The organism is Chryseobacterium shigense (assembly GCF_900156575.1).
Lineage (GTDB): Bacteria > Bacteroidota > Bacteroidia > Flavobacteriales > Weeksellaceae > Chryseobacterium > Chryseobacterium shigense.
The window spans coordinates 57672-288357 of the sequence record NZ_FTNY01000001.1; the positions used below are offsets into that span (position 1 = coordinate 57672).

The 230686-nt window shown below is 38.3% G+C and carries 213 protein-coding genes and 1 pseudogene (2 of these 214 only partly in view); 123 read left to right on the forward strand and 91 right to left on the reverse strand.

Features of this window, described 5'->3' with window-relative positions:
* The 4 genes from rpmI to thrS all read right to left on the reverse strand — a co-directional run.
* Window positions 1-152, reverse strand: the 5' portion of a protein-coding gene (gene rpmI / locus BW964_RS00300) for a 50S ribosomal protein L35 (RefSeq protein WP_047453167.1). 46 nt of this gene lie to the left of the window's left edge; the window shows 152 of its 198 coding nt (coding positions 1-152); it begins with the start codon at window positions 150-152; its stop codon lies off the left edge, out of view.
* A 251-nt stretch (window positions 153-403) separates the two neighbouring features.
* On the reverse strand, window positions 404-1225 hold the full coding sequence (locus tag BW964_RS00305) for an alpha/beta fold hydrolase (protein WP_076503813.1): 822 nt from the start codon (window positions 1223-1225) through the stop codon (window positions 404-406).
* Window positions 1226-1420: 195 nt separating this feature from the next.
* Window positions 1421-1921, reverse strand: a complete 501-nt coding sequence (gene infC, locus BW964_RS00310; protein ID WP_181876074.1) for a translation initiation factor IF-3 — start codon at window positions 1919-1921, stop codon at window positions 1421-1423.
* A gap of 99 nt (window positions 1922-2020) precedes the next feature.
* Complete coding sequence (gene thrS, locus BW964_RS00315; RefSeq protein WP_076503815.1) at window positions 2021-3940, reverse strand: threonine--tRNA ligase; 1920 nt, start codon at window positions 3938-3940, stop codon at window positions 2021-2023.
* A gap of 262 nt (window positions 3941-4202) precedes the next feature.
* Between thrS and BW964_RS00320 the strand changes: the two genes are divergently transcribed.
* Window positions 4203-5171 (forward strand): dipeptidase, encoded by a 969-nt coding sequence (locus BW964_RS00320; protein ID WP_076505350.1) that lies wholly within the window; start codon window positions 4203-4205, stop codon window positions 5169-5171.
* A gap of 136 nt (window positions 5172-5307) precedes the next feature.
* Here the strand turns inward: BW964_RS00320 and BW964_RS00325 are convergent, their stop codons facing one another.
* On the reverse strand, window positions 5308-6852 hold the full coding sequence (locus tag BW964_RS00325; RefSeq protein ID WP_076503816.1) for a hypothetical protein: 1545 nt from the start codon (window positions 6850-6852) through the stop codon (window positions 5308-5310).
* A 146-nt stretch (window positions 6853-6998) separates the two neighbouring features.
* Here BW964_RS00325 and BW964_RS00330 point away from each other — a divergent pair, with 146 nt between their 5' ends.
* From BW964_RS00330 to leuB, 4 genes are read left to right on the forward strand one after another with little or no spacing between them, the layout of a single operon-like run.
* Window positions 6999-8162: a 2-isopropylmalate synthase gene (locus BW964_RS00330; protein ID WP_076503818.1), complete on the forward strand. Its 1164-nt coding sequence runs from the start codon at window positions 6999-7001 to the stop codon at window positions 8160-8162.
* Between the two features lie 31 nt (window positions 8163-8193).
* Entirely contained in the window at window positions 8194-9582 is a 1389-nt protein-coding gene (gene leuC / locus BW964_RS00335) for a 3-isopropylmalate dehydratase large subunit (RefSeq protein ID WP_076503819.1), read from the forward strand.
* A gap of 18 nt (window positions 9583-9600) precedes the next feature.
* Window positions 9601-10206: a 3-isopropylmalate dehydratase small subunit gene (leuD, locus tag BW964_RS00340; RefSeq protein ID WP_076503821.1), complete on the forward strand. Its 606-nt coding sequence runs from the start codon at window positions 9601-9603 to the stop codon at window positions 10204-10206.
* Window positions 10187-11311, forward strand: a complete 1125-nt coding sequence (leuB, locus tag BW964_RS00345) for a 3-isopropylmalate dehydrogenase (protein ID WP_076503822.1) — start codon at window positions 10187-10189, stop codon at window positions 11309-11311. Before leuD ends, leuB begins: the two co-directional genes overlap by 20 nt.
* A gap of 398 nt (window positions 11312-11709) precedes the next feature.
* On the opposite strand, the gene BW964_RS00350 is transcribed toward leuB, so the two are convergent.
* The 9 genes from BW964_RS00350 to BW964_RS00390 form a co-directional block, all read right to left on the reverse strand.
* Window positions 11710-11892, reverse strand: a complete 183-nt coding sequence (locus tag BW964_RS00350) for a hypothetical protein (RefSeq protein ID WP_076503824.1) — start codon at window positions 11890-11892, stop codon at window positions 11710-11712.
* Between the two features lie 12 nt (window positions 11893-11904).
* Window positions 11905-12510 carry a DUF4230 domain-containing protein gene (locus BW964_RS00355; protein WP_076503825.1) on the reverse strand — a complete coding sequence of 202 codons (606 nt, stop codon included), beginning with the start codon at window positions 12508-12510 and terminating at the stop codon, window positions 11905-11907.
* A gap of 2 nt (window positions 12511-12512) precedes the next feature.
* Complete coding sequence (locus BW964_RS00360; protein ID WP_076503827.1) at window positions 12513-13079, reverse strand: TlpA family protein disulfide reductase; 567 nt, start codon at window positions 13077-13079, stop codon at window positions 12513-12515.
* 1 nt (window position 13080) lies between these two features.
* A complete protein-coding gene (locus tag BW964_RS00365) occupies window positions 13081-13548 on the reverse strand; it encodes a pyrophosphohydrolase domain-containing protein (protein ID WP_076503829.1) in 468 nt (155 codons plus the stop codon).
* A gap of 197 nt (window positions 13549-13745) precedes the next feature.
* Window positions 13746-14165, reverse strand: a complete 420-nt coding sequence (locus BW964_RS00370) for a hypothetical protein (RefSeq protein WP_076503830.1) — start codon at window positions 14163-14165, stop codon at window positions 13746-13748.
* A 10-nt stretch (window positions 14166-14175) separates the two neighbouring features.
* Complete coding sequence (locus BW964_RS00375) at window positions 14176-14892, reverse strand: glycohydrolase toxin TNT-related protein (RefSeq protein WP_076503832.1); 717 nt, start codon at window positions 14890-14892, stop codon at window positions 14176-14178.
* Window positions 14893-15475: 583 nt separating this feature from the next.
* On the reverse strand, window positions 15476-17713 hold the full coding sequence (locus BW964_RS00380; protein WP_076505352.1) for a reprolysin-like metallopeptidase: 2238 nt from the start codon (window positions 17711-17713) through the stop codon (window positions 15476-15478).
* Window positions 17714-17943: 230 nt separating this feature from the next.
* A complete protein-coding gene (locus tag BW964_RS00385; RefSeq protein WP_076503833.1) occupies window positions 17944-20874 on the reverse strand; it encodes a reprolysin-like metallopeptidase in 2931 nt (976 codons plus the stop codon).
* Window positions 20875-21113: 239 nt separating this feature from the next.
* Window positions 21114-22253, reverse strand: a complete 1140-nt coding sequence (locus BW964_RS00390) for an acyl-CoA dehydrogenase family protein (RefSeq protein ID WP_076503835.1) — start codon at window positions 22251-22253, stop codon at window positions 21114-21116.
* Between the two features lie 193 nt (window positions 22254-22446).
* Between BW964_RS00390 and BW964_RS00395 the strand changes: the two genes are divergently transcribed.
* The 6 genes and pseudogenes from BW964_RS00395 (at window position 22447) to BW964_RS00420 (ending at window position 29236) form a co-directional block, all read left to right on the forward strand.
* Window positions 22447-24312: an endonuclease gene (locus tag BW964_RS00395; protein WP_076503836.1), complete on the forward strand. Its 1866-nt coding sequence runs from the start codon at window positions 22447-22449 to the stop codon at window positions 24310-24312.
* Window positions 24313-24495: 183 nt separating this feature from the next.
* Window positions 24496-25101, forward strand: a complete 606-nt coding sequence (locus BW964_RS00400; RefSeq protein WP_076503838.1) for a SatD family protein — start codon at window positions 24496-24498, stop codon at window positions 25099-25101.
* 2 nt (window positions 25102-25103) lie between these two features.
* Window positions 25104-25799 carry a DUF3307 domain-containing protein gene (locus tag BW964_RS00405; RefSeq protein WP_076503839.1) on the forward strand — a complete coding sequence of 232 codons (696 nt, stop codon included), beginning with the start codon at window positions 25104-25106 and terminating at the stop codon, window positions 25797-25799.
* 33 nt (window positions 25800-25832) lie between these two features.
* Window positions 25833-26552, forward strand: coding sequence for a phosphoribosylaminoimidazolesuccinocarboxamide synthase (purC, locus tag BW964_RS00410; protein ID WP_076503841.1), 720 nt, complete (start codon window positions 25833-25835; stop codon window positions 26550-26552).
* A 92-nt stretch (window positions 26553-26644) separates the two neighbouring features.
* Window positions 26645-28144, forward strand: a complete 1500-nt coding sequence (gene purF / locus BW964_RS00415; RefSeq protein WP_076503842.1) for an amidophosphoribosyltransferase — start codon at window positions 26645-26647, stop codon at window positions 28142-28144.
* Window positions 28145-28288: 144 nt separating this feature from the next.
* Window positions 28289-29236, forward strand: a pseudogene (locus BW964_RS00420) (glycerophosphodiester phosphodiesterase family protein).
* A gap of 283 nt (window positions 29237-29519) precedes the next feature.
* Here BW964_RS00420 and BW964_RS00425 read toward each other — a convergent pair.
* From BW964_RS00425 to aroB, 5 genes are all read right to left on the reverse strand, one after another.
* Complete coding sequence (locus tag BW964_RS00425; RefSeq protein WP_076503843.1) at window positions 29520-30227, reverse strand: porin family protein; 708 nt, start codon at window positions 30225-30227, stop codon at window positions 29520-29522.
* A gap of 1341 nt (window positions 30228-31568) precedes the next feature.
* Window positions 31569-32255 (reverse strand): porin family protein, encoded by a 687-nt coding sequence (locus BW964_RS00440; RefSeq protein WP_076503848.1) that lies wholly within the window; start codon window positions 32253-32255, stop codon window positions 31569-31571.
* Between the two features lie 179 nt (window positions 32256-32434).
* Window positions 32435-33118 (reverse strand): porin family protein, encoded by a 684-nt coding sequence (locus BW964_RS00445; protein ID WP_076503849.1) that lies wholly within the window; start codon window positions 33116-33118, stop codon window positions 32435-32437.
* A gap of 320 nt (window positions 33119-33438) precedes the next feature.
* Entirely contained in the window at window positions 33439-34068 is a 630-nt protein-coding gene (locus BW964_RS00450; RefSeq protein WP_076503851.1) for a porin family protein, read from the reverse strand.
* 590 nt (window positions 34069-34658) lie between these two features.
* Complete coding sequence (gene aroB, locus BW964_RS00455) at window positions 34659-35705, reverse strand: 3-dehydroquinate synthase (RefSeq protein ID WP_076503852.1); 1047 nt, start codon at window positions 35703-35705, stop codon at window positions 34659-34661.
* A 101-nt stretch (window positions 35706-35806) separates the two neighbouring features.
* Here aroB and BW964_RS00460 point away from each other — a divergent pair, with 101 nt between their 5' ends.
* Window positions 35807-36991, forward strand: coding sequence for a pseudouridine synthase (locus BW964_RS00460; RefSeq protein WP_228432050.1), 1185 nt, complete (start codon window positions 35807-35809; stop codon window positions 36989-36991).
* A gap of 322 nt (window positions 36992-37313) precedes the next feature.
* Here BW964_RS00460 and pncA read toward each other — a convergent pair whose 3' ends face one another.
* The gene (gene pncA, locus BW964_RS00465) at window positions 37314-37919 is read right to left on the reverse strand and encodes a bifunctional nicotinamidase/pyrazinamidase (protein WP_076503854.1); all 606 of its coding nucleotides are present in this window, start codon (window positions 37917-37919) and stop codon (window positions 37314-37316) included.
* Between the two features lie 308 nt (window positions 37920-38227).
* Here pncA and BW964_RS00470 point away from each other — a divergent pair, with 308 nt between their 5' ends.
* A complete protein-coding gene (locus BW964_RS00470; protein WP_076503855.1) occupies window positions 38228-39370 on the forward strand; it encodes a DEAD/DEAH box helicase in 1143 nt (380 codons plus the stop codon).
* 545 nt (window positions 39371-39915) lie between these two features.
* Here the strand turns inward: BW964_RS00470 and BW964_RS22795 are convergent.
* Window positions 39916-40041, reverse strand: a complete 126-nt coding sequence (locus BW964_RS22795) for a hypothetical protein (RefSeq protein WP_262484521.1) — start codon at window positions 40039-40041, stop codon at window positions 39916-39918.
* 106 nt (window positions 40042-40147) lie between these two features.
* Between BW964_RS22795 and BW964_RS00480 the strand changes: the two genes are divergently transcribed.
* From BW964_RS00480 to BW964_RS00495, 4 genes are read left to right on the forward strand one after another with little or no spacing between them, the layout of a single operon-like run.
* Window positions 40148-40684 carry a YfiT family bacillithiol transferase gene (locus tag BW964_RS00480; protein WP_076503858.1) on the forward strand — a complete coding sequence of 179 codons (537 nt, stop codon included), beginning with the start codon at window positions 40148-40150 and terminating at the stop codon, window positions 40682-40684.
* On the forward strand, window positions 40678-41139 hold the full coding sequence (locus BW964_RS00485) for a DUF1569 domain-containing protein (protein WP_228432052.1): 462 nt from the start codon (window positions 40678-40680) through the stop codon (window positions 41137-41139). Before BW964_RS00480 ends, BW964_RS00485 begins: the two co-directional genes overlap by 7 nt.
* Complete coding sequence (gene ytxJ, locus BW964_RS00490) at window positions 41136-41513, forward strand: bacillithiol system redox-active protein YtxJ (protein ID WP_076503860.1); 378 nt, start codon at window positions 41136-41138, stop codon at window positions 41511-41513. Before BW964_RS00485 ends, ytxJ begins: the two co-directional genes overlap by 4 nt.
* Window positions 41513-42106, forward strand: coding sequence for a Crp/Fnr family transcriptional regulator (locus BW964_RS00495; RefSeq protein WP_034730236.1), 594 nt, complete (start codon window positions 41513-41515; stop codon window positions 42104-42106). The genes ytxJ and BW964_RS00495 overlap by 1 nt, the downstream gene beginning before the upstream one ends.
* Window positions 42107-42108: 2 nt before the next feature.
* On the opposite strand, the gene BW964_RS00500 is transcribed toward BW964_RS00495, so the two are convergent.
* Entirely contained in the window at window positions 42109-43521 is a 1413-nt protein-coding gene (locus tag BW964_RS00500) for an aminotransferase-like domain-containing protein (protein ID WP_076503861.1), read from the reverse strand.
* A gap of 91 nt (window positions 43522-43612) precedes the next feature.
* Here BW964_RS00500 and BW964_RS00505 point away from each other — a divergent pair, with 91 nt between their 5' ends.
* The 8 genes from BW964_RS00505 (at window position 43613) to BW964_RS00540 (ending at window position 50380) form a co-directional block, all read left to right on the forward strand.
* Window positions 43613-44497 (forward strand): DMT family transporter, encoded by an 885-nt coding sequence (locus BW964_RS00505; RefSeq protein WP_076503863.1) that lies wholly within the window; start codon window positions 43613-43615, stop codon window positions 44495-44497.
* Between the two features lie 87 nt (window positions 44498-44584).
* A complete protein-coding gene (locus BW964_RS00510) occupies window positions 44585-44797 on the forward strand; it encodes a hypothetical protein (protein WP_076503864.1) in 213 nt (70 codons plus the stop codon).
* A 457-nt stretch (window positions 44798-45254) separates the two neighbouring features.
* A complete protein-coding gene (locus BW964_RS00515; RefSeq protein ID WP_228432054.1) occupies window positions 45255-45869 on the forward strand; it encodes a Crp/Fnr family transcriptional regulator in 615 nt (204 codons plus the stop codon).
* Window positions 45870-46197: 328 nt separating this feature from the next.
* Window positions 46198-46500 carry a hypothetical protein gene (locus BW964_RS00520; protein WP_076503867.1) on the forward strand — a complete coding sequence of 101 codons (303 nt, stop codon included), beginning with the start codon at window positions 46198-46200 and terminating at the stop codon, window positions 46498-46500.
* A gap of 14 nt (window positions 46501-46514) precedes the next feature.
* Window positions 46515-46901, forward strand: coding sequence for a hypothetical protein (locus BW964_RS00525; RefSeq protein WP_076503869.1), 387 nt, complete (start codon window positions 46515-46517; stop codon window positions 46899-46901).
* A 58-nt stretch (window positions 46902-46959) separates the two neighbouring features.
* On the forward strand, window positions 46960-49095 hold the full coding sequence (locus BW964_RS00530) for a catalase (RefSeq protein WP_076503870.1): 2136 nt from the start codon (window positions 46960-46962) through the stop codon (window positions 49093-49095).
* A gap of 43 nt (window positions 49096-49138) precedes the next feature.
* Window positions 49139-49639, forward strand: coding sequence for a CinA family protein (locus tag BW964_RS00535; RefSeq protein WP_076503872.1), 501 nt, complete (start codon window positions 49139-49141; stop codon window positions 49637-49639).
* A gap of 84 nt (window positions 49640-49723) precedes the next feature.
* Window positions 49724-50380, forward strand: coding sequence for a DUF6766 family protein (locus tag BW964_RS00540; protein ID WP_076503873.1), 657 nt, complete (start codon window positions 49724-49726; stop codon window positions 50378-50380).
* Here BW964_RS00540 and BW964_RS22200 read toward each other — a convergent pair.
* On the reverse strand, window positions 50306-50806 hold the full coding sequence (locus tag BW964_RS22200) for an AraC family ligand binding domain-containing protein (protein ID WP_317044325.1): 501 nt from the start codon (window positions 50804-50806) through the stop codon (window positions 50306-50308). The genes BW964_RS00540 and BW964_RS22200 overlap by 75 nt on opposite strands.
* A 29-nt stretch (window positions 50807-50835) precedes the next feature.
* Between BW964_RS22200 and BW964_RS00545 the strand changes: the two genes are divergently transcribed.
* Window positions 50836-51978 (forward strand): Atu1372/SO_1960 family protein, encoded by a 1143-nt coding sequence (locus BW964_RS00545; protein WP_076503875.1) that lies wholly within the window; start codon window positions 50836-50838, stop codon window positions 51976-51978.
* 195 nt (window positions 51979-52173) lie between these two features.
* On the opposite strand, the gene pdxR is transcribed toward BW964_RS00545, so the two are convergent.
* Window positions 52174-53619 (reverse strand): MocR-like pyridoxine biosynthesis transcription factor PdxR, encoded by a 1446-nt coding sequence (pdxR, locus tag BW964_RS00555; RefSeq protein ID WP_076505356.1) that lies wholly within the window; start codon window positions 53617-53619, stop codon window positions 52174-52176.
* Between the two features lie 103 nt (window positions 53620-53722).
* Between pdxR and BW964_RS00560 the strand changes: the two genes are divergently transcribed.
* From BW964_RS00560 to BW964_RS00570, 3 genes are all read left to right on the forward strand, one after another.
* Entirely contained in the window at window positions 53723-54178 is a 456-nt protein-coding gene (locus BW964_RS00560; protein ID WP_076503879.1) for a cupin domain-containing protein, read from the forward strand.
* A gap of 193 nt (window positions 54179-54371) precedes the next feature.
* On the forward strand, window positions 54372-55256 hold the full coding sequence (locus BW964_RS00565) for a dihydrodipicolinate synthase family protein (RefSeq protein ID WP_076503884.1): 885 nt from the start codon (window positions 54372-54374) through the stop codon (window positions 55254-55256).
* Window positions 55257-55266: 10 nt separating this feature from the next.
* Complete coding sequence (locus BW964_RS00570) at window positions 55267-55500, forward strand: thioredoxin family protein (RefSeq protein WP_076503885.1); 234 nt, start codon at window positions 55267-55269, stop codon at window positions 55498-55500.
* Between the two features lie 103 nt (window positions 55501-55603).
* Here BW964_RS00570 and BW964_RS00575 read toward each other — a convergent pair whose 3' ends face one another.
* Complete coding sequence (locus BW964_RS00575) at window positions 55604-56110, reverse strand: pyridoxamine 5'-phosphate oxidase family protein (protein WP_076503887.1); 507 nt, start codon at window positions 56108-56110, stop codon at window positions 55604-55606.
* A gap of 201 nt (window positions 56111-56311) precedes the next feature.
* Here BW964_RS00575 and BW964_RS00580 point away from each other — a divergent pair, with 201 nt between their 5' ends.
* Both BW964_RS00580 and BW964_RS00585 read left to right on the forward strand, forming a co-directional pair.
* The gene (locus BW964_RS00580; protein WP_076503889.1) at window positions 56312-57109 is read left to right on the forward strand and encodes an AraC family transcriptional regulator; all 798 of its coding nucleotides are present in this window, start codon (window positions 56312-56314) and stop codon (window positions 57107-57109) included.
* A gap of 64 nt (window positions 57110-57173) precedes the next feature.
* Window positions 57174-58169, forward strand: a complete 996-nt coding sequence (locus tag BW964_RS00585) for a nitrilase family protein (RefSeq protein WP_076505357.1) — start codon at window positions 57174-57176, stop codon at window positions 58167-58169.
* Window positions 58170-58338: 169 nt separating this feature from the next.
* On the opposite strand, the gene BW964_RS00590 is transcribed toward BW964_RS00585, so the two are convergent.
* The 4 genes from BW964_RS00590 to BW964_RS00605 all read right to left on the reverse strand — a co-directional run bounded on the left by BW964_RS00590 (window position 58339) and on the right by BW964_RS00605 (window position 60034).
* Window positions 58339-58614 carry a rhodanese-like domain-containing protein gene (locus tag BW964_RS00590; RefSeq protein WP_228432056.1) on the reverse strand — a complete coding sequence of 92 codons (276 nt, stop codon included), beginning with the start codon at window positions 58612-58614 and terminating at the stop codon, window positions 58339-58341.
* Entirely contained in the window at window positions 58611-58913 is a 303-nt protein-coding gene (locus BW964_RS00595) for a DUF3817 domain-containing protein (protein WP_076503891.1), read from the reverse strand. The genes BW964_RS00590 and BW964_RS00595 overlap by 4 nt, the downstream gene beginning before the upstream one ends.
* A 2-nt stretch (window positions 58914-58915) precedes the next feature.
* On the reverse strand, window positions 58916-59374 hold the full coding sequence (locus tag BW964_RS00600; RefSeq protein ID WP_076503892.1) for a hypothetical protein: 459 nt from the start codon (window positions 59372-59374) through the stop codon (window positions 58916-58918).
* A 69-nt stretch (window positions 59375-59443) separates the two neighbouring features.
* Window positions 59444-60034 (reverse strand): TetR/AcrR family transcriptional regulator, encoded by a 591-nt coding sequence (locus BW964_RS00605; RefSeq protein WP_076503894.1) that lies wholly within the window; start codon window positions 60032-60034, stop codon window positions 59444-59446.
* 153 nt (window positions 60035-60187) lie between these two features.
* Here BW964_RS00605 and BW964_RS00610 point away from each other — a divergent pair, with 153 nt between their 5' ends.
* Window positions 60188-61408: an MFS transporter gene (locus tag BW964_RS00610; RefSeq protein WP_076503895.1), complete on the forward strand. Its 1221-nt coding sequence runs from the start codon at window positions 60188-60190 to the stop codon at window positions 61406-61408.
* 93 nt (window positions 61409-61501) lie between these two features.
* On the opposite strand, the gene pdeM is transcribed toward BW964_RS00610, so the two are convergent.
* The 8 genes from pdeM to BW964_RS00650 form a co-directional block, all read right to left on the reverse strand.
* Window positions 61502-62146: a ligase-associated DNA damage response endonuclease PdeM gene (pdeM, locus tag BW964_RS00615; protein WP_076503897.1), complete on the reverse strand. Its 645-nt coding sequence runs from the start codon at window positions 62144-62146 to the stop codon at window positions 61502-61504.
* Between the two features lie 147 nt (window positions 62147-62293).
* The gene (locus BW964_RS00620; protein WP_104669458.1) at window positions 62294-64744 is read right to left on the reverse strand and encodes a ligase-associated DNA damage response DEXH box helicase; all 2451 of its coding nucleotides are present in this window, start codon (window positions 64742-64744) and stop codon (window positions 62294-62296) included.
* A gap of 1 nt (window position 64745) precedes the next feature.
* Window positions 64746-66326: an ATP-dependent DNA ligase gene (locus BW964_RS00625; RefSeq protein WP_076503901.1), complete on the reverse strand. Its 1581-nt coding sequence runs from the start codon at window positions 66324-66326 to the stop codon at window positions 64746-64748.
* Window positions 66323-67345, reverse strand: a complete 1023-nt coding sequence (locus tag BW964_RS00630) for a ligase-associated DNA damage response exonuclease (RefSeq protein ID WP_076505358.1) — start codon at window positions 67343-67345, stop codon at window positions 66323-66325. Before BW964_RS00630 ends, BW964_RS00625 begins: the two co-directional genes overlap by 4 nt.
* 248 nt (window positions 67346-67593) lie before the next feature.
* Complete coding sequence (locus BW964_RS00635) at window positions 67594-68670, reverse strand: SDR family oxidoreductase (RefSeq protein ID WP_076503902.1); 1077 nt, start codon at window positions 68668-68670, stop codon at window positions 67594-67596.
* An 83-nt stretch (window positions 68671-68753) separates the two neighbouring features.
* Complete coding sequence (locus BW964_RS00640) at window positions 68754-69335, reverse strand: Crp/Fnr family transcriptional regulator (protein WP_076503904.1); 582 nt, start codon at window positions 69333-69335, stop codon at window positions 68754-68756.
* A gap of 48 nt (window positions 69336-69383) precedes the next feature.
* Window positions 69384-69842 (reverse strand): PPC domain-containing DNA-binding protein, encoded by a 459-nt coding sequence (locus tag BW964_RS00645; RefSeq protein ID WP_228432058.1) that lies wholly within the window; start codon window positions 69840-69842, stop codon window positions 69384-69386.
* 8 nt (window positions 69843-69850) lie between these two features.
* Window positions 69851-70732, reverse strand: a complete 882-nt coding sequence (locus BW964_RS00650) for an NAD(P)-dependent oxidoreductase (RefSeq protein WP_076503905.1) — start codon at window positions 70730-70732, stop codon at window positions 69851-69853.
* 255 nt (window positions 70733-70987) lie between these two features.
* On the opposite strand from BW964_RS00650, the gene BW964_RS00655 reads away from it, so the two are divergent.
* The 5 genes from BW964_RS00655 to BW964_RS00675 all read left to right on the forward strand — a co-directional run bounded on the left by BW964_RS00655 (window position 70988) and on the right by BW964_RS00675 (window position 77854).
* On the forward strand, window positions 70988-71623 hold the full coding sequence (locus BW964_RS00655) for a chloramphenicol acetyltransferase (protein WP_076503907.1): 636 nt from the start codon (window positions 70988-70990) through the stop codon (window positions 71621-71623).
* A 396-nt stretch (window positions 71624-72019) separates the two neighbouring features.
* On the forward strand, window positions 72020-72910 hold the full coding sequence (locus BW964_RS00660) for a BRCT domain-containing protein (protein ID WP_076503909.1): 891 nt from the start codon (window positions 72020-72022) through the stop codon (window positions 72908-72910).
* A gap of 36 nt (window positions 72911-72946) precedes the next feature.
* Window positions 72947-74407 carry a tellurite resistance TerB C-terminal domain-containing protein gene (locus BW964_RS00665; RefSeq protein WP_165789191.1) on the forward strand — a complete coding sequence of 487 codons (1461 nt, stop codon included), beginning with the start codon at window positions 72947-72949 and terminating at the stop codon, window positions 74405-74407.
* On the forward strand, window positions 74400-75716 hold the full coding sequence (locus BW964_RS00670) for an ATP-binding protein (RefSeq protein WP_076503912.1): 1317 nt from the start codon (window positions 74400-74402) through the stop codon (window positions 75714-75716). The genes BW964_RS00665 and BW964_RS00670 overlap by 8 nt, the downstream gene beginning before the upstream one ends.
* On the forward strand, window positions 75713-77854 hold the full coding sequence (locus tag BW964_RS00675) for a DEAD/DEAH box helicase (RefSeq protein ID WP_076503914.1): 2142 nt from the start codon (window positions 75713-75715) through the stop codon (window positions 77852-77854). The genes BW964_RS00670 and BW964_RS00675 overlap by 4 nt, the downstream gene beginning before the upstream one ends.
* Before the next feature lie 104 nt (window positions 77855-77958).
* Here BW964_RS00675 and BW964_RS00680 read toward each other — a convergent pair whose 3' ends face one another.
* Entirely contained in the window at window positions 77959-78552 is a 594-nt protein-coding gene (locus BW964_RS00680) for a Crp/Fnr family transcriptional regulator (RefSeq protein WP_076503915.1), read from the reverse strand.
* A 640-nt stretch (window positions 78553-79192) separates the two neighbouring features.
* On the opposite strand from BW964_RS00680, the gene BW964_RS00685 reads away from it, so the two are divergent.
* Window positions 79193-79534, forward strand: a complete 342-nt coding sequence (locus BW964_RS00685) for a helix-turn-helix transcriptional regulator (protein ID WP_076503917.1) — start codon at window positions 79193-79195, stop codon at window positions 79532-79534.
* Here BW964_RS00685 and BW964_RS00690 read toward each other — a convergent pair.
* Together BW964_RS00690 and BW964_RS00695 are read right to left on the reverse strand one after the other, a co-directional pair.
* Window positions 79531-80283 carry an MBL fold metallo-hydrolase gene (locus BW964_RS00690; protein WP_076503919.1) on the reverse strand — a complete coding sequence of 251 codons (753 nt, stop codon included), beginning with the start codon at window positions 80281-80283 and terminating at the stop codon, window positions 79531-79533. The genes BW964_RS00685 and BW964_RS00690 overlap by 4 nt on opposite strands.
* A 77-nt stretch (window positions 80284-80360) precedes the next feature.
* Window positions 80361-81113, reverse strand: coding sequence for an NUDIX hydrolase (locus tag BW964_RS00695; RefSeq protein WP_076503921.1), 753 nt, complete (start codon window positions 81111-81113; stop codon window positions 80361-80363).
* 650 nt (window positions 81114-81763) lie between these two features.
* Between BW964_RS00695 and BW964_RS00700 the strand changes: the two genes are divergently transcribed.
* The 5 genes from BW964_RS00700 (at window position 81764) to BW964_RS00720 (ending at window position 91264) form a co-directional block, all read left to right on the forward strand.
* A complete protein-coding gene (locus BW964_RS00700) occupies window positions 81764-84007 on the forward strand; it encodes a TonB-dependent receptor (RefSeq protein WP_076503923.1) in 2244 nt (747 codons plus the stop codon).
* Window positions 84008-84018: 11 nt separating this feature from the next.
* Window positions 84019-86319, forward strand: coding sequence for a glycoside hydrolase family 3 protein (locus tag BW964_RS00705; RefSeq protein WP_076503924.1), 2301 nt, complete (start codon window positions 84019-84021; stop codon window positions 86317-86319).
* Window positions 86320-86329: 10 nt separating this feature from the next.
* Window positions 86330-87205: an alpha/beta hydrolase gene (locus BW964_RS00710; RefSeq protein ID WP_076503926.1), complete on the forward strand. Its 876-nt coding sequence runs from the start codon at window positions 86330-86332 to the stop codon at window positions 87203-87205.
* Window positions 87206-87424: 219 nt separating this feature from the next.
* On the forward strand, window positions 87425-89884 hold the full coding sequence (locus BW964_RS00715; protein ID WP_076503927.1) for a glycoside hydrolase family 3 C-terminal domain-containing protein: 2460 nt from the start codon (window positions 87425-87427) through the stop codon (window positions 89882-89884).
* Between the two features lie 183 nt (window positions 89885-90067).
* The gene (locus BW964_RS00720) at window positions 90068-91264 is read left to right on the forward strand and encodes an MFS transporter (RefSeq protein ID WP_076503930.1); all 1197 of its coding nucleotides are present in this window, start codon (window positions 90068-90070) and stop codon (window positions 91262-91264) included.
* Here the strand turns inward: BW964_RS00720 and BW964_RS00725 are convergent.
* The gene (locus BW964_RS00725) at window positions 91254-91634 is read right to left on the reverse strand and encodes a winged helix-turn-helix transcriptional regulator (RefSeq protein WP_076503932.1); all 381 of its coding nucleotides are present in this window, start codon (window positions 91632-91634) and stop codon (window positions 91254-91256) included. The genes BW964_RS00720 and BW964_RS00725 overlap by 11 nt on opposite strands.
* A gap of 159 nt (window positions 91635-91793) precedes the next feature.
* On the opposite strand from BW964_RS00725, the gene BW964_RS00730 reads away from it, so the two are divergent.
* The 7 genes from BW964_RS00730 (at window position 91794) to BW964_RS00760 (ending at window position 97961) form a co-directional block, all read left to right on the forward strand.
* Window positions 91794-92738, forward strand: coding sequence for an alpha/beta hydrolase (locus tag BW964_RS00730; protein ID WP_076505360.1), 945 nt, complete (start codon window positions 91794-91796; stop codon window positions 92736-92738).
* A complete protein-coding gene (locus BW964_RS00735) occupies window positions 92735-93907 on the forward strand; it encodes an MFS transporter (protein WP_076503933.1) in 1173 nt (390 codons plus the stop codon). The genes BW964_RS00730 and BW964_RS00735 overlap by 4 nt, the downstream gene beginning before the upstream one ends.
* Window positions 93908-93991: 84 nt before the next feature.
* The gene (locus BW964_RS00740; protein WP_076503935.1) at window positions 93992-94687 is read left to right on the forward strand and encodes a DsbA family oxidoreductase; all 696 of its coding nucleotides are present in this window, start codon (window positions 93992-93994) and stop codon (window positions 94685-94687) included.
* Window positions 94688-95302: 615 nt separating this feature from the next.
* A complete protein-coding gene (locus tag BW964_RS00745) occupies window positions 95303-95881 on the forward strand; it encodes a 5'-methylthioadenosine/S-adenosylhomocysteine nucleosidase family protein (RefSeq protein WP_076503937.1) in 579 nt (192 codons plus the stop codon).
* A gap of 12 nt (window positions 95882-95893) precedes the next feature.
* A complete protein-coding gene (locus BW964_RS00750; protein WP_076503938.1) occupies window positions 95894-96418 on the forward strand; it encodes a GNAT family N-acetyltransferase in 525 nt (174 codons plus the stop codon).
* A 12-nt stretch (window positions 96419-96430) separates the two neighbouring features.
* A complete protein-coding gene (locus tag BW964_RS00755) occupies window positions 96431-97000 on the forward strand; it encodes a Crp/Fnr family transcriptional regulator (protein ID WP_076503940.1) in 570 nt (189 codons plus the stop codon).
* A gap of 148 nt (window positions 97001-97148) precedes the next feature.
* The gene (locus tag BW964_RS00760) at window positions 97149-97961 is read left to right on the forward strand and encodes an alpha/beta hydrolase (protein WP_076503941.1); all 813 of its coding nucleotides are present in this window, start codon (window positions 97149-97151) and stop codon (window positions 97959-97961) included.
* Window positions 97962-98311: 350 nt separating this feature from the next.
* On the opposite strand, the gene BW964_RS00765 is transcribed toward BW964_RS00760, so the two are convergent.
* Entirely contained in the window at window positions 98312-99409 is a 1098-nt protein-coding gene (locus BW964_RS00765; RefSeq protein ID WP_076503943.1) for a Fe(II)-2OG oxygenase family protein, read from the reverse strand.
* 216 nt (window positions 99410-99625) lie between these two features.
* On the opposite strand from BW964_RS00765, the gene BW964_RS00770 reads away from it, so the two are divergent.
* Genes BW964_RS00770 through BW964_RS00810 form a run of 9 tightly spaced genes read left to right on the forward strand, consistent with a single transcriptional unit; the run spans window position 99626 to window position 113332 of the window.
* Entirely contained in the window at window positions 99626-101152 is a 1527-nt protein-coding gene (locus BW964_RS00770; protein ID WP_076503944.1) for a pyridoxal phosphate-dependent decarboxylase family protein, read from the forward strand.
* Window positions 101124-103550, forward strand: coding sequence for a GNAT family N-acetyltransferase (locus BW964_RS00775; RefSeq protein WP_076503946.1), 2427 nt, complete (start codon window positions 101124-101126; stop codon window positions 103548-103550). Before BW964_RS00770 ends, BW964_RS00775 begins: the two co-directional genes overlap by 29 nt.
* The gene (locus tag BW964_RS00780) at window positions 103543-104859 is read left to right on the forward strand and encodes a lysine N(6)-hydroxylase/L-ornithine N(5)-oxygenase family protein (RefSeq protein WP_084175490.1); all 1317 of its coding nucleotides are present in this window, start codon (window positions 103543-103545) and stop codon (window positions 104857-104859) included. The genes BW964_RS00775 and BW964_RS00780 overlap by 8 nt, the downstream gene beginning before the upstream one ends.
* A 7-nt stretch (window positions 104860-104866) precedes the next feature.
* A complete protein-coding gene (locus tag BW964_RS00785; protein ID WP_076503949.1) occupies window positions 104867-106681 on the forward strand; it encodes an IucA/IucC family protein in 1815 nt (604 codons plus the stop codon).
* Entirely contained in the window at window positions 106678-108081 is a 1404-nt protein-coding gene (locus BW964_RS00790) for an MATE family efflux transporter (protein WP_076503950.1), read from the forward strand. Before BW964_RS00785 ends, BW964_RS00790 begins: the two co-directional genes overlap by 4 nt.
* A 1-nt stretch (window position 108082) precedes the next feature.
* Complete coding sequence (locus tag BW964_RS00795) at window positions 108083-108328, forward strand: acyl carrier protein (protein ID WP_034730354.1); 246 nt, start codon at window positions 108083-108085, stop codon at window positions 108326-108328.
* 4 nt (window positions 108329-108332) lie between these two features.
* Complete coding sequence (locus BW964_RS00800) at window positions 108333-109721, forward strand: AMP-binding protein (protein WP_076503952.1); 1389 nt, start codon at window positions 108333-108335, stop codon at window positions 109719-109721.
* Window positions 109708-112146, forward strand: a complete 2439-nt coding sequence (locus tag BW964_RS00805; protein ID WP_084175491.1) for a TonB-dependent receptor — start codon at window positions 109708-109710, stop codon at window positions 112144-112146. The genes BW964_RS00800 and BW964_RS00805 overlap by 14 nt, the downstream gene beginning before the upstream one ends.
* A 1-nt stretch (window position 112147) precedes the next feature.
* Window positions 112148-113332, forward strand: a complete 1185-nt coding sequence (locus tag BW964_RS00810) for a PepSY-associated TM helix domain-containing protein (RefSeq protein WP_076503953.1) — start codon at window positions 112148-112150, stop codon at window positions 113330-113332.
* Window positions 113333-113832: 500 nt separating this feature from the next.
* Here the strand turns inward: BW964_RS00810 and BW964_RS00815 are convergent, their stop codons facing one another.
* Window positions 113833-115320 (reverse strand): aminotransferase-like domain-containing protein, encoded by a 1488-nt coding sequence (locus tag BW964_RS00815; protein WP_076503955.1) that lies wholly within the window; start codon window positions 115318-115320, stop codon window positions 113833-113835.
* Between the two features lie 147 nt (window positions 115321-115467).
* On the opposite strand from BW964_RS00815, the gene BW964_RS00820 reads away from it, so the two are divergent.
* The 5 genes from BW964_RS00820 to bioA all read left to right on the forward strand — a co-directional run bounded on the left by BW964_RS00820 (window position 115468) and on the right by bioA (window position 120294).
* Entirely contained in the window at window positions 115468-116091 is a 624-nt protein-coding gene (locus BW964_RS00820) for a hypothetical protein (RefSeq protein WP_076503956.1), read from the forward strand.
* Window positions 116084-117184, forward strand: coding sequence for an aminotransferase class I/II-fold pyridoxal phosphate-dependent enzyme (locus BW964_RS00825; protein ID WP_076503958.1), 1101 nt, complete (start codon window positions 116084-116086; stop codon window positions 117182-117184). The genes BW964_RS00820 and BW964_RS00825 overlap by 8 nt, the downstream gene beginning before the upstream one ends.
* Before the next feature lie 64 nt (window positions 117185-117248).
* Window positions 117249-117863: a dethiobiotin synthase gene (gene bioD / locus BW964_RS00830; RefSeq protein ID WP_076503959.1), complete on the forward strand. Its 615-nt coding sequence runs from the start codon at window positions 117249-117251 to the stop codon at window positions 117861-117863.
* A gap of 2 nt (window positions 117864-117865) precedes the next feature.
* Window positions 117866-118855 carry a biotin synthase BioB gene (gene bioB, locus BW964_RS00835; RefSeq protein WP_076503961.1) on the forward strand — a complete coding sequence of 330 codons (990 nt, stop codon included), beginning with the start codon at window positions 117866-117868 and terminating at the stop codon, window positions 118853-118855.
* Between the two features lie 113 nt (window positions 118856-118968).
* On the forward strand, window positions 118969-120294 hold the full coding sequence (gene bioA, locus BW964_RS00840; protein ID WP_076503963.1) for an adenosylmethionine--8-amino-7-oxononanoate transaminase: 1326 nt from the start codon (window positions 118969-118971) through the stop codon (window positions 120292-120294).
* On the opposite strand, the gene BW964_RS00845 is transcribed toward bioA, so the two are convergent.
* Window positions 120248-120565, reverse strand: coding sequence for a winged helix-turn-helix transcriptional regulator (locus BW964_RS00845; RefSeq protein ID WP_034725588.1), 318 nt, complete (start codon window positions 120563-120565; stop codon window positions 120248-120250). The two genes, bioA and BW964_RS00845, sit on opposite strands and share 47 nt — an antisense overlap.
* A 91-nt stretch (window positions 120566-120656) precedes the next feature.
* Between BW964_RS00845 and BW964_RS00850 the strand changes: the two genes are divergently transcribed.
* The 3 genes from BW964_RS00850 (at window position 120657) to BW964_RS00860 (ending at window position 123020) form a co-directional block, all read left to right on the forward strand.
* A complete protein-coding gene (locus BW964_RS00850; protein WP_076503964.1) occupies window positions 120657-121421 on the forward strand; it encodes an MBL fold metallo-hydrolase in 765 nt (254 codons plus the stop codon).
* 122 nt (window positions 121422-121543) lie between these two features.
* On the forward strand, window positions 121544-122251 hold the full coding sequence (locus tag BW964_RS00855) for a DUF421 domain-containing protein (RefSeq protein WP_084175492.1): 708 nt from the start codon (window positions 121544-121546) through the stop codon (window positions 122249-122251).
* Between the two features lie 196 nt (window positions 122252-122447).
* Window positions 122448-123020 carry a DapH/DapD/GlmU-related protein gene (locus tag BW964_RS00860; RefSeq protein WP_394333896.1) on the forward strand — a complete coding sequence of 191 codons (573 nt, stop codon included), beginning with the start codon at window positions 122448-122450 and terminating at the stop codon, window positions 123018-123020.
* A 288-nt stretch (window positions 123021-123308) separates the two neighbouring features.
* On the opposite strand, the gene BW964_RS00865 is transcribed toward BW964_RS00860, so the two are convergent.
* Entirely contained in the window at window positions 123309-124514 is a 1206-nt protein-coding gene (locus BW964_RS00865) for a CynX/NimT family MFS transporter (protein ID WP_228432060.1), read from the reverse strand.
* Between the two features lie 72 nt (window positions 124515-124586).
* Here BW964_RS00865 and BW964_RS00870 point away from each other — a divergent pair, with 72 nt between their 5' ends.
* Window positions 124587-125369, forward strand: coding sequence for a helix-turn-helix domain-containing protein (locus tag BW964_RS00870; protein WP_076503968.1), 783 nt, complete (start codon window positions 124587-124589; stop codon window positions 125367-125369).
* 709 nt (window positions 125370-126078) lie between these two features.
* Here BW964_RS00870 and BW964_RS00875 read toward each other — a convergent pair.
* A complete protein-coding gene (locus BW964_RS00875) occupies window positions 126079-126690 on the reverse strand; it encodes a Crp/Fnr family transcriptional regulator (protein ID WP_084175502.1) in 612 nt (203 codons plus the stop codon).
* A 426-nt stretch (window positions 126691-127116) separates the two neighbouring features.
* Between BW964_RS00875 and BW964_RS00880 the strand changes: the two genes are divergently transcribed.
* The 7 genes from BW964_RS00880 to BW964_RS00910 all read left to right on the forward strand — a co-directional run bounded on the left by BW964_RS00880 (window position 127117) and on the right by BW964_RS00910 (window position 138756).
* Entirely contained in the window at window positions 127117-127725 is a 609-nt protein-coding gene (locus BW964_RS00880) for a hypothetical protein (protein ID WP_076503970.1), read from the forward strand.
* Between the two features lie 299 nt (window positions 127726-128024).
* Window positions 128025-128387, forward strand: a complete 363-nt coding sequence (locus tag BW964_RS00885) for a hypothetical protein (RefSeq protein WP_076503971.1) — start codon at window positions 128025-128027, stop codon at window positions 128385-128387.
* Between the two features lie 84 nt (window positions 128388-128471).
* Complete coding sequence (locus tag BW964_RS00890) at window positions 128472-132809, forward strand: CusA/CzcA family heavy metal efflux RND transporter (protein WP_076503973.1); 4338 nt, start codon at window positions 128472-128474, stop codon at window positions 132807-132809.
* A gap of 7 nt (window positions 132810-132816) precedes the next feature.
* Window positions 132817-133968, forward strand: coding sequence for an efflux RND transporter periplasmic adaptor subunit (locus tag BW964_RS00895; RefSeq protein ID WP_076503979.1), 1152 nt, complete (start codon window positions 132817-132819; stop codon window positions 133966-133968).
* A 321-nt stretch (window positions 133969-134289) separates the two neighbouring features.
* Window positions 134290-136095 carry an SHOCT domain-containing protein gene (locus BW964_RS00900; RefSeq protein WP_076503980.1) on the forward strand — a complete coding sequence of 602 codons (1806 nt, stop codon included), beginning with the start codon at window positions 134290-134292 and terminating at the stop codon, window positions 136093-136095.
* Window positions 136096-136330: 235 nt separating this feature from the next.
* A complete protein-coding gene (locus BW964_RS00905) occupies window positions 136331-137275 on the forward strand; it encodes an aldo/keto reductase (RefSeq protein WP_076503982.1) in 945 nt (314 codons plus the stop codon).
* A 212-nt stretch (window positions 137276-137487) separates the two neighbouring features.
* A complete protein-coding gene (locus BW964_RS00910; RefSeq protein WP_076503983.1) occupies window positions 137488-138756 on the forward strand; it encodes a hypothetical protein in 1269 nt (422 codons plus the stop codon).
* Between the two features lie 130 nt (window positions 138757-138886).
* On the opposite strand, the gene BW964_RS00915 is transcribed toward BW964_RS00910, so the two are convergent.
* Window positions 138887-140731, reverse strand: coding sequence for a chloride channel protein (locus tag BW964_RS00915; RefSeq protein ID WP_076503985.1), 1845 nt, complete (start codon window positions 140729-140731; stop codon window positions 138887-138889).
* 281 nt (window positions 140732-141012) lie between these two features.
* Here BW964_RS00915 and BW964_RS00920 point away from each other — a divergent pair, with 281 nt between their 5' ends.
* The gene (locus BW964_RS00920; protein WP_076503986.1) at window positions 141013-142005 is read left to right on the forward strand and encodes an aldo/keto reductase; all 993 of its coding nucleotides are present in this window, start codon (window positions 141013-141015) and stop codon (window positions 142003-142005) included.
* A gap of 44 nt (window positions 142006-142049) precedes the next feature.
* Window positions 142050-142586, forward strand: a complete 537-nt coding sequence (locus BW964_RS00925) for a hypothetical protein (protein ID WP_076503988.1) — start codon at window positions 142050-142052, stop codon at window positions 142584-142586.
* A 169-nt stretch (window positions 142587-142755) separates the two neighbouring features.
* On the opposite strand, the gene BW964_RS00930 is transcribed toward BW964_RS00925, so the two are convergent.
* Window positions 142756-143559 carry an SDR family oxidoreductase gene (locus BW964_RS00930; RefSeq protein ID WP_076503990.1) on the reverse strand — a complete coding sequence of 268 codons (804 nt, stop codon included), beginning with the start codon at window positions 143557-143559 and terminating at the stop codon, window positions 142756-142758.
* Window positions 143560-143636: 77 nt separating this feature from the next.
* Window positions 143637-145313 carry an FAD-binding dehydrogenase gene (locus BW964_RS00935; RefSeq protein ID WP_076503991.1) on the reverse strand — a complete coding sequence of 559 codons (1677 nt, stop codon included), beginning with the start codon at window positions 145311-145313 and terminating at the stop codon, window positions 143637-143639.
* Between the two features lie 149 nt (window positions 145314-145462).
* On the opposite strand from BW964_RS00935, the gene BW964_RS00940 reads away from it, so the two are divergent.
* Together BW964_RS00940 and BW964_RS00945 are read left to right on the forward strand one after the other, a co-directional pair.
* Window positions 145463-145897, forward strand: coding sequence for a rhodanese-like domain-containing protein (locus tag BW964_RS00940; RefSeq protein ID WP_076503993.1), 435 nt, complete (start codon window positions 145463-145465; stop codon window positions 145895-145897).
* Window position 145898: 1 nt separating this feature from the next.
* Window positions 145899-146390, forward strand: a complete 492-nt coding sequence (locus BW964_RS00945) for a TlpA family protein disulfide reductase (RefSeq protein ID WP_076503994.1) — start codon at window positions 145899-145901, stop codon at window positions 146388-146390.
* A 75-nt stretch (window positions 146391-146465) separates the two neighbouring features.
* Here BW964_RS00945 and BW964_RS00950 read toward each other — a convergent pair whose 3' ends face one another.
* On the reverse strand, window positions 146466-146918 hold the full coding sequence (locus BW964_RS00950) for a GNAT family N-acetyltransferase (protein ID WP_076503996.1): 453 nt from the start codon (window positions 146916-146918) through the stop codon (window positions 146466-146468).
* A 62-nt stretch (window positions 146919-146980) separates the two neighbouring features.
* Here BW964_RS00950 and BW964_RS00955 point away from each other — a divergent pair, with 62 nt between their 5' ends.
* The 3 genes from BW964_RS00955 to BW964_RS00965 all read left to right on the forward strand — a co-directional run bounded on the left by BW964_RS00955 (window position 146981) and on the right by BW964_RS00965 (window position 149629).
* The gene (locus BW964_RS00955) at window positions 146981-148456 is read left to right on the forward strand and encodes an aminotransferase-like domain-containing protein (protein ID WP_076503997.1); all 1476 of its coding nucleotides are present in this window, start codon (window positions 146981-146983) and stop codon (window positions 148454-148456) included.
* A gap of 88 nt (window positions 148457-148544) precedes the next feature.
* A complete protein-coding gene (locus BW964_RS00960) occupies window positions 148545-149063 on the forward strand; it encodes a GNAT family N-acetyltransferase (protein ID WP_076503999.1) in 519 nt (172 codons plus the stop codon).
* A 23-nt stretch (window positions 149064-149086) separates the two neighbouring features.
* Window positions 149087-149629: a GNAT family N-acetyltransferase gene (locus BW964_RS00965; protein WP_076504001.1), complete on the forward strand. Its 543-nt coding sequence runs from the start codon at window positions 149087-149089 to the stop codon at window positions 149627-149629.
* A gap of 89 nt (window positions 149630-149718) precedes the next feature.
* On the opposite strand, the gene BW964_RS22275 is transcribed toward BW964_RS00965, so the two are convergent.
* From BW964_RS22275 to BW964_RS00975, 3 genes are all read right to left on the reverse strand, one after another.
* A complete protein-coding gene (locus BW964_RS22275; RefSeq protein ID WP_104669459.1) occupies window positions 149719-149886 on the reverse strand; it encodes a lmo0937 family membrane protein in 168 nt (55 codons plus the stop codon).
* Window positions 149887-150080: 194 nt separating this feature from the next.
* Window positions 150081-150494: a DoxX family protein gene (locus tag BW964_RS00970; RefSeq protein WP_076504002.1), complete on the reverse strand. Its 414-nt coding sequence runs from the start codon at window positions 150492-150494 to the stop codon at window positions 150081-150083.
* Between the two features lie 102 nt (window positions 150495-150596).
* Window positions 150597-151577: a polysaccharide deacetylase family protein gene (locus BW964_RS00975; protein ID WP_076504004.1), complete on the reverse strand. Its 981-nt coding sequence runs from the start codon at window positions 151575-151577 to the stop codon at window positions 150597-150599.
* Between the two features lie 91 nt (window positions 151578-151668).
* Between BW964_RS00975 and BW964_RS00980 the strand changes: the two genes are divergently transcribed.
* The gene (locus BW964_RS00980) at window positions 151669-152520 is read left to right on the forward strand and encodes a helix-turn-helix domain-containing protein (protein WP_076504005.1); all 852 of its coding nucleotides are present in this window, start codon (window positions 151669-151671) and stop codon (window positions 152518-152520) included.
* Window positions 152521-152558: 38 nt separating this feature from the next.
* The gene (locus BW964_RS00985) at window positions 152559-153023 is read left to right on the forward strand and encodes an NUDIX hydrolase (RefSeq protein ID WP_076505367.1); all 465 of its coding nucleotides are present in this window, start codon (window positions 152559-152561) and stop codon (window positions 153021-153023) included.
* A 6-nt stretch (window positions 153024-153029) separates the two neighbouring features.
* On the opposite strand, the gene BW964_RS00990 is transcribed toward BW964_RS00985, so the two are convergent.
* Window positions 153030-153521, reverse strand: coding sequence for a hypothetical protein (locus BW964_RS00990; protein ID WP_076504007.1), 492 nt, complete (start codon window positions 153519-153521; stop codon window positions 153030-153032).
* 193 nt (window positions 153522-153714) lie between these two features.
* Between BW964_RS00990 and BW964_RS00995 the strand changes: the two genes are divergently transcribed.
* The gene (locus BW964_RS00995) at window positions 153715-154053 is read left to right on the forward strand and encodes a MerC domain-containing protein (protein WP_076504008.1); all 339 of its coding nucleotides are present in this window, start codon (window positions 153715-153717) and stop codon (window positions 154051-154053) included.
* A gap of 122 nt (window positions 154054-154175) precedes the next feature.
* Window positions 154176-155573, forward strand: coding sequence for an alkaline phosphatase (locus tag BW964_RS01000; protein WP_076504010.1), 1398 nt, complete (start codon window positions 154176-154178; stop codon window positions 155571-155573).
* Between the two features lie 18 nt (window positions 155574-155591).
* Here the strand turns inward: BW964_RS01000 and BW964_RS01005 are convergent, their stop codons facing one another.
* From BW964_RS01005 to BW964_RS01015, 3 genes are all read right to left on the reverse strand, one after another.
* Complete coding sequence (locus tag BW964_RS01005) at window positions 155592-156254, reverse strand: hypothetical protein (RefSeq protein ID WP_076504011.1); 663 nt, start codon at window positions 156252-156254, stop codon at window positions 155592-155594.
* Between the two features lie 11 nt (window positions 156255-156265).
* On the reverse strand, window positions 156266-158416 hold the full coding sequence (locus BW964_RS01010; protein WP_076504013.1) for a patatin-like phospholipase family protein: 2151 nt from the start codon (window positions 158414-158416) through the stop codon (window positions 156266-156268).
* 339 nt (window positions 158417-158755) lie between these two features.
* Entirely contained in the window at window positions 158756-159457 is a 702-nt protein-coding gene (locus BW964_RS01015) for a DNA-3-methyladenine glycosylase (RefSeq protein ID WP_317044318.1), read from the reverse strand.
* A 109-nt stretch (window positions 159458-159566) separates the two neighbouring features.
* On the opposite strand from BW964_RS01015, the gene BW964_RS01020 reads away from it, so the two are divergent.
* Window positions 159567-159911: a hypothetical protein gene (locus BW964_RS01020; RefSeq protein ID WP_076504014.1), complete on the forward strand. Its 345-nt coding sequence runs from the start codon at window positions 159567-159569 to the stop codon at window positions 159909-159911.
* Between the two features lie 170 nt (window positions 159912-160081).
* Here the strand turns inward: BW964_RS01020 and BW964_RS01025 are convergent, their stop codons facing one another.
* The 3 genes from BW964_RS01025 to BW964_RS01035 all read right to left on the reverse strand — a co-directional run bounded on the left by BW964_RS01025 (window position 160082) and on the right by BW964_RS01035 (window position 161213).
* Window positions 160082-160648, reverse strand: a complete 567-nt coding sequence (locus tag BW964_RS01025) for a YciE/YciF ferroxidase family protein (RefSeq protein WP_073334529.1) — start codon at window positions 160646-160648, stop codon at window positions 160082-160084.
* 92 nt (window positions 160649-160740) lie between these two features.
* On the reverse strand, window positions 160741-160974 hold the full coding sequence (locus tag BW964_RS01030; RefSeq protein WP_076504016.1) for a hypothetical protein: 234 nt from the start codon (window positions 160972-160974) through the stop codon (window positions 160741-160743).
* Window positions 160975-160985: 11 nt separating this feature from the next.
* Window positions 160986-161213, reverse strand: coding sequence for a glutathione synthase (locus tag BW964_RS01035; protein WP_076504018.1), 228 nt, complete (start codon window positions 161211-161213; stop codon window positions 160986-160988).
* 163 nt (window positions 161214-161376) lie between these two features.
* Here BW964_RS01035 and xth point away from each other — a divergent pair, with 163 nt between their 5' ends.
* The gene (gene xth, locus BW964_RS01040; RefSeq protein WP_076504019.1) at window positions 161377-162150 is read left to right on the forward strand and encodes an exodeoxyribonuclease III; all 774 of its coding nucleotides are present in this window, start codon (window positions 161377-161379) and stop codon (window positions 162148-162150) included.
* Between the two features lie 3 nt (window positions 162151-162153).
* Here xth and BW964_RS01045 read toward each other — a convergent pair whose 3' ends face one another.
* Together BW964_RS01045 and BW964_RS01050 are read right to left on the reverse strand one after the other, a co-directional pair.
* Complete coding sequence (locus BW964_RS01045) at window positions 162154-162774, reverse strand: alpha-ketoglutarate-dependent dioxygenase AlkB family protein (protein ID WP_076504021.1); 621 nt, start codon at window positions 162772-162774, stop codon at window positions 162154-162156.
* A gap of 21 nt (window positions 162775-162795) precedes the next feature.
* Window positions 162796-163578 carry an XRE family transcriptional regulator gene (locus BW964_RS01050; RefSeq protein ID WP_076504022.1) on the reverse strand — a complete coding sequence of 261 codons (783 nt, stop codon included), beginning with the start codon at window positions 163576-163578 and terminating at the stop codon, window positions 162796-162798.
* Window positions 163579-164009: 431 nt separating this feature from the next.
* Between BW964_RS01050 and dinB the strand changes: the two genes are divergently transcribed.
* Together dinB and BW964_RS01065 are read left to right on the forward strand one after the other, a co-directional pair.
* Complete coding sequence (gene dinB, locus BW964_RS01060; protein ID WP_076504025.1) at window positions 164010-165155, forward strand: DNA polymerase IV; 1146 nt, start codon at window positions 164010-164012, stop codon at window positions 165153-165155.
* 21 nt (window positions 165156-165176) lie between these two features.
* A complete protein-coding gene (locus BW964_RS01065) occupies window positions 165177-168230 on the forward strand; it encodes a DNA polymerase III subunit alpha (protein WP_076504027.1) in 3054 nt (1017 codons plus the stop codon).
* Window positions 168231-168262: 32 nt separating this feature from the next.
* Here BW964_RS01065 and BW964_RS01070 read toward each other — a convergent pair whose 3' ends face one another.
* Window positions 168263-171130 (reverse strand): AsmA-like C-terminal region-containing protein, encoded by a 2868-nt coding sequence (locus BW964_RS01070; RefSeq protein WP_228432062.1) that lies wholly within the window; start codon window positions 171128-171130, stop codon window positions 168263-168265.
* A 251-nt stretch (window positions 171131-171381) separates the two neighbouring features.
* On the opposite strand from BW964_RS01070, the gene BW964_RS01075 reads away from it, so the two are divergent.
* Entirely contained in the window at window positions 171382-171681 is a 300-nt protein-coding gene (locus BW964_RS01075; protein WP_123911980.1) for a hypothetical protein, read from the forward strand.
* A 91-nt stretch (window positions 171682-171772) separates the two neighbouring features.
* On the opposite strand, the gene map is transcribed toward BW964_RS01075, so the two are convergent.
* Window positions 171773-172537, reverse strand: a complete 765-nt coding sequence (map, locus tag BW964_RS01080; protein WP_076504032.1) for a type I methionyl aminopeptidase — start codon at window positions 172535-172537, stop codon at window positions 171773-171775.
* A 166-nt stretch (window positions 172538-172703) separates the two neighbouring features.
* On the opposite strand from map, the gene BW964_RS01085 reads away from it, so the two are divergent.
* The 6 genes from BW964_RS01085 to BW964_RS01110 all read left to right on the forward strand — a co-directional run bounded on the left by BW964_RS01085 (window position 172704) and on the right by BW964_RS01110 (window position 176911).
* Window positions 172704-173030, forward strand: a complete 327-nt coding sequence (locus BW964_RS01085) for an ArsR/SmtB family transcription factor (protein ID WP_076504034.1) — start codon at window positions 172704-172706, stop codon at window positions 173028-173030.
* Window positions 173031-173088: 58 nt separating this feature from the next.
* Window positions 173089-173550: a DUF6428 family protein gene (locus tag BW964_RS01090; RefSeq protein WP_076504035.1), complete on the forward strand. Its 462-nt coding sequence runs from the start codon at window positions 173089-173091 to the stop codon at window positions 173548-173550.
* Between the two features lie 24 nt (window positions 173551-173574).
* Window positions 173575-174192, forward strand: a complete 618-nt coding sequence (locus tag BW964_RS01095; RefSeq protein WP_076504036.1) for a low molecular weight phosphatase family protein — start codon at window positions 173575-173577, stop codon at window positions 174190-174192.
* Between the two features lie 16 nt (window positions 174193-174208).
* Window positions 174209-175240 (forward strand): ACR3 family arsenite efflux transporter, encoded by a 1032-nt coding sequence (gene arsB, locus BW964_RS01100; protein WP_076504037.1) that lies wholly within the window; start codon window positions 174209-174211, stop codon window positions 175238-175240.
* A gap of 332 nt (window positions 175241-175572) precedes the next feature.
* On the forward strand, window positions 175573-175857 hold the full coding sequence (locus BW964_RS22280; RefSeq protein WP_076504038.1) for a bacteriocin-like protein: 285 nt from the start codon (window positions 175573-175575) through the stop codon (window positions 175855-175857).
* 295 nt (window positions 175858-176152) lie between these two features.
* Window positions 176153-176911 (forward strand): GEVED domain-containing protein, encoded by a 759-nt coding sequence (locus BW964_RS01110; RefSeq protein WP_076504039.1) that lies wholly within the window; start codon window positions 176153-176155, stop codon window positions 176909-176911.
* A 2-nt stretch (window positions 176912-176913) separates the two neighbouring features.
* Here BW964_RS01110 and BW964_RS01115 read toward each other — a convergent pair whose 3' ends face one another.
* From BW964_RS01115 to BW964_RS01135, 5 genes are all read right to left on the reverse strand, one after another.
* The gene (locus tag BW964_RS01115) at window positions 176914-177276 is read right to left on the reverse strand and encodes a carboxymuconolactone decarboxylase family protein (RefSeq protein ID WP_228432064.1); all 363 of its coding nucleotides are present in this window, start codon (window positions 177274-177276) and stop codon (window positions 176914-176916) included.
* A 68-nt stretch (window positions 177277-177344) separates the two neighbouring features.
* Window positions 177345-177710, reverse strand: coding sequence for a flavodoxin (locus BW964_RS01120; protein WP_228432066.1), 366 nt, complete (start codon window positions 177708-177710; stop codon window positions 177345-177347).
* A 431-nt stretch (window positions 177711-178141) separates the two neighbouring features.
* Window positions 178142-179242, reverse strand: coding sequence for an alpha/beta hydrolase (locus BW964_RS01125; RefSeq protein ID WP_228432068.1), 1101 nt, complete (start codon window positions 179240-179242; stop codon window positions 178142-178144).
* Window positions 179243-179249: 7 nt separating this feature from the next.
* Window positions 179250-180236: an aldo/keto reductase gene (locus BW964_RS01130; protein ID WP_317044319.1), complete on the reverse strand. Its 987-nt coding sequence runs from the start codon at window positions 180234-180236 to the stop codon at window positions 179250-179252.
* Between the two features lie 18 nt (window positions 180237-180254).
* Window positions 180255-181106, reverse strand: coding sequence for an aldo/keto reductase (locus tag BW964_RS01135; RefSeq protein WP_076504042.1), 852 nt, complete (start codon window positions 181104-181106; stop codon window positions 180255-180257).
* A gap of 166 nt (window positions 181107-181272) precedes the next feature.
* On the opposite strand from BW964_RS01135, the gene BW964_RS01140 reads away from it, so the two are divergent.
* The 4 genes from BW964_RS01140 (at window position 181273) to BW964_RS01155 (ending at window position 186210) form a co-directional block, all read left to right on the forward strand.
* A complete protein-coding gene (locus BW964_RS01140; protein WP_076504043.1) occupies window positions 181273-182166 on the forward strand; it encodes a helix-turn-helix domain-containing protein in 894 nt (297 codons plus the stop codon).
* Window positions 182167-182288: 122 nt separating this feature from the next.
* Entirely contained in the window at window positions 182289-182963 is a 675-nt protein-coding gene (locus BW964_RS01145) for a phosphatase PAP2 family protein (RefSeq protein ID WP_076504044.1), read from the forward strand.
* A gap of 155 nt (window positions 182964-183118) precedes the next feature.
* Window positions 183119-184417 carry a BspA family leucine-rich repeat surface protein gene (locus tag BW964_RS01150; protein ID WP_076504046.1) on the forward strand — a complete coding sequence of 433 codons (1299 nt, stop codon included), beginning with the start codon at window positions 183119-183121 and terminating at the stop codon, window positions 184415-184417.
* 251 nt (window positions 184418-184668) lie between these two features.
* Window positions 184669-186210, forward strand: coding sequence for a T9SS type A sorting domain-containing protein (locus BW964_RS01155; protein WP_076504048.1), 1542 nt, complete (start codon window positions 184669-184671; stop codon window positions 186208-186210).
* A gap of 278 nt (window positions 186211-186488) precedes the next feature.
* On the opposite strand, the gene BW964_RS01160 is transcribed toward BW964_RS01155, so the two are convergent.
* Both BW964_RS01160 and BW964_RS01165 read right to left on the reverse strand, forming a co-directional pair.
* Window positions 186489-187082 carry a hypothetical protein gene (locus BW964_RS01160; protein WP_076504050.1) on the reverse strand — a complete coding sequence of 198 codons (594 nt, stop codon included), beginning with the start codon at window positions 187080-187082 and terminating at the stop codon, window positions 186489-186491.
* 23 nt (window positions 187083-187105) lie between these two features.
* Window positions 187106-187639 (reverse strand): hypothetical protein, encoded by a 534-nt coding sequence (locus BW964_RS01165; RefSeq protein WP_076504052.1) that lies wholly within the window; start codon window positions 187637-187639, stop codon window positions 187106-187108.
* 267 nt (window positions 187640-187906) lie between these two features.
* On the opposite strand from BW964_RS01165, the gene BW964_RS01170 reads away from it, so the two are divergent.
* The 3 genes from BW964_RS01170 (at window position 187907) to BW964_RS01180 (ending at window position 190297) form a co-directional block, all read left to right on the forward strand.
* A complete protein-coding gene (locus BW964_RS01170) occupies window positions 187907-188776 on the forward strand; it encodes a DMT family transporter (protein WP_076505373.1) in 870 nt (289 codons plus the stop codon).
* A gap of 162 nt (window positions 188777-188938) precedes the next feature.
* Window positions 188939-189751: a helix-turn-helix domain-containing protein gene (locus tag BW964_RS01175; RefSeq protein ID WP_076504054.1), complete on the forward strand. Its 813-nt coding sequence runs from the start codon at window positions 188939-188941 to the stop codon at window positions 189749-189751.
* A 72-nt stretch (window positions 189752-189823) separates the two neighbouring features.
* Window positions 189824-190297, forward strand: coding sequence for a DUF6265 family protein (locus BW964_RS01180; RefSeq protein WP_076504056.1), 474 nt, complete (start codon window positions 189824-189826; stop codon window positions 190295-190297).
* A gap of 549 nt (window positions 190298-190846) precedes the next feature.
* On the opposite strand, the gene BW964_RS01185 is transcribed toward BW964_RS01180, so the two are convergent.
* Entirely contained in the window at window positions 190847-191074 is a 228-nt protein-coding gene (locus BW964_RS01185) for a SymE family type I addiction module toxin (RefSeq protein ID WP_076504058.1), read from the reverse strand.
* 150 nt (window positions 191075-191224) lie between these two features.
* Here BW964_RS01185 and BW964_RS01190 point away from each other — a divergent pair, with 150 nt between their 5' ends.
* The 8 genes from BW964_RS01190 to BW964_RS01225 all read left to right on the forward strand — a co-directional run bounded on the left by BW964_RS01190 (window position 191225) and on the right by BW964_RS01225 (window position 196321).
* Entirely contained in the window at window positions 191225-191635 is a 411-nt protein-coding gene (locus BW964_RS01190) for a helix-turn-helix domain-containing protein (protein WP_076504059.1), read from the forward strand.
* A gap of 311 nt (window positions 191636-191946) precedes the next feature.
* Window positions 191947-192402 (forward strand): hypothetical protein, encoded by a 456-nt coding sequence (locus BW964_RS01195; RefSeq protein WP_076504061.1) that lies wholly within the window; start codon window positions 191947-191949, stop codon window positions 192400-192402.
* Window positions 192403-192529: 127 nt separating this feature from the next.
* Window positions 192530-192853: a metalloregulator ArsR/SmtB family transcription factor gene (locus BW964_RS01200; RefSeq protein WP_076504063.1), complete on the forward strand. Its 324-nt coding sequence runs from the start codon at window positions 192530-192532 to the stop codon at window positions 192851-192853.
* A 113-nt stretch (window positions 192854-192966) separates the two neighbouring features.
* Entirely contained in the window at window positions 192967-193431 is a 465-nt protein-coding gene (locus BW964_RS01205; protein ID WP_076504064.1) for an SRPBCC family protein, read from the forward strand.
* 85 nt (window positions 193432-193516) lie between these two features.
* Window positions 193517-194095, forward strand: a complete 579-nt coding sequence (locus tag BW964_RS01210; RefSeq protein ID WP_076504066.1) for a YdeI/OmpD-associated family protein — start codon at window positions 193517-193519, stop codon at window positions 194093-194095.
* 53 nt (window positions 194096-194148) lie between these two features.
* Entirely contained in the window at window positions 194149-194706 is a 558-nt protein-coding gene (locus BW964_RS01215; protein WP_076504068.1) for a DUF4256 domain-containing protein, read from the forward strand.
* A 695-nt stretch (window positions 194707-195401) separates the two neighbouring features.
* On the forward strand, window positions 195402-195902 hold the full coding sequence (locus BW964_RS01220) for a hypothetical protein (protein ID WP_076504069.1): 501 nt from the start codon (window positions 195402-195404) through the stop codon (window positions 195900-195902).
* A 98-nt stretch (window positions 195903-196000) separates the two neighbouring features.
* Window positions 196001-196321 (forward strand): hypothetical protein, encoded by a 321-nt coding sequence (locus BW964_RS01225; protein WP_123911981.1) that lies wholly within the window; start codon window positions 196001-196003, stop codon window positions 196319-196321.
* Between the two features lie 70 nt (window positions 196322-196391).
* Here the strand turns inward: BW964_RS01225 and BW964_RS01230 are convergent, their stop codons facing one another.
* Window positions 196392-197426, reverse strand: coding sequence for a threonine aldolase family protein (locus BW964_RS01230; RefSeq protein WP_076504072.1), 1035 nt, complete (start codon window positions 197424-197426; stop codon window positions 196392-196394).
* An 85-nt stretch (window positions 197427-197511) separates the two neighbouring features.
* Here BW964_RS01230 and BW964_RS01235 point away from each other — a divergent pair, with 85 nt between their 5' ends.
* A complete protein-coding gene (locus tag BW964_RS01235) occupies window positions 197512-198165 on the forward strand; it encodes a metal-dependent transcriptional regulator (protein ID WP_076504074.1) in 654 nt (217 codons plus the stop codon).
* A gap of 77 nt (window positions 198166-198242) precedes the next feature.
* Here the strand turns inward: BW964_RS01235 and BW964_RS01240 are convergent, their stop codons facing one another.
* The 4 genes from BW964_RS01240 to BW964_RS01255 all read right to left on the reverse strand — a co-directional run bounded on the left by BW964_RS01240 (window position 198243) and on the right by BW964_RS01255 (window position 202550).
* On the reverse strand, window positions 198243-199409 hold the full coding sequence (locus BW964_RS01240; RefSeq protein ID WP_076504075.1) for an aminotransferase class V-fold PLP-dependent enzyme: 1167 nt from the start codon (window positions 199407-199409) through the stop codon (window positions 198243-198245).
* Window positions 199410-199509: 100 nt separating this feature from the next.
* Window positions 199510-200649 (reverse strand): hypothetical protein, encoded by a 1140-nt coding sequence (locus BW964_RS01245; RefSeq protein WP_073334501.1) that lies wholly within the window; start codon window positions 200647-200649, stop codon window positions 199510-199512.
* A gap of 26 nt (window positions 200650-200675) precedes the next feature.
* Window positions 200676-201578, reverse strand: a complete 903-nt coding sequence (locus tag BW964_RS01250; RefSeq protein WP_076504077.1) for a TssN family type VI secretion system protein — start codon at window positions 201576-201578, stop codon at window positions 200676-200678.
* A gap of 54 nt (window positions 201579-201632) precedes the next feature.
* Complete coding sequence (locus BW964_RS01255) at window positions 201633-202550, reverse strand: type VI secretion system baseplate subunit TssG (RefSeq protein ID WP_228432070.1); 918 nt, start codon at window positions 202548-202550, stop codon at window positions 201633-201635.
* A 400-nt stretch (window positions 202551-202950) separates the two neighbouring features.
* Here BW964_RS01255 and BW964_RS01260 point away from each other — a divergent pair, with 400 nt between their 5' ends.
* The 6 genes from BW964_RS01260 to BW964_RS01285 all read left to right on the forward strand — a co-directional run bounded on the left by BW964_RS01260 (window position 202951) and on the right by BW964_RS01285 (window position 207672).
* Window positions 202951-203742, forward strand: coding sequence for a S1/P1 nuclease (locus BW964_RS01260; protein ID WP_076504080.1), 792 nt, complete (start codon window positions 202951-202953; stop codon window positions 203740-203742).
* Window positions 203743-204015: 273 nt separating this feature from the next.
* Window positions 204016-204882, forward strand: a complete 867-nt coding sequence (locus BW964_RS01265) for a sigma-70 family RNA polymerase sigma factor (RefSeq protein ID WP_055859010.1) — start codon at window positions 204016-204018, stop codon at window positions 204880-204882.
* Between the two features lie 65 nt (window positions 204883-204947).
* Complete coding sequence (locus BW964_RS01270; protein WP_123911982.1) at window positions 204948-205388, forward strand: hypothetical protein; 441 nt, start codon at window positions 204948-204950, stop codon at window positions 205386-205388.
* Between the two features lie 50 nt (window positions 205389-205438).
* Window positions 205439-206032 (forward strand): hypothetical protein, encoded by a 594-nt coding sequence (locus BW964_RS01275; RefSeq protein WP_076505375.1) that lies wholly within the window; start codon window positions 205439-205441, stop codon window positions 206030-206032.
* A 4-nt stretch (window positions 206033-206036) separates the two neighbouring features.
* Entirely contained in the window at window positions 206037-206534 is a 498-nt protein-coding gene (locus BW964_RS01280) for a GNAT family N-acetyltransferase (RefSeq protein WP_076504083.1), read from the forward strand.
* Between the two features lie 19 nt (window positions 206535-206553).
* Window positions 206554-207672, forward strand: a complete 1119-nt coding sequence (locus BW964_RS01285; protein WP_076504085.1) for an FAD-dependent monooxygenase — start codon at window positions 206554-206556, stop codon at window positions 207670-207672.
* Window positions 207673-207751: 79 nt separating this feature from the next.
* On the opposite strand, the gene BW964_RS01290 is transcribed toward BW964_RS01285, so the two are convergent.
* The 8 genes from BW964_RS01290 to BW964_RS01325 form a co-directional block, all read right to left on the reverse strand.
* Window positions 207752-210529 carry a multicopper oxidase domain-containing protein gene (locus BW964_RS01290; protein WP_228432072.1) on the reverse strand — a complete coding sequence of 926 codons (2778 nt, stop codon included), beginning with the start codon at window positions 210527-210529 and terminating at the stop codon, window positions 207752-207754.
* Window positions 210530-210617: 88 nt separating this feature from the next.
* Complete coding sequence (locus tag BW964_RS01295; RefSeq protein ID WP_076504086.1) at window positions 210618-211091, reverse strand: DUF3347 domain-containing protein; 474 nt, start codon at window positions 211089-211091, stop codon at window positions 210618-210620.
* Window positions 211092-211203: 112 nt separating this feature from the next.
* Window positions 211204-211584 carry an HYC_CC_PP family protein gene (locus BW964_RS01300; protein ID WP_449384814.1) on the reverse strand — a complete coding sequence of 127 codons (381 nt, stop codon included), beginning with the start codon at window positions 211582-211584 and terminating at the stop codon, window positions 211204-211206.
* 201 nt (window positions 211585-211785) lie between these two features.
* Entirely contained in the window at window positions 211786-213990 is a 2205-nt protein-coding gene (locus tag BW964_RS01305; protein ID WP_076504088.1) for a TonB-dependent receptor plug domain-containing protein, read from the reverse strand.
* Window positions 213991-214034: 44 nt separating this feature from the next.
* Window positions 214035-214844: a 3-deoxy-8-phosphooctulonate synthase gene (gene kdsA, locus BW964_RS01310; protein ID WP_073334491.1), complete on the reverse strand. Its 810-nt coding sequence runs from the start codon at window positions 214842-214844 to the stop codon at window positions 214035-214037.
* A gap of 359 nt (window positions 214845-215203) precedes the next feature.
* Window positions 215204-215737 carry a DUF1697 domain-containing protein gene (locus BW964_RS01315; protein WP_076504090.1) on the reverse strand — a complete coding sequence of 178 codons (534 nt, stop codon included), beginning with the start codon at window positions 215735-215737 and terminating at the stop codon, window positions 215204-215206.
* Between the two features lie 98 nt (window positions 215738-215835).
* A complete protein-coding gene (locus BW964_RS01320; RefSeq protein ID WP_076504091.1) occupies window positions 215836-217323 on the reverse strand; it encodes a hypothetical protein in 1488 nt (495 codons plus the stop codon).
* 92 nt (window positions 217324-217415) lie between these two features.
* Entirely contained in the window at window positions 217416-220901 is a 3486-nt protein-coding gene (locus BW964_RS01325; protein ID WP_076504093.1) for a glycosyltransferase family 117 protein, read from the reverse strand.
* Window positions 220902-221123: 222 nt separating this feature from the next.
* Here BW964_RS01325 and BW964_RS01330 point away from each other — a divergent pair, with 222 nt between their 5' ends.
* The 3 genes from BW964_RS01330 to BW964_RS01340 all read left to right on the forward strand — a co-directional run bounded on the left by BW964_RS01330 (window position 221124) and on the right by BW964_RS01340 (window position 224473).
* A complete protein-coding gene (locus BW964_RS01330) occupies window positions 221124-222161 on the forward strand; it encodes a PLP-dependent cysteine synthase family protein (RefSeq protein ID WP_076504094.1) in 1038 nt (345 codons plus the stop codon).
* Between the two features lie 76 nt (window positions 222162-222237).
* Window positions 222238-223500, forward strand: coding sequence for an aminotransferase class I/II-fold pyridoxal phosphate-dependent enzyme (locus tag BW964_RS01335; RefSeq protein WP_073334486.1), 1263 nt, complete (start codon window positions 222238-222240; stop codon window positions 223498-223500).
* Between the two features lie 70 nt (window positions 223501-223570).
* The gene (locus BW964_RS01340; protein ID WP_076504096.1) at window positions 223571-224473 is read left to right on the forward strand and encodes a DMT family transporter; all 903 of its coding nucleotides are present in this window, start codon (window positions 223571-223573) and stop codon (window positions 224471-224473) included.
* Between the two features lie 19 nt (window positions 224474-224492).
* On the opposite strand, the gene BW964_RS01345 is transcribed toward BW964_RS01340, so the two are convergent.
* From BW964_RS01345 to BW964_RS01355, 3 genes are all read right to left on the reverse strand, one after another.
* On the reverse strand, window positions 224493-224882 hold the full coding sequence (locus BW964_RS01345) for a YybH family protein (RefSeq protein ID WP_076505381.1): 390 nt from the start codon (window positions 224880-224882) through the stop codon (window positions 224493-224495).
* A 113-nt stretch (window positions 224883-224995) separates the two neighbouring features.
* On the reverse strand, window positions 224996-225646 hold the full coding sequence (locus tag BW964_RS01350) for an NADPH-dependent F420 reductase (RefSeq protein WP_076504098.1): 651 nt from the start codon (window positions 225644-225646) through the stop codon (window positions 224996-224998).
* Window positions 225647-225776: 130 nt separating this feature from the next.
* Window positions 225777-226364 carry a Crp/Fnr family transcriptional regulator gene (locus BW964_RS01355; protein WP_076504099.1) on the reverse strand — a complete coding sequence of 196 codons (588 nt, stop codon included), beginning with the start codon at window positions 226362-226364 and terminating at the stop codon, window positions 225777-225779.
* Window positions 226365-226602: 238 nt separating this feature from the next.
* Between BW964_RS01355 and BW964_RS01360 the strand changes: the two genes are divergently transcribed.
* Window positions 226603-228795, forward strand: coding sequence for a B12-binding domain-containing radical SAM protein (locus BW964_RS01360; RefSeq protein WP_076505383.1), 2193 nt, complete (start codon window positions 226603-226605; stop codon window positions 228793-228795).
* A 78-nt stretch (window positions 228796-228873) separates the two neighbouring features.
* Here the strand turns inward: BW964_RS01360 and BW964_RS01365 are convergent, their stop codons facing one another.
* The 3 genes from BW964_RS01365 to atpD form a co-directional block, all read right to left on the reverse strand.
* Window positions 228874-229695: a hypothetical protein gene (locus BW964_RS01365; RefSeq protein WP_076504101.1), complete on the reverse strand. Its 822-nt coding sequence runs from the start codon at window positions 229693-229695 to the stop codon at window positions 228874-228876.
* Between the two features lie 80 nt (window positions 229696-229775).
* Window positions 229776-230057, reverse strand: coding sequence for a FoF1 ATP synthase subunit delta/epsilon (locus tag BW964_RS01370; RefSeq protein WP_076504102.1), 282 nt, complete (start codon window positions 230055-230057; stop codon window positions 229776-229778).
* Window positions 230058-230140: 83 nt separating this feature from the next.
* Window positions 230141-230686, reverse strand: the 3' portion of a protein-coding gene (atpD, locus tag BW964_RS01375; RefSeq protein WP_034745036.1) for a F0F1 ATP synthase subunit beta. The gene runs 963 nt beyond the window's last position; only the last 546 of its 1509 coding nucleotides appear in the window; its start codon lies beyond the right edge, outside the window — the gene reads right to left on this strand; it ends in the stop codon at window positions 230141-230143.

The following is a 230686-nucleotide window of genomic DNA, read 5'->3' on the forward strand; positions in this document are numbered from 1 at the left end:
GCTACGTAAGAAGTTTGCGTAAGATTTCTCTTTTGCTTCGTTTCTTTCTTAGTTAAGATGTGGCTTTTGAAAGCATTCTTTCTTTTAATCTTCCCAGTTCCGGTAAGTTTAAAACGCTTTTTAGCACCTGATTTCGTTTTTAATTTTGGCATTGTTCTGCTTTTTTATTGTTTTGTTATCAATATCTTGTCCCTGATTCCCGGTAATACCCAGGAATTATAGTTGGCAAAGATACAAAAAAAAACATCAATCTTTTCCCTGTACCATAGATTTTATAATAATTTCTTTAGCAGTGGGAGATTCGATATTTTTATGGACTAGAATAGGGGGGAGAATTCATAAAAATAGAACTACAGATGTCGATACCTGCAGTTCTATTTTTTATGATCTTTGAAAATTAAGTTTATGATTTGAAGAATTCCAGAAGATCTTTGTTGATCGTCGCAGCTTCTGTCGTAGGCATTCCGTGAGGAAATCCGGGATAGGTAATTAATTTTCCGTTTTTAACTAATTTAGCAGCAACCACCCCTGTGATTTCGTAAGGGACAATCTGGTCATCTTCACCATGCAATACCAAAACGGGTACATCAGTGCTTTTAAGATCTTCAGTAAAATCTGTTTCAGAGAAAGCTTTGATGCAATCATAATGAGCTTTAATAGATCCCATCATTCCCTGTCTCCACCAGTTTCTGCGAATTCCTTCAGATTCTTTGGCCCCTTCTCTGTTATAACCATAGAATGCTAATGAAAAATCTACAAAATATTGTTGTCTCTGAGTGGCTGTATTGTGACGGATCTCATCAAAAACAGACATTGGAACACCGTTTGGATTATTCTCAGTTTTAACCATAATTGGCGTTACTGCACTTATTAGGACAGCTTTTGAAGCCCTTCCTTTGCTATATTGAGCCACGTATCGGATCACTTCACCTCCTCCTGTAGAATGTCCTACATGAATAACGTCTTTAAGATCCAAAGCTTCAACAATTTCTGCAACATCAGAAGCATAGGTATCCATATCATGTCCTTGTGCAGTCTGTTCAGATCTTCCGTGTCCTCTTCTGTCATGGGCAATCACCCGGTAGCCTTGTTCCAAGAAAAATAACATCTGCGCATCCCAGTCATCGCTGGATAATGGCCATCCGTGGTGAAAAAATACAGGTTGTCCTTTTCCCCAGTCTTTGTAATAAATCTCTGTTCCGTCTTTTAAAGTAAGTGTGCTCATTGTTTTTCCTGTTTAAGTTATTAATACTGTAATAAATAGTATTGTTTGTTATTTACAATACAAATGTATGCCAATATGTTTCAATGGATATTGATCTAGGATAATATTTAATAATAACTTAATAAATATAAAAACGCCTCAAAGTACTTTGAGGCGTTTTTATATGATAGGAAATAGACCTTAGGTCTACTAAAACTATTTAGCTGGTTTTTTAGGACTCATCATCATGATCATTCTTTTTCCTTCAAGCTTAGGCAGCTGATCTACTTTTCCAACGTGCTCAAGTTCCTGAGCCAGTTTTAGAAGCAAAATCTCTCCCTGATCTTTAAAGATAATTGAACGTCCCTTAAAAAATACGTAGGTTTTCAATTTTGAACCTTCTTCAAGGAATTTCTCAGCATGTTTCTTCTTAAATTCATAATCATGGTCGTCTGTCTGAGGTCCGAAACGGATCTCCTTTACCACCACTTTTACCTGCTTAGCTTTTAGTTCCTTCTGCTTTTTCTTCTGCTCGTATAAAAACTTTTTATAGTCTAATATCCTTGCAATGAAAGGTTCAGCCTTATCCGAAATTACCACTAAATCCAATTCCTGTTCCGTAGCAAGTTGTCTTGCTTTATCGATTGGAAAAATTCCCGGCTCTACGTTATCGCCCACTAAACGAAGCTCTCTCACACGAATTTTATCGTTGATCAAGTGTAAGTCCTCCTGTACAGGACGTCTCTGTGGGCCCCTGTTGTTAAATCTTTGTGCTATTGTATTAAATTTTATTGGTTAACTTTCTATTTAGCAATATTATATTGCTGCTTCTTTCTTAAAATAAGTGACGAAATCTTCCATATTCATCACTCCAAGATCTCCCTCTCCACGTCTTCTTACAGAAATCGTGCCGTCATTCTCTTCATTTTCTCCTACAACAAGCATGAATGGGATCTTTTTCAATTCTGCATCACGGATTTTTTTACCCGTTTTCTCATTTCTGTCGTCAATCAGACCGCTAATATCGTGATTTTCCAAAAATTGTGAAACTTTTTTTGCATAATCTACATATTTTTCACTGATCGGTAAAATAATGAACTGATCAGGACTTAGCCATAATGGGAAATCTCCTGCCGTATTTTCTAATAAGATCGCGATAAAACGTTCCATAGAACCGAATGGGGCTCTGTGAATCATTACCGGTCTGTGCTTTTCATTATCGTTTCCGATATAGTGAAGATCAAATCTTTCAGGCAAATTATAGTCAACCTGGATTGTTCCCAGCTGCCATTTTCTTCCCAAAGCATCTTTCACCATGAAATCCAATTTTGGACCGTAGAATGCAGCTTCACCATATTCTACGATGGTTGTCAAACCTTTTTTCTCAGCCGCGTTGATGATCGCGTTTTCGGCTTTTTCCCAATTTTCATCAGAACCGATATATTTTTCTTTGTTATCAGGATCTCTCAATGAAACCTGAGTCACAAAATCTTCAAAACCTAATGACTTAAATACATACAGCGTTAAATCAATTACTTTTTCAAACTCTTCTGAAAGCTGATCAGGAGTACAGAAAAGGTGAGCATCATCCTGGGTAAATCCACGAACTCTTGTCAACCCGTGAAGTTCTCCACTTTGCTCATATCTGTAAACCGTCCCGAATTCTGCATACCTCTTTGGGAGATCCCTGTAGCTCCATTGTGATGTTTTGTAGATTTCACAGTGGTGAGGACAGTTCATTGGCTTCAGCATGAATTCTTCTCCTTCATTTGGCGTTTTGATAGGCTGAAAGCTGTCTGCACCATATTTATCCCAGTGACCTGAGGTGACATACAATTCTTTTGAACCGATGTGTGGTGACATGACAAACTCATACCCTCCTTTTTTCTGAGCATCAGAAAGGAAATTTTCCAGTTTTCTTCTCAAAGCAGTACCTTTTGGCAACCATAAAGGAAGACCTGCACCTACTTTTTCAGAGAAAGCAAATATCCCTAACTCTTTACCAAGTTTTCTGTGATCTCTTCTTTTAGCTTCCTCCAGTCTTTCAAGATATTCAGTAAGCTCTTTCTGTTTAGGAAAAGAAATACCGTACACTCTTGTCAGCTGAGGATTTTTTTCATTTCCTCTCCAATAGGCTCCGGCTGCATTTAAGATCTTAACAGCTTTTACAATACTGGTGTTGGGAATATGTCCGCCACGGCATAAGTCTGTAAAATCGTCATGCGTTACAAAAGTGATTTCTCCATCATTAAGATTTGTGATCAATTCAACTTTGTACGGGTTGTCGGCATATGTCTTTAATGCTTCTTCTTTAGAAACAGGGTATAATGAGAAGGTTGAACCTTTTTTAGCATTTTCCAGTACTTTCTTTTCAATTTTCTCAAAATCCTTTTCAGATAAACTGTCGTCTCCGAAATCTACATCATAATAAAATCCGCTTTCTATCGCCGGACCGATGGTCAACTTAGCATTGGGATAAAATTCAAGGATCGCCTGCGCCAACAAGTGGGCAGAAGAGTGCCAGAACGCTTTTTTTCCAAGATCATCATTCCAGGTTAACAATTGTACCGTTGAATCCGTGGTTATAGGTGTGGTCGTTTCTACTTGTTTGCCGTTTACAACTGCGGAAATGGTATTTCTAGCCAATCCCTCGCTGATAGATTTTGCCACATCTAAAGGAGTAACTTCTCCCTCAAATTCTTTGACACTATTGTCTGGAAGTGTAATTTTTATCATTGTTTACTAAGAAATTTTAAGATGCAAAAATACGCATTTTTTAGTTAATATGCTATATTTAAAGTATATTTGAAATAAGAATTCCTGTTGAATCTTGAAAATAAGATTTGCGATTTAAAATGGATCTATCCTTACCCTGATTTTTTCACGGACAAATACCCTTATACTTTAGTGTTTTCCAGTAAGAAAGCTCTGAAACAGGGGGATTTGACTTTCTCAATTGAATACTGATTAAAAAAGAAATGATAATATGTATAATGCTATGAAAAACTTTAATATTGATCTGCACTGTGATTTATTATGCCATTTATTAGACCCGGGCTCTGCCATTGATGATAAAGAACTGGGATGTTCGCTTCCTTACCTGAAAGAAGGAAACGTAAAACTTCAGGTAATGGCCATATACTCAGCAACTGGAGCCAATAGTACTGCAGATGCAGCAAAACAGAGTAATCTATTTGCAGAGCTGTTGAAAAATGAAAATTTCTTCTTATTTGAAGGTGAAAATTACAAGAATCCTGAAAATGAAAACAGAGTAGGGATCATTGCTTCCATTGAAAATGCGTCTGGCTTTTGTGGAGAAGATGATGCTTTAGAAAACGGATTTAAAAATCTGGAAACCATTATTGAAAAGACTCAAAAAATTCTTTATTTAGGAATCACTCATCATACTGAAAACCGTTTTGGAGGCGGAAATAATTCTGAAGCCGGATTGAAAGAAGATGGAAAAGTCCTGATCGACTATATTTCAGGAAAGAGAATTCCTATTGACCTGGCGCATACAAGCGATCAGTTGGCTTATGGTATCCTTAACTATATTGATCAGAAAAATTACAGTATTCCTATTCTGGCGAGCCATTCGAATTACCGGAAAGTTCACGACAAAAATAGGAATCTTCCGGACGAACTTGCTAAAGAAATTATCAGAAGAAAAGGCCTGATAGGCCTGAATTTGATCCGAAACTGTGTAGATGAAACGAATCCGGAAAAACTGTATGAACATATTCAGTACGGACTCGATCTGGGTGGTGAAGAGGCTATTGCCTACGGTGCCGATTTTTTTTATTGCAAAAATCATCCGGATAAATCACGTCATCCCTTTTTCTTTAAAGGATATGATGATGCATCAGCGTTGAATACCATGAACAGTAGAATAGAAAGAGATTTTTCTTCTGAAATTATGGAAAAAATCAGCCATAAAAATGCTTTGAAATTTATAGAAAAGATATAATATTTCAATGGCAGCTAACCCTCAAGTTATTGATCAGGCTGCCGGAGGTCAATAATCCCGAATATCACTCATCTCATTTTTGAGATATTTAAAAAATCGAAAAAACTGGGGGCTGAGCAATCGAAGCTTCCAGTTTTTATTTCTTCCTTTTATACCGTACTTTCTTTTTGATGATTTCAATCACATCCACGTTTTTCACTTTAGATTGTACCCATCCATGGATGTCAATATACAGCAGTGATCTCCTGTAGTATTCATTTTTAGAAAATCCTTCAAGAACTTCATCGAAAGCTTCAAATGATTCCTGTTGCTTGTTTAAGACCAGGTTGTTAATGTTCTTAAAAAACTGTATGCTTTCAAAATGGAATACCTCAGGTTTTTTCATTTTTTTGGCAAATTTTAGCGTTGAGTTGATGAATTCATCGTAGTCTTCGTCATTTCCGGATTCATATTTAGCCATTAAGATCAGAATTCTGGTGTGAAAAAGAAGATCTTCCTGAACATTTCCCTTGCATTCCACTACCTTCATCGAATACTCAATGGATTTCTGGAAATTTTTGCTTCCAAAAAACATGGCCGCCATTTTCAGATAAAGGATCATAAAGTGATGCTCATCTATTTTTTCCCGAAGCCTTTCCATTTTCAGTTCAATTTCAGGGATAAGTTTTGTTCCGGTAAAAAATTCGCCTTTCACAAAATGAATATTCATCAGTGTATTGTAATGGGTGAGGAAAATTAAAGCCTGCAGATTTTCATTCTGGGAAAAATTCTCAGCATTGACCGTGGTATTGAAATGGTGGAAATGTTCTTCCAGAATGTCAATATTTCCATACAAAAACAGGATTTTGAGAAGATAAGTATTCCCCTTGATATACCATACCGGATGGCTGAAAATCATTTCCGGTTTTTTATGGAAAAGGTCTACCCATTGATGAGCATATTTTAAAGTGTACTTGTAATCCTGTAGCAGCTGATTCTTCCAGACGTGGGCTTTGAAATACCAAAGTTTTTCTGTGAAATTCAGCTTTTCCAGCTTTATCTTTCGGATCTGGTCATTGAACAGTTCCAATACTTTTTCCCGGTCTGCATCATTTTTTACATACCCGTGCGTGAGCATTTCACTGTATAGTTTAAGCGAAAGATTGGACAGTTCCGTGGCATAATGATTTTGTCGGCTGATCTCCGTAGATTGCTCGATAAGTTCATCGGCCCGGCCTTTTATACTTCGGGTAATAAACTGGGATTCAATTACCTTTTCAAGATCAATAATTTCAGAAGCAATACTTTTTTCATCTAGCTCTAATGCAGACTGTTTGGTTTTATCTAATATTTTTAAAGCCTGTTTGTAAAGTCCTTTTTGGTACAGAATATTGGCGAAATCCAATTGTTCCCGAAGCTGTATCCTGTAATTCTGATGGCTTGGATTCATTCGTAGGCTTACGAGAATCTGTTTATATAGGTGAGCTTTCAGGTTGGAAAGCTGTTGCTTGGTAGAAATCTTTTTCTCGATAATGGTGTGCTCATCATATTCCTTCATCTTATCCAGTTCCGAGAAGAGGAGCAGAAATTTGGCATCAACATTTATGCCCAGCCGGTTCACATACAGCTTGAACTGCCGTTTTTCGGAGGTGGTTAATGACTTGATCAGGACAAACAAAAAATCTTTCTGCAATTCTGCCATTGTAAATTTATAAAATGTAATTTGTTGATTATTAAATAAATGTGGTTATTTCATCAGCCTTTGAATATTGTAATTTTCTGAAAAAATGAAAATATAGAAATATTGTAAGCAGTAGTTTTGATCAAAATTAAGTAAAAAACTTCATTATGAATTCTGAAAAAATCGAAATTTTTGATACTACGCTGAGGGATGGGGAACAGGTTCCCGGATGTAAACTGAATACGAAACAAAAACTGATGATCGCAGAAAAACTCGATAAGCTAGGGATTGACGTAATAGAGGCTGGTTTTCCTATTTCAAGTCCCGGAGATTTTGAATCTGTTTCAGAAATTTCAAAACTGGTAAAAAATGCAAAAGTTTGCGGACTGACAAGAGCCAACAAAAAAGATATTGATGTAGCAGCCGAAGCACTAAGATGGGCAAAAAGGCCACGTATTCATACCGGAATCGGAACTTCTGATTCTCATATTCAATATAAATTCAACTCAACAAGAGAAAATATTCTTGAACGTGCTGTAGAAGCCGTAAAATATGCGAAAAGCTACGTGGAAGATGTAGAATTTTATGCAGAGGATGCAGGAAGAACGGATAATGCTTATCTGGCAAAGGTGTGTGAAGAAGTCATCAAAGCAGGAGCTACAGTGCTTAATATTCCTGATACTACCGGTTATTGCCTTCCTGAAGAATATGGTCAGAAAATAAAATACCTGAAGGAAAATGTAAAAGGAATTGAAAAAGCGGTTTTGTCTTGCCACTGTCATAATGATTTAGGACTGGCGACAGCAAATTCAATTGCAGGAGCTATTAACGGAGCGCGCCAGATTGAATGTACGATCAACGGATTAGGAGAAAGAGCAGGGAATACCGCTCTGGAAGAGGTCGTCATGATTTTAAAACAACATAAAGACTTAAATCTTTACACAGACATCAATTCCAAAATGCTTAATGAAATGAGTATTATGGTTTCTGACCTTATGGGAATGCCGGTACAGCCTAATAAAGCCATTGTCGGAGCCAATGCTTTTGCTCATAGTTCAGGAATTCACCAGGACGGTGTTATAAAAAACAGAGAAACTTATGAAATCATAGATCCCGCAGAAGTGGGGGTTAATGCTTCATCTATTATTCTTACAGCGAGAAGCGGACGTTCTGCCTTGGCGTACAGGTTTAAACATATCGGTTATGATATCACCAAAGATGAATTGGATTATCTGTATCAGGAGTTTTTGAAAATCGCTGACATGAAAAAAGAGGTGAAAAATGATGATTTGTATATGATGATGGAAACCTCCAGCAGAAAAATAGGATAATAATTGATTTTAAAATCAAGGAAAATTGAATATGGATACTAATAGAAAGACACTTTTTGACAAAGTCTGGGATGCTCACGTTGTAGAAACTATTCCCGACGGGCCTCAAATTATTTATATAGATAAACACCTGATCCACGAGGTGACAAGTCCTCAGGCTTTTGCCGAACTGGAAGCAAGAAATCTCGAAGTTTTCAGACCTAAACAGATCGTCGCTACAGCAGATCACAATGTTCCCACGCTCAATCAGGAACAGCCGATCAGAGATGAGTTATCAAGAAATCAGGTAGAGCAGCTTACAGAGAACTGCAAAAAAAACAAAGTTGAATTGTTTGGATTGGGGCATCAGTATCAGGGAATTGTCCATATCATCGCTCCTGAATTGGGGATTACCCAGCCGGGCATGAGTATTGTCTGCGGAGACAGCCATACTTCCACGCATGGTGCCTTTGGAGCTATTGCTTTCGGTATTGGGACCAGTCAGGTGGCACAGGTTTTTGCCAGCCAGTGTTTGTTGTTGAATAAGCCTAAATCTATGCGGATTACAGTCAATGGTCAACTCAATGAAAATGTTCAGGCCAAAGATGTGATTCTTTATATTATTTCCAAAATAGGAACCGATGGCGGGACGGGTTATTTCTGTGAATACGCAGGAAATGTCTTTGAAGAAATGTCTATGGAAGGGAGGATGACGGTTTGTAATATGAGTATCGAAATGGGGGCCCGAGGCGGAATGATTGCTCCGGATGCCACGACGTTTGACTATGTAAAAGGAAAAATATTTGCCCCGAAAGGAGAGGAGTGGACCGAGAAATTAGCCTATTGGAAAACGCTTAAAACTGATCAGGGAGCTTCTTTTGATAAAGAATTAACCTTTGATGCCTCAGAAATATTTCCAATGATCACGTATGGAACTAATCCTGGAATGGGAATTTCGGTTCATGAAGCAATCCCTGTCCCTCAGAATGAATCCGAAGAAAAAGCGCTTCAGTATATGGGCTTAAAAGCTGGTCAGGAAGTTTCGGGTATTCAGGTACATTACGTTTTTATCGGAAGCTGTACCAATGCCAGAATAGAAGATTTTCGTTCTGCAGCCCAATATATTAAAGGGAAAAATAAATCTGACAATGTAAAAGCCCTGATTGTTCCGGGTTCGCAGCAGGTGGTAAAACAAATTTATGAAGAAGGCCTGGATAAGATTTTCAATGATGCAGGATTTCAGATTCGTCAGCCCGGATGTTCCGCCTGTCTTGCGATGAATGATGATAAAATCCCGGAAGGAGAATATTGTGTTTCAACCTCGAACAGAAATTTTGAAGGAAGACAGGGACAGGGTGCCAGAACGATTCTTGCCAGTCCGCTCACAGCAGCGAAAGCAGCTATAGAAGGAAGGATTTCGGCTTTTGAAAGCTTAAACTAAACAGATCAAACAGACAACATGCAAAAATTAATATATATACAATCCCGCGCAGTACCGTTACCGGCAGAAAATATAGATACGGATCAGATTATTCCTGCCAGATTCCTGAAAAGCATTGACCGAAAAGGTTTTGGAGAAAACCTGTTCAGAGACTGGAGGTTTGCGATTCAGACAGGGGAACCAAATCCCGATTTTGTATTGAACAATCCTAAATATACCGGTGAAATTCTGGTTGCCGGAAATAATTTCGGATGTGGAAGCAGCAGGGAGCACGCAGCCTGGTCTTTGACAGATTATGGATTTAAAGTCATTATATCGAGTTATTTTGCCGATATTTTTAAAGGAAATGCTTTAAACAACGGACTTCTTCCGGTAAAAGTTTCTGAAGAGTTTTTAAAAGAGATTTTAAAAACCATTACTGAAAATCCTGAATCACAGATTGCGGTGGATATAGAGCAGCAGATCATCAGTTTCAATGGGAAAACGGAAACTTTTGAACTTGATTCTTATAAAAAAATATGCCTCATCAATGGCTATGACGACATTGATTTTTTAATCAGCAAAAAACAGGCAATCAAAGAATTTGAACTAAAAACACAAAAGTATGAGCAACAGTTATTTTAAAATAGCAGTTCTTCCCGGAGATGGGATAGGACCCGAAGTGGTGAGTGAAAGTATTAAAGTACTGGATGCTGTAGCAGAAGTATTCCAATGCCAATTTAAGTATTCCTATGGTTTAATGGGTGCTGAAGCCATTTTTAAAACTGGAGATCCGCTTCCTGACGAAACATTGAAAATCTGCAAAGATTCCGATGCCGTATTGTTCGGGGCCATCGGAGATCCGGTTTTCGACAATAATCCTGAGGCCAAGGTAAGGCCTGAGCAGGGTCTTTTGAAGCTCCGCAAAGAATTAGGATTATATGCCAACATCAGGCCTTTGAAAACATTTCCGTCATTAATTGATAAAAGTCCTTTAAAAAGAGAGATTATTGAAGGAACGGATATTCAGATTTTCAGAGAATTGGTAAGTGGTATTTACTTTGGAGAAAAATTTACAGATCCGGATGGTAAATATGCCTATGACGTCTGTAAATACAGCACTGAAGAAATTATTCCCATCGCCCATATGGCTTTTCAAGAAGCAGAGAAAAGGAAAAAGAAGCTTACCTTGGTTGATAAGGCGAATGTTCTGGATACTTCGAGGCTTTGGAGGAAAACGTGTCAGAAAATTGCTTCCCAGTATCCTGATGTACAGCTTGAGTATCTATTTGTAGATAATGCCGCTATGCAACTGATCCTGAATCCTAAACAGTTTGATGTTATTTTAACTGAAAATATGTTCGGGGATATCATTTCAGATGAAGCCAGTGTTATCGGAGGCTCTATCGGGCTTCTTCCATCAGCGTCAATCGGTGAGGAAAATGCACTTTTTGAACCGATTCATGGTTCGTATCCGCAAGCCAAAGGAAAAGGCATTGCCAATCCCGTAGCCTCGATTCTAAGTACAGCCATGATGCTTGATTATCTGGAGCTTCCGGAAGCGGCGGATAAATTAAGAAGAGCAGTGGAGCACGCTATAGAAAACGGATATGTTACGGTAGATCTTAATACGGAACAGCATTATTCTACAAGTGAAGTGGGAAGTTTTATTGCTGATTATATTAAATATTCAGAAAAATCATATTACAATTTTGAAAATATCAAGATCGGAAAATCCACCATCGTATGATCATTTAAGTCCATATAATAATAGATTAGTGAGAAAGGTTCAGCTTGTTTAAGTAGAACCTTTCTGTTTTCTCAGATGACATACATTTTCTTTTTACGCCTTTTTTAAAACCTTAATGATTAAAAAATGCTTGTTGTTTTTGACCACCCCGTCAAAAATTCTTTGAATTTTCGCCACCCCTCCGGAGGAGGGGAATGATGAGTGCTTCTCAATAAATGGCTTAACAGATTTACTATAGCAGTAAGGTAGATCGTAGATTTTCACAGGAGCTTAAGTGTTGTATATAAGCCATGCATTTTCTTTAAAATAACTTAACTTTTTAAAAAAGCTTCTGTGACTTTTGGGATTACAAGTTCTCAATAAAAAAGGTTCCGCTCAATTGAGCGGAACCTTTTGGTTTATTTTTTAGTATTATCCGTTTTTCCCGATTTGTTTTTTGAAGGCTTCTGAACGTCTTCTTTATCAATATCAGGCGGATTACTTTTTTCTGATGAAGCAGGAATGTTTTGAAAATCCTCATTCTGCTTTTGGGTTTCTGCATTGTTTGCAGATTCTTTCTTTTTGTTATCTTCTGAATCCATAGCTTTATATTTTTAGAGTCCTAAAACGCCGAGCTTGCCGGTTTCGTCTTCTATAGTATAATTCAAAGCTTTTGCCAAAACGAAAATATTATTAAGATTTTCTATTAATTGTTTGTGCCCTTCAGTTCTCAGCTGGTTCTGATTGACAGAATTAACCGCGGTTTCCTTCGCTTTTTGGGTCACATTTTTAATATCTTTTTCAGAGATTCTGTTGAAGAAAGAATCATCCAGTGATTGAATTTCCACGCTTGGGGTGATTCTTATATCAGCATCAGGAAGCTCAGTAATAATCAATTTTTTATTAATGGAATCTACTTCCATCTTCATTTTGTTCAGATCATAAGATACCTGCGCATTGGTTTTGGTGTACGTAATAATGCTGTTGTTGGATACTTCTTTTCCAAACACTTCGTAGCCCATTTTTGTTTTCTGCATGCTGGATATATCCTGCTCCATGACCACCATTTTATTCATTTTGGATATCTGGTTCGTCAGAATATAATAATCTGACTTTTCCGTCTTTCCCCCAAGGTTTAAAAATGATTTCAGTCCGAAGAACAGAATCAGCATAGCGAGAATTCCCGCTGCAAATGATATGATTACTTTATAATTTCTCAACACTATTTGTTAAAAATTTCTTTGATTACAGAGCCGTCATCTTTTTTCAGAATTTGAACCAGATCTCTTTCTATATATCCGGTCGTAGGCATTTCGATGATCCTTCCGATCTCTTTTCCATATTTTTCTACAATGATAGTAGGAACTTTCTGGATGTTATAGCGTCCCTCGTCTCCGGTAGGAGATTCTTTTTTGCGGTTTACAGCGATAATGGTAAGCTTGTTATCCGGATATTTCAGTTCCTCTAAAATTTTCATCAGCCTTGGAAAGTCCCTGTGGCTGTCTTCGCACCAGGTTCCCATAAAGACAACGATGGAATAACTGGTAAGTTTTGCTTTTCTAAGTTCGCCGATGGCTTTCTGGTCGATGACATATTCGTCATGTTCCTTTACGTACCAGTCTGCATAGGGAGCTTTAAGGAACTGTTCTTTGAATTGGTTTCCTAAAAGCATTTTGCCGTCATTCTGGGTTTCCACTTCACGGTTCATTACCACTTTTTGGGCGCTGAGCTGTTGGGATGCCAGAACAAGGGTTGAAACGGCAACAATATTGGTAATAAATTTTTTCATATTATTTTTCGATAATTGTTTTTAAATCTGCAGGAGAATAGTACTTATTCTTAAGGACTTTATGGTCTGCCTTTCGGTAAACATTAAATTTCTCTCCGGATTTTTCATAAAAAGATTCTACATCTTTTTCTTTATAAAATGCGACTGTTTCCTCTGCCTGCTGCTCATTGTCACAAGCTTTAGACATATTGGAACGCTGTACTTCGTTGAATAGCTCTACAAATTTACTGCCAAGTCCGAATTCAAGGACAGCTCCGCTTAAAACATATTGAAGATCACACAGGGCATCAGCGATTTCTACGATATCATTATCTGCGATTGCCTGTTTTAATTCATTCAATTCTTCCTGCAAAAGTTCAACTCTAAGGTTGCATCTATCCTGAGAAGGGATTTGTGGGGTATCTAAAATAGGAGCTTTAAAAGTGGTGTGGAATTCTGCAACTTGGTTCAGACTGTCAATTTTATCCATGAATTTTATTATTTACGCAAAGATAGAAAACGATTTTGGAAAATTTGTAATACGGGAAGCAGATTGTAACAGATAGAGTCGTGAAAAAAATCACTGATGTCAATGGTCTGGATTTTTCAGATGAATTAAATTTCTGGGTTATGAATTAAAAAAAATCACAGCTGATAAGCTGTGATTTGTGGTATGTTCAAAATAAATTATCTCAATTCCTCATATTTCCAAATTCCAGAGATATTTAAGACGGTTAAACCCGGCTGTTTTTCTCCGTAACTAAATACGCAGACATATTTTGAATGACAGGACTCACAGTCGGTTCCAAAATAAAGCGTTGGTAAATCATTGACTGTTAATGCTCCAAAATGGAGCATTCTACCTGACGTTTCGGTAACTAATTTGTTGTGCAGCAATTCACTTTGAGATACTACTTTATCTTCATTATAAAGTTGAACAATGGGAAATCCTGATTCATAAGGCACTATTTCTATGGTGTTATGATGACCACAGTCACAACAGGTAAATTCTGTTGCTGCTGATCGCGAAATTTCATCATTGCTGAAAAAATTCTTAGCAATGGCAGCCTGTTTCAGGAGATGTATTTTTTTTGATATGGAGTACATGAGAATTTATTTATTGCTGAATAACGGTGCCTGCTAAGTTATTATATTTTCCGCTAGGACTTTTTTTGATGGTGATTCTTACGTATCCTTCCTGAGCCAGTTTGTTCCAGGTCTTCTGGTAACCTGTTGCCACATCGATCGGGATTTTCCACATCGTCTGTTTGCCTCCGCCAGCTTGATTGAACCATGGAATGACATCGCCTACCTGAGATTTGAAAGGAAGTAAATTATTCAAAACATCTATTTCATAGTAAAAATCATACTTGATTTCAGCTTGATTTAAAGCTCTTTGAGAAAAAGTATAAACATATCCATTAATGATAGGGCTTGTGAAACTTCCGCCCAAAGTAGGAATTCCTGTTCCATCATAGCTGCCGACGGCACCACTGTATCGGTCAAATTTTTGTCCGGCCTGAAATGAAACATCGTCATAAATGTTGTATCCACCGTTGGCAGGTGGCCAGCCGCCATTCAGGTTATTAGCGTTAAACAGCGCTTCCAGTTCGGTCCATTTTCCTAGTTTGTATAAATCAAATGCCTGATTTCTGATGGTTTGATTTATGGCTCCGGCAGGGTCATAGGTTAATGCAAATTCATCAGCATTTTTATAAAATACATGCGTAACGACTCCCGTTGAAGTGTTAATTTCTTCTTCTCTGTCCGAGCTACACGCTATTGACAAAGAAGCCATTGTGAAAAATAGAAAGTACTTAAATAAATGTTTCATGGTAAAAAGTTTTAATGGTTATTATTGTTTTTTTTGAAGCAATTTGCTGATCATCTTTTTCTGAAAAATAATTCAGTCCGGTCATACTTATGGATAATGGATTGATTAATTAAAAGATACTGTACGGTATCATTCGATTGAGCTGCGTTTTTTTTCGATAGAAACACCAGGTCTATACATTAACGAATTGGTATTAAAGATGAGATGGAAATAAACGGATGCATTATCACCGACAAGAAAATTCAGTTTCAGAAATTCCTTTAAATAAGCTGGTTCAACGGTACAGCAGAAGTCTAATTTTGAGCGATAAAATTAAATTAAAAAACTCAAATAATAGAGAATTTTATAAAATAAAATATTATGAATATTTAAAATGTATTAATAGGTGTTTTTTAACGATAAATGTTTATTTATTACTAATTATTTTACGGGAAAGCTAAACAATAATGTTGAGGGCTACTTTAGTTGTACTTTATCTTGTTTTCTGGTTATTAAACCCATTTTTTGTACCATTTGCATTGTTTGTGACTTACAAAAAAGACCGCTCAGGTGTTGAACGGTCTTTCAGATTATAAATAAGTGGTTAATTTTTTATGAATCTCTTGGTAGTGTCTCCAATTTGAATCACATAAGCTCCTTTGACAAGGTTGCTTACATTGACGCTTCCTCTTTCGAGTTTTCCTGAGCTGATTAGTTTTCCGGCCATATCGAAAATCTTATAATCTTCGGATGTTGTGTTGGAAATGTTTAGCAGATCTTTTACCGGATTAGGATATACTTTAATATCAGTAATGACCTCTTTAGAGTCCTGAATTGCTTTTCCGGCACTTGCATTGACTGTAATATTGGCATTGTTGATGTCAAAAAAGATATGATTCGATCCTTTGACCATGATTCTCCCTGTTGTTGTTGATACATTTGGAATCGTTACAGCCTGTGATCCGTCATTAGGCGTTCCGGCAAGAAGAGTAGTCCAGGTGGTTCCGTTGTTGGCAGACCAAAGAATATCTACGTTAGCTGCATTGATACCATTGGAGGTGGTACCTGCCACATTCCAGTTTACAGTCTGGGAACTTCCGCCAGTATAAGAAACGGCTGTATTTTGGGTTGTGATATTAAAAGGTCCGGCTGCGCTGCTGACTGTTATTTTAGCATCATCCGAATTATTTCCCGCTCCACCTACTTTGTTATCTCTTACGGTGAATCTGAAATTTAATGTTCTTGCAACAGAAGATAAAGCTTCGACATTGATTTCAGAACCTGCTGTAGTGGTAGCTCCGGCCAGGATTGAAGCCATTCTAGGGAAATATCTTACCGGAGAAGTAGTAGGCGTCCATGATCTGAAGGTAGGGCCTGCTGTTTTTGTAGCGGTTGCCGCAGAATTAGCTGCTGTTTGAGAGGAGGTTCCTTTGTCCATCTGCTCCCAGATATACGTAAGTGAATCTCCGTTTGCATCAGTCCCTGATCCGGTTAGCATAAAGGGAGTGCTTTTAGGAATGGTATAGTCAAGTCCTGCATTAGCTGTTGGGATGGAGTTTCCTGTACCGGTATTTGCAGAGCAGGTTTTTGATTTGATATTATTAGTGATTTGCTCAATGCTTATCGCATGAAAGAAAGCATCCGAATTGGGCTGAATGTCATAGCCGGTAATTCCGGCATATCCCATGATCGTAGATCCTGAACCGGGTTCAATAGGCTGCAGTCCACTTTGAGTAGTGTAAGACCATGTATGGTTTCCTCCAAACTGATGTCCCATCTCATGGGCTACGTAATCAATATCAAAAGTATCTCCGGAAGGAACTCCATTACCTGGAGAAGTGTATCCGCTTCCTTTATAGTTGTTGGGGTATTTTACTCCGCCCTGTGTTGTATAAGACGTGTCATTGCTGCATAAACAACCAATACAGCCTGCATTACCACCGCCGCCGTCTCTGCCGAATACGTGGCCTATATCAAAATTTGCATTTCCTATTGTTGAGTTCAAAGTCTGCATCAGTTCATAGCTCCAGTTCTCTTTTTGTGAAGATGCTGAGTAAGGATCGGTAGACGCGTTGGTGTAAATCACAGCGTCATTATTGGAAATAAGCACCATTCTTGCTGCAAAATCATTTTCAAAAACACCGTTTACGCGGGTCATTGTATTATTCATCGCTGCTAAGGCCTGTGCTTTTGTGCCTCCGAAATAAGAAGTATATTCTCCTGTACAGGAAAGCGCCAGCCTGAAAGTTCGCAATGTAGAATCATTGGCATTTTTAGCGGCAATAGCTTTGGAAGTTCCTTTTTGTGCTGCATCAAGGACCTTACATTCAAATTTGTTTAAGCTTTCTTTTCGATCTGACTTTTTGTAAACAACATAAGTAGAGAGATCTTTGGTGTAAGGTTCAATGAAAACAGCGGATTTATCACCATAAATTTCCATAGATGACAGTCCCAATGAAGAAACACTGAAATACACTGTTGAGCTTGAACCCTCTAATCCTTGACCCATATAGGATTTAATATCAGGATATTTTGCAGCGAGCTCAGGTTCAAAATTAGGATTTTCCGCTACTTTAAAATTTTCCATTTCCCCTTCAGCATTAGGAAAGGAAATAATGATTTGTGATTTTTGTCCTGCAATCAATCTTTTGGGGGCTGCTGACAGTACATTCTTTAATCCGGTGAGGTCAAGGCTGAAAATTTTCGGGTTGTTAATGTCAGTTTTGTTATCCAGTACTTCATCAGATTTTCTTTGCGAAGTAGGGGACCATAAGCGGTCGGTTTGTGCGAAAGTGATGCCTGTGATCATAAGCATCCCGATCATCAATAGTTGTTTTTTCATGTGAATATTTTGTTTGTCAATTCCAAATTTAGTGAATAAAATACTACAGAAATCGCTCATTAGTAACATTTTAAGCAAGCGTAAATTAAATTTATTGATTGTATGTTGAATAATAATGTGATTTTTATTTTTTCGAAAAAATTAAATACAATATGATGTAAAAGGTTAAAAAAATTCAAAAAAAATACTGCCTTTTTTGAGGCAGTATTGAATAAATAGGTCTGAGGTTATTAGTTTTTAATGAATCTCTTGCCAGCTTCTCCGATTTGGATCATATAAGCTCCTTTGATAAGTCCGCTTACATTTACGCTGCCTCTGTCTAGTTTTCCTGAATTAATTAGTTTTCCACCCATGTCGAAGATTTTATACTCTTCAGAGGTCGTATTTGAAATATATAATACATCTCTTGCTGGATTTGGATATACTCTGAGATCAGTGATTAAATCTTTGATCTCAGATGATGATACTCCTCTTCCTGAAGAAACGATATTCAGTGTGTAGTCCTCAACCTGGCCATATGTGTACGCTTCACAGGAAGAAGTAGGAACAGAGCTGTACTTCATCATGACTCTCATTCTTGTAGATCCCACTGTTGCCGTCGCAGGAATAGTAATGCTTCCCGTTACAGGAGTTGTAGTAGAGCCAGCTTTAGACCACGCCAATTCTCCACTGTCTGTAAAATCGCCATCACCGTTATAGTCAATATAGACAGCGTACGCTTCACTGTATACTGTTGAAGTCCATGCTGGAGTTACTGAGATCGTGTAAGCACTTCCTCTTGTTACGTTAGTAGAAACAGAGGTGAAGTTTTCGTATCCTGCAGTTCCTGTTGAAGTATTGTTAATGGTTCCGAATTTTACGTTTCCGATTCTTTCATCAGCGGTATTGCTTGCTGAAGAAGAACAGTAGGTCACTGTACCTCCGGAAAGGGTAGTAACACTCACGGTGTTGCTTGAAGGCGATGCGTTTCCTGCTGCATCTTTAGATTTTACAGTAAAGCTGTATGTAGTTGCAGGGGTTAAGCTTGTTACGGTATAAGTGGCAGATGCCGTATTGCCGATCAGAGCTCCGTTCATATATACATCATAGCCTGTAACGCCTACATTGTCAGTGGCTCCGCTCCAGGAAAGGTTGGTTGTTGTAGCGGTAGTTCCTGATGCAGCAAGGGTAGGAGCTGTAGGGGCTACTGTGTCTGTTCCTGAACCTGCATTAACGGTAATATTAGCATTATTAACATCAAAGAAGATATGATTGGAACCTTTGACCATAATTCTTCCTGTTGTAGTAGATGAATTAGGAATTGTTACCGCCTGAGTTCCATCGTTTGGAGTTCCTGCAAGAAGGGTAGTCCATGTATTTCCGCTATCTGTAGACCAAAGGATGTCTACATTGGCAGCATTCACCCCGTTGGCAGTAGTTCCCGCTACATTCCAGGTAACGGTTTGTGAGCTTCCTCCTGCATAGGATATCGCTGAATTCTGTGAAGATACGCTGAATGGTCCTGCAGTTCCGTTCACTGTGATCAGAGCGTCATCAGAATTATTTCCTGAGCCTCCGGCTCTGTTGTCACGAACGGTAAATCTGAAATTTAATGATCTTGCAACATTGGACAAAGCTTCTACGGTGATTTCTGAACCTGCAGTTGTGGTAGCTCCTGTTAATATAGAAGCCATTCTCGGGAAATATCTTGTTGGAGAAGTTACAGGGGTCCATGATCTGAAAGTAGGACCGGTTGCTTTTGTAGCACTTGCGGCAGAACTGGCTCCGGTCTGAGAAGATGAAGCATTATCCATCTGCTCCCAGATATACGTTAATGAATCTCCGTTAGCATCAGTTCCGGTTCCGGTTAACATGAATGGAGTGCCTTTTGGAATCGTGTAGTCAAGACCGGCATTAGCGGTAGGAATGGCATTTCCTGTAGAAGTGCTTACCGGGCATGTTTTAGCTTTGATATTGTTGGTAATCTGCTGAATGCTTATTGCATGGAAAAAAGCGTCAGAATGCGGTTGGATATCCTGAGCGGTAATCCCTGCATAGCCCATAATGGTTGATCCTGATCCAGGTTCCATATTAGCGCCGGTTCCTTCATTGCTGTGAGAGAAAGTGTGATTTCCTCCAAACTGATGGCCCATTTCGTGGGCTACATAATCGATGTCGAAGTTATCACCTGAAGGAATAGCATCTGCCGGAGAAGTGTAGCCGCTCCCTTTTGAGCCGTTGGTACAGATACATCCGATACACCCTGCATTTCCGCCACCTCCTGAGGCTCCGAATAAGTGTCCGATGTCATAATTCGCCTCCCCGATTACTGAAGTCAGGGTGCTTTGAAGCTGGGAATTCCAGCTGCTCATTCCTGACGCTGCAGAATATGGATCTGTAGAAGCATTCGTATAAATAACAGCGTCATTATTGGCGATAAGAACCATTCTGGCTGCGAAATCTTTTTCAAAAACACCATTGACACGCGTCATGGTGTTATTAATTGCAGCCAATGCATTGGCTTTGGTTCCTCCAAAATAGACGGTATATTCTCCTGTTGTTGACAATGCCAGTCTGAATGTTCTTAATTTCGCATCATCGGCATTAGGTCTTGCCGCAATATTGGAATTGGAGACTCCTTTTTGAGCTACGTCGATAACGGTACACTCGAATTTGTTGAGGTTGTCTTTTTTATCAGATTTTTTATAGACCACGTAAGAAGAAAGGTCTTTAGTATAGGGTTCTATGAAAACGGCTGATTTGTCGCCGTAGATTTCCATAGAAGACAGTCCAAGTGAAGAAATGCTGAAATAGACTGTTGAGTTGGGATCATTAAGGCCTTCGCCCACGTAAGATTTGATATCCGGATATTTCGCGGCAAGTTGAGGGTCAAAGTTTGAATTTTCTCTTACTTTAAAATTTTCCATCTTTCCTTCAGAATTAGGGAAAGAAATAATGGTTTCTGATTTTTCTCCCGCGGCAAGTCTTTTGGGAGCTTTGGCAAGGACGTTTTTTAATCCTGCAAAATCCAAGCTGTAAATCTTTGGATTATTGATTTGAGTTTTATTTTCAAAAATGTCTGAAGGTGCTTTTTTTGAACCTTCGCTCCAGAGACGGTCAGTCTGCGCGAAAGAAATGCCCGTTATAAGAAGCATTCCAATCATGGATAATTGTTTTTTCATAAGAATTATTTGTTTTGATTGTGGAATATCAAAGCTAATAAAAATTATATTACGAAAAACAAAATTAATTAAGAAAAATTTAGAGTATACATTTAATATATTATGCAATACATTGAATATAGTTGAATAATGCATTGTCTCAAAAAAAGAAAATAGCATACGCAAAATACGTATGCTATTCCTTTATTGATAGAATAATTCTCTATTTGATTTGATGATCAGAATTAAAAAATGATCAATTATTTTGTAATATCTCTTCCGATCACCATTCTCTGGATTTCTGAAGTTCCTTCACCAATGGTACATAATTTAGAATCTCTGTAGAATTTCTCAGCAGGGAAGTCCTTTGTGTATCCGTAACCTCCGAAGATCTGAACCGCATTGTTGGAAATTCTCACACAGGCTTCAGAAGCATACAATTTCGCCATTGCACCTTCTTTAGTCATTTTTTGCTTTGCATTTTTCAATGTTGAAGCTCTTTGGATCAGAAGTTCAGCAGCATCAATTTCAGTGGCCATATCAGCAAGCATAAAGTTGATAGCCTGGAATTCAGCAATGGCTTTTCCAAACTGATGTCTTTCTTTAGCATATTTTAAAGCGGCTTTATAAGCTCCTCTTGCCGTACCTAAACTTAAGGCAGCGATAGAAATTCTACCACCATCCAGGATTTTCATTGCCTGCTTGAATCCTTCTCCTACTTCTCCCAAACGGTGAGAATCCGGTACACGTACGCTGTCAAAAATAAGCTCAGCAGTCTCAGATGCACGCATTCCCAGTTTATTTTCTTTTTTTCCTGACGAAAAGCCCGGCATTCCTTTTTCCAGAACAAAAGCTGTAGAGTTGTTTTTGGCTCCTATTTCCCCTGTTCTTGTCATTACTACCGCGATATCTCCTGAGATAGCGTGAGTAATGAAGTTTTTAGCTCCATTGATAATCCATTCGTCACCATCTTTTACAGCGGTGGTAGACATGCCTCCTGAATCAGAACCTGTATTGTGCTCTGTAAGTCCCCATGCGCCGATTACCTTTCCTGAAGCAAGTTGTGGAAGCCATTTGTTTCTCTGCTCTTCATTTCCAAACTCATAAATATGATTGGTACAAAGCGAGTTGTGTGCTGCCACAGAAAGACCAATAGACGGGTCTACCTGAGAGATCTCATCCAGAATAGTAACATACTCATGATAGCCTAAACCTGAACCTCCGTACTGCTCAGGAACCACAATTCCCATAAATCCCATTTCTCCTAACTGGTGAAATAAGTCTTTTGGAAACGTCTGGCTCTCGTCCCACTCCATAATATTCGGTCTGATGTTTTTCTCAGCAAATTCTCTTGCTGTCTCCGCTATCATTTTAATGTTGTCAATAGTCTCTGTGTTCATATAAATAAAATAGTTAGTTCCCAAAGATAATTAAATTGACGGAAAGCCAAAAATAATTATTTAGCTCATCATATCTCATACGCAATATTGTAACAATCAATTTTTTATATTTTGTTAATTAATGATTTTTTAATAAATTTTACAGAACTTTAAGTATTTTAATTTACTATTTTAGCCTCCCAATTTTTAAGGAATGAAAAAACTTCTACTACCTATTATCGTAATCTCTTCATTTGTTTCCGCTCAGGCCCCTGCGGGATATTATGACGGAACAGCAGGACTTACGGGTTATAAGCTGAAGTCCAGATTGCATGATATTGTCTCTGACAAGAATGTCAACTGGCACTACAGTGATTTGCCTAATCTATATAATCAGACAGATTTAGATAAATATTATGATCACGGGTCGGCTAACACGACGATATTACTTGACATGTATTCTGAAAATCCTGCCGGAGCGGATGCCTATGAATATACATCAGCCAACTTAATAAGTACTTCAGGTGCTGAAGGATTAGGATACAACAGGGAACACGCTGTGCCGCAAAGTACTTTTAACAGCAATTATCCTATGTATTCTGATTTACATTTTGTGATTCCTACGGATGCAAGAATCAATCAGCTTAGAAATAATTATCCTTATGGTGTAGGGAATTCAACTGTTCACTATACATTTACCAACTCATCTAAAATTGCCAACAGTGCTATTCCCAATTATGTTTACACGAATAGGGTTTATGAGCCTCTGGATGAATTCAAAGGAGATATTGCAAGAATGCTGCTCTATTTTGCGGTAAGGTATGAGGATAAATTGCCGTCGTTTAATTATTTTACCAATATTAATCCGGCGATAGACCGGTCTCCTTTGGATGGAACCGCAGAGCGTGCTTTTGATCCGGCTTATATTTCGATGCTTCTTCAGTGGCACCTTCAGGATCCTGTGTCTCAAAGGGAAATAGATCGGAATAATGCGATCTATACTATTCAGAAAAACAGGAATCCCTTTATTGATGACCCTCAATGGGTGAATTCTATTTGGATGCAGACACCAGATGCTGTTGCTCCGCAGGCTCCTTTGAATTTAAATTCCACTCAATCGGGAGCTTACTACACTCAGTTAGGGTGGTCGCCAAGTTCAAGTTCAGATGTTATCGGATATAATATTTATCAGAATAATGTTTTAGTAGGCACCACAAAATCTACATCAATAGTTATTGATCATCTGACGCCTTCCACCTCTTATTCGTTTACAGTAAAAGCGTATGATCAGGGTTATCTGCAATCTCCCGACAGTAATGCGCTTACCGTATCCACATCAGCTACTGACATTAATTCAAAAGATCTTTTCATCGTTAAATATATTGAAGGGACAGGCAATAACAAAGCTCTGGAAATTGTCAACAGGACCGGTCATGAAGTAGATTTAAACAATTATAGTATAAGAGTTCAGTACTACAATAATTCAAGTGGATCTTATTATTATGGCAACAGTTTTGAGCTTGAAGGAAAGATACCCAATAATCAAAATTTTGTTATTTTAAACCCTAAATCGGCATTATCATGTTACACCAATAATGATGCGCGTTTTCTTACAGCAGGGGAAGCTTTGACTTTTGCAGGAACCCAATATGTAGAGCTTGCCTATAAATCAACAACGGTGGATGCTATAGGAAGTAAGTTTGTAAGCAATTCATACGGAGATGTTTCTCTTTACAGAAAAAATACTGTAAACCAGCCAACGAGTACATTCACTTTAGGAGAGTGGGATTCCTATTCTGTGAATTACTGCCAGAATTTGGGAGGAACTTTATCTACGACGGATCTTATCACTTCCGGCAAAGAATTTAAAATATATCCCAATCCCGTTAATGAGGATCTTTTCATAAGCGGAGAGATCAAGGATGTTAAGATGGCACAGATCATCGATCTTTCAGGGAAAATCATTTATACTGAAAAAGAACCGTTTAAAACCAAGAAAAATATTTCTGTACAGAATCTTTCTGCAGGTCTATATTTCTTAAAACTTGACGATAAAGCGCATCAGTTTATCAAAAAATAGACTATAAGTCAGCAAATTGTCACCCTTGTCATGACGATATTTTGCTGTTGAGCTTTTATTAATTTCGCTAAAAACCTTATAAACAATACATCATTGATATAAGCAGATTCACTAATAATCAATATCTATAAGTGTTTCTGCTTATATTTTTTATTTATAAGTAATTATGCTTATATTTGCACAATGATAGCGGTTATCACCGGTGATATTATAAATTCACAGCATGCAGACACAGAAGTTTGGATCACCAGACTCAAGAATCTCCTGGAAAACTGGGGAAGTTCACCGCTCGCATGGGAAATCTACAGAGGAGATGAGTTTCAGTTCAAATGTAGTATCGATGAAGTATTTTGGCGTTTTCTAGCCATTAAGTCCCTTATAAGAAGTCAGGAAAATTTAGATGTAAGAATGGCCATAGGCATTGGGGAAGAGAACTTTTCCTCTGAAAAAATCACCGAGTCCAATGGAACAGCGTATGTGAATTCCGGACGATTGCTGAATGACCTTAAAAGCGACGGACACACCGTTTCTATAAAGACATCAAGCGAATCTGTAGACAGGGATTTAAACATTCTCCTGAAATGGTCTTCAAAAGATTTTGACAGCTGGACGGTAGCGACGGCAGAAATCATTCATGAGATGATTATGAACCAGGATATCACCCAGGAAGATCTCGCTAAAAAATTTGCTATTTCACAGTCCTCCGTAAGCCAGAGGCTGAAACGCGCCAACTACGAACTGATCGTAGAAACGAATCAATATTTTAGAAAGAAAATCTCAGAACTGTAAGCATGATCTTTACTAAACTCATATTGGCACATCTACTCGGAGATTTTGTTCTTCAGCCAAACTCTTGGGTTGCAGATAAAGAAAACCGTAAGCTCAAAAGCCCTCATTTGTATGTGCATGTTCTGATCCATACTGTTTTAAGTTTTGTTTTTCTTTGGAACACAGACCTGTGGTGGGTTTCACTCGTTATCGGGGCTACTCATTTTATTATTGATGCTTCAAAGCTGGTTTTCCAAAACGTAAAAAATAAAAAAGCCTGGTTTTTCATTGATCAGTTGCTGCATATTCTTGTCATTCTGGGAATCTCATTCTATTTCAAGGAATTCAATTTCGATTTTTTGAGCAATAATGAGTTCTTAAAAATATTGATGGCAGCATTGTTTCTCACGACACCGGCTTCGATTTTTATAAAAATAGTATTGTCTTCATGGACTCCGGCTCCGGAAACACAAAGCAGCTTACAGACCGAATCGCTGTCGAGTGCCGGAAAATATATAGGTATTTTAGAACGTCTTCTTGTGTTTACCTTTATTATGGTGAATCACTTGGAAGGAGTAGGCTTTATGGTCGCTGCCAAATCTGTTTTCAGATTCAGTGATCTTGCACAGGCCAAACAGAGAAAGCTTACGGAATACGTACTGATTGGTACGTTGCTGAGCTTCGGATTGGCTGTTTTAACAGGAATTTTAATTAAGTAATATAAAATAAATCTAACTAATAAGAATTTAGAAATGGAAAAGAAAGAAATGTTGTACGAAGGTAAAGCAAAACAGGTATTTGCTACCGATAATCCTAACGAAGTAGTGGTACGTTTTAAAGACGATGCTACAGCATTTAATGCTCAAAAAAGAGGGTCAGTTGATTTGAAGGGTGAAATGAACAACGCGATCACGACTTTGATTTTTGAATATTTAAATGAAAAAGGGGTTAAAACTCATTTCATTAAACAATTGAACGAAAGAGAGCAGTTGGTAAAAAAAGTATCCATCATTCCATTGGAAATGGTGGTAAGAAACTACTCTGCTGGAAGTATGGCTCAAAGATTAGGAGTGGAAGAAGGAATTAAATCTCCGGTGACCATCTTCGATATCTGCTACAAAAAAGACGAATTGGGAGATCCGCTTATCAACGATCACCATGCTGTTTTCTTAGGAGCATCAACCTATGAGGAGCTTGCTGAAATGTATAAACTTACTGAAGGGATCAACGAAATTCTGATCGACCTTTTTGATAAAATGAACATCATTCTGGTTGACTTTAAAATTGAATTAGGAAAAACAGCAGATGGTGAGATTATCCTTGCCGATGAAATTTCTCCTGATACATGCAGACTTTGGGACAAAGATACGATGAAGAAACTGGATAAAGACAGATTCAGAAGAGATCTTGGAGAAGTTACTGAAGCTTACGTTGAGATCTACAATAGATTGAAAACTTTACTTAATAAGTAGAAAACTAGAAGTTAGATGTTAGTTATATAACATAATATAAAATCTGACATCTAACTTTTAATATCATAATATCTAGATTAGAAAAAATAGAAATGAAAAGTTTAGACATTCATAAAAGTGAATATTTAAAACAGTTTGACACTCAAACCTACGGAAGAAATCTTTTCAGAACGCAGGAAGAAGAAAGACTGGATGCTCCGAACGAGGAGTGCGGGATCTTCGGAATGTATTCAGATAATGATCTTGATACGTTTTCACTTTCACAGTTCGGGCTTTTTGCATTACAGCACAGAGGTCAGGAAGCCTGTGGTATTTCTGTTCTTAAAGACGGAAAAATTACCAATATGAAGGATGAAGGTTTGGTTTTGGATGTTTATAAAGAGATCCAGGATCCTGAAGCTTTTATGGGAAATTCTGCAATCGGCCACACCCGTTACACGACGGCAGGAGACAAAAAGAAATATAATTTTCAGCCATTTTTCGCGAAAAACGAATATGATCAGATTATACTTTCTATCGCGCATAACGGTAATCTTACCAATGCCAGAGAATTAAAAAATGAATTGGAAGCTGAGGGCGTAGTTTTCAGAGCAACTTCCGATTCTGAGGTAATTTTAAGATTAATCCAGAAAAATCTTGATCTAGGTTTACGGGGTGCTATCAAAGCGACTATGGAAAAAATAGAAGGAGCTTATTCCGTGGTAGGAATGACGAGAAATAAATTCTTTGCATTCAGAGATTTCAACGGAATCCGTCCATTGGTTTTAGGCGCTGTAAACGAAAATACTTACGTCGTAGCCTCTGAATCTGTAGCTTTAGATGCTGTGGGAGCACAATATGTACGTGATATTTTACCAGGTGAAATCATTTATACAAATGAAAACGAACCGGGTAAGCTTAACTCTTACATGGTGAATGAAGAGAGAGGAAAGCAGAGAATCTGTTCTTTTGAATATATTTATTTTGCAAGACCTGACTCTACCCTTGAAAATATCAATGTATACGAAATCAGAGAGAAATCCGGGGAAAAGATCTGGGAACAGGCACCTGTAGATGCTGATATTGTGATTGGAGTTCCTGATTCGGGAGTTCCGGCTGCGATAGGGTTTTCAAAAGCTTCCGGTATCCCTTTCCGTCCGGTTCTGATCAAAAACAGATACATCGGAAGGAGTTTCATTGTTCCTACACAGGAAATGAGAGAAAGGGTAGTCAATCTTAAACTGAACCCGATTATTTCTGAGATCAAAGATAAAAGAGTCGTGATCATTGATGATTCTATCGTAAGAGGAACGACTTCCAAGAGATTGGTGAAAATATTGAAAGACGCAGGAGTGAAAGAGATCCATTTCAGAAGTGTTTCTCCGCCTATTATTGCGCCATGTTATCTGGGAATCGATACACCTTCCAAGGACGATCTGATTTCTGCGAATATGACTACTGAAGAACTTAGAGATTATCTGGGAGTGGACTCTTTAGAATTTCTGAGTACAGAAAACCTGAAAGAAATTTTAGGATCTTCCAACCACTGTTTCGGATGCTTTACAGAAGAATATCCGGTAGGAAAAGGAGAGGAGGTAGAATTATTTAATTAGTATTCTACGATTCAAAATAAAAAAGAAGAAGCCAGGCATTGAGTCTGGCTCTTTTTGTTGTTATAAATGTATCAGAAGTTTAATATTCCTTTATTATAGGATAGTAGGGCAAATTCTAAATTTGTTCCTTTAAAACTTCATGATATGAAAAATGTATTTCTGGCGGGTGCTTTTCTGGTATTGGCCCAATGGTGTTCCTCTCAGTCCTTCGATAATCAGGCCCATCGCGGAGGAAAGTCCCTGTATCCCGAAAATACCGTTCCGGCAATGAAGAATGCTCTGAAAATGAACGTAACGACGCTGGAGATGGACCTTGCCATCACAAAAGACAAAAAAGTAATCCTTTCCCACGATGCTTTTCTGTCCCCTGAGTTAATAACGAAACCCGATGGATCTTACATTCCGAAAGATTCCGGTTTTTACTATAAAATTTATGATATGCCTTATGCAAAGATTCAAACCTTTGACGCAGGCATGAAGACACTGGATCACTATCCGGACCAAAAGAAGATGAAGGTTCAGAAACCACTCTTCGAAGAGGTCATAGAGGCATGTGAAACATATTCCCGCGAGCTCAAAAGACCTTTGCCTTTTTATAATATAGAAACTAAAACACGTCCTTTTTCTGACCATATATTTCATCCGGAACCTAAAGAATTTGTAGATCTGATGATGGCCATCATTGTGAAAAAAGGCATTCAGGACCGGGTGATTATTCAGTCGTTTGATCCCCGAACACTGGAGATCATTCATAAGGAATATCCTAAGATCATGACTGCTCTGCTGGTAGAAAAAGTAGATGATAAAAAAATAGCCCGGCAACAGGCGTATTTCGAAAATATATCCCCCTAAAAATTCAGACAGTATCCCAATCATTTGAATGGGGTAGCCGGAGACATGAAGTTTCTAAGTTTTACACCAACGATTTACAGTCCCGATCATACCCTTGTAACTGCAAAACTCGTACAGGAATGCCATGCGTTGGGGATGAAAGTGATTCCCTGGACTGTCAATACCAAAGAAAGATTACAAGAATTAAAAGACATGGGGATAGACGGAGTGATCAGCGATGATCCGAGAATTTTTGAATAGCCAATTAAAAGAGATGGAATTAAGGCTACAACGTACGTATTTTAAAAGTCGGAGAATTTTGAGATGTCCATGATCAGAAATCTCAAATCTATATAAAAAATCACCATTCGCTTGCAAAGCAAAATTCACCATAAACAACTTCCTATCTCAGTCTCATATCTCATATCTGATGTCTGGTATCTGATATCTAAAAACCTATCTCGAAATCAATAAAAACGAAAGTCCGGACTTAAAAATTTTAAATCCGGACTTTACTATAGGTTAAATAATTGATTGTCTCTTATTAGAATTTGTAATTCAGACCTAACTGAAACGCTCTGTGGTTCAATGGTTCAGTACCTTCAGGCTTTTGGTTTCTCATATCCGTAAGACTGTTGATGTATCTTGCGTTGATCCCTAAGTTTTGGGTGATATCATAACCAAGACCTAAACCAAGACCTAAGTTAAACTTGTTGATATTATCTTTATTGATATCTTCAGAATTCGATACAGACTGAGTAGTTGTAGTTCCTCCTGTTGTTGTTGTAATGGTGCTGTCTCCAGAGTTTTTACCGTTGATAAAATAACTGAACTCAGGACCTGCCTCTACATAAAATCTTTCCGTAGGTCTCATTTGTACCATTAAAGGAACTGAAATATAGTTCATTGTACTTTTGAACTCGCTTTTTGTTTTAACGTTCGTAGCACCTATTGTTACATCTGTAGATGAAATCACGCTTCTTGCGCCTAACTGGTTATATAAAACCTCCGGTTGCAAGCTGAATTTCTCAGATAGTGGAATATTAACTAAAACCCCAGCATGGAATCCGATTTTCTGGTTGTCAAGGCTTAATTTCTGCTCACTGAAGTAAGATGAATTTCCCCCTGCTTTAATACCAAATCTGATCGGTTGTTTTTCTTTTTTGATTGGCTCTGGATTTACTGTTTTTGTTTCTTGAGCAAATGTCATCATGCCAGCAGTAACTGCCAACCCTAGAAATAACTTCTTCATAATTTTATTTTTTTAATTTTACTATTGTACTTCATACCTGATTTTATCAATCAGACATGAATTATTTTGCAAAATGCTTGCCAAACTCAGAAAAGTCTTATTTAAAGGGCTTTAACAGTGTTTTTTTAGGTTGCTTTTTTTATACTTTTAACGATTTTTTATGAAAAATTATATTATGAAATTCAATATTTTTATTGGGATTTTAGGCTAAAACGCATTTATGTTGATGATTTAATATAGTGTAAAACCGGAAAAAAATTAGACAAAAAGAGATAAGATAATTGATGAAGATGTCTAAGCTTTTATTTTCTTCAAGAGTAAAATAGAAAGAGCAAGCGATGCACATGGATGTCATATTGAAGGCGCAAACATATTTTCGAATTTCTTTGCGACCCTTTGCGTTTTCCAACAAGAAATTTAACCCAATTTTTTAATTGAAGTCGCAATTTTTAAATCCAGAATAGAGCACGTTCATTATGTGTCAGCATTCTAAAATTTCTCAATGGTTGAGGGGAACTGCAGCTCAGCGTTAGGCGACCTCTCAAAGAAACATAACAATCCCAGATACTTTATAGTGTTAAAACTCTGCAGATCTGATTTTCACTTCTTTTAAATTACTTTTAAAGGTAACAGACACAAATAAAAGAAAAAAAATCTGACACATAAGCATCCAGTTGCCGGTAATCCAGTAAGAGAAATAATTAGAATTCGGAGTTATACTTCTAAAACATAATATAAAATTGTGAGAGACATCAATTATAATAATGACGAAAGTCAACCAAATTCCAGTTTTGGGCTTGATGATTAATAAGATTGCAGCAATGGGATCAATAAAAGTCAAACTATCCCAAAAAAGTCTGGTAAAAAACGGAGCATTATAGTTTTCAGACAAAAATCCATTATTAATGATCCAAATTAGATGCGTAGTCATGCCACTTAGCATTCCTATACTTTGCATAATGAGGATAGTCTTTATTTTTATATGAAGTTGGGCAAAAAGCATCGTATTTATTTTAAAATCATTCTACTTAATTAACACTTGCTTATAAGAACACCATTGAAGATGGCGTAAATCATTGTTAAACTCATAATTGTGTCCAGTCCCAACGTAAGCAAATAACGCTTCTATTTCAGGATAATGACTTTTACCAATTAAATGAGTTAATATACTGATAAAAAAAGACTTTTTCACATTAGAGGTAAAATCATATTTTCTGTTAACTGTCCTGATAACAAAAAGCCAGATAAGCATCATACTCCATAATACCATGTCCGATTTAATGTCTATAAAAATGCCGGAACTCTGAAAAGATCCGACATTAACTTGAAAATAATATATCTCTATTTAAATTTATACGCTAAGCCCATCTGAAGTGAATTATTTCTAACCGTATCACCGCTGTTAAGCTTGTAGACCTCTGTAATTCCTGCTGTAAATCTTGCTGTAACGGCAAGATTTTGAGTGAAATAATATCCGGCACCCAGCCCAATTCCAAAATTAAATTTATTAAACATATACATGGCGATTTTGCCGGAATAGCTCCGTGTGCTGCTGCTTCCATCCAGATTGTTGGTTTGGGTCATTTCATTTTTAGATCTTCCTCCCAGCAGAAATCCGAATTCCGGGCCCGCCTCTACATACAAATCAGGTAGTAAATTGTACTGAAGCATCAATGGGATTGAAAGGTAGCTCAACGATAAGGTTTCCTTACCATTCATTCTGGCTGCAGGAATATCAAAAAAGATGCTGCTCTCTATTTTTGATCCCAGCCCGTTATACAAGAGCTCCGGCTGAATACTAAACTTACCCGAAACCGGAATGTTGGCGAAAACGCCTGCATTAAAACCTATTTTTGCCTTTCGCTCATAATTGGAATACCCCTCTTCACTTCCATCGGTAAGAGAAGAGATATTCATTCCTCCTTTTACTCCAAAAGTAATGGGAGATTTTGATTGAGCTTCTGTTTTTTCCTGGGCATTAGCCATAAAACTTCCTGCGATTGCTATACCTAGAATTAGTTTTTTCATGATTGTAAAGGTTAAATTATTTTCTCAGCCTTTGGTGAAATTCTCATCAAAGTGAGTAAATTAAAAAAGTCTTGTTATAAATCAAAAGACCAGGCTTAAATAATTAAACCTGACCTTCTGTAATCTTTTATCAACACTGAATTAAATAAAACTTCAGCATTTTATGATATCAATAGTGATTATTTGAATTTGTAAGCTACACCCACCTGGAAAGCATTATTTCTAATAGCATCAGCACTGTTATACTTATAAATATCTGTGATACCTGCCGTAAACCTTGCTGTTACTCCAAAACTCTGAGTAAAGTAATATCCCGCTCCAATACCAATTCCAAAATTGAATGTATTGTGAAGATCTTTAACGATTTTTTCTGAGAATGTTGTGGTCTGAGTGGTTGTAGTATTCCCTGAAGTCTGGGTAACAGTAATATCACCCTTGTCTTTTCCTCCTAAAAGAAATCCGAACTCAGGTCCTGCTTCTACATAAAGTTGAGGCAGAATATTATACTGTACCATTACAGGAATGGTAAGGTAGTTTAATGTTTTTTTGTAATCCACTTCTCTTCTATATCGATCAGCATTCACATAATATTGTTCTCTTTCTTCAGTTTTTGAACCCAATTGGCTAAAAAGAAGTTCCGGCTGAATGCTGAATTTTTCTGCTACCGGAATAGTAACGAATACCCCTGCGTTAAAACCTGGTTTAAGTTTTTGATCGTTGTCATACTGATCCACTTTGCTAAGAGTCGAAGCGTTGAATCCTGCTTTTACCCCAAAAGTAATAGGAGATGAAGATTTAGTTTTTTCCTGGGCATTGACTAAAAAGCTCCCTGCGAATGCTAATCCTAAAATTAGTTTTTTCATGATTATAAAGTTTTACTTATTTCCCAACACGGCAGCAAAATTCCCGCCAAAGGGAGTAAAATGATAAAAATCATGTCGGGAAGGCGAAAAGGTCAGGCTTAACTAATAAACCTGACCCTCTCTATTGAAATCAATTTGTATATGAAGAAACTTTTGTGAGATAACAAGTGATAATAATATCATGCTTTCCAACTCATCTATATAGGCAAACTTCTTGCCAAAAATGCTGAATTAAGATGACATCATAAAAAAAACCGAATTAAATGAATAATCCGGCTTTCTATTAAATATAAAATTTGTTTTCTGAATATTGAAGCTTATTATTTGAATTTATAAGCTAATCCTACCTGGAATGTATTGTTTCTAACTGCATCACCAGAATTATCTTTGAAAATATCAGTTACCCCAGCCACATATCTTGCTGTAATCCCTAAGTTAGGAGTAAAGTAGTACCCTGCACCAAGACCGATACCAAAGTTGAATGTTTGTAATTGGTCTTTGTAATTATCAGAGGTAGTAGAGTTTCCGTTACTTTCGTTTTTAAACTTGTTTTTAGCACTTACTAAAAATCCAAATTCTGGACCAGCTTCTACAAAAAGATTAGGGATCAGGTTGTACTGGAACATTACCGGTACTGCGATGTAATCTAATTTAGTTGAAGCAGAATACTTATTCCCTAACAAAGTGTACTCTGACTTTTCACCATACTGAGAGTATAAAACCTCTGGCTGAACACTGAATGATTCTGCAATTGGAATGTTGGCAAATACACCTGCGTTGAAACCAATTTTAGATTTCTGATCATCTAAACCTTCGTCTTTAGAAAGAGAAGATACGTTCATTCCACCTTTCACACCAAATGTTACTGGGTTAGAAGAAGAGGTTGGAGTCTGCTGAGCGAATGCTAGTGAACTTGCAGTTACTGCTAATCCTAAAATTAACTTTTTCATAACTTTAATTTTTTTAATATTTTACTATTCTTAATTCTAAATTTTACTACTGTCAAACCTTACTACTGAGTCTGACGCTGAGTATCTTTCAAATTGCTTGCCAAAAACGGTTTATATGACAAAAGTCAGGTTTGTGGTTTTAAGAAAATAATATACAATTGAAATTAAGTTATTGATTTTTAATAATTTATAGTTTAAGTTAAACGATTGTTTAGAAACGATATAAATTATGGCTTTCCCAAAAGCACAATGAATTATAGGCAATACATCTTAAAATAATCTTGTACGATGCTGTTTTTCGGTATATAATTTCGCATAAATAGCCTATTATAGAAAAAATTGGAATACAACTGATATACTATTGTGTGGCCTGCTAAAGACTATAGCTGTTTATATATATACAGACGACTTCAATAATTATATTTAAAGGAAATAAAGAACGGAACAGAGCGTACAACTATTTAATGTGCTCTTCAAAAGAAAAATGAATCGTAATATTGATCATTAAAAGCTTTCCAGGAACAGACGGACAAAATATTAACCTGTTCCGGGAACAACTTTATAGTATTGTTTCTATGGTACAATTCGGATTATAAATCATTGAGTTTTCTGTAAAACGCTAAAGATTTAAGAATGTTTTCCTGACTGCACTGGTGGTCATAAGTACATGAGCCGATTCCAGAAAGCAGGGAAAAATTGATCTTGCTGTTGGTATTCTTTTTATCGTTCAGCAAAAGTGCTGTGATACTTTCGTCCGTAAAGTCGCTTATATCAAGATAAGGATAGTATCTCTGAAGATTTTCAACGATAGTTTCCGCATCCTGTTGCGTGATAAGACCTTCAAGGTAAGCCAGATGAGCTTCACAGATCATTCCCATGGCCACGGCTTCACCGTGAAGAATAGGATTTCCCTGGCTTAGGCAAAGACTTTCCACCGAATGCCCTATCGTATGTCCAAAATTCAGAGTCTTTCTGATATCTTTTTCATGAAAATCTTTTTCCACCACATGCTGCTTGATATCCATTGAAGTCTGAATGTGCGGAACTATCGTTTCTGCATCCAGTTTATGAATCTGAATAAGGCTTTCCCAATGCGCTTTGTCTGCAATAAGGCCATGTTTCAGCATTTCTGCAAAACCACTGCGCAATTCCTTAAACGGAAGGGTTTCTAAAAATTTAGGATAGATAAAGATCTGTTCCGGGAAGGCAAAAGTGCCCACCATATTTTTATAATTCATTAAATCAATCCCGGTTTTCCCACCAATAGACGCATCACACATCGATAAAAGGGTCGTAGGAATATTGATGAACTGAACTCCACGCTTATAAGTAGATGAAATAAAACCGCCCATATCGGTAATCACACCGCCACCAAGATTGATGACCAGTGCTTTTCTGTCAGCCTGCATTTCTGTGAGGATTTCCCAAAGCTGGTTGGCGGTCTGGATGTTTTTCATTTCTTCACCCGCTTCGATCTCTAAAATTTCAAAGCCTAAGTCTGTTTCCATGTTACCTAAAAGAACCGGAAGACAATATTCGTGGGTGTTTTCATCAACTAAAATAAAGATCTTACTGAAAGATTTTTCGTGCAGAAAGGTATTTAATTGAGAAAAATCATCGTTTAATATTGTTATCATTTTTGGGGTTTCTTTAAAATTAAAATAAAACTATTCTGCAAAGTTATGATTCTTAATTTCTAACTCGTAACTAAATTACTATCTTTGCAGAAATTTTTAGAATGAGCAGAGATAACAATAATTCAGAAAGACCCAAAAGACCAAGAATTTCAACAAGAAAAAATTCTGATGATTCTCGTGCTTCTAGATCTGGAAATTCTTCAGGATCAAAACCTTTTAAGAAACCTTTTCCTAAAGCTGGCGAAAGAAATTTCGACCCAAAAGGCAGCAATTCAAAGTTTGAACCCAAACCTTTCAAAAGAAGTGAAGAAAGTTCTAACAGCAGAGATGAAGAAAGCGGGTCAAAAACCGAGAGCAGATCTTACATCACCAATTCAAGTGAAGGACGTGAAAGAAAGACTTTCGGTAAACCAGCTGCAAAAAGAGGTGGAAAGAATTTTGATACCAGAGACAAGTATGAAAGAGGCAGCCTGAAATATGGAAGAAGACCATCCAGTGGAGATGACAAAAATGAAGACAAGGCAAGATCTTTTGTACAGAAAAGAAGGTTAAACAAGATTGAAAAAGATGTTCATAAAGACACCATCCGTCTTAATAAGTATATCGCCAACTCAGGAATCTGCAGCAGAAGAGAAGCAGACGAACTGATCACGCAGGGGCTGGTAGAAGTAAACGGAGTAGTGGTGAATGAAATGGGCTATCAGGTTCAGAAAACCGATAAAGTAGTTTTTGACGGGCAGGGTATTACCCCTGAAAAACCGGTATATGTGCTTTTAAATAAACCAAAAGGATATATTTCTACCACTAAAGATGACAAAGCCAGAAAAACCGTAATGGATCTTGTGGCCAATGCATCACCGTACCGTCTTTTCCCTGTGGGCAGACTGGACCGTTCTACAACCGGAGTTATTCTTTTAACGAATGACGGACACATGACAAAAAAACTGACGCATCCTTCTTTTGATGCTAAAAAAATCTATCATGTGACTTTGGACAAAAAACTGAGCCAGGAAGACATGAAACTGATTGTGGAAGGTATCCGTCTGGATGAAGGAATAGCAATCGTAGATCAGATTTCATACATTGAAGGAAAACCGAAAAATGAAATCGGAATTGAAATTCATAGTGGATGGAACCGTGTGATCAGAAGAATTTTCCAAAGACTTGGATACGAAGTGGAAACTTTAGACAGAGTGATGTTTGCCGGATTGACAAAGAAGAATATCAAACGTGGACACTGGAGAATCCTTACAGAACTAGAAGTTAATAATCTTAAAATGCTTTAATAAAGTGGGTTGCGCGATGCGGCTTCATTTTTTGGCAGTATCTCACAGCAATTTTCATCATTAAAGAGAATGATAAGTATTAAAAAAACTGCGCAGAAATTTTATTTCTGCGCAGTTTTTGTTTGTAATCAAACTTGCCTGCAGGTATAATCTCTTGTCGCTCCCCAATTCCCCTTCCATGAAGGGGTGGATTTTTGCAAAGCAAAAAGACGGGGTAGTTAAAAATTAAGCAATTATATATTAACCAAAAAAAGACGCAAAAAATAAATTTCCACGTCTTTTAATCTTTTTAAAGTCGATGAGTGAAAGGATGATAAAAATCTTATCCTAAAACGGTAATCCCCTTTTGTAGCATATCATAAATTGCATCTCTGCCATTATCCGGTTTCACATTCACAGCTCTTGTTCCGTTGAAATGCAGGCACGTAACATAACCATTGGCGACAGCATCCGTACAGGTAAATTTCACACAGTAATCCATCGCAAGACCTACGATTTCAAGTAACTGGATGTCGTGATATTTTAAGAAATCATCCAATCCCGTTTTCATAAAGTGATTATTGTCCTGAAAACCACTATAACTGTCTATTTCAGTATTTTTTCCTTTTTGGATAATATGGGTAACTTTATCTCTATTCAGATCTTTATGGAATTCAGCTCCGAAAGTTCCCTGGATACAATGATCCGGCCACATAAACTGTGGAACACCATTCAGAATAATGCTTTCACCTACTTTCCTGTTATTATTGCTGGCAAAACTTTTGTGATCGGCAGGGTGCCAGTCTTGTGTGAGAACGATCTGGTCATATTCATTTTCCTCCATCAAAAGATTGATATAAGGAATCACTTCATTTGCTCCCGGAACTGCCAATGCGCCGCCTTCACAGAAATCATTCTGTACATCTACGATTATTAACGCTTTTTTCATATTAAGATTTCTCGAATTTTAGATAAAATTACTCAAAAAATTATCCAAAATTGAATTATCGGACAAATCGGCAATATAAAATTTTAAAACAAATTCAATGAGTAACTTAGCTCTGATGGAATTTCCTGTCATTCACTTTCCGTCGTATAAAAATATCTGTGATACTTGCCAAAGTAGGTAAATGGTTCTAAAATGGAAGTTGTTTATTAGAATTGATGATGCATTACAAGTAAAATAATTGCAGTCCTTATCCATTTCAGGTTTAAACCAAATATCAATAGCTTATCTTTGCCGTAAATAAGTATTTTATGTCATTTGAGTCGTTAGGATTATCACACAATATTATTCATTCTGTCAACAAATTAGGGTATTTGAAGCCATTTCCCATTCAAGAGCAGGCTATTCCTGTTATTTTGCAGGGAAAAGATTTGATGGGAATTGCTCAAACAGGTTCCGGAAAAACGGCTTGTTTCGTTATGCCTATTTTAGAAAAACTGCAAAATGCAGACGTTAAAAAAGATCGTAATGTTCAGGTTTTAATATTGGTGCCTACCCGTGAATTAGCGATTCAGATTGATGAGGTTTTCAGAGCTTTCACAGAAAACCTGAAGCGTGAGATCCGTACAATGTCGGTTTATGGCGGGGTTTCTATCAATCCGCAGATGAAAGGAATGTTTGGGGTAGAAGTGCTCATCGCAACACCGGGTCGTTTATTGGATTTGATTGATCATAATGCATTGAGTATTTCAGGGATTCAGCATTTGGTAATCGATGAAGCGGATAAAATGTTTCAGCTTGGTTTTGGTGAGGAAATGAACAAGCTTTTTGCTCAGATGCCTGTCATCAAGCAAACGACTTTATTTTCTGCAACTTTAAATGATAAAGTTTCTGAAATGAAGGAACGTTTATCCATTGATCCTGTCATGATTGAAATCAAAAAAGAGGAAGTTGAAATTGATAACATAGAGCAATTAGCGTATCATGTTTCCCCTGAAAATAAAGGACCTTTTTTACGATATTTGATTAAAGAGAAAAAGGTTGAAAAAGCATTAATCTTTGTTTCGTCTACGAGATCAGCAGATCATTTAGTGGAGAAACTTAAAAAAAATAAAATTAAAGCAGTCGCTATTCACAGCCAGAAATCGCAGGGTGCCCGTAGAAATAACCTGGAAGAATTTAAAGTTAACGGCGCTCAGATTTTAGTCGCTACAGACTTAATTGGCCGTGGTATTCACATTGAGTCCTTACCTTGTGTCATTAATTATGAATTGCCACGTTCTCCTTTAGACTACATTCACCGGATCGGTAGAACCGGTCGTGCCAACGAAAAAGGGACTGCCATCAATATTCTAACGGATGATGAACTGCAACATTTCAGGGTGATTCAAAAGAAGATGGGTAAGAAAATAACGTTACAAAGAACCGAGGGCATCGATTTGCACGGTTACTAGCACGGCGATTTAAATAATAAGCTTCAATTTTAATAGAATTGGAGCTTTTTTATTAGTAAATTCTTCCGCTTTCCATGTAATGAAGGCTCAGTTTCAAAATTTAGGATTAAACTATAAGATTCTGTTTGAAATTGATCTTGATTTTCTTAACCTCAATAAACTTTAGTTTATTTTTTAATTTCAACATTAAGGATTTAAGAAATGCGCTTATTGTTATGAATGAAGAAACCAATAAATTGATTTTTTTAGTTCTTTAAGCCCCCACCATCCTTTAAGATCTTAATTTCTTAATGTTTATGTTTTTTTTGTTAGCAAAACAAATCGTATCATCCGAAGGCTCAGTTTCAAGATTTTGGAATAAACTATAAGATTCTGTTTGAAATTGATCTTAATTTTCTTAACCTCAATAAACTTTAGTTTATTTTTTAATTTCAACATTAAGGATTTAAGGAATGCGCTTATTGTTATGAATGAAGAAACCAATAAATTGTTTTTTTTAAGTTCTTTAAGCTCCACCATCCTTTAAGATCTTAATTTCTTAATGTTTATTTTTTTTTGTTAGCAAAACAAATCGGAACATCTGCTACTAAAGTTTTGAGACTAATCCACTTTTTACCTAGCCACCAAGTTTTGAATTGATCCGTAATAAATACAATTAACGCTTTTTTCATTTTAGATTCTTGGATTTTTGATAAATTTACAAAAATTGCAATCTAAACAACGTCCCTAAACTATTGACCGGACAAAAACTGAGACTTTAAAATTAAAATTAACAAAATGAGCAACTTAGACCAGAAAAGGTTTCCGATAGGCGAGTACCAACAGCCTGAGAACATCTGCGATATCAAACTTGATGAATATATTAAAGTCATCAAAAATTTCCCTGAAAATCTTAAAAATTTAATAGAAGACCTTTCTGATGATCAGCTGGATACCCCTTACAGAGAAGGAGGCTGGACGGTACGACAGCTTGTCAACCATATAGCAGACAGTCATATCAACAGTTTTATTCGTTTAAAACTAGCCTTAACGGAAGATAACCCAACGATCCGACCTTATGATGAAGCGAAATGGGCAGAACTTCAGGATAGCGTTAATATGCCAATAAAACCTGCCATGAGAATGATCAAAGGAACACATCAAAGATGGACCGCTTTACTTAAAACACTCACGAATAAACAATTTGAAAGAACTTTTCATCATCCTGAACAAAACCAGGATTATGATCTTCGAAATTATCTTGCGCTGTATGTTTGGCATTGCAACCATCATTTTGCTCATATTGAAAACCTCAAGAAAGAAAAAGGGTGGTAAAAAAGAGTCTGCATGATCCAGTTTATTTTGAAGAAATTGTCCGGAGAATTTCATTGCTTGACGAAAATACTCCCCAGAAATGGGGGGAAATGAATGCTTCCCAGATGTTAAAGCACTGTGAACTCGTCCTTAAGGTAGCGTTGGGGAAGATTGAACTTCCCGAAATCAACATCTTTTTCAAGGCAGTAGGAGCAGCAACCAAAATAGAAATGCAGATCTTTAATAACGGAATTCCCCGAAACATGCCCACTTTTCAAAAACTAATCGTTAATTTTGAATGTGATTTTGATGAATCAAAAACCAATCTGCTGAATACAATGAAAGATTTCCGGAAAACGTCTGAAAACAAAGCACTTCCGGATCATCACAGATTATTCGGCACAATGACTGAAAAAGACTGGGGATTTTTAGAATACAAACATCTTGATCATCATTTAAAACAATTTAATGTATGAGTTTTTTTGATAAAATATTTGGAGGAAAAGAAGAAGCCCCTGAACGTAAATCTTTCTGGAAAAAAATAGAGTCTTCGGAAGATCTGGCGAAGGCAATAGAAGCTTCCTATCACCATAAAATTGCTATTTTCAAGCATTCAACTCGTTGCTTCATCAGCAGCACAGTATTGAAAAACTTTGAAAGAGAGATAGATAGTTTAGATCATAAACCTGATTTATATTACCTAGATTTGCTGGAACATAGACTGATCTCCAATAAGATTGCAGAAGATCTTGGAATCAGGCATGAAAGCCCGCAGTTGATCATCATAGAAGATGGAAAGGTGGTTGACAGTTCTTCACATGAAGATATATCCATAAGCCAGGTTATATAATGAAGAATATTAACACATATCTAGCTAAAGTACTCAATGTTCCTATAGAAAAGGTGAACATGTGCAGTTTACACTATGAAGTAAAGAAAATACCTAAAAATCAGTTTCTTTTACAATATGGTGAAATATGCAGGCATATATTCTTTGTGGAAAAAGGATTGTTGAAGATGTATTCCATCGACAAAAATGGAAAAGAGCACATCATACAGTTCGCCCCGGAAAGCTGGCTGATTTCTGACCGAAGCAGTCTTTATTTTAACGAGAAATCCATTTACTATATAGAAGCGGTGGAAGATACGGAAGTTCTGTTTCTGCATCCCGATTTCTTCAACAAACTGGTAGAACAGTTTCCCAACAGCATCGAAAGAAGCGATTTTTTGCTGCAGAAGCATATCAGAAGCCTTCAGAACAGAATCAATTCACTACTGGGCGAAACCGCAGAAGAGCGATACATGAAGTTTATCAAAATGTATCCGGACCTTCTTTTGAGAGTTCCCCAATGGATGATTGCTTCTTACTTGGGAATCACGCCTGAGAGTCTGAGCAGGGTAAGAAAAGAACTGGCCAGAAAAAACTTCGTCCCGGATAAATAATATCACAATTTTTTTGCAAGATTTCCGACCTGCTGCAAGCATAATCTGGTCTCTTCCGTCCATGGAAGCCCGATACAGAGACGCATACAGTTTTCAAACTGATCCTGTAAGGTAAACATCCTGCCGGGAGCGATACTGATGTTCTGTTTTATCGCCAGATCATACAGTTCAGTGGTTCGGATCTTTTTGTCAAATTCTATCCAGAGGGAGAGTCCACCCTGTGGGCGGCTGATTTTTGTGCCTTCCGGAAAGTAATCGGCGATGGTCTGTACATAGTTCTGATAATTATTCTGAAGCGCCCTTCTCATTTGCTGGAGATGTTTTTCGTATCTGCCGGATTTCAAAAAGTTGGCCACGGCTTCGTTCACAATAGAAATAGATGAAGTAGAATGAAGCAGTTTCAGCTTCATAATCTTTTTTTTGTATTTTCCGGGTGCAATCCATCCTACGCGATAGCCCGGAGCCAGCGTTTTTGAGATAGAGCTGCAATACAGAACATTTCCGTCCTCATCAAAAGATTTACAGCATTTCGGCCGGCTGGACCCAAAGTAAAGATCTCCGTAAACATCATCTTCAATGAGTGGAATATGATGTTCAGACAGAAGTTGTACGATTTCTTTTTTATGGTCGTCCGGCATACAGCTTCCTAAGGGTGAATTGAAATTAGGAATAAGTAAACACAGGTTAATCTGTGGAATTACCTTTCGCAAAGCTTCTATTTCAATACCTGTCGTTGGGTGCGTGGGAAGTTCAAGAACATTTAAACCCAACCCATTGGCCAGCTGTAGAATACCAGGATAGCAAGGACTTTCGATGGCTATAGTATCCCCGGGCTTTCCCAGAGCCATAAGACAGAAGGATAAGGCATTCATTCCTCCATTCGTAGTAACCAGATCATTTTCATTAAGATTTCCGCCCCATTGCAGGGAACGTACGGCAATCATTCTCCGAAGTTTTAAATTTCCATGAAGTTCCTCATATTCCGTTCCGCCATCTTTTAATTCACGGGTGGCTTGGATGATTTCTTTTTTTAATTTGGCCTGCGGAAGAAGATCTCCGGAAGGAATTCCGATAGAGAAGAAAGTGATTCCTTTTTTACCCATATTTTCATATACCCGGCTGATCAATTCGTCCGGTTCATCATTATTGGCCATCAGTGAAGGGCGGCTTACTTCAGGAAGTGGCAGCTTGACAGACATCAGCCTGCTGACAAAATAACCGGACTGCGGTTTGGATTCTACTAATGACTGGGATTCAAGTTCCAGAAATACACGCTTTGCTGTATTCATACTCACCCGATGCTCCTGACACATCATTCTCACGGAAGGAAGCTTATCTCCCGGCTTCAGGACGCCATTTCTGATCTGTGAAGCAATTCCGTCTGCAATTTCTGTATAGATAAATTCTTTGCTCATTTTTTCTAACTGTGCTCATGCAAATATACAAAACTGAGACTGTGTTTATTCATTTCAGCTTTATAATTTTGACTTATAAAAAAATAGTAAAATGGTGACTGATAAAATATCAAAAGACGAAAGTGTAAGCGGCTGGATTAACGGCTTTATAGGGGTACTGCTGTTCAGCGGATCAATGCCGGCTACTAAATTAGCTGTTATGGAAATGAGCCCGATCTTTGTGACTATTGCCCGTGCAGCTATTGCAGGATTACTGGCCCTTTCTGTGTTGCTGATCTATAAGGAAAAACGCCCTGAAAAGAAACAAATATTTCCCTTGCTCCTGGTTTCTATAGGCTGCGTCATTGGTTTTCCGCTTCTTTCCGCATTGGCGCTTCAGTATCTGACTTCTGCCCATTCCATTGTGTTTTTAGGAATGCTTCCTTTGGCCACTGCAGTCTTCGGCGTTTTCCGCGGAGGAGAAAGGCCCCATCCCATATTTTGGTTTTTTTCTATTATAGGAAGTCTTTTGGTAGTGGGGTACGCTATTTCACAGGGGATTTCGGCTTCCCCTGTCGGCGATATTCTGATGCTGCTTGCTGTTATTTTATGCGGAATGGGATATGCTGAAGGGGCAAAACTTTCAAAAACATTAGGCGGCTGGCAGGTGATTTCCTGGGCTCTGGTATTGGCATTGCCCATTATGGTTCCTCTGTTTTTTATTTACTTTCCGGCCCACATTGAGACCGTTAGTTTTCAGGGTTGGTTTGGCATGGCTTATATTTCTCTTTTCAGTATGTTCATAGGATTTATATTTTGGTATAAAGGTTTGGCGCAGGGAGGGATTGCTACAGTAGGACAATTGCAGTTATTGCAGCCTTTTTTCGGATTGGGTCTGGCTGCGTATTTCCTTCATGAGCAGGTAAGTATAGGCATGCTGGGGGTTACTGTAGGAGTGATTTTGTGTGTAGCAGGAACCAAAAAATTCGCAAAATAATCAAAAGTAAATGATTATGATCATGATCATAAAATATCGTTTTGTAATTGGATTATATTTGGAAGCACATTACAAAATATAACAATTATGAAATTGACCATTTTACTCATGCTTTTAGGCTTAACTGTGTTAAGCTGCAAAAAGGAAACTAAAGTAGAAACCATCACAAAATCAGACAGTGTCATCATCGATACGATGCCTGCAGACTCGCTTGCCGCTCCGATGCCAGCTGATACGATGCATAACGCAAACACTTCACCGGCAAAAAAAATGGACACAGCGAAGGTCATCAAAAAGTAGTTTCTCCCGTTATAGATTGATCAACCCGCTTTTTCGTTAAAGCGGGTTTTGCTATCCTTCAGATGTTTGTAAGGAAAGATTTCTCGTGTATTAAATCCGAATTTATCAATGTTTTAAATTATTGACTGTTTTTGTATTCAATATTTACCTTATAATTTAATTATAGTGTATTCTGGTAATTATTTTAACTTTATTTAACATTTAGTCTCATCATTAAGGTTCAGTATTTGCATAGGGTAAATTAGAAACAGGTTCAAAAAATATAAGGTTTTACAAAGAAAGATATTGAATGCTAAAGAAAATAGTAGGGGTATTATCAATCATAACTTAAATTAATGAACCATGAAGCAGAACCATATCCTACAATAATTAAAAATAAAAATAGGATATGGTAAAAAAGCGGTTTCAGTAATAAAATTTCACTATTTTTTATTGAACATATTTTAAAGAGATACTTATGAAAACAATAAGCTGCATGAATATTGACGATGAGCTGTTATATTCATCCGGAGGAGACATCAAAAAATACAAGAAAGGTGAACTCGTTTACAGAGAAGGAGACCATGCGCTCTATTATTTCCAGATCAGGGAAGGAAAGGTGAAGCTTAATAATTATGGTGATGAAGGAAAAGAATTTATACATAATATTTTTGGAGGAAAACAAAGCTTTGGAGATTCAATGCTTTTTTTAGATAAATTCTATCCAACCAATGCAGTGTGTATAGAAGCATCAGAAATTATCAGAGTGCCTAAGGATCGGTTTATTGAACTGATTAAAATACACCCTCATTTATCTTTGGAAATGAATGCCTGTCTTTCTCAAAGATTGTATTTTAAAGCGATTATGCTTCAGAGTATGGCCTCTTTAAATCCCGCTTCAAGACTTAAAGGGCTTTTGGATTATCTTAAAAGTTATCATGATGACAGCTGTGGAAGTTGTTTTCAGGTAGGCCTCACGAGGCAGCAGATCGCCAATCTGGTGGGGCTTCGTGTAGAAACGGTCATCAGAGCACTGAAAAAAATGGAGAAAGAAGGAAACGTAAAAATAGAAAACCGGAAAATTGTCTATTGATGTCAGATCGAATATGATTCAGGTCATAAAAAAGTGAATTATTCTGACGTACATTTGAGAGATCAAAATTTCAATATATTTCTTAAGACCCTAGTACGGGCGGCATGGAAGCTTTCGGCTTTCAGGATTGGGCTATCAGATTTCCACCCGTAGGCGGGTTGCAATACATCACTCCATATTCACTCATAAAAAAACAGTTGAACATACTGGAGGTTACCGCAACCGCAATTCTGAGATATCGATATTGAAATGAGAAAAATCGTTTCCTGCTGTATGATACCCACTGTTCATCCTGCCGGAAGTATATCAACCATGATTACTCAGAAATATGGATTGTCAGAAAATAGTGAAAACTCTGAAGCATAAAGACTTCATCAGAGTATCCAATAAAGGACACTGGTTTGAAGAAGGAGCAGCTGTTTATGCCAAAGAAATAAAGGATAATATCTTTTTATTATTTGTGATACTAAAAGACATCGAGATTGAAAATATTCAGGCCCTGATTGCTCATTTTGACAGTTTTAGCAGCATCGGAGTGAAAGAACCGGAACAGGTCATGTTCTATCTCTCCATCAAGGACAAAGAAGATCTTCATTATTTTGAGAAATATTTAAAAATTTCCGATAACTAATAACCCTTGAGACTATGATATTTGAAAACGACACTTTAAAATATTCCGGATTGAATGATAAAAACAATATGATAGAGAATGAATCTTTATTTCCAAGTGTTATCAATTCATACGGAGTGACTGCTTTTCTGATCAAGTCATTGGAAAAGATAAAAAACAACGCTCGATGTGATATTCTTAAAAATGTGATCGACACTTATATCAAAGATTATATTTTGAACATCCGCGAGTATCATGGCGAAAAAACAAATTTTCCGTCTCATAGGGATGCAGAAATAAAAATAGAAAATTCTTCTTTTACTTTATATGCCAAAACAGCGTATTACAAAGTATTAAAAGAAGAAGAATACCTCAATAAACTTTTAAACACTTTGGAAAAAGACAGGACAAACCCGGAATAATCCGTGTATAATATTGTTTGACTTTTTACCCTTTACACCACACCAAAATAAAATTAATATGAAAAACGATTCTCACAAGAATAAAAAGTTAGACCAACTGGATGAACACAGTACTTCCAATGAAAATGAAAAACTGACGACTAACCAGGGGATAAAAATTAATAATAACCAGGATTCATTAAAAGGCGGCGACCGCGGACCAACACTGCTGGAAGACTTCATTTTAAGGGAAAAAATCACCCATTTCGATCACGAAAGGATTCCCGAAAGAGTAGTCCATGCAAGAGGTTCAGGAGCGCACGGCGTTTTTAAGCTGAATAAAAGCCTTAATGCGTATACCAAAGCAAAATTTCTGAACAAAGTAGGTGAAGAAACACCTGTTTTTGTAAGGTTTTCAACAGTTGCCGGAAGTAAAGGAAGTACTGACCTGGCCAGAGATGTACGGGGATTTTCTATTAAATTTTATACCGAAGAAGGAAATTATGATCTTGTGGGCAATAATGTTCCGGTTTTTTTCATTCAGGATGCTATCAAATTTCCTGATTTGATTCATGCCGTGAAACCCGAACCGGACAATGAAATTCCTCAAGCTGCGTCAGCACATGATACATTTTGGGATTTTATTTCTCTGATGCCTGAAAGTATGCATATGATCATGTGGGTAATGAGCGACAGAGCCATTCCAAGAAGTTTGAGAATGATGGAAGGTTTTGGAGTCCATTCCTTTAAATTCATTAATGAAGAAGGGAAGGTTCACTTCGTTAAATTTCACTTTAAACCCAAATTAGGCGTTCATTCTGTAGCTTGGGACGAAGCGCAGAGAATCTCCGGTGTAGATCCTGATTTCCACAAAAGAGATTTGTGGGAAGCGATTGAAAACGGAGCTTTTCCTGAATGGGATTTTGGCGTACAGCTGATTCCGGAAGAAGATGAGCACAAATTCGATTTTGATCTGCTGGATCCTACCAAACTGATTCCGGAAGAAGAAGTTCCCGTTGAACTTTTTGGAACCTTAACATTGAACAGAAATCCTGACAATTTTTTTGCGGAAACGGAGCAGGTAGCCTTTCATCCCGGACATCTTGTTCCAGGAATTGATTTTACCAATGACCCTTTGCTTCAGGGAAGATTGTTCTCTTACACCGATACCCAGTTATCAAGATTAGGCTCGCCGAATTTTCATGAAATCCCGATCAACAGATCGATCAATACCTTGCACAATAATCAGCGTGACGGACATATGAGACAACAGATTGTAAAAGGAAAAGTGAGCTATGAACCGAATTCCATCGGAGGAGGATGTCCTTTTCAGGCAATGATGTCAGAAGGAGGATTTGTTTCTCAGGAAGAAAGAGTTTCCGGAGAAAAAGTCAGAAAGAGAAGTCAGAGTTTTGTGGATCACTATTCTCAGGCAAAATTGTTTTACAACAGCCAGTCGGCTCCTGAACAGACCCATCTTCAGAATGCGCTTATTTTCGAACTTTCCAAAGTAAATATACCGGAGATCAGAGAAAGAGTAGTAGGACAACTTGCTTTCATCGATAAAGATCTGGCTCAAAAAGTAGCTGATAAAATAGGGGTGAAAGTAAAAAAATTAAAAGAACCTAACCAAAGCATCCCTGCAGATGCAAATCCGGCTGAACTTCAAAGCGAAGAAAAAGAACCTAAAACTAAGCAGTCTGATGCACTGAGTATGAAAGACACGGTAAAAGATACCATCAAAAGCAGAAAGATAGGTTTTATCATAGCCAATGGTGCAGATGGAAGTGCACTTAACGATTTAAAATCAAAACTGGAATCGGAAGGCGCAACGGTAGAACTTATTGCCCCAAGTGTAGCGCCTGTTAAAACCAAAGACGGATCAAGCCTTACTCCAAAACATTCTCTTACGAGTATTGCCAGCGTGTGTTTTGATGCGTTATACATCAGTGCCGGAGAAAAATCAACCCAGGAACTTTTGGCCCCTGAAAATAAACATCATTTGCTGCAGTTCATCAATGAAGCGTATAAGCACTGTAAAGCAATTTATTTTGGAGCAGGAACAGAAAAATTGTATAACATGAGTAATGTAGCTGCCAAAAAACATGATGATCCTGCTGTAATTACCTGGGAAAATGACAGTCCTGTCAATCAGTTTATAAAAGCTATTTCCGGACACAGAGTCTGGGAGCTTGAACAGGAAAGAAACGCATAGACCTTAAGAATACACCCTTCACACTCATTAAATATTAAAAATTATGGAATTTCAAAAAAATCTTTTAGAATATATAAGCCAGTCCATTATGAGGGCTGGTGAAACGATTTCAGTAGCAGAAGGCGTTACCTCGGGATGCCTTCAGCTTGCTTTTTCACAGATGCCCAATGCTTCACTCTTTTTCAAAGGGGGGATGACAACCTATACGCTTCCCCAAAAAGTAAAGCTACTGAACGTAGACAAGGCAGAGGCTGAAGAATGTGACTGCGTTTCTGAAAACATTGCACGAACCATGGCTCTGAATGTTGCCAAACTCTTTGATACGGACTGGTCTATTGCCACCACCGGCTATTTCACTCCGATACGAAGTTCAATGTATAAAATCTTTGCCTACTTTTCCTTTTCATATAAAGGGGAAATTATTTTGACCAAAAAACTGGAACTTCATCCTAAAACCCAGGCGCTGAACGCTCAGATGTATTATACAGAATTCATTCTCGGATGTTTTAAAAGTGAAATCAATCAACTGCTGATCTTAAAATAGATTTTTACAACATTATAGAATACAGGTATCAAAGTTCAGGAATCCCATTCCTGAACTTTAACAGTAAATAGTAAACTCGTTACCATGGCCAAAAAAAGTTTCTTTTACCGTAACAGTTTAAGTATTGTCGTGCTTACACTGATGCTTATTTGTCTTTTAGGTCAGTTTTTAACGGGCTGGAAAACACTGAATAAAGAACTGGCAGAACAGGGAAGTACGATGCTCAGTGTAGGAGCATATATCCACAGCGGGCACTTTATACAAGCTACTTTTGAAAACTGGGAAAGCGAATTTCTCCAGATGATGCTGTATATTGTCCTCACGGTTTCTTTAAGACAGAAAGGGTCCAGTGAATCCAAATCTTTGGAAGGAAAAGAGGACGTAGATAAAGAACCTCAATCCCATCCAAAAGCACCGTGGCCCGTTAGAAAGGGAGGCATATGGCTTGCCATTTATAAACATTCTTTATCCCTGGCGTTTGCTGTTTTATTTCTGATAAGCTTTGGAATGCATTTCTATGGCAGCCTCAAAGATTATAATGAGGAACAGATCGTAAAGAATGAACCTACCACCACAGCCTTACAATATATATCGGATTCCAGATTCTGGTTTGAATCTTTTCAGAACTGGCAGAGTGAATTTTTAGCCGTTTTTTCAATCGTTGTATTATCGATCTGGCTCCGTGAAAAAGGCTCTCCGGAATCTAAGCCTGTCGATATGGCTCATGACGAAACTCCTTAATTGATTTTCTTTACCCTGGAGAAGCATTTCTTTGAAAACAGGCGGAATGGCAAAAACACGATCATTTTCGTAAAAATCCTCCTCAAAAACAGTGTTGAAAAGAAAAAGCATTAAGTTAACCGTTTTTGCTTTTGACCTGATTCTGGGCGCTTTTTCTGAGGGCGTCCAAATGACATGATATTGCGGGACCAGATAAATCTTCCGGTCGATATGGGAATACTGGTAGCCTTTTTCTATAAAGGTAAGCTGGGCGCGTTGATGGGCATGCTCGTGATCATCATGTTTCCAGTGTTTCTCACACCAGACATAAGCTTCTTTTGCAATAGGATCTACCAGTCGGTTGTTCGTTTTTTCCGTTAATCCACATTTTATGCTGTCGTTTTGTATGGAATTTTTGGCAAATTTAATAAAACCGACAATACTAATTTTGTATAGTAATTATTTATCTATTAAAAATGAAAAAACTAAGTACGTTTTTTGTATTCATCTTATTATTAAAGATCACCACCATGATGGCACAAGAGAACAAAGCTAAAATCTTGGTCCTCATTCATTCCGATAATGGAGGGACTTACGAATTGGCTAAGGAAATAGCAAACGGCATCGAGAGCAGTAAAAGTGCTACAGCCGTGATCAAACAGGTCAAAGACTCCCAAAACCCAAAAATGAAAAATATTCCTGTTGCATCAGTGGATGAATTGCCATCTTATGACGGTATTGCTTTCGGATCACCGGTGTATTTTGGAAATATCAGTACCGGAATGAGCGAGTTTTTATCTAAAACCGTTAATTTATGGACGAATCATGCGCTGGAAGGAATGCCCGCAACCGTTTTTATGTCAGCAGGAAGTGGTGCGGGAAAAGAATTGGCTCTGAATGCTTTCTGGAATACGTTAGCCGTGCACGGAATGGTATTGGTTTCCAATGGAATCAGAGGAACAGAAAGTATCAACAAAACAATTCCTCAGGGAAATACAGTTTTAGGGGTAACCAGCATGGCGTCGCTGAAAGATGTGGAAAGACCTACCAAAGATGAACGGGCACTGGCACAGCTTCAGGGAAGCAATTTTGCTAAAACAGCTTTTGCGTTGAAAGGTACCTTCAGTAAAAAACAGACAACCGCTGCTGTGGAAAAGTCTGCTGATATCAATGTTCTTTTGAAACAAAAAAATATTACCCTGCCAAAAGTTCCTCAGCCCGCAGGAAACTATAAACCATATGTCCGTTCCGGAAACCTGGTATTCATCAATCAGGTAGCTTTAAAAGACGGGAAAATCTTAAATCCTGGTAAATTAGGTATTGATGTCAATGAAGAGCAGGTAAAAGAAGCCACAAAAGCCACAATGCTTAACGTTATAGCGGTTTTAAATGAAGCAGTAGGCGGTGACCTTAATAAAGTGAGACAATGTGTACAGCTGACCGGAATCTTCAACACGAAAGATGACTATACAAAACATGCAGATTTGATGAATACAGCATCAGACCTGACGGTAGAAATTCTGGGCGAAAAAGGAAAACATGCCAGAGCGACTTTAGGCGCTTCGTCTATTCCTGTCAATTCTGCCGTTGAGATACAGGCTATTTTTGAAGTGGAGTAAAAATCACGTTATACAAACCATATGAATCTGCTTTATCAGCTGAATCTCTGAGAATAATAGCAAGTAAAAAGTCTATTTTAATCTTCCGCGGATCTATCAGATAGAGCAGATTTTTAATTTCTAATTTTACTGAGATTTTAACCCGTCTTAAAAGATGCTGCATTCCAACAACTTTAAGCAAAACCTGAAAAGGTTTTATTTCATCCGGTTGATTTGAGATTCCAGCACATCAGCGATGATTTTTATACTGTCTTCCAGTTTTTCTTCAGATAATGAGCCGTAACTGATCCTTAATCCGTTGATTACGGTATCGTAGCTGTATTGTTTTGGATGAATGATAGTAATGTTTTTCTCAAACAATAAAGCGGTTACCGTATTCCAGTCCAGGTTTTCTTTTGGGACAATCCAGAAAGCAAGCCCTCCTTCAGGTAGGGTAAAATCGGAGACCTCTTTCAAATATCTTTCCAAAAGATGGTGAACAAAATCTCTTTTATTTTTGTAATGAGCTGTTGCTTTCTTGATGTGCTTTTTCACAACTCCATCTTTAATTAACTGCAAAACGGCCTGCTCCATAATGACATCTCCCTGAACATCAATGATCTTTCTTAAATCTCCGACTTTGCGGATCAAATCGGGATCTTTGGATACCAGATAGCCAATGCGCAGAGCCGGAGCCACTACTTTACTTAATGTACCTACGTACACGTAGTGATTCAATTCAGTAAAACTTGAAACGGGCAGAATAGGACGGTACCCAAAGTGAAACTCATTATCATAATCATCTTCAATGATGGTGATTCCATATTTGTTTGAAAGTTCTATTAATTCCAGCCTTCTTGCTAAACTTAAAGTAACCGTCGTAGGATACTGTCTGTGAGGGGTGATGTATATTGCTTTGATGTTTTTATTTTCTGTTAAAAGTCTTTTGATGTCTTCCATGATAATGCCTTCATCATCTACTGAGGCTGGCAGAAGTTTTGCTCCTGCATATTCAAAAGCTTTCCATGCCGGTTGGTATCCCGGGTTTTCTACAATGATGAGGTCTCCGGTTGTTAACAGGCACTGAGCGGTCAGAAACATAGCCATCTGACTTCCTCTGGTGATTGAAATTTCATTTTCACGGATATGCATTCCCCGCTGATGGTTCAGCATTTGAGAAATAGCTTTCCGAAACTCTGCATCTCCATGCGCATCTCCATATCCCATCATCTGCCACCTGGCTTTGCGGTTAAAAATTTGTCTGTACGCTCTGGCAAGTTCCGTTACGGGAGCTATTTTACTGTCCGGATGTCCATCGTCAAAATTGATCATGGATCTGCTGGAAATCATTGAATTTTCTTCGGCGTCCGGATTTCTTTTACCTGATCTATTCTGTAAAGCCGGCAGCTTTTCCGATACAAAAATTCCTTTCCTTTCTTTAGAAATCACCCACTCTTCATTCAGAAGAACTTGATAAGCTTCTACTACCGTATTTCTGTTGATCTTTAGCATTAATGCCATATTCCTGCTTCCGGGAAGTGCATCTCCTGCATGGAGTCTTCCGGAACGTATGTCCGCAATAATGGTGTCCGCAATCTGCAGATACACTGCTTTTTCAAGCGTTTTATCGATTTCCAATTCTAATTTCCAAGGACGAATCATCTGGACTACCTGTTTATGTAAAAACTGAATCATTTAAACAGTCCAAATATAGGATAATTTTGTCATGCAATAACGCAACCAACCAATTAAAATGTAAAACATCATGGACAAAAAAGATTTCAGTTCAAAAGATTTTCACGAAACATTTGCAAGACCCAAGTATGTAAAGCCCAGCCATCTGATTCATAAGAATGTGGAAAATGCCGGCGAACATAACCAGTTTTCAACTGAAAGAAAACATCCGGTTTTCTTCGTCGATCTTCCCAGCAAAAATGTCAGTATGACCATCGGTGGACTGGTTCCGGGGCAGCAAACCAACAGACACCGCCATACCTATGAAACCGTGCTGTATGTCATTGAAGGAAAAGGATGGACGGAAGTAGAAGAGGAAAGAGTGTATTGGGAAGCGGGAGATGCGGTTTACATTCCCTCATGGGCATGGCATCAACACCAGAATCTCAGTGATACAGAACCAGCGAAATATTTAGCTTGTGAAAACGCACCACAACTGCAAAATCTGGGAGTAGCCCTTAGAGAAGAAGAAGGAAGAGACTTATAGGATGAAAGGATTAGGATTTAAAGTTTTGTCTAAGTCAATGATTCAGATAAATCTGTGATTTAATTAAATCTTAAAAAAATAATAAAAAATACCTTGTCAATATAAGACCAAAGATCTTCTCTAATCTCTAATCTCTAATCTCTAATCTAATCCCTAATCTTAAGCTTATCATTTTAATTTTAAATCAATCAATATGAAAAATGTTCCATTCAAAGGAATCATCGCTTATCCTATTACGCCTTTTGACCCTCATGAACAAGTAGATATTCCTCTTTTTAAAAAGCTGGTTGAAAGATTAATCGTTTCTGGAAGTCACGGGATAGCGCCGTTGGGAAGTACAGGCGTAATGCCTTATCTCTCTGATGAAGAAAAAGAAGCGATCACAGAAGCTTCCATACAGCAAACCAATGGCAGGATTCCCACGCTGGTAGGCGTATCAAACCTGACAACCGAAAAAACCGTTCATCATGCCCGATTTGCTGAAAAAGCAGGGGCAGATGCAGTAATGATCATTCCTATGAGCTACTGGAAACTTACCGATGATGAGATCGTGGCTCATTATGATGCGGTAGCCAGCAAAATCTCTATTCCTATTATGGCTTATAACAATCCGGCAACCAGTGGAGTAGATATGTCGCCAGTGCTTCTGAAAAGATTGCTGGAGATCTCTAATGTGACCATGATTAAGGAAAGTACAGGAGACATCCAGAGAATGCATTACTTAAGGAAAGAACTCGGTGAGGAAACAGCGTTCTACAACGGGTCCAATCCTTTGGCATTAGCCGCATTTACAGCAGGGGCGAGAGGATGGTGTACGGCCGCTCCCAATCTTATTCCGGAGCTTACTATTGAGTTGTATCATGCGATTGAAGAAGGTGATCTGGAAAAAGCAAAAAACGTTTTTTACCAACAGTTTGATCTCCTGAAATTTATAGTCAATAAAGGGTTGCCGAGAGCAGTTAAAGCAGGCCTGAATATTTTAGGAGAAGAAGGGGGAAACTTAAGAAGTCCGCTACAACCTCTGAATGAAAAAGACTCAGAAGAACTTAAAAATATCATTAAAACTTTACTAAATTAATTAAAATCTTATGAAAAAACCAGTTTTTTATCACGCAGGATGCTCAGTATGCGTAAGCGCAGAGCATGACATCATTAATCTTATTGGTGCGGAAAATGTAGACCTTGTGCATTTAGGAAATGACAGAAACAAAATTTCGGAAGCTGAAAATGCGGGGGTAAAGTCAGTTCCTGCTTTGGTAACGCCTAATGGAAATGTTCTGCATATCAATTATGGAGCATTCATGGAAGAGGTGAAGAAATAAAAAAATCTGGTGGCTTTGAAAGCTTCAGCCACCAGATTTTAAGGTCAGTTTACTATTGATGTTATAGAAAATGTGGCTGAGAGATTTCTCAGCCACATTTTATTTATACAGTGGCATTGCCTTCTACGCCGTCTGCGTTGTTGGTTTTAATGCCGGTAAGAGCTGCTGCGACAAAACTGAAAAGACTGACCAGTTTTCCTGCTTTCGTATCCCAATAATAGGTTTCTTTTGGCTCTACACGAATGATGGTTACATCCGGATCATCTTTTCCGTCAAACCATGCTTTAGCCATCGGCGACCATTTTTCCTCGATGGTAGCTTTATCTTTATAAACAGAAGCCTCACCATACACCGAAAGGTATTGTGAATCACTGTTATTCATAAAAAACAGCTGCACTCTCCGGTCTTCCTTTATTTCAAAGTTTTTGTTACTCGATCCGCTGCTGATGAACCATAAATTTCCACTGTCATCTGTCTCCTGAAGGGACATCGGACGTGAATTGACAGGAACCGTTTCAAGCTCGGTACAGAACATACATATTCTTGCTTTTTCAGACAATTCCTGGATTTTTTTAATCGCTTCCAGATGAGTTAAGTTTTGTGTTGACATATTATTATATTTTAATGATTGGTTTTTAATAAGAAATCAACATTGATGACCTTTAGAATAAAAGATTCAATGCATTATTGATTAAAACATTCAAATACCTGACCAAACATCCCATTTTTGTGGTATTACTACTTGAATTTTTTCTTTAAAATCATAAAATGTGCATATTTTATTCTACAGAATTTTGCGTAATTTTGAGGAATGCAGATTCAGCCACCCAGGCATTTATCATCGTACATCCGGCATTATATCTTTTTGGAAAATGCAGGCAGTGAGCGTAAAAGCTTAAGGTTATTTACAGATGGCAGCACAGGATTGATCTTGTCCGGCAGTCAGGATTTGTATGCTGCTAACTCGGGGCATCACATTCCATCTTCTTTTTTTTATGGACAGCCTTCAGGATATAAAGATTTTATGGCAGAAGGTTCATTTTCTATGCTAGCGGTGGTTTTTCAGCCCTATTTTTTTAATATTCTTCTTAAAATTTCAGCAAAAGAAGCCAAAAATCAAATCATTTCTGCTGAAGATATTTTGAAGAATAAATTGTTGGTTTTTCAGGAAGGTCTATCAGCAGGAACTGACCCTAAGATGATTATTTCTCAACTGAATATTTTCTTTACCCAATTTTTGTCCGAAAATATCAGTTCTGATCATGTGCTGATCAAAGCTGTTCAGCAACTGATGCTTACAAATAAAGGTTCTGTATCTTCAAAAGAGCTGGAACAGTTCACAGGATATTCTGAACGTCATCTTGAAAGGAAATTTGAAGATTATATCGGTTTAACACCAAAGAAATATGGACGTATTATCCGGCTTCATCACTTTATTAATTTAATGAAGAAAAATTCAGCCAGTGAAAGCATAGCAGCGCTTTCTTATGAAGCAGGCTATACCGATCAATCTCATCTGATTAAAGATTTTAAAAGCTATATCGGACTTACCCCGAACCAATATCTGAAGACTCAGAATAAGCTGGCGATCAATTTTATAGAGCTGTAAGTAAGAATGTCGGTTTTTTACAATCCTCAGATCTGTCTGAATGATAGTTTTGCAGAAAAAAAAGATGAACAATCTCAAAATTTCAACGGCACAATTCGAAAATAAAAGCGGAGACAAAGAATACAATCTGTCAGTCATAGAGAAATTAGCTGCAGAAGCGGCCTCTAAAGGTTCACAGGTGATTGCTTTTCATGAATGCTCCATTACAGGCTATACTTTTGCCAGAAACCTTTCAAAGGATCAGCTTCTCGAGGTTGCAGAACTGATCCCTGACGGAAAAAGCATTCAAAGATTACAGCAAATTGCCACTCAATACAACATCACGATATTGGCTGGTCTTTTTGAAAAGGATGAACATGATCATATTTTCAAAGCGTATGTGGGGGTAGATCAAACCGGGCTGAAAGCTAAATACAGGAAGCTTCATCCCTTCATCAATCCTCATCTCACGCCCGGAAACGAATACTGTATTTTTGATATTCAAGGCTGGAAATGTGGGATTCTGATCTGCTATGATAACAATATCGTTGAAAACGTGAGGGCAACCAGACTTTTGGGAGCCGATATTATTTTTATGCCGCATGTCACCATGGGGACGCCTTCCACAAGGCCGGGCGCAGGATTTGTAGATCCGGAATTATGGCAGAACAGGGAAGCAGATCCTACCTCGCTTCGTCTGGAATTCGATGGGATGAAAGGAAGGGACTGGCTGATGAAATGGCTTCCGGCAAGAGCGTATGACAACGCAGTTTATGTGGTTTTTTCAAATCCTATTGGTATGGATGACGATCAGCTGAAAAACGGCTGTTCTATGATCATTGATCCTTTTGGAGATATCATTGCGGAATGCCGTTCGTTCGACGACAGTTTTGAGAGCGTTACCATTTCTCCAGAAAAGCTTACCCAGGCAGGAGGAAGCAGATATGTCAAAGCAAGAAGACCGGAATTGTACAGAGATATTATCGGTAGAGCGCATCATTCTGAACAAAAAGTGGTCTGGATGAAAGACCATACTATTGAGCCTGACTCCAGTGTAAAGATTAAGGGGCTGGAATTGTAATGAGGAGAAGGGAAAATATCCGTGTCAAGGTTTTAAATCTTGACACGGATATTCAAGGAAACTTTCAATAATTTCTATCTTGAAACTTTTTTACTCTATCAATGCCTGAAGATCACTCCAGGCTCCGCCATTATGGACATGCTTAAAACCTTTTTCTTTCAAAATCTTTTCAGCCTTTACACTGCGCAATCCGTGGGAACAAACCGTGATATAGGGTTGTGTCCGGATCCAGTTCTGTGTATCTTTCTCTTATGGTTCCTAAAGAAATATTGACCGACCCTTTGATATGTCCCATTGCGTATTCTTTTTCCGTTCTCACATCCAGAATGACAGCGCCTTTTTTAATAATTTTGTCTAAGCTGTCCTCTAAGGTCTGATATCTGTAAACCCGATAAATAATAAATACAGTGAATATAATTCCACCAAATATCAACACATTCTTCATAATCTGCTGAGAATTTTTTTATCAATATAAAATGTTCCGAAAGGAAGAAAACATGCCAGAATGATTTTCCAGGTCGTTTCTTTAAATTTCCAATGCTGCTCAACGCCTACGCTTAAAGTATTGAAAAGGAAAAGAAGAAATAAAGTTCCATGAATTGGTCCCATCATCCTGACCAAAGCAGGATTTCCTATCCAGTACTTTAAAGGAACAGCAATGAAAACTAAGGTTAAGAGAGATATTCCTTCTAAAATAGCCAGAATTCTTAGGCGTCCGATTTTTGTTTTTAATAAATGTATCATTGTTATCTGAAATAAGGTCTGTTAACAAAAGGAGAAAATGGCCAGGGAATGGCTATAAAAATGACAGCCAAAGCAATAGAAAACCAGATGAGCATTGTTTTGAATTTTTCCCGATCTGTATTTTTTCTTTTAGCTAAAGCAGAACCAATGGTGATAAGCACAATAGCGGTCATCATTAGCAGCATATGAAGCAGTCCGAAGAAAAGCAGGTCCAACGATGTCCTGGCTTCAATGAAATTCTTCCAGAAATACTTTACAATTGGACTTTCAACATAGAGTATTATTCCAAAGATCAACTGGATATGAGCTATTGTAGCCGTCCAGTGTCTTACAGAATCGTCTGTTTTCGAAAATGATTTATGATAAAAATATCCTCTGAAAGCTCTCCACAGGGCATAAAAAAGACTTAATAAAACGATCCACCGGAATGTGGAATGCCAATAGGTAAGGGTCTGGTACATGAGTAACTTTTTTGAAAGGACCAAAGGTATAATAAAAACATACTAATTAGTATGTTTTTTGATAAAAAATTATTCCAATGATTTGAAATAGGATTTAAGGCCCTTTAAATAAATAAGATACACTGATTTTGAGTTTTCAAGTTTTCCTAAATTCCGCACCCCCCAATATCCTGACATTACAAAAACTGCAATTTCTCTGGCATTTACATTCTGTTTTACGGTACCTGTTTTTTTGCCGTTTTCAATACAGGTGATCATTGCGTTTTCCCAGCGTCCGGCAAGTTCGTTCAATGCTTTTGTAAAATCGATGTGCCAGGGAGCCATTTCCTGGGTGAAATTGGAAGTAGGGCAGCCATATTCAACCTTTAGAAAATCGTTTTCCATTAAGATGCCATATACAAGCTGGTAAATACTTTTTAACGGATTGTTGGTGTTTTCCAGAGGCTCAATAAAGGTACTCTTAAAGTTGTTTTTCAGAAGTTCGTTAATGATGGCCAGTCCCATTTCATCTTTTGTTTTAAAGTGATAATAGAAGGCCCCTTTGGTCACCTGCGTCGTCGCAATAATCTCATCTACGCTGGTGGTCTGATAACCTTTGGCATAGATCAGTTCAAAGGCTTTCTGAAGAATATTCAGGCGGGTGGCTTCTGATTTTTTCATTAAAATAAAATGACTTTGATGCAAAGGAACGGAATTTTTGTCCAAAAAAACAAACTATCATTATTCTGATATTAAACTACAATTTAAATAATTTTTATAATACATTAATTCTGCGGAAATTTGCATTGTCAAACACAACAAAATTATAAGACAATGAATTATCAAAAAGACCTACCGATCAAAACGGAGTCTCCCTCAAAAAGCAAAGGTTTTCCGGCAGCATTATGGGCATTGACCATCAGTGCATTCGGAATAGGAACCACAGAATTCGTTATTGTAGGGCTTCTTCCAACGGTGGCAGGAGATCTTGGGATTAGCATTCCTTCTGCAGGGCTTCTGGTTAGTTTATATGCGATAGGAGTAGCGATAGGAGCTCCGATATTAACGGCATTAACAGGAAAAATACCCCGTAAAGCGTTACTGATTTCCATCATGCTGCTATTCGTCATCGGAAACGGACTGGCTTCTATTGCTCCGGGATTTATCACTTTGGTGATGGCCAGAATTCTCACCGGATTTGCCCACGGGGTTTACTTTTCTATCGGTTCAACGATTGCGGCATCGCTGGTTCCGGAGGAGAAAAGAGCCTCTGCCATTTCCATTATGTTTGCGGGACTTACGCTTGCCATCGTAACAGGAGTTCCTCTCGGCACTTTTATCGGGCAGCATTTCGGGTGGAGAGCTACCTTCATTGGTGTTTCTATTCTGGGAATGATAGGATTGATTGCAGGTATGCTGCTGGTTCCGAAAGATCTTAAAAGTGACCAGACCGCCTCTTTAAAAAGTCTTCCGAAAGTCTTTGGAAACAGACGTATGATCTTTGCTTTTTTAATGACGGCCATGGGATATGGAGGAACATTTGTTGTTTTCACTTATTTATCCCCCATCCTGCAGGAGATCACAGGATTTCAGGAATCTGCAGTGACGTTGATTCTTCTGATTTACGGAATCGCGATTGCTTTAGGAAATCTTTTAGGCGGTAAAACAGCCAATAAAAACCCTTTAAAAGCTCTTCTCTGGATGTTTGCAGCCCAGGGATTGGTATTATTAGCTTTTTATTTTACAGCCGATCATAGGATCTTAAGCATCATCACTCTGTTTCTTTTAGGAGGTTTGTCTTTTGCAACGGTACCGGGACTTCAGCTTTTGGTGGTACAGATTGCAGAAAAAGAACTTCCCGGAACTGAAGATGTAGCTTCAGGAGTGAATATTGCAGCCTTCAACATTGGGATTGCGATCGGATCATATACCGGTGGTCTTATTGTAACGTCTTCATTAGGATTGGCAAGCACGCCATGGATCGGAGCTTTATTTTTATTGGTAACCGTACTGATTACGATGTACAGCATCCGTTTAAATAAAAATCAAAAATAAATTTCCCGGTTTTTATATTTTCAAGGACTGTCCTGCTAAGGGCGGTCTTTTTAGTTGCTGCATTTTATCCCTAAATATGATTATCAGTTCATTTTAGATCTCGTGAATCTCAGAATCTGTGAATACAAAGAATTTCCCTCCTTTAGGAATGTTTTTGGTGTCTAATCCTGTAAACTCGCTGAAGGCCGGCAATAACAGCTGATTCTGGGTTTGAACAAAACAGGGCAGTCTGATCCTTTTCACAGAAGAATTCAGCACAACACCGGGATGAATGTGTCCTGTGATCTGAAATTCAGGCAATGCCTTGTCAAAATCATGAATAAAAGTAAATCCATTGATGGTCAAGGATCCGGATTTAAAATTTAAACATAGTTTTTTTTCTAATTTCGCTGACAGGCGGTCATGGTTCCCTTCAATAAGGTAAAATTGAAGATCAGGATACTGATTTCTCCAACTGCAGAATTCGTCTACATCCGAGTTGTCTCCGGCATGAAGAAGATCGCCCACTACAATGAATTTCTCCGGCTGAAAATATTCAATCAAAACGGAAAGCCGCTCCAGATCACTTTTCATGATTTGATTGGCTAATGCAATTCCGTTTTTCCGGAAATGGGCTGTTTTTCCAATGTGAAGATCGGATAAGATGAGTGCTTTTTCTTTTTTCCAGAATGCTGCACGCTGATTGGTTAATGTGAAAATTGTATTGTTGATTGTGATATTTTTTACGGCGATGTTCATTTTTTTTTAGAAGTTTGAGGTGAGAAGATGGGAGAGTTTTTTTTAACTACCCCGTCTTTTTGCTTTGCAAAAATCCACCCCTTCAAGGAAGGGGAATTGTGGTGGGTGCGTGGCCGGAAATATACTCATCACTTATAATTTATAACTTTAAAACCCCTTTTTCCTTGCCTGTTCGACCATTTTTTTGATCCTCGCATCCAGGCTTTCACTGGAGAGCGTTTGTCTTAAGCTGTCTACTTTGATAGGGAAGCTTAGCGGAGTAAAAGTATTGGAATATTTTAATATGATTTTTGATTTTTCAATTCTTTTAAAGGCTTCTACGAGACGGGGTTCCTGAAGCTGCATGTTGAACACTTCGGTGTAGGCCTGTCGTACAAGAAAATGATTGGGATCATAATCTTCCAGTACTTTAAAAATCAGTCCGGCTGAGCTTTGGAGTGATTTATTAGATCGTTGTTTTCCTGCATAATTCTGAATGACCATTCCTGAAATGACAGCAATATCCCTGAATTTTCTTCTTGCCATTTCTGCAGAGTTGATACTTGCGATGACATCGTTCATCAGGTTATCGCGGGTCAGAATTGTCTCCAGATTATTTTCATTCAGAGGAATTTCTTTGTCGCTGAACAGTTCAAAACCATAGTCATTCATGGCCATTGAAAAGGAGATCGGGGCGAGTTTTGAAATGCGGTAGGCAATCAATGCGGCCATTACTTCGTGGACAAGCCGACCTTCAAAAGGATACATGAACAGGTGGTAGCCTTCGCGGTTTTTGATCAGTTCGACAAGAAACTCATCTTCTTTCGGGATATGAGAATTTTTTTCCTGATTGGTTAATAGAGGATGTAAAAATTTCAGTTCTTTCTCCGAAGCTTTTGGATTTAAAGCATGAGAGAGTTTTTCCCTTAAAAAATAACCTAAATTTGAACTTAAAGGCAATCTTCCTCCCAAATAACTCGGGGCCCTTGCTTTTCCTTTTGCTCCACGTACATAAACGGTCATATCTTTAATCATGGCTACTTCAAGGGTTCGTCCCGCCAGAATAAATTTTTCTTCTTTTTTTAATTTTGTAATAAAATATTCTTCCACCATTCCGATATAGCCGCCGGAAATGAATTTCACTTTCAGCATGGCATCACTTACGATAACGCCCATATTCATACGATGGAGCATCGCGATCTTTCTTGAGGTCACTTTATAGAGACCGTTTTCCATAATGACAATTTTATGGAATTCTTCATAGCTTTTCAGAACACTTCCGCCAATCGTCAGAAAATCCAGAATGCTTTTCCATTCTTCATCGGTCATTTCCTGAAAGGCAAATACTTTTTTGATTCTCTCAAAGGTTTCTTCTGGATAAAACCCGTCACCAACGGCCAGAGTCATCAGAAACTGAACCAGAACATCGAAACATAAAACCTGGGGTTCACGCGGTTCTATTACCTTTTGTTTTACGGCTTCTTTCAAAGCGGCTACTTCAATCAGTTCAAGAGAGTGGGTAGGAACGCAGTAGATTTTAGAGGTCTCAAAGGGTGAGTGTCCGCTTCGGCCGGCCCGTTGCAGAAATCTGGCCACTCCTTTGGCTGAACCAATCTGAATGACGGTATCTACAGGTTTAAAATCAATTCCAAGGTCTAAAGATGAAGTGGAGACTACAGCTTTCAGTTTTCCGGCACTTAAATTCTCTTCAATCCAGATCCGGAGATGAGCATCAATGGAACTGTGATGAATGGCGATCTGTCCTGCAAAATCAGGATAAGCATCCAGTAGCAGCTGATACCACATTTCGCTTTGGCTGCGTGTATTGGTGAACACAATGGTTGATTTTGAATCAAGAATGATAGGAACGATTTTATCGGCTAATTTGGCCCCCAAATGTCCTGCCCAAGGAAGAATATCAAGTTCATCCGGAATAACGGGCAAAATATCTATTTTTTTATGTTCTTTGGCTGTAATTTTTGTTTTTTTGATATCATATGGAATTAAAACATCCATTGCTTCATCAAGATTCCCAATTGTTGCCGTAATTCCCCATATTTTTATTTTCGGGACATATTTTCTGAGCTGAGAAATGGCGAGTTCCACCATAACGCCTCGTTTTGAGCCAAGCAATTCGTGCCATTCATCTACGGCCACGCATTTCATATCCTGAAAGAAGCGTTCATGATTTTTCTGGCCTAAAAGCAGGTGGAGACTTTCGGGAGTTACCACAAGGATCTCAGGCATATTTCTAATCTGCTGCTGTTTTACTTTCTGCTCTGTATCACCGTTTCTTACTCCAACGGTCCAGTCGAGGCCTATTTCGTCCATGGCTTCCTGCATCGCTTTAGCAATATCTTTAGACAAAGAACGCAAGGGCGTGATCCAGATCATTTTCAGTCCTTTTTTATACTGTTCGGGACGATTCATGAAATCTGAAATCAAAGCCAGAAAAACAGAAAATGTCTTTCCGAATCCGGTGGGCGCAATGACCATTCCGCTATATCCGTTTCCGAATTTCTGCCAGGTGTCGATCTGAAATTTGAAAGGGGAGATGCCCTTATCCGTCATCCATTGCTGAATGACTTTAAATCCGTCGCTATTTTCAAATGTTTTCAAATTATTGGATCAGTTTTTTTATCTCTTCAAGTTCGTCAATTTCGTTGACTGTTTTATCTTTCCTCCATCTCAGGATTCTTGGAAATCTTAATGCGACACCGCTTTTATGTCTGCTGCTGAATCCGATTCCTTCAAAAGCAATTTCAAAAACCAATTCAGCTTTTACGGTACGTACCGGACCAAATTTTTCAATGGCATTTTTATTCACAAATTTACTTACTTCCATAATTTCTTTATCAGTAAGACCCGAATAGGCTTTTGCGATCGTCACTAAGGTATCTCCATTTTTTACAGCGAATGTATAATCTGTGTAATAGGCACTTCTTCGGCCACTCCCTTTTTGGGCGTAGATTAAAACGGCATCAATAGTCAGCGGACTTACTTTCCACTTCCACCAATCACCTTTTTTCCTTCCGGCATGATACATGGAATTTTTCTGTTTCAGCATAAGGCCTTCACTGTTTATTTCTCTTGATTGTTCTCTTATCGTATTCAGATCTTCCCATTTTTCGAAATCAATAACCTGGGAAAGTTTTATATTTTGAGGAGTTTCATTCAGTAATAATTCTTCAAGCATGGCTCGTCTTGCTGCCATGGATTTTTCACGGAGGTCCGTTCCTTCGAGCTCTAAAAGATCATAAACAAAGACTTCAATCGGAATATCTGCAAGCATTTTTTTAGTTAAAGTTTTCCTGTTCAATCTTTTCTGTAATTCATTAAAATTTAAGACATTAGAATCCTTTACTGCAAGTATTTCTCCATCTAAAACAAAGTTACCTTTCATGGCCTGAACGGTCTCCCTGATTTCCGGAAACTGATCGGTTACAAGCTCTTCACCTCTTGACCAGATAAAGACTTCATCATTTCTTTTAATGATCTGTCCACGGATTCCGTCCCACTTATATTCAATCTGCCATTCTTCCGGATTTCCCAGTTCTTCCAGTTCTTTTTCAAGAGGATAAGCCAGACAAAAAGGATAAGGTTTTGAATTGTCCGGATTGATATTTTCAGCTGAGATCAGTTCCTGAAACGAAACTTCCCCGGGAATCCATTTCCCCATCAGACTGTGCATCAAAGTACTTGATTCCTGAGATGAAAATTTGGTAAGGGCATTAATCAGCGTTTTATCGGAAACCCCGATTCTGAAGCTTCCACCCAGTAATTTATTGAAGATTAAACGTTCCGTATAGTCCAGCCCGTTCCATGATTGTAATACAAATTCTTTCTTTTCGGTTTCTGATTTGTCTTTTAAGTGAATGATATCCAGCATCCATTCAGAAAGCGTACGGTCAATAGTTTCTGAAGGTGGAGGCAGAATGAGAGAAATGGTTTCACCCAGATCTCCTACTGAAGAGTAGCTTTCCTGAAACAGCCAGAACGGCAGTTGAGTGATCTCCAGCGCCCATTCTTTCATGTAATTGGTATTCACATTTCTTTTGGGTCTTTTTCCGGTAAACAAAGCAATGAACCATACTTTATCTTCATCCGGAGCACGTTCCAGATAATCGATGATGGCGTCTATTTTTGCGTTGGTTTTATTGGTAGTTTCCAAGGCGTTGATCAAGTCTGCGAAATGTTTCATGGCTCCGGATTTTCTATGGTTTCTTTTTCTGACTCTTCTTCATCTTCACCAAACAATGTTTCCACAACATCTGATTTGATGCCTATCTCATTTAAATACTTTGAGAAAATTTCCGTCTGCCCATGCGTAACGTGTACAATTTCAGCTTCTGTGGCTTTTACGGCTTGCAGAAGTCCCTTCCAGTCGGCATGGTCGCTCATGGCAAATCCGGCATCGGCACTGCGCCATCTTCGGGCTCCGCGTACCTGCATCCATCCGGAACAGATCGCTGTGGCAGCATCCGGTATTTTTTTGATGATGTTGCTGTCCAGTAAAGCGGGAGGAACAATAACGATTCCGTGTTGTACTTCTTTTGGGTTTTCTTTAAAATCAGCGATTTTGTAATCGGGAAGGGTAATGCCTACTGATTCAAAGGCTTCATTCAGTCTTCCAATAGAATTGTGGACATATATTTTTCCTAAACCCTCTACAGCTTTCATGATACGCTGAGCTTTTCCCAATGAATATCCTATGAATACTGAGGTTTTTGAATTTTCCTGGTTTTTAAGCACCCAGCTTTGAAGCTTTGTATTGAGGTCAGGAACTTCCAGCCAGTTATAAATAGGCAGTCCAAAGGTGCTTTCCGTGACAAATTCATTACACTTTACCAACTCAAAAGGCGTACTCAATCCATCTTCCTGCACTTTGTAATCTCCTGATATGACAGTAACATAGCCTTTATATTCTAATCTTATCTGGGCTGATCCTATAATATGTCCGGCAGGATGCATCGATAATTTTACACCATTTAGGATAATGGTTTCACCATATTCAACACTCTGGCATTCAATATCCACCCCAATTCTTTGATAAAGGATGGGCTTTGTATAATGATGGCAAAGGTATTTTTTCATTCCCCACCGGGCATGATCAGCGTGTCCGTGAGTGATGACTGCGAGGTCTACCGGTCTCCACGGATCAATATAAAATTTCCCCTGTGGACAGTAGATTCCTTTTTTTGTGAATGTTATTAATTTCAATGGTGTGATTGGTTTATATTTTACATTCAAAAATCCCACCAAATTAGGATGAATTGTCAATTTTGTAGTAAACTATGGTAGGTAAAAAAAACTGCATTCAAAATACATGATCTCATTCAGAACTTTCTAATGAGACAAGACTGAAGGATTCAGGTATAATAAAAGATTTTTTTCATTGCATATAAAGCAACCTGTGAATATTTAAGTTAAAAAGAAAACGGAGCAGTATTCAGCCGCTCCGTGTGTTTTTAAGGAATCAATCTTTCCGCCTTCAGTTTTTCAAACAGTTCCGTGAAAGAATCTTCCGTATTCTGATACGCTGTAAAACCGAGCTTTCTGCTTTTAGCCATATCACAAATTACTTCCAAAGGTCTTCCGAGATCCAGATCCGTGTGCCACGCAGAAGCCAGTCTGTCGAGGTTATTCTCTTTCAAACCGTATTTTTTCGCAATTTCTTTCCAGGTTTCGCCTTCATGATTCAATACATTTTCCAGCGGCCTTACCGTTCCGTCAAAGTCTTCAGCTTCAATACCAAACCAGTCTGCCAGCCTTTTCCAAAGCCATTTCCACCGGAAAACATCTCCATTCACAATATTGAAAGCCTGATTCTTCGCAGATTCTGTTGTAGAAGCCCAGACGAGTTGTTTGGCTAAAATCCGGGCATCTGTCACATCAGAAACACCGTTCCATTGCTCAGCAGAGCCCGGCCAGACGAATTTCCGTCCTGTTTCTTTGCAGATACTTGCATACACTGCAAGAGTAGTTCCCATATTCATCAGATTGCCTACAGCATAGCCGATGACCGTATGCGGTCTGTGAATACTCCATGTAAATCCATCTCTTTCAGAAGCTTTATACACTTCATCTTCCTGGGCATAATAAAAATTGGGAAGGGGAAGTCTTGGATGTTCTTCTCTGACAGGGGTTTCCGGAAGTTTTCCTGCTTTGACATAGGCTTCAAAAGGTCCTAAATAATGTTTCAGTCCTGTAACCAAAGCGACATGCTGCACTGATTGTTCAGGAGTCAATACGTCTAATAAATTCCTTACCAGAGCACTATTCACGCGGATATTTTCTTCCTCTGTGTCGTTTCGCATCCAGGTGGTGAAGTAAACATGAGTGGGAGAGATTCCGTCCAGTGCTGTGTTTAAGCTATCGATATTCAAAAGGTCAGCCTTTACAGGAAGGAGTTTCGGGATATTGTTGTTGGTATTTCTGGAAAGTCCATAAACTGTCCATCCCTGGGAAATAAGTTCCTGAGCAAGATTGCTCCCTGTAATTCCCGTTGCACCAACGACCAGTGCTATGTTTTTTGCATTGTCCATATTTGTAAAATTTCTATTACAAAAGTAGGGACAAAAGAAAGGTGAAACACTTGATCTGCATCATGTGTTCCTGTTGATCCAGATCAAGGACTAGTGGAGATTTTTCTTCGTATTCTGCTTACCGTCTCGGGAGCAATTCCAAGATAGGAGGCAATAAGATTGTGCGGAACTCTTTTGATGATTTCCGGATTGCGCTGGGCCAGTTGCCTATATTTTTCTTCTGCCGTAAAACTGTTGGAGACCATCAGTCGATAATCTTTAGTAACCAGACTGTTTTGATAAAGAATTCTGAAATACCGGTCCATGACAGGGATTTCCATCATCATTTTTTCATAATTCTCAAGACTAATCATGAGCACTTCGGTTTCTTCTACAGCATCGATATTCAAAACTGCTTTTTCCTGATTGATAAAGCTATTGAAATCAGAGATCCACCATCCTTCGAAGGCAAACATATTGATCCGTTCAATTCCTTTTTCATCTAACACATAAGATTTAAGCAAACCTTTACTTACGAATGACAGACATTGGCATACATCATTTTCCTGCAATAAATATTGTTTTTTGCGTAACTTCTTATGAGTGAAAAAGGATAGGATCTGATGTTTCTGTTCTTCAGACAGGTCAACTTTGTTTTGTATATAGGAAAGAAGGAGATCAAACATTATGAAAATATTTTGTCAAAAATACAACTTTCAAAGAAGTCTGTTATTTCATTTTTCAAAATCGTAGAAATTGATTCCAACTTCTTCATTCTTAACTTTGACGACTCGGGTGTTCAGAGGATAAAAAATAAATTCTCCAGCTCCCCGGATCCTGGCATCCAGAAGATGTCCTGCCAGAGCGGTGTAATCTTCTCTTCCCAAAGTAATATGCAGATGAAGCACGGGTCTTCCTTCTATTTCAGATACGTTCCCCGAAATATGGGTTACTTCCATCTGTTCTTTAAAGGTCTTATCGACATATTGTTTATCAGAAGGCTTGAAAAATCTCAGGGTAGCTTCATTTACAGCTCCGATGCCAGTGATTTCTCCGGCTTGTATCTTCTGGTGGATAACGAAATCCGTCAATGCTTCAATGATGCTTGAATGGTCTTTAATACTGACGATATAAATAGAGTCTGCTTTTCTAGCCGACCAGTTATTTCCTTTAAAATTTTGTGTATCCATCATAGGCACTGTTAAGAATTCAATATTTTAATATTCTTGTCAACTCTTATTTTTTTAAGATAATTGATGATTCCCATCACATCGTCTTTGCCGAAGCCTTCATCATGGGCAGCCTGATAGGTATTGATCAATGCTTTGGACAGAGGAAAATCTGCACCTGCATTTTTAGCAAGGAGAATATCTTTAAGCATCAGATCCAAAGCAAAAGCCGCATCATAGGTATTATTGATCAGCATAGGGGTTTTTACTTTTGTAGCACCGCTTCCACTGGCACTTTCATTGATGATTTCCAGCATAGCGGAACGTTCAATTCCCAGTTTGTCTGAAAATAAAACTGTTTCTGCCAATCCCTGATAGAGGGCAGACAGAAAATAATTAATGGAGAGTTTTCCGGCAATTCCTTTTCCATTTTCGCCAAGATGTTTTACTGCTTTTCCAAGCTTTTCAAAATAAGGCATTGCCCGTTGAAGGTCTTTTTCTTCACCACCCGCCATGATGATCAGCGTGCCTTCTGCTGCAGGCATTGTACTTCCCGCTACCGGTGCATCGATGAACGAGGCTTCTTTTATTTTGACGGCCCCGGAAAGTTTGCTGGTGGCTTGCGGAGAAATGGTACTCATATCTATAAAGAGTTTTCCGCTGATATCTGATTTGAGAATTTCTTCATAAACTGCTGTGGCAGCATGATCGTCGGTAAGCATAGTGAATATAATACTGCTGTTCTGAACAAGATCCTTTATTTGAGTATACACTACAGATTTTTCTTTAAAATCTTCAGCTTTTTCAGGGGATCTGTTGTAAACGGAAAGTGGGAATCCTGCTTTTTCCAAATTTTTTGCCATAGGATAGCCCATATTTCCTAATCCAATGAATCCGATTTTTTCTGTCTCCATATTTTGTTTTTTCAATTACAATTAAATATCGCTTCTGTAGTATCATAAAGCCTTAAGAATGTAAGTTAGACATTTACAAGATAAAAATAAGACCTGCAATTGTATATCTGCTTTGTCTGCATCAAAAAACTGACCAAAGCCAGCCTTCTGCATTAAGATTTCATTCTCTTTTTAATGATGGGTTTTAGTAATATTTTTTACGAATAAACTTTTCAAACCGGGAAAACTTACTGAAATTTGCAGCAAATAAAATCAATGAAGATCATAGACCTCGAAAACTGGAACCGAAAAGAGCATTTTGAATTTTTTTCACAAATGGAAAGCCCGTATTTTGGCTTTACTACTGAAGTGGACTGTACAAAGGCGTATGATGATGCAAAGGAAAACGGAGTTTCATTTTTTGCTACCTATCTTCATCGATCGATGATCGCAGTGAATACTGTGGATGAATTGAAATTACGGATAGTTGACGGTCAAGTGATTTTATATGATACGATCCATGCCGGAAGCACAATCGGAAGGTCAGACGGTACTTTTGGTTTTGCCTTTATTCCTTTTTCTGAAGACTTTAATATTTTTAATGAAGCAATGCAGAAGGAAATTGAAGCCGTGCAGCAGTCATCAGGGCTAAGACTAAAGAATGGTGATCTGGGTAAAGATCTGATAAGGCATACAACAATTCCATGGAATTCTTTCAGTGCGCTTCTGCATCCTACCAGTTTCAACAATTCAGAATCTGTACCTAAAATCACCTTCGGGAAGTTCAGTATCCGTGATGGTAAAAAATATCTTCCGGTTTCTGTAGAGGCCCATCATGGACTTGCAGACGGGTTGCATCTTGCGAGGTATCTGGAGGCTTTTCAGAAAAAGCTTGATGGAGAGCTTTTGTAAGTTATAAGTTAGGAATGATGAGTAATGAGTTTGTTTCGGGGCGCGAAATTCGGGTTCAGGTTCAGGTTCGTGATTACTACTATTGATATATTTTGTGCAAGGAGTAATTGATAATGATAACCAATGGGTCTCAACTCCAATTCCCCTTCGCTGAAGGGGTGGATTTTTGCGTAGCAAAAAGACGGGGTAGTTAAAAATAAGATGTGCCATCCTACAGAAATTTCAATGCTTGTCCTCTAACGTCTAATCTCTAAAATCTAACTTCTTTTTTTACGGAAAACCGTAAGGTATTTTTTTTAGTTTTGAATATTTTTGAATGTATAATATTGCTATATTAGAAAGTTGATTTTACCATCAATACAAGCTAATTAAACCAATACACTCAATTTATTTAAGATGACGAATTTTGACAGTCCGGACTTACAGATAGTTACAACCAAATCCAGAGCAGATAAAGCCATTAATTCACTAAAAGGCCTTCTTTTGGGAATCATTTCTGATGACATCATTGATGCAAAAGAGATGGAAGAGCTCAGATTATGGGCAAAAGATCATTATGATCTGGTGAATAGAAATCCGTTCCGTGAATTCATGCTTTTGATTGAAAATACAGCGTCCAACGGAATCCCCGCAAAAGAAGCAGTGGAAGATCTGTATTGGCTGTGTCAGAAATACGAGCACGACAATATTTATTATAACGGAATCACGTCTGATCTTCAGCTTTTACAGGGAATATTCCATGGAATTCTGGCAGACGGCATTTTAAATGATGATGAAATCTTTAAACTTCATGAATGGCTTTCAGACAATGAGCACTTAAACTCCTATTATCCGTATGATGAGATCCGAAGTCTGGTCTTGTCTATTGTTGCAGATAAAATCATTGACGAGGAGGAGAGAGCGGTTCTGACGGCATTCATCAAACAATTCGTTGCCCTTAAAAATTCAGATACAGCAGCTCAGATAGAAAGAGATACTGAAGGCATCAATATCTCCGGAATCTGTGCGGTAGACCCTGAAATTATTTTTGAAAATAAAACGTTCTGCATCACCGGAATTTTAAGCAGAGGTAACCGTAGTGAATTACAGCGTGCGATACAGGATAAAGGTGGGATTCCAGTCAATACGATTTCTAAAAAGACTGATTATCTGATCATTGGTGATACTCATAATGCCTGCTGGAGCTACTCCTGCTATGGAAGAAAGGTAGAAAAAGCACTGGATCTCAGAAAATCCGGTCATACGATCGTGATGGTTCATGAGTTTGACGTTTTTGATGCCATTTGAAGAGAAACTTTAACCGACAATCCTATTGATAAAATGATGCAGAATGAACACGATGACTCTATAATTGATGTTTCCGTAAATACCGATGTTCCCATCCATTTTGGATCTGATCTCCGCACGGAAGAGTCTGCCCCTGAACCTGTTCCAAATCCACAATATGACCCTGAAGGCTGGAAAATAGGCAAAAAATACATCAGAAAACTCAGTTTAAATGATGACCAGTCTGCACTACTGGACCGATTATGGTTTACAGATAATGTTTTTAATGACATTGAATACTGCCGGATACAGATTTTAAAACAGTTTTTGAGGGCGGTAGACTATCTCCATACGCACTGCATTCCGGTGAATAAATCTTATGCAACGGTGATTGAGGAGCTTTCGGAAATCATTGTGTGTCTTCAGTACAATTACAGAAAAGAAAGCCTGAACTACCGGTATACGTATGATGCAGTACAGACCGAAATTTTCAATCATATCTTAAAATTATGTGAAAATAATGTGAGGGAAGTTTATGGAATTAAAAGAAAAATCAATACGGATTTTAATTATACCCATCCCGATATTCTGCATCAGTACAACAGGAAAATAGTTTCAAAGCTTGAGGCTTTTCTTGTGGAAAACCAACATCAGATCCTGGATGCGGATTACAGAACAAACATTATTCTGAACGAAAATAATACCGGACGCTGGAAAACGAAATTTGAAACCATAAAAGAAGATTATTCCAATTCAATAGCTTTTGAAAGAGAAATTTTCAGGCTGGCGGATGTGAATGTGAAAAATCCGTCTCAGGATGCGATCTTTTTTGAAGCTTCAAAATTTGTGGCCAAATATGACAAGGTCTGTGCATTAAGGCTTTATCTTCATTATTTTGATAAAGATCTGAGCAACACAAAATTCGACAGAAAACAGCTTACTAAGAATATCCAGAAGAGCCTGTTTGCCACAAGTGAGCAACTTACTGATTTTGAACAGATATTAAACGAATTTATTACGACCAGGAATCTTAAAGCAGCCATGGAAAAAGCTTCCCAGCTGTACCTTCCGAAAAGAAAAAAAATCGTTATAGACAGAGATGCGGTTGAAAATGTCCAGAGACAGCATTCGGGAACTGTGGCGCTGCTGGAAGAATATCTTAAAGATGATGAAGAGGAAAATACGGCTGTGAAGACAGATGAGCAGAATGAAGAAGGTGAGTTGACCATTCATATTACCCATCAAAATGCAGAAAATAAAGCACAGAAATATCTTGAAGAGCTGAATTTATCGGAGATTCAACAGGAAATTTTAGACTTATTTGAAAAGCAGAGTTTTAATATTCCCCAAAGTGATATGGCTGTTTATTTAAAGTCGAAAAACCTGTTCATGGGATCTACGATAAATTCCATCAACGATCTCTGTTTTGAAACCATTGATGATGTCCTTATTGAAGAAGAGGATGAATATTTTACGATAAATACGGATTATTATAAAAAACTTTTAAACAATGATTGACAATATTAAACCCAAAGAAGCAACCTCTATTATCAACTCCCTGGTGAGCGGAGTGGTACCCAAAATAGGAGTGCAGCACATCACTGTGGGAAGATCGGAGGAGATTAACGCTTTTATCAGCTCTTTGGAAGATGTGAAAAACGGCCACAGCATGGCGAAATTCTGGATTGGAGATTTTGGAAGCGGTAAATCTTTTATGCTTCATTTACTGAATACCGTCGCCTTAAAACAGAAATTCGTAGTTTCCAATGCAGATTTCACCCCGGATAACAGGCTGTATTCCAATGACGGAAAAAGTGTGATTTTATACTCTGCAATCATGGACAATATTGCAATCCAGACTAAACCCGAAGGCGGAGCATTACAAACTTTGCTGGAAAAATGGATTGAACAGGTAATTACGAAAACGGCTGAAGACAACCGTATTTCGCTTTCTGAGATCAGGAATGACCAGTATTTAGGCCTTATCCAGAATTCCATTATGAAAATGGTGAATGAAATCACAGAAGTTGGCGGTTTCGATTTCGGCTCCGTGATCGTTAAATATTATGAAGGATACATCAAAGGAGATGAACTGTTACGCAGAAATGCCCTGAAATGGCTGAAAGGCGAATATAAAACGAAAACGGAAGCCAGACAGGATCTTGGGGTAAGGGAAATTATTAATGATTCCAATTTTTACGATATGCTTAAGAATTTCTGTAAGTTCTTTGTAAGCATGGGCTACAGCGGTTTTATGATCAATCTGGACGAAGCGATCAACCTGTATAAAATTTCTACATCAGCCGCGCGTGAAAAAAACTACGAGAAAATTTTATCTATTTATAACGATTGTTTTCAGGGAAAAATTTCAAATTTGCTGATCAATTTTGCCGGAACGAAAGAATTTCTGGAAAATGAAAGGAGAGGGCTGTTCAGCTACCAGGCTTTAAAGTCAAGATTGGAAACCAATAAATTTGAAACCCTTGAAATCAGAGATTTTGCGCAACCTGTCATTAAACTTACTCCATTAGATCATAATGAAATCTTTGTTCTGTTAAAAAAACTGAAACTGATTTTTGATTTTAACTATAAAACAGAACTGAATATCAGCGACGACGAAATTTTCGCTTTTATGGAAGAAATGTTTAATAAGCCGGGCGCTTCAGAATTTCTAACACCAAGAGAAGTGATCAGGGATTTTCTCAATATTCTGAACATTATCAGACAAAATCCGGCAGTGGACAAAAAACAGCTTTTCGGAGACATCGAAATTTCAGACGAGAGGCCTGATGACCTGGTTCTTTTAGATAGTATTGAAGAAATATGAGCGCATTCAACCTGCTCTCGGAGCCGATCAGAAAATACATCCGCGATCAGAGATGGGAAAGCCTGAGACCTATTCAGGAGGCTGCCATTCAAAAGATTATCGCAACTGACAATAATTATGTTTTAATTTCCAGGACAGCTTCAGGTAAAACTGAGGCTGCCTTTTTGCCAATCTTATCTAAAGTGAATTTTAAGGAGAAAGGCGTGAAAGTGCTTTATATTTCACCGCTGATTGCCTTGATCAATGACCAATTCATGAGGGTTGAAAAGCTATGCGAATATCTGGATGTTCCGGTTACGAAATGGCACGGAGAAGCTTCCAAAGGAGCCAAAGACCGGCTGATAAAAGCTCCGGAAGGAATTGTACTTATTACTCCTGAATCTCTGGAGGCGATGTTCGTTAACAAACCTTACCATATTCACCATCTTTTTTCAACGCTGGATTATGTGGTTATCGATGAGATTCATTCGTTTTTAGGATCAGACAGAGGGATTCACCTGCAGTCTCTGTTGCAGCGTCTTCAGAAAGTCAATACCGGTAAATTCACTACTGTTGCCCTTTCTGCAACGGTAAGCGATGAGAATAATTATGCTGAACTGAAAGATTTTCTGGGTGATCCTGAACACACCAAGGTAATCAGAGATACGACCCCTAAGCCTATTAATGCTGTTTTTAAGTATTTTGAAGGGCAAACAAAAGAACTTCCACTGGACCTCCTCAAAGATCTTTATAGAAGAACCAGGGACAGCAAAGTGCTGGTATTTCCCAATGCAAGAGGAAAAGTAGAAGAAGTAGCGGTGAGACTGAAAAAACTTTCGGAGAAAGTAGGCGGACATGCTAATTATTTCTCCCATCACTCCTCTGTAGACAAAGAAGTACGAGAATATGTAGAGTTTTTTGCCAAAAAAAGTACCCACGAAAATTTCTGTATATCCTGTACATCCACCCTGGAACTTGGGATCGACATAGGAAACGTGGATGAAGTTGCCCAGATTGATGCCACCCATAGCATTGCTTCCCTGATCCAGAGAGTTGGGAGAAGCGGAAGAAGGGAAGGAAAGTCGAGCAACCTGTTTTTATATGCTACTGAACGTTGGAGTCTTCTCCAGTCACTGGCGTGCTGGCTGCTTTTTAAAGATCAGTATATTGAGCCTGTTACTATGAGCCAAAAACCTTATGATGTGCTGGTTCATCAGCTTTTATCGGTGGTAAAAGGTTCTTCGGGAATCACACTTGATAAACTTATTGAAGATTTGACAGATAATGCTGCATTTAAGAATATTTCGGCTGAAGAAGTTATGGAGATTGTTGACCACCTTACCGCCATTGACTTTCTGGAAAAACTAGGACCTGAATATATTATTGGGATTGAAGGTGAAAAGGTAGTCAATACCAGAGATTTCTATACCCTCTTTCATACTCCGGTATTTTTCAGGGTGGTGAGTCAGGGGGTGAAAATCGGTGAGCTACCGCTGTCTGCACAGACCAGACCGGATGAAAATATATATCTTTCAGCCAGAATATGGAAAATAAAGGATATTGACTATGAGGCTAAAAAAATAGAGGTAACCCCTGCTAAAGACGGAAAAAAGCCGCTCTTTTTTGGAGATGCGGCAGATACAGCCTCTAAGATCAGGGAAAAAATGCTTGAAATTCTGATTTCCGACGATAAGTATGATTTTCTGGATGAGCCCGGTGATGAAATAATCAGACAAATGCGGAAAGATTTTTCAATCTATGAGATCAGGTCTCACCAAACGGACAGGCCACTTTTTTCAGGGAATGATAAACTTAAATTCTATTCATTTACAGGATCTAAAATCAACAGAACTTTAAGATTTATGCTAAACAGAGTGGGGATTGAAACTCAATTCGAGGAAAATGAAAGTAAGTTTGAACTTGGTTTTTCAAAGAAATCTGAATTCATCTCGGTGCTTAAAGATTTGAATTTAAATACGATCAATTCTGACGAGGCGCTGGCGGAATTATTAGATAACTTTCCGGACGTTTTGAACTTTTCAAAATGGGGAGAATTTTTACCTCTAAAATATCAAATTGAGCTACTGAAAAACCAGTATTTCGATTTTGAAGGCTGCAATGAATTTCTTCAGAATTTAAATTGTATAGAAAATAAATAACACATAAATTGGGATGCTTGAAGAGGGAAGATTTTGAAGTACTAAGGACAATAGAAGCTTTACAAGTAACTTCTGTTTTCGTTCTTCCATCTTCCGGGCTATAACTAATACATGATCTTTCTCTTTTCAATTTTTAAAATCTTGTTTTTCTCCATGCTTTTTATAGCTCTTATGACCGTTTCTACGCGGAGGCCTGTGAGAGAAGCAAGCTGCTGTCTTGTAAGAGGAATCTGGAAAGAATAAAGGCTTTTGTCTTCATTATAACTTTTAAGGTAATCCATCAGCTGTTTTAGTTTCAGCATAGGATTTTGAAAAGAGAGATTATAAAGCATCATATAATTGTAATACATTCTTTCTGCCATATATTGATAGACATTCAGAGACACCTCCTGATTGTCTTTTATCAGATTCAAAAAATTGGATTTTGGAAGTCTCACAATATGGGAATCTTTTATAGCGACCGCGTTCATAGGATAAGGACGATCTACAAACAAAAGAGATTCTCCAAAGCTTTGTCCGCCGGAAAATATATTCTGGATAAATTCTTTACCATCTTCCGTGTAATTATTGAGTTTGATTTGTCCTTCTTTAATCTGGTAATAAAACATAGAAGATTCACCTTCCCGAAAAATGATCTCTCCTGCTTTATATTCTTTAATCTCCGCTCCAAATGAAATGAGTACATCTTCAACGATCATGGTTTGACAGGTTTTTAATTAAAATTTTAAACAAACGTTTAATCATTGATGCCTTTCATTATTTAATAAACAGAGAAGCTCGAAATTTCAATAATGTAAAGAACGGTCAATTTTCATCAGTTCCTGCAATACAGCGTACCACATACATACCACAGGGTTTTGAAGATGGTTTTTTAATAATCTCTTCGTATCCACCAAGGGCAGGGAATAAGGTCATCAAAAACATTGATTGAGATCATAAAAAATAACATCTGCAATCTGTTACATTTGCTTAAAATAAATTACAGGAATGACTTAATTTCAAAACTTAGCTGAAAATAGGAATAAATACACTGTTTATAGGCATGGCGTGGTATCTATGTGGTATTTTAATTCTGTAAAATTTTAATCATTTTTTCTTTCTTTGTTTCATTTAAAAATAACCGAAAGAATGACCTTCAGTTGGAAGATTTTAGGAATAAATATGAGGATCCTGTAAATGGATTTATAATCCTGCTGAATCAGCAATTATGAAATTTTGATTGACCTGTAAAACCTCAATATCAAAACAGCTATGCTAATATAGCCGAAGAAGAAGATTTTGTACTGATACAAAAGCATTAGAAAGTATCAGAAATAAAGTAGCGATGAGAAAAATATTATGAAAAACGACAAACCGCAATCCAATTTAGAAGATTTGAATCAAAAAATTTTAGTGCAGGACGAAATCATGGCATTAGCCAAAGAAAATTCACCACGTTTACTGAATAAATTCAGACTTGTATACCCTGATTTTTTTGATAAAATCGCAAAGGTACATCCCAATCTCAAAAATTCAGAACTGATTTTCTGCATTTACCTGAAACTCAACTTTACCACCAAGGAAATTGCGACTTATACTTTTGTGACGCCAAAAGCGATCCAAAACAGAAAAAACAGGATCCGGAAAAAACTTCATATTCCTTCCGAATTGGACATCTACAAATGGTTTAATGATCTTTAAACCATTTGGTCTTCAGATGATATTTGGATTACTGCTTTCTCCAGATCATGGTAAAGCAGTATTTTCCATTGTTCTTCCATCGCTTTTTTTTGCCATTCCAGCCTGAGTTCCATTGCTTTTCTTCCGTCGAAATCGCTTTTATAAGCCAGATGATATTTCAGATAAGACGCCTGAGGAAGATCATCCGCACCATAAAAAACAATTTCATCATTCTGTCTGATCCAGAACACCTGCATAAAAGGCGTATGTCCGCCCACTACCTCAAAAGAAATCTCCGCATTTATATTTCCGCGATCTTCATCCATCCATACAATATTCGGAAGGCTGATCAGCTTTTCAAGAATATCAAAATCAAAAGAAGGATTGCCTTTATTTTCCATAGCGAAAGCAAGCTCGCGCTTTTGGATATAAATTTCCGCATTCGGAAATGCAGGTTCAAAACCAATATCTGTTTTGCGGATACTGCCGTCAATATGATCTTTATGAAGATGCGAAAGCAAAAGCTTGGTGATTTGTTCCGGCCTGATATTTTCCGTTTCCAATAGTTCAGATATAACCGTTTTACCCTCCCTGTTTTTCCATCCTATACCGGCATCCAGAAGAATATAATCGTGGTCTGTAATGATCAGAAATGGCTGTACAGACATTTTGATTCCTTTGACGGTATCAAAATTTTCATTTGTTAATAACGTGAAGTCTTTTGTTCTGCTGGCTGAGAAATTGCCTTCTTTAAGCGGAATAATTTTCATTCTGCAAATTTCCCTAATATTTCCAAAATCTCAAAACCTTTTTTTCGATACCATTCATCGGTAAAAACAATGGACAATTACCAGGCATTAAGACCATTTTCCAAAGCTTGTGTATATTTTTCCTCGTCAAACGAATACAGATCCGGAGACTTATGGGCACCACCACGTCTTTGCTCTTCAAGTTTATTCAGAATGCCTGAATTTTTTATTTTTCTGTAAAAATTTCCACGGTTGAGCTCCTTTCCTAAAATAGCCTCGTATAGTTTCTGAAGTTCAGAAAGCGTAAATTTTTCAGGAAGAAGATTATAGCCGATAGGTTTGATGGATATTTTTTCACGTAAGGTAAGCAGAGCTTTTTCAATAATCTCTCGGTGATCCATGGCCAGTTCGATTTCGGATAATTGACTGAGATAGATCCATTCACAGCTTTCGCTGAACTCGTCAGGCACCAGATTAAATCTTGAAGGATTGTACAGTGCGTAATATCCAATGGAGATGAATCGCTGCTTATGAAAAAGAGTATCATCAAAATCTTCAAAGTAAAGCTCACTTCTGTTTCTTTTGCCGAAAACACCGAACTCATCAAGATATACATCCGTAGATATTCCCGCTCTGTCTTTTAGGATTCTTACCACAGCTTCATCCAGATCTTCATCTTTTCTTACATAGCCACCCGGCAACAGCCACAGCTTTCGATAATTCATTTTAATCAGAAGAACCTTAAGTTCATTCTGATCAAAACCAAATATAACAGGATCTGCAGAAAGGTGGGGGAGAAAAATTTCTTTTGCCTCAATTGATCTTTGTAATATCTGCTCTTTAGAATCCATATAATGTATTAAGTGTATTAGAAATGGGTGATCTTACAAATTTAGGAATAAAAATTTTGGAACTGCCCTAAAAATGCCTTCCCGGATTAAATTTCGGGAGAAAAAACAAATAATTTTCATCATTGTTTCTTATTGAATCAATGAAAAAATAAGGTTTGATTGTAAATTATTTTATTGTTAATCAGTTCATTATGTCCAATATTAAATTTTATTAACATTTTTTTTGGTAATCTGATTGAAAGAATGTAGTATTGTAATGCTTCACATAGAAGCAATGAAAAATAGATGACCATTTGAATAAAAAACTGCTTCGAAAATGCTCTTTCCCGGGAGTAACAGTTCTTCAGTACGCATATGTTTAAATCAACTCAAATGGAATGAATAAAAGAATGCAAAGAAACAGTGGTCTTATGAGAAAATAAGCCATTTCTGCACAAGACCGGATTTCATTCTTATGAAGATGTAAGTGAATAGTTGACTTCATTCCTGTAAAATCCAGTACTGAATAAGATACATGGGTCATCCAGCTCAATTCTGGATGCAAGGAGCTTTGATGCTTGTATTTAAAATGAAAATAAGATGCTAAGTTTTTAATAAACATACTGTTACAATATAAAACGATCAATAATTAGAAGAAACTAGACTAAACAATGAGAAAATCAACTTTAACAATTGCAGCCCTGGGCATTGCCCTTTTGTGCTCAAATTTTGCCTTTGCCCAGAAAGACAGCCTGAGTGTACAAGACTCTGTAAGACTTCAGGAAAGAATGAAAAGCAGCAGCTCGAAGGAGGACAATAATAGAAACGTCATGCTGAATGCCGCCAACAATACCAGCCCAAGAGATGTCAACATCGGGCTTCCTTCCACTGTAGGCGGAATCACTATTCTTGAAAATGATCTCCCGGTAGTTTATTTTTTCTGGCCCGAGCTTCCCAATAAAACATGGAGGCAAAGTGTGGGTTTGGAAAAGACCGGTCTTTTGAAGATGGATCAGCTGGCCAATACAATGGGTGATCTTGGATTTGCAGTCAATTCTTATGCTCAGACAGGAACAAAAGATTTTAAGCTGAAAGGAAAATTGACAACCAGTACTTTTGGATGGTTGCAAGGAGACGTTAACGCCTCTGGTCCGATCTCTAAAAACGGCTGGACCTATACCGTTGGAGCTTTTGCCAACTATGATCCAAGTACTTTTAAATTAGGTTTTGCCAGAAATGTAGATGAAACAAAGATCTTCAGAGCGGGAGTTACCAAATATTTCAATGATGATAAAGGAAAGATTTCAATCTTATATAAATATTCAGATTCTTATAATGTAGGAAATTATGCCGTTTTCCAATACGGTGAGAACGGGAAGGTTACGGAATTGGATAATTTCAAAATAGGGAGAGATTCTTATGTCGTAAATGATGGCAGAATCAGAATGAAAGATATTCTGTCGGGAGAAAATTACTGGGCATCGATGAATGGAAACGACAACAGATCAAAAGCCCATAACATCGATGTTTTCGGTAATTATCTGTTAAACAACGGGTGGAATTTCAAATTCTCTGCAAGAGCCCATTTTGCGACAGCGAAAATGTCAACGATCATTCCTCTTAGTATTTTCCAGGCAGATCCATCGGCAGGGTATACCATTGCTTCCAACGGACAGCCTTATTCCGGAGCTGTGGGAACCCAGTTGGCCATGCATACTCCGGAAACACCGATTACCAATATTGCAGGACGTTTTTCATTGAACAAACAAGTAGGAAATCATCATCTAACCGTAGGACTTTTAGAACAATTCTATAATGTAGACCAATTTACCTCCAACCGGTCTTTCTTTTTTCAGACGGTTGAGCCCCAGCCCCAGAGACTCATAGGACCCACGACAGACGCCAATGGGTTTTACAACTATAATGCAGGAGGAGAATACCACAGCGGAACAGAAAATAAGCTTTCCGTATATGCTACAGATGACTGGAAGGTTTCTGATAACTTTAATGTAAGCTATGGTTTACACCTAAGGAATCATTTAATCGACGGTGAATTTTCGATGACGCCGAGATCTCCGGGATTTGTTTTTGGAGCAAATGATTTTCAAAGCATCAAAGAAAACTGGTTCCAGATTGGGGGAAGCCTGAATGCGACGTATAACATCAGTAAGAATTTCGGAGTGATAGCCAACTTACTGTACACGGAAGAGAACAGAAGACTTGAAAGCTATTCGCAGGCATTCGATCCGAATACGAACAAAATCAAAAGTCCGCTCGGAGCGTTGGGGATATTCTGGAATACCGATTATATCCAGTTGATTTCTCAGGCTACCTATCTTAAAAAGAATAATAACCTTAACCGATACAATCTTGTCAATCCTGACAATACCACGCAGGCTCAAAATGTTACCGTTTACTATGATATCCAGACCATTGGATGGACCACCGATTTTGTACTGAAGCCTTTCAAAGGATTTAACCTGCATTATCTGATCACGTTACAGAATCCCGTGTATAAAAAATTCAATTTCAATGCCTTCGGAAAAGAGTACGACTATAATGACAATAACGTATTAGGAGTTGCCAAAGTCCTGATGGAAATTGATCCGAGTTATACTATTGATAAGTGGAGATTCTGGGCAAGTTTCAGGTATTTCTCAAAACAATATGCGAACCTTACGAATGCTTTATACTTTGCCCCAAGATGGGAAACTTTCGGAGGCGTCAACTATACGGTGAATAAGAATATTAATGTAGGGGCAACAGTAATCAACTTCCTGAACCAACGCGGAGCCAGCGGAACCATCAATGGTGCAGAATTAATCACTGATGCAAGTCCATATTACGGCAAACTCCTGACAGGAACGTACATTATGCCACTGACAGGCCAGTTTTCAATAAGCTTTAATTTTTAACAGGTAGAATAATGAAAAAGACAGTTTTAAGTATAGCCGTTTTGTGTTTGGGGATCTCCGTCTCCGCACAAAATATTCATCAGGTAAAAAATGCCGGCGGACCGGTTTTAGGATATTCCGAAGAATCAGGAGTGAAAATTCTTGACATCTCAGGAAAAAAATTCAAGGATTTGAATAAAAACGGAAAGCTCGATCACTATGAAGACTGGCGTTTATCCGTAGAAGAAAGAGCCAAAGATCTGGCTTCTAAGATGTCTGTTGAGCAAATTGCAGGATTGATGCTTTACAGTGCCCATCAGGCGGTTCCAGCTCCATCAGAAGGTTTCAGAGCAGGAAAATACAATGGAAAATTCTTCAGCGAAAGCGGTGCCAACCCATGGGATCTTACAGATCAGCAGAAAAAGTTTTTGAAAGACGATCATCTCCGCCATGTGCTGGTGACGACTTTACAGTCACCTGAAGTTGCTGCCAAATGGAACAATAATTTGCAGGCTTATATTGAAGGATTGGGATTAGGAATTCCCTCCAACAACAGTACAGATCCGAGGCATTCTGCATCAGTAACGGCTGAATTCAATGAAGGAGCAGGTGGACAAATTTCTCTTTGGCCGGATGGTCTGGCGATGGGAGCTACTTTTGATCCTGAACTGGTAAGGAAATTCGGAAATATTGCTGCTCAGGAATACCGTGCTTTGGGAATCTCAACAGCTTTGTCTCCACAAATTGATTTGGGAACAGAACCGCGCTGGTACAGAATTGCTTACGTTTTCAGTGAAAGCCCCGAATTAACAACTGATTTAGCAAGAGGCTACATTGACGGTTTTCAGACTTCTTTCGGAAAAGACGTGATCAAAAACGGATGGGGCTATAAAAGCGTCAATGCGATGGTAAAACACTGGCCTGGCGGAGGTCCTGAAGAAGGCGGTCGTGACGGGCATTGGGCCATGGGGAAATATGCCGTTTATCCCGGGAATAATTTTCAGAATCACGTAAAACCTTTTGTTGATGGAGCTTTTAAACTTAACGGAGGAACCAGGGAAGCGTCTGCGGTAATGCCTTATTACACCATCAGTTTCAATCAGGATACCAAAAACGGAGAAAATGTAGGAAACGGTTTCAGTAAATACCTGATCACCGATCTTCTTCGCGGAAAGTATGGCTATGATGGCGTAGTCTGTACCGACTGGCTGATCACTGCCGAAGAAGGAAAAACTCCCGGCACATTTGCCGGAAAACCCTGGGGGGTTGAGAAACTTTCCGTAGCAGAACGTCATTACAAAGTTTTGGAAGCCGGAGTAGACCAGTTTGGAGGAAATAATGACAAGGGACCTGTTCTGGAAGCCTATCAGATGGGCGTAAAAGAGCATGGAGCAAAATATATGCGTGCCCGTTTTGAGCAATCGGCTGTTCGTTTATTAAAGAATATCTTCAGAACCGGATTGTTTGAAAATCCTTATGTCAACGTAGAAGAAACCAAAAAGATCGTAGGAAATCCTGAATTTATGAAAGCGGGATACGATGCGCAGGTAAAATCTATCGTCATGTTGAAAAACAAAGCTCAGGTTCTTCCTGTTAAAGAAAGAAAAACAGTCTACATTCCGAAGCGATATACTCCGGCAACGTTTAACTGGTGGGGCGTATATACCGCTCCAACCTTAAATTATCCGGTTGATTTAGAATTTGTGAAAAAACACTACAACGTCACAGATGATCCGGCAAAAGCAGATTTTGCTATTGTTTTCGTTCAAAGTCCTCACAGTGAAGAAGGCGGATACAGTGATGTTGATGTAAAAGACGGCGGAAACGGATATTTACCGATCTCTCTTCAATACCAAACCTACACCGCAACAGAAGCCCGTGAAAAAAGTATTGCGGCTGGAGATGCAGTAGTTGCACCAACCGTTAAAGACAGAACCTTTAAAAATAAAACAAGCACTGCAACCAATTTTACCGATTTATTAACGATCGAGAATACTTATAAAGCAATGAACGGAAAACCTGTCATTGTTTCTGTTACGGCTTCAAAACCAATGATTTTCTCTGAATTTGAAAAACATTCGGATGGTATTTTAATGAATTTCAATGTTTCCAATCAGGCTGTAGTAGACCTTATTGCCGGAAAATATGAACCATCAGGGTTATTGCCGCTTCAGATGCCTGCGGATATGAAAACCGTGGAAAACCAAAAAGAAGATGTCCCTTTTGATATGACTCCTTACAAAGATTCGGAAGGTCATGCGTATGATTTCGGATATGGACTGAACTGGTCCGGAATCATCAAAGATGCCAGAACGCAGAAATATCTAAAATAAAATAGTCAAAATGAAAAAACTCATCATAGTAAGCTTGCTCCTTGCTGGAATAAGCACTATACAGGCTCAAAAGAGCATCAACCTATATAACGGCAAGGCGCCGGGAACAGAAAACTGGAAACAGAAAGAAGCCCAAACCTATTCTGATCTTTTCAAAACCGAAGTTGTTTACAATGTGACACAACCCTCAATTTTAGTTTTCAAGGCAGATCAGTCAAAAGCAAACGGAACAGTAATCATTATTGCTCCCGGCGGGGGTTTTCAGAGTTTATCCATCAACAGAGAAGGAATTGACATGGCCAAAAAATTAGCCGGAAACGGAATTACAGCCATTGTTTTAAAGTACCGCCTGTTGGAAACAAAATCCAACGACCCTGCTCGTGAAATGATGGAAAATATCAAAGACAGAAAAGCTTTTGATGCTAAAACCGCTCCGATCAAAGTAATGGCAGGTGAAGATATCAAAACGGCTATTTCTTATGTAAGAGCTCACGCCAAAGAATTGAATATTCAAGCAGATAAGTTGGGTGTAATAGGTTTCTCTGCCGGAGCCAGTGTGATTTTAGAGAGCGTTCTCCACAGTAAAGATGCTTCTACACTTCCAAATTTTGCAGCTTCCATTTATGGTGGCCCAAATGAAGATATTTTAGCATCTAAAATTCCGGCATCAATGCCGTTATTCATTTGCGCAGCGACTGACGATCAGTTGAAACTAGCCCCTAAAAGTATTCAGCTTTACAATAAATGGTTAGAAGCAGGACAACCTGTAGAACTTCACCTGTACGAAAAAGGAGGCCACGGTTTCGGAATGGGAACCCAGAATTTACCTGTTGACAAATGGTCAGACGTTTATCTGGACTGGTTAAAATTCCACAAGTTTTTATAATCTATTTAAACTGTTTAAACTGAAACAGCAAAAGATACAAAAGCTCTGAAAAATGGAGTGATCAATTATTTAAAAGCATAAGCCTGGTAGTTCCACCACCGAATTTTATCCCCTTTGGGACGGAAGAATTATAAGAGTGTACAATCATTTGGATATCAGATTGATGTTCGAAGATTTTTATGCTAAACTTAAATTATTTAATTCAAACAAATAAAAAATATGAAGAAGAACCAATCTGCATTGATCAAACTTGTTCAAAAAGCTAAAAACTCAGGATTATTTCTTGTTTTATTAGCAACATCAGCAGTGGCGAATGCTCAGCAAAACAATCAGACCATTACGGCAAATGGTCAGACATTTACAGACTTCAATAAAAACGGAAAATTAGATATCTGGGAAGATATCCGGCTATCTGCTGATAAAAGAATTGATGCCATCATCAAACAAATGACCAACGCAGAAAAAGTAGATCTGCTGATCGGAACAGGAATGCCCGGAATCGAAGTATTAACAGGTCCGGTAGGAGATTCAAAGCAAGGGCTTGTTCCCGGTGCAGCAGGCGGTACTGCTTCTTTTGAAAGGTTCGGAATTCCCGCAACAGTGGTGGCCGATGGTCCTGCAGGATTAAGAATTGCCCCAACCAGAGATAATGATTCAAAAACCTATTATGCTACAGCATTTCCTGTAGGTACGGCATTAGCCTCTACCTGGAATAAAACCCTCCTCGAGCAGGTGGGAAAAGCAATGGGTAACGAAGTAAAAGAGTATGGAGTAGATGTCCTGCTGGCTCCGGCTCTGAATATCCACCGAAACCCTTTGAACGGAAGAAACTTTGAATATTATTCTGAAGATCCGTTAATTTCAGGGAAAACAGCCGCAGCGATCGTGAATGGGATTCAGTCTCAGGGTGTGGGTACCTCCATCAAGCATTTTGCAGCGAATAATGAAGAAACCAACCGTCTGACCATCAACGCCCACGTTTCGGAAAGAGCGATGAGGGAATTGTATCTGAAAGGTTTTGAAATTACCGTTAAAGAATCTCAGCCCTGGACCGTCATGTCCTCTTATAATTTGCTGAATGGAGTCTATACTTCAGACAGTAAAGATCTTCTCACCCAGGTTTTAAGAAATGAATGGGGATTTAAAGGAATTGTAATGACCGACTGGTTCGGAGGTTTCCCGGGATTTGAATCCATCAGGGAGGGAGGAATTTCTGATGTCGTAAAACAAATGAATGCCGGAAATGATCTTTTAATGCCGGGAATTCCCGCACAGAAAAAAATACTTCTTGCCGCACTTGATTCTGGAAAATTGTCTCAGGAAGTTGCTGATCTTAATGTGAAAAGAATTCTGGAATACGTTTTTCGTACGCCAACCTTTGCCCGGTACAAATACAGCAATCAACCCAACCTTGCTAAAAATGCAGAAGTAACAAGAAACGCTGCTACAGAAGGAATGGTTTTGCTTAAAAATGATAGCAATGCATTGCCTTTCGCCAACAAACAGAAAGAAGTATCATTATTTGGGGTAACTTCTTACGCATGGATTACAGGGGGAACAGGAAGTGGTAGTGTAAATAACAAACACACCGTTTCATTGCTGGAAGGTCTTACTTCTGCAGGTTATCAGCTGGATAAAGAACTGGTTGATTTGTACAAACCTCACGCTGAAAAAGAACTCGCCGCTGAAAAAGAAAGAAGAAAGGTACGAGGTATTTTAGCCTTACCTGAAAGGCTTCCCGAAATAAAAATGGATGATGCTTTCATCGCTAAAAAAGCCGGAAGTTCCGAAATTGCTTTGGTAACCTTGGGACGAAACTCAGGAGAAGGAGGTGACAGAGTGGTAGACAATGATTTTAACCTGGCCGATGAAGAGATCGAAATGCTGGATAAAATTTCAAAAGCATTTCACGCAAAAGGTAAAAAAGTGGTGGTGATTTTAAATATAGGAGGCGTTATTGAAACCGCATCATGGAAAGATAAAGTAGATGCTATTGTGTTGGCGTGGCAGCCTGGACAGGAAGGAGGACATTCTGTGGCGGATGTGATTTCAGGGAAAATAAATCCTTCCGGAAAACTGACCATGACATTTCCTGTGAAATATTCCGATACTCCATCTGCGAAAAATTTCCCGGGAGTTCCTCCTGAAAACCCGAAAGAAGTGACCTACGAAGAAGGAGTGTATGTTGGATACCGTTATTTCAATACATTTAACGTAAAACCTTCGTATGAATTCGGCTACGGAAAATCATATACGAATTTTAATTATTCAAACATAAAAATCAGTTCACCCACTTTTAAAGATAAAATCGAAGTGAATATTACCGTTAAAAATAACGGAAAAGCAGCAGGGAAAGAAGTGGTGCAATTATATCTTTCTGCTCCGAACAAGTTGGTCGATAAACCTAAAGCAGAATTAAAAGCTTTTGCCAAAACAAAAGAACTGCAGCCGGGAGAAAGCCAGACCATCAACCTTCAGCTTAGCCCGAAAGATCTTGCCTCATTCATTACAGAAAAAAGTGCCTGGATTGCAGAAAAAGGGAAATACAAAATTTCTGTCGGCGCATCATCTCTGGATATCAAACAAACCGTGGATTTTGATGTGAATTCAGATATTGTTGTTGAAAAAGTTCAGCATGTCTTTCCGGCAGATCGCCAGTTTTCAGATTTAAAACCATAGAATTATTGAAAAGGGGCTGCATTTGGCAGTCTCTTTTTTTATGAAATTGATTACCTTTGCCTTTCTTAATAGACGTTATTTCCGATTGAATGCATGAATGAGATCATTCATGATTAACAATTTGAAATACATCCTTATTCATTAATTCTATTCTTACATTTGGAATCAAATTTTAATTCAACTATGCAGGCGAGCAAGACGAGCGGTATTTCAAGAACAGTTATCTGGCTGATGGCTATTATTTCAGGACTTGTAGTGGCCAACAATTATTATAATCAGCCTTTATTAGGGCTTATCTCGAAAGATCTGAATGTTTCTGAAAGTGCAGCAAGTAAAATTTCTGTCCTTACTCAGATAGGATATGCTTTAGGACTATTATTAATTGTTCCTTTGGGTGATAAATTCTTCCGTAAGAAATTAATTCTGATCGACCTGTTTTTGGTTTTTGGTTCATTATTGTGGATGACTTTTGCCACTCAGTTATGGATGTTGTATGCCGCCAGTTTACTGATTGGGGTAACTTCAGTAATTCCTCAGTTATTTATACCGATCGCCGCTGAATTGTCTTCTGATAAAGAAAAATCTTCCAACATCGGAGTTGTAATGTCCGGATTGTTGTTGGGAATTCTTTTATCCCGTTTTATCGGTGGAATTGTTGGCGATGTATGGGGCTGGAGAGCCATGTTCGGTATTGCGGCAGGACTGATGATTCTGGTTTGGATTGCGGTGTATAAAATGCTGCCTGAAATGCTGCCCAATTTCAAAGGAACCTACAGAGAATTAATGAAATCTGTAGCTCATCTGGCTAAAACACAGCCTATTTTGCAGCTGGCTTCATTCCGTGGAGCGATGGCGTTCGGATCTATGTGCGCTTTATTTACAACCTTAGTCTTTCATATGGAAAAACCACCTTTTAATGCGGGATCTTCTGTAGTGGGAAGTTTCGGACTGGCCGGGGCTGTAGGCGCTTTGGCAGCGGCAAAAGTGGGAAAGCTCCAAAAATATCTGGACATTAATCGAATTATATTATACTCACTTTTTATTGTGGTAGGAAGCTGGGCTTTCACCTATTTTGCGGGCGAAACCTATTGGGGGCTCATCGTTGGTGTTATTCTGGTGGATCTTGGAGTACAGTCGAGCCATATCATGAATCAGACTAATTATTTCTTGATTAAATCCAATGCGGTGAACAGATTAAATACCGTTTACATGGTTTCCTATTTCATCGGCGGATCACTGGGAACATGGCTGGCTTCTATGGCCTGGCAATATGCTCAATGGTCTGGGGTCTGCTTTGTAGGAGCATCTTTCGGACTGCTTGCGATCATTGCTCACGTTCTGTTTTGTAACAAAGTCAATGCGTCTCAACCTAAACCTTAGCCCCAACCTCATTAATCTGGACTAAGTCTCTGTGCTTATTTCCCCATTTTTCCAGGTCTTCCCAGATCGGGATCAGCTCTCGTGCAATATTCGTCAATTCGTAGTCTACTCTTGGCGGAACTTCGGCATGTACAGTTCGTTTTACTAAACCTTCCTTTTCAAGTTCTCTCAACTGTAAGGTAAGCATCCGTTCAGTGATTCCGCAGATCCGGTCCCGGACTTCACTGAAGCGCAGTTTTCCGTCTTTCAATCTGTTTAAAATCAAAAGTTTCCATCTTCCTCCGATTTTGCAGACCGCATAAGACAGATCACATTCCTGTATGTACTTTTTATTGATGTTGTTCGTCGAATTTTCCTTTATTTTACCCATAGCTTACAAATTTGTTAGTACCATACAATTCGCTGTATACCGTGCAAATGTAAGGTTTGAAAATTAATTTTGTCCTCAGAAACTGAAAATAAACATCAGTTCGGGAATAATAGCGCTCAGGTTCCCTTGAAAATAATATTAACAGGAAAATTTAAAAAAATGGAATTTATATCACCCATCAAACAAATCATCAGTCAGTTAGAAAAAATACAGTCATTCAATGCACAGGATCCCTTAGATGATACCCGGAAATATCTTGAAACGATGTCACTTCAGCTCAGCGGAAAAAAAGAATCTGTGGCGATGATCGAAGAACTGAATATTCCAATGGAAAAGCACCAGATCCCGATTCGTATCTACCGTCCGAAAGGAAAAACAACTCAGAAATCATCAGCTATTGTCTACATACATGGTGGATGGTTTATTGCGGGCAGTTTTGAAACCCATGATGCTGTAGTCCGTCAACTGGCCAATAAAACGGGATCAGCTGTGATTTTTGTTGATTATCGTTTAGCGCCTGAGCATCCTTTTCCGGCAGGATTAAATGACTCCATTGATACCGTAAAATGGATTGTTGACCATGCAGAATCCCTGGGAATTGATAAAGATAAGATTGGAATTATAGGCGACAGTGCCGGTGGAGCTCTTGCAGCCAGCGTTTCCACACAGATTGGAGAACTGCTGAAGTTCCAGATACTCATCTATCCGGCAGCGGATAATCAGCTTAATACTCAATCATGGGGAATTTATGAAACAGGTCCGGTTTTAAACAAAGAAGGCGGTATTCAGGCCTGGAAATGGTATCATCCTGAAGGTAATAGCAATCCAGATCCGTTGGCAGTTCCTATATTGATAAAAGATTTCAAAAATACACCATCTACACTGGTTTTTATCGCTGAACACGACGCTTTAAGAGACGAAGGTGAAGTACTTGCCCAAAATATGAAAGAAGCAGGAGTTCCTGTAGATATTCGTTTTTACAAAAATATGGTTCACGGTTTTATGCATATGGGAGAAGTACTGAACGAAGTGGAGCAGGTGGCCGGTGAAATAGCGTCTTTCGTTCATCAACACCTTGAAATAGCCGTAGAAAAAGAAGGATGAAAAAGTACGCCTACATCGGATGCTTAGGATTCATTGCGGTGATTACCACAGAATTCGGAGTGATTGGAATATTACCCCAGATTGCAGAACATTATCAGATAGGAATTGACAAAGCCGGGTGGCTGCTCAGTGCTTTTGCGCTGATTATTGCATTAACGGGGCCTTTTATGACCCTGTTAATGTCCGGATTTGACCGTAAAAAAGTGATGTTAACCGCTATTGCTATCTTCCTGTTTACGGCTGTAGTTTCGGCAATGTCACCACCGTTTTGGCTTCTGATGCTGGTGAGAATACTTCCCGCATTTTTACAACCGGTCTATATTGCCACGGCTTTGTCTGTCGCAGTTTCCGGTGCAGATCAAAAACAGGCGAATAAGCTGATGGGAATTGTCTTTATCGGGGTAGCTCTGGCTATGGTGACTACAGTTCCTTTTGCAACTTGGCTGGCCAGTGTATGGATATGGGAATCTTCATTCATCGTGCAGGGGATTGTGAGTACATTAGCTTTAGCCGTGATCTATTGGTTACTTCCTCCAATGCCTGTGCAGGAAAAGAAATCGTACAAAAGCCAGCTTACTATTCTGACTAAGCCCACATTTATCGTCAGTACAGCCATGAATTTTTTCATGATCACTGCCTGGTTTTCTACCTACAGTTATTTTGCCGACTATCTGAATAAAGCCAAAGGAATGGACGGAACGATGGTAAGTTACATGCTTTTCCTGTTCGGGATCATCGGTGTATTTTCAAACTGGATAGCGGGAAAAATGTTGAGCTGGAATGTCCCGAAAACGACAGCTCTGTTTCTCTCTGGTACGGTTATTATGCCGTTCTTGCTGTATTTTTCCGGAGACAGTCTGCCTGCGAATATCATCAGTATCGCGGTTTGGGGCTTTCTATATTCACCAAGTTTTCAGAATGCGTCTACCTACATGATTTCTTCCGTCCCGGATTCTCTTGAATTTGCCAACAGCTTAGCAACTTCTTTTGGAAACCTCGGAGTAACTCTGGGAACGACCCTGGGGGGATGGATGATTGTGACAAAAGGAGCTTCATACAATCCATGGATAGGCCTTTTGTTTGGGATTTTAGCGTTTTTAATGATCATTCTTAGAAGTATATTGGAGAAAAGAGCTGAAAAGCAGAAAGTCATTATTCCGTGTTCGTAATATATTGTAACAAATTTTGTTACAATTAAAAAAAGCCGTAATTTTGATGAATAATAATTTCATCAAGAATTAAAACAATAAAAAATGAAAATAGAAATATGGTCGGATGTCATGTGTCCGTTCTGCTATATCGGAAAGCATAATTTTGAGCAGGCTCTTGAAAAGCTGCCGTTTAAAGACGAAATCGAAGTAGAGTGGAAGAGCTTCCAGTTAGATCCAACTTTAGATGCTTCACAACCTCAGAATACTGTTGAATATTTTAAGGAGAAAAAAGGTTTTCCTGCAGAACAGGCATCTCAGATGATTGGTCAGGTAGCTCAGATGGGGAAAAGTGCCGGAATTGATTTTAATTTCGAAAAAGCTTTAATCATCAATACATTTACAGCACACAAACTGCTTCATCTTGCTAAGAAATACGGTAAGGCTAATGAAATGGAAGAAGCGCTTTTCATTGCTCATTTTACCGACGGAAAAAATGTTGGAGATATAGAAGAACTTGTTTCTCTTGCTGAGAATTTAGGGATTGATAAGGATGAGGCAAGACAGGCTTTAACATCAGATGTATTCGATTCTGAAATTAACCAGGATATTCAGGAGGCTAAAAACAATGGTATTTCCAGCGTTCCTTTTTTTGTTCTGAATGGAAAATATGCTGTATCCGGAGCACAACCTGCTGAAGTTTTTGCAGATGCGCTTCAACAGACGTATAAAGAAACGGTGAGCCCGTTTAAGGATCTTTCCAAAGAAGGAGGTGCCTCTTGTGATATCGATGGATGCTAGAGTTTTTTGGAGTTTAAAGTTATGAATTATGAGTGATGAGTTGGTTGTGCTATGTATGGTTCGTGATGCTGCCTCCAATTTACAGAGATTATCAGCTTATCTCGACCGCAATTCCCCTTCTTTGAAGGGGTGGATTTTTGCAAAGCAAAAAGACGGGGTAGTTAAATAAAAGCGAATTGATATATCGCCGTATCAATATATTATTTTTTCAACCACAAATAGCACCAATAGCTTCACTAATATCACAAACGATCAAACGAAAGTAATATTTGTGGAATTCGTGAAAAAGATGAGTGACATAAATGTTTTCAATGAAAAATATTTTTGGAGTTTAAAGTTATGAATTATGAGTGATGAGTTGGTTGTGCTATGTATGGTTCGTGATGCTGCCCCAATTTACAGAGATCATCAGCTTATCTCGACCGCAATTCCCCTTCTTTGAAGGGGTGGATTTTTGCAAAGCAAAAAGACGGGGTAGTTAAATCCTAAAAGCTAATTCAGTATAAAACACCTCAAACCGGGGTGTTTTTTTGTTCAGTACAGATTATAAAAAACAGGAAAAAGGTTCCCGTTTTAGCCGTTCAATGCTTATTTTTGTTTAAATATTTATGTTCAATGATAAAAATCAATACCGAAGCTCATTATCCGGTTTCTGAAACGCTGTTTGTCTTTGCTTTGGATTCGGAAGCAGGAAAAGCTTTTGAAGGAAAAAATAAACTGGTAACAGGAATAGGAAAAGTAAATGCTGCGATTGAACTGACCAGAGAAATTCATTTCAGAAAACCTAAACTGATCGTTAATCTGGGGTCCGCAGGAAGTAAAAGCTTCGGAAAAGGTGAAGTCGTTTGCTGTACAAAATTTATTCAGCGCGATATGGATGTGAGAGGTCTCGGTTTCAGTCTTTATGAAACCCCTTTATCCGGAATTCCGCCTGTTCTGGAATACGGTCTTCAGATGAATGGCCTGGAAGAAGGAATTTGCGGCAGCGGCGACAGTTTTGAGATGAATCATTCTGAAACGGATTATAATATTGTAGATATGGAAGCCTATCCGCTTGCACTCATTGCTAAGAAAGAAAACATCCCTTTCCTGTGCCTGAAATATATCTCAGACGATGCAGGCAGCGATGCCGCAGAGGACTGGGCCGTTCAGGTACATCTGGCTTCTGAAGCGTTTAAGAAATTATTATTTTAACAAAAAAGAAATATGGCATCTATTATCATTAATACAGCTTCTACTGAAGATCTTGAAACCATACAGAGTCTGGGTAGACAGACATTCTCCGAAACCTTTGCGGAAAGTAATTCCGAAGAGGCCATGAAAACGTACCTGGATGAAAGTTTCAGTACGGAAAAAGTAAAGTTGGAATTAAATAACCCCGATTCTCATTTCTTTATTGCCTGGGAAGAGGATAATCCTGTTGGCTATCTAAAATTGAATTCCGGAGCGGCACAAACTGAACTGAAGGACGATGATACTTCCCTGGAAATAGAGCGTATTTACGTCAAAAAAAGTCACCACGGACAGAAAGTAGGACAATTACTGTATGATAAAGCGTTAGAAAGCGCTCAAAGTCTTGGCAAAAATTATCTTTGGCTTGGCGTCTGGGAAAAGAACCTGAGAGCACTGAGTTTTTACAGAAAAAATGGTTTTGAGGAATTCGGAAGCCATACTTTTACGTTGGGAAATGATGATCAGACCGATCTGATGATGAAGAAAATTTTAGATTAATAACCATCAGCTTTGAAAGAACTTTTAGAAGAGATCAATTCCTATTACCCATTATCAGCAAAAACGGCTGAGGCGCTGATGAATATCTGTACGGAAGAAACATTTCGTAAAAACGATCTTCTTCAGGAAGCCGGAACTGCAGCCAGATACTATTATTTTATACAATCAGGGTTGGTGGGCTATTATACTGTAGATGAACAGGGAGATTCTGTGTATAAAATTTTCTTTGAAGAAAAGAGTTTTGTGGCTTCTACTGCGGCTGTGATCAAGGATAAACCCAGTGAGTTTAATATTGTTGCGCTGGAAGACTGTTCAGTGATCAAATATCCTGCAAAGGCTTTCAGAGAGCTGATCAACCGATATCACGATCTGGCATTATTTCAAATTCATTATCTGGAAAAAAACTGGGTCGTAAAAAAAGAACCGCTTGAGATTTCTTTAAAGCATGAAACAGCCAAACGTCGCTATTTACAGTTATTGCAGAATAAACATCTGCATGACCGTCTTAAACAGCATCATATTGCCTCTTATCTGGGCATTACACCCACTCAGCTGAGCCGCATAAAAAAAGAAATAAACTGACAAAAGCTTCAACATATGTTGAGGCTTTTTTATTTTATCGGCCGCATATTTGTACCGTAATCAAGAACAATGGTATGGTTAGCCAGCCACAACGTGGCGATTTAGCCTAAGATAGGATGCAGTCCTATCAGATTTAAAATTATATCCTATGAAAAATATAGTAAGCATTATCTGTTTAATAACGGTATCTACACAGCTTTCCGCACAGAAAATCATTCATAAAGAAGTGTTCAGTGCCAGAATGAATAAGAACATTAAAACCATTATCATCACCCCGGATGTACAGCAGGGAACAACCTATCCATCGGTGTATATTCTTCACGGGTATAGCGGAAATCCCGACAGAACGATCAAACAGGATATTCCTGATCTGGTTCAGAAAGCGCAGGAATATAAGATGATCTATGTGTTGCCGGACGGAAATTTCAATTCATGGTATTTAGACAGTCCATTGGTTAAAGATTCCCAGTATCAGACTTTTATCGGGCAGGAACTTGTGGATTTTGTCAATAAAAACTATCCTGTGAAAAACGACAGAAAATTCCGCGGTATCCTGGGCTGGAGCATGGGAGGTTATGGCGCTGTGAACATTGGTACGACATACAATAAAACGTTTGGCATCGTTGGAAGTTCTTGTGGTGCTTTGGATCTGGCCTCATTTGGAGAAGGGTACATGAAATATCAGGTAGATAAAGTAGCCGGTCCTGTGATTTCGTTAAATCCTAAATTTCTTACAGATAATAAGGTGAAAACAATGGCTTCAGCAGATCAGCAGTATATCTTTGACTGCGGTACGGAAGACATCCAGATGATTGCTATGAACAGAAATTTTCATAAAAAACTAACCGACCAAAAGATTCCGCATCTTTATATAGAGTCCTTAGGAATCCATGATCCTAAATACTGGAGCAGATCTTTATCTGAGCAGCTGACTTTATTTGATCGGTTTTTCAAGCCATAAAATTGAGCTTATATAAATTGCTGTATTTATCTTAATTATAGTGTTTTGTATTGCTTTATTTGAAGTTGAAAGCAACGTCTCCTAGCCATGTCAAGGTTTTGAACCTTGACATGGCTAACAGGGCTCAAATCTTTAAACCATTAAGATGAATTAAGATGATAAGAATAGTTAAGAAAAATCAAATGATTTTTTAAGCCATACCTTTAAAAGCGAAGCTAACCTTAATCATCTTAAACACTTAAATGCTCTTAATGGTTTAAATATTTTTCAGGTTAAAAAAAATCCTTTTAAGCACAAAGCTTAAAAGGATCCATCATAATTATTATCAAATAAATATCTAATAGAACATTTTAAATGTTTTCGAAATTTTTACCCAAATGCTCTTCAATCACAAAGAACGGGTCTTCTGTAAGCGTGTGGGCTCTCATTTCCATCAGACTCACTTTACTCATCATGCGAAGCATAATTCTCCTTTGACATTCGTGCTCCACGCCGTCGATATTTCTTACCCCGGCACGGAAAGCTGATCTTCCGTGAGCACATAAATGGTTGTTCACCAATATTACATCTCCGGCCTGTGGGGTAAAACCTGAATAGATCAGATCTCTTGCCTCTTCCCAGAATTCCGTCAAATGGCTGTGGGCATCATCAGTCTGCTTAATGCTTGGGTTGAATAGCTGTTCGGCAGCATCAAACCTCATAAAAGGCAGTTCATAATTACCATACAACACCGCATCCAGTTTCTCTTCTTCCTCCATACCGGTCTCTAAATTGGCATCTTTCGGTATTTTATACATACGCTCAAAAAGAGGTCTGAAATTTTCCCCGATAGCTCCGTGAGAACGGATGGAGTATAGGGTAGAAGGTACCTGCTCTTCATTACGGATATACATAAAGCTTAAAAAGTCTGCCTGATGTTTCAGGAACGCATCTTCCGTATGCACATAAAGATCTGTTGAAGACCCCGATCCTGTTTGCGTTTCTCTCATTTTTTCATCCGGGATAATCGCATGCATTAATCCTCCTCCTTTACGCTGAGAATAGTATTGTACAGGTTTTGATGGAAGGGCTCCGTGAATCAAAGCACACGCAAAACCATAGATATTGAATTTGGAATAATCCGCAGACTGCCAGTTAGGAGGTGTATTCCCGATACTTTCCTGATCGATGTCCATTAATCCTTTGAATACCAATGCTCCATACTGATGTATTGAGAAGTCGCTGGCAAAATCAGCAGCTATATGTAGAATTCTTTCCGGCAAAAAATAAGAAGCCAGTTGATGAACGTGGGTAATGAAGTCTCTATTTTCATAGCTGCCATATTTTCTCTGAAGATGCGCCGCCGCATCTTGTATCATTCTTCTTTCCTGAGCAGTGAGCTCAATGATTCTCGGAAGCAGTTTTACCGCAGTAATACTGTCGTTATCTAAAATTTTTAGCGAATTCATTAAAAAAATATTTGGTGTGTGAATATAATTTTTATATTTGTTTTTAATTATTCTAAATAACAATAGACGGTTCAAATTTAGGAATAATTTATCAATCACCAAAAAAAACTTGAATAAATGTAAAAAATAAAAACTTGACAATCAAGTATATACATCTATATGCTATACACACTTTACACTACTTATTGATTTAAAAAATCACCATACAAATACCATATGAACAACAATCAAATGCCCGCCGGAGAGATCCTGGGTGCCTCCTTACCTCACATTTCGGGGAATTTTGGAAATATTTTTCATACTGACAATTATGATCATTACCGTTCCGCTGTAGAAGAAACTTTAGACCTTGTAGGAACTTTTCTTCACAGAAATGACAAACCCTTCAGCGGAATAGAAGCCAAAGAAATGAAAGGCATGTTACAGCAGATAGACCTTAATCAAAAACTATCTTCATACCAGGAGCTACTTGAAGAGGTAGATACTATATATGTAAAGCACGCGACTGCTTTTCACCTTCCACAATACGTGGCACACCTTAACTGTCCTATCGTTATTCCTGCATTGGCAGGAGAAATCCTTGTCAGCGCCATTAATTCTTCTCAGGACACCTACGACCAGAGTGCCGGAGGAACCTTCATGGAAAGAAAGCTGATCGACTGGACCGCAGAGCAGTTAGGATACAATACAGAAACAAGCGATGGCGTTTTCACAGCAGGCGGATCACAGAGCAACCTGATGGGCCTTGTGATGATGCGTGACTGCTTTTCTCAAAAAAGATACAACCATAATATCAAGCTGGATGGCCTTCCACAGGAAGCAAGCCGATTCAGAATTTTTGTTTCTGATAAATCTCACTTCAGCAATTTAAAGAATGCCTCCATCATGGGATTGGGCGAAAAAAGTATCGTGAAAGTTCCTACAGACGAAAGATTCTGCATGGACATCGGTTTACTGAAGAAATACATTAAGAGAGAAGAGCAGATGGGCAATATTCCTATCGGAATTGTAGCTACGGCCGGAACCACAGACTTCGGAAATGTAGATCCGCTGGAAGATATCGCCAATGTTGCCGGGCAATATAATATCTGGATGCATGTAGACGCGGCCTACGGATGTGCTTTATTATTAAGCGAAAAGTACCGTTATCTTCTGAACGGTATCGAAAGAGCGGATTCTGTGACGATAGATTATCATAAATCTTTCTTCCAGCCGATCAGCAGCAGTGCTTTCATCGTTAAAAACAAAAGGGAATTAAGAATCCTGAAACACCATGCAGACTATCTGAATCCTGCGGAAATGGATGAAGAGGAAATTCCTGCACAGATCAACAAATCCATTATCCAGAGTACCCGTAGATTCGATGCGCTGAAACTATGGTTTACTTTAAGAATGATGGGCAAAGAACAGCTCTCAGAATACACAGACACCGTGATAGACCTTACCAAAGATGTAGCGTCTATGATCACTGAAAATCCTCACTTCGAACTGCTTTCCGATACGGACCTGAGCGTTCTGGTTTTCCGTTATATCAGACCTGATATTGAAGACCTGAATGCTTTGAACCAGCATATCAAAATGAAGCTTTTCTACAGCGGGGAAATTCTGGTGGCTAGTACCAAAGTAGATGGAAATTTCTACCTGAAGTTTACCTTCCTGAACCCGATCACCACGACAGAAGACGTTCACCAAATTTTAAATACAATACAATCGCATGGAGAAGACTTTGGTACAGCAAACTAAGCTTACGGAAAAAGCACAGGAAATCACGGTCAGAATCCTGCTCAACGGAATGCTTCGTGAGCTTGGAAACGGAAAGTTCTATCAGGGCATTCCGAAATATGATGCTCTTACGGCTCAGGCGCTGGAAAACAGTACCTATCCGCTTCATATAAGATTTGAATTAAAGAAAAGTGATATCTTTTTATTCGCTCCGGTTTCTTACCGTTCTGAAAGTGCTTTCCACAATTATGGAATGTCTTTATGGGTGATTGATCATAACAATCAGAAGGTTTTTGAACCGGATGTTGATCAGCTTACCGAATTGGTATACCGCGAACTTTCTGAGCAGTTCAGTGAAAAAGGCCTTGAATTATTTACCAAAAGAATTCACAGCAGCCTGAGAAATCTGGAAATGATCATGGAAGAAGGTTTACAGGATCAGGATGCTTTGACGTATTCTTTCCTGGAATCTGAACAACAGCTTCCTGTAGGACACAATCTTCATCCGTTTACAAAAGCGAGAATGGGATTCTCCCGGGCAGAACAGCTTCTTTACGGCCCGGAATTCAATAAAGGCATTCAGCTGGAGTATTTTCTGGTGCACAAAAGCTGTGTTCAGGAGCAGTCGGTTTTAGAACAGCCTTACAATGAGTTTTTAAAGAGTATCGTTTCATTACCGGAAGATCTTGAAGCAAAATACCTTAAAGAAGGCGAGAAGCTTTCTGATTTCTATGCGGTTCCGTGCCATCCGTGGGAAGCTACTTATCTTTTGTCTATAGAAGAAGGAGCGGAAATGGTGAAAGACCGTACGTTAATTCACATCGGAGCTTTTGGAGAAGAATTTTATTCAACCTCTTCCATCAGAAGTATGTACAGTCCTCAAATTCCGTGGATGCCTAAGTTTTCTTTAAATGTTCTTTTAACAGGATCGATACGGATCAATACGGAGAAAGATCTCAAAAGAGGTTATGCATCCGCTTTATGGAGAAAACATGCAGGATCAGCATTTGAAAAGGATTTCAACCAGTTTAAACTGCTCTTGGAACCTGTAACATTAGGCGTTTATCATCAGGATAAAAATATTGAAAGCCTTAATCTGCTAATCCGCGAAAATCCTTTCCAGCCTGAAGATAAAATCCTTCTTTTAGCAAGACTATGTCAGGACGAACCTGCAGACGGACAGAATTTTATTCAAAAGTTCTTTACAGATGTTTCTGAAAAACTGGGAACCAGTCCGGAAGAGTCGGTGACCACTTGGTTTTCAAAATATATTCACTTACTGATTGCTCCTTTAAACCATTTATACAGCCAATATGGCATGGCTCCAGAGGCGCATCAACAGAATCTTCTGATCCAGTTGGATGATCAGTTGCTGCCTACTACTCTTTATGTAAGAGATGCACAGGGATATTTATTGAGAGAAAGTGCAAGAGAACAATATGCGGAACTTTCCAAAACGTATCCTGAGATTGAAGATCTTTTCATCAGGGATGAGCGTCTTTTAGATATTATCTCTTACCATGTTCTGGTGAGCAATCTTTCAGCATTGGTGGCGTCATTAGGAAAGAAAGGATGGGTGAAAGAAAGAACACTGATCAATATGCTGCACAGCGAATTTGAGCAGGTTCATCAGGAAATGCCTTCAGATTTTACCCGTTACGCACTTAAAAACCGTCATTGGGGAACTAAGACCAATTTTAAGGCGGTTGCCAATGAAATTGACGGAATTACAAGTGCTGCAGCTATTTCTTACGCTAAAGTTCCAAATCTTCTTCACTACCATTACTTCTCAGATCAGCTGATTCATCCAAAAGGAAAAGAAGCTTTTTTCAAGCGTTATTTCCAGAAAGATGATGTCACGGTTACGATGAGACCTGTTAATCTTGATGAAGATCTTGAAATGCTTCATGAGTGGTTTAACCGTGAACACGCGATCAAAATCTGGCAGATGAACTGGCCGATTGACGAACTGGAAACCTATTACCGCTTAATGCTGCCGGGTGATGAAGCACACAGCTACATTGTCATGAGTAATGACGAACCTACATGCAATATTGAGGTTTACTGGCCATGCAGAGATATTGTCGGCGATTATTATGATGTACTGCCTACCGATTACGGAACCCACCAATTTATCGCACCCACGGATCCGAAGAAGAAATACGTTTCTCCTTCCACACAGTCGATGGTAGATTATGTATTCGCCCAGCCTGAGGTTGGAAAAATGGTAGGGGAAGGCTCGGTAGATTCTCTGGCTTCTATGATGAATAAAGCCCATGTAGGCTTCAAAGTAGATAAAGTTATAGAAATGCCTCATAAAAAAGCCAACCTTAATTTCTGCTACAGGAAATGGTACTGGGAAAAATTCCCGCAAAACAAAGACGTAGAATTCACCGTAAAAACCACTGAACATGAATAACGACACGATATATAACGTGATCGGAATAGGTATTGGTCCTTTTAATTTAGGACTTGCCGCTTTATCCAATCCGATTTCTGAATTAAAAACACTTTTCCTTGACCAGAGAGACGGTTTCGACTGGCATCCGGGATTAATGATCGACCACGTAACCCTACAGACGCCTTTCCTGTGCGACTGCGTGTCCATGGCAGATCCTACGAATCCTTTAAGCCTTCTGAACTATCTGAAAGAAACGAACAGGCTGTACAAATTCTTTATCAGGGAAGATTTTTTCATTCCGCGTAAAGAATACAACCGTTACTGTCAATGGGTAGTGAGTCAGCTTCCACAGTGTCGTTTTTCAACACAGGTGGTTGATATCGTGTATGAAGACGGACTATATTTAATCACAACAATTCATACCAAAACCAAGGAGACGGAAGTGTTCAGAACAGAAAGACTGATCCTGGGAACAGGGACACAGCCTCATATTCCTTCGTTTATTCCGAAAGAAGATCCTCGTATTCTTCATACAAGTTCTTATCTGTACCGTAAGGAAGAACTTTTAGCCCAGGGTAAAAAAATTGCCGTGATCGGTTCAGGACAGAGTGCTGCTGAGGTTTTTTATGATTTATTGCAAAGCCGTAATGAAAATACCCAATTGGGCTGGTATTCACGTCCGGACCGTTTCTTCCCGATGGAATATTCAAAGCTGACGCTGGAGTTGACTTCTCCTGATTATGTAGATTATTTCTACAGCAGGGACGAAGCGGCAAGAAAATCAATATTAAGCAAGCAACAGGCCCAGTTCAAAGGAATCAATTACGACCTCATCAACCAGATCTATGATTTCATCTACGACTTGAATATTGATAATGCTGATCCAAACCTTACCATCATTCCAAACAGCCAGTTGGATAGAGTTGACAACAGCAATCCTGATCATTTAACTCTTGAGTTCACACAATTGGAACAAGAGGTTCCTTACGAACAGGAAGCTGATTATCTGGTGGTAGGAACAGGATACCGTTATCATGAACCTGCTTTCCTGAAAAATATTCAGTCCAGAATTAAAAGAGATTCTACAGGATTATTTGCGGTCAACAGGAATTATTCCATAGACCATAACGGCGGTGAAATTTATGTGCTTCACGCAGAAGTACACACCCACAGCTACATTTCTACCGATCTTGGAATGGCGGCCTACCGTAATTCCTATATCATCAATGACATTTTGGGAAGAGAACATTATAAAATCGAAAAGAAAATTGCTTTCCAGGATTTTGATGTAGAGAAACACGCTGCTGTATCAACTGTCAAAATATAACAGAACAATGAACACCAACTTAAAAAATAATACAATCAGCCAGGAAATCTGGCTACAGGCCAACAGAGACCTTATGGCCAAGACGATGGCAGAATTAATGCATGAAGAACGGCTGAAACCTGTTTCTGTTACTGAGGATGAAGCCGGATTTACGGTCTTCAAACTGGAAACGGGGATCGAAACTATAGAATACGTTTTCCGCGGACAGGAAAGAATGATGGACTACTGGCATATTGATACGGAAAGTATCGTGAAAATAGAGAATGGAGTACCCACCTCAGCGCTGAATATTCCCCAGTTCTTCCTTGAAATGCAGACCGTATTCGATTTGGATGCCAATACGCTGGCTAGATATACCGAAGAATTGTTGCATACGTTATACTGTGATGCATTAATTTTATCGAGAGGCGTTATGTCTTCAAAAGAACTGGCATCCAGTAATTACCAAACGGTAGAACATCAGATGACAGGCCATCCTTGGGTAATCGTTAACAAAAGCAGATTAGGATTTTCTCCTACCGATCTTGAAACGTTTGCTCCGGAAGCAGGAGAGAATTTAAAAGTGTTGTGGCTGGCTGCTCATAAGGACAGATCAGCGTTCCAGTCGCTGGAGCATATAAATCAGGAAGGATTTTACCGTTCTGAAATTGGACACGAATTGTATCAGTCATTTCAACAAAGGTTGATCGATTCCGGAAAGTCTCCTGAGGATTATAATTTAATTCCTGTACATCCGTGGCAGTGGGAACATAAGCTGAAAATTCACTTTGCAGGCGATATTGCATCCGGTATTTTAATTCTTTTAGGAGAAGGAAATGATATCTACAGTCCGCAACAGAGCATCAGAACTTTGTTTAATACAGATCATCCTGAAAAAAGATATCTGAAAACCGCTGTTTCTATTTTAAGTACAGGAAATATCAGAGGACTGTCGCCTAAGCAGATGAAAATTGCCCCTTCCATTACAGACTGGGTGAAAGGACTGATCAAAGGTGATGCTTATCTTGAAACAAAAGGAACCATATTCTTAGGAGAAGAAGCTTCTATTGCTTATCTGCACCCTCAATACAGTGCGATTGCCGGTGTTCCTTATCAGTACAACGAATTTCTTGGAGCTTTATGGCGCGAAAGTGCTTCCAACTATTTACAGGAAGACGAAGAAATGTTTACCATGGCTTCCCTGCTTTTTGTAGATCAGAATGGAATTCCATTGGTACAGGCTTTTGCAGAACAGGCAGGCATCAGTATTCAGCAGTGGATCACAGATTATCTGGATGCTTATCTTACGCCGTTGCTTCACATTTATTACACCCATTCTCTTTGTGTAACCCCTCACGGAGAAAACATCATGGTGGTATTGAAAAACGGAGTGCCACAGAGAATTGTCATCAAAGATTTTGTGGATGATATTGTCCTGACTACAGAAGCAAGGGAGAAACTTCCTGATCATCTGGCAGACGGACTGATCCAGTCTTCCAACAAGGAAAATGTTCCGTTGTCTATTCTTTTGGGTGTTTTTGATGCGTTCTTCAGATATTTATCCAATGTTCTGCATACGCATTCCAACTTTGAGGAAGAAAACTTCTGGACGCTTGTTCACGACTGTATAGAGAACTACAAGAACCATAATCCTCATCTGAATGAGCGTTATGAAAAATATGACCTGTATGTTCCTACATTCAAAAGGTTCTACATCAACAGTCTTCGTTTGAAAAACAACGGTTACAGTGAAAATAAAGCATTTGCTATTCCAAAGAAAGACGGTGCACTGCCGAATCCTTTGTATCAGATTGCGAATAAAAACTCGGTAGCGACGGTATGAGAAAGTTTCTGCATCTTGTAAAAGAAGGCTCTGTATTTGCGTACGGAGCTTTAGCGGGAAAAAAAGTAGAACTTACCTCAGGGAGTATCAACCGTTCTATCTTCAGCCTTGCCATTCCGATGGTGATGGAGCTCGTGATGGAATCTGTTTTTGTCAGTATCAATCTTTTAATCATTGCTAGATTAGGAGACAAGGTTCTTGGACTGGTGGGAATTGCAGATAACTATATCAATTTTGCCAATGCAATTGCCATTGGTTTGGGTATCGCTGCTGCAACACTTACGGCCAGGAGAGCCGGAGAAAAAGACCAGGAAGGTATGAGCCGGACTGCACACTACATCATATTGCTGGCTGCTGCTTTTGCATTACTGATTGGCGGTCTGTCATTCGTTTTTGCGGGCGAGATCATCAGTTTCCTTGGATTCAATACAGGGATTGTAGATAACGGACTTCCTTTTTCCAAACTGGTCTTTCTGAGTATCGGTCTGGTGATTTTGCGTCTGTCTATCAATGGTCTTTTCAGAGGAGCAGGAGATGCGGATCTGGCGATGAAGTCGCTTTGGCTTTGTCATATCTCCAGTATGGTCTTTGCCGTGATTCTTGTTTTCGGACTTGGTTTTATTCCCGCTTACGGATTAATGGGACTGGCTTATGCTACCATATTATCCCGGTTATTGGCAGTTTTATATCAGTTCTTTATTCTTCTTACACGCAAGACCAGTGTGAATATCCTGGTCAAGTTTCATCTTGATCTGCCTTTAATTAAGAAAATCCTGAAAATTACTTTTGGCGGACTGGTTCAGTATATTATTCCTGCTTCAAGCTGGCTGATCATGGTTAAAATCATCGCCACTTTCGGGACTACTGCTCTTGCAGGATACATTATTGCGCAGAGAATTGCTTCTGTTGCGACGATGCCTGCCTGGGGAATAGGAAATGCTGCAGGGGTTCTTACAGGACAGAATTTAGGAGCCGGAAATCCGGACCGCGCCGAGAAAACGGTATGGAGAGCAGGAGGAATCAATATGACCTATCTGATAGCCGTCGCTATATTCTGGCAGTTCGCTGCGGAATATGTGGTGATGTTCTTCACCAAGGAAGCTGAGGTAGCACGATATGCCGTACAATACATCCATGTGGTGTCTATGGCTTATCTCTTACTTGGCTTTACAATGGTGATAAGCCGTGCGCTTAATGCGGCCGGCAATATTATGCAGGTAACCCTGCTGTACATGATCATGTTCTATGTGATTCAGCTTCCTTTGGCTTACCTGCTTGGGGTAAGGCTTCAATGGGAACTGAAAGGAATATTTACGGCTATTGTTTCCTCGGAAATCGTACTGGCTGTACTATTCCTCATGATCTTCAAAAATGGTAAATGGAAAACTATAAAAATTTAAAATGCACACAACAGACGAATTTTATGAAATTATCGCATCAGCAATCGCTGTGAAAAAAGAAATAGTAGACGAAAACCTTACCTATCAGGAGATTCCTGAGTGGGACTCTATGTCGCATCTGCTTATTGTGGAAGCTTTGGAGCAGTTCTACCGTGTCAAGTTTGACTTTAACGACATCCTTGAAATGGGAACCGTTGGAAAGATCCGCGAAAAAATGAAAAAATACGATGTACTCGTAGAAAACTAAGTATATGAAAATTTTAGAAAATGTAATTGCCAACAAGAACTTGTTGTTTACAGATGCTTCCACCGGTGTTTCCACGCCGGTGGGAACACTGTACCGTTCTTTAGGCCTCAATCCTGTAGAAAAAGGATTGATCTTTTTGTACAATGACAATCAGGTACCCAGTATTGAAGTGCTCCTCAATTTCTATGGAACCGCACATGCCATTGCTGTTTTGGGACAGAAACTGCATCCGGAATTTAAAGAACGTCTGGAAGCAGAATACCGTCCCAAATATATCTTTGACCCTTCAAGAGAAGAGGTTCAGGGATATTCGTTAAAGGAGTTTTCGGAAACGGTGAAAATTTTTGCTAAAGAAGATTACCAGCCGGAAGTGACCATTCATCCTGACATCAAGATCCTTTTAAGTACTTCCGGAACCACCGGAGTTCCAAAACTGGTGAAGCTTTCGGATGAAAACCTTTATCAGAACGCCGTGAGCATCCTTCAATACATGCCTATCCTGGAATCTGATGTAGTTCCGCTCAACGTACCGATTAATTTCGTGTACGGTTTTTCTATTTTTACCACCAACTGTATGCGTGCGGGAAGAATAGTCTGTACGGACAAAGACATCATGCAGAAAGCATTCTGGGATGAAATGGAAGAGTACGGCTACAGTACGCTGGGAGGCGTTCCGTATCTGTATGAAAACCTGAACAGAATCGGTTTCTTCAGAAAAGACAGCACCAGCCTGAGATACATGACTCATACGGGAGGGGTGATCAATGCAGAATTGAGAAAAACCATCTTCAATTACTGCCTTGAGTTCGATAAACAGTTCTTTGCCCAGTACGGACAAACTGAAGCAGGCGGAAGAATGGCTTATCTTACCACAGACGGACTTCTTGAAGAGGAAACGTCTATTGGAACTCCTGTACACGGAGGAAGCTTCCAGATTGATGAAGAAACAGATGAACTCCTATTTTTACATTCAAGTATCAGCGGAGGTTATGCCAACAAGCTTGAAGATCTGTCTACCTACGAACAGCCTAAACTTCTTCATACAGGAGATACAGGAAGAAGAGGGCAGAACGGACTGTACTATATCACAGGAAGAATCAAACGCATCATGAAGCTTTTCGGGATTCGTCTCAACTTGGATGAGGTAGAGTTTATCCTTAAGAATGAACTGGAAGGGAATACAGTGGTCTGTCTGAACGGCAATGACAAAAAAATCATTGTTCTGTACGACAATATCGAAATTGATCCCCAAACCATTACGGAAACCATTAAAAATAAGCTGCGAATCAACCCGCAGTACGTACGCACCGAACACATAAAATCATTTCCATTATCACAAAACGGCAAAATAAACTATCCCCTGTTACAAAACTTACAGCATGAAAATATTTAAAACCCCTATATTACTTTTATTTCTTGTCGGTCTTCCATTATTTGTTTCTGCCCAGCAGAGTGAACGCGTTAACGGAAAGATTATGTTGTCTGAAAAGGTGCCCGTGAAGAATGCACTTTTAAGATTAGTCAATACGCCGTATCAGGCTAAGACCAACAGTTTAGGAGAATACTATTTTGATAATGTACCACCGGGAGAATATACGCTTCAGGTGGTTTTAAATGACATTGAATTGATGCGTGAGCAGATTCGTATTGAAAAAGATGTCTTTGAAATTCCGGTGATTTATCCTGAAACAGAAAACAATGTGATTGAAGGGATTACGGTATATGCCTTCAGCAGAAATAAGTTTCTGGACAGAGACAGTACTTCAATCTCTAAAATGCCTTTAAGAAACATTGAAAATCCACAAATGTATACAAGCATCAACCAGCAAATCCTGAAAGAGCAGCTGGTGTATGATATGTCAGATGCTTTAAAAAACGTTCCGGGTATTGTAAAAATGCAGGGAAGTGCGGGTAGAGCGGGAGACGGAAGTTTCTACTACAATTTAAGAGGTTTTCCTACCAGGGTTTCTATGGTAGACGGTGTTCCTGCGACCACCAACTCAGAAATTGATCCTGCGGATATTGAACGTATCGACGTCATCAAAGGACCTTCCGGAACGCTTTACGGTGGTGCGGTGAATTCTTTTGGAGGATTAATTAATGTGGTGACTAAAAAGCCTAAAGATTATTTCGGCGGAGAAGCTTCTTATCTTTTGGGAAGTTATAACCTGAACCGTGTGACGGCTGATGTTTACGGTCCGATTACAGAGTCAAGAAAGACTTTATTCCGTTTGAATGCTGCCTATCAGTATCAAAACGGATTTAGAGATTCTGAATTTAGAAAATCCATGTTTGTGGCGCCTACATTCAGCTATCAGGTGAATGACCGATTAAAGTTTAATTTGGGAGCTCAGATTTACACATATGAAGGAACCAATACGCCGATCATCTTTTTACCGAGAACCAGAGCATTCATCGCAACCACTCCGGATGAGCTTGGGTATGATTGGAAAAAATCATATTCGAATAATGATATGAGCTTAAAAGCACCTTCCATTAATGTAAAAGCTGAGATTAATTACAAAATTTCAGATCAGTGGACTTCACAGACTTTGATCTCAAGAAATTACAGGAAAACGGAAGGGTTGTATCAGTATCAGTTCATGAGAGGAGCTACAGATAACCTTCTGGAGCGTAATGTACAGTGGCAAAATGGAGAGGGAGCTTCTACCAGCGTTCAGCAGAACTTTAACGGGGAATTCAAAATAGGAAAAATTAAAAATAAGGTTCTTGTAGGATTGGATTATTTAAACCAGTCTATGAATAATAACCTTTCTCCAATTGTTGTATTTGATTACATTGATCCAAGAAATCCTACAGCGCCTATAGCTCCGCCGATAACAGGTACATATGGTAATATAACCAGAGATTTGGCATTACAGAAAATTCAGACTTCTACAGCACCTTTAGTACGAAATACAGCATCAAGTAATATTTATGGCGCTTATATTTCCGATGCGGTATATATTACAGACCGTTTGGTTACTTTGTTGAGTTTACGTTTTGACCATTATGAAAGCAAAGGACAGCTTGATTTGGTTAAGAATTCCAATACGGGGCCATTCAATCAGAATGCGTTGTCTCCAAAATTTGGTTTATCTTATCAGATCATTAAAGAGCGTTTGTCAGCATACGCTAACTACATGAATGGTTTCAGTAATTTAGCTCCGGTTGCGCAGCCACTTGCTGACTACAGTGGAGATTTCAAACCGCAGAGGTCTAATCAGTGGGAAGTAGGATTCAAAGGAAATCTTTGGAGAAACAGAGTGAATTTCACAGTAGGATATTACGATATTCTCGTCAACAATATGTTAAGAGCAGATATTGTGAATCGTGGCGGAACAAACTATAATGTGACCATCCAGGACGGAGAACAGAGAAGCAAAGGGATTGAAATTGAAACCATCTTAAACCCTATTCAAGGGCTTAACATTATGGCGGGATATTCTTATAACGACAGTAAGTTTGTAAAAGCTGCTGCTGCTGTAGATGGCCGTCGTCCATCGTCTTCAGGTCCGGCTAATGTATTCAATTCATGGATAAGCTATATATTGCCGATCCAGGGACTTTCAGGTCTTGGATTAGGTTTTGGGGTGAACCGTGTGGGTGAGCAGATTAGCGTAGACACTGTGACTACCGGTCAGTTTATATTCCCTTCTTATACTTTAGTGAATGCTTCCGTATCGCTTGAAAAAGAAAGATACAGACTAGGATTTAAAATGAATAATTTAGGAAATGCGCAGTATTTCGCTGGGCAGGGTGTTATAGTTGCCCAAATGCCTCGTAACTTTGTGGCGGAGGTTACTCTTAAGTTTTAATATGAATTCTATACTAAGAAAGACAGCATATCAATTACATCTATGGCTCGGACTCACGTCCGGGCTTATAGTTGTCATAATGGCGGTGACAGGATGTATTCTTGCTTTTGAAAAAGAACTGAAACATGCCATACACCCCGAAAAATATTTCGTCAAAACCATAAAAAAAGAAAAGCTGCAGTTTTCCGATCTTAAACTAAAAGCTGAGCAGGCACTTCCGGACAGTTTAAAGGTAAGCAGGGTAGAAATATCCTCAGATCCATCCAGAAGCTATGCTTTCCGGTCTTTGAAAATGGATAAAGAGGCTTTGACCTATTGGGGTTCTTATATTCATTATTACAGAGTGTATGTAGATCCTTACACCGGAAAAGTTCTTGAGGTGGAAAATGCCAAAAATGATTTTTTTGAAATTGTGATGGATCTTCACCGCAGGCTTTTATTGGGAGAGAAAATTGGTAAAACTATTACGGGATATTCTACACTGATACTAGCTATCATGCTTTTTTCAGGACTGGTGATCTGGTTTCCACGCAAAATGAATAAGAACGCTTTGAAAGGGATGTTTTTCATTAAGACATCTGCCAAATGGAAAAGGGTTAATTATGATATGCACAATGTCCTGGGATTTTATGCGGTCATTCCTTTATGCCTTATTTCATACGCTGCTTTGATATGGAATTTTGAGGATGTAGATCAATGGGTAAAAAAAACACTGAACGGAAAAACGAAAACCGAACAGAAGGCCAAGAGCATTATTCCTTCCGAAGAATCTTCAGACAAGAAAAATATTTTGAATATGGTCGGAAACAGGGTAGAACAGAGCCTCGCAGATAAGAAATCTGCGCTCATCAGCTTCCCTAAAACAGAAGAAGGAACTTATTATGCTGAGGTGACCTATGGAAATAAGCAATACCAGAATGAGCAGTTTAGTTTTGACCAATACTCAGGGAAACTCCTAAAACATCAATCCTACAAAGACAAAAACATCGGATACGGAACCGCGCTAAGAGAAAGAAATTATGACCTTCATACAGGAAGCATCTTTGGAATGACAGGCAGGATTTTATATCTATTTGCAGGAATGATCGCGGCTTCACTTCCCATCACCGGATTCATTATTTATCTTAACAGAAAAAAGAAGAAACCAAAGAAAAAGAAAGTGAAGGTATTAATCCCTACAAATTAAAAAAACAACAAAAATTTAGATAAGTGTAACCTAACCGTTGCACTTTTTTCATCTAAGATCTTCCAGAATTCACAAAATCATAAACCCAAAAAACGCAAACATCTGTGAAAATCCGTGTCATCTGTGGTTAATTTTACATTTTTATTTACAATAAAACAAAACTGTTTTTTCTCACTGAAATTTTAATCCTACGCTTTTTTAAACATTAAGATAAATGAAGAGAGTAAGGTTATTTAAGAAAAATCAAATGATTTTTTTAAGTTGTACGCCTTAAAGCAAAGCTCAAACTTAATATTCTTAAAAGCTTAATAATACTTAATGGTTTAAAATATTATCTCTCGCAGATTAAAAAGATCGGCAGATCTTTCTGTTATACTAAAGAAAATCAGAGATTTTCACAAAAACTTAAGTGTACTTTTTTGCAATAGAATTTTAAACTATAAATAACTTAAGTGTTAAAAGCTTTTGTCACTTTTGTGGTTGATAATCCTCAGCTAATTTTACAACAATTTTTTCACTTGCCCAGAAAGAATTTCAATACTCTTCTCCATTTCCTCAAAGTTGAGATTTCCAAAACCCAGCCTCATCGCCGTAAGATCTTTTCTCTGGTAAAGCAGTGTTTTAGGAATAAACAGATTGTTCTGCGCGCAGTTCCGGCTCAGCTGCATTAGATTGACAGGGACTTTCCATTCCAGCCAGAAAGCAAGACCTCCGGAAGGTTTTTGAAACTGTATATATTCGTCCAGGTTTTCCTTAAGAAGTTCTGCAAAATGGTCGCGTCTTTCCTGATACACCTTTAAAGATTTTTTCAGATAACGATGTATTTCTCCTTCCTCAATCATCTCACCCAAAGCTCTTTCCATTAAAATGTCACCCTGACGGTCTATAATTCCAAGATATTTCCTCATCTCAACCATCAGATTTTCCGGAGCAACAATAAATCCGGTCCTGAAACCCGGAGCCAACGATTTTCCAAAAGATCCGATATAAATCACCATTCCTTTCGTATCTGCACTTGCCAACGGAAGAATGGGGCTTTTGTCGTAATGAAATTCATAATCGTAATCATCTTCAAGGATAATAAAGCCGTATTCATGAGCAAGATCGAGCAGTTCAAGTCGTCGCTGAGCACTTAAAGCAACGGTAGTAGGATAGTGGTGGTGCGGCGTGAGATAAAGCATCCGGATTTTCTGCTTTTTACAGGCTTCCCGGACATGTTCAACGATAATTCCTTCCTCATCTATCGGCAGAGAGAGAATATTCACACCTGCTTTCTGGAAAATCATATTAACGGAAAAATAACTCAAAGCGCCTACCAATACGGTGTCTCCCGCAGAAAGAAGAATTTCGGAAACGATATAAATACTCATTTCTGTGCTTCGGGTGATAAGAAGATTGTTCTTTGAAATAGGCAGTCCACGGGAGAGATTAAGGTAATGCGACAGATGTTCCTTAAAAAATTCACTACCATCATGATTATAATGCCCCAACATTTTCTGGTTGGATTTTCTTCTAAGAATAGAACTGTAAAACCTCGAATGCTGCCCGATCTGAGTCAGTCTGATATCCGGAACCCCGTCGTTAAAAACATACTGGCAGTCTGAATGTTCAAATGGATTATCCAAAATATTGGAAGTTTTGAATGAAAAACCTGTCGTCTCAGGATAATTCTGAAGATTATCTTTTTCAAAATCTTTAACCTTTACGGGCTTTTCCTGATTTTCTCCAATGATGAACGTTCCTTTATTCGGAAGGCTTTCCACCCAGCCCTGTGCAGATAATTCGTCATAAACAGCCACAGCAGTATTCCTGTGGATTTCCAGAACTTCACTGAAAGCTCTGGTTCCCGGTAATTTGGTGCCATAGGGCAGAAACCCTCGCTGAATAGCATTGATCAATTGATTGGCGATCTGCATATAGATTGAAGTCTCTGAATTTCTGTCAATTTCTATAAAACTTTCGTAAGGAATTTTAACCGGACCATCCATAATCTTAAAACTGGCACCTTTTAATGGTCCGGCAATATACTAATTTTGGATCAGAATAAATGAAAAGTTACGAGATAGGAGGTCTACAAGCAATGATAAGAATATTAAATCTCGACACTCGCAACCCAAACCAAAATTGATAAACCTATGGAATTTCATCAACTGCTTGAAAAAATCGTCCAGGACGGCGGAACTCACGCCAAATGGCTGAACACCCTTTCGTTCATGGAAAATGCCGGTGCCAGAAAGATCTCCAAATGTGAGCATCCGGTTTCTGTCACGCTGATCCAGCTGAAACATGCTGCTGAAGAGCATCGTCACGCTTATTATCTAAAAAAACAGATTTTAAAGATAGATCCCGAGTTGTGTAAAACCTATGACGCAAACGAACTTCTGGCTCCGGTCGCTACCCGACAGTATCTTCATTCGCTGGATGTAAAAGCCTGTAGATACCTTCAGACTGTATTTAACCTGAATAAAGAAGAACTGAAATACGCAGCTTATCTTTTTGTGACGTATGCAATTGAAGTCCGTGCCGATGAACTGTACCCGGTATATCAGGATATTCTGACCAATAAATCTTCAAGAATTATGGTGAAATCTATTATTCTGGAAGAGGAAGGACATCTTGAGGAAATGATCAATCAGTTAAATGAATTTTCCGCTGACTGGCAGCAGCACGCAGAAACGATTTTGACCATAGAAAAAGAATTGCATGATCAGTGGATCGATGCCATCGCAGAGGAAGTTTCAGAGTTGAATTATGCTTAAAAAATTTCAGGAAGCACTTGACAAAAGAAAAGAAGCGAGCATACTAAGAACTTTAAAGCCAAAATCAGCTGGGATTGATTTTTATTCCAATGACTATCTTGGATTAGCCGGAAATGAAGAACTTCAGGCACAACTGCTTCAGAAGGTTAAGGGAAATCCGAAACTTCTTTCAGGAAGCTCCGGTTCAAGGTTGATCAGCGGAAACAGCAATATAACCGATGAAACAGAAGAGTATATTTCTGAACAGCATCAATATCCTGCAGCTCTGCTTTTTTCTTCCGGTTACAATGCGAATCTGGCTTTATTTTCCACACTGCCGGACCGTCATGACACGATTATTGTTGATGAGCAGATCCACCGTTCTGTTCATGATGCGTGCAGGATGTCTTATGCCCGGAAATTAAAATTCCGTCACAATGATGCGGAAGATCTGGAAAGTATCCTGAAAAAGCAAACCGGATCATGTTTTATTGCTGTAGAAAGCCTTTATTCTATGGATGGAGATCTGGCGCCTCTTCAGGAAATTGTTGCTCTGGCAAAAAAATATAATGCAACACTGATTGTAGATGAAGCCCATGCTTTCGGCGTTTTCGGATATGGTTTGATTGAGAAATATCAATTACAGAATGATGTCTTTGCCACCGTAATGACTTATGGAAAAGCTTTAGGCGCCCATGGAGCAGCTATTCTTTGTGATGAAACCGTAAAGTCTTATCTAGTGAATTTTGCGTCTCCGTTTATCTATACAACCGCAGCTCAGGATTTTTTATGGATGGCTATTAAAACCGGATATGAATTTTTAAAGCAAAAACCGGAACTATCAGAAAAGCTTCATCAGAATATTAAAATTTTCAGAAATCAAACTATAGAAACACCATCTTCGGAATTGAGTCCGATACAGGCTGTATTGGTTCCGGACAATCATCAATTAAGAAGTTTACAGAAAGCACTATTTGATCATAATTTCTTAACCTATGCCGTATATAGTCCAACAGTAAAAGTAGGAACTGAAAGACTCAGAATATGCCTCCACAGCTTCAATACCGAAAAAGAAATTATAGAACTCACAGGACTCATCAAAGCATTCCTTTAAACCAAACAAAAATTAATATTTAAACCTAAATCCCGAATCACGCATCTCGAAACCCGTAACCCGCATGACCCAACTATTCATCACCGGCATAGGCACCGAAGTAGGAAAAACAATTTGCTCTGCCGTTCTAACACAATATTTTAAAGCCGACTACTGGAAACCCGTACAATCCGGAGATCTGGACTACACGGACAGCCATAAAATAGAATCATGGACAGAAAATACAGTCTGTCATCCGGAAACTTACAGTTTTAAGCTGGCTGCATCACCGCATCAGTCGGCACGGGAAGAAAATGTACAGATCGATCTTGATCAGTTTCATCTGCCTGAAACACAGAACAGTCTTATTGTAGAAGGGGCCGGAGGATTGATGGTACCCCTTACAGATGATATTTTCATGATCGATCTGATAGAAAAACTGGATCTTCCGGTAGCATTGGTGGTGAGGAATTATTTAGGATGTATCAATCATACTTTGCTTTCCATCATGGCGTTAGAACAGAAAAAACTCAAACTGGAATATCTGATCCTCAACGGAGTTTTTCCTCCGGATACTGAAAGAGTGATCTGCAACTTTATTAAAAGAGAAACGAGAATCATCCGTATCCCTGAAATTGATCAACCCACAAAAGACAGCATTAAGGCTGCCGCAGAACAATTAACAAAAACAAAATTATGATAATGGACCAAAAAACAACCGTAAGAAACAACTGGACAAAAGAAGAGATAGAAGAAATTTACCACCAGCCTTTGCTGGAACTGATTTATAAAGCATCTACCGTTCACCGTGAATGGCACGATCCGTCAGAAGTACAGATTTCCACCTTATTATCCATCAAAACAGGAGGATGTCCTGAAGACTGTTCCTACTGTGGTCAGGCGGCACGTTACCATACCAATATTAAAGTACAGGCATTGCTTCCGACAGAAACAGTTATTGCCCACGCTCAGAAAGCAAAAGATAGCGGTTCATCCCGTTTCTGTATGGCTGCAGCATGGCGTGAAGTCCGAAACAACCGTGATTTTGACCGTGTCATTGATATGGTAAAAGGAGTGAATGAGCTTGGACTTGAAGTATGCTGTACTTTAGGAATGCTTACCGAAGAGCAGGCTATCCGTCTTCAGGAAGCAGGTTTATACGCTTACAACCACAATCTGGATACTTCTGAGCAGTATTATGAAGAAATCATTTCGACCAGAACTTTCGATAACAGGATTAATACGATCAATAACGTAAGAAATGCAGGAATAACGGTATGTTCCGGAGGGATTATAGGACTTGGAGAAACGCATAGAGACCGAATTTCAATGCTTTTAACCTTAGCGACTATGCCAAAACATCCGGAATCTGTTCCCATCAATGCTTTAGCCAGAGTGGCAGGAACACCGCTTGAAGACAACGAAAAAGTAGACACTTGGGAAATGGTCAGAATGATTGCTACAGCAAGGATTGTTATGCCTGCATCCATGGTGAGATTAAGCGCAGGACGTATCGAAATGAATGAAACAGAACAGGCGTGGTGCTTTATGGCCGGAGCCAATTCTATCTTTACAGGAGAAAGAGAAACCTTACTGGTAACACCAAATCCGGGCGTGTCCGAAGATATGCAGATGCTGGAAAAACTGGGTCTGAAACCGATGAAGATGAAGGAGAAGAGTAGTTGTTGTTAACTAGGTTCGGGACGCGGGGTTCAGGTTTATAAGGCGTTGTTTTCTAAGTTACGGGTTGACTTATAGAACTTCAATCTCCTCTCTTCTAATTTCTAACTTCTAATTTAAAAAAAATGAATAATACATCAATACAATCCTTACAATCAAGAGATAAAGCCGTCAACTGGCATCCTTACACGCAGATGAAAACGGCAGGAGATGCAGTGCCTATCGTAAAAGGAAAGGGTGTTTATTTATATGATGAGAATGGGAAAAAGTATATTGATGCGGTTTCATCCTGGTGGGTAACATTGCATGGTCACGCTCATCCTTATATTGCAGAACGGGTATTTCAACAGCTGAATACGCTGGAGCAGGTTATTTTTGCGGGTTTTACCCATGAGCCAGCTGTTCAGTTATCAGAGAATTTATTACAACTGCTTCCTGAAAATCAGAAAAAGGTTTTTTATTCGGATAATGGCTCAACGGCGGTGGAAGCAGCGCTGAAGATGTGTATTCAGTATGCCTATAACTCAGGAAAAGAAAAAACCAAGATTATTGCTTTTAAAAATGCTTATCACGGTGATACGTTCGGGGCGATGTCTGTAAGCGGAAGAAGTGTATGGACAAAACCTTTCGGAAGTATGCTGTTTGAGGTGGTTTTTATCGATATACCCAACGCAGAAAATCTGGAAAGTTTGAAAATTCAGATTAGAGATCTGGCAGAAGAAACAGCCTGTTTTATCTATGAGCCATTGGTACAGGGTGCTGCAGGAATGCTGATGTACGAAGCCAAACATCTGGATGAACTGATGAAGTTTTGTCGAGATGAAGAAATTCTGATGATTCAGGACGAAGTATTCACAGGTTTCGGAAGAACGGGAAAGCTTTTTGCAGCTAATCATTTGACGGAAATGCCGGATATTATGTGTTTTTCAAAAGGGCTGACCGGCGGAACGATGCCTATGGGAATTACCACATGTTCACAGGAAATTTTCAATGCTTTTTTATCTGAAGATAAGTATAAAACGCTGTTTCACGGTCATTCTTTTACGGCGAATCCTTTAGCATGTACCGCAGCACTGGCCAGCATGGAACTTTTATTACAGGAAGAAACATTATCGGCCATTGATTGTATCAACAGACAGCATTCAGATTTTTCTAAAATTCTTTCAAAGCATCCGGATGTTGAAAATGTACGTCAGACCGGAACTATTCTGGCTTTTGAGTATAAAACCGACCAAAATACTTCTTATTTTAATCAGATCGGAAAGGTTTTGTATGATGAATTTTTAGAACGCGGGATCATTATGCGTCCGCTGGGGAATGTGATGTATCTGGTTCCACCATACTGCATCACTTCAGAGGAATTGAATTTTATTTACCAGAATATACTGGAGGTACTGGATGCTTTTAAGAATCCAGATCATTGCCCCACTGATGCAGCTGATCGAGAATAGGGCCTAATTTCCGGGCTTTATCCGTCAGCTTATAATAGACTTCAGGAGGAAAATTGTAAACTTCAATCCGTTGAATCATATGATTTTCCTCCATTTGTTTCAGCTGCTCCGAAAGCACTTTCTTTGAAACTCTGGGCATTTTACGCCACAATTCTACAAAACGAACCTGCTCTTCCTCAAAAAGATTCTGAAGGATTAATGGTTTCCATTTTCCGGAAAGAATATCCAGGCTTCGTCTGAGCCCACAGTTTTTAAATTCTTCAAAATTCATAGATCCTTTTATATAAGTGGTGAACCTTTTGGTAACCGTCTATTATCCAGCCTTGATTTAACCCTAGTTTTGCAGGACAAAATTAAACAAAATGAAACTGGAATTATGGCGCAATGCCACATTATTGATCCAAATCGGAGGAAAAAATATTTTAATTGATCCTATGCTTGGAGCAAAAGATTCTCTTGGAAAATTTCCGATGACGGATAACGAACTGCTGAACCCATTGGTTGATCTCCCTTTCAGTGAAGAGGAACTGAAAGATAAACTGTCCAAAATTGATGCTATAGCGGTCACTCATCTTCATCCCGATCACTGGGATGGAAAAGCGATTAAACTTTTAAACAAAGATATTCCTGTGATTTGTCCTGAAGTGATTGCAGAGCAGATAGCGCAGTCAGGTTTTAAACATATAATTTCCATTAAAGACAGCATTATTTGGGAAAACATCAATATTTCCATAACACAGGGACAGCACGGAACCGGAGAAATAGGAGAGAAGATGGGAGAAGTCAATGGTTTTGTCTTTAAAACGGAAGAAAAAACACTTTACATCGTTGGCGACAGTATCTGGTATGAAGGAATTGCCGCAGAAATTGATAAACACAGGCCTCAGCATATTGTGGTTGCAGGTGGTGCAGCGACTTTTGTGATGGGAGATCCTATTATTATGACCAGCCGGGATATCATGAAAGTTTGTGAGTATATTCCGGAGGCGACCGTTTTGGTAACTCATCTTGAAGCGGTAAGTCATAGCAAAGAAGACCGGAAATTTATTCAGCGGGAAATGATTAAAAACGGACTTCAAGATAGGTGCTTTGTTTTACAGGATGGTGAAGAATATCCTTTAGATTAAATTCTGAAGACCTCAAAATTATTCGGCAATATTTAGTTTTCCTTGTTGGCTTAAGTTCCCAAAGCCACCAGCAGAAACAGGCTATGGCGCATTTTTTGGATGCTCCTTTTAAATTAATTTCTATGCTAACCTTATTTCTCTTGGAACTTAACTGGAAAGAATTGCTGATGGGACATGAAGAATGGTCCTTTCTACTGGAAATCATTCTCCGTACTTCCATTATGTTTCTTGCCATTATCATCGGATTGAGAGTTTTAGGCAAAAGGGGAGTCAAGCAGCTTTCTGTTTTTGAACTGGTCGTTATCATCGGTTTAGGCTCCGCAGCAGGTGACCCGATGTTTAACAAAGATGTCGGGATCGTTTCTTCGATCCTCGTTTTTATTGTCATTATTCTTTTATACAGGATCATTACTTTTTTTATCGGAAGAAGCAAAGAGTTTGAAAAAATGGTGGAAGGAGCTTCCATATGTCTGATCCGGGATGGCGAATTTGCCATTGATAATTTTAAAAAAGAAAACCTTGGCAGCGATGAGTTTTTTGCAGAACTGAGATTAAGAGGCGTTTCCCAATTGGGACAGATAGAAACTGCTATTGTAGAAAGTTCCGGACAAATCAGTGTTTTTTATTACGAGGACAAAGATGTGAAACACGGACTTCCGATCATGCCCGAATCCTTAAAATATTCATTAAAAAATATAAGCAAAGAAGGTCAGTATTCCTGTACATTCTGTGGGCATACCGAATTAAAACAACAAGGAAAAGCGGGAAACTGTCCTAAATGCAGGAAAGATGAATGGGTGGAGGCAAGCAGTAAAAGAAGAGTGACATAAGTTAAGACTTGAGCCTCTCAGCAAATCTTTACCGCTACTTTATTACTAAATTTGTAAGATTAAATAATACTGGACGAATCATGAAACATGTAAATAATTAATATTTTCCCGCTTTTAAGCTTCTCAAAAGGTTAATTGAGCCTAACAAAGATGTTTTTGTGGGGTTTTTATTTTAATTTCGTTTTGTATTAAAAAAATAAAAATGAAAAATAAAAACATATTGGAAAGGCTGAAAAAGGGGGAAGCTATTCATCCCAATGATCCTGAATATCATATGATAAATGAGATCGTAAACAGAACGATTGCACTGTCTCAGAAGCTAAATAGTGCGACAGACATCCACCAGGTCCGTGATTGTATGAGTGAAATTACGGAGGTTACCATTGACGAAAGCACCACGATATTCTCGCCGTTTTACACCAATTTCGGAAAATTCATTGCCCTTGGGAAAAATATTTTTATCAATCATGCCTGTTCCTTTCTGGATATGGGCGGAATTACAATAGAAGACAACGTTTTGATTGGTCCCAAAGTAAACCTGATTACAGAAAATCATCCGCTGGATCCCAAAAACAGAAGAGCACTCATCACCCAACCCATTCTCATCAAAAAAGGAGCATGGATTGGTGCCGGAGCGATCATCCTTCCCGGAGTTACTATTGGCGAGAATGCTGTAGTTGCAGCCGGGGCAGTCGTTTCAAAAGATGTTCCTGATGATACAATCGTAGGGGGAGTTCCGGCTAAAATAATTAAATCAATTGATCAATGATGAAAAATCAATAGGGGCTTTATCCCTATATCTTCTGTTTTCAGGGAAAGTAGCATCACAGAATGTAAAAAAGAATCATCATGATTCAAAAAAAAAAATAAAATGGAAAATATCCGGCCATTATTGTACGACATCCGATGAGTGCGGTAAAGGAGCAGACTGCTGATTTGTACACATCCAAAATGGCCGAAAAAGGTTTTGTGACCTTAGCGATTGATCTTTCCTTTTGGGGAGAACGTGCCGGAGAACCGGGAAATGCTGTGGCCCTTGATGGAGACTTTTATATTTTTAATCTTCAACACATTGATTTCGTGCCGCCTTCATTCCAAAATAGAACATCACAAGGACGGCAAAACTTAAAAAGTAGAAAGAACTTTTCCATGAAACATCCCAGTCATGAAGTTTTCCGAATACCGGAGGTCCAAATGCTGCAATCAGATAGCCTACAGATTGTGCCATTCCCGATATTTTCACCGCATTGGCGCTGTTTTTTGTCTTTGTTGAAAAGAACAGAATCGATAAACTGAAAGACAGACCATTGGAGATCCCGATCATCATAGCATTAGCATAAATCCATTGAGACTGCAGCCATGCGAACATCATTGTGCTTACGAACATTAGCGTACAGATAAAAACAATCAGAATCCGCTGGTTTTTCATTTTTCCGGCAATGATAGGAGCGCAAAAAGTAACAGGAATCATAGTAATCTGAATGACAAACAGAACCCACCCCGTACTTTCCCCCTTCATATGGTAATCCGTCAGGAATGAAGGAAGCCAGGCCATGATGCAATAATAAAACAATGACTGCAAGCCCATAAAAACGCTGATATTCCATGCCTGAGCAGATTTAAACATATTAAAATCAGAACGGCTTACTGCTGCTTTTGCCTGATCCGGATTTTTTTTATTGAAAATTAATTCAAGAATTAAAACGAATAATCCAAGGGCCGCAATCACAAGCCAGATGCCCAGTGAACCACGCCATCCGAACCCTGTCCATTCACCTATTTTTACGCTGAAACCTGACGCAAGTGCCGCGGTAAGATTCATGGAAACAGCGAAAATTCCCGTCATCAGACCCATCTGTTTTGGAAAATTATTCTTGATATAGCCCGGAGTCACCACATTTCCTATACAAATACCCAATCCTATGAATACAGACCCTGCAAAAAGCATCCAGAGAGATCCTGCAATTCTTAAAAACAGACCAAAACTCAAAATTATAAGAGAATACATCAGAAATCTGCTGATACTGAATTGATGCGAAAATCTGCTGACCAAAACCGAACAGGTCGCAAACATAAAGAGAGGAATAGAAGTAAGCAAACTGACCTGAAAACTGTCAAGTTTCAGAGCATTCCGTATATCAGGCAGTACAGGAGATACAGAAATAATAGGAGATCTGAGATTGCTGGAAATCAGGATCACAACCAGTACATTAATCAGCATCAGAACGTAAGAAGCATTTTTTCTTGTTTCATTCTTCATCATACAATAAATATTTTGTGCAAAATTAAGTCAGTTGTTTTGTTTAATTTTGCCAAAGTTTTAACTTAAAACGACATGGATCTACACGACACGATAACGATTGAAGAGCTGGATAAGCCTTATTTTGTATGGTTTGAAGACAACTGGCGGCATGATGATATCCTTCATACCCATAAAAAAGGTCAGCTGGTGTATGTAGAAAGCGGATTTCAGTACATCACCGTGGACGGGAAGATCTATCTGCTTCCACAAAACCATGCAGCATGGATTCCTCCCGGATTCATGCATAAAACCAATTCACATTCTGAGAAAATTAAGCTGATGATTATGTTTGCAGATACAAATCCAAATATTTCTTTTCATCACGAAATCAATGTGTTCTCGGTGCCTCCCGTTTTGAAAGAAATGATAAAATATGCAGAAAGATGGTCAAAAAACACCTCAAAAGATCAGGATGAAATGCTGTTTCTACAAGCACTTTTCAATGAACTGCCGCGTTTTGTAGAGCATTCGCTGAAGCTTCATATCAGTCTTCCTAAAGATAAACGTTTGTCTGAGCCTATGGAATACCTTCACAAACACTATCAGGAAGATATCAGGATAGAAGATTTAAGCGATATTGTTCTTCTATCATTACGAACGTTAGAACGGATCTTTAAAAAAGAAACCGGAATGACCTTAAGCAAATACCAGCAGATATTGAGGATTATCAAAAGTCTCGAGTTGCTGAGTTCCGGTGATCTTACAATTTCGGAAACGGCATACAAAGTAGGGTACAGAAGTGTGCAGGCTTTTACGAGAAGTTTCCAGTCTGTCATGCAGACTAAGCCGACAGATTTTGTGAAAACAACCCAGTAAAAATTAGCGGAATTTTAATAAAACCCTCAAGGTAGTCTATAGATCAACCTGTTATGGCTTTAAGTGTTCTGGAATTCAAATAAGCATTCGCACTCATTTTATTTTCAGCTTTGCTTTGTCATTGCACCAAAGCGGACCTTAAACGAGGTTGATTTTAAATTCTGGCATGGTAACCCGTATCCTGCAACTGTATTTTCACATACCCATGAAATAAACATTTACGTCTGCACATAATGAAAAAGGTCCCCTGAATCAGGAGACCTTAAAAAAACACAAATGATGAAAAAAAATTATTTCGAAGCACAAATATAAGCAAAATTTCTATTATCAAAATCATTATATAGGCATAAAAATTAAAAAATTATGAATTCTATTTGAAAATAAGTACCGCTATCAATGTCCCTTTTCTTTCTGTTTTTTGCAATCCTTTTCAACAGCATAGAGGATAAGACCAGAAACAATCCAGCCTATAATATACTTATCCGCTAAATGCCATTGACATCATAGATTAGATAGATCACAAGCAGTGCCGGAATAAAAAATAACTTGTCTAAAAATGCTGATTATGGTGCCAATTAATTATGATTTATCGATGAAAACCCAATCACAGTAGATGGCCGTTAGTGAAGCAGCTGATGCAATAGGTTGTAAAAATTCACGCCATTTTTCTAGTATGGAAAAGTTTCCAGTTAGTTAAAAAAAAGACTGATCAATAGAATATTTTACCGTTTTGTATCCTCACTGTTTTTTCCCTCTCCATTTTTTTGACTACCCTGATCACCGTTTCTACACATAAACCGGTAAGGGAGGCCAGCTGCTGCCGCGTAAACGGAAACTGGTAGGAGTATTTACTGGTGTATTGGTTATAAGATTTCAGACTTTCCATCACCCGTTTTACTTTAGTACCGGGATCAGACGCTGAAATATTATTCATCATTACATGCCTGTAATACATTCTTTCTGCCGTATAGCTGTAGAGTTTTGACATCAGATGGGGGGAGCTGCCGATAAGCGACAGAAATTTACTCTTCTCCAGCCTGATGATCTCACAGCCAGTCATAGCCACGGCATTCACAGGGTAGGCTTTATCAATAAACAAAGCACTCTCCACAAGGCAATGCCCGTCAAAAGGAACACTGTGAATGATTTCCCGTCCATCTTCATGGTAATTATTGATCTTGACGGTTCCGGTTTTGATCTGAAAATAATATTTGGGCATATCACCTTCTTTAAAAACAGCATCATTGATGGCGTACTTCATCAGTTCGGCTCCTGAGGAAAGTAAAAGTTCTTCATCGATTATCATAGTAATATCAGGCATGCAGAATCTGGAATTGAATTTAAAAAAAACAATATCACTTTTCGGTTTGTAATTTTATCATTCAAAAATAAATATTAGTTCATTAAAAGTCAATATAATATTTAAAATTTAACATATCGACAACGAAATTGTCGCAACATGACTCCAGTCATAAAATCCATTATCCTTTTTTTTTACTTTTGATTATAAGCATTAAACACTTCCATATATCTCAACACATTACATTTTAACATCAGGCCTCTCCATGGAGAGGTTTTTTACTTCTGGAATTAAAACACAGTTTTTTAAAAAAAATAGGAAGATTTTTGTTGCGTGCTGTTTGAGAAAATATTGGTCTTTAGAAGTAAGCAGATAAAAATTTCAGGTTGTGATTCTGCTCATCAATAAATCCTAATCGTTTTCATACCTTAGTCCAAATTCAAGATAATGAAACCAAAGCAGATCAAAGGAGTGCCGGAACAACATTCCGGTGGATTTCACGATACAGAAAGTCAAAAACAGTTTGACCCCGCACTTATTGCGTTAAAATTTGAACTCTTGAAAAACCGGTTTTTCAATGTTAAGCAATGGGAAAGTTATTGTGGGAAAGGATTTGCAGCATTTAAGCTTTATGATTCGGCAGGAAATGAGGTTCAAAGAACTCCTCAGGTAGGGGATTTTATAAGAATAGATATTCCCGGTCCCGGAGAAAAAGAAGCGAAAGGCTATGATTGGGTAGAAATTACAGATATGTGCTTTGAGGAGGACAATAGCTCAGAAAATATTGTCATGACCTGCAGCCCTTCAAAAGACCCTAAAAACCCGAAAAAAGACCACATTGCTCATTTTTATAGCAGTAAATCAACATCTACGTTTGTCATTTCCAGAACACCCACTCATGTCAAAGCAGCAGTTTACGGAAGGAACGAAAGTCCCAACTTCAACGCTGGATTTGCAGACATTGTCAGAAACCTTATGGTAGCCGCGGGTGGAATCATGGGCGTTTCCAAGATCCAGTGGAAAAGACTATCAGATGGCTTTCTGGATTTTGAATAAAGACGAATCATGACCTTTCTTTTTTTATATTTTTCCATAAATCTCCTATCATTACTGCATTAAAACCAGATAAAATAAGAAGTTGTAAAGAAATTTCCGTAAAAATACTTTAGAGGGGATGGTTTAGAGTCTGGAGAATGCTGAAATAAGGTTGCTGATCTCTAATTGTTTACAGAATATTTCCTTTTTTTGAATGAGTACTATGGATGGAAAAGACTTCTGACACAGAGAAAATTTCTCATAAAATTAATATAAAGATTCATTTTTAGGAAAAATTTAAGCCTTATATTTGCACCGCAATGTTAAAATGGCTTTCCATAGTATGTTCGATGATGTATGTGCTTGCTACCACCAATACGGCGGAAGTGCTAAAAGTGCCGTTATTTGTGGAACATCTTATGGAATATGAAGGAAACTTCGCCGAGTTTGTGATGGAGCACTATGACAACCATAAAGAAGACTCAGATTGGGCCACAGACCAAAAACTCCCGTTTATCAATCCGCCCATTGTGCTGATGGTAAATGCCCAGCTTCCTGAAATCAATTTTCATATAGAAAAGCCTGAAGAAATCAGGATACCTCAGAAAAACAGTACTTATCAGGAAAAAAACTTTCCAAGTCTTTATCTTTCGCGTATTTTCCAGCCCCCTCGATTCTCATAATTGATTTTAAATTGAAAATTAATGCTTTAGGATTTTTCCTTGAAGCAGTCAATTTCTTGTTACTTATCAATTAATAATTTTTCCATGTTAAATAAAATTATTGAGTTTTCTGTAAAGAATAAACTCATCATTGCCCTTTTTACACTGGGGCTCATCCTTCTTGGCATCTATGAAACAACCAAACTACCTATCGATGCCCAGCCGGATATTACTAATAATCAGGTTCAGATCATTACTACAGCGCCTTCCTATGGAGCCGCAGACATCGAACGTCTTGTTACTTTTCCGATAGAACAGGCCACAAGCAACATCAGCGGAATCACTGAACTCCGGAGTTTTTCACGTTTTGGATTGTCACTGGTAACCGTTGTTTTTGACGATAAAACAGATGTGTACTGGGCTCGGCAGCAGGTTCAGGAACGTCTCCAGCTCGTTCAGGAGAACATTCCCGAAGGAATCGGAACACCGGAACTGGGACCGATTTCCTCAGGACTCGGAGAGATCTTTCAATACGTTGTAAGAGCTAAAAAAGGCTACGAAAATGTCTATGATGAAACCGAACTCAGAACCATCCAGGACTGGGTGATCAGGCGCCAGCTTTTGGGCACAAAAGGTGTAGCAGACGTCAGCAGCTTCGGAGGTAAGCTGAAACAATACGAAATAGCCATTAATCCCAATAAATTACAGGCTTTTAACATCAATATCAACGATGTTTTTGCCGCACTGGAAAAGAACAACCAGAATACCGGCGGTGCTTATATTGAAAAAAAAGAAACCGTTCTTTTTATCCGTAGTGAAGGCCTTTTAGGAAGTGCCGAAGACATCGGGAATATTCAGGTGGCGGATACCAGAGACGGAATTCCTGTTCTTATCAAAGATGTTGCCTCTGTAAAAATAGGCTTTGCTACGCGATACGGAGCCATGACCTATAATGACACCGGAGAAGTATCAGGCGCTATTGTTTTGATGCTAAAAGGTGAAAATGCCAATGAGGTCATCGGCAATATTAAGCAAAGGCTTGAAAAGATCCAGGAATCCTTACCCGAAGGTGTTGTGGTAGAACCTTTCCTGGATCGTGCTAAGATGGTTAATAATACGATCAGTACAGTGAAAACCAATCTTATGGAAGGCGCTCTTATTGTTGTTTTTATTCTTGTTTTATTTCTCGGAAATTTCAGGGCAGGATTATTAGTAGCCTCTGTTATTCCTTTAGCCATGCTTTTTGCCATCATTATGATGAACATTTTTGGAGTGGGTGGAAATTTAATGAGTTTAGGAGCGCTGGATTTCGGATTGATTGTAGACGGAGCCGTCATTATCGTGGAAGCTGTTCTCCATCAGCTGGCGCATAAAAAACATTTCGGAAAAGATAATATGCTCACCAAAAAAGAAATGGACGAGCAGGTTTCCGGTTCAGCATCCAAAATGGTGAACAGTGCCGTGTTCGGACAGATCATTATCCTCATTGTTTACCTTCCTATTTTTACACTGCAGGGCATTGAAGGGAAAATGTTTAAACCTATGGCGCAAACCGTTGCTTTTGCTTTGGTGGGAGCGTTTTTACTTTCATTGACTTATATTCCCATGATGAGCTCGCTTGTTTTAAGCAGGAAGAAAAAAGAAAAAGACAATATTTCAGACAGGGTGATGGCTAAAGTGGAAAGTGGTCATCAGAAACTCCTGATGAAAGCTCTTAAATTCAGAAAAACAATCCTTCTTATCGTGATGATTCTTTTTGCAGGAGCGGTGGTTATTCTTTCAAGAATGGGGGGAGAGTTTATTCCATCTCTGGAAGAAGGTGATTTCGCCGTTGAAATGCGGATCCTGCAGGGAAGCAATATCAACGAGACCAAAAAGGTAACCAGCCAGGCTGCCGGAATTCTTCTGAAACAGTTTCCGGAAGTAGAAAAAGTGGTGACGAAGATCGGAAGTGCAGAAATTCCAACAGAGCCTATGCCAATGGATGCCGGAGATATGATCATTGTTTTAAAACCTAAAAAGGAGTGGACCTCCGCTACCTCATTCCCGGAACTTTCAGCGAAAATGAGCGAATCCCTTAAGGCAATTCCGGGATTGACCACCGGATTCCAGTTTCCTGTACAAATGCGTTTTAATGAACTGATGACAGGAGCCAGACAGGATGTCGTCTGTAAAATTTACGGTGAAGATCTGGACAGCCTTGCTTTATATGCGAAAAAACTCGGCGGGATCATCAATACGGTGAAAGGAGCTCAGGATTTATATCTGGAACCAGTTGTAGGAGCTCCTCAGGTTGTTATCGATTATAACCGTGCAGAACTTTCACGCCATCGTATTTCCGTTGCAGAAATCAACAGGGTGATCAATATGGCTTTTGCAGGACAGACTGCAGGCGCCCTGTATGAAGGTGAGAGGAAGTTTGATATTGTGGTCCGTATGGATAACGAACATAAAAAAGATATGACCAGTATCCAAAACCTGCTAGTTCCTACAGCTTCAGGAGAACAAATCCCATTATCTCAATTAGCCAAAGTAGAATTGAAAGACAGCCCGAATCAGATTCAAAGGGAAGATACCAAAAGAAGAATTGTGGTGGGATTCAACGTACGGGGAAGGGATGTGCAGAGTATTGTGGAAGAGCTTCAGAAGAAAGCAGATAAAGAACTGAAACTCTCTTCCGGTTATACCATTTCTTATGGCGGTGCTTTTGAAAACTTAAACGAAGCCAAAGCCAGACTGGGAATTGCCGTTCCGATTTCATTGGTGATGATTTTCTTATTGTTGTTTTTTGCTTTCGGTTCTATAAAACACAGTCTGATTATTTATACAGCGATTCCTTTATCAGCCATTGGAGGTGTGTATTTTATGGCTTTAAGAGGAATGCCTTTCAGCATCAGTGCAGGGGTTGGATTTATTGCTCTTTTCGGAGTTGCGGTCCTTAATGGAATTGTTTTGATATCCGAGTTTAACCGATTAAAAAAGAACGGAATAACCAATACCAGCAGAATTGTACTGATGGGAACCAGAATCAGACTTCGCCCTGTTCTAATGACGGCTTTTGTGGCCTCTTTAGGTTTCCTTCCTATGGCACTGAGCAGCGGTGCAGGAGCGGAGGTGCAACGGCCTTTGGCGACTGTCGTGATCGGAGGATTGATGCTGGCAACATTGCTTACCCTGTTTGTCCTTCCTATTCTCTATGTCTTATTTGAACGTATTAATAAAAAGAAAATGAAATTCTCTAAAAGAAACAAGTATAAAAAGCTGTCTGTGTTTGCATTATTGCTTTCAGTGGGAGGAATCAGCGCACAGGAAAACATTACCTATGAACAAGCTTTGGAAAAGGCGTATCAGCAAAACGGAACACTTAAAAATTCAAAGCTGATCTCAGATTATCAGGAAAAACTTAAAGGAAGCTATCTGGATATTCCACAACTGGAAGTAGCAGGTGCCATCGGACAGATTCAGGGACAGGAAACCGACAATTCGTTTTCCGTATCGCAAAGATTCAGTTTTCCAACGATGTATTCAAAAAGAAGACAGATGCTGGATGCTTCATGGGCGGCAAGCGTGATCAATCAAAATCTAACAAAAGCTCAGCTTAGAAAGGAAGTTTCAGATGTTTTCTACAGGATATTAACCCTTCAGGAAAAGAAAAAAGTGCTGGAATACATCAGCCGCCTGTACCAGAATTTTGCAGACAAAGCCAGTTTAAGATTAAAGAAAGGGGAAGCCAATATCTTAGAGGAATCTACCGGATCTATCCAAAAAGAGCAGGCAGATCTACAGCTTAATACTCTTGAAAATGATCTGAACATCGCCAAATTGCAGCTTCAGTTACTGCTTCAGTCTGAAAAGCCGTACCAGCCTTTGGCTGATCAGCCGCTCATGAATATCAACCTTCAGTTCTCAGAAGAAATGATCAATCAGCATCCTGAACTTCAATATCTGCAGCAGCAGATCAAAATAAATGAGGCTGAAGTACAGCTTGAAAAAAGTAAACTTCTTCCTGAACTTCTTTTGGGCTATACGAATCAAAGCATGAAGAACATTAATAATAACCGTTTTAATTCCGTTCAGGTCGGTGTAGGAATTCCATTGTTTACCAAAGGCCAGCGGGCATTGGCTAAAGCTGCACAGGCTAAAATGGCCGTTTCCGAAAACGAATATCAACGCAAAGAAATTGAGCTTAAAAACAGAATAGCACAGCAGCTAAGTAATTACATGAATCAAAAAAAGATCATTGAAAATTATGAGCAGAAGCAGCTTCCTAAGTCAGAAACCATCTTAGCCGCTGCACAAAAACAGATGGACGCCGGAGAAATCGATTATATGACCTGGGTTTTATTGGTCAATCAGGCTGTAAAAACAAAAGCCGATTACATCGATCATCTTGAAAAGCTCAATCAGATTGCAGCAGAATTCAATTATTTAATTTCAAAATAACAGCGGAATGTCATTCAAAAAAATATCTATATACAGCCTCAGTTTAGCCATTGTTTTTTCTTCATGTTCAGGAAAAAAAGAAGAGGAAAAAACAGTGTACGAGAACAAAAAATTCGCAAAAAATAAAGAAAATACCGTTCAGCTTTCAGAAAAGCAACTGCAAACCGTAGGAGTAACCACGACCGTTATTCAAAACAGAACGATGGAAAAGCTGGTAAGACTGAACGGAAAGGCAGAGATTGCACCGTCGCATATAAGCTCTGTTTCCAGTATTATGGGCGGACATATCAAGTCCATCAATGTCATTAGCGGAAGCCATTTCAAAAAAGGGCAGGTTCTTGCTGTGGTGGAAGATCCGCAGTTTATACAGCTCCAGCAGGATTATCTGGTGACAAAGGCCCAACTCGAATCTGCCAGACTGAATCTTAACCGTCAGAAAGACCTTAATATCAGCAAAGCAAGCAGTGATAAGACTCTGCAGACTGCCCAAGCCGATTATTCAACGCTGAATGCGACTTTAAAAGGTTTGGAGGAGAAACTGAGAATCATAGGAATCAGTGCAAAAGGACTGAGCTCAGGAAACATCAGAAGCAGGATCAATATTAATGCGCCATTTAGTGGATTTGTAAGTAATATTATGGTTAACAATGGGCAGTATATCAATCCCTCAGATACGGTATTTGAACTGATCGACCCTGCCGGATTATTGCTTGAACTGAAAGTTTTTGAAAACGATATTAATGATATCAAAACAGGACAGGATATTATGGTGTACAGTAATGAAAATCCTGATCTTAAATTGAATGCAAAAATCATCAGTGTGGTTCCCAGCATTGAAAACGGAGGTGCGGCTATGGCGTTGGCCAAGCTGTCTTCACCAAATCCTGAATTTGTAAAAGGAATGTACATCAATGCAGAAGTAAGCATCAGCGGAAGAAATACATTGGGGCTTCCGAATGAATCCGTGGTTTCTTTTGAAAACAAAAATTACGTTTTCGAAGATCTTGGAAAAGCCAGTTATAAAATGATTCCTGTCCATGTGGGAATTTCAGATGATCAGTTTACGGAAATCCTTAAAGCCGAGTTTCTTAAGGATAAAAAAATCGTACAAAAAGGAGCATACAGCCTGCTGATGATGCTTAAAAATAAGGCGGAATAAGGAGCCCATCCCGGATAATAATCTGCGCTATCTTTTTAATCTTTGGAACTTAAAATCAATTCAGGATTGTTTCCTGAAAAACGTCCGCAGATTAAACAGGTAGCGCATTTTGTATAAAAGCATTCATTCTTTCGGATAAGAATCATAAAAGAATGATATTTAACATATTTCCGATATTATAAGTGTTATTTTATGCATAGCTAATATTAAAATGATAAATTTAGGTAATTAAAGTCCCGGACTCAATGGCTCGTTTCACTAGCAATAGAGTACACCGGGAAGTTAATTCATTCTTAACGAAAGAATTTTTATCAAAATAAAATGACACATAAACCGTTACACAATTTCCATATTCCGGTGATGGGTCTGGCTTATACTATAGACAGTCCGATCCGCGTTGCCCAATATGGAATCTCTTCCGTTATTTCCATTATTGATGATGAGATCCTGGAAAAAATGAAAGGCTTTTATAACAAGAAATTCAATCTTGATTATTTTGGAATCTCAACAAAAACAGAAGATTACAGGGCGAAAAGAATTACGGCTTACCTGGATATGGTGGATGATATCGTGAATGAAAAATTTGAATCTTTCAAACAGGAAATCACCAAAAACAAGGAGGCGCTCAAGAACTTTATCGCCATTCTGCCCAATACTTCAGATCTGAAAGCAGGGCTTCAAAATCTTGTCATTCAAAAAGAGAATCTGGGCGCTGGCATTAAAAACTTTATTGAATCTAATTTAAAGCCGGGAAGTATTGATGTCAACATCATGACGAAAGTTGACAAAGACAATTATAAAAAAGGCGAACAGCTTCCTGTCATGTTCAATGATGCTCACGCTTCACTTCGTGGTTTTGCACAAAGTAAATTATCTTCTTCAATGGTACTTTCTGCCGGGATGAATCCTCGTTTGTACAGCTACATTGAAGAGTTTGATGATTTTTTTCCCGATCAGAACGGTATTCTGAAAAAGAAAATTATTCTTAAGGTAAGTGATTTCCGCTCAGCAATGATTCAGGGAAATTTTCTTGCCAAAAAAGGACTATGGATCTCAGAATACAGAATTGAATCCGGACTGAACTGCGGAGGCCATGCATTTGCTACGGAAGGCATGCTGCTGGGACCTATCATGGAAGAATTCAAGCAGAAAAAAAATGACCTGATCCAGTCTGCACATTCCTTAATGATTGCGGCACTGGAACAAAAAGGGAAACATGGTGTTTCTGAGCCTCTGGAAATGAAAATCACCGTTCAGGGCGGGGTAGGAACTTCGGAAGAGCATGAATTCCTGCTCGAAAACTATCATGTGGACAGTGTTGGTTGGGGATCTCCGTTTTTATTGGTTCCTGAAGCGACTTCTGTAGATACGGAAACAAGAAACCTGCTTTTAAAATCAGGAGAAAAAGATTTCTACCTGAGCAATATTTCGCCTTTGGGAGTTCCTTTCAACACTGTTAGAGGGACATCCAATGAAGTATTGAAAGAGCATAAAGAAGCCGCCGGGAAATATGGAAGTTCTTGTCCGAAAAAACTGCTGGCATTGAGTAAAGAGTTTTCACCGCAGGGAACCTGTACCGCATCGAAGAAGTACCAGGACATTAAATTAAAAGAACTTAAAGCTGATCAGGAATTAACGCCTGAAGAATTTAGCAGAAGAAAAACAGAAATTACAGACAAAGCCTGTCTGTGTGTAGGATTGGTGAACGCTGCCTACATGGAGCAGAATCTGGAAATAAAAGGCGAAAAACAAGGCGTAGTGATATGTCCGGGACCTAATCTTGCGTTCTTTGATAAAGAAGTTTCGCTTTCGGAGATGGTAAAACATATTTATGGAAATGCCAATATCCTTCCTGATAATCAGCGTCCGAACATGTTCATCAATGAACTGAAAATGTATGTGGACTATCTTAAAAAAGAAATTGCCGGTTCATCAGCACAAATCACCCATTCCCAAACCAAAAAGTGGAATGCCTTCAAAAAAAATATGCTGGAAGGGATTGAATATTATCACAACCTGTTTAACACATCAGCTTTCTTTAAAAGCGGATTGAAAACCATTGACCTGCAATTGCAGGAATACCAACTGATGCTGACAGCCATTGAGATTCCTCAGGTTGAAAAGTAACAGTATTTTTTTAAATTGATAGAGTAAACAGCTTCCATTCTGGAGGCTGTTTTTTATTTGATTTTTGATCATGATCTACTAGCCTGATTCTTCGAATAAGCATCAAAAACCGAGGCAGAATAAGCTTTTTCATTTATAATAACTATAGGCGGTATGTTTATTTTGAATCTGGAATCCTCTCATCTATTCCTTACCTTAGATCCTTCTTAATATTTTTAATGACAATTCTATTTTTATGGAAAAAAGAAAGATAAAAAACACCGATCTCTCGGTGGCACCAATTAATTTTGGAGGGAATGTTTTTGGATGGACGCTTGATGAAAAGCAGTCTTTTGATATATTGGACAGGTTTACCGATGCAGGATTCAATTTTATAGATACGGCAGACACTTACTCATGGTGGGTGAACGGAAAAGGAGGACAGTCTGAGGAGATCATTGGAAAATGGATGAAAAGCCGCTCCAAACGTCAGGACATTGTGCTCGCTACCAAAGTGGGATCCGAAACGAAAGAACATGGGTTCGATATCAGTAAAAAGCATATTCTAAAGTCTGTGGATGAATCTTTACAAAGATTGCAGACCGATCATATTGATCTTTACTATACCCATTTTGATGATCATACAACGCCAGTGGAAGAAACACTTTCTGCCTACGATGAGATCATAAAAGCCGGAAAAGTACGATATATTGCCGCTTCCAATCTTTCTCCGGAGCGTCTGAAAGCCTCCTTTGAAGCATCGGAAAAAAACAATCTTCCCAAATATGTAGCATTGCAGCCTCATTACAATTTAATGGAAAGAGAAAGTTTTGAAAAAAAATATGCTCCGCTAGTCGAGCAGTTTGATCTCAGTGTATTTTCTTACTGGTCATTAGCAGCGGGATTTCTTACCGGAAAATACCGTACAGAAGAAGATCTGGGCAAAAGCCAGAGAGGTGAAGGGGTGAGAAAATACCTTAACGAGAAAGGGCTTGAAGTTTTAAAAGCGCTTGATCAGGTGAGTGAAAAACACCAAACAACACAGGGAACAACTGCTTTGGCCTGGCTTCTGGCTAATCCGTTGATTACAGCACCTATTGTAAGTGCTACAAGTGCGTCTCAGCTGGATACTTTATTCAAAGCTCCACAACTTATTTTAGATCAGGAGGATATTGAATTGCTCAATCAGGCAAGTAAATAATTTCACGAATAAGACATTCATTTTAAATTAATTATAAAGATCCGTTCGGTTATACTGAACGGATCTTTTAGTTTAAAAAAAGTATCCTGACAAAAGTTGAATTGTTTATGAATATCCTGCTAATAGACGATTAACACTGGAAAAACTCATCATTTTTATTTCTCATTAATTGGATTTATTATTATATTTGCGCCCTTTAAATACTAAAAACTATGAAAAAAAAATTGCTACCGCTTATCTTGCTGGGAAGTATGCTGTCTTTATTTACTCTGCAGGGGTGTGTTCATGATGCTCTGGAAGGAGAAACTGAAACGGTACAACTTCAGCAAAATCCGCTTTCTTACATCAGAAAAGAATATGTAAAGGATATGGATATTATTTCGGGAAAGCAGATCGAATGGGAAAATGCCAGAACTTTTAAGCACGACAACAATGTCATCCTTATTTCCGTTCCGGTAAAAAATGAAAGTGAAAAACTGATTGAAGAATTAACATTCAGAATAGACGGAGACAAGATTTCCGGACATCTATGGAAATTTGAAGCGGTTGAAAATTTTTCTTCTGAAGACCACAGACTGGGCGCTCACGAGATCATGAAAAAAATGACCGGAAATGTCACCTATATCGCAATGGAAGGCTCTATGAGATACCAGATCAAAGTAGTTGACGGAAAAATTATTTCAGACATTTCATCCAAATTTTCCGGAGACGGGGATATGGATTCTTGCGGAAAAAAATGCCACGGTTCTATTGAGGAAGTCGTGATCACAATACCTAATCCGCCTACCAACCCACAACCTCCTACAGGGCCACCAATTCCTTCTATCGTTGTCATTCCGCCAACCACTAACCCGAATGATCCTTGTGTAAAAGCTCAGGCGGGTTCACAAAAAGCGACAGATAATTCCAAGACACAGAAATTCAGTGACGCTAAACAGGGAATACTTAACAATTTCAACCAGAACGGAAAAGAAAATGGAGTAGGCATGGGAAGAGATACGCCAAACGGAGAGCTGAAAGCAACAGGGGTACAGGAGTTGAATGCTAACAGCGGTGATATCAGTAATCCATATGCTTATCCTGAAGCCGATATACATAACCATCCTGGAAATACACCTCCATCTGCCGGAGACGTTTACAGTATGATCAAATATTACAATAGCCATCCAAGTTTTAATACCAGATATATTGTAACGCCTAACGGGACCGTTTATGCTTTGGTCATCACTAATGCGAATTTATTTGAGTCATTTATAACCAATGTCCCTCCAAGTCAGATTCCCGGATTTGCGCCTAATTTCTCCGGAGATATGTTTGCTGACTATGTAGATATTCCAAACAGAGAAACCGGAATGGCCCATGTATTAGATAAATACAATTCAGGAATTGCATTAACGAAAATGGATAGCAATGGTAATTTCAAGAAAATCAATGCTAAACCAAACAGCAACGGAGGATATTCTCAAACTCCCTGTCCTTAATGTTTTAATACTTTATAACTGCAGAACAAAAGCGGCCTTTTGAGGCCGCTTTTCTATATTATAAGTCATTGAATTTTATATTTTATTTTCGCTGATATCGAAGGGTATAAATACGTTTTAACCTTAAAAATTAATCAGAATATTCTTTTAAAAGCTGTCTGTAACTCATCAGAATAGAAGATTTTGAGATAAATCCTACAAAATCATTGTATTCATTGGTTACAGGGAGATTCCATACGCCCGTATCATCAAAAATCTGGAGGATTTCCAAAGGTTGATTTTCACGGTAAATAACGGCTGGTGGGGCTTTCATAATCTGAGCCACAGTTTGCAGACTATCCATTTCTTTATTAAAAAGATAAGGGCGGATATCATCCAGAGTAAGAATTCCTTTTAGTTTTCCGGCTTCATCAACTGCTGCAAAAATATTTTTATTTCCATTTTTCACCAGTTCAAACAATTCTGTCACCGAAGCATTTTCATTGATGGTTTCTGAATATTGGTCTATAAAATCTTCCGTTCTTAAAGCAAAAAGAAGGTTTTTATCATGCTTGTTCGTGAATATTTTTCCCTGGTCAGCCAGAGATTTAAGTTCCGGAGAGATCGGAGAAAACCATTTGGCAATAAGATAGGAAATAATGGACACAATCATCAATGGAATAAAAAGATCATATCCAAAACTGGACTCAGCGATCAGGAATATAGCGGTAAGCGGCGCATAAAGCACACCACTCATTGCTCCTGCCATTCCCACCAGAACAAGATTGGTGACCGGAACGTCTGTAAACCCGATATGCTGGCAAACCAACGCAAACAAATAACCTACGGTACCGCCAGCAAAAAGCGACGGGGCAAAGTTTCCGCCATTACCTCCGCTAAAGATGGTAAAAGATGTTGCAAATGCTTTCAAAAGGCATACCAGCACCAAAAATATAATGATGGTCCAATCGCCAATCTCAAAATACCTGAAAAAGCTGTTTCTGATAATAGAATGGGTACTTCCATTCGTAAATGCTTTCACCGTTTCATATCCTTCCCCGAACAAAGGAGGAAATAGGACACACAACAGCGACAAGACTAAACCTCCGAACATCGCTTTACGCATTCTGGACAATTGAAGTCCTTTGATAAAATGCTCTACCTTTTGGGAAATAACAACAAAATAGCGGGCGTACAATCCGGTGACAATCCCCAGAATAAGGTAATAAGGTACATTTTTATAATTGAAAGGCTCTCTGGTGTAAAACCTGAAAAGGATATCTTCCTGAAGCAAAATTCTGGATAAAAGACTGCCACAGACCGCGGCCACTACCAAAGGAATGAAATCTGTAAAAACCACACCCGTCAAAAGGATTTCAAAAGCAAACATGATCCCGGCAATCGGAGCATTGAATGCTGAAGCAATTCCGGCTGTAGCACCTGCCGCCAACAAAAGCGTCCGTTCTTTATAACTCAGTCTGTAAGTTTGTGCATAATTGGAACCAATTGCAGCTCCCGTAACAGCTATCGGACTTTCGAGACCTGCAGAACCCCCAAGCCCGACTGTCACCGCACTCTGAATGACCTGAGAATACATTTTTACCGAAGCTACAATACTGGAATTCTGGGCAATTTCATACAAGATCGCACCGATTCCTTTTCGATCCTGGCCTTTAAACAAAGTAATCACAATCCCTGTTGTCAGTACAATCCCTAAAAAAGGAAAAACGATATAAAACAAAATCTGATACTCAAAATGAATATGCGTAATAAAATTGTGAATGGTATGGACAAGTGTTTTCAGGATCACTCCGGCAAGCCCGGCAGTACACCCCACAAGGATTCCCGAGAGCACCAGAAACTGATTCCTGCTGAGTCTGTTATTCAGCCAGTGGAGGATCAGCTCGTAGCTGCGTGCTTTTTCCAGTCCGTACTCTTGAAAGTCTCTTTTAAATTTTAGGAAGCTTAGATACTTTTTTTTATTGTGAATTTTCACCTGGGAACCAATTTAAAACCATAATGGTTTCGTAAATTTATGAAATATCTTTATAAAAATTTCGACCCGGGCAGCCATAAAATGATCTAAAAGCCAAATAATAAGCTGTCAGTCAGTGTTTTCAATAGCTTTAAAATATTTCTTATAAATTTTAACGGGGTATATTTTCTAAGATTAAAAAGCACTTTTAATCTTATAACAGGTCTCTGCAAATGATGAACTGAATACAGGTCTGCACGATGTTTGCATCTTATTCATGACCAATACTTAAATAGAATCATATGAATACAGACATTTTAACAGAAAAGCACAGAGTAGGATTAGGTGGGGTAGCCATAGGAACTGCCTTTGAAAATATAAGTGATGAAAAATCTCATCAGATACTTCAGGAAGCCTGGGATATGGGAATCCGATACTTCGATACCTCTCCGTGGTATGGACTTACAAAAAGTGAGCGAAGATTCGGAAGCTTTCTTAAAGAGAAAGACAGAAACGATTTTATATTTTCCACGAAGGTAGGACGGCTTTTTCATGAAGTACCGGAATCACAGGTCCCGCCGACCATGTGGAAAAAACCATTGAATTATGATTTTAAACATGATTATACCGCTGATGCGATCAAGCGGTCTATTGCAGACAGTTTGCAAAGAACCGGGCTCAATCATATTGACATAGTATATATTCATGATCTGTCTGAAGATCAGGTAGGAGACCGTTATCCTTATTTTCTGAAACAGGCCAGGGAAGGAGCATTCAAAGTTCTTTCCGAACTGCGTGATCAGGGAATCATCAAAGCATGGGGCATGGGCGTGAATAAAATTGAACCTATTTTGGACTGTATTGAATCTGCGGATCCGGACCTCTGTCTTTCAGCAACACAATATTCAATCTTAGAACATGAAGATGCGGTTGACAGGCTGCTCCCGGCGGTTAAAAAAGCAGGGGTGAAGCTAGTCTCAGGTGCTGGATATAATTCGGGATATATTGCCGGAAGAGAAAGATACAATTACAAAGATGTTATTCCAAAAGGAATGGCAGAAAAGCGGACCAGAATATCCGAAATAGCCAAGAAATACAATACCAATATTGTACATGCCGCACTGCATTTTGTATTAGCCTCTGATGAATTTGCGTCCATAATTCCCGGAGCCAGTACAACAGAACAGGTAAAAGATAATGTAAACGGACTTAATGCAATCATTCCGGCAGACTTTTGGAATGAACTAAAATCTGAAGGGTTAATCTATAATAAAGCACAGGTTCCCAGCTATTAACAGTTATTTCTCAATCCATTTATTTCATTTTTAAATTGATTCCTATGATCCGCAAAATATCTCTAAAGATTTTACTGATAATTTCTGTAGGTACCGTCCTTTACTCCTGCACCAATAAAAAGGCAGAAGATCTTCAATCGCTTCTGGATAAAAAAGAAGCCCGGACATCTGCCATGCTGATCGGTGAAACAGGATTTGAATCGGTGAAACTGGACGATCTGATTGCTCATGATTATACAAAAGCACTGTCTGTTATTGAAAAAGAAGAAGCAGAATTCAATACAATCATTGAAGACATTCAAAAAGCGAATACTGACGGTATTCCGAAAGGAAAGGAAGTACAACAGGCGGCTATCAGTTATTATATTGCTCTGAAAGATCTTTTTATGTTTTCCAGAAAGGAAATAGAACAGGAGAAAATAATGCGGAACAGCAAAACCGAAAAAGAAATCCGTGCTGCACAGGACCAAATGCTTGAACTGGGAAGAGAAAAGCAAAAATTATATCAGAAAGTTTTCAAAGCAGATGAAAAACTCTTTACCGTAAAAAGGCAGTTTGAATCTGAAAATCAATTGAAATAATATTCTGGTCAGGGTTTAAACTTTGACCAGAATATTTTATTTTCCGGAGACTTTGCCCAAGAGTAATATGTGTATGGTAAGCATTTATAAAACTGTATTTTCAATATGCTTTTGGAGCTCAGCCGTTTCCTTCTTCCGGCTTCAAACTTCCTGACATCAGATCAGATTATCAGACGACTTTCGCGGTACGTACAATTCTGGACAAAAGTGCAGGAAAGAATCTTTTAAGGTAGGTTCCCATCACTTCCTGCCCGCCAATAGAAGCCTGGTTTTTCTTTTTTTCTATAGCTGCAAGCATTTTTTCGGCAAAAATATCAGTCCGCATTCCATTCATATTAGCATCATCCATCGTTCCGTGCACTGAGCCGTTTCCGGTCAATGCATTAATAGAAATAGGGGTCTGTATAAAACCAGGGCAGATCATGGTCACAACAATATTCTTGGTATATATTTCAGCACGCAATGAATCAAAAAAGCCGTGAAGTGCATGTTTTGCGGCGGCATAACTGCTTCGCATCGGAGCTCCGAAAACGCCCATCAGACTGGATACGACCGCAATATGCCCGCCACCATTCCTGATCATGTAGGGAAGAATAGCCTTCGTAAGGGCAACTGTACCTATAAAATCAATATCCATTAAACGTTTATCAACCTCTATATCTGTATCTATAGCCAAAGATCGCTGGGAGATTCCGGCGTTATTGATCAGTAGATCAATTTTTCCAAATTTTTCTATTGCTTCAGCCGCAATATCTGGCATGTTTTTGTAATCTTCCAGATCCAGAGGAAGTACCGCGAAACGGTTGGCATTTAATCCGGCCTTTTCTGCAACAGCATACAAAAGATCTTTATTTCTTGAGGAAAGAATGATTTTTGCAGTGCTTTTTGCAGCCAGCTCATTAATAAGAGCTTCTCCGATTCCTGATGAAGCTCCGGTGATCCAAACTACCTTATTATCGAAATATGTGTTCATTTTTTTTCATCTTAATTTTTAATACGGACTTTCAAAAATTCAGGATGTACTTACAAAGCAAAATGGTGTATCCACTTTTAAGAATCAGAATTTTTTTTCAGCCCGGCAATATATTGTCCCGCTTTCATTCCGGAAAAGATACATCCTCCGAGAAATGTTCCTTCCAGAGCCCGGTAGCCATGCATTCCTCCACCGCCAAAACCAGCAGCTTCTCCTGCTGCGTAGAGGCCTTCAATCACCGTGTCATCTTCCCTTAAAACCTGTCCGTTAAGATTGGTTTTTATGCCACCCAATGTTTTTCGCGTAAGAATATTCAGGCGTACAGCGATCAGGGGACCATTTTTAGGATCTAATATTTGATGCGGAGCTGCCACACGACCAAGTTTGTCTCCTATATAATTTCTTGTATTACGGATGTAATTTACCTGGGTGTCTTTCGAAAACTTATGGTCCAGTTCCCGGTCTCTGGCTTCGATCTGTTCTTTAATTTTTTCGTAATTCAAAAGATGATCACCCGACAGCTCATTCATCCTTTTGACAAGATCCTGCAAATTATCGGAAACAATAAAATCCTTTCCATGTTCCTTGAAAGCTTCTACAGGTCCCGGCGCTTTTTTACCAAAGATCCTTTTCAGAAAAAGAACATAGTCTTTATTCGTAATATCCGGGTTCTGTTCCGATCCTGAAAGGGCAAATTCTTTTTTAATAATTTTCTGGGTCAAAATAAACCAGGAATAGGAAAATCCGGTATCCTGTATATATTTGAGAGTTCCCAATGTATCAAATCCAGGCAGAAAAGGAGCTGGGAGACGGTTTCCTTTAGCATCGAACCACAGGGAAGATGGACCAGGCAGTATTCTGATGCCATGTTTCGGCCATATGGGATTCCAGTTCTGTATCCCTTCTGTATAATGCCACATTCTGTCGGGATTGATAATATGTGCTCCGGAATTTTCTGTAATACCGATCATTTTTCCATCTACATAGGCAGGAACACCACACACCATATTTTCGGGAGCTTTTCCTAATCTTTCCGGCCAGTTTTTTCGTACCAGTTCATGATTGGCCCCTATTCCTCCGGAAGCTACCATGATATGAGCAGCGCGATACTCAAATGTTGAGAGGATATTTCTATTGGTGGAAGCCCCTCTTTCTTTATCGTCATTTTCAAGGATGTCGCCCTTAAGACCTTTTATTTTATTATTTTCCAGAATAAGTTCAGTCACTCGATGTCTGAATTTCATCTGCAGGAGCCCTTTTTCTTTAGCCTCATAAGCTTTGTCTACAAAAGGTTTCACAACACCTGTTCCGGTTCCCCAGCTGACATGAAAACGGGGGACAGAATTTCCATGACCCGTTGCTGATCCGTCACCACGTTCTGCCCATCCCACCATAAACATCAGTTTGATTCCCAGTTTAGAAATGTAGCTGTACTTTTCATAGGCGGCAAATTTAAGATAGGCTTCAGCCCATTTCCTTGGCCAGTAATCTTCTTTACGGTCAAAGCCGGCCGTTCCTTTCCAGTCCTGAAGAGCAAGCTCATAAGAATCTTTAATTCCTACCCTGCGCTGTTGCGGAGAATTGATCAAAAAAAGCCCACCAAACGACCAGAATGCCTGCCCGCCGATATTTTGTTCTGTTTCCTGGTCCAGAAGAAGTACTTTTTTCCCGACATTGGTAATTTCCATAGCAGCTGTGAGCCCGGCCAATCCGGTGCCTACAATGATAACATCAGGTTGGAATTTTTCTTCCATTGTATTGATTTGCTTTTGTGGGTACGTACTCTGTATTTTAGAATAAATATATAAAATATTTAGACTCAGAACACTTAAAATAAGTCAAACATCATTATGCTCATCATAAAGCTCACCGGTAAATTCATATCTTTGTTAAAATTAGAAAAATGAAATATTGGTTTATGATGGCTTTCCTGGTGTGCTCGATGTTCAACCAGTTTTCTGCCCAGCAAAAACAGGATCCCTGGAATGAAAGTCAGCTTATGGATCCGGCACTTCTGGCAGCAAGAATTACCGAAAATAAAACAAAAAATGTGGTCATCATTTCCGTTGGTCCCGAAGCTATTATCAAAGGTTCTGTGGATATTGGCCCTACCCATGACCCTGAAAATCTTGAGAAATTAAGAAACTATCTTAAAAATATTCCTAAAGGAAAAGAAGTGGTTATTTATTGCGGATGCTGTCCTTTTGTAAAGTGTCCCAACATTCGTCCTGCCTTTAAATTGTTGCAGGAAATGGGATTCAAAAACGCCAGGCTCTTGAATCTTCCCAAAAACATCAAAGTAGATTGGCTGGATAAAGATTATCCTACAAACGACTAATATGAAAGCTTTTATTACCCTCTTTTCTGTATTGATTTTTACAGGCTATTTCGCCGCTCAACAATCTAAAATAGAAATCGGACAACAGGCTCCGGAAATCACTCTGTCCAGAACGGATGGCAGTTTATTTTCTCTTTCATCATTAAAAGGGAAAGTGGTGCTGATCGACTTTTGGGCCACCTGGTGCGCTCCGTGTGTCGGGGAGCAACCTGAACTTAAAATGTTATACGAAACTTTCTCTGAACAGGTAAAAGGTCAGAAGTTTGAAATCCTGGGGGTTTCTTTAGATAAAAATAAAGAGAGCTGGCAAAAAGCGATAGACCGCTTTGGTATCAACTGGATTCAGGTGAGTGATCTTAAGTTTTGGAAAAGTCCCGTAGCGAAAGCTTACGAAATTGAGGAACTTCCTTTTAACATGATTACTGATGGGCAGGGAAAAATTGTGGCTAAAAACCTTCATGGCAAGGAGCTGGAAGATTTTTTGAGAATATAATTTCAGTCAGAACAAATAATTTTTACATCAATAATGACAGAGCGGCCATTTGGCCGCTCTTTTTGAGATATACTTTTATCTCAGATCAAGACTAAATCTTACCTTATTTTTTCCTGTAGCTCCCATTCTTTTATAAAATTTTATAGCACGTACATTAAAATCAGGCGTCTGCCACTGCATATTGACACAGTTATTCAGCACACCCGTATCTTTCACTTTATTCATCAGGGCCTCACCGATACCAAAGCCGCGATAATTTTCTTCCAGATAAAGAGCATCTAAATAAATAAACTTTTCCGCGTCCCATGTAGAAAAATCAAAAGTATAGGTTGCGTACCCAACCAGATTTCCTTCAGATTCTGCTACGATACAGGTCAGCATTTTATTTTCTGAAAACAATGCGTTCTTAAGTTTACTTTTTTTGCCTTCCTTGTTGTAATCTGCCTTTTCATAATCTGCATGTTGACTGCATAGGTCGATAATGGTGTCCAGATCATTTTCTACAAAGGGTCTGATAATGTAATTCATTTCTTATTTTTTGACAAAACTACCTGTATATTGGTTTATCTTTATAGTCCAATAGTTATAAAATGGATAGTCCGATATTTGAACAAATTCTGAATAATTTTGAGCTGAACCGAAGCTTAGAAAAACCTGTTTATCTCCAACTTGCAGAAATCATCCTTTCTCTGATAAAGACCGGAAAACTTCAGTCCGGGCAAAAGCTTCCGGGTTCCAGGAATTTGGGTGATCTGCTAAAGATTAACCGGATTACAGTTTCCAAAGCCTATGAAGAATTACAAACCCAGGGCTGGCTGGAAAGTTTTGTCGGAAAAGGAACATTTATTTCTTCGTATCTTCCGGAATACCACCCTGAAGCCCTTCAGGAATCGCAACCGCAGTTTTTCCAAAAGAAGGCAGGATTTGAGATTGATCATAAAGATTATCTGACTTCCTTCTCACCGGTTACTGCAAAACTCTATCTGGACGACGGCTTTCCGGATCCAAAGCTTGCCCCGCTTCATGAATTATACAGAGCCTACCGAAATCAACTGACCAGAGGGGGATTGTATGACAAATTTGGCAGCTACAGCTATCCTGACGGGTCCGTTTTTTACAGAGAAGCCATTTCCAACTACCTTAATGAAACCCGTGCTCTGAAAACCACTTTTCACAATATTCTTTCCGTAAGAGGTACTTTAATGGGAATTAATCTGGTGTGCAGCGGACTTATAGAGCCCGGAGACGTCATTGTTTCAGGATTTCCGGGATGGGGAAGAGCGGAATCTAATTTCGTGCACGCCAAAGCCCGTCATATCATGATACCGGTGGATGAACATGGTCTTGTTGTAGATGAACTGAAAACAATCTGTGAAAAGCAACAGGTGAGAATGGTCTATGTAACTCCTCACCATCATTATCCTACAACAGTTTCTCTCCGGATCGACCGCAGACTGGAACTGCTCAGACTGGCCAAAGAGTATCGGTTTATTATATTCGAAGATGATTATGATTTCGACTTTCATTACAGCCACCGCCCTTTACTGCCGCTGGCAAGTGCCGATGAAAACGGAATGGTGATCTACTGCGGATCATTTAGCAAAAGTCTTTCTCCTGCTTTCAGAATGGGATATCTGGCTGCTTCGGAAAATGTGATCGAACATCTTTCTAAAGTCCGTCTGCTGCTGGACCGTCAGGGAGATCATATTCTGGACAATGCCATGGGAGAGATCCTGAATGACGGAACTGTCCAGAGATATTTAAGAAAAACACTGGTTATTTATGAACAAAAAAGAGATTTTTTCTGCCGGCAGCTCAATGATGAATTAAAAGATGCCGTTAAATTTACGGTACCTGTCGGAGGAATGTCCGTATGGACGCAATTTGACCGTTCCATTGATGTGGAACACCTTGCTAAGAAAGCTTTGACAAAAGGACTATACATTTCAGACGGGAGAGCTCATCAATATCCACGGTTTAATGAAAATGCATTAAGATTAGGGTTCGCTTCTCCTTCTTTTGACGAATTGCAAAAGAGTGTTGCCATTTTGAAAACATTGTTGTAAAAATAAATTGGCCTACCTGTTTTATTAGTAATGGCTTACTTTTATCCTCCAATGAGTCTTTACTTTTGTATCGACTCAACAATACAACATGGAAAATATAAACATTAATAAAGTCACTTCAGAAGACCTTGATCAATTACAAATAATTGGCCGGAAGACTTTCGGAGAGACATTTTCAGAAAGCAATACCGCTGAAAATATGGCAAAATATCTGGAAGAAGGTTTTTCAAAGGAGAAACTAATCGCTGAATTAAATGATTCAGATTCAGTGTTTTATTTTGCTGTCTGCGAAAACAATACCATTGGTTATTTAAAGATGAATTTCGGAAAATCACAGACCGAATTAAAGGATGGAAAAGGAGCAGAGATCGAAAGGATTTATGTTCTGAAGGAATTTCATGGCCGGAAAGCCGGGCAGAAGCTGTATGAAAAAGCCCTGGAAATTGCAGCAGAATCAAATTCGGATTATGTATGGCTTGGGGTATGGGAAAAAAATCCAAGAGCAATCAGTTTTTACAAAAAGAATGGTTTTGCTGAATTCGACAGGCACGTATTTGTTTTGGGAGATGATGCCCAGACTGATATAATGATGAAAAAACTATTGTAACCCTCTTTTAAATACTATTTATAATGACAAATTTCAATATACAGCCTATTTTGGAGAATGAAAAAGTAAGTCTCCTGCCATTAGAAGAGAATGATTTTGATGGGATGTATTCTATTGCTTCCGATCCAAAAATATGGGAACAGCATCCTAATAAAGACCGTTGGCAAAAAGAAGAATTCACCAATTTTTTTGAAGGGGCAATTTTGAGTAAAGGAGCTTTTAAAATAATAGATAAACGCACCAATGAGATGATCGGAGGTACGAGGTTTTATGATTATAATGAAGAAGAAGATCTTATTTTTATAGGATATACCTTTTTTACGAGAACTTACTGGGGAACGGGAATCAATCCATCGGTAAAAGCAATGATGATGAACTATATCTTCCAGTATGTTTCAAGGGTGGGCTTCCATGTCGGAGCTGGAAATATACGCTCGCAGATCGCAGTAGGGCGTATTGGAGGTGAAAAAACAGCAGAGCGGGAAACAGCTTATTTTAAGGAGAAATCTCAGATAAATTATATTTACGAGATTACCAGAAGCAAATGGGAATCCATAAATTTGTAAAAATTAATTTACGATCCGAAATTCCCAAATGGATAAGGATAAGCTATTTCCAGCTTTTACTGTGATTCTTTAAGGATTAAAACAGGAAATTAGAGTGGTTTTTTACCCGTAATGATATTGTATAGAACTACGATAATGGCAATCACCAATAAAACATGCACTAAATAACTGGTACTGATTCCTGGTACAACGCCTAACATTCCAAGAAGCCAAACTATAATACAGATGACCGCTACTAACCATAATAAATTTCTCATGACTTTAAATTTTAATGTTATTTGCTTAAAATAATACACATTCTGTGCCTTTATGGTTATAAAGTTAAAAATGTGGTACCTATACTATTTTATGAATATAAATAAAATAAGGAATTTGCTTGATTTTGAAAATTATTAAAGTACTTACAGATAAAGGTTTACAGACTGAAATCCGGGGAAATACTGGGGTGAATTTAATTTCGATCTCTTTTAGAAAAATTGTATTGAGGATCAAGTGAATAGCAGTTGTCTTCTAATCTGCTGATCAGAATATAAAAGAATACTGCATAAATCATTTGTATTCCCATAGCTTCCCAGTTTTCAACCGTACTGCTTCCAAAAAGCAACATGATGATCAGCCCTGCTCCTGCAAAATTTGCAAGACGGGTTTTAAAACCAAGAATAAGCATCAGGCCAATACCCAATTCAAGAAAGGGAATTGCTGTACTGAATATCTGTACCCATGGCTGAGGAAGCCAGCTTTTTTCAAAACCTTTCGTCATTCCGTCTGCAAAAACAGAAAGTTTAGGGATTCTGGCAAGACCGTGTCCCATAAGATTCACCCCCATGGATACCCGTAAAAGAAAATAAGCGACATTTTTATTCATAGTATTGATTTTTAAATTGTTTTTTTGGAAAGGAAGATTGTAGTTTACCCGAGCAAAATCGTCTGCGAGTAATTTCCATCTTCGTTATTCTTTTTTTAACAGCTACTCCTTGTTATACTGTTCTTCACTAGTATCAATCGGAGTTGAGGGATCGTTTACCACCATTTGAGCAATAGCATCTTTACGCATAAAAACAACACCCTGTTTTTCCTGAGTATATTTAATAAATTCTTTCATTGCATGAACCATGGCCGGAGAACCTCCAATTCGGTCATGAAAACTGATGCTCATCATTCTTCTTTTCGAAGCTCCTTCCTCATACAAACGGTCAAACTCGAATTTCAACTGGACCAGAAACTGATCCGGGCTCCAGTTTTTCCCTTCTATATTCACAATGTCATTATTCCGAATAGTGTAGGGCATGACCACAAAGTTTTTCCCGTTCACTTTGGTGATAAACGGCTCATCACGGCTCAGATCATCGATGTGGTAAAGAAACCCTGCTTCCTGAAGGACTTTCAGGGTATTCGGACTTCTTCTGAGCCAGTTGCAGTTATAACCGACTGCTTTTTGTCCGGTGATCTTTTCTACCGTTTCTACCCCGTCTTTTACAAATTTTAATTCATCTGCATAGTTTTTGTTCCACTGATTATCCCAGATCATACCGTGAGCAGCGATTTCATGTCCTCCTGCTGCAATGGCTTTTGCAATCTCCGGATATTTTTCAGCAGCAGATCCTACTATATGTGAAGTTACTTTAATATCATATTTTTTCCAAAGATCAAGCATGCGGTAAATACCTTCATTGGCTCCGTAACGATACCAGCTTTCCGCAGCCAGATCAGGTTGTCCTTTAGGAAGAGGAGTGCCACTGAACGGACTTTCTGCCCCTTCAGGTTGTCCACCCGTTTCAAACTGCATGGATACCGAAATGACCAGTTGGGCGCCATTCGGCCAGTACTTTTTGGATGATTTTTCTGTTTCTGCAGAAGTGTTTGCTCTTCCTTTGCTATTTTTATCCAGGCATGAAATGAGGAATATGGCAGAGGTAATCAGGAATGCTGAATGTTTTAAATATTTCATTTTTTAAAGGGTTTTGTTTTGCAAAATTGGCCAATAAAGAGTGGATATCTGTTGTAAAAATTTATGCTAAATTTGTAAAAATTCATTCTTTATGAAGCGTATTGTCAATTTCAGTTCTTTCAATGTCTTCAGCATTGAGAAAGAGGTTTGGGATGTTGAATACCACAATCATAATTTCTATGAACTGATTGTGATAGAAAGCGGGAAGGGCACCCATCACCTGAACGGAATCACCCTGATGTATAAAAAAGGGGACGTTTTCCTGCTCAGACCGAGTGATGCACACGAGTTTTCTATTAAAAGCAAAACAAAATTCATTTACATCAAATTTACAGAACAACATCTGTGGGAAAAGCTGCAGAACGATAAAAAAAGTGAATTAAGCAAGGCTGTTCAGCTTTTGATGGAGGACCGTTCTTTTGTGTATGAATCGGCAATCAGGAATAAAGCAGACCAGGAACACCTGCTCCACCTGGCAAGGATTCTCCTTCACGAATTCAGCAATAAAAGTTATTACAGCCGGGAAACTTCTGCCGATCTGTTTTCGGCAATGATGACCATTCTGATCAGGAATACCATGAACAGCAGCGGTATGGACAGGATATCACAAGGATTGAACCAGGCGGAAAAGATTTTATATTATATCAATGTTCACGCCATGGATGCAGATAAGATGAAGCTGGAACATCTGGCCGGGGAATTTATGCTTTCTCATAATTACATCAGCATTTACATTAAAAAGCAGACCGGATTTTCTGTTCAGCAACATGTGATGCAGCATAAAATAAAAGCGGCTGAAAGACTTTTGAAGCAGAGTAACTATAACATCAATGAAATTGCGGAACAGCTTGGCTTTAATGATGCCAGTCATTTCAATAAAATTTTCAGGACCTATAAAAGTAGGTCGCCATCAGCATTTAGAAAAGAGGATAAGTCAGCCTGATCATTGGTTGTTCTTTTAAAATAATGTATCTTAAAACGATGAAAACAAGTGCAGGTATTTTACTGTTTAAAAGGGAAGATCATAATCGGTCTTATTTCCTGGTTCATCCGGGAGGACCTTTTTGGAAGAATAAGGATGCAGGAGCATGGTCCATCCCAAAAGGAGAAGTTTTACCCGGTGAGGACCTGTTGGAACGGGCTCTGACTGAGTTTAAAGAAGAAACCGGACAAAAAGCAGAAGGAGAATTTATGGCATTACAGCCTGTTAAGCAGAAAAGTGGTAAAACGGTGTACGCCTGGGCTTTGGAAGGTCATATGGAAACAGATGGACTTTACAGCAATACCGTACAGATAGAATGGCCTCCCAGATCTTCCAGAATAATTGAAATCCCTGAAGTAGATCAATGGGAATGGTTCAGTTCAGCGGAAGCCAAAATGAAAATCAATCCGGCACAGGCTGCCTTTATAGAAGAATTGGAAAAAAAACTGGATGAAGTGGAATAAAGCTTATTATTTTTTTATTCCAATGGCTTTTAAAGCATGATTGGTTAAGTATATTGTGTCAAAAACCGTAAGGGATTCAACATCAGCAAATGCGGCTGACATGAGATCAGTTTTATTAAAAGAAAGCTCTACAGCCTCATCATAAGACGCGACAATTCTTACCACGGAATACCCGTTGTAACCTATCTTGAAGCCATCGAACAGACAATTCTGTTCTGCTCTCTGGTATTGTATATATTCTTCAAATCCTTCTGTGTCTTTTCTTTTTCCATTATTATGGTCAAGAGATTTCCACTCCAAATAATTTTTGGGTTCTTTCAGGACATTTCCATTGTCATCCACAGGAACAAACATTCCTAATGTTAAAGGTTTTCTTAGGAAATTGGCATAGTTTTTCATCAGGCTCAAGGTCTGAAGATCTGCATATCCTTCGTTACAGTAATACTCAATGACAAAATCTGTCATCGGAATCAGCTTGTGGGAAGCTTCAGTCGGCATATTTAGTGTTTTCTTTTCAAAAAATAAAAGTAGTACTTTTATTTACTTTACCCAACTTTAATCTCATTTAAAATATCAGCGCCATTGATCCGGGATAAATTATTTTATTTTATCGCAACAAAGTTGCGTTATTTGGAATTTTATCTATACTTTTGCAACAAGGTTACCCTAAGGAACCTAAATCTTCTATTTTATGAAATCAAAAATTCTTGATGCAGTAGGTATTTCTGCTGCGGTTCTGTGTCTTATTCACTGTATTGCGTTTCCTTTATTGATGATTATTCCATTGGGAATATCGCACAATCCTTATATAGATATGGCTTTCCTTGCTATAGGTGCTGTAGTCGTTTACAGAGTAACGAAAAAGATGGCTAACCGATGGCTGAAACTTTTGTTTTGGACTTCTATTGTTCTTATTGCAATGTCTGTTTTGGCAGATTTTATCTTCGGGATTCATATGCCCTTCATGTATGTGGGAGCAGCAGGATTGATTGCAGGCCACCTCATTAATTTTAAAAATCACAAACATTAATTTGAAGTTAAAGTAAAGAATAGAAATGCTTTAAGATTTGGCTAAAATTCACAATTAATTAACGCAACATTATTTCATTAATTAAAATTATCTTCTACCTTGTATTCCGAAATTGTATCAAAATGGACAGACGTAAATTTTTAAAAGGTTCAGCAGTATTGTCAGGCCTGTTCACCTTAAATCCGGTTGATTTTTTTGCCAATAGCAGAAAAAATATTCCTGATCCTCAGAAAACAGCAAAGAATATTATTTTCATGATCAGTGACGGAATGAGTTCCGGAACTTTAGCCATGGCTAATTTGTATTCTCAGAATATTTTGGGCAAAAATGGAAACTGGATGAATCTGTACCATGAAAATAAAGTTTCCAGGGCTTTGATGGATACGGCATCTGCAAGCTCTATTGTTACAGACTCTGCCGCAGCAAGTTCATCTTTCGGAGGAGGATTTCGGGTAAAAAACGGAGTCCTGAATGTTGGAGCCCATGGTGAAAGATATGTTCCTATCTGGCAAAAATTTAAAAAAGCAGGAAAAAAGACAGGCTGCGTAACGACAGTGACCATTACGCATGCCACTCCAGCAGGTTTCTGTGTGAATTCAGACAGCCGGAACGCAGAAAATGAGATTGCCCAAATGTATGCTGAAATAGGCTTTGATGTGATGATGGGCGGCGGTGATGAATTTTTTAATCCTTTAAAAAGAAAAGATAAAAAGGATGTGTATGCTTTGTACAAACAAAAGGGTTATCAGATTCTTAAAAACAGAACAGATCTGAAAAGCACAGAAAAAGGGAAGAAGATACTGGGTGTTTTCAATTCCGGAGCTTTGCCTTATTCCATAGACCGAACCCATCTCCCTGAGCTGCAGAATACTCCTTCTTTGTCTGAAATGACACAGACCGCCATTGATCAGATGAAAGACCATAAAGATGGGTTTGTTTTACAAGTAGAAGGCGGGAAAGTAGACTGGGCAGCTCATGCCAATGATATCTCGGCTTTGATCCACGATCAGCTTGCTTTTGACGAAGCGGTAAAAACGGTGATCGATTTTGCGGAAAAAGAGGGAAATACTCTGGTGATCATTACCACAGACCACGGCAATGCCAATCCCGGAACCATCTACGGACCGGATGCCACGAAAAACTTTAACAGCATTTCCAATTATCGGTACACCAACGAATATATTCTGAATGCTATTCATCCTGATTTCAATCTTCAGAAGATGAAAGACTGGATCTATGAGACCAATGCAATAAGTCTTGCGGATGATGAAGCAAAATATTTACTTAGCTTTTATTCGGGACTTGAAAAACAGGAAGCCGGGCTTTACAATTATAAGAAACTGCCATTTAAAGCGTATTCTGATATTCAGAAAAAACATAATTCTGTAGGATGGATCAGTATGGATCATTCCGGAGATTATGTTGAAGTTGCCGTTTATGGTCCGGGAAGAGAGCTTTTACCTTCCTTTATCAAGAATACTGATTTGCATGATCTGATGTTGAAAGCAGCACAGGTATAGGGTATTCCCATGATTTTCTCACAAAAGGAGAATCGATAATGCAGCCAATATAATGGCAATACTTACAATAGCAGCCAGCCATTTTAAGCCAGATGCAAGGAGAATTTTGATCCTGAATTTGCAAATTAACTGATTCTTATCACTTTCATTTAATTTTCGGTCTTCCGCATTGGTGGTTTTGGCCTGTTTAAGAATCTCCAGTTTCTTCAGCAGAGAAGCTGTAAAACTGTTTTCACAGATATCCATAACATAAGCAATCAAAGGGAAATACCAGCCGTTGAGCAGCAATGAAACAATGATTGAATCAGGTTTTCCCTGAAACCTCAGCCAGAAATAAAAGAATAGTAAAAGCAGGGTTGCATAAGCAAAAGGCATAAAAAGGGCATCCGCTTTTAATGACTTATGAATGATGGTGTTGGTTTTGGAATTAATCCCAAAGAGAATTTTCTTAAAATAAGAATTTCTAAACGGAAGCTGAAGATTGATTAAAGAAAATTTCTTGAGTATATTTTTATTCTCATAGGTTTTCACAGGGTAAAGAAAACCTTTGGAAAAGGAAGCCAGATAAGCCCCGGTTGTAATTGTTCCTATAGAAGCTAAAATGGCAAGCCACAGAATCAGCTGATCAAAATTATGAATGTGAACAGGGAGATTCAGATCAAAGTTTAAAAGCGTGGTCATGATCAAAATTTTTAATGGGTGAAACTTGATTTTTCTTTCATTTTAGGACTTAGATTTTTATAGATCTCAGCCATTCCTCTTTCTTTTTTATAGCTTTCCCAATTGAAGAAAATATCAGGATAGATGAAATCTTCCGTTCTGAAATCTGTAATTCCAAAGTCTTTCTGAGCTTTCTGCATCAGTTTATTTTTCTCTTCAAAAGTCAGGTTTTTCCCGGAGAGAAAAATAGCCGCTGCCAAAGCACCCCGATAGAATAATTCTATCTTTTCACTGTGGGAAGGGTTAAAATTGAGCCAGCTGATACTTCCTGTATCTACACTGCGTACTGTTTTTTTGAAATTGCTGTTTTTGATTAGAAAATCACGGTCATAGAAATATCTCATCGTTGAAATCATAGATAGCATCAGATTCGTTTCATTATCAATCAATTTATACAGATCATCATTATCGTATTCCAGCTTGATTCCAAAAGTGGGGCGGGTAGGTATAGAATGGGTATTGTTGTAAAATACATTGATCGGGAAGTTGGACAACGCACCACCATCTACAAAAAGTACTTCATTATTGCCCTGAATAAAATTTTTGTAGGCACCCAGTTTTACTTTCCATGTATTATTGATGTTGATCAGCTGTGTGTTGGACATGGTTACTTTGTATGGTTTGAAAAAGAAAGGGATGGACATCGATGCCCTTACATATTCTGCGGGAGAGATCGATTCATCATTTCCCCAGTAAAATTCGTGCATTCCGGGAAATTCCACCTTGATCTGATTGGTAATATCTGCAGCAACTACTACAAGCTGTTGTGGAAATTTATTCCCTTCGGCACTTACTATGGTATACGTGTTTTTAAACAATTCCTCAATAATTCTTTCTATCAATTTATCATTGGCGTTGATGGGAATAAGGTTTTTATCAATAAGCTGATCGTTGATCATTTTCAGATCCTGCCAATTAACCTGATTGAAAAACTTAATACTGCTGATGATCTGATTCAGCAGACCATCCACAAAAGCCTGTTCTCCACTATTGGTTTTTGTTGTTTTTACGTAGGTATCTACAATATTTATTATATCTTTATCTACTAAGGATTTTTTCAATTTTTCCCAATCGATTTTTGTTTCCTGCTTACCTGAAGGGATTTCATTGTTTTCATCTGGAGATCCGGCAGCCATTTTCAGTTTTGAATCATTGATGTCTTTAGTAATGTTCAAAAGCTTTTCATTACCTTCACTTTTTTCACCGACTGAGGTTAATGAAACGTCCACAGAGAGTTTCTGTCTGAAATATTCGCATTTATACAGCTCATTTTCCTTAAGCATTTTATTTTTCAGATCTGCAATGCTCCTTATTTTATTCTCTTCCATAAGGGTTTTTATCCATTCTTTAAAATTATCGCCAGGATTGACACCCATTTTTTCACTATGAAAATACAGTAACCTCAGGACCATCAAATTTTTAATGATCATGCATAGAGAGATTACAAGTCCGGTCACTGAAATGATAAGCAAACGATGAATCCATAGCTGCCAAGAGGCAATCTCACCCGAAAGTATACCGACCCCTATGGCCGAAATGGTCATGGTCATAAGAAAGAGGGCGAAAGAGTACACCGAAATTTTAGCCTTAAATTTTATTTTATCCAAAATCGGTTTTCTTTCCCGTTTGGAAAATATTTTCAAAATAAGAGATTTCCATGAAGGATGTCCGTCAACAAGTTCTGTCAAGTCTTTTTTTGAAAGGTATTCTAATATTTTTTCAGATCTTGTTTCATAGTAGCGGTCTATAAATTCTTCTTTTTCACCCATCATAACAGCATCGCGTTGCGAATAGACACAATTCAGCATCATGGTATTAATGGCGCCCGCACTTGTCCCTGCACTGTTTAAAAAAGAAATGCCCATTTTTTCTAATATATAGGTATATCCGGCCAGGGCAATCCCATGTACTCCGCCGCCTTCCTGTATTAAGTCTACATACTGGCGGGGTTCTTTACTTATGTTATATTTTTCTAGCAGTTTTTCTTTTGACGGGTCATTCCAGTCAATATGGTCTTTCACATCAGAAACCTTTAAGGGGTTATGTTTATAAAGTGTTTTAAGATGAGCTACGAGATGGGCTACAGCTCCCGTAAATTGCTCTACTTTTAATTCTTCTTTCATGATGATTTATTTTTATAGATTATGAGTAAAAGGGTAGGAGCTAACCCCTGCAATCCTGAATCAGGGATTACATCCGGAAGTATTTCATATTCTGAAGTTCTTGAGTAAGGCGTATCAATTAAACCGCTAAATAAGGCTTCAGTATGGGTAAGTATCTATAGCTATTGTTATCAATTTTATTATAAAATTACCAAGACAATGCATACCAAGCTATTACCCAAAAGGGTAATTTTTAATAGTCTGAAAAAGTATCATGTAAAACAAGAAATAAGGATTTCAGAAGAAGGAAATCAATGATTAAAAAAATGAAAATTTTAGACACCATAAGAGCAGAGACTGTTAGGATTTTGGCTTGCTTACGTACTTATTTCCTTTGATATAAAAACGCCATGGCAGCAAAGCATCTTCCTGAGCATAAGCCACTCCGATACGCGGTCCTGATATGATCTCTTCAGAAGAATATCTGATCCCGCGATCTTCAATCCATATTTCATTTCCGGTCAGGTCTTTTGTATTAAAAGAACGGTCAATCCCTAAAGCTTTCGCTGCAGAACCGGGACCTGCTGAAATAGCAGCCTTATCAACGGGCATATTTCGTCTCAGCTCCATTATATTCTTTCCGGCTAAAGGTTCTACAGCCCGTATCAATACTGCGTGGGGTTCACCTTCAATAGAGGTGACTACATTAAAAAGATGATGAATGCCATAGCACAAGTAAACATAAGAAATACCACCCTGGCTGTACAAGGTTTCCGTACGCTCCGTACGACGGCCGCCATAAGCATGAGAAGCTTTATCCACCACACCGAAATAGGCTTCAGTTTCTACAATGATGCCTGCGGTGATATCACCTTTGACCTCAGTGAAAAGAATTTTACCCAAAAGATCTTTGGCCAGAAACAGGACATCCTGATTCAGATAATAAGAAAGAGGCAGTTTCAATTTTTTTTTTATTTGCAGTTTAAGATCAGCAAATGTAAACATCTGAGACTGATTTTCAAAACATTCAGGATTCCAAGGAGCGCTCAGATCTTCTTCCATATCTCATATGAGAAGAGGAATTGGTTCCAAAAATTTTGTCTGAAAATAATGGATTTAAAACCTGAATGGTTTATCTTAGGTAAAAGTATTGAGATTAAAAATAATATGTATGAACAGCGATCATTTTTCAGATGAATGGGAACCGGATACAACAACATTTGGAGACAGGCTTGCTAATCTTGTTGCGGATCAGTTACAGAAAGGCGAGGTATTGGGCTATGGCCATCGTGATTATTGCGGGATTGGCATGAAAATAAATGAAGACCATCACTTTCTATACGGAGAACTGTATGATGGAGATTTTCATGCTCCAACTGTTTTTGCAACACGCGATTTATTCGTCACGTGGCTGTCTGCCCAATCTACAGAATCACTGGCACGTTTGGGGGATGACGAATTTTACCAGAGAAATCAGGTCATTACAAGAAAACGTTTGATGGAATTTATAAGCTGATCCGGATATAATAATCTAAATTTCTGTTATGAAAACATCGTTTGAATCAATAATATGATCAGCAGGGAATGTGATGCATGAGTCCAGTGAAAAGTAGAATTCAAGCACGGGAAGCAGAAAAAGGGAGACTTGAAATTATTCTTCTTCCGGTCTCCCGTTTCCTTAGCTTATTATTTTGCTTTGCTGTTAAGAGCGGTATCTGCTATTTTTGTCAGCAAGGCATCGCATTTTTTTTCTTCGGCAAGAGTGGCCAAAAGGTTATTAAGACAGTCTTTTTCTTTCAGGACTTTAGCATAGGCAGCCAGTGACCCGTAAGTGGCAATTTCATAATGTTCTACTTTCTGAGAAGCAGCAATGATCCCAGCATCTCTTACTGCGCCCGGTTCAGTTTCCTCCATAATGCTTTTTCCTTCATCCAGCAATCCCTGCATCGCATCGCATTTTTTAGCCTGAGCTTTTTTACCAAGAGAAGCGAAACATTCTTCCAGTCTTTTTACATGAACCTGAGTTTCGTTAAAATGCTTCTCAATAGCTGCTTTCAGTTTTTTATCCGTAGCATTTTTATGCATTTTCGGAAGCGCTTTTACAAGAGCTTTCTCTGCCCAGTAAATGTCTTTGAGTGAATCTTCAAACAAATCCTTCAGCTGTTTGGCAGCGTCTTTTTTAGCCGGAGTTTTACCTGTTTTTTTCGCCACAGTTTTCGACGCTGTTTTTCCTGCTGTTTTTTTCTTTTCCATAATAATTATAGTTTAGTGATTAATATTTGATGATGAATAGCTGCAATTATAAGACCAGCTTCTATTTCCGGGTACTGATGTGGTAGGTGATATTATTCATCTTCCGCTTCTTTCCTGAAACTTACCACTTCATATTCGTCGTTGGAGGAATATTTTTTGCAACTGTTGTCCTTAAAGTCATCAGGCTTTTTTGAAAAATCTTCAATGTACTTTGCACTTTCGCCGGTGTCAGCGGGAGTTATGATGATATGATAACCTTTTCGTACGGATTCATCCGCCTTTTCTAAAGCTTCTTTTTTGTATTGTAGGGCTTCACTGTATTTCATAGGATATTTTTTTAGTTTTCAAAAATAAGTCTGCCGTCAAAAGGTTCACTCCATTTGACAAAAATGCGATCATTCAGTCGGGTAATTATCGCCTGAACGGTTTCAAATGCTCCCTCTTCTTTTTTCCTTTCAATGGTTAAATTAGATCCCTGTCCAATTTCTTCCATGCGATATTCAAGCTGATACTGATTGTCGCTATTCAGTACGAATTCTGTTTTTGTGAAATTTTTACTTAACATGGGAAGGTTTTATTTTTAAGCTAATGAATAAACTATGCCAATATCAGTCAACTGATGATTGAACCTAATAAGGATCAATAAAATTAAGATTAAGCGTGAGGGAGTGATACTTATTCGCTGGAATAATTATTGCACCTGTAAAAACAATACACCGCCTTTACCTATGAAAATAGCAACCTATAATGTAAACGGAATCAACGGTCGTTTGCCCGTATTATTGCAGTGGCTGAAAGAAGCTCAGCCAGATATTGTCTGTCTTCAGGAATTGAAAGCTCCTCAGGAACGGTTTCCTGTAAAAGAAATCAATGCGGCAGGTTATCAGGCGATTTGGAAAGGACAGAAAAGCTGGAATGGGGTAGCGATACTTGCAAAAGACCTTGAAATCACAGAAGTTCAGGATACTTTACCCGGAGATTCAGAGGATCTGCAAAGCCGCTATATGGAAGCTATTATTGACCAAATGGTGATATGCTGTCTGTACCTCCCCAATGGAAACCCTTATCCGGGACCTAAATTTGATTATAAATTAGACTGGATCAGGCGTTTAAAAAAACGGACTGATCAGCTCATCAAAATGGAACTGCCCGCCATCATTATAGGTGATTTTAATATAATTCCAGGACCTGAAGATGTTTACAAACCTGAGCGCTGGGAAAATGATGCCTTATACAGAAAAGAAGTAAGAAAAGCATATAAAGAATTATTGAATAAAGGCTGGCTGGATTCTATACGCACGCTCTATCCTGATGAAACAGTTTACACCTTCTGGGATTATCTTTACAAAGCCTATGACCGCAATGCAGGCATCAGACTGGATCATATGCTGTTAAGTCCTTATCTGCATTCAAGCTTACAATCCGGTGGGGTCGACCGTCATGTCCGTGGCTGGACAAAAAGCAGCGATCATGCCCCTGTCTGGATCGAATTGCAGAAATAAAATTCACGATTTCTCAATTTCCTTCACCCATCTGAACGTAAGATTAATCCGCGGTTTCATAGTCTTGACAGACTTTGCAATCCGGTGTTCCCAATTCAACTGTAAATCGCCTTTCATGATCAGCAGCGAGCCATGCTGAAGCGGCAAACTGTACTTATTCCGGTGGTCATCTGCTTTCCGGAAATCAAAATTTCTTACCTGTCCGAGACTTATGGAAGCAATAACAGGGCGGTTTCCCAGTTCGCTTTCTTTATCACGGTGCCATGCTACAGAGTCATTACCATCGCGGTATAAATTGAGCAGAACAGAATTAAACTGATATCCGGAGGATTCTTCTATCTTCTGTTTTAAAGCGAATAATTCCGGTAACCAGGCATTGACATTAAAATCATTTCCACCCAGTTTGTAGGTTCTGCTTTCATCTCCATACCAGGCGGTCAGTCGTGGAGTGAGAACCATTTTATCATACATTTTCTGGGTTCTCTGCTTCCACGGAGCCACACGAATCAGAAGCTCCTCAAGCTGAGAAGCTTCTTTTTCCGACAAAAAATGATCAGTATATTCCAGCAGTTCTTCCGGAAAACGGAAATATTCTTCTGAATCAAATAAACTTAACTGGTCCATTACAATCTGTAATTAGAATGATTAAGATTTCCGGCGCCCGGAAACTTTACGGTCCAGATCTTTGATATCCTGTTTCAGCTCTCTGAACATTTCTTTAAAATTATAGCTTTCGTAATCTCCCGGTTCAAAATCTTCGGGAAAAATTCCTGAGGCGTACTGCCAGATTTCTACCACCTCATTAAATGGAATTTCATACGGCTCATAGAATGAATTATCAGCACTTACACACACTGCATTGCCTTTTGTTTCTTTAAAACGTTTATAGGTAATCCCATCATTTAAGGTAATGAAAACATAGGTTTTTCCAGGCTTCAGTTCACTGATTCCTTCTACATATTTCCCCACGATATACGAGCCGTTTCTGAACGGCGGCATAGAATCTCCGTCTGCTGGAAAAGCTCTGTATTTGCCGTTCGTCAGGAAGGGGAGAGCTATTCTCTGAAGGCTTTCGATATAGCCAATATCGCTGTAACCTTCAAGATATCCCATCGATGCCTTCTGCGGAATGATCTCAATGGTATCATTCCCAAGATTATCTACCGCTACAGGAAGAACAATTCTGTTATCCGGAAGTTTCAGCATTTCTTCCATTGGGTATTTACGGATATCTACCGATACCAGAAGATCAATGCTGACATGAAAATATTTGGATATTTTGACAAGTAGCTCAATAGGTGGTTCAGATACTCCATTTTCATACTTGGAATACCGCACACGAGAAATCACCAGTTCCGTAGCTACAGATTGTTGGGAGAGGTTTCTTTTTCCTCTCAAAAAACGAATATTATTTGAAAAAATTGACATTGATACGAAATATATCAACAAAAATACAAATTACGATTCAAAATACCCATTCATTTAAGGCAAATAAAATGGGTTAATAGCCGATTAATTCTAAATATTAAACGTTTTGAGGATTTTTAGCCTAAAAAAAACTTTTCAACAAACTTATCTGATGATGTATACAAGGGTTTTCCTTGAATTTTTTTGCCTTTCCACAGATTCTACAAATCGAGCAAATCTTTGCATTTAATTATAAGTGATTGGATCATACAAAACAGAACCTGTGTAATCCGGGTGGTCTGTGGAAACTATTTTTACCATTTATTACCCGTTTTACCTCATCCTGTTTTTATAGAGGGAAAACCCTTATCATTTCTCATAAAATAAACATTGATACGAAATATATCAATGAAAATACAAAGTTTGATTCAAAACATATCTAATTTTGTATCATGGAACGTGCGATTGTACATATGGACCTGGATACATTTTTTGTATCCTGTGAGCGTCTTGTCAATTCTAAATTTGACGGAATCCCTTTGATCATCGGAGGTGGGGACAGAGGTGTTGTGGCCTCATGTTCCTATGAAGCACGCCGTTTCGGGGTGCGTTCTGCCATGCCGATCAGAATGGCTCTCAGGCTTTGTCCGGATGCTAAAGTAGTTCGTGGTGACTATGAAATGTACTCCAGACTGTCTCATACCGTAACCGATATTATCCAGGAAAAAGTACCCTTGATGGAAAAAGCAAGTATTGACGAATTCTACCTGGATCTCTCAGGAATGGATAAATTTTTCGGATGCTACAAATGGACCGATGAAATCGCTTCTGCCGTCACCAAAGAAACCGGACTTCCCATAAGTTTTGCCTTATCTTCCAATAAAACAGTTTCCAAGATAGGAACCGGAGAGGCCAAACCTGGAAAAATGGAGATCAAGCTACAGGAAGTCAAGCCTTTCCTGGATCCGCTCTCTATAAAAAAAATCCCGATGGTAGGGGATAAAACTTTTCAGATATTGTCTCGAGTTGGGATTCGTACTATCCAGACTTTATCCGAAATGCCGCTCCTGATTCTTCAGCAAATGATCGGGCAGAACGGCAGTGAACTGTGGAAGAAAGCCAACGGAATCGATGAAAATCCTGTCATTCCTTATTCTGAAAGAAAGTCAATATCAATGGAACGAACTTTTACTTCCGATACCATGGATATTCCGGAATTGAAAAGATTAATATCCGGGATGGCTGAACAACTGGCGTATCAGCTGAGAAAAGAAAAGTGGCTGACTTCCACTGTGGCTGTAAAGATCCGCTATGCCAATTTTGATACCGAAACCAAACAGTCCAGAGTTGCTTATACTTCCGCAGATCACACGTTGTCGAGGGTTGCTTTGGATCTTTTTAATAAAGCATATACCCGGAGAATGAGGCTTCGCCTCGTTGGACTGCGTTTTACAGGATTGGTTCATGGCAGTCACCAGATGAATCTTTTTGAAGATACAGAAGAGCAAATGAGTCTTTATCAGGCTATGGATGATCTCAAAAACCGCTTTGGCTCTGATGCGGTAGGCAGGGCTTCCGGCTTTGACTTCGGAAAATAACCCTTAAAAAATCTTCAGATTATGTTTCTCAACTGTCATTCCTATCACAGCCTCCGTTACGGAACTTTATCGGTGAAAGAACTGGTTGCCCAGGCAAAAACGCTTGGCATTAAAGAGTTGGTGCTTACGGATATCAATACGGTTACCGGGATTTATGAATTTAAAAAAGAATGCGAGAAGCATGGTATCAAACCTGTTCCCGGTGTGGAAATCAGAAAAGACGGCAGGCTTCTTTATATTACGGTGGCTAAAGAATTCAGTGGTATCGGAGAGGTAAACAGGATGATCACAGACTATCATTGCAATAGTAAAGACTTATCAGAGACGGCTCCTGACTTCGGGAATGTGCTGGTTATTTACCCAATCGGAAATATCCCTGAAATCCTGAAAGACAATGAATTCATCGGGATCCGGGAAGAGGAGCTTACCCTCCTTATTCGCCCTGAATTTCAGAGGTTGATTTCAAAAATGGCCATTCTCCAGCCGATCACCTTCAGGACTAAAGAAGAATATCATCTTCACCGCATCCTGAGAGCCATCGATCATAATACATTGCTTAGTAAGCTTGAAGAAAGCGATATATGCCGGAAATCTGAATACCTGAGGTCTGAAGAAGAGATTCAGAAAGCATTTCAGGGGTATCCGGAGATCATTGAAAATACAAAAAATATCTTCAGCAGCTGCCATTTTGAATTTGATTTTAAAAAGGTAAGAAATCAACTGAATTTTACAAAATCGAGGGAAAGTGATCTGAAATTTCTGACCAGACTTGCTTATTTGGGTTTGGAAAAGCGCTATGGTTTAGATCATAAAGAAGCCCGAGAAAGGATAGAAAAAGAACTGAAAGTGATCCATGAGCTTAAATTCTGTTCTTACTTTCTGATTACCTGGGATATCATCCGTTACAGCAACAGGATGGGATTTATGCATGTGGGACGGGGGAGCGGAGCGAATTCAATAGTCAGTTACTGTTTGGGAATTACCGATATCTGTCCATTGGAACTGGATCTTTATTTTGAACGCTTTTTGAATCTTAACCGAAAAACGCCACCGGATTTTGATATCGACTGGAGCTGGCAGGAGAGAGACCCGATGTTGCAGTACATTTTTGATCGTTATGGAAAAGAGCATGTTGCGTTCTGCGGAACGAATGTAGAATTCAAATACAAATCGATATTCCGGGAGGTGGGAAAAGCTTTTGGACTGCCTAAAGAAGAACTGGACAGCCTTACCACGCAATCTGTGGAAGCCCATGACCGGAATAAGGTAGTGGATAAGGTGGCTAAATACGGCAAACTGCTGGAAAAATTTCCCAACCAAAGAAGCATGCATGCCTGCGGGATCCTGATCTCTGAGGAACCTATCACCAACTTTACCGCACTGGAAATGCCGCCAAAAGGATTTCCTATTGTTCAGTTTGATATGTACACCGCAGAAGATATAGGTCTGGAAAAATTTGATATTCTTTCCCAGAGAGGCTTGGGAACGATCAATGATACCGTGAAATTAATTAAAGAAACCAGAGGCATTACCGTGGATATCCGGGATACCACCCTTTCTAAAAATGAAGCACTGGCCAATGAACATCTGGCTCAGGGAAAAACCATCGGATGCTTTTATATTGAATCACCTGCGATGCGGGGACTTTTAAGAAGATTAAAATGCGGAGATTACAGAACACTCGTTGCGGCTTCCTCGATTATCAGACCGGGAGTTGCCCAAAGTGGGATGATGAGAGAATACATTTTCAGGCATAATCATCCCGATCAATTTGAATATTTTCATTCGGTGTTTGAACAGCATTTGAAGGAAACCTACGGCATCATGGTGTATCAGGAAGATGTGATTAAAATTGCCCAGTATTTTGGAGGATTGTCCTTAGCGGATGGAGATATTCTCCGCAGAGCCATGAGTGGGAAAGGCCGTTCGCTGGAAAAACTTCAGGAAGTAAAGGCTAATTTCTTTGCCTCCTGTAAAAGCAAGGGACATTCCGGGCAGCTGACTGCGGAAGCCTATCGTCAGATTGAATCATTTGCAGGCTATTCTTTTTGTAAGGCGCATTCGGCTTCGTATGCGGTAGAAAGCTATCAGAGTCTTTATCTGAAGGTATATTATCCGCTGGAATTTATGGTTTCTGTCATTAATAATCAAGGGGGATTTTACAGAACGGAAGTATATATTCATGAGGCTAAAATGTCCGGAGCCTCTGTGCAGACTCCCTGTGTCAACACCAGTGAATATCAAACGGTATTGAAAGGAAAAGAGATCTATCTCGGATTTATGCTTCTTCAGGGACTTGAAAGCAGATTAGCCCATGGAATTGCCGAGGAACGGAATAAAAACGGAAATTTCCAGTCACTGGAAGATTTTATCCGCCGCATTCCCATCGGTATTGAAACGATTCAAACGCTTATTTTTATCGGAGCATTCCGTTTTACAGGACAGCCGAAGAATGAACTTCTGGTAGAAGCCCGGCTGCTTTTGATTAATTTTAAACCTGAAAACAGAGGCTTGTTGCTGATAGAGGAACCAGTTCAGGAATACAAACTACCTGAACTGAAGCGGGAAAATTTTGAAGATGCCTTTGATGAAATTGAGATCATCGGATTTCCGGTTTCCTGTATTCCGTTTGATCTGCTGAAGACTTCATACAGAGGCTCTGTATGGGTGAAAGACTTGTTGCAGCATCATAAAAAGCAGGTAAAAATGATGGCCTATCTGATTTCCAGAAAACATGTCCCGACCAAAAAAGGAACGATGTATTTCGGAACCTGGATCGATGTGAATGGAGATTATTTTGATACGGCCCATTTTCCGGACAGCCTGAATGAGTATCCATTTCAGGGCGGAGGCTGCTATCTGCTGCTGGGAACTGTAGAAGTGGATTATCATTTTCCAACGATCACCATTCATAAAATGGCAAAGATGCCTATGATTCCGGATCCAAGATATGCTTATGACAAAGATAAGCAGTATGATATTCACCGGCAGATCAAAGAAGATGTGAGCATGACCTCCAGAAAACCTTATCCGCAGGCGCATGAGATTGGATTGCCAAGGCAGAAATTCCAGTAAAAAAGACTGCCCCTATCAGACAGTCTTTCTTTTTATTTTTCCTTGAGATCTTTGCTCACCTGCTTTTCTGCATTTTTAGCTTTGTTTTCCTGAGCTTCTTTTTCTTTTCGCTGTTGCCTTCTTGATTTTTTTTCGGCCCGTCTTTCTTCGCGGATCACTTTATTTGATTTTTGATTGTATAAAGCATCTAGAATTCCCTGTCCTGTTTTGCTGAAAATTTTGATTTTAGGTTGGCTGTGGGTTCCTGTTACCACTACCGGAAAACCAATCCATCCTCCCGGAGGCAGACCCACCCTTACTCTTAAGTCCAGTAATCCGTTGAAACTGGTCGTTCCGCTGATAGAGGGTCTGAGAACCGATACTTTAAAGGTGAACTTGTCTACATGAATCAAGTTATTTTTAATATTGGTTTCTATATTTACGCCTTTCATATCGGGATTATCAAAAGCCCTGGCTCCGATATTATCACCGACCGCAGAAAGCATTTTCAGGTTTTTCACCTCCACATCACGGAGATTGACCGTTCCACCGCCTTCCAGTGAAGGATAGATCGGGCTCATATTTTTATCAAAATCACCTTTCAGTTTATAGTCCAGGGATACGATTCCTTTGACATCTTTGGCTGCCGTTGCCATTTCACGAACCATATCAATTTCTTTATACGCTCTCTGAACATCAAAATCCTGAACTTTAAGAGCCACATCATAATTAGCTGTCAGTGGAGATTCATCCTGATAACGGGCATCTATATTCATGCGGCTTCCGATAATATCAAATGAGGTGTTTTTAAGATAAACTTCTCCTTTGTTTACAGAAGCATTTCCTTTCAGATGATTAAGTGTTAAACCTTTAAATTCAACTTTTTTAGCATTCGCTTCAAGGGAAACATCCAGATTTTTCGGGATAATGACTACGCCGCTGCTTTTAGGGTTTTCTACTTTTGCATATTCCACTTCGATGGATTTATCAGTATTGTCGCCATTTTTAAGAGCCATAAATTCATCAATCAGAATATAATTGGAATTTAAATTGAATTTTCCGTGGAGTGTTCCTTTTCTTTCAATAAAATAATTGATGGTATTTAAAAGATAACCATTCAGAGCAAAATCAGATTTCCCATAGGTAGCCAGAAACTTTCTGAACCACATTTTCTCATTCTCAAACTGGAAATTTCCTTCTTTGATAAAAAATGACTGAGGAAGGTATTCTGTGGTCGCTTTAATGTTTTTTAAAATTAATGTCCCTTTGTTGTCAAGTTTGCTGTACTGGCCTTTTGTAGCATAGCTTTGCTTTCCATTAAGGGAAAGATCGGCCATAATTAATCCACTGACATCAAATCCTTTTTTCGCAAAAACTTTATAAATTCTTCCGACATTCAGTACCCCTTTTGCCCTCACTTTATACAACAGATCTTCAAAATTCTGAAGGTCAGCATTCACAAAAACAGGATTTCCTTCAAAATCAAAACTAAAAGGATCCAGTTTCACGCCAAGACTGCCGAAAGTACCGTCAGTATTGATAATGTTGGCTATTAAATTGATGTTTTGAATAGGGTTGGGGTAATATTTTGTTTTGACCAGCCCATTTTTAAGGTTCAGATATCCATTGGTTTTGGGAAATAATTTTTTATCCAGACTGAAAATTCCATTGGCTTTAATATCAGTATCCATTAAACCTCTGATGTCAATATCTTTCAGTCCCAAAGCATGATCCAGAGTCTGAAGATCTACAGTTCCTTTGATGTTGGCATCCATCTGCATTTCGTTCAAACCTTTGGTTTTTACAGAAGCACGGAACTTATTATTCGGGCCGAGATCAAAACTCAGTTGTTTCAAATTTACAGCAAGCTGATCGGTATCTAATGATGGTAAATCTATATTAAGATCCATATTGAGATGGTTCATCGGAACAGGCGCTTTTCCATTAGAAACAGAGCCGTTTTTAACCAAAAGGCGTACTTTAACCTCCGGTTTACTGCTTTTGAGTTCACTGAATCTGCCTTTGATATGAAAATACAGATCGCTGTTGCCTTCTATTTTAGTGTCTTTAGCCCAGTCGAGATACTGTGGCGGCAGGACGGAAATCATTTCACGGATGGTGGTTTTCTCCGAAGCAGCTTTGATGTCCATATTGTATCCATCTTTAAGAATACTGATGAATCCGATGAATTTTAAAGGCAAATCATTGATCCTCAACTCATTTTTCTGCAATACAAATGTCAGAGCATTGGTATTGATTCGGGTGATCAGGTCGGCGTGTAAGGTTTTTTGTTTGGCATAATAGATTCTGTTCAGGCTGAAATCTACTGTATTGATGTCAAGATTGGTCTGAAGATCAAAAATATCTTCGCTTAAACCTCCTTTTCCAGTATAATTGAGTCCTTTGGCATCGACTAAAACTCTTGCGGAATGATCATTATATTTGATGTTCCAGTTTTTGAATTTGATCAGGTCCAATTGTATAGAAGCGCCCGTTTCTGTAGTGTCTTTTGTCTTTCCCGAAGGCTTGGACACATACACATTGTAATTGGCTTCCCCTTTACTGTTGACAAAGACATTGGCATTGGCATCGGTAACGTAGATTTCATCGATCTTTACTTCGCGATTGAAAATCAGGTTCTTGAGATTAATCCCTACGGATACTTCTTTGGCTGTGAGCAAGGTATCATTCTGAAAAGGCCTGGAACCCTGCAAGACAAGATCATCTACAGAGACGGTGAGGGAAGGGAAGTGCCGGAAAAAAGTAAGATGCGTCTTTTTATAATCTAGCTTTCCGGCAAGATGTTTATTGGCGAACAGTTTTACCTGCTGAGAAATGGTTCCCGGAAAAAGCAGGGGAATGATGAACATTAAAAATAAGATAGCTGCTATTGAAATTCCGGTCCATTTTAGAATTTTCAAAATTATTTTTTTAACCTTTTCCATACATCCATAATTTTGATTACTTATTTTGGCAATAATAATTAGTTATTCGTAATCTAAAATTAAGCCATTTGTTAAAATTATGATCCTTAAGCACGTTAAACAGATGTATTAAAGACAGATACTATATTAGAAAAAAGTTGTACAGGTTCATATAAAATACTCCTTTTGTGTAATTTCGCAGACTTATAATTGTTTATAACTTTGGTATGAACAAAAAAATTAATACCATGAAAAAATTAACTTTAGTAGCAGCTCTTTTATTAGGAGCAATCTGCATCAATGCACAAGAATCTAAAACAGGACAGCAAAAAGAAACAACCGTAAATAATGGTTCTGTTTATGATAGTAATCGGAACGCTTCATCAGAGAAGGTAACTACACAAAGAACGAGTAACCCGGCACCACAACAACAGTCACAACCAAGTACCAATCAACCCAATTCAACCCGTTATGGTGAGCGGAAAACAACACCTGAGGCAGCTCAAAACAACAGCAACAGAAGTTCAGGAAAGGCATCGCCACAATAGTTATATTTGATTAAAACACAGAATCCCGAACCTTTCAGTTCGGGATTCGTTTATGTAAATGTAATTCTTATTTTGGAAGTAAAAATAATATTTAGTTCAATATCTCATTCATTTCAGTTAAAATAATGGGTTTTCCATCGGTAACCACAATGGTATGTTCGTGTTGTGCCATATATCCGCCTTTATTGCCTACCATGGTCCATCCATCGTTAAGCTCTACGGCAATGCTGGAAGTTGTAGAGATAAATGTTTCAATTGCGATGACAGAGTTTTTCCTGAATCTTCTTGAATCGTACCGGTTTCTGTAATTCATCAGTTCATCGGGTTGTTCATGCAGGCTTCTTCCGATGCCATGTCCGGCAAGGTTTCTAATGACTTTAAACCCTCTTTTTTTCGCCTCGGATTCCATTAGAAATCCAATATCTGCTATTTTTACGCCTCCTTTTATATGGTGGATTGCTTTTTGCAAAATGTCTTTGGAAGCATCTACCAAGGTCTGGTGCTGATGAATATCTTTTCCAATCACAAAAGAACCTCCGTTGTCTGACCAGTATCCGTTCAGTTCCGCGGAAACATCAATGTTGATGAGATCTCCTTCTTTCAATATTCTTTTATCGGTAGGAATGCCATGGCAAAATTCATGATCTACACTGATGCAGGTCCATCCCGGAAATCCATAGGTAAGATGCGGCGCTGATTTTGCACCGAAGCCGGAGAGGATCTTCGCTCCATACTCATCAAGATCTTTAGTAGTCATACCAGGCTGAGCATACTGAATCATTTCTTTTAAAGTATAGGCGACAGCTTCGCTTGCTTTTTGCATTCCTGCTAATTCCTGTTCATTGGTTATAGACATACTTCTGTTATTTCCGGTTAATAATTGTTGGGAAATGCAAAGTTAACAAAATCTGCAGGATCTCTGATCGCTTCTAACCGTAAGATGTTAGTCTAAATCAATAAAAAGCACAAGATAATTTTGTATTCCAAAATTTAATCGTAATATTGCGATATAATAATATATCATGGGAGCCACTAAAACGGACCACTTTACCGATCATCAAAACAAGATTGCCGTTATATGCAAAGCGCTTGGCCATCCTGCAAGAGTGGCTATTATTGAGTATTTGCTTAAAGTGGATACCTGTATCTGCGGGGATATTGTGAATGAACTTCCTCTGGCCCAGGCTACTGTATCTCAGCATTTGAAAGAACTGAAAAATGCAGGCCTGATCAAAGGGAATATTGAAGGGACCGCTATTTGCTATTGTATTGATAAAGATACATTTGGAATTTTGAAAGAATATTTCTCAAACATTGTACTCTCCGTTAAAGAACAAAAATGCTGTTAAGGCATTTTTTTAACCCAATATATCGTAATATTGCAATTAACCAATATAATCAATAAAAATGAAACTGTCTGAAATCAAAGAAATTTTACCAACGTTAGAGACTATTGAATTCCAATTGGAAAACGGAACTTTTGTACCGGAGCACTTCCACGTTACAGAAGTAGGAACGGTAACAAAGCATTTTATCGACTGCGGAGGCGTTATCCGGAATGAAAAAGCAGTGAATTTTCAGCTATGGAACGCAGATGATTTTGAGCATCAGCTAAAACCCGCAAAGCTTCTCAGCATTATCAAGCTGTCGGAAGAGAAATTGGGGATTGAAGATAACGAAATTGAAGTGGAATATCAAAATACAACCATCGGAAAATACAATCTGGAATTTAACGGAAAAAATTTCATCCTTAAAAACAAAACAACAGCTTGTCTGGCTCAGGAAGCTTGTGGAATTCCTGCAGAAAAAGGGTCAGAACTTTCCTCTGATACGGTTTCCTGTTGTACTCCAAACTCAGGATGCTGTTAAAATTCACTTCAAATTAAATCAGAAATGTATCCTAAACTACTGGAAACAATAACGCTGTTCAAAAACCAGCAAATCGGGGAAGAACGAAAAGTAGTATTACAGCTATTGATCGACTTTATCCAAAAAAGAACGGAAGACGAAAGAAACACAGATATTAATTTTATCTGCACCCATAATTCCCGCAGAAGCCATCTGGCGCAAGTCTGGGCACAAATAGCCGGTATTTATTATAATATTCCCAATGTACTCTGCTATTCAGGGGGAACAGAGGAAACGGCAATGTTTCCTAAAATCGCAGAAACATTGCAGGAACAGGGATGTAAAATCTTTAAAATATCCGATACTGAAAATCCTGTATATGCCATAAAGTATGATGAAAACAGACCTCCTGTCATCGGTTTTTCTAAAAAATACGACAGCCCCTTTAATCCGGATTCCGGTTTTGCAGCTGTGATGACCTGTTCACAGGCAGACGGGGAATGTCCTTTTATCGAAGGAGCAGAAAAACGTATTTCTATTCCCTTTGAAGATCCTAAAATGTCCGACGGTACGAATGAGCAAACGCGAGTTTATCATGAGAAAAGCCTGCAAATAGGTGCTGAAATGTTCTACATCTTTTCGCAGATAAAACGACTGAAATAAATTAAAAACAAACGTAATGCAACCCCGATTAAAATTTCTTGACAGATTTCTTACGCTGTGGATATTTCTGGCCATGTTTTCAGGAATTGGGCTCGGCTATTTCTTTCCGGCTATTTCGGAGATGACCCATTCTTTATCGGTAGGAACAACCAATATTCCTCTAGCCATTGGATTAATCATTATGATGTATCCCCCTCTGGCCAAGGTGGACTATTCCCTTTTACCCAAAGCATTGGGAGATAAAAAAGTCATAGGTATTTCTTTACTGCTGAATTGGGTAATAGGTCCGGTTTTGATGTTTATACTGGCGATGGTCTTTCTGAGAAATGAACCTGATTATATGATGGGTTTAATCCTTATTGGTCTGGCCAGATGCATTGCCATGGTTCTTGTATGGAATGACCTGGCTAAAGGAAATCGCGAATATGGAGCATTGCTGGTTGCTTTGAACAGCGTGTTCCAGATCTTCAGTTACAGCTTTATGGTTTGGCTTTTTATTAATATTTTGCCCGGAAAACTAGGTCTGGCTCATTTTAATGTAAGCATATCCATGAAGGAGGTGACGGAAAGCGTTCTGATGTATTTAGGAATTCCTTTTGCGGCAGGTTTTTTCAGCCGTTATATTCTCACAAGAATGAAAGGAGCGGAGTGGTACAACAGAAAGTTTATTCCCATGATCTCTCCACTAACTTTATATGCTTTATTATTCACCATTGTCTTAATGTTCAGTCTCAAAGGAGAGAAAATACTGGAGCTGCCTTTAGATGTTTTAAAAGTAGCTTTACCACTCACAGTCTATTTTGTCCTGATGTTTTTTGTAAGTTTCTTTATCAATAGATCACTGAAGGTACCTTATGATAAAAATGCATCTCTATCTTTTACAGCAACCGGGAATAATTTTGAACTGGCTATTGCCGTATCCATAGCCTTATTCGGGATTCATTCCCCACAGGCATTTGTAGGGGTAATAGGACCGTTGGTAGAAGTTCCTGTTTTAATCCTGCTTGTCCGGATAAGTTTATGGTTAAAGAAAAAATACGACCGCTAAGCATACAAAAGCAGGCTTTCGAAAGTTCATTTGGTAGGTCAACAGCCTTACTTTTTGAATGAATGATTTTCATCACAAGCATAGAATACTGAACGTGAATCGTAGCAGACACCAAATGGGGTGTTAAATTCAATTTAACAAATGCATGGGTAAATTATTCATTTTCACAAAAATAAGAAAGATAAGTCAAATAATGATATATTCATTAAATACCGTTTATATTAATGGAATATTAAGTTATAAACATTTTTAATTATTTTTTTAAGAAAAAATATCGTGGTATTGTAATTATTCTTACCTTAGTGATGTAATAATCATACAAATTTTATATCATGAAAAATTTTAAAAAATTAAACAGAAACGAATTAAAAACTATTTCAGGTAACGGAATATTCGATAACATCGGAGGTGTTATCGGTGGCCTTGGCGGAGTAGTGGGTGGAGTAGTAGGCGGCGTAGGCACTATCGTAGGTGGTGTTGTAGGTGGCGTAACCAATACAGTAGGGGGTGCTGTAAATGGTGTAGGAACTCTTGTAGGAACTACATTATGCCAGGTACAGTGCGTTGTTAACGGTGTTGTACACATCCAAGTTCTTTCATGTGGATCTACTTGTTAAGACATCCCATCAATTAAAAAAGTATACCGCTCTGAAAAGAGCGGTTTTTTTATGAATTATACAAAAATGAAAAATGGAGTCTACTCAAACGAAATTGTGCATGTTTTAATATTAGAGGATTGATTATTAATATTTTATTTTCTTGATGGAACTTATTCAAGCCTAATCCATTTTCACCATGTTTCACTATCAGAATGTATTTCAATACATATTAATGCAACAAAGTTGCTTTATTTAAAGTTTTATTTTTACTTTTGCAACAAAGTTACAATAAGAAATTTAAATCATATACTTTATGAAATCATCCTTATTTTTTTTGGTGTTATTAAGCGGCCTTTTAAAAGCGCAATCAAGTCCATGCACTTCCAATCTTGGCGGGGGATCAGATCCCGGGTTTGTTGAAATACGAATTGAGAGCACTCCATTTAAGCATGTAACCAATGCTCCTTTGAGTACTTACTATCATGAATATGCACCAACAGCTGAAACTACAGCTTCTTTAAATTCCGGAAACACCTACAACCTCTATACGTTCACTTCCTCTGAAGCCATTACAGCTATTTGGCTGGATTACAACCATAACGGAGTGTTTGAGGCTGAAGAATATACCTTACTGACGAATTCCATGATCACTCAAAACACATCTACGCTGTCTATTCCCCAGTCAGTTCCGGCTGGAAAAATAAAAGCAAGAGTCAGATCCCGTGCATTCGGCAGTCCACTTCTTCCGGCGGATGCCTGCAAAAATTTTGGTTCAGGAGAAACCAGAGATTACACATTACAGATCGTCAATAACGCTTTGTCTGTTTCAGAAGCAGACAGGAAGAAACATTTTAAATCATATCCCAATCCCGTTACAGATGAATTCACCTTTGAGAGTGATGCTCCCATTGATTTTATCAACCTGCATGATGCATCCGGGAGGGAAATTCTAAGAAAATCCATTGGCAATACAAGAGGTCAGGTAGATCTTTCCCATCTGTCCAAAGGAAACTATATCCTCAATGTTCATTCAAAAAAACAAATTCAAAGCTCTTCAATCATCAAGAACTAGACTCAACAAATTAAAATCCGGTGTAATAACCGGATTTGTATTCCTGCGGATTTTCTGTCATCAATCACTTCCATAAAAGTCTGGAGACCACGGATACTCCGGGGAAAACCACAATAGGCATACGTATGAACCAATATTTCTTTGATCTCATTACTCCTCAGACCTGCATTCAATCCCTCATTGAGTTCCTTTTTTAACCGTATCAGATCTCCTTTGGCAGTGTATGAGGAAATTCTAATGATCCTTTTTTCTTTTATACTTAAATTTTTATCGTTTGATTTCATTTCCTGAGATTTTATGGGTTGACTGAACAATGAAAAAAAGATGATCATTGCTATAGCACTTAAAATATTGAATTGCTTCATCCTGTCATTTTTTTACGGTTTACTGATTGAGTAGTCCAATTTTAATAAGCCACTGATGGACCTGCTTTTCAGTCTCTTCTTTCTATACCTTCTTTAACAGAAATCCCTTCCAGTATTTTGCTTTGGGGACACAGAGCTTTTATGGTCTCAAAACTGCTCCCGGCTCCATAGCCTGCATTGGTATTGAAGGGAACAATCGTTTTTCCTTTTAAATCATACTGGCTTAAAAAGCTTTTCACAGGTGAGGGCAACTTCATTCCCCAGGTTGGAAAACCTATCAATACCACATCATATTTTTCAAGGTCATTCATCTTTGTTTTGAGAGACGGCAGAAATCCGGTTCTATTTTCTTCAGATACCTGGTCTACTGTAGCTTTGTAATCTTTTGGGTAAGGACTAAAGTGTTGGAAATTAGGTTGATTTTTAAACCACAAAAGTCACAAAAGTTTTTGAACACTTAAGTTTTTTTAAGTATCCAGCTTTGCGTATATAAAGTACACTCAAGTTCTTTGAAAATCTTTGATTTTCATCTTAAGTGATCTTCTTGATGGACTATCATTTTATACTATCTAAAGTGGGCTAAAGTGTTGTTAATGAAGAGGCTTATTTTTAAACCACAAAAGTCACAAAAGTTTTTGAACACTTAAGTTTTTTTAAGTTTCCAGCTTTGCGTCTATAAAGTACACTCAAGTTTTTTGAAAATCTTTGATTTTCATCTTAAGTGATCTTCTTGATGGACTATCATCTTATACTATCTAAAGTGGGCTAAAGTGTTGTGAATGATGAGACTGATTTTTAAATTACAAAAGTTTTTGAACACTTAAGTTTTTTTTAAATATGCGTTTTTATTTTTCAATGAATTTGGTTAATTCAATCTTTTTTCTTCCAACCACTTTGAAGTAAGATCTGCAATTTCAAGATTATTGAGATCTGAAAAAGGGAAGTGGGTATTTCCTTTTATTCCTACCTTCGGAAGATGTACGACTGTAGCGTCACCTCCATGTTTATTAACCGTTTCAGCCCATTTTCTGGCGACTTCAAGAAATGCTCTCCATTGTTCCTGGCCGGGATTGGTACTCGGTTGATCGGGAATATGATCCCCATAATAAATAATAATGGGGATTTTCGTGAGTTTCATGAAATCTTCCATTGGAATGGTGGGTGGGGTAATGGTACGTCCTCCCAAAACGATGGAGGTAGGAGCTTCTCCGTCGGGAAATACAAAATCTCCACCCGGTTCGTATGAAATAACCGCCTTGATATTCGGATTTTTTACAGCAGTGAGCCAGCCCGGACCGCCACTTTGGGAATGGGTAACCAAAATTCCTTTGCCTAAAGTGTTAAAAAGAGTATCTACCGCCTCTATATTGAGTTTCGCATCATACGGTCCTGTATTGGGAACCATCTGACGGTAAAACTGTTCCAAAGCTTTCGGGTCTTTTGAAAATTGAACGTTAGGATAATAGTCGGGATAAATACCGATACGGAAAATGCCAAACCATAACTGCTCATCAGGGGAAGCTGTTAGGGTTCCCGACTGGGTTGATCTTCCCGCATTGCCTCTTCTTGGCTGATCAATCAGGTATACGGGGTAGTTTTTCCGCAGAAAAATAGTCTGGAAACCTTCGCGCCCGTCCGGTGTGGTTTGCCAGCATCTTGAACTTTCGCCGTGGCCATGCCAGAATACGATTGGATATTTTTTAGCCTTTACCGGAATCTGGTAGTAAACGGCTGCATGATCTCCATGCAAAGTCTGTCCTGCAGGGTCAACTCCGGCCGGATGGTAAGCTCCCTGTTTTATGGGATCAAATGTTCCTGCTGCTTTTAGCACGGTTCCGCCCACAGCAAAGCTTCCCTGTTCCTGAATGACAAGAGGAGTCTGTTTTTTTGATGTCTGTGCATTCGACGAAACGGTTGTAGAAAGGAGTAGGGAAACCGTGATCAGTAGAGTGAAATATTTGTTCATCATCGTCTTATTTGTTCACTCTATTTTGTAAATGCTGCGGATATCTTTCGCCCTGTATGGTAATTTTTGAAGTTGCTTCTTTCATGGTATTAAGATCCTCTTCGGATAATTCAACCGAAAGCGCTCCCAGATTTTCATGCAGACGGCTCAGCTTCGTTGTTCCCGGAATAGGAGAGATCCATGGTTTCTGAGCCAGTAACCAGGCTAATGCTACCTGCGCAGGAGTGGCGCCTTTTTCCTGAGCTATGGTTTTTACCCAATCGACCAGAATCTGATTGGCTTTTCTGTTTTCTTCGGAAAAACGAGGGACAATATTCCTGAAATCTGACGAATCAAATTTTGTCTGCTCATTGATAGCACCCGTTAAAAAACCTTTACCCAAAGGACTGAAAGGCACAAAACCAATGCCCAGTTCCTCCAGAGCAGGAAGAATTTCCTTTTCCGGTTCTCTGTAGAACAAAGAATATTCGCTCTGTAATGCTGAAACAGGCTGAACTTCATGGGCTTTCCTAATCGTTTCAACACCCGCTTCCGACAAACCGAAATATTTTACTTTGCCTTCCTGAATTAAGTCTTTCACTGCTCCGGCCACGTCTTCAACAGGGACATTGGGATCTACACGATGCTGGTAAAACAAATCAATATAATCTGTTTTTAATCTTTTCAGAGAAGCTTCCACAACTTTTTTTATTCTTGCCGGGCTGCTGTCTAATCCTTTTGAAGAGTCTCCATCCTGAAATCCAAACTTTGTAGCGATCACAACATCATTTCGGAATGACTGCAGGGCTTCTCCCAATAGTTCTTCATTGGTAAAAGGTCCGTAACATTCTGCCGTATCAAAAAAAGTAACGCCGGCATCGAAAGCGCCGTGTAATACTTGAACTGCTTCCTTTTTGTCGGTTGCAGGACCATACCCAAAGCTTAATCCCATACAGCCAAGTCCTATCGCGGATACTTCTAATCCGCTGTTTCCAATTTTTCTTGTCTTTATCATCTAATTATTTTTTATTTATTATCTGATTAGCTGACGTTCACTCAACCATTTTACCATCCCGGGATCTCTGTGATCAAAAAACAAACTGGCATTGGTATCTAAAGTCCGGATTGTCTCCATATCTTCAGCAGAAAGTTCAAAATCGAAAATGTTGAAATTTTCAGCCATTCTTTCTTTCCGAACTGATTTTGGAATCACAATCACTCCTCTTTGTATTAACCAGCGAAGGATGACCTGTGCAACAGATTTATGGTGCTGAGCAGCAATGGAAAGCAGAATTTCATTGTTGAAGATATCATTTTTCCCCTCTGCGAAGGGTCCCCAGGATTCAATTTGCACATTGTTTTCGATCAGGAATTTCTGAGCTTCGGTCTGCTGGTGAAAAGGATGGGTTTCGATCTGGTTGATCGCCGGAGTAAAGCCACTGTTTGCGATCAGATCCATCATTCTGTCAGGATGAAAATTAGAAACTCCGATGGCTCTTATTTTTCCCTGATAATAAAGCTCCTGCATCGCTCTCCATGAACCGAATACATCTCCGTAAGGCTGGTGTATTAAATACAAATCGAGATAGTCCAGCTGCAGTAAGTCTAATGATTTTTGAAATGCTTCTTTGGTATTTTCATACCCTGCATCCTGTACCCAGAGTTTGGTGGTGATGAATAATTCTTCTCTTGGAACAGGACTTTTCTTTATTGCGTTTCCTACCGCTTGCTCATTTAAATAGGACGCGGCAGTATCGATCAGTCTATACCCTGTTTCTATGGCTTCTGTCACTGCTTTTTCACATTCTGACGGATCCGCCACCTGAAACACTCCGAAACCTAAAATGGGCATTTCTACGCCATTATTTAAGGTGATTTTTTGCATTTTTATAAAGTTTAATGATTGTCTGTTGCAAATTTCACACTTATCGTCAGGCTATTGATTATCTCAATTACCGATTACTTACCAAAATCACTGATTAAAGATCGGAAGGTAGCCATCACATAGGTTATTTGAATAAATTTGTAGTGTTGAACGAAAATCAAAGGTGATGGAAGACATTCTGAATTTTAAACGTATTAAGGATTATAATGATTTCAATAATGTGGAAACATTGCATCCACTGGTGAATGTTGTCAATCTGGAAAATGCACATCCAAGGCAGTACAGACGTTTACGGTATGAATTTTATACTATTTTTCTGAAGAAAATAAAATGTGGAGATCTTCGGTATGGATTGAATACGTATGATTATGAAGAGGGAACATTGATATTTCTGGCACCCGGCCAGGTGATTGGTGAAAATAAAGAGGAGTATTATCAGCCCCAGGGAATTGCATTGGTGTTTCATCCGGACTTAATCCATGGAACAACATTAGGCGGGAAGATAGGAGAGTACGGCTTTTTTTCCTACGCGGTCAACGAGGCATTGCATTTGTCAGAACAGGAAAGAAAGATCATCATGGATTGTCTGGGAAAAATAGAGTATGAGCTGAAACATGCGATCGATAAGCATAGTAAGCATTTAATTGTCTCGAATATTGAAATGTTTCTTGATTATTGCACTAGGTTTTATGACCGCCAATTTATGACAAGAGATACGGTGAATCATGGGATTCTGGAAAGATTTGAGGACCTGCTGTCCGGATATTTCAATTCTGATAAGCCGTTTGAAAAAGGATTGCCCAATGTTACCTATTGTGCGGAAGAACTACGATTATCTGCCAATTATTTTGGCGATCTTATTAAAAAAGAAACCGGAAAATCTGCCCAGGAATACATCCAGCTCAAAGTAATAGACCTTGCTAAAGAACGGATGTTTGATCCCGATAAATCCATCAGTGAAATCGCCTATGAGCTTGGGTTTAAATATCCGCAACATTTTACAAGGCTTTTCAAACAAAAGACAGGAACAACACCCAATGTATACAGAAGTTTGAATTGAGTCTTTTATGAAATTTAAAAGTAAAGTATAAAGAAAAAAGCAGCATTTATCGTCTAAATACCGACTATTCAAAATAAATTCAGAATTAGAATGCTATCTTGTAGCACTAATTTTTTTGAAACATGAAATTGATCACTTTTCTTCAAACCAATAAATCTGTTTTATTCCGTTCTGTACTGGCCACGCTTTTCATTGCATTTGTACTGCTTAGTTGTCTGGTACTCTTTATACCGCCAAAATATCTTGACCTGCATATTTCCAGAGAAATACAGGAAAAGCAAACACCAGGCCTGAACACTTTGATGATCTGGATCAGTTGGTTGGGAAGAACGCCGGTATCAGTTGTCATGGTTATCATAAGTTCACTTTGCTTTTTATTTTTAAGCTATAAAAAAGAAGCCGTATTGATTTTGTCCACCCTTTTATCGGGCGTGATTGGATTGGGAATGAAGATACTAATCAACAGGCCAAGACCTTCTAAAGATCTTGTTATTCTTTTGGAAGAAACCAAATATCAGAGTTTCCCCAGCGGGCATGTATTGTTTTATACGGTGTTTTTTGGAGCACTGATATTGATTATTCTGCGTTTGAAGAAGATAAAATATACCCTCAAAATATTTCTTATTACCCTTTGTCTTTCTATGATATTTTTAGGAGCATTCTCAAGGATTTATCTTGGGGCCCATTGGTTTACAGATGTTGTGGGAGGGTTTATTTTAGGGACTTTGTGTGTATTGCTGATGGGATATTTCTATATTGGGAATTCCAGGAAAATTTCAGAAAATAATCCTCTTTAATTCTAAATTACTACGATCACTTTTAAAGATAAGTTTAACACCCATTACCAAAGCTTTTTTTTCTCATTTTCTTTAAATTAATGTCTTGATAAATTTTATTACGACATCTTCTGTCGCTGTGCGTCTATATCTTTGTAGCAGAGATAAGATAAAAAATGCCGGGAAGTTATGGTTGTGATAAAAAACAAATTTCTTTTGGCACTTCTTTAAACACCAATCCGGTTCAGGCAACCTACAAAGTGAAGGTATCCAATGGCAGTGGATTATTTTATGGATTTAAGGCTAATATCAACGTTCTCACTGAAAATCCAGAACTCACCGAAGTTAGTCAATGGGGAGAAATTGTTTGGCTTGAGCAATTCAACAGGGGATTTGCGAGATGTCCGAACCTTGACGTAACTGCTACAGATGCCCCAAATCTGACACAAATTAGTAATTTATCTGAAATGTTCACTTATTGTCCATCTTTGATTGGCAATAATTCATTTTCTACTTGGAATACAAGCAGCATTACCAATATGAGTGGAATGTTTAGCAGAGCAACATTATTTAATCAAAATATCGGAACGTGGAATACGGCGGGAGTAACCAATTTTAGTGATATGTTTTCGTTGGCATCTTCTTTTAATCAAAATATTTCCAGCTGGAATACGGGGTCCGGAACCAATTTCTCTTCAATGTTTACGTTTGCGGTAGCTTTCAACCAGCCATTAAATTCATGGAATACCTCAAATGCTACTAATTTTCGTTATGTATTTTCTAATGCTACCTCCTTTAATCAACCCCTTAATAACTGGAATACAGGTAATGTAAAAGATTTTGAGCAAATGTTTACGAATGCTAAAGCTTTTAATCAACCTATTGGAAATTGGGATGTTAGTAAAGTTAATATTTCTATTGGATTTAATATGTTTAATGGAGCTTTGAATTTTAATCAGGATATTTCTACCTGGAACATTAAGCTTCAAAACTTTCTTGACAATTCAATATATTTCGGATTAAAAAATACAGGTTTATCATGTATCAATTATAACAAATTTCTAATTGCTCTCATTAATAATCCTACATGGGCCAGCTCAGGAATAACATCCGGAACCATAGATGCAACAGGGCTAACCTATTCTACACCCCAAGCCATTATGGCAAGAGCCCAATTGGTTAACAAAGGTTTTAACATTATTGGAGATACGTATAACGCTGCTTGCAATGGAAGTTTATCCACAGTAGAAACTTCTGCAAAATTAAAAATTCCGGCTTATCCTAATCCTACAACAGGAGTGTTCACTGTAGAGTCTTCTGAAAACGAAGATGCTTATTTATATGACAGCACAGGTAAAGTCATTAAAAATATATCTTTGAGCAAAGGAAAAAACCAGATCGACCTTACGGGATATCCATCAGGGACCTACCTGTTAAAAGGCAATAGCACCTTTACTAAAATAGTGAAGAAATAGATTGTTTTTTAAAATTTATAATTAAGCCTTTCAAATGGCTATTGATATAAACAAGCTCCAAAGTCATTAGACTTTGGAGCTTGTTTATTATGACAGATATAGCTTTTATTGTTAATAAGATCAGCTAGGGTAGGCCGGTACTCTTCAGAAGATCATCAGTTTTACGATCCGTTTATTCATTTTCATTAAAATCTGGTCAAATTTCATAAAAAAGGATATTCAAAATGTTTATTTTTGGCAAAAATTAAACCATGATTAAAAACTACCTCGTATCAGCTTCAATCTTAATAACTTCTCTGTTTTCCGCACAGGGTGTGGGGCTAGATCTTAATTTTGCTCAAAATGGCGTTACGCCCAGTGAGTCCACAGATCGTTTCGAAGACATAGAAGTCTCTTATAATGGAAAAATACTCATTGCTGGAGAACGACTTCAATCTACTCCTTACTACAACGGAATGGTCAAAAGATATCTGCCCAATGGTTCTGTAGATACCAGTTTCGGAACGAGCGGAGCTGCTTCTATCGACGGAGGATCTTCCCAAGGGGATATTTTTCATGCACTCAAAGAACTTCCTGACCATAAAATTTTAGCGATTGGAAAAACAGATACTGCAGCAGGAATGTTCAATTACAATTATAACCTGTTTATGGTAAGACTAAATGAAGATGGAACATTGGACACCACATTTGGGAACAACGGTAAAGTTGTAATGAATCTGGGAACCAACTATGACAACGGAAAAAAAATATTCATAGATAGCGCAGGAAGAATCGTGATTTTTGCAGACAAAGATGCTGTTAGTGAAGCTTATCAGTACACGAGGGGAGTAGTGATGAGATTTTCACCTAATGGTACTTTAGACCCTACTTTTGCCCAAAGTGGAATTCTTGAAATCAATCCTACGTATTATTCCAAACTTAATGATCTTGTTTTTTTAAATGACGGATCCATGCTTATCGGCGGTTCTTACGGATATGATTCCAATGATACGTATAACAGGGATATGTTTATCCATAAGATTGATGAAAATGGAAATTTTGTCAATTCATTCGGAACCAATGGCATCAAAATACTGGATATGGAAAATTCCGGAGACTTCCTTTCCAAAATAGATGTACTTCCGGACGGTAAGATACAATTGATTTCAGCGGCATTGAGTTTCGGACCAAAATCAACCTACGTATCCAGACTTAATCCAGATGGAAGCTACGATACGACTTATAAAAATAGCGGAAAATATGTACCCAATACCAATATTCCTAATCATAATAAGTTGTGGGGAGGAAATGTATTGATTTTACCTGATGGAAATTATCTTCTTTGCAGCTCTTCGCAATGGACGGTTGTACAAAACGGAAATTATGATTTTGTGATGGTTGGATTATTACAAAACGGTGAAAGAAACAATGCTTTTAATAGTACAGGAAGCTATGCCAGAGAAATATCAAATGCCCATGAATATCTTTACAGCCAACACCTTACGCCTGATGGTGGAGTTTATTTTATAGATCAATACAGACTTTATAAATTTACCAATACCTATACATTAGGCCTTTCTGAGGTTATCTCTAGTAAAAATTTAACCATTTATCCTAATCCGGCACAAAACGTCATTCATTTGGATACAAATAAAAGAGTCCTGGACATCCAGATTATCAACATCAACGGACAAATCATAAGAACAGTAAAAGATAGTAAGCAAGTGGAGATCCGGGATTTATCTTCCGGAAATTACTTTCTGAAAATATCTCTTGAAAAAGAAATTGTTACTTTAAAATTTATAAAGCAATAAAGAAAAGAAGGTTGGATAATTTAATATCCAACCTTTTTTATTGATGATCAGATCAAGCAGTAGTGGTAAAGTATTGGGCCTTTGCCTGATTCTAGTTTTTAAAAGAAAGAGCTATTAATGCTTTATTAATGCTTAATAGATAGGATGTATTCCAAAGGAAATTTCCAGGCCGCGCTATAGCATCATCAAAACTCAAATATTATTCTATTTAACATAATATAAATTATAGGACTTTTATAATATTACTGGAATAGAGCACTCTACGGCTCCAGAATCTATTATTTTCCCCATTTTCCTTCCAGATATTCTTTAACGACTTCTGAGAACTCTTGCTTGGTCATATACTGGTCCAGAAAGTTTTCCAGGCTTCCTTCATTCTCGATTTCGCCAAAATAGCTTTCATGATCCGTACTGTAGACCGTTGGATTATTTGGGTCAGGATCTGTGATGCATACAAAATAATGATCCGGATATCCGTAAGAATAAAATATACAAATGAATTCCATTTCTGAGCCCTGTACAGTTTCCCTGATTTCCGATTCCTCTACAAATCCTTCAAGCTCTCCAAAATCTTCTGAATCTCTTTTAAACGGTGTAAAAAGCCAGTCCTTATAAATATCCTGTCCATAGAAATGGTCGTGATCTGAAAAATAATGCTCCAGCAGATGATTATAAAAAATGTCTTTGTGGCTGCTGTAAAGCGCCTTGTTATTCTCGTAAAACTGATCAATTCCGTACACATCCCATTCTTTATCATACAAGTGATGCCTGAATTGGATGCTCTGCCAGTTTTCGACAAAGCTTTTATCTGAGCTTACCCCGTCAGTATTTCCTCCTAAAATGTTTAGTTTTTCTAATATCTTCGTATACATTATGTTAAATTAAATAGATTAACTTATTTACAATCAGCATGATAACATCCATCGTTCCACAGTATTTCGGTTGTTTCATGTTGACTATATTCAAAATAATTCCCGTTTTTATCTTTATTTCTCTGGAATAATTTAGGATTAAATTTCTTAAAATTCAGCTTCAAAAACTGATAATAATACCCATTTCCAAAGCATACATTGCTGTAAAACTGTGTTTCAAAACTCTTTCCGTCCGGTAATTCAAACGTTTTCAGTCTTCGTACGATCTCAGACAATTCATCTTTTGTCATATTTTCAGCAACAACAGGATCCGGTAAAGCAATATCAAAGGCTAAATTCTCCGCTCCGTCGGCCTCCCACCACTCCCAGAGGTTAAATCGTGACATCTCCTTCCCTGTCATCTCATGCAGTTTGTCCTCGAGCTTTTGATAGGCTGATTGATCTTCATCTCCCTGTTCATCACAATAATCCGTATACGCTAAAATAAGCTGAAGAACTTCCGGATACCGTTTTTCTGCAGTATCAAAATCCGGTTCAATGTCTTTTCGTAATTCCATATAATATGATCTGGACTGGAAAAATCCCAGCCTGCACTAAATTACGTATTTTTGATGCAGTCCTTGTCTTCATCTCAAAGGTTTTGGCTATATTTGATGCCTATACGATAAGATATGAACCACGCAAGCTGTTTGCCTCCTCCAGGATTATAATATTTTCAAATTCATTTGAAGTATGCTTATGCCGTTAAGCTTTTACCGGCCTGGCCGTCGTTGCTTCAAATTCTGACAAAAAATATTAATTCAAATCTTTACAGTTCATTCTCAATGAAAAAATCATATGTAGTATTACATCTGGCCGTTATCCTGGCTGGATTTACAGGCGTGTTCGGAAAACTCATCTCACTCAATGAAGGATTGCTGGTCTGGTACAGGCTATTATTTTCCTCGGTCATTTTATTCGTCATTTTAAAACTGCTGAGAATCCCGTATAAAATTTCTTTACAGGAAAAAGGACGTATAATGAAAGCTGGGCTGCTTATTACTATGCACTGGCTTTTCTTCTATGCCAGCATCAAATACGCTACTATTTCAATTGGTGTAGTCTGCTACTGCCTGACCAGTTTTTTTACGGCAGTATTCAAACCTTTAATCGATAAAGAAAAATTCAAAATCTCAGAAATGCTTCTCAGTGCCTTTACACTGGTGGGAATCAGTCTGATCTTTCATTTTGATACCTCTTATCAACTTGGAATTATTTTAGGAGTCATTTCCTCCGCGTTTGGAGCACTCTACACGATTTATAATAATCGGCTGGTCAGGCACTTTGATACCAAAGTTATCAACTTTTACCAGATGATAGCCGGAACTTTGGGTCTTGGAGCGTTTTTGCCCGTGTATCTCCTCATTTTCCCGGCAGATAGCATAGTACCTGACTTGAAAAACACCGCTTATTTGGGCATTTTAGCTCTTTTTTGTACGGTAGGACTATATGTGGCTTTTGCAGAGGTTTTAAAGAAAATTCCGGCCTTCACCGTGAACTTAACGTTCAACCTGGAACCTGTTTATGCTATCATTATGGCATTCTTATTTTTCGGCGAAAGTAAAGAAGTGAGTCTGCCATTTTATATAGGAATTTCTTTGATCATCGCTTCAGTTATTTTACAAACACTGATTTCAATCCGGAAAAAAGGATAAATTCATCCATTGAAACGAAGCGCGGAGACTATATACAATCTCCGCGCTTTTTATTTAGACAAAATATAAATCACCTGTTTGTGATATTTAATAAATTCAATCATCTCCGATTTTATTCAGTAGCTTTATACAAACTATTTCCTAAAAACAATCCATTAAATCATGAACTATCAAACCTTCCAACCCCGTCCGGAACTCTCCTCACTGATCAAATGTTACTGGACGCTGGAAAGCCCTGAAGAAGAAATTCCCCAGCAGCAAACCATTGTTCCCGACGGCTGTATGGAAATGATCTTTCATTACGGTGACCTCTATAAACAATATATGGATGATGGCCAGGCGGTAGTCCAGCCAAGAAGCTGTGTTTTTGGGCAACTGACGCAACCTCTCGTTATAGAGCCTACAGGCACCACTGGAATGTTCTCCGTCCGTTTTCAGCATGAAGGATTTATTCCATTTGCTACTATTCCCATAAAAGAAATGGATGACAAAGCCATTCCCCTCGATAGATTATTCGGAGAAGACGGAACTGAACTCGAAAAGAATATGCTGCAATCCAAAACCGCAGAAGAAAAAATACGCACAGTTGAAGAATTTCTGCTCAAAAAACTGGATGCTGATGCTATTGATAGAATGGTACAGTCCACAATAGATACCATCCTTACCGCCAATGGCCAGATCTCTATAGCTGAACTTTCCAGACAGACCAACATCAACCGCAGGCAAATCGAGAGGAAAATCTCTTCTGCTGTAGGCCTCAGTCCCAAACAGCTTTCCAAAACCATCAGGCTTCAAACCACTCTAAAACTTCTGCTCAGTAAAGAATTTACTACCCTTACCGCTCTCGCTCACGAATCCGAGTACTATGATCAGGCTCATTTTATAAAGGATTTTAAAGAATTCACCGGGCTGACTCCTAAAGAATTCTACGGTGAACATCTGAAAATGTCTTTACTTTTTTTCGGCACAGATTAGAACTGTCGCATTTTTACAATTTTAGACTGAATCATATCCGGAACTTTGTCTTCATCATAAATAATCATGACAATGAAAACAAAACTGATTCTCTCGGCTATCGTTCTGGCCATACTCTGTGCCTGGACTATACAACAAAATGAGATTAAAAAATTAGAATGGCTCCTTGGTACATGGGAAACCAAAACACCAAAAGGAAGCCTCTATGAAACCTGGACCCGAAAAAACCACACTGAATTTCAGGCAAAAAGCTATTACCTGAATAAAAAAGACACCGTCATGTTTGAATTTGTACGGTTGGTGGAAAAAGACAGAACGCTACATTATATGGTCACTGTCAAAGGTGAACATCATGAAGTACCGGTTGATTTTGTGTCAACACCTGCCTCAAATCCCACTTCCCTTGTATTTGAAAATCAGGAGAACGATTTTCCACAAACCATCACGTACAAACAGATCCGCAAAGATTCTTTATTTGCCGAAATTTCCGGGATGATGAATGGAAAACTGGTCAAGCAGGCATTTCCGATGAAAAAGATAAAATAAATGGTCATCACGATAGGTTTGGTATTTCTATAAAGCTATACAATGTATTGATTGTAACCGATGATTGAAATAATTTCCCTTCATTTATCTTTTGGTTGATCCAATTATTTAATACATTTGCAGTCATTAAACAAAACACTTTTCAGTGTGTTAATGAAAAGCCAATACCTACCTTAGTGAAAAAGCAGAAAAGTATCGCCGTTTTTATGACCGTATTCCATATATTTTTGGATAGACATTTTTGTAAAGAAAAAAACAAGAACTCCTTCTTAAATCTTAAGAGGCGGATGCTACCTTAAACAGTTGAAAAACAGATATTGTGTTATAAATAAAAGAATATGATCTCTCGCGAATCAGGTAAGTTCATGTGCCTATCCAAAATAGTAAAGCGTTAAACAAAATTCTAGACTAAACCATTAAGAATAGATTAAGCTGTTAAGAGGATTAAGGGAATATCTAAAGACATTCATGAAGTACAATGCTTCATTTGAATATATTTGAACCTTAATTTTATCTGAAACTAACCCTTCTTAATGGTTTAAAAAGCATTTATGATTCGTACTGTACTTCCCTTTCCAGGATAATCTGGTTTCTGCTTACGGTAACCAATATCTTATCTCCCGCCTGAAAACCGCATTGCTGTACCCACTTCCCTGCAATTCTTATTTCCGGGAAGTACACTATTTTACCATACGATCTTGAAAATGATTTGAGAAAAACCGTAAGGTTACGACTGCGCAGTTCATTATATTTGCTGCTGTTTATTCTTCTTTTCATATTTGTTTTTTTTCAGCAAATCAAAACATAATCAGGAGGATATACCAGTTGAGGACAGAATAATTTATTTAGAAAAAGGAATATTTTAGAATAGTATTTATTTTAAAACGGACCTTTATTTTTTTGTTCTAAAGCTTTATATTTGTTATTATGATTGACACAGATATGCAAAATAAAAAAATACATCAGGGTAGAAATATCAAGCGTTTCCGTGAAATGCTGGGAATCAAACAGGAAGCATTAGCTTTTGAGCTGGGTGATGACTGGAACCAAAAGAAAATCTCCCTTTTAGAGCAAAAAGAAATGGTAGAATCCGATATCTTAGCCCAAGTTGCTAAAATTCTGAAAGTTCCTGCGGAAGCGATTGAAAATTTTGACGAGGAGCAGGCGGTGAATATTATTTCTAATACATTTACAAGTAACGATACATCAACTTTAAATGCAGTAAATATTCAGCCTACTTTTAACCCTCTTGATAAAATGGTTGAGCTTTATGAGCGCATGCTTCAGCAACAGAAGGAAATGATTGAGAAGCTGGAGAGGTTGTTGGAAAAAAAATAACATTGACTTGATCTAAACAACCTGATAATCAACGTTGACATTGCTTTTCAATAGTCTCGAAGCAAAAAGCATTTAGTAATATCTACGATAAGTCTTCATTATCAATTAAGAAGAACAAAATAAATATTCATAAAGGTGAGATTTGAAAAACCATCCCGGTCAAGGAGTATTCCCGTGCAATAAAGCTGTACATCAAAATCAGTGCGAATGAGTATTTGTGAAATGGTCTTGAGATGAAAGGTGGAACTTCTGACTACTTTGAGAAAGGAGTAGAAATATGGTTTTGGTTTTTGATTTAAAATTCATGTGCTATGAAAAAAATTATTTCAATGGCTGTCTTCAGTTCTTTATTGATTTCCTGCTCAAAGGAGAAGAAAAATACAGTATCAGCAAGGCCTGTTCAAAATACAACTACAGATACTGCCACAGTTGCCGGAGTTCTTTTAGAGTTAGTTGACCATGATGGAAAAGGACAGTTAAAAATTCATTCTGATCAATACAAAACTTCCGGAACTATAAAGATCGGGCCTCCATGTTATTTTTTACGAAGAGATGGAAAGATTTTGTCTTTTTCTTATCCGGATGTGAAAGTGGATCATACTATTATTTTGCAGGGAAAAAACGGTGTACAAGGGATTCTTTTCAAAAAAGACAGTATTATCTATGAGGACTATTTTCCGACCTCTACTCCTTATAATATAAAAGAAGGAGCTGACGAAATTGTTTATCAGGATTTTGCCCACAGATTTTATAAAAACAGAGATTAAACTATTATAGCTTAATAATTTAATCCAGTTTCGCTGATTAATTTTTTTCAGAAACTTTTCAATTTTTAGATAAAACATTTGCGTAGCCAAATAACTTCATTTAAATTTGTAGTCAAATAACTACATAATGAATTTAAGAAGAGATGTATTCCAGGCTATCGCAGACCCTACCAGAAGATCGATCCTGATGCTGGTGGCCGCACAATCAATGACGGCCGGAGCCATAGCTTCCAATTTTGATACTGCAAGACCTACCGTCTCTAAACACCTTCAGATCCTTACAGAATGTGAACTGCTACGATCTGAGCAGAACGGCCGTGAAATTATCTATCACCTTAATCCCACTAAAATGAAAGAAATAGCCGATTTTATAGAACCCTTCCGCCAAATGTGGGATGACCGATTTAATAAGCTGGAAAGTGTTATGAAAGCCTATCAAAAGGGCAATTAAATTTCAGATAGCAGATATCAGATGTCAGACAATTACAGTCCCAATAGAACTTACACCCCGCAACTCTAATACACTCATAATCTAAGACTTCCAACCCAAAACACCCTCAAAATATGGAACTCAAAACAAAAATCCACGCTGAAGACGGCAAACAGGAAATTTTCATCATCAGAGAATTTGATCTTCCCGTAGAACTCCTTTTCAAAGCCTATACAGAAGCTGAACTTTTCGAACAATGGATGGGAACCAAAGTCATCAAATTCGAAAACAAACAACATGGAAGTTACCGCTTCGAAACTTCCAATCCTCAGGGCGATGTAGTTTTCAGTGCTAATGGAACCATTCATAACATTATTCAAAATGAGAGAATTATAAGAACTTTCCAGATGGAAAATACTCCATTTCCCGCTCAGATCGAGTTTTTGGAATTTGAAAAATTAACAGATACCACGAGTAAAATTACCATTCAAACTGTATATAAATCGGTAGATTTCAGAGACCAGCATCTGAAAATGCCTTTTGCACAGGGTATTAATATGGCACATAACCGTTTACAGGAAATAATAGGTGGCAGGTAGCAGATAGTAGGTTTCAGGTTGTCAATTATAGAGATAATCTCATTCCTAAAACCCAATACTCAAGAAACCCTCAAACCCAAAACACATGAATCCAAAAGTTGATTTTTTCTTTAATAATGCCAAGCAATGGCAGAAAGAATTTGAAAAATTAAGGACAATAGCCTTAAGCACTGAGCTTGTAGAAGATTTAAAATGGGGATGCCCCTGTTATACCTATCAGGGGAAAAATATTTTCTTAATCCACGGATTTAAAGAATATTGTGCACTCCTTTTCTTTAAAGGTGCTTTAATGAAAGATCCTGACCAGATTTTGATTCAGCAATCTGAAAATGTACAGGCTGCAAGACAGATTCGTTTTACTGATGCACAGCAAATCAATGACCTGGAGGAAGTTCTTCGATCTTATATGTTTCAAGCCGTTGAAATTGAAGAATCAGGGGCTAAAGTTGAAATGAAGAAAACAAAAGCGTTTGAAATAGCTGAAGAGTTTCAAAACAAACTGGATGAAAATCCTGAACTAAAAGATGCTTTTGAAGCTCTCACTCCGGGAAGGCAAAGGGCTTACCTGCTCCACTTTTCTTCTCCCAAACAGTCCAAAACAAGAGAAGCAAGAATTGAAAAATGTATTCCTCAGATCTTGGCAGGAAAAGGTCTTAACGATTAACTTAATGAAATAATTCAGGGAAACACCAAACCAATCCTAAAACAGAATCTACTATGAAAAAGAAAACCTTAACTCCAGAACAAAGCGAAACTTTATTAAAAGTACTCAAAACCCGTTTTGAGAAAAATATAAGCCGCCACAAAGGTCTGAACTGGGAAAAGATCCAGCCAAAACTGGAAGCCGCTCCCGAAAAACTCTGGTCATTGAACGAAATGGAGGAAACGGAAGGCGAGCCCGATGTGGTAAACTATGACAAAAAAACAGACGAATACATCTTCTTCGACTGTTCCCCCGAAAGTCCGAAACGCAGAAGTCTCTGCTACGATTCCCAGGCCTGGGAATCCCGCAAAGCCAACAAACCTGAAAGCAATGCCATTGATAAAGCATCTGAAATGGGCATCGAACTCTTAACAGAGACACAGTACCGCCAACTTCAGGAATTGGGAAAATTTGATTTAAAAACATCAAGCTGGGTAAAAACGCCTGCCAACATCCGCGAATTAGGCGGAGCTATTTTCTGTGACCGCCGTTACAATACCGTGTTTATGTATCACAATGGAGCAGATTCTTATTATGCAGCGAGAGGTTTTAGGGGAAGTTTGAGGGTTTGAGAGTATGAGAGTTAAAAATCAAAGATTTTCAAAAACTTGAGTGTACTTTCTATACGCAAAGCTGGAACTTAGAAAAAACTTAAGTGTTAAAAACTTTTGTGACTTTTGTGGTTTAAAATAAGCCTCCCCATTTCCAACACTTTAGTCCACTTTAGAGAGTATAAAATTATAGTCCATAAAGAAGATCACTTAAGATGAAAATCAAAGATTTTCAAAAAACTTGAGTGTACTTTATATACACAAAGCTGGAAACTTAATAAAAACTTAAGTGTTCAAAAACTTTTGTGACTTTTGTGGTTTAAAAATAAACATCCTCATTAACAACACTTTAGATAGTGTAAAGTTATAGTCCATAAAGAAGGTCACTTAAGAGGAAAATCAAAGATTTTCAAAAAACTTGAGTGTACTTTATATACAAAAAGCTGGAAACTTAAAAAAAACTTAAGTGTTCAAAAACTTTTGTGACTTTTGTGGTTTGAGTTGAAGTGAATGCATCATAAGTATATAATATAAAGGTATTATTCATCACCTATCGTGTCCAAATTTTGCTTTGCCCTTAAAATACTGTTCAAAAAATGATCAATCCTATTTGTTTAAAGGAAATGCCGGGTTATTTGTATCTAATATTCTTTCATATTTAAATACTATTACTAATTTAGTACATTGAAATTTGAATTAATATAACAACATTGGGTATGAAAAAATTAATCTTACTGGGTTCATTATCGGTATTTCTTGTAAACTGTAATAAAAAAACAGAAACACCGGCACCAAAGGCTGAAACCGACACGGCCGCCGTAGTGGAGCCTGTAGTAGATACACTGGGACCAAAATCATTCTGCTATATGGGCATTACCGGAAAAGACAGTGTTTTTGCATCAATTGATGATAATTTAGGGACCATTACCGGAAAATTAACCTATAAAAACAGCGAAAAAGACAGTTCAAAAGGAGAGGTAAGCGGCTTTAAATCAGGAGACACGCTGAAACTGACTTACGAATTCCAGTCTGAAGGAACAAAAAGCAAAAGAGATATTTTCTTCATTCAAAAGGACAATATCTTAACCGAAGGAATCGGAGATCACAAAGAAGAAGACGGGCAGTCTAAGTATGCTGATGAGAAAAAAGTAAGCTATAAAGATGGACAAAAACTGCAGGCAGCTGACTGTAAATTGGTCGCAAAAGCTTTAAAATAATCTAAAAATCAGATTATTCTCCATTATTAGAAATATTCTGCATGGTATTTGCTATTTTAGAGTTTATCACTCATAATAACAAAAAATTATCAATAATCATGCAGCAATTACAGGTAAGACCTTTTTCAAAAACGGAACTTATTGAAGGACTCAGGAAGACATTTCCTAAATACAAAATCCAGACAAGCTTTGGAGCATTGCAGGTTCGGACCAGCGGTTTTACTTTAACAGGAAGTGTGAAAATAGATGCGCATCCCGAAACCGGAAAAATAGCTACCCAAACGCAGCTGGATTCCACTTTTTTTCTCATTCTATTTTTCCCCATCGGGTTTTATGTAATGATGAAGAAAGAGAAAATAAGAAGACTTGAAAATGAGGTGATTAAGGGAATAAAGAAAATTCTTTCTGAAGACCAGTAATCATTTCAATCGATATCAGAAAAGATAAGAAGGTGGCTGAAGCAATTCAAAGCCACCTTTTTTATATTGTTTATTGAAGTTCTTTCTTGACGATCTCTATAAAGCGTTCTACCGCTTCATCCCCCGTATTCCATGAGGTAATAAGACGGATGGCAGAAGATTGGGAATCAATTTTTTTCCACACAAAAAATTCAAAATGTTCCAACAGTATTTCGATAAGTTCATTGCTAATAATCGGAAAAATCTGATTGGTGTAGGTATCGGACAGAAACTGTACTCCCCTTTCTGTCATCGCATTTTTGATTTTCATAGCCTGAACATTCGCATGTTTGGCAAGATTAAAATACAAATCATTTTTCATCAGCTCCACAAACTGGATTCCAAGAAGTCTTCCCTTCGCCAGTAATGCTCCCTTTTGTTTGATATTAAATGCAAAATCAGGCTGTAAATCTTTATTATTGATCACAATGGCCTCTCCTATCAATGCACCGTTTTTTGTTCCGCCCAGGTAAAAAATATCGGTGAGTTCCGCCACTCTTTCCAGAGTAAGATCATTGATTTCACAAGTGAGTCCATGTCCCAATCTGGCTCCGTCCATAAACAGATAAAGCCCTTTTTGACGACAAAATTCGGAAAGCTCTTCCAGTTCGTGAGCCAGATACACCGTTCCCAGCTCTGTAGAATTTGAGATATACACCAGCTTCGGCATTACCTGATGCGGAATATTACCATGGCTTTCCAAAACCGGAATAATATCGGAAGGTCTCAGTTTCCCATCTTGCGTATCAATACTCAAAACTTTATGTCCTGTAGCTTCAATCGCTCCCGTTTCATTATTTAATATATGTCCCGGCGCTGCCGATATGACGCATTGATAAGGCCTCAGAATCGCAGAGATCACAATGAGATTGGCCTGTGTTCCTCCTGAAACCAAATAAATTTCAGAATCCTGGTTTTTAATTTTCTCTTTAATCAGTTGTTTGGCCTGCAGAGAATATTCATCTTCTCCATATCCGGCTTGCTGTTCAAAATTAGATTGTACAAGTGCTTGTAGAATATTCGGGTGGCATCCCTCAGAATAGTCGTTTTTAAATGAAAATTTCATAGAGTAAAATTAAAAAAAGTTCAAATAACAAGCCCTAATTTTACATAATATTTTGTTAGATTTGTAGTGAAAATCATCTAACATTTTGAAAACGACATTAACAGAAGAAAATTATCTGAAAGCTTTGTTTCATTTAGTTGACAATGAAGGGAAGGTAACAATCAATGAACTCAGCAAATTTCTAGGCGTTAAAATGCCTAGTGTCAATAATATGATGAAAAAATTTGCCGACAAAAAATGGGTGATCTATGAAACCTACAAACCATTGGTAGTAACAGAAAGCGGAAAGCGTGAAGCGGCACTGGTCGTTCGTAAGCACAGACTTACTGAGATGTTTCTGGTCAAAAAAATGAACTTTGGCTGGGAAAATGTCCATGAGATTGCAGAACAGCTCGAACATGTTCATTCACAAATCTTCTTCGATAAAATGGATGAGATCCTGGATTATCCTAAATTTGATCCGCACGGAGAACCTATTCCGGACAAAGACGGAAATATTATTGCCCAGGACCTTCATAAACTGAGTGCCTGTACTGTTGGGGAAACCGTGACTTTTGCTTCTGTCACCGTTTCGGACGATGGGTTCCTAAGCTATTTAAATGAAAGAAAACTTCTTCTGAATACCAGAATCAAGGTGATCAAAATTGAAGACTTTGATAAGTCAATGACCATAGAGATTGGTGACAATAAAGAAGTGATCAGCAGAAAAGCTACGGAAATCATCTTGGTGAAGAAGTAAAAGATAAGTTGCGCTAACTTTATCATTAGAATTTGATGGCCGAGACTCTCGAATCTACCCGATCCCAATATCCTTTGCTATCCTGCCAGCATTCTCAACACCTGATCAATTTCCTCCTGCGTATTAAAATAATGAGGGGACAGCCGGATCGCTTGGTCTACATTTTTCAAGGTAAAATCGATCAGAGCATTACTTTTATTGCTTACTGAAAAATAGACGTTGTTCTCTTTCAATATTTTATAAATACGTTCAATACTGTGATCAGCAGCACAGAACGTAACAATGCTGCACAAGTTATTCCCCTGATCCAAAACTCTTAAACCATTGTTCCGAAGGCCGCTGCGTAAGTTTTCTGCCAGTTTTTTATTATACGCTTCGATAGTCTGTAAACCTATTTCGTTAGCATATTTTGCAGCTTCTGTAAACCCTAAAATTGAACTGATGGAAGTTTCCCAATGTTCGAATCGTTTCGCAGTTTTCAGGAGTTTATAATCATCAAAAGCAGTCCATTCTGCCCCACTCATATCCAAAAATAAAGGCGCCTTATCTTTATCTAAAACGTTCTTTGATACATATAAAAATCCTGTTCCTCTGGGTCCACGCATAAATTTCCTGCCCGTTACAGTTAGAAAATCACAGCCTATTTTTTCTACATCTACAACCATCTGTCCTACCGACTGGCAGGCATCCACAAGATACAATACATCATAATGACGGCAAATCTTTCCGGCTCCTTCCACATTTTGAATCAGTCCGGAATTGGTTGGAACATGTGTTACAGCCACAAGTTTTGGATTGTATTTTTTGATCAGGTTTTCCAAATCTTCCAGATCCAGTTCATGATCAGAAAGGGTTTTAGTCCTGATTACTTTAACACCTGAATTTTTCTGCAGTGATAAAAAAGCGATCTGATTTGAGATATAGTCATCGTTGGTTGTGATAATAGCATCTCCACTTTCAAACCTTATGCTTGACAAAGCCTTAGCATAAGCATCGGTAGAGCTCACGGTAAAGGCCATATGATCTGGTTGGGCATTAATCAGCTTAGCGGCTTCTTCATAGAATTGATTGATCTGTTCAGCATTCCTGTCAGCCGCTTCATATCCTCCATACTGCTGTTCTGAATGAATATGGCTGATCATTGTTTTCACTACAGTTTCCGGCATCAATGATCCTCCTGCGCTGTTAAAAAATAGCTTATCGGTACAGCCGGGGGTATCTCTTCTAATGATATTGAGGTCCATATTTTATGGGTTCTGATGATGTAATAATTTAATTCAATTTTTTTTCACATAAAAAATCCCGAAAGTTGAAGTCCGGGATTGATATAGTTGCTTATTTTCATTAGTCTAAAACGCTCCAACCTCTCTTCGGATTGGTATTGGAAGAAACTTCCTGTTCGTTGACAATGATATTTTCTTTTCTCTGACCGATGTAGTCAAGTTCGCTTAGTTTAGAGAAAATGATTTCTAAGCTGCGAAGCATTTGCTGGATATACAACAACGGCTCTCCGCAATTGTGATGGTCATAGTTGGTTTCTGCCACAATAGAAAGCTGGTTCAGTAAAGTATGGGGGGCAATCTCACTCCATTCTAAACTGTAATTCAGCATTTCTTCCAGTTCGGCAGGAACCAGAAGCTGTGTAGAATTATAAAGATGAAGAGCCAGTTTTGCGAATGCCTCAATCAAAAATACAGGCGGTTGCCATGGAATAATATTTCTAAATTGGAAATACATATCTCCAAATGTATTCACCATTGTTGTACACAAATATTTAACGTTTTGTGCCAGTGCGGTATTTTGATTCTTATGAGAGGTCTTTTGAATAATCTTAAAGGCATACTGCTGAAGATTCCCTATAGACTTGGCATAGCTTCCATAATAATCAAGTAAAACAGGATGACTCTGAATAGACGTACACGGTGGAATAAAATTAGAATCTACCTGAGCGATATTGGCTTTCAGATCTACCTTTCCGATGATCAGATAATTCCCTCCTGAATAGCTGCTGTTCAGCGAAGTTACAGGAAGCAATTCGATGTGGTGATTCGGCTGTGCATTGGGATGACGGGGTGGAATTTCCTCCGGGTCAATATCTCCGAAAGGTACTTTATCAAAAGGATTAACCGAGATCAGAATATAATAATCTCCGTCTGCCTGTTCTTCGTTCATCGATCTGGCCAGAGATTTGACACTGACTCTTCTGTCCGTTAAATCAATACGATAGCCCGCCATTGTGATCGCGCTACATCTTTTGATCACTAGCTGAACATCGTTGGTAGCGGTATTATGGACATCAAAAATTGTTTTGTCGGTAAATTCATTGGAGATGGGCAGGAGACCATAATTATATGTGTTGATACCCAGCGAACTGGAATCTCTGATCGTGTCAATTAAAAAATTATCCTGATCATTAAGGTGTCTCTGGGAAACTTTCATCCCGTCTACCCAGTTGATCGCAAAATGTTTAATAGGCTGTATCATATGTAATACTTTTAAATTTTCTGTGATTATGATTTTTTCAATACTCCTTCTTCCTCATGCTGGATCACTCTCTTGCAAATCACGACCTCATTTTCGGAAATGCTGTTGGTAGAAATGTCCTGGTCGAAATCAATATATTTTCTAAAACTGAAAAATGATTTTTTGGTGTAAAAAATCCAGTAATAAGATTCTTTTTCTATATCTGAAAGGTGAATGATTGAGTTAGGATTTTTATGGTTATAATCATCCACTACCCTATAAAACCAGTCTCCGAAGGTTACTCCCGTAGGCAACGTTTTGGCTTTAATTCTAAATCTGTTGGTGTCTTCCAGGTTTTTACTCAACTCAACATTCAATACCATCAGCCTGTCAAAATCCACCCCATCGAAGTCAGGAAGTTTTTGATCCGGCGAATACCTCCAGGTTTTATAAATATCAAAAGGAATGCTGATGAACTGAACATAGCAATAATAAAATACCATCGGAACAAGGAAGATCACCATACTTGTGGCCGCCATGACAGCATACCCCGTTCCCTTGCTCATCCAGTTAAAGATCAAAGTAAATAAAAATCCTCCAAAAGCAATACAGGTCAATGAAAGCAGGGATTCAAACAAAATACTCATCCCAACTGAATCAATATGTTTTCTGAAATACCGGTGCAGTAAATTGACATGAATAATCCCAAAAATAAGATAGAAAACCTGGGCTATAAGATACCAGTACGGATTAAAAAGATTTCCGGCAAACCCAAAAATTCCAGGCAGAGCCAGACATAAACTGCAAAGAAGAACATAGATAATAATTACTTTAATCTTGATCGCAGGTTTATTTCTTCTGAGCAACCCCAGAATAAACATCATAATTACTGCGATTAAAGGCATTAAAATATACCTTAAAAAAATACCTTTTACTGAAGAAATTTCCATTAGTTTCTTTTCAAATTTATACTTGGTTGGTCGTTGTAAATATAATAAATTATTTTAGAGGAATGTAGAGTATCCAAGACGGCTGGCATTTCTTTCGTCATCTTCAAGACTGAACGAATATTCTTCTTTCTCTGTAATGAAATTTTCCACCACGTCTACCGTTACGGGCAGAAAATAATCATATAAAGCCTGGAGTACATTTCTGAATGGATTTCCCGCAATATATTTTTTCATTTCCGTATAAGGAATGGGCCCAATATTGACCACCCAGTTTCTTTGTCCGTCCATATGCTTTCCGCTCGGAATATAAGTCACTCCCAATTTGGAATTGCCCAATAACATAGAATCATCATTTCTTTCGATCCGATCTATAATATTGGGGGTAAAAGTAACTTCCACCGGTACCTGAAGAAAAGCGGTCATGCATCTTTCAAACCATTTCTTATCTCCTCTGATCTGATGAAAAAAGGGCAAAATGTAGATGAAAATATAAGCATTCTGCTCGTCAAGCATTTTGATAAGAGGCCAGAGCTCGCTCACAGTTTCCAAAAGCGTATCTGTACTGCTTGAAATATCAAACTCCGATTCTTTAAGCAGAGCACTGATTTCTGTAAAAAAAACTTCAAGCTCAAAAGGACGGAAAAATTTCCGGGCGTCCTCTTCTATTTTCTTTTGTTTCCGGATTTCACGAACTACCGTATCCACATTCTTTCGGGAAGCTCCCAAAGACGGTGGATGAAAAAGCCCTTCAGGAAGATAGTCATAAATTCCCTCTCTATAGGTTTCTATTGTGAAGACTTCTTCATCAAATCCTAAATAACTGCTGGAAATACTTTTGATATCCTTCAGGTAAGCACGGTCGTTGATCCCGATCCGCTCTATAAATATATTGCTTACCGCACGCTGATATTTCAAAAGATTCACCGCCACGGCTTCAGCTTTGAAGTCGGTCTGCAGTTTATTGTAATACATGTCTACAATATTATTCTCATACATAGTGTTTCCTGTGATTATGACTTGTAAAGATAATATATCTCATAAGTTTGAAAAAATAAATTACCAACAATTTTATTTTAAAAGTACTAATTTATTAACATTAATGGGAATAATATATGACAAATTCCGTGAAAATACGGTAATACCGCGTTTTTGCCAGTTTAAGACTCCAATTTGCACATCAACAGGTTCTTCTTGATACACCGTCGTTTACAATATAAAATCCCTTTCATTTTGGAATTTCAGATAATTTTATACCCTATTCCCTTTATTTAGATTAAGTTTTATTAACATCCATAGGATAAGAAATTGCTCATAATTGATGGAGGTTCGGAAACCGGGCCGTATCTTTGCCGCTTGTAAAATGTTATTTATAATGAAAAGTATTTATTCTAAAATTCTGATTTTAGCATTCATTTCATCTTCACTTTATTCTTATGCATGGGGATTAGCGGGACACCGGGTGATCGCAGAGATCGCAGAAAACCATCTTTCAGGGAAGGCAAGAAGAGAAATCAAGAAAATAATGGGGAAAGAACGTCTGGCGTATTGGGCGAACTGGCCGGACTTTATCAAGTCGGATACCACAGGTGCCTGGAAACAAGCTTCATCATGGCATTACGTCAACATTGATCCACAGACAGATTTTAAAAATTTTGATCAAAAACTGAAAATGCAGGCGGGTCCAAGTCTTTACACTCAGGTAAACACTTTGTCCAGCCAGATCAAAGACGAAAAGACCTCTGCAAAAGACAGAAAAATTGCTTTGATCTTCCTGATTCATATTATGGGAGACCTTGCGCAGCCTCTTCACGTAGGAAGAGCTGAAGATCTTGGTGGAAACAAAATCAATGTTACTTATTTCGGAGAAAAAACCAATCTTCACTCTGTATGGGACGGAAAACTGGTAGATTCCCAGAAATACAGCTACACAGAATATGCGCAACTTTTAGATATTAAATCAAAGGATGAAGTGGCACAGATTCAGACCGGAACGGTAGAAGACTGGTTGTATGATTCTCATAAAATCGCCAACAAGATTTATGCACAGACTCCAAACGATTCAAAATTAGCGTACGATTATCAGTACAAATTCAATGATACTCTTGAAAGACAGCTTCTTTACGGAGGTCTTAGACTGGCAAAATTATTGAACGATTTGTTTTAATGATTATTGTTAACATGTAAATCATAAAAGAATTTTTAATTCTTTACTGTACAAGCGGAACTTCGGTTTCGCTTTTTTTTGTTGGAATCGAAGGCTAAGATAAAAATTAAAAATTCAGATTCGAACTTCATAGTCTATCTGATATCTCAAATCTATTAATCTCGCCTCTTTACTCTTTTCCACCCTTAATTTAAAAAATAATTAAAACACGTGTAACCTTTTTACCCTTTCATACGTATAATATATAGTAACTCTTTTTGAGGATAAAAATAGATGAGACAATTAAAAATCACTAAGCAGGTAACCAACAGGGAAACTGCTTCATTAGACAAGTATTTGCAGGAAATTGGTAAAGTGGAACTGATCACTGCGGACGAAGAAGTAGATTTGGCACAAAAAATACGTGCGGGCGACAGAGCTGCACTGGAGAAATTAATCAAGGCCAACCTTCGTTTCGTGGTTTCTGTATCCAAGCAATACCAAAATCAAGGTCTTTCTTTACCCGATTTGATTAATGAAGGTAATTTAGGATTGATGAAAGCGGCAAAAAGGTACGATGAAACTAGAGGTTTCAAATTTATCTCTTATGCGGTTTGGTGGATTCGTCAGTCAATTTTACAGGCTTTAGCTGAGCAGTCAAGAATTGTAAGGCTTCCGTTGAATAAAATCGGCTCCATCAACAAAATTAATAAGGCATACGCTCACCTTGAACAGGAAAATGAAAGACCACCTTCTCCGGAAGAATTGGCTGAAGTTCTTGACATGAGCGAGGAAGATATTAAAGAATCTATGAAAAACTCCGGAAGACACCTGTCCATGGATGCACCTTTGGTAGAAGGTGAAGATTCTAATCTTTACGATGTATTGCGTTCAGGAGAATCTCCAAGTCCGGATAAAGATTTGATGCTTGAATCTCTTCAGATTGAGATTGAAAGAGCATTAAACACTTTGACTCCAAGAGAGGCTGATTTGGTAAGATTGTACTTCGGATTGAACGGCAAGCATCCTATGACTTTAGAAGAAATTGGCGAAACTTTCGATCTTACGAGAGAAAGAGTGCGTCAGATCAAGGAAAAAGCGATCAAGAGATTAAAGCACAATACCAGAAGTAAGATCTTGAAATCTTATTTAGGTAAATAAATTTTAGCGCAAAACAATGTATGCGGAGTCTGTTTTCAGGCTCCGTTTTTTTTATTTTTGTATTTATGAATACAGATGTATACTTTTTGATTGGAGGGATCATTCTATTTTTTATTTTGATTAATCTCTTGCTTTATTTTTATCATAAGAATAGACGCACCCTTTTTTTCAGGTATATCAAAGACAGAAATTATACGGTAATAAAAAATATTGAAAGCCATATTGAAAGCTATTCAAAAGTAAGTACAAAACTTACTTATTGTAAGGCGGATATTGTTTTTTTAGAACAGGATATTTTTATTATTCCTTTCAATAAACCAATTTTACAACTGCGTACTAGCCCGGAAGTTTACCCTTACGTTTCCTTAAACTTTAAAACTTCTTGTAAAAAGATACATGATCATACACTGGAAATTAAAGGAGATACAAGTCTGGGAAGCTTTAAAATCTCTTTAAATTTTAAAAATAAAAATTTCGATTTGCATTCTGTTGTACAATGGGTGTAACAATTTTCAGACTATCTTCAACTAATAAGGAAACCCCAATCAAAAAAATTATGAAAAAAATACTTTTCGCTTCCGCACTGATCTTATCAGTACTTTCCTGTACAGAAAATAAGCCTGAGAATACTCCGGCTGTAGACAATGCAGTTGATAACGCAGAATCATCTGTTTCCGGTACTTTAAAAAGCTATCGTGATGAAAATATGATTGATAAAATTTATTCCGAACTGATCAAAAATGATAAAAACCTGAAGCTTTTGGACGATAAACTTGTCCAACTTTATGAGGAAAACAGAAAGGTTCTGGCGCTCTATGCAGAGATCCTTCATAAATCCGAATCTTTTTATCTTGATGCCAAAAGTCTGGCCGGAACGATCAAAGATTCTCTACTAAAACAACAAGTTGAAAAAGAAATTACAATAAGTTCTGACCAATATGATCTTACAATAAGCAAAGTGAAAGAACTGATGGCGAAAGTAAATCAAAACATTGATGATATCAACAATCAATACACTGCTTTTAAAATCAGAAAAACACTTCCTGAGATCGGAAAATACCAGAATGCCCATCCTCTGAAAACTGATAGTTTGGAAAGTCTTATCAAAAAACAAAATGAATTACTGAACGAACTGAAAAATTTAAAATAAAACAATGAATTACACCACACAATGGCTTTCCGATACCGCCCGAACTGAAGAACTGGTTGATTTTTTCATCACCCACAAAACGGATTCCTATATTTCGCATGGCGAGATTATATCAGGAAGAGCTTTGGATGCAAACCATTGGAATCCTGATTTAAAAGACATATTAACAGCTCAGTTTCACTCTGGATTTACTGTAGATCAGAATTCAAAATTAAATATTCTGATAGCTGAAAATGAAGAGGGAAAGATCATAGGAATGCTCGTTTTCAATATTATTACCGGATACAAAAATTATGCGGTATTGGAAGATATGCTTTTGGATCATTCTCTCAGAGGACAATCACTGGGAAGTACTTTGCTGGAGAAGGCTGTGGAAGAGGCTAAAAACTGGAATATCAGTTTTATGATGTTGGAAAGTGGGCTCAATAATACAGGTGCTCATCACTTCTTTAATAAGTATGGATTTAAGAAAGTATCTGAAAATTATATTTTAACACTTTAAGAGATCAAAACCGATTCTGATGAATACGATTTCAATTATAGGAGCCGGAATTGGCGGACTGGCGCTGGGGAATATCCTGAAACAGCATCAACTTGACTTTAAAGTATATGAATCTGCACCGGCAATCAAACCTGTTGGAGCCGGAATCATGATGGCTGTGAATGCCATGCAGATTTTCGACAGGTTGGGTCTAAAGGAAAAAATTGAAAATGCGGGAAATAAAATCCATGGAATTTCCATCACCGATGAGTCATTAAAACCTATTACCAAGACCAGTATTCCTGATCTTGAAAAAAAATACAATTCCTGTAATGTTGCGATTCACAGGGCTGAACTGCAGAGAATTCTGGCAGAAAACATCGGATATGAAAATATTCAGCTCAATCATTCTTTAAACAAGATTGAAAAGAAAGAAAATTACTTCTTACATTTTGATAATGGAATCCAGGCAGAAAGTACAATAGTTTTTGGTGCAGATGGCATAAAATCTAAGATCAGAGATCAGATTCTACCAACGGGAACGATCCGGAATGCAGGACAGAAATGCTGGCGCGGACTGGCAACATTTGATTTACCTGAACAATTTAATCAGGAAGCCCTTGAAATATGGGGAAAAGGAAAGCGTTTCGGTTTTGTGAAAATTTCAGATAAAAAGGTGTATTGGTATGCTTTGGTTAATGAAAAAAAGCACAAACCAACTCTGAATATTTCTGATTATTTTGAAGATTTTCATCCTCTTGTTTTGAGTATTCTGGAGGCAACTTTAGAAGAAAATATTATACTCAATGATATTATTGACCTGTCTCCTATTCCTTTCTGGCATTCTGAAAACCTATGCCTGATCGGGGATGCTGCCCATGCTACGACTCCCAATATGGGACAAGGTGCCTGCCAGGCTATTGAAGACGCCTACATCATTGGCCGATTGCTTGAAACCCATCAGGATTTTAATGTTATTTTTGAAAAATTTCAAAAAATAAGAAGGGACAAAGTAAATTATATCGTCAGTACAAGCTGGAAAATAGGAAAAATTTCCCAATGGGAAAAGGGAAATAGCCTGCGTAATTTTCTGATGCGTTTAATCCCGGAAAGTACCAATCAAAAGCTTGCTGAAAAGATTATTAAGCTGGAGATGTAAAAACTTGTGTTCTATTGTATATAAATAGAGCTCCTCATCCTTTTAAAACAAAAAGACTGCCTTATCCGGCAGTCTCTTTTTAGTAGGTTAAAGTAAGTCCGGCTCCCCAGCCCATTTCATTATCATAATTTCCGGAAACTGACACCCATTTCTGTAGAATATATCTCAGTCCTGTTGAAAATTCCCCATCAGAATTGAGGCTGAAATTCCCTCTTATCCTTCTGGAAATGGGAATATCTTCCCTGCTTAATTCCAGCAATACTTTTCCATTCTGATCCACACTGGCATCTGCCGTCACCAGCATCGGTAACATATATTGTACTCCGACCATAAATGCATACTGATCTTTTGAAGCTTTCTGCTGTCCGAACCAGGTCTTTTTACCACGAAATTTCATTCCCCTATCTTCCGCCATCTGTCTCTCCATGATCTCATGATTTTTCTGAATTCTGAAACCAGCATACGGAAGCGCCCACTGGAATTTTCCAAGGAATCTTCCTACTTTCACATTGCCTTCAAAGTGATCAAAATCCCAGTTAGAGTGAAACTGATTCAGATTGGCCCATCTTGGTCCGAACATCGTCATGCTTTCAGCGTGTACTTTGTTGCTTGCCATATCCAGCATTCCCATGGAGCTGATCATCTTATTGTCCTTCAGGAAATTTTTCCAGGCCAGTTTTCTGTCCGGCAGCTGTGGATTCGGTTTTGAATTTTCATAGCTGAATATTCTTCCCATTCCGGCCATCATATGGTATAAAATATGACAGTGGAAAAACCAGTCACCATCCTGATTGGCTGCAAACTCAATCGTATTGGTTTCCATAGGCATAATGTCTACTACATTTTTCAGCGGGGAATACTCTCCTTTTGAATTGATCAGTCTGAAATCATGGCCGTGAAGATGCATGGGGTGGCGCATCATCGAGTTGTTATACATCGTAATTCTAAGGATTTCGCCTTTCTTTACCAGAATTTTATCCGTTTCTGTAACTGTTTTATTATCAAGCGTCCAGAGATATTGATTCATATTCCCTTCCAGTGTAAACTTTAGCGTTCTTACATTATCATCAGGCAGCATCGTTTTTTCAGGAGATTTCAGGAGGTTATAGGACAGCCTTTTAATCGGTTTTTCTTCTTTCATATCCATCCTTGAATGTTGGGAATGATCTTCCTGCTTTCCTTCAGAGTCCTTGGTTTTGACGCCCATCATTTCGTTCATGTGTTTCATCGTCATTTTTCTCTGACTTTCAGAAAGTTCCGGATACATCACTTCATTCATGTCCATCATCTGATTTCCCATCGTCATATTCATAGGCTTCATATTTCCACTCATTTCCATCATGCCATTCATCATTTTCATTCCTTCGAACAACAGCAGTCTTGGTAAATGGGGAGCCTCTACCTTTTCTCCGGCACCAAGCCATAATGAAGCATGTCCTACCCTGTCTTCCGACGTTGAACGAAATTCAAAACTCTTATTTTCAGGGATCGTGACTTCAATATCATACGTTTCGGAAACCCCTACAATAAGGCGGTCCACTTCTACCGGAACCACATCATTTCCATCATTTCCAACTACTTTTATTTTTCCGCCTCCGTAATTCAGCCAGAAATAGGTGGATGAGCCCCCATTGGCCACTCTGAGTCTTACTTTATCTCCTGCTTTCAGATTTGAATAATCAGAGCTTGTAAGTCCGTTGATGAGAAATTTATCGTAATAGACATCACTTACATCCATAGCTTCCATCCTTTTCCATTCATTTAATGCTTTTGTTCCGAAATTTCCGGATTTAATAGCTTCCCAATAACTCTGCACTGCATTTTTTTTAATGGCGTACCAGTCTGTATTGGCCATATGAAGTCTTCTCGCGATCTGCATCGGGTCTTCATCACTCCAGTCTCCTAATAATACCGGAATTTCTTTAGTATAGGAAGGTTTAGGCTCGCCTTCTCTTTTATTAAACACTAAAATCCCGTTCATCCCAATCTGCTCCTGAAGTGCTTCGTGGGAATGGTACCAATAGGTTCCGTTTTGAGATACTCTAAACTTATACAAATGGGTTTCTCCAGGCGTTACAGGCTTTGTAGTAAGGTATGGAACACCATCCTGTTCATTGGGAAGAATCACGCCATGCCAATGAAGTCCGGTATTTTCCTTCAGCATATTATGAAGGTAAATTTCTGCGGTATCTCCCTCTGTAAAATATAAAGTAGGAGCCTGCAGTTTTCCATTGATGGCAATAGCCCGGCGGTTTTTCCCTGTAAAATTCACGATCGTATCTTTTACATAGAGATCATATCTCACAGTTTTCCCACCGAAAGTCACTCTTCCGTTTTCAGTATTTCTTTTGAAAACTGATGGGCTTTCTTTGTGTGCTTCTGCTGCAATGTGCTGGTGATTCTCTTTTTCAACCAGTTCCATTCCGCATTTTGGGCATTTCCCGGGTTTGTCTGAAGTAACTTCAGGATGCATCGGACAGCTGTAAAGAGATTTTGTTTTAGTCTGAGCTTGAGAAGACTTAAGTTGAGACTGCTGCAGAGGTTGTGAAGGCTTATTTCTTCCGGCCTCTTTCACCTTTGGCTTTGCCTTCATCCTGGCCTTAACCTCAGTTTTCACTTTAACCTTATTATTTTTAATTTCTGCAGGCTTTTGTATTGTTTTCTGCTCTGGCTTTGCCACAACTTTAGGTTGTACTGCAACGGTTTTCCTGACCAGCGTCATTTTGCATTTTGGACAATCTCCGGGTTTAGAAGACACTACCTCAGAATGCATAGGACAGGTATAATAGGTTTTCGTTGTTTGCGCGAAAGTAAAAACAGAGAACAAAAGCACCAGAAATATCATTAGTTTTTTCATAATATTCCGAACTTTTTAAAGCTGCATAGCTTAAAGTCAATGGTAATTTAAGCTACGCAAGCTATTGTTTTAAAATTAAATACAATAATTAATTGATTTCTGACTTTACATTTCCGCAAGAAAGCATAGATTTTCCGTAGTAAGGATTCGCGATCTGTTTTTCATCGCTTAACCAGCTTGAATCAGCCATTGGACAATACTGAAGGTAAACCGGCTTTTCAGAAAGTTTAAACTCTTTTGTCAAGGCGATCATATTTTCAGAAAGGTTGGAAAAAGTTTCTCTTTGTGCTGTAATATTTCGGGCATCAGAGATCACTGTAGCGTCTTTTCTTAGAATGTTAAGGTTTCCTTCCGAAACTAATTTATAGTCAACGGTTGAAGCTGTTTTGATGAATTCAGCGGCCGCTTTTGAGGTTTTATCTGCGTCATCTGAAGCTAAAGCTGTTTTAATGGCAATATAGTTCTGATACAGTTTGGAAACCTGAGCGTCTTTTTTAGACTGAGCAGAAAGTGAAATAATAGAGAATAGACATAATGCTGCTGTAATGATATACTTTTTCATTGTTTTAAATTTTAGAATTAATTTTAATAAAGAATAATGGAACGCATCATGCGTTGAACCGTGTTGTCCACGAAGGAATGCTCATCTGAACACTACAGACAACAGACGGATCTTAAATTCTAAAATGACAATGATTGATATAGATGGGAACCGGCCTGTATTCTGGCGGTCCGTTGATTCTTATTCTGGTAAATTTTGATGCTGAAAAAGACTGATCTGTCAAAAAATACTGGTGCTGTGTGAATGCCGGGGCGATCTGACTTAAAAAATCAATCATCAGCAGATCGGATTTCTGAGAATCGTCTACTTTTACCACTTTAACCTCAGTTTTACAACATCCTTTTTTTTCTTTAACGCCACATTTGCCACAGATATCGGTGGTTTTCTGACTTACGGAAACCAATTCCTCCATACAGAAATGTACACTGAAAGCTGCTCCGGAAGAAAATCCAAAGTAGAAAACAGAGAAAAATATGGCGAGAATCTTTTTCATTGGTAGGACAAAGGTAAAAATATCCCCGAAACCACTGTTATAAAATTCTGTATACTTGTTATAAAATTCAGTCATCATAAAAAAGCTTCTGAACTATTCAGAAGCTTTCTTTATTTTGTACTCTCGCTGATTTTGCTGATTGAGCAGATTTCATGGATTGGCGAAATTCTAATTTCTACAATCTTACTTCTAACCCCTATCTTACAATTTAAACTCAAGTTTCACATTGAAGAAACGGCCTGTAAGACGTACCGGAACCGGATACATTACACTTGAATTATAATCTGTGATCCACTGGTTGGCCACGGTATTATTAATGTTAAATGCGTTGAAAACCTGAACGCCTAAAGTCAGCTCATCGAAATTACCCCAGAAACCGGAACGATTTTTCTTGTCTTTGGAATCAATGAATACTTTTGAAAGTCCCAGATCGACCCTTTTATAAGAAGGAAGCGTTCTCTGGTACTGATAAGGATCTGTAAAAACAGGTGCTCCGTTCGGAAGTCCCATCGCGTATACCAAAGTAAGGTTCACACGCATAGACGGGAATTTCGGCATATAATCCTGATAGAACATGGCAAATCTGAATCTCTGATCTGTAGGTCTTGGAATATTGCCTCTTCCATCTATATTTTCATATACTCTGGCATAACTTGCAGACAACCAGGAATCGACTCCGGGAACGAATTCTCCGAATAGTCTGGTGTCAATTCCATAAGCATACCCTGAAGCATTATTTTTACCGGAATAACGGATTCTCACATTATCCATATAATAAGGAATCAGATCATCCATTTTCTTATAATACGCTTCTGTAGTCAGCTTAAATGGTCGGTCGTACATATAAAACTCGTAGTCGTTGGCCAGAATTAACTGCATAGAACGCTGAGATTTTATATTGGAGTTGAAGTTTCCGTCAAGATCCTTGATTTCTTTATAGAAAGGCGCCTGATAATAAACTCCCCCTGAAAGTTTGAAGAGCATATCGGTATCCCAGTCAGGTTTTATTGCAAACTGGAATCTTGGCGAGAAGATGGTTTCTTTGTTGAAGCTCCAGTTGGACACTCTGGCTCCTGCATTGACAAATACTTTGCTGGCTCCCCAGTAAAATTTCTGTGAATATTGCGCATAGGCAGAAAGTCTCGAAGGTTCTATTGTATTTTTCCCGGCAATATGGTAAAAAAGATTAAGATCTCCTGTTCCTCCGGTTCTTGGATCATCTATCGGACGTGGGATGCTATAGCCTTTATTATCTACCAGTTTCCATTCATTGGTATTATCATCAAGGTTTTCTTTTTCATATTTAAAACCTACCTCGATGTCGGTATTGATATTGGGAGAAAACTTCGCTCTGAGCTGGGTTCCGTACGTTCTCACGAACAGATCATTTCTCGCATGCTCAATCTGTCCTCCTCCATCAAAAGAAGCATTGGGATTCATTGTTACAGGATCAAAAGTCTGGATCTCATATCCTGAAGCGATAGAATAATATTCCTTTTCTCTGTTCTGATACGCAAAACTGTCCAGGGTAAACTTCCACTTATCAGACGGTTTATAGTTCATGGAGAAAGTTCCCATCATATTTTTGTACATATCCTGTTCCTGTCCACCATAGCCTATATTGACTGTAATAGGCTGATTAAGGCTTCCGAAAGTGACACTTTTCGCTTTAGGGACCATTTCATAATCATTCTTGGAATAATACCCGATGAATGACATGGAGAATTTATCGTTGAAATGATAATTAATATAAGATTGGAAGTCCCAATAGGTAGGATTAAAATCCGTATCCTCGTTCAATGTATTCAGGACCAGATTGGTATTCCTGTATCTTCCTGAAAATAAGGCCGTCAGTTTTTTATTTTTTGAAGCCAGTCCTGCTGTCAATCTTCCGCCTATTAAACTTGCCTCTCCTGAAAGTTCAAATTTTTCAGGTTCACGGTAGTAAATATTCAGTGCTGAAGACATTTTATCTCCATATTTAGGTTCAAATCCTCCTGCTGAGAAATTGACTGCAGAAACCATATCAGGATTGATGATACTCATTCCTTCCTGTTGTGAATTTCTGATCAGAAAGGGTCTGTAAATCTCAATATCATTGATATAGATAAGGTTTTCGTCATAGTTTCCACCACGTACCATGTATTGGGAAGACAGCTCGGTGTTGGAGTTAACGGAAGGAAGTGTTTTAAGAAGTCCTTCAATTCCACCACTTATAGAGGCAACGCTTTGTGCATCTTTTGCTGAAATTTTGACATTGGTGATGTCGTTTGTTCTTCCGATTACTTTTTTCTGGAAAACGACCGCCTCAATATCGGTTACTTTTTCTGCTGTATCTCTTTTTCTGTTTTGAGAGAAAATAAGCATAGGAACCACAAGGCTCAACGGTAAAACTAGTTTTTTCAAAAGAAATGTTTTAAGAATTTCTAAAAATAGGGATTTTTTAACAATTACAAAATTGATTCTCTGATTCTTGTTAATTTTTGTAACAAATCTTCCAATAAATCTAATCTTAACATGTTGGCTCCGTCTGATAAAGCGGTTTCCGGGGTAGGATGTGTTTCAATAAATATTCCGTCTGCTCCCACTGCAATTCCGGCTTTAGCCACCGTTTCTATAAGATCAGGTCTTCCACCGGTCACTCCGGAGCTTTGGTTAGGCTGCTGTAACGAATGAGTGACATCCAGAATAACCGGCGCATATTCTCTCATGGTTGGAATACCTCTGTAATCTACAACCAGGTCTGTATACCCGAAAGAATTTCCTCTTTCGATGATGGCTACTTTCTGATTATGGGAATCTGTTACCTTCTGAACGGCAAATTTCATGGATTCAGGAGAAAGGAATTGTCCTTTTTTCAACGTAACACATTTCCCTGTTTCTGCCGCTGCAATCAAAAGATCGGTCTGACGCACCAAAAATGCAGGAATCTGTAACACGTCAACGTATTGTGCTGCCAATGCCGCATGACCGTTTTCGTGAATATCTGTGGTGGTAGGAATATTAAAGGTTTCCCCTACTTTTCTAAGAATTTCTAAGGATTTTTCTTCACCGATCGTTGTAAAAGAATCTACACGGCTTCTGTTAGCTTTTTTAAAGCTTCCCTTGAAAATATAAGGAATATTATATTTATCGGTTATCTGGATCACTTTTTCTGCGATTCTCAAAGCCATGTCTTCACCTTCAATGATGCATGGACCGGCAATAAGGAAAAAGTTTTTTGAATCTTTGTGATGAATATTATCTAAATACTGGATCATTTTTATTTGAATTAAAAAGTTCAGTAAAAATACTTATAAAGTTTCAGAATCGGAAATTATTTGAGGGGTTTGATTGGGATTCGGGTTTTAGAGTTTTAGAGTTTTAGAGTTTTAGAGTTTTAGAGTTTTAGAGTTTTAGAGAAAAATAATGAGAATACCATTTAAGCTCAAACCTTTTTAAAATTATTTTTAAAAAAGAGCATACGAGCTTCTCCTAAATTCGTGTATGTATGCCTAATAAGTTTCTTATCCCAAAGATTTAACAGATGAGACAGATTTTATCTTTTACTATTATTAAAAATCCTATCTATCTATCTATCTATCTATCTATCTATCTATCTATCTATCTATCTATCTATCTATCCATCAGTCATCTTCTTCAAAACCTTTTCAAAAGTATTGATATTCCTACTGGTGAACTGATCTTTAAGGCTTTTCTTTCCCAGAACCTTCCCAAATGAAGAATCCAAAGTATTGCCTTTTGGAACCTGCCAGTAAAATAAACCATTGATGATCTCAGCTTTTTCATTTTCCGTTTTAGAAGCTTTCCGGAACTCTTCCATCAAGATATTTTCCACTCCGGAATTCCCTACAAAAGCATACATATGCAGATCATCACTTTTTTCAAAAGGAATACTGTTCCAGAACATCTCCGTCTCCTCCTGAGATCTAATGAATAAAAATGCTTCGTAGGAAAAATGGTCAGACATCGCTTTTTCTAAAGTTACCTTTAAATCTTCAGCATTTTTATCGGACGAAAACACAATATTTCCTGAAGCAAGCACAGAACCAACGTCATTCATTCCGGCCTCTTTAAAGACCTGGCACACATCAACCATTTTCATATTGGTTCCCTTGACATTGACGCCGCGGAGAAAAGCACAGTATTTCATTTTTTTTAAGGGATTAGTTGAGAGGAATTAGTTTGCAGGATTAGGGTATAAGAGCGTGTACTTCTTCCGATTTTTAATTTTTTAAATTATTCAATCTTTCAATCAATCTTCACATACAAATTGTAATCTGTTCCTGATGGCTTAAGATGATAAATTTTTTCCAGAATGCGGTTGTCACTGCTGAGATTATCTTTTACTCTGAATTCTTTCAGAAGCTTGTAATGCGTTTGGTAATAGGAGGCATCGTTTCCTTCAAACAGATTTTTGTACGAAAGGAGGTATTTAGGTTGTCTGTTTTTTACGGTATTAATCCAATAATGAGTTTTATCTTTCTTTACTTCATTCTGTATCTGTTTATCTACCAGCCCAACTTCATCGATTGTTTTTAACCTCGAAAAGTAAGGGACATAACCTGCAGGTTCCAGCAAAATCCATTGATTTTTATCTTTTTCGTAATTATTTAAAAACAATCCGATTTTTCTGCGGTAGTTCCATTCTCCATGTCCTGTTGCAATGGCATGTACCGTTTGGAAAGCCAGCATTGGAACGATATAAAATACAACTAACAAGGACAGCCATAGATTTCTCCTCTCTTTTTGCTCCAGTACAAAAATAAGAACAGGAACGAAAAGCAGAAGCTGCGGAACCCAGTAATACCAGTCGAATAAGCTTTTTTGAGAGAGAAAAATAATCTGCTTTACCCAGCCGAAAAGAAAGATCATCCATAGAAAGTAATTCCTTCTTTCTCTCTGTCTCACCAGATAAATAAAACACAGCAACTCGAAGATAAGTATCATAATTGTTGCCGGATTAAAGTTTCCGGGAATTTTCAGCATTCCCCAGAAATTACCGAAGCTTACCAGAAAATAGTTGAGATTCTGCTCAAAAGTAAAGTTGTGCTCGTACAGAAGTTTCTTGGCAACAATGGTATTATTCACAAGCTCTCCAAAGTACAGCCAGTTGAAAGACAGAACAGATATCATACCCAGCATTCCTCCGAAAACGTATTTCCATCTGATCTTTTTGTTCCAGAATACATCAACCAAAAATACAATTCCCAGAAAAATGACAGTGTCAATTCTTGTGAACATGATCAGAACCGGCAGGAAAATGAGTGCCCATTTTTTGCCTTTGCTAAAGCCATAGTACAAAAGTGCCATTTCCAGGAAGAAAAGGATCCCGTACTCCATTCCTAAAATAGAGATCTTCACTGCTGGGGGCAGAATTCCTATCAGAAAGATAAAAATAGCTTTATGCCATGGATTTTTAAGCATCAGATTTGCTAAAAATAATGTTCCAATGGTAAAAAGAATCGAGTTGAAAATCAATAATGGTTCAATAAAATATTCTTTGCCAAAGATCAGATTGAACAGATAGGATACGAAGACGTAAAGATGGGTTGTAGAAGCAGAAATTTTGGTTTCCCCGTTGAAGCCTATCACGCCGTAATCCAGCAAATTCTGAGCTACTCTCCAGGTAATGAATGCATCTTCCTGAATATAATGGGTCAATAAAAAGAGAAGTTTAAAAACTACCGTAAAAATTACAGCGTAGATCGGGAGTCTGTTATTTTTAGTTTCAGTCATTATGTATTTTTAATATCACAAATATAATCTTAAAATTCATGAATCCCAATACAAAAAAAAACGGAACCGAAGTTCCGTTTTTTTGAGTGAGTTTATTGTGTTACTTTGATAATGGCTGTGGTGATCTGTTCTTCTTTTTCTTTTGAATAAGTAGAATCAAACGGTTCCATCACATCAAATAAGTATTGGTAGAAAGGAGTGATTTTCTGTACATTCTCAGATTCCTTCATCGCTTTCTCTTTACCCATCAGCTGAAGCTCTTTGATGAAAGTATTGAACTTCTTGTCAATCGGCTCCAAAGATTTCACCAGATATTCATATGCTTTATCATCCTGCCCCAGTTTCTTATAAGCATCCGTAACTGCAGAAACCACAAGAGAATACTCCATCGGTTTTGTTCTCATCTGTCTTCTTGCAAAATTCTGATCTGCCGGAGCAAGACTCAGATAATAATCGTACTCTTCAAAGATTCCTTTTTTAAGGATTTCTGCCAGCTGAAGTCCTTTTTTCTCCTGTCCTGCAATAATATATCCTGTTACCATCGCACTTAATGAACGTGGATCATTAAACTTCTCAGCAGGAATTTCTTTTGAAGCAAGATCTAATAATTCCACTGCTTTAGCTTTCTGTCCGCTTAATGCCAATGCAGAAGCTGCTCTGCTCGCCGACATTCTGTAGCTCATGATATTGGAAGTAGCCGTTTCGTCAAAGTGAGTATTTAAGTTTTTGAAATTACCCCATCTGAAGTTTTTCACGACATTATATAAAGAATTGGTGTCTACTCTTCCCATATCTCCGTCTGCGTTTGGAGGAGTATGGATAGGAACCAGTCTGTAGCTGAATCCGTCAAACTGAAGATATTCGTTCAGGTAGAAGATGTTTTCACTGTCGTAGATTCCTCCTGATGAGAAGTTAATCGGACGCTTCCAGTCGAAATTGGCCAGCATATCAAGCATGATCAGGTTGTTTTTATAAAGCGTATTTCCTTTATAAGTAATCATAATCTGGTTAACAACATTAGGAAGATCTGCCTGGTTGATGATTCCTGCTTTTAAAGCATTTTCTTTATTTACCGGAAGAATGAATTTGTTTACCGGAAGGATGTTGTACTTCTCAAATTTTTCTTCTCCGAAGTACATTTTAAGAAGTTCGTCTTTTTCAGGAGATTTAAACTTAATAAAGTTAACAGCCTCTTTCAACGTCAGTGAATCCTGGGTAAGGTATTTTCTGAAAGCTCCGAATTGGGTATCAGGAACGCCCTGCTCTTTTAACATAGAAAAAACGCCTTCCCAGTCTTCCTTCTTCATCATATAGATCTGGTCATTTACACCATCTCTGTAATCTTCATGCGTCAATTCGCTGGGAATTCCTGCTGCATTATAAGTCTTTCTCTTGATTTGGTCTAAGTTCCATGGTGTAGAAGCCAGTGTGAAATTAACCACTTTTACATCATCTCTGAACCTTTCAGTTTCCTGAATAGCCCATACAGGATACGTATCATTATCTCCGTAAACGAATAAAATATCGTTCTTCGGCAATGATTTTAAAACTGAATATGCGTAATCATAGGCTGTATATCTATTGCTTCTATCGTGAACATTGTAATTCTGGAAGCCCATCATAAATGGTACACCTAATAAAACTACGCCTAAAGCGATATTCGCTCCATTAGACTTTACTTTAGACTGAACAAACCATAAGATAGCCCCAGCTCCCATACCGATCCAGATGGCAAATGCATAGAAGGATCCGACCATTGCATAATCTCTTTCTCTCGGTTCAAAAGGTTTCACTCCTGTGTAAAAGATGATTCCGACACTTGTTAAAACAAATAATGAAAGTAATGCGTAGAATCTTCCGAAGTCTCTGTTTAACTGGAAGAAGAAACCAATCAATCCTAAAATTAAAGGTAAAAAGAAGAACTTCACGGTACTTTCATTCTGGAATTTAGCAGGCATTTTATCCTGATTTCCAAGTAAAGCATTGTCAATAAAAGAAATTCCGGAGATCCAGTTTCCTTTTGTATTTTCCATGTTTCCTTCAAGGTCGTTCTGTCTTCCTACGAAGTTCCACATCAGATATCTTACAAAATAATATCCGTTTTGAAAGGTAATGAAATAATCCATATTCTGCGCCAGTGAAGGCTTCTGAACATTGATCAGGTTATATGGCTTCACTTTCAGATAATCGGCTGCAGTGATCGATTTATCTTCATATTTTCCTCTCAACTCATCAAAGATCTGTTTGGCCTGAGGATTATCAGCTACATCTTCATTTGCATAGTTGAAAGTGAAATCCGGAGCTCCGTACATGGAAATGTAGTTCGCCATGACGTCTTTATCTTCATTAAACATTCTAGGCATCAAACTCACCTGAGACTTGCTGAATGTATAATTAAACCGGTCTCCTGTTTTTCTGTACGTTCCGGTTTTTTCATCTTTTTCGTAGATTTCACCCGTTTTTTTAGTCTTGAAACTTCCGTCTTCATTTTTCTCAATTCCATTTGCATCAAGGAAAGCGGTGTAGTTTTGACCGTAAATGGTAGGCCAGTCTCCGTACTGCTCTCTGTTGTAGTAATCCAGCATACCAATCGCGGTATCAGGATCATTAAGGTTCATAGGAGGATTCGCATTCGCTCTGATAGGAATCACCATCCAACATGAGAAACCAATGATCATAAAAACGATGGATAGCGCAGCCGTCTGATATATATTTTTCTTTGCTCTTCTCGCATATTTAATAATAAAGAAACATGCTGCAGTCATTAAAATAAATGCGACAATCGTTCCGGAGTGGAAAGGAAGTCCAAGTCCGTTCACAAAGAATATTTCCAGTCTTCCGAACATCGTCATGATCAGTGGGAATATAATTTTGAATACGATGATCAAAATTCCCAGCGTGATCGCGTTTGCCCAGATAAAATTTTTCCAGGTAAATTTGTAATTTCTGGCGTAATAGACCAGACAAACGGCTGGAACCGCCAACATCCCCATCATGTGTACTCCTACAGAAAGTCCTAATACAAAGAAAATAAGGATGATCCATCTTTCGCTGTCTTTCGCCAGGTATTCGTTTTCCCATTTCGTGATCAGCCACACCAGCAGTGCGATAAACATGGAAGCCATAGAATACACTTCTCCTTCTACCGCAGAGAACCAAAAGGTATCCGAGAAAGTGAAACATAATGCTCCTACTGCTCCTGCAAAAAGAATAGAGATTTCCTGGTGCTTCGTTACTTCATCAAAATCCTTGTTTAAAAGTCTTCTTACAAAATGCGTAATCGTCCAGAATAAAAATAAAATCGTAAGCGCGCTGAACAAGGCAGACATCGCATTAATGACGATAGAATAGTTTTCTCCTTTTCCTAAAGCAAAAATAGCTGCCACGGCACCTATGATCTGAAACAAAGCCGCTCCGGGAGCGTGCGTTACTTCAAGTTTTACAGCTGAGGAAATGTACTCACCGCAGTCCCAGAAACTGAAATTGGGTTCTATGGTCGACAAGTACGTGAAAAATGCAATGACAAAAATCACCCATCCTAAAACGGTGTTCCATTGCTTAAAAGTCCAATTTTTCATAGTATTAAATCAATTACGCGAAAATAAGGCTTTTATAGCATTCTCTAGTGTTTTTAACAAAATTTAAAAATTTTGGCGTACTATTTGTGATGGTACTTCGCGGAAGATTGCAAATCAGAAAATAAATTTTGCGGAATCGCTCGCTTGAAATCAAACAAAAGTTTAGTAATTATTTATTTTTTTGTATTTTTGCGGTCAGATTTTTATTGAAAATAACAAATAATGAGTAATGTTTACGATAATATTCTTGGCCTAATAGGACATACTCCTATGGTGAAGCTTAATACTGTTACGAAAGATATTCCTGCAACCGTTTATGCCAAGTTAGAATCATATAATCCTGGACATTCCACAAAAGATAGAATAGCACTTCATATTATAGAAAACGCTGAACAAAAAGGTTTATTAAAGGAAGATTCTGTAGTTGTAGAAACTACTTCCGGAAATACCGGTTTTTCTATTGCAATGGTATGTATTATTAAAGGATATAAATGTATTCTGGCGGTAAGCGATAAAACCAAGCCTGAGAAAATTGCTTATTTAAAAGCATTGGGGGCTGTGGTATACATTTGCCCTGCCAATGTTGCAGCAGACGATCCCAGATCATATTATGAAGTTGCTAAAAGAATAGCTTCAGAGACGCCCAATTCAGTTTACATCAATCAATATTTTAATGAGTTGAATATTGATGCCCACTACAAGACTACCGGTCCTGAAATTTGGGAGCAGACAGAAGGTAAGGTAACGCACCTTTTTGCATGTACTGGAACAGGTGGAACATTGTCCGGTTCGGGTAAATTTTTAAAAGAAAAAAATCCCGGTATCAAAATCATCGGTGTGGATGCTGACGGTTCTATCCTGAAAAGTTTCCACGAGACCGGAGAAATCCATAAAGAAGATGTACATCCTTATCAGATTGAGGGAATGGGGAAAAATTTAATTCCTGCAGCTCTTCTTTTTGACAAGGTAGATGAGTTTGTAAGGGTAAATGATGAGATGTCAGCCTACAGGACCCGTGAAATAGCCCTTAAAGAAGCGATCATGGGAGGATACACTACAGGAGCCGTAACCCAGGCACTGATTCAGTATTCCCAATCTCACGAATTGACAAAGGATGATATTATTGTCCTGATATTCCCTGACCACGGATCGAGATATATCACCAAGGTATACAGCGATAAATGGATGGCTGAACAAGGTTTTGTGAACAACTGCGTGCATAATTACGATGAAGTTTTCAAAACGGAATTTATCAAATAGAAATACATAAACCACGATACCAATAAAGTCTTTTGTGGTGACAGAAAAGACTTTTCACTTAAAATTACAATACACAATGTTAGATATTTTTGAACGTATTAAACAAAATCCAGGTCCATTAGGACAGTTTGCTGATTATGCTGAGGGGTATTTTGTTTTCCCGAAACTGGAAGGTCCAATTGGTCCAAGAATGAAATTTCAAGGTAAAGATGTAATTTTCTGGAGTGCAAACGATTATTTAGGACTTTGTAATCACCCGGAAGTTTTAGAAGCTGATGCCAAAGCAGCTGCAGAATTCGGAATGTTTTATCCGATGGGCGCAAGAGCGATGTCAGGAGAAACTCAGCAACATCAACAACTGGAAAAAGAATTGGCAGAATTTACTCAGAAAGAAGCTGCTTATTTATTGAATTTCGGTTATCAGGGAATGGTTTCAGCCATTGATGCATTGGTAACAAGACATGACGTAATTGTATATGATGCTGACTCTCATGCTTGTATCGTAGACGGAGTACGTCTTCATATGGGAAAAAGCTTTACTTTCAAACATAATGATATTGCAAGTTTAGAGAAGAACTTAGCAAGAGCTACCAAGGTAGCAGAAGAAAACGGAGGCGGAATTTTAGTCATTACTGAAGGGGTTTTCGGAATGAGAGGAATGCAGGGGAAACTGAAAGAAATCTGTGACCTGAAATCCAAATTCAATTTCAGACTTCTGGTGGACGATGCGCATGGTTTCGGAACTTTGGGTGAAACCGGAGCGGGAGCAGGTGAAGAACAAGGATGCCAGGATCAGATTGATGTTTATTTTTCTACTTTCGCCAAATCTATGGCAGGTTTCGGTGCTTTTCTTTCAGGAGATGAAACCATTATCCGTTTCTTAAAATATAATCTTCGTTCTCAGATTTTCGCTAAGTCTTTAACTATGCCAATGGTTATCGGAGGTTTAAAAAGACTTGAGCTTTTGAGAACCCGTCCGGAAATTAAAGCGAAATTGTGGGAAAACGTTAAAAAACTTCAAGACGGCCTGAAAGAAAGAGGGTACAATCTTGGAAATACCAATACTTGTGTTACTCCTGTTTTCATAGAGGGAACTACTATTGAAGCAACTCTTTTAGCGAAAGATCTTAGAGAGAATTACGGAGTTTTCACTTCAGTAGTGGTATATCCGGTAATTCCTAAAGGAATGATCTTATTGAGACTTATCCCAACAGCTTCTCATACAGATTCAGAAATTAATGAAACCCTGGCTGCTTTTGATGGCATCCGTGAGAAATTAACTTCAGGACATTACAGAGAAATGGAAAAACAGATGAATATCGAATACAAACAAATGTAATACGATATCATCATATAATAATAAAAAAACCACTGATTCATTTCAGTGGTTTTTTATAAAATATATGTGAATGAAATTAAAAGGTTATGCATTAGGCATTCTGTCATCGGTTTCATTTGGGCTGATCCCGATCTTCATCCTTCCGCTGAAGAAGGCGAGTTTTTCAATGGACATTACTTTATTCTATAGATTCTTGTTTTCAGCCTTAATGGTTGGCGGATACCTTTTATATTCTAAAGAAAGTTTCAGAATCAATAAGAAAGAACTTTTGATTCTTTCTGTTTTAGGCGTGTGTTATGCCCTTTCTTCAGAATTTTTGTTTATAGGCTATGATTTTCTTACGCCAGGTATTGCCTCTACCGTGTTGTTCATCTATCCGGTCATAGTCGCTTTGATTATGTTTTTCGTTTATAAAGAGAAACTTACCCAACTATCTGTAGCTTCACTATTGCTGGCTTTTGCCGGAGTGATTGTTTTATGCTTAAAGGAAAATGGTTTGGAAATTAATTTTGCAGGTCTCGGAATTGTGATGCTAAGCTCATTATTCTATGCACTCTATATGGTGATCGTGAATAAATCGAATTTGAAAGTTTCAGGATTCAAGCTGTCGTTCTACTCTATGCTTTTCACTTCCGCATTTTTTATGATCAAAGCTTTTGGAGAAGATGAATCCTTTACTATTCCTTCTGTATCTGTGTTTCTAAATTTCATTATTTTCGCTTTTCTTACCACCGTTATTTCCAGCTTGTGTTTAGTATATGCTATAAAATATATCGGATCCACTCCTACTGCTATTTTAGGAGCGTTGGAGCCTGTTGTTGCGGTGATGGTCAGTGTTTTTATGTTCCAGGAAAAATTTACGACCAATTTACTCATCGGTATTGTACTGATTCTGTTGGGAGTAATTCTCAATGTCCTTTCTGACAAAAGAAAATCCAGACGCGATAAACATAAAGATTTACGAAATGCCTGACGCTTGGTCAGGCATTTTTTTATTTTATTTTATTAAACATATACCGGGCGATCTTCCATTTACCGTCTTCCTTTTCCAGAACAAAAAGTTCACGGTTTTCTTCCGGCGTTGTTTTATTTTCTGCGCGGATCAACTGTGTTCCTTGAGACATGGTACGGGCAACCGCATAGTTTTCATTGATGACGGTAATTTCATCAATTCTAAACTTTACGTTAAGCTGTAACATTTTGAAAACAAAATCGTAACCTCCCTTCAATTGTTCCTGACCTTCAGCACTTGGCGCTCCCTGAGGCATGAATATCCCATTTTTGGTATACAAGGGTAATACTTGTTCGGTAGATGAAGCATTAAGGGCATTTTCATAGGCATGAAGAGTTTGTTCTATATTCTTTTTTATATCGTTTTCCATTGTTGTTGTTTTTTCTGTTGATTGATTAATTGAAGAATTGCTATTTTCCTTTTTTTCGGTACAGGCTGATAATAGAAATATAACCTGAGCAACGATGAATATTTTTTTCATCATTACAGTTTGGATTTAGCTTCCTCGATATTCACGGCTTTTCCCAGTTTCCCGAATTCATGAAGATCTCCGAAAACTTCAATACGGATGGACTGATCAATACCTCCTACTCTTAAAGGTTCAAAACCTGTCTGTCTGATCACGTCTTCAATATCCTTATTGATTTCCATATCATCAGATGCATAAAATAATACGTCTTTTTCAGGCTCATGATTGGAAGATGAAGCCAGTGTTCCGGCACCTAATGTTCCAAAGGCTTTCACCAGTTTAGCCCCTTTAGGAAGAATTGCTTTGTTCAGCTCTCCTGCTGATTCCATTTCTCCAATGATTTTTTTAAATCCGCCATTTCCGTCCGGAGCAATTGGATTGGAAACATCAATAATGATTTTACCCTGTAAACTGTTTCCGTTGTCATTAAAGAAGTCCTTAAAAGCACCAAACCATATTGCCGGTATAATAATATCCGCTGTATTGATCGCCTCTTCAATTGTTGTGCTTTTTGCAAATCCACCTGACTGCGCAGCAAAATCACTTGCTTCGTCTGCATTTCTTGTGGCTACGATAATGTTATGCTTATTGTTTACTAAATTATTCGCTACTGCTTTACCGATATTTCCCAATCCGATAACCGCTACTTTTTTCTGTGTTTCCATTTTTGTAAATTTTAATGTTTTTGTATGGGTCAAAATTAGAACAGATAACGGTGAAAAAACGGCAAACAAGTTTAAGAAAACATCTTAACAATTGGTAAGGTGAATTCTTAACATAGTTTCATAAAACGGATTAATCCTTTATTCTTTTCGCCCGGATTTTACTGAGAAACTGAGGCGTAATCCCCAGATAGGAAGCGATTTGTGTATTGGAAAGACGGTTGGCCAGCTGGCCATACTGTTTAAGAAAGAACTCATACTTTTCATCTCCTGTAGCACTGATGTTTTGCAGCATACGGTTTTGAAGTTCGATAAATTTGTGCTCAATGATCACTCTGAAATTCCGGTCAAACTTTGGATAGTAAGTATATAAAAACCACAGATCATGTTTTTCAATCTGCAGCACAACAGAATTTTCAAGGGCTAAAATGTGTAATTTACTGGGCTTTTTGTTGTGGAAACTGTCAATATCTACAATCCAGTCATTTTCAGAGGCAAACTGCAGATTATGCTCTACTCCCTCTTTATCTATACTGAACATTTTAAAACATCCGGAAACTACAAAAGTATAATACTGGCACACCTCATTTTCCTGCAGGATAAATTGTTTTCTTTTGATTCTCCTCTCAGTTACTCTTTCTTCCAATACGTCAATTTCTTCCTTTGACAGAGGAATATAGGTTTTAAAATAACTGATAAGGGGAGCGGTTTCTTTCGACATTGTGAACAGGTGTATTTGATTAATAAAATCAATCTCTATGACAATATATCAAAAAAAACTGAATTAGAAATGCTCTATCCTCAATTCATCAATAAGCCACTTGCAGCATACCTTACAAATTGCCTATCTTTGCATTCGCAATCTGAGGAAAGATACAGTCCCTAACAATATCATTAATATACTGTTATACAAGTATTTGTCCTCCGGTTGAATGTAAATAAATTTGAAAAAATTCCTGTTGAAAGATCTGCTTCTCATCACTCCGCCTTTTACTCAGCTTAATACTCCTTATCCGGCAACAGCTTATATAAAAGGCTTTCTGAATACCAAAAATATTTCCAGCTATCAGATCGATCTGGGACTGGATGTTATTTTGGCATTATTTTCCAAAAAAGGAATCGGGAAAATTTTTGAGACAAAAGTTAATCTTCAGCAAATATCAGAAAATTCCCAAAGGATGTATGCTCTTCGCGAAGAGTATTTAAAGACGATAGATCAGGTTATACTTTTTCTTCAGGGAAAAACACCAACCCTGGCAAGACAAATTTGCAGCATGAATTTCCTTCCGGAAGCCTCCCGTTTCAACCAGCTGGATGATATGGATTTGGCCTTTGGAAATATGGGACTTCAGGATAAAGCCAAGCATCTGGCCACTCTCTATCTGGAAGATATCTCTGATTATATTATTGAAAATGTTGATTCTGATTTTGGATTCAGCAGATATGCAGAACGACTGGGAAAAAGTGCCAATTCTTTCGACGAGTTGTATTCAAAACTCGCTGGCGAGCAGACATTTATCGATCATTTCACTCTGGAAATCCTTCAGGAAACAGTAGAATTGATTCAGCCAAAGCTGGTTTGCTTTTCTGTACCGTTTCCGGGAAATCTCTATGCCGGTTTCAGATGTGCCAAGTTCATTAAAGAATATTATCCTCACATCAAAATTGCGATGGGCGGAGGTTTTCCCAATACAGAATTAAGAGAGGTAAAAGATCAGAGAGTTTTTGAGTTTTTTGATTTTATTACTCTTGATGATGGTGAAGTTCCTCTCGAACTTCTTTGCAACAATGTCTTAAATCCTTCAGAAGATGAAGCTGAATTTAAAAGAACATTTTTAATTGAAAACCAAACGGTTACTTATAAAAATAATTCTAAAAGACACGATTATAAACAGGCAGATATCGGAACTCCGGATTATACGGATTTAAAATTAGATCAATATATTTCAGTGATTGAAATTGCCAATCCGATGCACAGTTTATGGAGCGACGGAAGATGGAACAAGCTGACCATGGCCCACGGATGCTATTGGGGAAAATGTACTTTTTGTGATATTTCCCTGGATTACATCAAAATCTATGAACCTATTTCTGCGAAAATATTAGTGGACAGAATGGAGGAACTGATCAGAACCACCGGGGAAACAGGATTTCATTTTGTAGATGAAGCAGCGCCGCCTGCATTGATGCGGGAAGTAGCTCTGGAAATTCTTCGGAGAAATCTGGTGGTGACCTGGTGGACCAACATCCGATTTGAAAAAAGTTTCACCCGCGATTTATGTTACCTCCTAAAAATTTCAGGATGTGTGGCCGTTTCCGGAGGACTTGAAGTAGCCAGCGACCGATTGCTACAATTAATTGATAAAGGTGTTTCGGTAGAACAGGTGGCCAGAGTAACAAGAAATTTCACTGAAGCCGGAATCATGGTTCACGCTTATCTGATGTATGGCTACCCGACGCAGACCGTTCAGGAAACTGTAGACTCTTTGGAAATGATAAGACAGATGTTTGAGATGGGAATTTTGCAAAGTGGATTCTGGCATCAGTTTGCGATGACTGCCCATTCTCCTGTCGGAATCAATCCGGAAGAATTTGGAGTAACTCCGGTGAAGGAAGAAATTCTCTTTGCAAACAATGATATCGACTTTACAGACAAAACAGGAATCGACCACAGCAAATTCAGTTTCGGCTTGAAAAAATCTCTTTTCAATTATATGCACGGAATCAATTTTGAGTTTCCGCTTCAGGACTGGTTTGATTTTAAAATTCCCAGAACACAGGTTCATCCTGATTATATTCACGACTGTCTTTTAGATGATTCTTCATTTAGCTTTAAAGGGAACTCAAAAGTGATCTTTTTAACTAAAAACGTAATCGCTGAGAATCGTGTAAAAAATAAAAAGAAATACTCTGGTGCGTATACGCTTCTTACGTTCCACCTGAAAACCAATATTATCAGGATAGATCTGGAGCAGGATAAGGCAGAATGGCTAATGGGAGTGCTGGAAGAAAATTCTATAGAAAATCCTAAAAAACTTACAGCTCAACAACTTAAGAATCAATTTGAAGAAAATTTTGAAGATTTTGAACTATTTTGGTTTTCAAAACCTATGCAACAGCTTAAAGATAATGGAGTCATTTTAAGTCTCTGATTTTTTGAAAAAATTCATAAAAAATTCCCGAAAACGAATCTTCGGGAATTTTTTTGTCTTTAAAATCACTACAAACTCTTATTTTTCCGCATTGCCTTTCACCACATCACCCACAATTACTTTTTCCTGAACTTTAATAAAATTAGGATCCATAATGGCCATCCTTTCGGCAATAGCTTTATATGTTGGAAATTTTAATAATGCAGCTCTGCCAGACATTTCCCTGTAAATGGTAAAAATCTTTCCGTTGGCTGTTTTAATTTGTTTTGTCGTGGTAATATATTTTCCAATGTACTTACTTTTAGCATCATACACTTCTATATCGATGAATGTTTTATCGGTAATCGTATCTTCTGAACCAAAACTCACCGGAAGATTGGTAAAATAGCCCACAGGAACACCATTGCTGATGATCTCTCCTACTTTATTGACCTCAATATTCAGCTTATCAATTTTATTCCTTGTGGTATAAGCATCTTTTGTCTTGCTGTCTAGCTTTCTTTTCGGAACATTTTTGAAAATTTCATCCAGGTTTTTGACATTGATTCCTTTGTTATCAATGACTTTTAAACCCTTTATTGATGTATAAACCGCAGATTTTTCTTCACCAGAAAATGCTGACGGCGAGATATAGTCTATCTCTATGGTTTTGTCCCTGTTGTAAACCCTGTTCAGTTTAATGTAACTATCTCTTACAGAATCTACTATACTTTTATCAATAAATTCCATGGTATACATCGGTGTCTCTCCCAAATCCATGAACGTATAAATATTGGATTTGTTTGATATTTTAGCAACATGCACTCCGTCAAGACTTACAATACCTCTTTTGGTTTTGAAATTCTGGGCATTACACAAGATTCCCAGAACGGTAAAGAATATGATTGTACTTTTCTTCATAAAATCAGACTTTTACACAACATAAAAAAAGTGTAACCAAAGTTACACTTTCTTGAAAATATATTTAGCTTTTCATTTAATTATTCACAAAGGATAATTCCTTTATCATGATTAAATTCTACAACACCGCTTTTGATAGGATAAGAAAAAACAGTGTCTTTCTCAGATTCTTTAGTGAAATTTTTAGCATAAGCTTCTCCAATTGAACTTGTAAAAAGCTTTACCTTGCCTCCGACTAAAGAAGAAACGATTCCTGCGTGGTTTTTCATGATGTGGAATTCCCCATCTTTTCCAGGCAATAATACAGAGTCTACTTCTCCTTCAAAAACTACGTATTCTGGTGTTAAAATTTTTATATTCATTTTAATTTAGATTAAAGAGAAAAGAGAAAAGAAAAAAGAGAAAATATATCTTTACTCTTTTTTCTTTGTTCTATTTATTCTAGTTAAGCGTTTTCAGCTAACATTTTTTGTCCTGCTTCAATAGCTTCTTCGATGGTTCCTTTCAAGTTGAAAGCAGCTTCTGGTAAGTGATCTAATTCACCGTCCATAATCATAGTAAATCCTTTGATGGTATCTTTGATATCTACCAATGATCCCGGAATACCTGTAAACTGTTCAGCTACGTGGAAAGGCTGAGATAAGAATCTCTGAACTTTTCTAGCACGGTAAACAACTGATTTATCTTCTTCAGAAAGTTCTTCCATACCAAGAATCGCGATGATATCCTGAAGCGCTTTGTATCTCTGAAGAATTTCTTTTACTCTCTGAGCACAGTTATAATGTTCTTCCCCGATGATTTCCGGAGCAAGGATTCTTGACGTTGAAGCCAATGGATCTACTGCCGGGTAAATACCTAATGAAGCAATTTTTCTATCCAGTACTGTAGTTGCATCCAGGTGAGCAAACGTAGTTGCAGGAGCCGGGTCAGTTAAGTCATCCGCAGGTACGTAAACCGCCTGTACTGAAGTAATTGAACCATTTTTAGTTGA

Bases quoted from the DNA above. Each gene is read 5' to 3' on its own strand.
- BW964_RS01285 (WP_076504085.1), top strand. From the start codon at position 206,554: ATGAATACGATTTCAATTATAGGAGCCGGAATTGGCGGACTGGCGCTG.
- BW964_RS00525 (WP_076503869.1), top strand. From the start codon at position 46,515: ATGATATTTGAAAACGACACTTTAAAATATTCCGGATTGAATGATAAA.
- BW964_RS00710 (WP_076503926.1), top strand. From the start codon at position 86,330: ATGAAAAAACTCATCATAGTAAGCTTGCTCCTTGCTGGAATAAGCACT.
- BW964_RS01295 (WP_076504086.1), bottom strand. From the start codon at position 211,091: ATGAAAAAGTATATCATTACAGCAGCATTATGTCTATTCTCTATTATT.
- BW964_RS00445 (WP_076503849.1), bottom strand. From the start codon at position 33,118: ATGAAAAAACTAATTTTAGGATTAGCATTCGCAGGGAGCTTTTTAGTC.
- BW964_RS01300 (WP_449384814.1), bottom strand. From the start codon at position 211,584: ATGAAAAAGATTCTCGCCATATTTTTCTCTGTTTTCTACTTTGGATTT.
- BW964_RS00470 (WP_076503855.1), top strand. From the start codon at position 38,228: ATGTCATTTGAGTCGTTAGGATTATCACACAATATTATTCATTCTGTC.
- BW964_RS00580 (WP_076503889.1), top strand. From the start codon at position 56,312: ATGCAGATTCAGCCACCCAGGCATTTATCATCGTACATCCGGCATTAT.
- BW964_RS01290 (WP_228432072.1), bottom strand. From the start codon at position 210,529: ATGAAAAAACTAATGATATTTCTGGTGCTTTTGTTCTCTGTTTTTACT.
- BW964_RS01030 (WP_076504016.1), bottom strand. From the start codon at position 160,974: ATGAAATACAGTGAAGCCCTACAATACAAAAAAGAAGCTTTAGAAAAG.
- BW964_RS01325 (WP_076504093.1), bottom strand. From the start codon at position 220,901: ATGAAAAATTGGACTTTTAAGCAATGGAACACCGTTTTAGGATGGGTG.
- BW964_RS00995 (WP_076504008.1), top strand. From the start codon at position 153,715: ATGAAATCAAAAATTCTTGATGCAGTAGGTATTTCTGCTGCGGTTCTG.
- BW964_RS01330 (WP_076504094.1), top strand. From the start codon at position 221,124: ATGAGTAATGTTTACGATAATATTCTTGGCCTAATAGGACATACTCCT.
- leuD (WP_076503821.1), top strand. From the start codon at position 9,601: ATGCAAAAATTAATATATATACAATCCCGCGCAGTACCGTTACCGGCA.
- BW964_RS00775 (WP_076503946.1), top strand. From the start codon at position 101,124: ATGGAGAAGACTTTGGTACAGCAAACTAAGCTTACGGAAAAAGCACAG.
- BW964_RS00450 (WP_076503851.1), bottom strand. From the start codon at position 34,068: ATGAAAAAGTTAATTTTAGGATTAGCAGTAACTGCAAGTTCACTAGCA.
- BW964_RS01175 (WP_076504054.1), top strand. From the start codon at position 188,939: ATGAACTATCAAACCTTCCAACCCCGTCCGGAACTCTCCTCACTGATC.
- BW964_RS00320 (WP_076505350.1), top strand. From the start codon at position 4,203: ATGAAAAACTTTAATATTGATCTGCACTGTGATTTATTATGCCATTTA.
- BW964_RS00680 (WP_076503915.1), bottom strand. From the start codon at position 78,552: ATGATCGTTGAAGATGTACTCATTTCATTTGGAGCGGAGATTAAAGAA.
- BW964_RS00695 (WP_076503921.1), bottom strand. From the start codon at position 81,113: ATGGATTCTAAAGAGCAGATATTACAAAGATCAATTGAGGCAAAAGAA.
- ytxJ (WP_076503860.1), top strand. From the start codon at position 41,136: ATGAGTTTTTTTGATAAAATATTTGGAGGAAAAGAAGAAGCCCCTGAA.
- thrS (WP_076503815.1), bottom strand. From the start codon at position 3,940: ATGATAAAAATTACACTTCCAGACAATAGTGTCAAAGAATTTGAGGGA.
- BW964_RS01320 (WP_076504091.1), bottom strand. From the start codon at position 217,323: ATGACTGAAACTAAAAATAACAGACTCCCGATCTACGCTGTAATTTTT.
- BW964_RS00330 (WP_076503818.1), top strand. From the start codon at position 6,999: ATGAATTCTGAAAAAATCGAAATTTTTGATACTACGCTGAGGGATGGG.
- BW964_RS01210 (WP_076504066.1), top strand. From the start codon at position 193,517: ATGAATCCAAAAGTTGATTTTTTCTTTAATAATGCCAAGCAATGGCAG.
- BW964_RS00480 (WP_076503858.1), top strand. From the start codon at position 40,148: ATGAGCAACTTAGACCAGAAAAGGTTTCCGATAGGCGAGTACCAACAG.
- BW964_RS00980 (WP_076504005.1), top strand. From the start codon at position 151,669: ATGAAGCGTATTGTCAATTTCAGTTCTTTCAATGTCTTCAGCATTGAG.
- BW964_RS00900 (WP_076503980.1), top strand. From the start codon at position 134,290: ATGACACATAAACCGTTACACAATTTCCATATTCCGGTGATGGGTCTG.
- BW964_RS00905 (WP_076503982.1), top strand. From the start codon at position 136,331: ATGGAAAAAAGAAAGATAAAAAACACCGATCTCTCGGTGGCACCAATT.
- BW964_RS00610 (WP_076503895.1), top strand. From the start codon at position 60,188: ATGAATTATCAAAAAGACCTACCGATCAAAACGGAGTCTCCCTCAAAA.
- BW964_RS00920 (WP_076503986.1), top strand. From the start codon at position 141,013: ATGAATACAGACATTTTAACAGAAAAGCACAGAGTAGGATTAGGTGGG.
- BW964_RS01260 (WP_076504080.1), top strand. From the start codon at position 202,951: ATGAAAAGTATTTATTCTAAAATTCTGATTTTAGCATTCATTTCATCT.
- BW964_RS01110 (WP_076504039.1), top strand. From the start codon at position 176,153: ATGAAATCATCCTTATTTTTTTTGGTGTTATTAAGCGGCCTTTTAAAA.
- BW964_RS01075 (WP_123911980.1), top strand. From the start codon at position 171,382: ATGAAAAAATTAACTTTAGTAGCAGCTCTTTTATTAGGAGCAATCTGC.
- BW964_RS00515 (WP_228432054.1), top strand. From the start codon at position 45,255: ATGAAAACAATAAGCTGCATGAATATTGACGATGAGCTGTTATATTCA.
- BW964_RS01045 (WP_076504021.1), bottom strand. From the start codon at position 162,774: ATGGACCAGTTAAGTTTATTTGATTCAGAAGAATATTTCCGTTTTCCG.
- BW964_RS00690 (WP_076503919.1), bottom strand. From the start codon at position 80,283: ATGAAAATTATTCCGCTTAAAGAAGGCAATTTCTCAGCCAGCAGAACA.
- BW964_RS22275 (WP_104669459.1), bottom strand. From the start codon at position 149,886: ATGAGAAATTTATTATGGTTAGTAGCGGTCATCTGTATTATAGTTTGG.
- BW964_RS00365 (WP_076503829.1), bottom strand. From the start codon at position 13,548: ATGGATAAAATTGACAGTCTGAACCAAGTTGCAGAATTCCACACCACT.
- leuB (WP_076503822.1), top strand. From the start codon at position 10,187: ATGAGCAACAGTTATTTTAAAATAGCAGTTCTTCCCGGAGATGGGATA.
- BW964_RS01160 (WP_076504050.1), bottom strand. From the start codon at position 187,082: ATGTATACGAAGATATTAGAAAAACTAAACATTTTAGGAGGAAATACT.
- BW964_RS00625 (WP_076503901.1), bottom strand. From the start codon at position 66,326: ATGAAACATTTCGCAGACTTGATCAACGCCTTGGAAACTACCAATAAA.
- BW964_RS00700 (WP_076503923.1), top strand. From the start codon at position 81,764: ATGAGAAAATCAACTTTAACAATTGCAGCCCTGGGCATTGCCCTTTTG.
- BW964_RS00565 (WP_076503884.1), top strand. From the start codon at position 54,372: ATGAAAAATGTTCCATTCAAAGGAATCATCGCTTATCCTATTACGCCT.
- BW964_RS00910 (WP_076503983.1), top strand. From the start codon at position 137,488: ATGAAAAAAAAATTGCTACCGCTTATCTTGCTGGGAAGTATGCTGTCT.
- pdxR (WP_076505356.1), bottom strand. From the start codon at position 53,619: ATGATTCGTCCTTGGAAATTAGAATTGGAAATCGATAAAACGCTTGAA.
- BW964_RS00395 (WP_076503836.1), top strand. From the start codon at position 22,447: ATGAAAAAACTTCTACTACCTATTATCGTAATCTCTTCATTTGTTTCC.
- BW964_RS00665 (WP_165789191.1), top strand. From the start codon at position 72,947: ATGCAGAATGAACACGATGACTCTATAATTGATGTTTCCGTAAATACC.
- BW964_RS00380 (WP_076505352.1), bottom strand. From the start codon at position 17,713: ATGAAAAAACAACTATTGATGATCGGGATGCTTATGATCACAGGCATC.
- BW964_RS00400 (WP_076503838.1), top strand. From the start codon at position 24,496: ATGATAGCGGTTATCACCGGTGATATTATAAATTCACAGCATGCAGAC.
- BW964_RS00880 (WP_076503970.1), top strand. From the start codon at position 127,117: ATGAAACCAAAGCAGATCAAAGGAGTGCCGGAACAACATTCCGGTGGA.
- BW964_RS01345 (WP_076505381.1), bottom strand. From the start codon at position 224,882: ATGGAAAACGATATAAAAAAGAATATAGAACAAACTCTTCATGCCTAT.
- BW964_RS01095 (WP_076504036.1), top strand. From the start codon at position 173,575: ATGTATCCTAAACTACTGGAAACAATAACGCTGTTCAAAAACCAGCAA.
- BW964_RS01315 (WP_076504090.1), bottom strand. From the start codon at position 215,737: ATGAAATACTGTGCTTTTCTCCGCGGCGTCAATGTCAAGGGAACCAAT.
- BW964_RS00985 (WP_076505367.1), top strand. From the start codon at position 152,559: ATGAAAACAAGTGCAGGTATTTTACTGTTTAAAAGGGAAGATCATAAT.
- BW964_RS00705 (WP_076503924.1), top strand. From the start codon at position 84,019: ATGAAAAAGACAGTTTTAAGTATAGCCGTTTTGTGTTTGGGGATCTCC.
- BW964_RS01195 (WP_076504061.1), top strand. From the start codon at position 191,947: ATGAAAAAAATTATTTCAATGGCTGTCTTCAGTTCTTTATTGATTTCC.
- BW964_RS00795 (WP_034730354.1), top strand. From the start codon at position 108,083: ATGCACACAACAGACGAATTTTATGAAATTATCGCATCAGCAATCGCT.
- BW964_RS01350 (WP_076504098.1), bottom strand. From the start codon at position 225,646: ATGGAAACACAGAAAAAAGTAGCGGTTATCGGATTGGGAAATATCGGT.
- BW964_RS00655 (WP_076503907.1), top strand. From the start codon at position 70,988: ATGAAGATCATAGACCTCGAAAACTGGAACCGAAAAGAGCATTTTGAA.
- BW964_RS01135 (WP_076504042.1), bottom strand. From the start codon at position 181,106: ATGCAAAAAATCACCTTAAATAATGGCGTAGAAATGCCCATTTTAGGT.
- BW964_RS01240 (WP_076504075.1), bottom strand. From the start codon at position 199,409: ATGGACCTCAATATCATTAGAAGAGATACCCCCGGCTGTACCGATAAG.
- BW964_RS00855 (WP_084175492.1), top strand. From the start codon at position 121,544: ATGCTAACCTTATTTCTCTTGGAACTTAACTGGAAAGAATTGCTGATG.
- BW964_RS00950 (WP_076503996.1), bottom strand. From the start codon at position 146,918: ATGAATTACATTATCAGACCCTTTGTAGAAAATGATCTGGACACCATT.
- xth (WP_076504019.1), top strand. From the start codon at position 161,377: ATGAAAATAGCAACCTATAATGTAAACGGAATCAACGGTCGTTTGCCC.
- BW964_RS01280 (WP_076504083.1), top strand. From the start codon at position 206,037: ATGAATTACACCACACAATGGCTTTCCGATACCGCCCGAACTGAAGAA.
- BW964_RS01185 (WP_076504058.1), bottom strand. From the start codon at position 191,074: ATGAAAAGAAGAATAAACAGCAGCAAATATAATGAACTGCGCAGTCGT.
- BW964_RS01140 (WP_076504043.1), top strand. From the start codon at position 181,273: ATGGAAGACATTCTGAATTTTAAACGTATTAAGGATTATAATGATTTC.
- BW964_RS00460 (WP_228432050.1), top strand. From the start codon at position 35,807: ATGAGCAGAGATAACAATAATTCAGAAAGACCCAAAAGACCAAGAATT.
- BW964_RS00560 (WP_076503879.1), top strand. From the start codon at position 53,723: ATGGACAAAAAAGATTTCAGTTCAAAAGATTTTCACGAAACATTTGCA.
- BW964_RS00605 (WP_076503894.1), bottom strand. From the start codon at position 60,034: ATGAAAAAATCAGAAGCCACCCGCCTGAATATTCTTCAGAAAGCCTTT.
- BW964_RS01170 (WP_076505373.1), top strand. From the start codon at position 187,907: ATGAAAAAATCATATGTAGTATTACATCTGGCCGTTATCCTGGCTGGA.
- BW964_RS01085 (WP_076504034.1), top strand. From the start codon at position 172,704: ATGGGAGCCACTAAAACGGACCACTTTACCGATCATCAAAACAAGATT.
- BW964_RS00505 (WP_076503863.1), top strand. From the start codon at position 43,613: ATGGTGACTGATAAAATATCAAAAGACGAAAGTGTAAGCGGCTGGATT.
- bioB (WP_076503961.1), top strand. From the start codon at position 117,866: ATGGACCAAAAAACAACCGTAAGAAACAACTGGACAAAAGAAGAGATA.
- BW964_RS00825 (WP_076503958.1), top strand. From the start codon at position 116,084: ATGCTTAAAAAATTTCAGGAAGCACTTGACAAAAGAAAAGAAGCGAGC.
- pncA (WP_076503854.1), bottom strand. From the start codon at position 37,919: ATGAAAAAAGCGTTAATAATCGTAGATGTACAGAATGATTTCTGTGAA.
- BW964_RS00780 (WP_084175490.1), top strand. From the start codon at position 103,543: ATGAATAACGACACGATATATAACGTGATCGGAATAGGTATTGGTCCT.
- BW964_RS00940 (WP_076503993.1), top strand. From the start codon at position 145,463: ATGAAATATTGGTTTATGATGGCTTTCCTGGTGTGCTCGATGTTCAAC.
- kdsA (WP_073334491.1), bottom strand. From the start codon at position 214,844: ATGATCCAGTATTTAGATAATATTCATCACAAAGATTCAAAAAACTTT.
- BW964_RS00495 (WP_034730236.1), top strand. From the start codon at position 41,513: ATGAAGAATATTAACACATATCTAGCTAAAGTACTCAATGTTCCTATA.
- BW964_RS01335 (WP_073334486.1), top strand. From the start codon at position 222,238: ATGTTAGATATTTTTGAACGTATTAAACAAAATCCAGGTCCATTAGGA.
- BW964_RS00570 (WP_076503885.1), top strand. From the start codon at position 55,267: ATGAAAAAACCAGTTTTTTATCACGCAGGATGCTCAGTATGCGTAAGC.
- BW964_RS00390 (WP_076503835.1), bottom strand. From the start codon at position 22,253: ATGAACACAGAGACTATTGACAACATTAAAATGATAGCGGAGACAGCA.
- BW964_RS00440 (WP_076503848.1), bottom strand. From the start codon at position 32,255: ATGAAAAAACTAATTCTAGGTATAGCAATCGCAGGAAGTTTTATGGCT.
- BW964_RS00845 (WP_034725588.1), bottom strand. From the start codon at position 120,565: ATGAATTTTGAAGAATTTAAAAACTGTGGGCTCAGACGAAGCCTGGAT.
- BW964_RS00590 (WP_228432056.1), bottom strand. From the start codon at position 58,614: ATGAAGAATGTGTTGATATTTGGTGGAATTATATTCACTGTATTTATT.
- BW964_RS00955 (WP_076503997.1), top strand. From the start codon at position 146,981: ATGGATAGTCCGATATTTGAACAAATTCTGAATAATTTTGAGCTGAAC.
- BW964_RS01035 (WP_076504018.1), bottom strand. From the start codon at position 161,213: ATGTTAAGTAAAAATTTCACAAAAACAGAATTCGTACTGAATAGCGAC.
- BW964_RS01250 (WP_076504077.1), bottom strand. From the start codon at position 201,578: ATGGAAATTTCTTCAGTAAAAGGTATTTTTTTAAGGTATATTTTAATG.
- BW964_RS01355 (WP_076504099.1), bottom strand. From the start codon at position 226,364: ATGTCGAAAGAAACCGCTCCCCTTATCAGTTATTTTAAAACCTATATT.
- BW964_RS00535 (WP_076503872.1), top strand. From the start codon at position 49,139: ATGGAATTTCAAAAAAATCTTTTAGAATATATAAGCCAGTCCATTATG.
- BW964_RS01220 (WP_076504069.1), top strand. From the start codon at position 195,402: ATGAAAAAATTAATCTTACTGGGTTCATTATCGGTATTTCTTGTAAAC.
- BW964_RS00720 (WP_076503930.1), top strand. From the start codon at position 90,068: ATGCAGGCGAGCAAGACGAGCGGTATTTCAAGAACAGTTATCTGGCTG.
- purF (WP_076503842.1), top strand. From the start codon at position 26,645: ATGAAAAGTTTAGACATTCATAAAAGTGAATATTTAAAACAGTTTGAC.
- BW964_RS00760 (WP_076503941.1), top strand. From the start codon at position 97,149: ATGAAAAATATAGTAAGCATTATCTGTTTAATAACGGTATCTACACAG.
- BW964_RS00990 (WP_076504007.1), bottom strand. From the start codon at position 153,521: ATGCCGACTGAAGCTTCCCACAAGCTGATTCCGATGACAGATTTTGTC.
- BW964_RS01090 (WP_076504035.1), top strand. From the start codon at position 173,089: ATGAAACTGTCTGAAATCAAAGAAATTTTACCAACGTTAGAGACTATT.
- BW964_RS01270 (WP_123911982.1), top strand. From the start codon at position 204,948: ATGAATACAGATGTATACTTTTTGATTGGAGGGATCATTCTATTTTTT.
- pdeM (WP_076503897.1), bottom strand. From the start codon at position 62,146: ATGAACATCGCCGTAAAAAATATCACAATCAACAATACAATTTTCACA.
- BW964_RS00745 (WP_076503937.1), top strand. From the start codon at position 95,303: ATGATAAAAATCAATACCGAAGCTCATTATCCGGTTTCTGAAACGCTG.
- BW964_RS00770 (WP_076503944.1), top strand. From the start codon at position 99,626: ATGAACAACAATCAAATGCCCGCCGGAGAGATCCTGGGTGCCTCCTTA.
- BW964_RS00850 (WP_076503964.1), top strand. From the start codon at position 120,657: ATGAAACTGGAATTATGGCGCAATGCCACATTATTGATCCAAATCGGA.
- BW964_RS00865 (WP_228432060.1), bottom strand. From the start codon at position 124,514: ATGATGAAGAATGAAACAAGAAAAAATGCTTCTTACGTTCTGATGCTG.
- BW964_RS01190 (WP_076504059.1), top strand. From the start codon at position 191,225: ATGATTGACACAGATATGCAAAATAAAAAAATACATCAGGGTAGAAAT.
- BW964_RS00960 (WP_076503999.1), top strand. From the start codon at position 148,545: ATGGAAAATATAAACATTAATAAAGTCACTTCAGAAGACCTTGATCAA.
- BW964_RS01200 (WP_076504063.1), top strand. From the start codon at position 192,530: ATGAATTTAAGAAGAGATGTATTCCAGGCTATCGCAGACCCTACCAGA.
- bioA (WP_076503963.1), top strand. From the start codon at position 118,969: ATGAATAATACATCAATACAATCCTTACAATCAAGAGATAAAGCCGTC.
- BW964_RS01065 (WP_076504027.1), top strand. From the start codon at position 165,177: ATGTTTCTCAACTGTCATTCCTATCACAGCCTCCGTTACGGAACTTTA.
- BW964_RS00670 (WP_076503912.1), top strand. From the start codon at position 74,400: ATGATTGACAATATTAAACCCAAAGAAGCAACCTCTATTATCAACTCC.
- BW964_RS00870 (WP_076503968.1), top strand. From the start codon at position 124,587: ATGGATCTACACGACACGATAACGATTGAAGAGCTGGATAAGCCTTAT.
- BW964_RS00520 (WP_076503867.1), top strand. From the start codon at position 46,198: ATGGATTGTCAGAAAATAGTGAAAACTCTGAAGCATAAAGACTTCATC.
- BW964_RS00740 (WP_076503935.1), top strand. From the start codon at position 93,992: ATGAAAATAGAAATATGGTCGGATGTCATGTGTCCGTTCTGCTATATC.
- BW964_RS01015 (WP_317044318.1), bottom strand. From the start codon at position 159,457: ATGGAAGAAGATCTGAGCGCTCCTTGGAATCCTGAATGTTTTGAAAAT.
- BW964_RS01125 (WP_228432068.1), bottom strand. From the start codon at position 179,242: ATGAACAAATATTTCACTCTACTGATCACGGTTTCCCTACTCCTTTCT.
- BW964_RS01255 (WP_228432070.1), bottom strand. From the start codon at position 202,550: ATGTATTACAATAAACTGCAGACCGACTTCAAAGCTGAAGCCGTGGCG.
- BW964_RS00735 (WP_076503933.1), top strand. From the start codon at position 92,735: ATGAAAAAGTACGCCTACATCGGATGCTTAGGATTCATTGCGGTGATT.
- BW964_RS01000 (WP_076504010.1), top strand. From the start codon at position 154,176: ATGGACAGACGTAAATTTTTAAAAGGTTCAGCAGTATTGTCAGGCCTG.
- BW964_RS00765 (WP_076503943.1), bottom strand. From the start codon at position 99,409: ATGAATTCGCTAAAAATTTTAGATAACGACAGTATTACTGCGGTAAAA.
- BW964_RS01155 (WP_076504048.1), top strand. From the start codon at position 184,669: ATGATTAAAAACTACCTCGTATCAGCTTCAATCTTAATAACTTCTCTG.
- BW964_RS00965 (WP_076504001.1), top strand. From the start codon at position 149,087: ATGACAAATTTCAATATACAGCCTATTTTGGAGAATGAAAAAGTAAGT.
- BW964_RS00930 (WP_076503990.1), bottom strand. From the start codon at position 143,559: ATGAACACATATTTCGATAATAAGGTAGTTTGGATCACCGGAGCTTCA.
- BW964_RS01215 (WP_076504068.1), top strand. From the start codon at position 194,149: ATGAAAAAGAAAACCTTAACTCCAGAACAAAGCGAAACTTTATTAAAA.
- BW964_RS00370 (WP_076503830.1), bottom strand. From the start codon at position 14,165: ATGTACTCCATATCAAAAAAAATACATCTCCTGAAACAGGCTGCCATT.
- BW964_RS00815 (WP_076503955.1), bottom strand. From the start codon at position 115,320: ATGGATGGTCCGGTTAAAATTCCTTACGAAAGTTTTATAGAAATTGAC.
- BW964_RS00805 (WP_084175491.1), top strand. From the start codon at position 109,708: ATGAAAATATTTAAAACCCCTATATTACTTTTATTTCTTGTCGGTCTT.
- BW964_RS00970 (WP_076504002.1), bottom strand. From the start codon at position 150,494: ATGAATAAAAATGTCGCTTATTTTCTTTTACGGGTATCCATGGGGGTG.
- BW964_RS00645 (WP_228432058.1), bottom strand. From the start codon at position 69,842: ATGATGGATACACAAAATTTTAAAGGAAATAACTGGTCGGCTAGAAAA.
- bioD (WP_076503959.1), top strand. From the start codon at position 117,249: ATGACCCAACTATTCATCACCGGCATAGGCACCGAAGTAGGAAAAACA.
- BW964_RS00595 (WP_076503891.1), bottom strand. From the start codon at position 58,913: ATGATACATTTATTAAAAACAAAAATCGGACGCCTAAGAATTCTGGCT.
- BW964_RS00935 (WP_076503991.1), bottom strand. From the start codon at position 145,313: ATGGAAGAAAAATTCCAACCTGATGTTATCATTGTAGGCACCGGATTG.
- BW964_RS00895 (WP_076503979.1), top strand. From the start codon at position 132,817: ATGTCATTCAAAAAAATATCTATATACAGCCTCAGTTTAGCCATTGTT.
- BW964_RS00785 (WP_076503949.1), top strand. From the start codon at position 104,867: ATGAACACCAACTTAAAAAATAATACAATCAGCCAGGAAATCTGGCTA.
- BW964_RS00305 (WP_076503813.1), bottom strand. From the start codon at position 1,225: ATGAGCACACTTACTTTAAAAGACGGAACAGAGATTTATTACAAAGAC.
- BW964_RS00500 (WP_076503861.1), bottom strand. From the start codon at position 43,521: ATGAGCAAAGAATTTATCTATACAGAAATTGCAGACGGAATTGCTTCA.
- BW964_RS00685 (WP_076503917.1), top strand. From the start codon at position 79,193: ATGAAAAACGACAAACCGCAATCCAATTTAGAAGATTTGAATCAAAAA.
- BW964_RS00890 (WP_076503973.1), top strand. From the start codon at position 128,472: ATGTTAAATAAAATTATTGAGTTTTCTGTAAAGAATAAACTCATCATT.
- BW964_RS00715 (WP_076503927.1), top strand. From the start codon at position 87,425: ATGAAGAAGAACCAATCTGCATTGATCAAACTTGTTCAAAAAGCTAAA.
- BW964_RS00820 (WP_076503956.1), top strand. From the start codon at position 115,468: ATGGAATTTCATCAACTGCTTGAAAAAATCGTCCAGGACGGCGGAACT.
- BW964_RS01115 (WP_228432064.1), bottom strand. From the start codon at position 177,276: ATGAAGCAATTCAATATTTTAAGTGCTATAGCAATGATCATCTTTTTT.
- BW964_RS00650 (WP_076503905.1), bottom strand. From the start codon at position 70,732: ATGGAGACAGAAAAAATCGGATTCATTGGATTAGGAAATATGGGCTAT.
- BW964_RS01225 (WP_123911981.1), top strand. From the start codon at position 196,001: ATGCAGCAATTACAGGTAAGACCTTTTTCAAAAACGGAACTTATTGAA.
- BW964_RS01130 (WP_317044319.1), bottom strand. From the start codon at position 180,236: ATGATAAAGACAAGAAAAATTGGAAACAGCGGATTAGAAGTATCCGCG.
- BW964_RS01205 (WP_076504064.1), top strand. From the start codon at position 192,967: ATGGAACTCAAAACAAAAATCCACGCTGAAGACGGCAAACAGGAAATT.
- BW964_RS00875 (WP_084175502.1), bottom strand. From the start codon at position 126,690: ATGCCTGATATTACTATGATAATCGATGAAGAACTTTTACTTTCCTCA.
- BW964_RS01025 (WP_073334529.1), bottom strand. From the start codon at position 160,648: ATGGAAAAGAAAAAAACAGCAGGAAAAACAGCGTCGAAAACTGTGGCG.
- BW964_RS00385 (WP_076503833.1), bottom strand. From the start codon at position 20,874: ATGAAAAAACAATTATCCATGATTGGAATGCTTCTTATAACGGGCATT.
- BW964_RS01005 (WP_076504011.1), bottom strand. From the start codon at position 156,254: ATGACCACGCTTTTAAACTTTGATCTGAATCTCCCTGTTCACATTCAT.
- leuC (WP_076503819.1), top strand. From the start codon at position 8,194: ATGGATACTAATAGAAAGACACTTTTTGACAAAGTCTGGGATGCTCAC.
- BW964_RS00585 (WP_076505357.1), top strand. From the start codon at position 57,174: ATGAACAATCTCAAAATTTCAACGGCACAATTCGAAAATAAAAGCGGA.
- BW964_RS00360 (WP_076503827.1), bottom strand. From the start codon at position 13,079: ATGAAAAAATTTATTACCAATATTGTTGCCGTTTCAACCCTTGTTCTG.
- BW964_RS01180 (WP_076504056.1), top strand. From the start codon at position 189,824: ATGAAAACAAAACTGATTCTCTCGGCTATCGTTCTGGCCATACTCTGT.
- BW964_RS00660 (WP_076503909.1), top strand. From the start codon at position 72,020: ATGACGAATTTTGACAGTCCGGACTTACAGATAGTTACAACCAAATCC.
- dinB (WP_076504025.1), top strand. From the start codon at position 164,010: ATGGAACGTGCGATTGTACATATGGACCTGGATACATTTTTTGTATCC.
- BW964_RS00975 (WP_076504004.1), bottom strand. From the start codon at position 151,577: ATGAAATATTTAAAACATTCAGCATTCCTGATTACCTCTGCCATATTC.
- BW964_RS00325 (WP_076503816.1), bottom strand. From the start codon at position 6,852: ATGGCAGAATTGCAGAAAGATTTTTTGTTTGTCCTGATCAAGTCATTA.
- BW964_RS00800 (WP_076503952.1), top strand. From the start codon at position 108,333: ATGAAAATTTTAGAAAATGTAATTGCCAACAAGAACTTGTTGTTTACA.
- purC (WP_076503841.1), top strand. From the start codon at position 25,833: ATGGAAAAGAAAGAAATGTTGTACGAAGGTAAAGCAAAACAGGTATTT.
- BW964_RS01245 (WP_073334501.1), bottom strand. From the start codon at position 200,649: ATGATACAGCCTATTAAACATTTTGCGATCAACTGGGTAGACGGGATG.
- BW964_RS01370 (WP_076504102.1), bottom strand. From the start codon at position 230,057: ATGAATATAAAAATTTTAACACCAGAATACGTAGTTTTTGAAGGAGAA.
- BW964_RS00945 (WP_076503994.1), top strand. From the start codon at position 145,899: ATGAAAGCTTTTATTACCCTCTTTTCTGTATTGATTTTTACAGGCTAT.
- BW964_RS00375 (WP_076503832.1), bottom strand. From the start codon at position 14,892: ATGAAACATTTATTTAAGTACTTTCTATTTTTCACAATGGCTTCTTTG.
- BW964_RS00885 (WP_076503971.1), top strand. From the start codon at position 128,025: ATGTTAAAATGGCTTTCCATAGTATGTTCGATGATGTATGTGCTTGCT.
- BW964_RS00925 (WP_076503988.1), top strand. From the start codon at position 142,050: ATGATCCGCAAAATATCTCTAAAGATTTTACTGATAATTTCTGTAGGT.
- aroB (WP_076503852.1), bottom strand. From the start codon at position 35,705: ATGATAACAATATTAAACGATGATTTTTCTCAATTAAATACCTTTCTG.
- BW964_RS00530 (WP_076503870.1), top strand. From the start codon at position 46,960: ATGAAAAACGATTCTCACAAGAATAAAAAGTTAGACCAACTGGATGAA.
- BW964_RS00640 (WP_076503904.1), bottom strand. From the start codon at position 69,335: ATGTTTGATCTCCTTCTTTCCTATATACAAAACAAAGTTGACCTGTCT.
- BW964_RS01145 (WP_076504044.1), top strand. From the start codon at position 182,289: ATGAAATTGATCACTTTTCTTCAAACCAATAAATCTGTTTTATTCCGT.
- BW964_RS01150 (WP_076504046.1), top strand. From the start codon at position 183,119: ATGCCGGGAAGTTATGGTTGTGATAAAAAACAAATTTCTTTTGGCACT.
- BW964_RS00510 (WP_076503864.1), top strand. From the start codon at position 44,585: ATGAAATTGACCATTTTACTCATGCTTTTAGGCTTAACTGTGTTAAGC.
- BW964_RS22280 (WP_076504038.1), top strand. From the start codon at position 175,573: ATGAAAAATTTTAAAAAATTAAACAGAAACGAATTAAAAACTATTTCA.
- BW964_RS00635 (WP_076503902.1), bottom strand. From the start codon at position 68,670: ATGGACAATGCAAAAAACATAGCACTGGTCGTTGGTGCAACGGGAATT.
- BW964_RS01340 (WP_076504096.1), top strand. From the start codon at position 223,571: ATGAAATTAAAAGGTTATGCATTAGGCATTCTGTCATCGGTTTCATTT.
- BW964_RS00725 (WP_076503932.1), bottom strand. From the start codon at position 91,634: ATGGGTAAAATAAAGGAAAATTCGACGAACAACATCAATAAAAAGTAC.
- BW964_RS00730 (WP_076505360.1), top strand. From the start codon at position 91,794: ATGGAATTTATATCACCCATCAAACAAATCATCAGTCAGTTAGAAAAA.
- BW964_RS00575 (WP_076503887.1), bottom strand. From the start codon at position 56,110: ATGTCAACACAAAACTTAACTCATCTGGAAGCGATTAAAAAAATCCAG.
- BW964_RS01165 (WP_076504052.1), bottom strand. From the start codon at position 187,639: ATGGAATTACGAAAAGACATTGAACCGGATTTTGATACTGCAGAAAAA.
- BW964_RS01230 (WP_076504072.1), bottom strand. From the start codon at position 197,426: ATGAAATTTTCATTTAAAAACGACTATTCTGAGGGATGCCACCCGAAT.
- map (WP_076504032.1), bottom strand. From the start codon at position 172,537: ATGTCTATAACCAATGAACAGGAATTAGCAGGAATGCAAAAAGCAAGC.
- BW964_RS01020 (WP_076504014.1), top strand. From the start codon at position 159,567: ATGAACAGCGATCATTTTTCAGATGAATGGGAACCGGATACAACAACA.
- BW964_RS01275 (WP_076505375.1), top strand. From the start codon at position 205,439: ATGAAAAAAATACTTTTCGCTTCCGCACTGATCTTATCAGTACTTTCC.
- BW964_RS00540 (WP_076503873.1), top strand. From the start codon at position 49,724: ATGGCCAAAAAAAGTTTCTTTTACCGTAACAGTTTAAGTATTGTCGTG.
- BW964_RS00790 (WP_076503950.1), top strand. From the start codon at position 106,678: ATGAGAAAGTTTCTGCATCTTGTAAAAGAAGGCTCTGTATTTGCGTAC.
- arsB (WP_076504037.1), top strand. From the start codon at position 174,209: ATGCAACCCCGATTAAAATTTCTTGACAGATTTCTTACGCTGTGGATA.
- BW964_RS22795 (WP_262484521.1), bottom strand. From the start codon at position 40,041: ATGAAAAAAGCGTTAATTGTATTTATTACGGATCAATTCAAAACTTGG.
- BW964_RS00350 (WP_076503824.1), bottom strand. From the start codon at position 11,892: ATGGATTCAGAAGATAACAAAAAGAAAGAATCTGCAAACAATGCAGAA.
- BW964_RS00810 (WP_076503953.1), top strand. From the start codon at position 112,148: ATGAATTCTATACTAAGAAAGACAGCATATCAATTACATCTATGGCTC.
- BW964_RS01010 (WP_076504013.1), bottom strand. From the start codon at position 158,416: ATGAAAGAAGAATTAAAAGTAGAGCAATTTACGGGAGCTGTAGCCCAT.
- BW964_RS00405 (WP_076503839.1), top strand. From the start codon at position 25,104: ATGATCTTTACTAAACTCATATTGGCACATCTACTCGGAGATTTTGTT.
- BW964_RS00600 (WP_076503892.1), bottom strand. From the start codon at position 59,374: ATGTACCAGACCCTTACCTATTGGCATTCCACATTCCGGTGGATCGTT.
- BW964_RS00425 (WP_076503843.1), bottom strand. From the start codon at position 30,227: ATGAAGAAGTTATTTCTAGGGTTGGCAGTTACTGCTGGCATGATGACA.
- BW964_RS01365 (WP_076504101.1), bottom strand. From the start codon at position 229,695: ATGAAGAAAAGTACAATCATATTCTTTACCGTTCTGGGAATCTTGTGT.
- BW964_RS01050 (WP_076504022.1), bottom strand. From the start codon at position 163,578: ATGTCAATTTTTTCAAATAATATTCGTTTTTTGAGAGGAAAAAGAAAC.
- BW964_RS00675 (WP_076503914.1), top strand. From the start codon at position 75,713: ATGAGCGCATTCAACCTGCTCTCGGAGCCGATCAGAAAATACATCCGC.
- BW964_RS00545 (WP_076503875.1), top strand. From the start codon at position 50,836: ATGAAAAAACTAAGTACGTTTTTTGTATTCATCTTATTATTAAAGATC.
- BW964_RS01265 (WP_055859010.1), top strand. From the start codon at position 204,016: ATGAGACAATTAAAAATCACTAAGCAGGTAACCAACAGGGAAACTGCT.
- BW964_RS00750 (WP_076503938.1), top strand. From the start codon at position 95,894: ATGGCATCTATTATCATTAATACAGCTTCTACTGAAGATCTTGAAACC.